The organism is Paenibacillus sp. LT-B23 (genome assembly GCF_059417685.1).
Genome location: NZ_JBSQBM010000003.1, coordinates 113,679 through 344,364 on the forward strand (window position 1 = coordinate 113,679; position 230,686 = coordinate 344,364).

Consider the following 230,686-nt stretch of genomic DNA (forward strand, 5'->3'; position numbering starts at 1 on the left):
TCGTTCATTTCACGATATGGAGAGCTGATTACAGACGTTTCAAGAATACGCTGATGCGCTCCAAGGCAATTTCCAGTTGTTCCTGCGACGATGCGTACGAGCAGCGGATAAAGCCCTCGCCGCCCGGTCCGAATGCGGAGCCGGGTACGGTAATGACACCCTCTTCTTCCAGTAACCGCTTGGCAAACTGCTCTGAGCTTAAGCCCGTGTGTGTAATGGATGGAAAAGCGTAGAAGGCACCGTTCGGTTCATGGCACGGCAGTCCTGTCTGACGCAAGCTTTCAACAAACCATTTTCTGCGCAGATTGTACGATTCCATCATGCGGTCTTTTTCCTCCAGCCCGTGGCGCAGGGACTCAATAGCGGCAATTTGCCCGATAATAGGAGCGCACATAACGGTATATTGATGGATTTTCAGCATGGCTGAAATCAGCTCCTGCGGGCCGCATACATAGCCGACTCTCCAACCCGTCATCGCAAAGGCTTTGGAAAAGCCGTTGATGAGCAGGGTTCGTTCTTTCATGCCCGGCAAATCGGCGAAGCTTACATGCTTCTGTCCATAGGTCAGTTCACCATAAATTTCATCGGAGATCACGACTAGATTATGCTCCTCCACCAAGCGGGCAATCGGTAGCCAGTCCTCATAAGTCATTACTCCACCTGTCGGATTGTTCGGATAACAGAGAATAAGCACTTTGGATCGTGGAGTCAGCTTGGCTTTGAGCGCTTCAGCCGTCAGCTTGAACTGCTGATCAGCAGAGGTTTCAACCGTTACTGTATGCCCTCCATTCAGGAACGTGATCGGTGAATACGAAATATAGCAGGGAGCCGGAATGAGAATTTCATCGTGTTCCGTAATCAGGGCGCGGAGCGCCAAATCCAGCGCTTCACTGCTACCGATCGTTACCATGATTTCATTTGCCGGATTGTAGGACGTGTTAAAGTTGCTCTCCAGATACCCGGCAATCTCCTCACGCAGCTCGGGAAGGCCAGCATTCGGTGTGTACGAGGTCTTGCCATTTTCCAGTGCTGTGATACAAGCCTTTCTGACATGTTGAGGGGTCACAAAGTCCGGTTCACCGACACCAAGCGAAACAATATCTTTTCTGCCTGCGCTATATTCAAAAAACTTACGGATGCCTGAAGGCGGCATTTCCCGTACAGCTGGAGTTAAAAAATCGCTTATAGATACTGTGGTCGATACGTTCGTCATGTTGATTTCCTCCTTTTTGAAAAACAAAAAAACCCGCCCCTGTAAAGGGACGAGTTTATACCCGTGTTACCACCCTAGTTTCATTCCATAAGAAATGACACTCTGTTCACGTATCCATCAATACGTGTTCCGGTTAACGCTGGAAAGGCGGCAGAGCTTACTACAAGTTCAGCCCGCTTCTCGGAGATGGCGTTCGGCTACCCTCGGAATGTTGGCTTTCACCTGCCCCAACTCTCTGCAAATCCGCTGTATAGCTTACTCGTTCTCGTCATTGAAATTTGTTACCGTATCAAGTTAGGTGTAATTATAAGCACAACATTTCAGGATGGCAAGTCTTTTTTTATGAATTTAAAGACAGGAGCATCATCATTGACGATTGGAAAATAACGTATATAGTGGTATCAAGGGGATTGGGCCCCCGATTTCACCATGATACTTGACTATATTGGCTAGAGAGGGATGGTGTCCATATGAACGTATTTGAACGCTTTAACGGCAAGGTTTTGCCTACAGGATGGGGCTGGATCAACGAACCGACTGTATGGAGATTCGATGAATCCAAGAATTTACAGGTATCTGCACCTTCACAGGCGGATTTCTTTAGAGATCCGTCCGGCGCAGCGATAAAATCGTCTGCACCCTTTTTGCATACAACGCTTCAAGGTGATTTTACAATATGGACGAGGGTTCGTGTCGATATGAAGCAGCCTTATGATTCAGGATGCTTGATGATTATGGCGGATGATACCCATTGGGCCAAGCTATGCTTTGAATATTTTGAAAGCACTCCCTCTATTCTTAGTGTGGTCACACGGGATACATCCGATGATTGTATATCTGGGACGATGGACGTTTCCAATCCGTATTTGCGAGTGGCAAGAGCCGGCAATTGCTTTGCTTTTCATTATTCATCAGACGGGCAGCAATGGAAGTTGGCGAGATATTTTGGCATGGATGTTCCAAACGAGCTAAAGGTTGGGGTCGTTGCACAATCTCCGGTCGGAGAAGGTTGTGATGTTACTTTTGATGCCTTGACTGTGGAGAATCACGTAACCGGGGACATACGAACTGTGTAATAAACGGAGTGAGCATTTCTATAAACAAGTATGGCAGCATGACGTATATACGCATATTCAGGCAGGGGGCTGGACAAGAGTTTGTTGTTTAAAGGAAAGAGATATAAGCTACCCGGCTTATTGGGTGTACTGTTTGTAGCTACGTTGGGATGTTATGGGCTTATTATGTATGTACAGTCCATAAGTGGGACGAAAATGTATCAATTTTTGTACTGGGATATATTTCTGGGTTGGGTTCCAGTCTTGATTTCTCTGGGAATGCTCGCCTTATCCAGGCTGGGAAACATAAAAGTGAGAAGGCTTCTTTTATTAATTGCCGGAGTCGTATGGCTGTTTTTTCTGCCGAATGCGCTGTATTTGCTGACTGAATTACTGCATGCATTCCGTTTTTATGATGTGAATCCTGACTCGCGTTTTTGGCTGAATACTCAATTTTGGTTGATCTTATTTACGTCTTTTTCGGCAGCCGGGATTGGTCTTTTTCTTACTTCCATTTGTATATTTATGATCCACCATATGCTGCAAAAGGTTTGTTCCGGCTGGCTTGCGTGGGTTATCGTTTTTATGTTCCTGTGGCTGTCCAGTGTGGGTGTATATATCGGCAGATTTGCTCGCTGGAATAGCTGGGATATGGCGTTGCAACCCATAGTGATCGTGATGGAGGTTTGGAAATGGGTGGTACATGCCGGAGCAAGGCTTCATTTGTTGTCATTTAGCTGGCTGGTGTTTGGAATCGCGGTCATTTTTTATCTGTTGATCTATATCTCTTTAAGTGAGGAGAAGCAAGCTTAGGCCGAGGATACGTATTCCACGAATACGGGCTTCGGCCTTTTTACATATGGGAAGCCATCAGCTAACGTTGTCCTCCCCGTGTTCTTCATAAAGCACACGCACCAGCAGATCCTGACTGAAATTGCCGAATCTTTTGCCGAAAATGGTGAGACCCCCTTTGTTCTGCGGCTGATCGGATACGGATAAACGTAATGTAATATCACTTTTATAGTTCAGGCCGATATCCTCCAGTGTGACTTCGGATATACGGCATCCGTCGATGAAGCTTCCATGTTGATTGATGCGGATTAATTTGAGCATGCCGTATTGGTTCAAGTGCGGCGGCCACCAATCGGGGTTGAGGACCCCGGGCACTTCTCCAAAGTCTCCGGCGCTGGTCCAGTGACCGATGGGAATATCATTCACATGAAAACAAATATCGGACGGGTATTCCTCACAATAACCCGGTGCTTCCGAACCCAGCTCTGCGGAAAATTGAATTTCGGTAAAGAATTGATTCTCTTTCAGATAGTTAGGAATCCGATATTCCAGAAAGCCATCTGCCATCCAGATCATTTCAGAATCCAGCCGCCCGGGATCTGCAAAATAGCGGGGATCATCAAAATCGCCAATAATGCTGTCTCTGGTCACCAAGCCACAGGTAGGTACTGCCTGATAGTTACTATAATGACCGATGCGAATTTCAACCTCATACACATTCTTCTGCTCTCTGCTACGCAAGTCCACCATCAGCTTTTCCTTGTTCAGATAGCACATTTTTCGGGTTCCGTGCTTGCCACTCACGGTATTGATCTCGACAAGGCCGCATTCCTCCAGCTTACGAATATGCATCGTAATCGTGCCGTTGCTCAGATCAAGTTTGTTAGCGATGTCATTCATACTTTGTCCTTGATGGGCGGCGAGTAATTCCAGAATTTGAATGCGGATTTCCGAACCGAGCGCTTTGAAAATGTCTAGCCCTGACATTAAGTCCTTAATATAAATCATAGCTATAGACCTTCCTTATCTCTAAAAAATGTAATGTAAGCGCTTATATATTTGTTTTGACTTATGTTAAAATAAAATCAGAAAGAAGTAAACGGCTTTGCTGTAAATTATTTTTATGAAAACAAAAAGGAGAGTGAAACGAACCTCAGAATCGATTTTTCACCAAAATAAAACGTATTAAAGTTATTTAATTGAATTATAAAGTTGAAATTAACTTAAATACGTTTTAATTTAACTTTTCATGCTATTCAATTCTATACTTTATATTTGTTTAAAAAGATTTAAAAATACATTGACGAACCGTTGAACGGCATGCTATATTTTGTTTGTAAACGAATACATTATTGATAAAGTAAAATGTTAATTATATGGCGCATGAGAGGGATGATGATCACAGGCTGAGTGTACAACAGATGATGTACCGCACAGGTGAATACAGCCCAAGTGGTATGAGTTTATTTTAACACTATATGTATGCGGTTTCATTTCAATTTTAGGAGGGGTCGCGTTGATAAAGAAAAAAGGTTTTGCAATGACAATGGTTGTGCTGTTGATGATGGTTGCTGCACTGGCTGGCTGTAGTGGAGGAAGCTCCAGTAGTGATGGAAGCAAGGAGCTTACGTTCATGTTCCGTGGCGGAACAGATGAGCAGAAGGCATATAAGGAAGTCATTAAGAAATTTGAAGAAGAACATCCTGGCGTGAAGGTTAAAATGGTCGTGACAGCAGCGGATCAATATGCTACAAAACTTAGAGCTGCGATCACTGGGAATAATCTTCCAGATGTCTTTTATTTTAACCCTGGAGATGTGAAGGCTTATGTAAATAGTGGGGTACTGAAGGACCTCACCCCTTACATTGAGAAGAACAAGGATATAAATCTGGATAACATTTGGAAATACGGTGTGGATTTGTATCGCTATGACGGTAAAATGGCCGGTCAAGGAAATATTTACGGTATGCCGAAGGACTTGGGTCCATTCGCACTCGGCTACAACAAAACGATGTTCGAAAAAGCGGGCGTTCCCTTGCCTGATAAAGACAAACCGTATACATGGGATGAATTCATCAAGGTCAGCCAAGAGTTGACCAAAGATACAAATGGTGACGGCAAGCCAGATCAATACGGTACAGGCTTTAACGTTCAGTGGGCATTACAAGCCTTTGTATGGAGCAATGGGGCAGATTGGCTGGATGAGAGCAAAACCAAAGTAACGATTGATGATCCGAAATTTGCGGAAGCGCTTCAGTACTTTGCTGATATGCAAAACAAATATAAAATTACACCTGGTATTGAACAATCACAAACACTGGATACCTATCAACGCTGGATGAAGGGCGAAATGGCATTCTTCCCGGTAGGTCCTTGGGATATGAGTACATTTGAAAAACTGCCATTTGAATATGATCTATTGCCTTTCCCGGCAGGATCGACTGGCAAATCGGCAACTTGGATTGGTTCTCTGGGTATCGGTGTTTCCTCTAAAACAAAGTACCCGGATGAAGCTGTAGCTCTGGTCAACTATCTGACGACTTCCAAAGAAGGAATGAAGCAGCTCGTAGACGCAAAGGTACAAATTCCGAATCTGCTGGATATGGCGGATGAGTGGGCCAAAGATACGAAAACCAAGCCTGCTAACAAACAAGAATTTATTGATATTGTGAATGACTATGGTCGCTCATTGCCAGGCAACTATACGTATAACGCCGAATGGTACGATATTTTCTTCACCGATATTCAACCTGTGCTGGACGGTAAGATTACAGCAGCGGACTATGTAAAGCAGGAGCAACCAAAGATGCAGAAACTGCTGGATAAAGCGGTGGAGCAAGAGAAAAAATCACAGAAATAATGCATAAATAGCGGATAAGGGATGATGTTAGTGGCTGATATCATGCTGCTGGCATCATCTTCATTCCAAATTAGAAACAGAGGTGAGCCCTGTGATAACCAAATCTAATCTCTACCGCAAAGAGAAGATATATGGATACTTATTTATTCTTCCTCCTATTCTCGGTCTGCTAATCTTTACGTTGTTCCCGTTTGTCTATTCGTTATACGGCTCTTTTACAGATTGGGACGGATTGGGACAAATGAACTTTATTGGTCTCGACAATTTTAGGGATTTATTTAGCGATGAGCTCTTTTACAAATCTATGTACAATACTCTTTTCTTAATGCTGGGTATTCCAATTGGTTTAGTATTAGCTTTACTGCTAGCACTGGGGTTGAATCGCAAGATTCCAGGCACGACGACATTTCGTGTGATCTACTATATTCCGGTTATTTCTTCTTTGGCTGCCGTTTCTATTATGTGGAACTGGGCATACAACGGAGACTATGGTCTGGTGAACCAATTTCTTGAGCTGTTCGGCATCAAAGGTCCTAACTGGCTGATGGATAAGGATACAGTCAAGCCAGCCTTGATTCTCATGACGGTTTGGAAAGGTCTTGGCTATACCATGTTGCTGTATCTGGCGGCGTTGCAAAGTGTATCTCGCTCTTATTATGAAGCAGCAGAGCTGGATGGAGCCAGCGGATTCCAAATGTTCCGCAACATTACATGGCCAATGGTGAAGCCGGTAACCTTTTTCCTGGTCGTAACCAATATCATTGGCGGTTCGCAAATTTTTACCGAAATGAACATTATGACACCAACGGGTGGTCCAGAATACTCCTCCGCCTCAATCGTCTTCTATATTTGGGATAAGGCATTCAAAAACCTGCAAATGGGCTATGCCTCCGCGATGGCTATGATTCTCGGCATCTTCATTTTTATCGTAACGTTGATTCAATTCAAAATGAATGAAAAGTCATCCTTTGATGGGGATTGATTTTCGCGGAAAGGAGTGAGTCTGATTATGTCCCATAGTCAAAGAACAAAAGTTACCAATACGATTATCTTTATTGCCCTGGCCATTGGAGCTATTGTGATGATCGCACCGTTGCTCTGGATGCTGTCCACCTCCGTTAAGGAAAAGCAGGATGTTTTTGCTCTTCCGCCAGTATGGATACCAGAAGTGTTCCAGTTCAGCAAGTACAAGGAGATTTGGGAAGCAGGGCCTTTGCTCAGCGGGATTAAAAACAGTGTAATTGTAGCAGTAAGTGTTACCGTTATTGGTACTTTTACATCCAGTGTGGCCGCTTTTGCATTCGCAAAGCTGAGATTTCCTCATAAAAACAAACTGTTTCTGGCCCTGATCGCATCGATGATGATTCCGTATCCGACGGTTATGATTCCACAGTTTATGATGTTTTCCAAGCTCGGTTGGGTAGACACGCTTCTGCCACTGATCGTTCCGGGTCTGTTTGGGAATGTGGTCATGATCTTTTTCCTGCGCCAGTATTTACTTAGCATACCGGATGCCATTATCGAAGCTGCCAAAATTGACGGAAGCTCTTATTTCCGACTTTACTCGTCGATTACGTTCCCGCTCATTAAGCCAGCTATCGCTGCACAGCTTATTTTATGGTTCATGGGGATTTGGAATGATTATCTGGCCCCTATTATTTATTTGAATTCACCGGAAACACAGACGTTGCAGCTGGTCATAGCGAACTTTAATGCGACCTATGCCATTCAGACTGATTATCCGCTCATTATGGCAGCTTCCATAATCGCTTTGTTACCTGTGCTGATTATATTCCTGATCTTCCAGAAACAGATTATTGAGTCGGTTGCTATTTCCGGTGTCAAAGGTTAATTGTAGCCACTGGAGGGCACGGATGAATGATGCAAGGCAATCGAAATATGTAATGGGTAAAGGAAGGAGGAGAATACAGTTATGGTGATGCTGCTTATGCTGGGCCTATCCGGCTGTGGGGATAATACCCCGGACCCTGTGTACCCGCAGGCTCCGCCTCCCGATCACTTGTATGATCAAAGTACGATAAACGATGAGCAGGAATGGACGATTAACAATGCGCATGATCCGGCGATTATCAAAACAGATCAGGGCTATTATGTCTACTCCACGGATGTAAAGGTAGGCGGAGAGCTGAGACCGGGGGTTATGGTGCGCAAATCGACCGATCTGATTCACTGGAACTGGGTACAGTATGCACTGCCCGGCATTCCCAAGGAAGCGGAGGCATGGTCGTCAGCAACCAATCTGTGGGCACCAGACGTTATTAAAATGGGCGATACCTATCGGATGTATTATTCAGCCTCTACCTTTGGCAGCACACGATCAGCCATCGGATTGCAGACATCCAGCTCGCCGGAAGGCCCGTGGAAGGATGAAGGGCTGGTCGTTAAAACGAAGGAGCATGACAAGCTGAATGCAATTGATGCCAATCCGGTGCTGGATGCGGAGGGGAATTCGTGGATGGTGTACGGCTCGTTTTTTGGAGGTATTTATATTACGCCACTTGATCCCCAGACTGGAAAGCTGAAGGAGTCCGGCTACGGCAAAAATATAGCCGCCAGAGATCGGACAACAGAGGACGGTGCTGTGGAAGGGCCGTACATTGTGTACAATCCCGCATTCCGTAAATATTACTTGTTTGTCTCATATGATTCTTTGTTCGAGGACTATAATGTACGCGTTGCCCGCTCGGATTCAATCACAGGGCCGTATGTGGATATCAATGGACATGATATGGCAGATACCAGCTATTTGCCCCAATACGAGATTGGGAACAAGGTACTGGGTGGTTATCGGTTCAGCGAAGGAGAAGGCTGGATTGCGCCGGGTCACAATTCCGTCCTGAAGGACGGAGAGGATTATTATATCGTGCATCATGCACGGGGAGAGACGGATAAGCGATGGCCGTATCTGCATGTACGCAAAATATTATGGACCGCTGAGGGCTGGCCTGTCATATCACCGGAACGGTATGCGGGCGAGAAGGAACAGGACATACCTCATAGATTATTATCCGGCAGTTGGGAACGCATCGTGATGAAGCAGGAAGTGGACGGCCAAGTGGAAGCTGAATCGCTTCGTCTGGAAGATGGAGGTCGGGCAACCAGTGGAACGCTTGAAGGCCACTGGAGATTTGACGGCAAGCGTACTTTAACAATGGATTGGAGCGATACATCCGAAGGAACCAAGGAACAACTGCTTTTACTTCCTTCATGGGATTGGGAGCTGGGTCGCCAAACTTTAGTTTTTACAGGGATGGACGACAAGGGAATTTCCATCTGGGGTAAGCGTATCGGCGATTAATTGTATGAACTACATACTTATATATAGAGGAGAGAAGAACCATGAATCAACCTGTACCTTTTATTAATCCGGTTATTGAGCAACGTGCAGATCCCTGGATTTACAAGCATAGTGACGGATATTATTACTTTACCGGGTCCGTACCCGAGTATGATCGCATTGAGGTTCGACGGGCACTTACCATTCAGGGATTAAATACAGCAGAGCCTGTCGCCGTGTGGCACAAATATGAAACAGGCCCGTTAAGCGCCAACATTTGGGCACCGGAAATTCATTTTATTGATGGTAAATGGTACATTTATTTTGCAGCGGCCCGCACTACAGAAACGAAGGAAGGCCTGTTCGACCACCGGATGTTCGTGCTGGAAAATGCTTCGGCCAACCCGCTGGAAGGAGAATGGGTGGAAAAGGGGCAGATCAAAACCCGTTGGGAAACGTTCGCGCTTGATGCCACAACCTTCCAGCATCATGGAGTTCTGTATTATGTATGGGCACAGAAGGATCCGGACATTGTCGGCAATTCCAATCTGTACATTTCTGAAATGAGCAATCCGTGGACGCTGCGCGGTGAGCAGGTGATGATCTCCACCCCTGAATATGATTGGGAAGTCATCGGTTTTAAGGTGAATGAAGGAGCGGCAGTTCTGAAACGGAACGGACGAATCTTTATCAGTTATTCAGCCAGCGCCACCGACTACAATTATTGCATGGGACTGCTGACAGCGGACGAAAATGCAGACCTGCTCGACCCGAAATCGTGGACGAAATCACCTCAGCCGGTATTTTGCACGAATGAAGAAACGGGCCAGTTTGGGCCGGGTCATAACAGCTTTACGGTTGGGGCTGACGGTAATGATGTCATCGTGTATCATGCACGGAACTACAAGGAAGTTACGGGTGACCCGCTGTATGACCCGAATCGCCATACACGTGTCCAGCCGTTGAACTGGAATGAGGACGGAACTCCTGATTTTGGCATTCCTGTACCGGATGGAGTTCCTGCCGGTAAATAAGCGATACGAATGGTACAGGAGTTGACGTGTTGCATAGCAGCGACACAACTTTCTGAACGATGCAGAGAATAATAAATTAACTGCACATAACAAGGGTAATAAGATATTTTCTAAGCCGTAAGGCTGGGAGATATCTTTTTGTTTTCACAGTAGCGGGGTGCCCCTTTTCAAAAACTCAGGTTTCTGCTATATTTAAATCGTAATATTTACGAATTAATAAAAGGAGTGGAAATGGTGAGCGAACGGATTGACCCGTTTACTGTCAAAAAGGTGGAATACCTGCTGAATGGTTACATTGCATTGAAGGTGCCTGGCTCTGTGCGTTCCGACGTACGGCTAACCTATCATATAGAGGATAATCGCCTGACCCTGACGGAGGAAAGACCGTCTTATGAATCCGAGACATGGGATCACACAGACATTGTCCAATTCCGCTGGGAAGAAAGCAACTGGCATGTGTATGTCCGGCAAGAGGATGAGCATTGGCAGAGCGTGAAAGAAATTGCTCCGAACCCATGCTTTGAAGATCAGCTTGAACAGATAGAAATAGATCCGGCGGGTATTTTTTGGACAGGTTAACGAAACGGCAGCTTGAGGATCAGAAGATGGAAACCGTCGGAAAGTTACCACTGAACTGCACATGGAAGCATACAAGCTGACTGTAATTCCTGGTAGGGGAGTTGCGGTTATTTGTTTTGTCGTGGAACACACCGTCACGTTCTCCACCGCTTGTGATTGAAATTGTTACGGGTACTGTAAATCAGGGTATGTGAAACACAGAGCGTATAATGAATGGGGAGCAGTGCGGGATGGATGAACAGCAGGGAAGTGAAGATGAAGAGAGGGGCACAAAAGGCGGGAGGCCACGAATTGCGCTGTGACGGACAGGGAGATGATGCAACGAACAGCGGATATGTTGGATAAAAGGCGTCGTTTTTTCAATGTGCCACTGCTGACGATTAAGTTGTCTCGCCTCTGGGTTACACTGGTAACTGGGGCTCCAAAAGAAATGGCTTACCCGCTGATCGAAAGTTTGGCTCATCCGATGGTGGCACAGCCGAAGCACAAGGTTCAGGGGATCAGCGACGGGCGTATTCCTTTTGACGAGGCGGCGCGAACGTCACTGGAGCAGGAGGAAGAGCATCGGCAGATGGAGCGTGCCCGTACCAAGCCGAAGCAGCCGTTAAAGTCAGTGATCCGATCCCTAAAATCCGATGTGCGCTCGGTGCAGCGGATCAAGCTGCCGCCGGGGAAGGGCGGGGGAGCACTATTTGGCTTGGCTTCCAGCCTTTGCGAAGCCCTGGGTACGTGTAGAGGCAGGTGAGCAGAATGCCTACAAGCTTTATCTCTTAGGGAGCCATAAGCCGTTACTGGAAATGACCTATGACCGAGCGCAAAGCAATTCCGAGTATGCCTTGTACCGGATCACAGGAGGCACCTTTGCCACGGTGAAAGAAGATCATCGGGGCAGGCTCGAATTTCTGCAAATCCCCGGTACGGATACTTGTGTCGTAGCGATTCATGATTATGTGCCGTCCCTGCCCTGGTTTATTTATAAATATACACAGGCCAAAGTGCATCTGGGGGTCATGTATGCGTTTGACAAGCATGTCAAACGCAGGACTGATAAAAATGTTTAATATTTTCCACGGGATGGAAGCTGCAAATGTATGGTAAAGTGTAGTTTATACAAGGCTCTTACCTATCACACGTTTATACCGAATCCGAATCAATCGAGGTGAGGAAAAATGCTGCAATCGTTAAAAGCCATTGCTAACTATCGGAAAGAAAACGATCTGGCCTGGGATACGCCAACTTGGCTGAAGCTGCTTGTTTCGGCTGAGGAGCGCATTGTGAATCTGGAACGCATCCACTCCATAGGGGAGTTAAAGGATGCTAATCCCGTACTGGATTATGTGGAGCATACGTTGCATATTTTGGACGGGCTTCCGCTGTCTTTCTGGATTAAGGAGCTGCTAGAAGACGTGCTGGTTTGGTCTGAGACGGCCAAAGGAGGCACAGTTCGCGAACGGCTGCGCTGGCAGCAGGAGGGCATCAATTTATTTGTGCATAATATCGGTTCCGCCCAACTGTACGTCAGACAGGCTCAAGCGGAGAAACCGGTGTTTCCCCGCAATACTATGACTCGGATTCTGATTGAGACCCATGGATTAATCGGACAATATATACGGGGCGAAATTCCTTTTGCGGAAAATCGGACGCTGCTGGAAATTACCCGTAAGGGCTGGTTAAGCCACGAGGAACTGGAGCTTGCCTTACGGGCGCTGAACGAGTGCATTATCGCCGGGGTAGACCCTGAATTATGGGAGCAGGTACGGAGTGAAGTGGAGCAACTGATTGGCTGGATCGCATGGGATAACGCGCCTGTGGCCTGGAGTGTAAAGGAACGGCTGGAACGATTACGGTCGGTTTCTATTCATGAAGGGGAGCCATTTGAGCAGGCCTACGGTGAGCTGGAGCGCGAGTTGAATGTAGATAAGGCACTGGCTCCCTTGGAGAATCGGACGCTTTGGTATGTGGAGTCGGCTTTACAGGATTTTTCGCTTCAGGAGCTGGTGAAGGTGTTTTTGCTCACGTTACGGGATGGTACAGGACAGGAATTGCCTGCAACGGTGCGTCATATCAGCTTTGAATCGCTCATGAACACCATGCATTATGACTACCGCGGCATCAAGAAAATTAACGTTTATAAAAAACGGATGATTGAAAAATATTTACACGCGTTATCCTGGCAGGATATCTTGAAAGGAAAACGGAAGCATAATCCTCATTTGAATGTGATCGTGGAGCATAAAGAGGAACTGCAGAGTACTGTATTTTTCAATTTTCATTTTTCATCTGCGGCTGAGAAGCTGATCGACTTTTGCATCGAGGCGGAAAAAACGCCTTTGTATGACAAAGCCATATTGCTGCTGTTTGATCTGTTCGGTTTGCGCCGTGATGCTTATGATCGTTTTCACAATGAGGAGACGTACCTTTCGGACATGAACCTAACTGTAGATTACAAAAAGGTCATACTGGATTACGTGACGGGAACTCGAGTACTGGATATCGGACCGGGCGGGGGTGTGCTGCTGGACCTAATTGAACAGGAGATACCAGACGCGAAGCCGATGGGACTTGATATTTCTGTGAATGTTATTGAAGCGCTCAAACGTAAAAAGCAATTGGAGGGCCACCGCTGGGATGTTATTAAAGGAGATGCTCTCCAACTGGAGGAATTTATAGAGCCGGGGAGCATGGATACGGTCATTTTCTCTTCCATTCTCCATGAGCTGTATTCTTACATCGAACGGGATGGAACCCGATTCAATCTGCATACGGTAGAGGCTGCTTTGCAAAGCGCCTATCGTGTGCTGGCACCGGGCGGACGGATCATTATCCGTGACGGCATTATGACTGAACCGGCAGAACAGCGTAGACGAATCCGGTTCCTGGAGCCGGACGGAATGGAATGGCTGTTGCGATATGCCAAAGATTTTGCAGGTCGCGACATTGAAGTGGAGCGTGTGAGTGAGCATGAGGCTATTTTGCCTGTGAACGATGCGATGGAATTTCTATACTCCTACACGTGGGGAACAGAAGCTTATGTGCATGAAGTGCAGGAGCAGTTTGGGTATTTAACTCCTTCACAGTATGAAGAGTGTATTCGTCGCACGCTTGGATCGCAGGCAATAATTCGTGAAAGCCGTCACTATTTGCAGGAGGGCTATGCGGAAGCGTTGGCCGGGCGTATTGAATTTACCGATGAGCAGGGAGAGCCTGTTTCTCTGCCGGATAGCACTTGCCTGATTGTGATTGAGAAGCCGCAATAGAGTGGGTTAAGCGGATGTAGCTGAACAAAAAAAGCCTTTTGATTGCGCCAAGTGCGATCAAGAGGCTTTTTGGCTGGCTTATAGAGAGATTTTTAGTGTATTGGTGTTTTCATCATAGATTAATTGAGCACCCAATCCTTCGGCGAATACCTGTACAGGCACATAAGTGGTGTCATTGATCGTCTTGGGGGCCACAGCAATTTGTTCCGCTTGTCCGTTGTAAAATACGGTTTGGCTTCCCAGGGTTAACGTGACTTTGTGGTCGGCTTTGGTCACCCCTATGGTTCCAGTACCGTGATCCCACACGACCTCAGCTTTCAAGCTTTCAGCTATATCGCGCAAGGGAACAAGATTTGTATTTTGGTAGACAATGGGCTTGGCTGTAAAAGAAATAGGCGTTCCATTCACGAGTACTTTCAGATTGGATGTAGTATAAGCGGGCTTTTGGCTCTGTTGTTTACTTTGCTTCTCTTTTGATTTTTGCTTTGATTTCGTGGTTTTCTTGGATGCCGAGCTGCTGGAAGAGGAAGAACTGCTGGAGGAAGAACCCCCGTTATGATAGTGATATTCCCCGTAGGAAAGGCCCCATTTCGAGCAGTTGGTCCAGCAGGTATGGCCACCGTTGGAATCTGTTCTGCCCGGATGAGCAGATACGGATAAAGAACCGGATAGAGCGAGCAGTAAGACAGAAGCAGTTATGCCGACTTTCTTTTTCATAAATCGTAATCTCCTTGTTATTCGAAGTGAGTGTAATAAGCCCGAAAGTATAAGAAAATGTTTACAGTTTTGGGCTATATAAAATATATCGGTAGCAGCATCCCGAAAATGTACCATAATTATGGAAAAAACGATTTTGAAAATGATATACCAAAGGGCCCTTCATTCGGCAGGTGATTGAGCAGGCGAAGCTTGAAAAATTTAAGAAGGAGGAATGATGAAGGAACTGGAGCAGCAGCTTGGCATTTCGGTAGAAGAAAGATAACAAACAACTCTGTTTTTCTTAACACTTTTTGCATATAATACAGGAGAAATGACGGGATAACTTTAAAAATGAAGGGGTTGTGTTGAAAATGTCAAAGCGTTTGATCCCCTATATTACGATGGATGGAAATGCGAAGGACGCGATTCAATTTTATGAAAAGGCATTGGATGCCCAGCTGCTTTTTATCCAAACCTTCGGTGAAATGCCTGAAAATCCGGAATTTCCGATTCCAGCAGAGGTCAAGGCACGTGTGGGACATGCTACGCTCAAAGTCGGTGAGACAGAGCTTATGTTTTCCGACACCTTTCCCGGATCGCCGTTTAGCAGCGGGAATCAGGTGAGCATCTGTATTACCACCGACAGTGTTGAGCAATCCAGAAAAATGTTTGACGCTCTACAGCAAGGAGGACAGGTTGGGATGGCTTTGCAAGAAACCCATTTTAGTCCTGCTTATGGGAATGTAACGGACAAGTTTGGTGTCACTTTTCAAATTTTCACGGAGGCTCGGCCTTAAACAATGGAAAACGGCCTGATTTCGCTACCTTGGCGATCTGGCCGTTTTTTTGTATGAATCCTCGTTCTGGCTTGGTGGGATAAAAGAAGGCGGATTACATCCATATTTTGAAAATCGAATAGACATTAATGTTCACACTGAACTACAACCAATCTGCTAAAGTATCTCTCTTTAGTCCATCCACGCTTCTGTAAGCTTTATCATCCTTCTAACAAAATGAGAAAGGATTTATCCCCTTATTAGTTTTAAATAAAAATACTTATCGCTGAGTATATCAACAACAAACACATAATTAATCGAAATGACTTGTCATGTTTAGCAAAGAACTTTTTGAAAATCGAGCCGAACCCTGACCATAAAAGTAACGCCAGCCATCCTAGAAAAATGGATAAAGTCAAATAAAAAACGATGGAATCAAACGAATGATTAAACGGCAAAATAAAAGCACTCATGACCGTTAAAAAAACGAAATGCTTTTGACATTTATGAGCTGGAGGATAAAACCTGATAAGAAAGTGGATTGCACATCACTGGAATCCTTCCCTGAACTTTTATTCAAACCCACTTGCCATGCCAAGTAGAGCAGATATGCTGCACCAGCCATTTTAAAATACGGCTCTACAAAAGGTATCCAATTGTATAGACCTGTTGTAAATACTCCACTCATAATCCCCAGTACCGCAAACCCTGCTAGGATACCGCTATTGAATCTCCACGACCCAACAAAGCCAAACCTCCGTGCTTCATTCATCATTAAGATGTTGCTTGGACCAGGCGTTATAGATGTAATCATCACATACGATAGAAACGCCACTATACTCATAGTTTCACCTTCATTTACTAATTTACTATCAGAAGGCTTCTATTGTATGATGAAATTATCCATAAATAAAATTTAAATTTTTAAAAGCATTATCATTTTTTTCGATACATCATTGAACCTAAGGAGAAAAATGGGATGGAAATTAAGCAACTTATTACATTTCAAACTATTATCGAAATCGGAAGCTATACAGGGGCTGCATCCAAGTTAGGATATACTCAATCCACTATCACTTCCCATATACAGTCCCTTGAAGATGTGATTGGTGGGGAGCTTTTCACTTACGAAAAAAGAAATTTGAAGCTTACTCATTTAGGCAGAGAATTAATACCTTTGGCAGAAGACCTACTTTCTACTCATGACCAGATTAGAAACATACGAAGCAACCAAGAGATTAAGGGAGTATTAAAAGTGGCTGCACCAGAGTCTTTAACGATTTCCAGATTAAGTCCAATAATAAGGGAATACTCCTTAAAATATCCTCATGTCAAAATCATACTTACCAACGGTACATGTGGGCAAAATCAAGTTAACTTAATAAGTGGACGGGTGGATGTTGCTTTAATGGTCTACCCGGAAATAAATCCGGAAAAATGCATTCATTATTCTTTAGTCGAGGAGAAAATTGTCCTAGTGAGTAGCAATGACGGCCCAGATCATTTCGATGAATATAAAAAAGATAACACTAACTATTTTTTTATTACAAATGAAGAAGGCTGTAGTTATCGGACAATGTTTGAAAGATATCTTTTAAAGCATGACATTCACCACCTTCAAACAATGGAGTTATGGAGTATAGAGGCAATTAAACAAACAGTTATGAGTGGACTTGGATTTTCTGTTTTGCCTTATATTACAGTTAAAGAAGATGTAGTAAGAGGAAAGCTTGAAATTTTAAGTCATTCTGAAAAATTTGACCCAATATACTCACATATGCTGATAAAAAAGAAAAAATGGTTGTCTCCAGCAGTTAAAGCTTTTTCTGAACTTGTTTTAAAGTCAATCAGTGTTACTGATAAAGAAGTGGATTTAATCAATTAAGAGTATCGAGGAAGTATAACTTATTAATGTCTTATCACCATTGCATAGTCTACAACTTTATCTTCACGATCTAATACTTTATTTTCTTGGTACACTGAGGAGGCTGATGATGTTAGCATCTAACGAGATTTTGTCTGTATGGGAAAAGTTTAATACCTTTCCGATGGAGACGTTAACGAAAGCTTGGTTTTATAGGAAAACGGACGGAAAGAAACAGAGAGATGTGTCTTTAATGAAGGAGCACCATGAGCGGTATGGGATTACAGGTAATTGTTTTGACTTAGCGATATGGCTGCTGCACGAATTTAAAAAAGAAGGAATTGAAGCTTATCCCATCGGCCATGATTTGGGGACAGCAGAGGCGCACGTCGCTGTAATCGCTAAAAACGAAGATGGCAGACGTTATTTATGCGACTTGGGAGACCAATGGTTGATTCCAGTATTAGTAGATGCAGATCATCCAAGCTTTACATCAGAGAAATTAACAGGCTTTTTTCCAGCAGCAGAAATTGAGGTTCAACCGCATCAGGATGCAGTTACAATCTTATATCACAGACCTAATGGTAAAATGAGTCGTCAGAAGTTCGATCTTGCACCATTGGAGCTCTCGACATTTTGGAAGGCGGCGGAAATTTCTCAGAACACGATAAAAAAGTCGCCTTTGCTAGAATGCAGGATTTCATATTTATCCGAAATTGCACATTGGGAGTTTTATAACTGGTCGAGTTTTCTGAGTACGACGACTGGAATTATAAATGAACCTGAGATAAAGGATATTAAAGCATGGTGTGATCGACTCCATCAAAAAACAGGGTATGATAAGAATTTTCTTTTGGAAGTATTACAAATATACAAAGATATATGACTCAGTATGCAGAGATGACTATAACTCGTTCTTAGATGGTGCCTGTATGGTTTGTAAATATAAATAACTCAACGACTTCTATGAATATGTAAAATACTTTTGGATATTGAATCATGCTGAGAAACGCAGCGAGTGGGTGGATTCTGGAGAATCGAAGCGTTCGCCTTTGCCGGGGGACTCTAACCTTAAATTCTGATCCAAAAGAATCCCCTGACAACAGCGATCGGAAGAACCATCCACCCGCGGAGTGGTCTTCCTCAGCATCACCTAAACAAACTATTTTCACATATACCTATTACCTACACTCCAAAATTAAAATCTTCATCAGTCAGCGGCTCCACATTCATTGCACGCACGTAGCCGTTTCCTTTTTTAGAAAAGAAATCGTGCTGCTTGGTGTGAGTGCTAATGCCGTTGATTACAATTGGATTGACTTCTTCTTCTTCAAACAACGGATCAAAGCCCAGGTTCATCATGGCCTTATTAGCGTTGTAGCGCAAGAAGACTTTGACATCGTCCACCAGCCCGATAGGAGCATAAATTTGCTCGGTGTATTGCTCCTCGTTATTGTGCAAGTAGCGCAGCAACCCTACCAGCGTCTGGTACAGATCCCGTTGCTCTTCCTCGTCCAGCTCTGCATAAATCTCCTGTGCCAGCACACCCACATAAACACCGTGAATACTTTCGTCCCGTAAAATCAGGTCGATAATTTCTCCGCTGCATGTCATCTTGCCCTGACCCGCCAGATAGAGAGGGTAGAAGAAGCCGCTATAAAATAAATAGCTTTCTAACAGCACTGACGCTGCCATAGCGAGATACAAGTCTTTTGGCGTATGAATATTCATATAATACTGACGAATGGTTTCCGCCTTGGTCTGGAGATGCGGATTTTCCTCTACCCAACGGAATATATCATCAATCTCTTCCGTAGAAGCCAGGGTTGTAAAAATGCTGCTGTACGACTTCGCATGAATTTGCTCCATCATCGCCATAAAGCTCAGTACAGCTTTGCGTTGCAGCCCGTCCACATGCTCCATAATCTGCGGCATACCCACGCCGCCTTGAATCGTGTCAAGCAACGTCAAGCCGCCTAATACTTTCATGTAGGCTTCTTTTTCAATATCACTGAGGGTGACCCAGCTCATTTTATCGTCGGACAGCGGAATTTCATCATCCGTCCAAAATTGCATAATGTTCTGATTCCAGAACATTAATGTGAAATCATCGTCCGAGCGGTTCCAGTTTACAGCTTGTATACCTGTCATTGTTTAGCATTCTCCCTTCAGCTTCCGAGATTTCCTAGAGTCACAATAAGGTGATATAGGCGAATCATCGTATGCTTGACATACGGAAGCTGCATCCGCGAGGCCGTGTCCCAACCCATAAAGGGCGGAACATCGCGCTGGATACAGCTTCTAATGAAAAGCATCCATATATATGAGGTCTTCTAATGTTAATTTATAAGTACGGTCTTAGATCGAGCAGGTGAGGCACTCTTCTACAGACAGCTTTTTGGTACGTGTGTAGTACAACGATTTGAGTCCTTTGTGAGCAGCATACAGATAGCAACGTGCCAATTGGCGTGTAGTCACGTCACTGTTCACATGAAGCACGGTCGAAATACCTTGATCCACGTGAGGCTGAATTTCTGCAATCAAGTCCAGCACTTTGAACTGATCCATTTGATACGCGGATTTATAAAAGAACACATTATCTCTTTGCAAGTAAGGCATTGGATAATAGGTCGTCGAGTTCGCATAGGTACGTGTTTCAATTTGCTCTACGATAGGCATTACGCTGGACGTCGCATTTTGAATATATGAAATGCTGGCCGTCGGCGCAATCGCCATACGGTACGCGTGATACAGGCCGTTCTTCTGCACGTCTGCTTTCAGCTTGTCCCAATCCTCTGGAGAAGGAATATAGATGCCGCCAAATAGCTCTTGTACCCGTGCCGTTGTCGGACGGTAATCGGTATTCAGATAACGGTCAAAATACACGCCAGTCGCGTAATCCGATTCCTCGAAGCCATAAAAGCTTTGTCCGGCCGCTTGGGCGATTTCCATGCTTTTCTCCAGCGAGTGATAGTTCATCGTCATGAAGAAGGTACGGACAAAATCCTTCGCTTCGTTGCTTTCATAAGCAATTTTGTTCTTGGCAAGGTAGCCGTGCAGGTTCATGACACCCAGACCGACAGAATGCATCTCACGGTTTGCCTTGGCAACACCCGGCGCGTTCGCGACTTGGGTCATATCGCTGACCGAAGTCAGGGCAATCATCCCCTCGTGAACGGATTCGCGGATTTTGCCATGCTCCATCACATTTACAATGTTGAGGGAAGCCAGATTACAGCTGATATCCCGACGGATTGTATCCTGTTGGCCGTAATCTGCAATTTCAGAGGTTTCCTGTAATTGGAAAATCTCTGTGCACAGGTTTGACATTTTAACCTGACCCACGTTTTTAAGAGCATGTGCCTGATTCGCGTTACTTTTGTTCATCATGTATGGATAGCCGGATTCCAGCTGGATCATGGCAATTTTGGTCAGCATGTCACGCGCGCTCATCGCTACCTTTTTCTTCACCCGGTCGTCAGCGAGCAGTGTATCGTACATTTTATCCAGATCCATATCGTCCAGATGGGTACCGTAGGCCTTGTATACACTGTAAGGAGCGAATACATGCAACGGCTCATTATCCTGAGCCAGCTTATAAAAGCGGTTAGGTACAATCAGTCCAATGGAGAGTGTCTTCAGACGTACTCTTTCGTCGGCATTGATTTTTTTACTATCCAGGAACTCCAGTACATCCCATCCGAAAATGTTGTAGTATGCTGCGCCGGAACCTTTACGTTGACCCATCTGATCCGCGTAGGAGAAGCCGTCCTCCATCAGCTTCAGCACAGGCATAATTCCTTTAGCCGCGCCTTCTACACCTTTGATCGCCTCGCCGCGTGACCGCAGTTTCGACAGGTTGACCGCGACACCGCCGCCGATTTTGGACAACTGCATGCAAGTGTTTAGCACGTAGTTAATCGAGTTGAGGGAGTCGTCCATTTCGAGCAGGAAGCAGGACACCAGTTCTCCACGACGGCTTTTGCCTGCATTCAGGAAGGTTGGCGTAGCTGGCTGGAGACGCTGCTCCATCATCGAGCGGGACAACAGGCGCGCCGTATCGGCGTTACCGCGTCCCAAATGCAGGGCGACGACCGCCACCCGGTCAGGGTAGTGCTCCAGATAAACCTTACGGTCATTACTCTTCACTGCATAATCCGTATAAAACTTGGATGCTGCCATATAGGAAGGAAATTTAAAATTATAGCTATGAGTGATATGGAAAATGTCCTTAATTTCGTCAGCTGTATAGCTACTATAGAAATTTTCGTAATAATCATTCTCAATCATGTAGAGCACTTTAGCCGCTGTATCTGCAAACTTCAAGCTCCGTTCTTCGACTTCCTTCATAAATTCGTCTACAGCCTCTTGGTCCTTTTCCAATTGGAAAAAGCCATCTGTATCGCGTTTCATCAACATGTTGTTCAGTTCAATATGCCGCAACTCGGCTCACCCCCTGTTTGAAACGCTCTACATCGCCGAACGTTCCGGATAATTCAAATTTACTGATGACAGGCACGTTGTAATGGTCGGAGATCAAATCCGCGCTTTTGGCAAAGCTCTCGCCCCAGTTACGGTTGCCGCTGGCAGCCACACCCACGAGGTTTTGAGCATTTTTTTGCAAAAAGGAAGATACCCTCTCAGGTATCTGTCCAAACCCCGTTGTATATGTAATGAGTACGTATGGTTCCTCTATAGTCATTTGCTCCTGGATTTGGACCGCCGGAAGCTTGAGCTTCCCGATAAATCTTTTTACATTGCCGGTCTTGGAATCATAAGCAATCAGCATTGTATTCATCCTCCTTGACATTTGGCAAAACAGCATCTGCCCAAGGCTCGAAATCCTGTAAAGATTCGCAACCCCTTGCTGGCTGTGCTTCGCCAAAATTTTTACGCCTATTTATATCGGTACTTCCATATCTGTATTTTCAAGATATATGTGTAAAATACGCGTTGCACACTATATTTAGAGTACGATTTCTATTTTATATCTATATATAGGTGAGGTCAATCACTTTTAAAAGGTTGGGCACAAGGATTGGGGGCAAGTCCAAGCGGGGTGCGGGATAAGCAGAATAACTTTTTTTTTCGTGCGAATTTTACAAATGTACTGGAGTTTTGAAGGATGAAGATGTACGATTTGTCAATAGGAGATACTGTGGTAAATCTACCTTTTACTGTAGGGGGAATACGTATGATGGGAAATGGATTTATGGATTCAGGGTCGTTTGATGCCATATTTTTTATCGTTTTTGGAATCATTGCAATTGGATTTATTGCTATCATTGCCAAGGCAATCGGTACAGGGCTTTCGAATCAAGCTGCTGAGTTGGAGCAACGTTCATGCAAGGTGGTGGACAAGAGAACGAGGGCTCGCGGGGGCTCAGGCGATTTTTCAGCTTCGACAGATTATTATGTTACTTTTGAGTTTGATGGGGGCGAGCGTAAGGAGCTGGAGGTGAAGGATAGGGATTTTGGTATGATTGTCATTGGAGATCGTGGGGAGCTTCGTTATAAAGGGACACGTTTTCTGGAGTTCGTAAGAGTGATGGAAGCGTAAGCCACATTAGCTGGGGGCGGGTAACTGCCAGGATACCCATACATAACCGAAGGGAAGATGTACTATGCCGCATATGATTGGGGAACGCATCGTGCTGAGAGAGTATCGTCAGGAGGATATACCGGAAATACGAAAATGGGTCAATGACCCGGATATTACACGCGGTTTGAGCGATGTTTTTACTTATCCTCATTCTCAGACGAATAGCGAAGCCTACGTACAGATGATGATCGACGGTAACTCCGAGATCAAGGGCTTTGTTATTGCACATAAAGACACACTGGACTATATTGGACAACTGGATTTATTTAAAATCAACTGGTTGAATCGGCACGCCACGCTCGGCATTGTGATTGGGCGCGATGATAACCTGGGCAAAGGCTACGGACGTGAAGCGATCCGGCTATTACAGAAATTTGTATTTCATACACTGAACCTGAATCGGCTGGAGCTGGAGGTCTATACATACAACGAGCGTGCATATCGCTGCTATCTGGCCTGCGGCTTCAAGGAGGAAGGTCGGCTGCGGCAAAAGCTGTTCAGGGAAGGCCAATACTATGACATCATTCAAATGGGCATTTTACGAAGTGAGTATAAGGCTGCGGAGCAAACGACGGAATCTCGATAATGAAAGCACATAAGTTATTTTATTCCGTCAGCTTTCTTCAATTTTTTATGAGTGAGATTACAGGGACTCGCTCATCTTATTTCTCTTAGCCAAAGGACTTTCTCTGCAAAGTGCGAACTTCTTACTGGTTGTATACTTTGTAAGTATTTTTCTTTTTGAAATTCCTACAGGTGCGATTGCAGACAAGCGAATCATAGAAGCCCGCGAGATTGCGGGCTTTTGGGGTAGATACCTGACATATTGAACATTTTATTCGTAATATCCCTCGGTTGATTTGTGTAATTGTTTGAATTGATTAGCATCATGACCGAACCACACTTGAGAATTCGTCCGTGCAGCCAGAGTGCGGATTTTTTCCACCGTATCCCGGTAACCAAGCAGATCATAAATAATGCCTGGCGGCTTGACGGGTGGACCGTAGCTTTCCGCTGAATAAATAGCATCCGAAGCGAGGATGATCCCCCCTGTCTCCGGCAGTTCAATATGCAAGCCTATCATCCCCCAAGCATGCCCGCTGCCAAAGTTGAGGATCTTGATGCCTTCAGCCAGCTCCAGGTTATCCTGATGGCGTTTGATTGTTTTCCACTGCAAGTGATTTTTGATCCATGCATCAATGTCCGCCCAGACATAAGCTCCTTCTTTTACATTACGGGCATAGCTCTGCAGCGCACCGTTCAACTCATCCTCATGTACGATAATGGTAGCGTTCGTGAACATTTCCAGGCACCCCGCGTGGTCCAAATGCAAATGAGAGGCAATGACGTACCTAATTTCCTCGGGTCTTACGTTCAACTGCTCCAGCCGGTTATGCAGGTAACATTCCTCACTGGCCACCCAAGGAGATGCCAATTGCGTTGATTCGGCCCAACGCCCTTCGCTGCCCATCGAGTTCGGATTACATGCTGTATCAAACAGAATCTTTCCCTCAGGATGGTCGATCAATACTGTATAAATGGGGAATTCTGCGAATTCTGTTGACGCATTAGGATTGTTAATCGTAGCCGGGTTATGCATCGCAATTATCCAGTTCTTGTCCATGCTCATTCGTCCGTTATCCATCACATACAGTTTAGGCCGCGGTTTAATAATATTTGGCATGTTTGTTTCCTCCCAATGAAGAGTAATTTACAAGTAGATCTCTGACTTCACTCGTGACGGTTACGCTGCCGTAGCGGCAGGTATAGACATACCTTAATATAAAATCTAAACTTACATAAGGAGGCACTTTAATGTGTCCAGGGTACTTTTAAGTGCATAGGAGGGGATAGGATTTGACATCTTCAATCACCAAAAAACAACCCGACATCACGCTGGCGGGTTGTGGCTATAGCAGAGTTCTCGAGATTATTTCCAACAAGTGGACGGCGCTCGTCATTTACGCATTGGAGAATGGGCGCATCAGATACGGGGATATTTCAAGAAGAGTCGAGGGCATCTCCAAAAAAATGCTGACACAAACGGTACGAAAGCTGGAGCGGGATGGGCTAGTCCAACGCCATATTACACCAACAGTACCTGCTACTGTGGAATATTCGCTAACCCCTTTAGGCGAAACCTTACTTCTACCGATGAAAGAATTAAGACAGTGGGGCAGAACGAATTATTCGCATGTAGAAGAGGCAAGAGTCAATTATGATCTGAAATACAGTAAGTGAAGATTTAGATTGTGCTTATCATCGGCTTGTTTATCAGCTTTTCGAACTCGGCGGGGAATACATTTCAACAGCCACGTCAGATCGGCCTTTCCGAACAAGGCATTTGGATCATGGGAATCATCAAGACAGTCCTGTAATCTTTCATTATATAAGCAAAACTCGAACATACTGAACTTGAAAAATAAACATCAAAACGGAGTAGGCGGAATGGTGCTGTACAAGCGAAGCGGTCGCTTTTGTCCCCGGATTTCTACCTAGTTATATGATTATTCAAGAAATCCGGGGGCGGTGGCGATGGGAAGCACCATCCGACTGCGTAGTGGCACAGTAAGTAACTTTTAAGTTCAGCTTATTTGATCGTTATTTTTCCCCGTTCCACAGCTTGAGCCTGTTTTGGATCAGTCCGCTGTAGATTTCCTCAGCCTTCGGCACACCTGCTTGATCCAACTCTTGGAGCATGCGGTCATAGACAGCATCAAATTGATCCGGCTTGGCGAGTACAGCTTCGGGAATCCGTTTGCGCACAATGTCCTGCGACTTCTGATAAATGACATTGTAGTTCGTATTGGTCGGAACGGGCATGTTGTAGGCGGCGCCCCATTCTTTTACCGGAAAATCTTTTTCGTTCGGGAACAGGTCCTTCCACGTTCGAGCATTGTAGGCTTGCAGGGATTTTTTTTCGGCCGGGCTGTAATTTTCGGTAATCATCTCCGGATAGTTCGTCGTATAGTAGTTACCGGAAGGGTCCTTGATGCTGTCACCGTAATGGGGTCCCCATATCCAATATAAACCGATGCCCGACTCTCTCATAAAAGCGGAAGTATCGGTGTTTTTACGTTGCTGCACATCGGGCGGAATAACCCGTTTGCCATTCTCTACATTGTAATGCTGGCCTTCGATTCCCCAGTTGCGCAAAATTTGTCCTTCGTCGGAGGCCAGAAAATCCAGAAACTTGATGGCACGCACGGGATTTTTGCACGAGGTTGTAATTCCGATCCCGTATGCAGCATCAAAGCCGAGTGGCTGGAGGGAATGATCCTCATATTTCTCGCTTAACGTGACTGGAAAATGCGCGTAGGTAAATTCATCCTTGCCTGACGCTTTGAGTGCGTTTTCGGCATCCTGATAGTTCCATTCCTGATCGATGAGTCCAATCACACGACCTGCGGCGATTTTGGACTTGTATTGATCGCTTTTTTGCACAAAAGTGTCTTTATCCAGCAGTCCTTCGTTGTACATGTGATTCAGCCAGCGAAAATATTCCCGTTCCTCCGGGCGTTTGTAGTGGAGAATGGCTTTATGCGTCTTGGGGTCGATATAATACTCTCCATCATCCGGTCCACCTGTAGCGGTAACTGCCGGATTGGTTACGGTAATTTGAATTTTCCAATCTTCGGCATCAAGGGAGAGAGGGATGGTAGGCTGACCGTTAGTGGTGGGGTATTTGGCGACATAGTCCTTGAGCGCTTTTTCAAAATCCTGAACAGTGCGAATTTTCGGATAGCCGAGCTTCTCAAGTGCCTGATGCTGGATTTCGAACCCGGCTTGTGCGTCAAATGCGATGTGATCTACGCCCAAATTGGTTGGGATCGTGTAGATGGCAGGGTCGTCATGGCTATATTTAATACGGTTAAAATAATCTCCGTACACTTTCTTGATATTGGGGCCGTATTTGTCAATCAGGTCGGTTAAGTCAATGAGTGCCCCGGCATCGACCAGCTTACCGACATCGCTTTTGGGGTAGACCAGATCAGGATATTCTCCGCTGGCAGCCATCAAAGCAAACTTTTCCTCACTCCGGCCATTGACGGCATGTTCCCCGTTCAGTGTGACGCCCGTTTTTTTGATGATTTCCTGCCCGACTGCATCCTTCATATTATTCCAGTTGGAGCTGGCGTCACCACCAAAAAAAGTAAGTGTAACAGGACTGGTGTCATCGGGATTTTCCTTTTCTGCCGTACCGCCTGTTCCGTTCGCGCAGCCCGTTGTCACGAGCAGCAGCAAAGCCAGGAGCAGGATGGAGCCTTGTCGTACCGACCTGTTTTTGAACATCTGCAAAATCCCCCTTTATAAGTATGATTTACATAATGTAAGTGCTTTCAATAGTAAATTGTAGGAAATAGCGAGCCTTCCGTCAAGTCATTTCTGTTGATTTGTTATGTGTTTGTTTTTTTATTATGCAAACATATTTTGGTGGATGGTGTGGATTTGTGCAAATCTATCGTTTGATGATCTAAAACAAAGTGTGCTACGATGATACCAGTTTATTAGTACGCCCATGTATTGGAAAGGCAGAGGCAGAAAAAAAGATTCCGAATAGGGTTGGGTGAGAAGATGCGTGGAAAAGTAACGTTGCAGGAAATTGCGGATGCGGCGGGCGTTTCAAAGTTCGCTGTTTCGCGTGCATTGTCCGGCAAGCCCGGAGTAAGTGAGGAGACGAGGGCAGTGTTGGTCAAGCTGGCTGCCCAGATGGGCTATTTTCGCAATCATCCAAAGACAACGGGGGTGGAACCTCGGGACACGGATGCCGGGGAATGGTCGGGCACTGTGCTGGTGTTATTTCCGAATATACGGCACCAGAACAGAGAATCCAGGTATTGGGGTCCTGTGTTTGAAGGTATTTCCGAGCGTCTGAACCGAAAGGGGATGAACATGCTCACGTTAACGGAGCCTTCGACAGAGGATATGTTTTCTTTGCTGAATCCGGAGGCGATCAAGGGCATTATCACGGTGGGGTCCATTTCCACTTCAATATTGCTGAATATTTATCGGATGAGCATTCCGGTCGTCATGGTGGATCATTGGGATTCTGCGTTTTTAAGCGATACGGTGTTCACGGATAACCGCACGTGCATGGGCGAACTCATGAGAAATGCGCTGTGCAGAGGCTATACCCGCTTTCAATTTGTCGGAAACATCGACGATGCTCACAGTTTTTATGAACGCTGGGAAGCTTTTCGCTCCGCACTGGAGCTTGGAGGAATATCCTTAAAGCAAAACAGAGCTTTGCTACGCATGGGAGCGCAGGAGCTTGCCGAGGAATTGGACAAGCTGACCGAGGATGAATTGCCGGAGATGTTCGTATGCGTGAATGATGTGACTGCCGGGCATGTGGTGGATGGGCTCAAACGAAAGGGAATTGACGTCCCCAGGCGCTGCGGGGTGACCGGTTTTGACGATATGAGCGACCAGATGCCGATTTATGCTACGGTGAGAGTGGATAAGGAACTGTTGGGCATGCGTGCGGTGGATCAATTGCTATGGCGCATAACCAACCCGGATTCGCCTGTCGAGAAAAAACTGTTACATGCAGATCTGGTCGTACGGGAGGGGTATGCGCCGCGGCTCAGTCAGGGTAACGATGAACATGAACACCCAATCAGCACAATCAAATATAGTTGATGTCCAGATATAGATGATCGAGCTCCATACGGGGGAAGATAAAAAGTCGCTTTTTAGCCTTTTGGGGCGAGGCGACTTTTTTTTGTTGTTTTTCGATTTGTTTTGTCATAAAAAACGATTTGACTATTTTGTTAGCTTAATGTTATTTTTGTTATGTTATAGAGGAGTTCAGATGTTCCCAATCATCCTTACAGGGAGGCTTGCGACGATGTTCAATGTGACAGGGTTGTATAACTGGAGGTTTAGGAACGCATCAGGTGAAGAGTGGCTTAGCGCGAAAGTACCGGGATGTGTGCATACGGACCTTTTACGACATGGCAAAATTCCTGATCCTTTTATCGGAACGAACGAGGCGGAGGTACAATGGATTGACAAACAGGACTGGATATACGAAGCCTGTTTTGAAATGAAAGCGGATCAGCTTCAGTGCCCATGTGTAGAACTGGTGCTGGAGGGCTTGGACACGTATGCGGAGGTACGAGTGAACGGGCATCCCGTTTTGTCAGCCAACAATATGTTTCGGATATGGAGGCGGGATGTGAAGGCATGGGTTCAGCAGGGAGAGAATCGGCTGGTAATCGTGTTCCGTTCTCCGATAGCTGTGGATGTACCCAAGCTGGAGCAATTGGGTTACGCTCTTCCCGCGCCAAATGATCAGTCCGAAGCAGGTGGTTTGGCGGACAAAAAGGTAAGCGTTTTCGCACGTAAAGCTCCGTACCACTACGGCTGGGATTGGGGACCGAGGCTGGTGACGAGCGGCATTTGGAGAGAGGGGCGGGTGGAGGCATGGTCTGGTCTTATCGTTAGAGACTTGTTTATCCGGCAGGATGAAATCAGTGCAGACGGAGCCAAACTAACGGCAGTGGCAGAGATCGAAAATGCGGGTGAGATCAGGGTAGCGGATCTTCGTATTTCGGCTGACGGCAGGGAATGGCTGAAGCCTGTTCGTCTGTTGAAGGGAAGGCAAACGGTGGAGCTGGAGTTGTATATGGAGCGACCCAGGCTGTGGTGGTGCCGGGGACTGGGAGAGCCGCATCTATATACGTTTGCAGCCGAGCTTGTGAACCGGGATGAAGGAACTGTCATCGCGGAAAAAACGGTAAAGACGGGCTTGCGTTCCATTCGTCTTGTGCGTGAACGGGATGCGGCGGGAGAGGGCTTTTATTTTGAGCTGAACGGGGTTCCGGTGTTTGCGAAGGGAGCCAACCATATTCCGAATGACAGCTTTCCGACGGAAGTGACACGGGAGAGGTATCGGCATGAGATTGCCAGCGCTGCTGCCTCTCATATGAACATGTTGCGGGTCTGGGGTGGCGGTATTTATGAGGAAGACGTATTTTACGAGCTTTGTGATGAATACGGTTTATTGATATGGCAGGATTTTATGTTTGCGTGCAGTATGTACCCGGGAGATCCAGCTTTTTTGGACAATGTGGCTAAGGAAGCGGAGGACAACATCAAGCGTCTGCGCAATCATCCATGTATCGCGTTATGGTGCGGTAATAATGAGATTGATTCAGCTTGGGCGCATTATGAGGAGAACGGGGGCTGGGGCTGGAAAAAGGATTATACGCCAGCGCAGCGAGAGCGCTTGTGGTCTGATTATGAGACACTTTTCCACCGGATTTTACCGGAAGTGGTACACATCTGGTCCCCGCAGACGGCATATTGGCCCTCGTCTCCACTGATCGGCCTGTCTGGTGACCGAAATCAGCATGCTCATCCGTCTTCGACGGCGGGGGATGTTCATTACTGGGGCGTATGGCACGCATCTGAGCCGTTTGAGAATTACCATGTGCATGTGGGGCGTTTTATGAGTGAATATGGCTTTCAGTCCTTTCCCGAATACAAGTCCGTGCGCTTCTATGCAGAAGAGAATGAGCTGGAGCTGGAATCAACAGTAATGTTGGCGCATCAGAAGAACGGGGCAGGCAATCGCCTGATTAAAGAATATATGGAACGGTACATGCGGGAGCCGAAGGATTTTAAAGCTTTTCTTCCCATGAGTCAGATTTTACAGGCGGAAGCGATGAAAATGGCCATCGAGGCGCATCGGCGTCGCAAGCCTTACTGTATGGGCACATTGTATTGGCAGATGAATGATTGCTGGCCCGTTGCCTCCTGGTCGAGTATGGACTATTTTGGTCGCTGGAAGGCGCTGCAATATACGGCTAAGCGCAGCTTTGCCGATGTGCTGCTGAGCGTGGCGGATACAGATCAGGGCAATAAGGAGCTGCATATTGTCAACGATACGCTAAAACCTGTTCAGGGCACGCTGCGGCTGACGCTTTTGCAGATTCGGGACAGCAAGACTATCCATGAAGAGGATATTCAGGTAGAGCAGCAAGCTAACGCAGCGGGGCTGGTACATATACTGCCTGCCTACAAATGGCTGAATGGACAGAACCCTGCGGAGCATATGCTGGTCGCACGTCTGATAGAGAACGGTGAACAGGTGGCTTCCTGTGAAGTTTATTTTGCTGATACAAAAGAGATGGATTTGCCACAGCCGAATATTGAAGTGATAGAAGTACAGGGAAGCGGAGGAAGCCGCTTTATACTTTGCTCGGATGTACTGGCGAGGCATGTATGGCTGTCAGCGGAGCAGGAAGGCATTTTCAGCGATAATCATCTGGATCTGGCACCTGGTATTCCGAAAACGGTGGAATTTTTGGCTCTGGGCAGGGGGGGCTCGGCTTTTGAGGTAGCTTCTCCGGGCAAGCTGACGGTACGTTCATTGGTAGATTGGATACAAGGTTAGAGAACAGTTCAGGTTTATCCGTACTTCATTTAGGCGGATAAGCCTTTTTTGCTGTATAAATGATTTCATGATGATATGTATAGCGTTTTCATTATGTTAATATATTTAACATAAATGAGTTTTTGAATTGAATATTAACGGATATTTGTGAGAAATCTATCTATTCAGCCTCTTATTTTGGTAGAATAGGTTCAAAGTATAATCAAGATCGCATTAAAGCTGACATCACGAGTATGCTTATTGTTGGACGAAGCTCTATAAAGAGGGCCGTGAAAGCATTGGGCGACAGGGGGTATATGATGCGAAAGAGCTGGTACAGGAGATTGCTTTTTTCCTATTTCCCGATTTTTATGTTGACCGTGTCTATTCTCATTTTTTTATCCTTCCTGATCGTGAATGAGATATCGCGTAATGAAACCGGGAAGGCGAATCGGATTACGACCGGATTTGTGATGGACAGTGTGGAAAAGTCGCTGACGAAGGTAGAAATGGACGTATTAAGCGAGGCGGAAACCAATAAGAGTTACAGCTACTTTTTGAATGGACAGGCGCAGAGCGGCAGCACGATGTTGTATGGACTGGCAGGAAGCTTGCGTGCGCTCAAGGATAATCATGAATTGGTACATTCCATTTATATTTACAGGATGAAGGATCAAAAGGTACTAACCAGGAGCGGTCTTCAGGATGCCAAGACATTTGGCGATTATACGTATATCGAGCAGGCACTGCGATCTGAGGATCGGCAGTGGTCACCTGTGCGGGAATGGAAGGAGCCGGGCAAACATACGTCAGATCGTGTGATTTCGATGCATAAGCGGCTTCCGTTGCCGTTCGGGGGACAAGGGCTGCTGGTAATCAATATCGGTGTGTATCCGTTGGAACAAATGATCGGTCAAATGACGAATCCGGCGGTTTCCTATCTGGTGATTAAGGATGGCAGTGGATATACGATCTACCCGTCTGCATCCGACACAGGGGAGGCTGTAAAGGAGAAAGACGGACAACAATTGACTCATCTGCCGTCGGCTAGACTGGGCTGGAGCTTCGAAAGCGGCATTCGTGCCGGGCAACTGTTCGAGTGGGTGTCTGTCATTTCCTACGTTTGGATTGTGCTCGGGCTGGCTGTTGTCGTCTTGGCAGTAGTTTACATTATCTATGTAACACGCAGAAATTACCGACCGATTCAACTGATGATGCAGCGTATTCAACAGTTGCCGGGCAATCCTGATGAGGGAACCAACAAGGATGAACTGTGGATGATTGATCACGCACTGCAAAATCTGATTCGGCAAACGGTCGATTATGAACAGCAAGAGCACGCTAATGTACTTATTCGGCGACGGCAATTGTTCCTTGACCTGATGGAAGGTACAACCATGGAAACGGCCACAGTGCGTTTGGATAATCTGTCTCCTTTTATGGACGGTACCCAGAGAGATGCTATCCGTGTCTACGCCGTCATGGTGGTAGAGCTACATGATCTGGAACTGGAGCGACCATACACAACCGAAGGACCACAAGCGGGTAGTAGAAGTTCAAATGAGCATGTGGGTGAAGATCAACGCCTAAGCCTGTCGTTGCTTGGTGTGATGCAGGAGCTTGCAGCCACTTATGGTTGGCAGGGCTGGGCAGAATGGATGAGCCGCGAAAGAATTGCCATTTTGCTGCGTAAAGAGGATGGTGATGGGGAAGGATTGCTGGCTGTGAAGCTGCAAGAGATGGCGCAAACGGGCTGCGAGTGGCTACAGGGTCATCTGGGTGTACAGCTCACCATCGGAATTGGCGGCCAGACTCACGAGTTGGAGTATATTAAGGATTCCTATCTGGCGGCTGTTTCTGCCCTTCGGTATCGGTTAACGCTCGGGGTACGCGATATTGTGACCAGTGACCAGGTTCCGCAGGACAATGAAATTCCGTTATATACGTATCTGCCGCTGATTTCGGAGACCATCCGTTCTTTTCGGTTGGCCAGCCATGATTGGCGTGGACAGTTGGAGGGTCTATTCGCAACGATGGAAACGGACAAGTTGAAGGATGGGGATATTTTAACCGTGATTCAGTGGCTACAGGAGCTGCTGGAACGGGAAATGCGCGAGATGAAGGACGTGTCGGGCGCATTGGATCGCTATTTTAACGGTTCGGAGGCGCTAAAGTGGAGAGGTGAGGTCGAATCAGCCCCTTCGCTGGCTCTGATGCACACTCTGATGCTGGAGCACATGACCACCGTGTACCGGACTTATGTTGCAGCCAGTGAAACCAAGAGCTATCGGGCTATGGTCAGTGAGATGAAACAATATATTGAAGAGCATTATACGAATCCGGATTTATCTTTGAATCATTTGAGCGAACGTTTTGATGTGTCGCCTAAATACGCCAGTCATTTGTTTAAAACTGAGTTTGATATGAAATTCGTGGATTTTTTGACCCGGTTGCGTATGAACCATGCCCAGCAAATGCTGTGTAACACTACAGAGACGGTTCAGCACATTGCAACCCAGGTCGGTTATGCCAATTCGATTACCTTTGGACGGGTGTTTAAGCGTGTGGTTGGCGTAACGCCGGGAGATTATCGCAAGCTGAGATTGAAGCCGGAAGATTCATCATTAACAGGGGGAGCGCTTTAGGCGCTCGCCTTTTTAGCATTTTATTCGTTAAAAGGCGGGCAGACGGTGTTGGTTTATGGAGTGGAATTTAGTTTATTGCGGCCCAGGGGGACAAATGCGATACTTATGTCCATATCTTGAACCTACAGGGCGTCAACGGCCGATGTATTGGAAGGCATGAGGGCGAACCGGAATGACGGAGGATGGGCTATGGCGGACATAGATGTACAAAAGCAATATGGGGATGAGCCGAAGGCTTCCGGCTGGGCGGCAGGCATTGATGTCGGCGGGACGAAGACGCTGATCTGTATCGGTACAGCGGAACGGCAAGTGGTGGTGAGGCATAAAATTCCGACGGTTCATACGAAGGATGCCGCCTTTTTCTTTGAAAGTCTGTTCGGGGAGCTGGAAAGCTGTCTGGAGCAGCAAGGCTTGACGCTGGAGCAATTAAAAGGAATCGGCATCGGCTTTCCCGGTGTGGTAGATAACGATAGCGGCAGGATCACTCACGCCCCGGCGCTCCAATGGAGCATGCACGACAGTACACATGACAGTGGTATATATGGCGGTATACGATCAGTCATTGGACAGCGCTATAGCGGACGCTTGGTGCTGGATAATGATGTGAATATGGCTGCGTTGGGAGAGCAATGGCTGGGCGCAGCGCGGGGATTACGTCATGTGCTGATGGTAACGGTAGGCACAGGTATTGGAAGTGGTCTTATTTTGAACGGGGAGCTATACAAGGGAGCCGCCAACGGAGCTGGGGAAATGGCCTACTGGATTGCAGGTGATGAACAGGCGCGGCAAGCGGCAGAGCGAAGAGGGACGGACGAGTTCGGTGTGTTCGAATCTTTAACGTCGGGTACGGCAATAACGCACAGTGTAAAATCGGCCCTCGCATCCGGCATACCAGGTATGCACATGGTACGGCTGGCGGATGGCCAACGGGACCGTGTTGGGGCGCGACATGTTCTGCAAGCAGCAGCCGAAGGAGATGTGGAAGCACAGACGATTCTGGAGCCTGCGCTGGCTCATATGGCGATGGCTTTGACGAATGTGATCAGCTTGCTGAATCCGGAAATGATCGTTGTAGGCGGCGGTGTGGCTGAAGGGAGCACGTATTATTTGGATGAAATTCGGCAAAGAGTAGCCTTATGGACGGACATTCCTTGTACCATTGTACCTGCTGGGCTGGGTAATGAAAGCCGGGGCCATCGGAGCGCTGGCGACGATTCTGGGCAGCACGGTACGCTAAACAACAGGGAGGATTCCAGATGGTTGGCTCACAAATGCTGAAGCTGCGAGGCTTTTATTTGTTTATTGGTTTGGCTGGGGGGATGTTTAACCCGTATTTGACGTTACTGCTGGTTCAGAACGGGTTGACGAGCACCAGTGTTGGTGCGCTGATGGCGATCGGTACGCTGGTATCCATTCTGGTTCAGCCGATCTGGGGGATTATTGTGGATCAGCATCGTCAAATGCGGCTGGTGCTTATTTTGAGTGTGGCTGTCCCAGGTGTAATGGCGGTATGTTATCAGTCGGAGCATTTTGTGCTGATGGCGCTTGTATATTCGATTATGGCTATATTCACGGCAACACAGGCGCCGATCGCTGATTCCTATGCGATCGTGACAGCGAAAAAGGCAGGAGCGACCTACGGCAGCATACGATTTATGGCGAGTATAGGTAATGCGGTAGGCGGTTATGCCGGGGGGCTGTTCGTGTCGCTTCTATCGGTGTCCATGATTTGGGTGCCCTTTTTGGTACTGAATGGTCTTGCAGCCCTAACGGCGCTGGCGCTCCCCAAAAATACGGAGGAAGATCTGGCGTTGCGCAATTCGTTTTCTGACGGTATCGGTCAATTAATCCGCAACAGGACGTTTTTAATATTTTTGGGTGGCAGCTTTTTAGTGAATCAGACGTTGACCGCATTTAACACCTATTTTGTACTGGCTTTTAAAATGTCGGGAGGACCTACGGGGTTGGTCGGGGTTGCTCTACTGGTTGCTTCCATTACGAATGTGCCCTCCATGCTGCTGGCTTCCCGGGTGATTCGCAGGATTGGGCTGGAGAGAACCCTTTTGCTAGGGGCTGTAGCCTATATGCTGCGTTGGGGAGTTCAACTGGCATTTCCTGATCCTGCGGTTATGATTGCTGTGCAGGTGTTGCACGGGCTGTCGTTTGGATTTTTCTACATTGCGGCCGTTGAATATGTATCGCATGTGACGGAAAAGGATATGCAGGCCACCGGACAAAGCGTGTTCAATATGGTATTCGCCGGACTGGCGGGCATTGTAGGTAATCTGTTGAATGGATACCTCCTTCATGCCGGGGGGCCGCAGTTAATGAATCTGGCTTGTCTGATCAGCGCGACCTTAGGTGCGTTAATGATGGTTTATGTATCACGCAGCCGTAAAGATGGAAAGACAGAGAAGGTGCGCAAGCTATCCATGAGTCTTCCATCAGAGACTTCGGCGCAGGAGTAGTATAGTGAAGCTACTACATCGTTAAAAATGAACAAAACGCAGAGAGCATCCTAACCCTGATGAGAGGGAGGGTGCTTTTTTTGTGCAAAAGCAACTTTTAAGTCACTTTATATGTCAACATACCTAACACTATTCGAACGGAGAAAATAGTTTATCCACAGGAAAATAGTGATCTTTTATAAAAGTAAGCGTTTTATCGTATTTGGTAATCGCTTTCATCTAAACTGTTTATGATCGGGAAACTAGTTTATTGTCAGTTTTCCTACGCTCATGTCATACTAAGGCACATCCCGGACCTACACGGACAGATACATGCCAATGCATGATATGCCATAACCTTCTTATAAGAAGAGGGGCGAACGGGAAAAAGCAGACAAAGGGGTGTTCAGGAATGAGAGGAAATAAGGCTGGAGGAACATTGAAGAAGCTGCGTCTGCTGCTTGCAGCTACAGTTGCACTGTCGGTTGTATTGAGCGGATGCTCGTCGGGTGAGGCGGATAAAAGTTCGACGGCTACCGGAGACAAGGGTGGTTCATTGAAGGTTGAAATTTTTGACAGAGGCAACACACCTCAAGGCTACACCATTACTGACAGCTATTTAACCCGTTATGCAAAAGAGAATTTTGGCAAACCCAACAATATTGATCTATCATATGTGCCTGTTCAGCGCTCGGAAGAGGTCACCAAGCTGAATGTCCTGATGGCGAGTGGCGGCGATGTACCTGATATCGTATTCACTTACGATTCCGGCACTTTTGAGCGGTACGCGGAGCAGGGCGGACTGACAGACTTGACCCCACTGCTGAATGAGTACGGCCCGAATCTCAAAAAATTCCTCGGTGAAGATACGCTGAGCTACGGTCAGGTGGAGGGCAAGCAGTTCGCCATTCCGGGCAAGCGCACTATTTTAGGGAAATATTCTTCCTTCATACGCCAGGATTGGCTCGATACACTGAAAATGCCTGTCCCTAAAACGACAGACGAACTATATAACACGCTCAAAGCGTTCAAGGAAAAAGACCCCGGCAAGACTGGTGGCAAGGTGGTTCCACTGGGGATGACGATGGAGCCGGGACAATATGATCCGCTGCTGTGGTCTTTTATCAAGCCGGTGACGGATGAGCAGAAATATACGCTGACTCAAAAGCTGGGTTCCCGTGACTATCCGATCCTGCTGCCTGGATTCAAGGACGGAGTTCAGTTTATGAACAAGCTTTACAATGAAGATTTGATCAGTAAGGATTTTGGTTTGGATAAGGATAAAAAACAGCTGACTCAAGACATTCAAAGCGGCAATACCGGCTTTTTCAGCGAAGATTACGACAACATTTTTTACAACGACTCAGCTTATCCAAATCTGTTGGCCAACCAGCCGAAGGCGAAGCTGACGCCAATGGACCCGTACACCAACAGTGAAGGCAAGCATGCCAAGCCGGAATTTGCATCCAATGGTCTCTATATTATGGTACCTAAATCCAGTGAGCATGCGATTGAGGCGATTAAGTACCTCGACTGGATGTCTTCCGAGAAGGTGCTGCTCGATATGCAAAACGGTGTAGAGGGTGAAAATTATACCTTGAAAGATGGAATCCCGGTTGCCAAGGAAAATCCGACACAAGAAGCACAGGACCGTATCTATAATCAGGGCGATGTGGTTATCGTTGCAAACGGCAAAATTGCAGGCGATGATGAGAAAAACAAGCAAGCCTTTATTCTGGGCATGCCGTCCCAGTTCCAGGAGGATGTTCGCAAGGCGATGGATATTTCCAACACGGATACCGTACCTCCGCTGAAATTTGACCATCCGATCAAATCCGAGTCCAAATACAGCAACTCGCTGCTGGACAAGTTTGATGAAATGGTTGTGAAATCGGTAATGGCACCACCTGCACAATTTGATGCAACCTATGAAGCGGCATTGAAGGATTATATGGCAAGCGGCGGTCAGGCGATACTGGATGAGCGCACCGAGGCTTACAAGGCCATGACAGGCAAGTAAGAAGGCGGAATGTAAAGGAGGAGACAGCGCATGAAAGGGAACGTTTACTTCCGCAGATATTGGCAATTATACGCGTTGCTTGTGCTGCCCTTGGTCTACTTTATTGTATTCAAATATGGCCCGATGTGGGGCGTGCAGATTGCATTTAAGGATTTCAACTTTTTTCAGGGAATTACCGGAAGTGAATGGATCGGATTTGACGCGTTTCGGGAAGTATTTCGCATGGACGATTTTTATAGAACACTGCGGAATACCATCGTGCTGAATCTGCTTGATCTGCTGGTATCTTTTCCGGCACCCTTGGTCCTGGCGATTTTACTCTATGAAATGAAAGTAGTCTGGTTCAAGAAGCTGTCGCAGACGATTTTGTACATTCCCCATTTTATCTCGTGGGTAATTATCGGCGGGATTGTGTACCAGGTATTTGGTACGCAGTCCGGCATGATCAACAATGTGCTGACCTCGCTCGGATTTCAGGCGATTCCTTTTTTGACGGATAAAAATGATTGGGTGATCACCTATCTGCTTACGGGTGTGTGGCAAAGTGCAGGCTGGGGAACAATTTTGTACCTGGCTGCGCTGACCGGAATTAACCGGGAGTTGTTCGAGGCCGCTGAGGTAGATGGCGCAGGGCGCATGAAAAGAATTTGGCACATTACGATCCCAGGTATGAAAACGACGATTGCTACGCTGCTCATCATTAATCTGGGCAATATGATCACCATTGGCTTTGATCGTCCTTATGTTATTGGCAACGTGGCGGTTCGGGATTATTCCGATGTATTAAGTACGTTTGTATATCGTATCGGAATGGAATCCGGGCAATATACGCTGGCAACGGTGGTGGGGCTGTTTCAAGCGGTGGTCGGTCTGATCTTCGTACTGGGCGCGAACTATGCTTCCAAGAAGCTGACGGATGAAAGTATTTTGTAAGTGGTAAAGGAGTTGACACCTGATGAGTGAACGTACTGCGAACCGCACCTTTGATATCGTAACCACCCTATTGGTGGCTGTGGCTGTACTGCTGTGTTTGGCCCCGTTTATTCATATTTTGTCTATTTCCTTCAGCTCAAACCGGGCTATTACGTCCGGAGAAGTTACCCTGTTCCCGGTTGAGTTCAATCTGAAGGCGTACGGGAAGGTTTTCTCCGATCTGAGCATGATTCGTTCGCTCGGTTTTACGGTCATGCTGACTGTGATCACGACGGTACTGAGTATGCTCATGACGGTGATAGCTGCATATCCGTTAACGAAGAAAAATTTAAAGGGCCGCAAAACGATTATGTTTATTATTGTGGTGACGATGTTTTTCAGTGGCGGCATCATTCCAGAATACATTCTGGTGCGCGATCTGCATTTGCTGAATAATATGGGGTCCCTTATTTTACCAGGTCTGATCAGCCCGTTTTATCTGATTATTCTGATTTCCTTCTTTAATGGGATTCCAGAGAGCTTGGGAGAAGCGGCAGAGATTGATGGCAGCAGTCAATTTGGCACTTTGATTCGGATTGTGCTTCCGCTATCCCTGCCTGTGCTGGCGACATTAAGTCTGTTTTACGGTGTGGGGCGCTGGAATGGGTTTCAGGATACGCTGATGTATATCCAAAACCCGGATTTGTTCCCGTTGCAGCTCAAGCTGTATCAAATGATTCAAAATAACATGGTATCCGAGCTGTCGAGGCTGGAAGGAGCGAGCGGTGCGAGAATTACACCTGAAGGGCTGAAGGCGGCGAGTGTCATTTTCGCAACGGTTCCGATCCTGCTTGTTTATCCTTGGCTGCAAAGGTATTTTGTAAGCGGCGTGATGCTTGGAGCAGTGAAAGGATGATGACGATGAAGGCGAAGGGGGAATACTCCTTTTCCACCTGTTGGAATATAAAAAAGCATAAAGTCGGCCGAGAGCTTGTGGAGGAAATCCGCGAGCTGGGCTTTGGCCGGGTGGAGCTGAATTATAACATTACCCGGGAAATGCTGACGACAATCGAGCCTATGATTGAACGGGGAGAAATCGGCATATCGAGTGTGCATAATACATTTCCACATACGACCGACCCGGATTACGGTATGGATTCCGTTCTGCTCGGGTTTGATGATGAGACGAAGCGAAAACGCGCGATAGAGCTGCTGTTACAATCTGCGGAATATGCGCATCGTTATGGTGCAAAGGCGGTGGTTGTGCATCCTGGAGAGGTTCCGTTTCCTTACGATATCAGCGGTGAGTTGGAAGTGATTTATCGTGAGCAGGGCAGGGATTCGGCAGCTTATCAAGCGCTGTGGGCACAAATGCTGGAACGGCGGAATGCGCTGAGTGGGCATTATGTACAACGTATCCGCGACAGTTTGGAAGAGGTATGTGACCGTATTGCCTCCAAGGGCTATGATGTAGCGATTGGTATTGAAACGCGTTCACGCTGCTATCAGATGCCTACCTTACAGGAGGCCAAGACGATCATAGACGATTTGAAGGGTGCACCCGTATATCTGTGGTATGACATTGGACACGGCATGATCATGGACCGGATGGGGTTGTACGATAATGCCAAGGAAGCCAATGAAATGATCGATTATATTCTCGGTGTCCACATCCATGAAACGATAGGATTATCCGATCATTGGTGCCCGTATATTCATAGCGGCGATTTGGAGTTCTTCGATCGTTTCGTTCAGATCATCCGGCAGGCGCCAATCAAGGTGTATGAACTGAAAGCAGCATGCCAGCCAGAGGACATTGAACGCAGCCATGAGTTGCTGACAAGCAAGATAGCTAAACTTCAGACGCAAGGATGATCAACGATTATGCATATCACAGGGGTTGAGGGAATGTACAGTAAAATTGTAGCGGTCAACGATGCCTGGGTGAAACCGGGCATGGACCATCAGGTGCTGGATGTCGACAGCCGTTATTACGGTGGGGTGACCGATGATGAGAACGGGATTGCCTGGCCTAATCATTCGGTCGGCACTCCTGCGGCAATGGCAATCTGGGCAGCAGCGCTCGTCAATCCGGATTCCGCCTATTACCGGAATGAGGATGTGCTGATCCGGCTGGAGCTGGCGGCACAGTACATGCTGCGTGTACAGCATGAGGACGGTTCTATTTCGCCGGGCTGGACCAATTTTCATTCGCCGCCAGATACGGCGTTCGTGGTGGTAGGCTTTGCTCAGGTCTACCAGTTGCTGATCGGTGACGACTGGCTGGAGCTGTGCCGGGTGACTGACGCGATCCGCCTGTTTCTGGAGCGGACGATTCCAGTCATGCTGACCGGAGGTTGCCATACGCCGAATCACCGCTGGGTGCTGTGCGCTGCTCTGGGCTTCCTGCATGAGCTGTTTGATCTACCCGAGGCGCTCGCCCGGGCCGGTATGTGGCTGGCAGAAGGGCTGGACGAAACGCCGGATGGCGAATGGACGGAGCGCAGCAACGGAATTTATAATGCCGTCAGCGATATTATGCTGATTCATGCCGCCCGTTTATTGAAGCTGCCGGAGCTGCTGGAGCCGGTACGGCGCAATTTGCACATGATGGTGTACCTTGTCCATCCCGATGGGGAAGTGGTCACAGAATATTCGGGAAGACAGGACTTCGGCGTGATGATGAATTTATCCTCCTATCTTCTCCCGTATGCCATGCTGGCTACCGAGGATGAGGATGCTATATTCGAAGCGATGGCTGTCGCCGCTGTTCAGGTAACGGATCATCCGGGCGGTGCTCCGATTAATGCGGCTGTGCGCTTTTTGCTGGAGCCACGTTTGCAAACCCGCAAAATATTGCCTGCTGCATTACCTGTCACCTATAACAAGCTGCTGAACGGAGGTTTTCCGAGGGCTGGCTATCTGAGCCGGATGGATGAGGCAGGGCATCATCAGCACATTTATCACAGCAGGCTGCATACAGACTTTGGAGCTCCGGTTGCTCGATATCGGCAGGAGGATACCAGTGCGACACTCATGACCGAGGCTTCATCGTTCCTGTCGTTGCGGCATGGAGATGCACGTCTGCTGGCGGTTCAGGCAGCTTCGTATTTCTCGCCAGGCTTCGTGCCTATGCAGGAGCTGACTGCGCATGAAACCGGATGGACGCTATCGGGTCAGCAGGCCAAGGGCTATTACGGGCCTGTTGCTGCCGCTGATCTGCCGCCTACCTCGCAGGAGGAAATCAGTCCGTGGTATTTGCTCCCGCATCACAAACGGCCACTAACCCATGAACAGAAGCATGAAATCCGGGTCGATGTGGATCGTCAGGAGGATGTGTGGACGCTTCGTTTTCGTTCAGAAGGTCCGGTGGATTGCATGACACAGATTTTATTTGTTTTTGGACGTGAAGGAAAATTCACTTGCGGGGAATACAGGCTGGTTAATGAAGCGGTGCAATGCTGGACTGGCGGTATGGTGCGCTATGAATCGGGAAATGCATGGTTAGAGCTGACAGGAACAGCGATGGAGCATTCGGCTACTTCGGTTCGGGGGGCTGCTCACCCTGTGGATTGTCACACATTGCTAGTTAATTGGATGGCTCCGTTCGATCAGACGATCACGATCCGTATGTCTCCTTTGCCAGTGAGTGAAGTTTGAGCTACGATGAGCACCTGTTTCCGGGGATGAGGTCAGTCTCGGAAACAGGTGCTTTTTGGTGTCTTGAGCCATGCTGAATGGAGCGCTTCCATTGAGCTTGAAGCGATTGTGGTGTACACTGTCCAGAACAGGTGTAAATTGGAACGTCAGGAAGGATAGACGGTTGCAAAGGAGGGAAAGACACTTATGTATGCCCGTTTAAGATCGTTGAATTATCCTGTAAAAGGGTATGTTTTTATTGTATTGGCCGTATGCTCAGTGATAAGCACCTTGTGGATCATTAACGTGCGGCTGCCCTCGGGAGGCCGCCCTTATCTTTTTATTTGGTGGAATATGATGCTGGCCTGGATTCCGATGCTTTTAACGCTGCTGCTTGATGTGATTTATAGTTCCTGGCGGCGGGGAACGAGAACATTTTTGCTCTGGATAACGGGAGCGGTATGGTTCTTTTTTTATCCTAACACACCGTATTTAATCACAGATTTGCTGCATGTGTTCGCGAGATATCCTTTTCTCGGGGAGCAACGCTTTTGGGGAGAGCCGTATTTCTGGAATCATGTACTGGGGATGCTGTTGGTTGCTGTCCTTGGGCTGACGATGGGATTTGTATCGCTCGAATCTGTACGACAGTTGGTACAGCGTGCACGCGGCGGGTTTGTAAGCTGGCTGTTTGTGCTGGCTGTACTGCTGCTAAGTAGCTTGGGCATTTATATCGGTCGTTTCTTTCGGGGGAACACATGGGATATTATATCTGCGCCTTCCCAGTTATATGCGCAGGTATCCTCCATATGGGCAGATACCCTGCAGCGTGCTCATTTTGTGGAGTTTAGTGGGATGGTATTCGCTATTTTGTTCATTAGCTATGTATCCACGATGTGCGTGGTTTGGATCGGCAACAGCCGTCGGGATGAATGGCGTAACTGGTGATGTCCATACGACCAAGTGGCTGAGTAGCTTCATAAGCTTGAATAGAAAGGAGGAATGGAGACAATGAACGGACAGAACCGATCAGATATTCGCGCAGGGCTTCAGGTGGATATTGTGCTTAAAAAAGATCAGCCTACCGGAAAGCTGACGCGAGGAACGGTGAAGGATATTTTGACCAATTCTCCGCGTCATCCGCATGGAATTAAAGTGCGTTTGGCAGACGGACAGGTTGGGCGTGTCAAACATATCGTAACCAATGAAGGATAGAGACCGCGGGTTGAGGGGGAATGACGTATGAATCAGGCAACGGCAAGGTCGCAACATGATCGCTATCCGTTTGTTTTGCTTGTATTACTGGTGATTGTTCTCATCTGGTCCTTTATCCATCCGGCGGATCATTTTACCTGGGTACTGGAAGTTCTCCCGGCGATTTTGGGAGCGGGTCTGCTGGTGGCGGTTTACCGCCAATTCCGGTTTACGAATCTGGTGTATACCCTGATGTGGCTGCATGCGCTCATTCTGATTGTCGGCGGGCATTATACCTATGCGGAAATGCCCCTGTTCAACTGGATTCGGGATACCTTCGGGCTGGAGCGTAACTATTACGACCGACTTGGTCATTTTGTGCAAGGCTTTGTGCCTGCGCTTATTGTCAGAGAAGTATTGCTGCGTAAAACGACCTTGGGAAGCGGAGGTTGGCTGACCTTTCTCACGGTTAGTGTATGCCTTGCGATTAGTGCAGCGTATGAGCTGATTGAGTTTGCCGTAGCAAAGGCGACTGGAACGGCCGCAGAAGCCTTTTTGGGAACCCAAGGAGATATATGGGATACCCAATGGGATATGCTTCTTGCTTTGATTGGTGCCCTGACAGCCGTGATTCTGTTAAGCGGAGTACATAACAGGCTGCTGAAACAGCTCAGACATTAGCAGGTTCCTTTCTATTAGAGATTATTGCTGGACGATATAAAGCTGTAATGATAGTGGAGGGTGGTCACAGAATGCGTGCTAAAGCATTTTCTAACCACCCTTTGATGTATCCTGAGATCCGCAGTTTATGGGGCTATATATGCGTCATAGGGCGGCTGCCGAGATGTAAGGTCGCTGTATCGATGTAGCTGTCCAGCAGCCGTTCGAAAATGCGGTCCCACGTCTGCTCCAGACTGTACGCTCTGCCCGCCACGGACATAGAATCGCGAAGCGGGCCGTCTTTGTACAACAGTTGCACAGCTTCGGCAAAGGCAGGGGCATCTCCAGCAGGACACAGTAAGCCCGTCTTCCCATGGATGAGATTATCCTTTACCCCGCCTTCATCGGCACCGACCACGGGTGTTCCGCTCGCCATGGCCTCCAGCACGACGTTGCCGAATGTTTCCGTAGTGGAGGGAAACAGGAATACATCCGCTGCGGCGTATAGCTCCGCTAATTCCTGTCCTTTCACAAAGCCAAGCCAATGGACTGCATGCTCAGGCACCCCCATGTCCGCTGCTGTTTTGACCCTGTACAGTGGTCCGTCTCCCGCAATGACCAGCACAGATTCTGCCCGGACATCGTCCGGCAACTGGAGATAGGCGTCCAGTAGGGTGTCTATTCCCTTTTCCGGTGCAAGTCTGCCGACATATAAAATCACGAAAGCGTCTGCACGAACGCCCCATTTTCTCCATACTTCGTGACGATCCACTTTCGGTTGGAAGCGTTGGGTATCAATGCCCCGGCCCCAGATTTCGAGTTGACTCATTCCTTTATTGCGCAATAACTCCATCGTTGACCGAGAGGGCACGTACACTCGTTCACAATGTCTGTGAAACCAGAGCATGTATTTCCATAAGGCAGGTTCAAGCCAGCGAAGCTTGTAATATTCGAGGTATTTATCAAAGTGGGTATGATATGAGGCGACGAGTGGAATATGGTGTTTGGCTGCGTAGCTTGTTCCGTACAGGCCAAGGTTAAACGGGGTAGCGACATGAATCAGGTGCGGGGAAAATGCGGTCAGACGGTCGTTAATCTGCTTGGCGTTGGGGATCGCCAGTCTGCATTCACGGTACAACAAAAAAGGGATGCTCCGAAACCGTTCTACACCCGGCCCGGAGGGCAGATGATGGTCTGCCTCCGGTGCGAAGACGAGCGTAGATACCCCATGTTTCTCCAGATAGCCAATCCATCGTTCCAGTGTCAGGGCAGCGCCATTTACGTCAGGCGCATACGTGTCCGTAAATAATGCGACTCGAAGCATGCCTTCATTCCTCCTCCGCCATTCTCATTTATCCTATGACGTTCCAGGGAGAGTCCGCTTGGAGGCTCCGGCTTTTATTGTGCCATGATTTTGTTTACGGGCTTGCCGGGTTTTGTAAAAGCTGACCCGCGGACGGGCGGTTTTCTCGGAACATCCAATAGTAGACGAGGGAGGACAAAATATAGAACACACCTGTCATGCTGAACGTGATGGCATAGCCCCAGTAATTGCCGTAGGTCGTAACCAGATAGGCTTGTACAGGTCCCATGCCTGCGGTTCCGAGCATCCAGGTCGTCTGGAGAACCGAGTTGGCAATGCCCCGGTTTTTATCCGATACACGTTCCACCAGAATGGCGGTTTGCAGCGGATTGGCCGCATTCATCAACGCTTGCCTGAACAGAAAGCTGATGGAAGCAATCCAGAGGACATTGGTGAAGCCGGTAATCAGAAGAAACGGGAGTGAGAGCAGTTGAAAGCCCACGACAGCCTTAACCAGTCCGATCCGGCTGCCAAGCGTAGGGCCGATCAGCATGGAGAGTATAGTCATGAGCTGACCGAGAGCAATCAGCAAACTCATCGCGCTGAGCGATACGGAAAAGCGGTTCGTAAAATATAAATTGAGATACGGGATGACCAGACCTGAGCCCAACCCGAGAAAAAACTGGGCAAGAACAAATTGTCCGATAACCCGGGTATCGGAAGCAGCAGGAGCAGGTGCTACTGGTAAAGCGGGCGTGGATTCCGCCATATCCGCTGTTACCGGTTCAGGTGTCGATTTGGCAAGGTGCACATTTTCTTCGACGTGAGAGGCTTTTGTCATGAACAATAGAGGAATAAAAGCGGTCAATGTTGCCGTTCCTCCGAGAAACAGGGCGACCCGCAGACTGGAAAGCTGTGTGATCCCCCACGTTTGCAGTCCATCCGCAAGCACACCACCGCCAAAGCTCCCTATGACCTGTGCCGCGAGTACAAGAGCCGAGTAATAGCTGAATATCTTCAAGCGCTGGGCTTTGCTTATGCTTTCCGCCAAAAAGGGTACAGCCAGCACCTGAATAAAGGCGGCAAATACACCCGAAACGACGGCGAAAACCAGCATATTGCCACTGGTATCCGTAAAGGTACGGATGAGAAAGGCAACACCGCTAAATAGCGCTCCGATGACCAGCATGTGTTTGCGGCTCGTCCGATCCCCTAAAAAACCGACCGGAATAAACAGCAAGGCTGTAGCCAGCGCCTGCATGCTCACTACCCGGCCGTTCATGTCATCCCCGAAGCCAAGCCCCTGGATATACAGGTTATACAGTACGGAAAACATCCCCGTACCCATCTGGTACAGCAGATTGGCGATAAAAAACAATCGGATATTACGTGGCCACTTTCGAGGCTCGTCTAACATTTTGCTAATCCATGACACGATGCGATCCTCCTGTGACGTTGATGCAGATAAGTTGATGCTGTTGATATGTATTCTAGCAGGATCTGTGCATTCCATAAATATTCCTTGTCTCCGATTTTTTTGGGTAATAATAAAGCATAGACTTTGTCTTGAAATTTCATTATAGTAATTCGGTATGAATAAATTTGAAGGGTAAGCAGGAGGGATGGCTTTGGCTTTTGGAGCACGGGTGTTAAAAACGGGAATCGCAGTGACGCTCGCCCTTTTTTTGAGCACGCTCTTGAATACCCATTCGCCTGTGGGTGCAGCGATAGCCGCTATTTTTGCCATGCAACCGTCGATATACAGGTCGTGGCGTTATTTTCTGGATCAACTCCAAACAAGCACACTGGGTGCAATCATGGCGTTGCTGGGCGGAATGGTATTTTCAAATGAACCGATTGCGGTCGGATTGGTATGTGTACTGGTACTAATGATATGTCTGAAAATAAATATGGCTGATACGGTAGGTTTGACACTCGTTACCGTTGTTTCTGTAATGGAAGCTTCCGGGGACTGGAAATTTGCGGTGACCCGTTTTGTGCTCACTTTAATCGGGATTGTTTCTGCTTTTGTCATTAATGTTACTGTTTTTCCCCCGAAACCGAAAAGGCAGTTTATCAATCAGATTCAAAGTGTATTTAACAGTATGTCCTTGCTGCTGCGCACCGCCATTTCCGATGAGATTAAGGAGTCTGTCTTTAAAGAGGAAAAAGGCAATCTGGAGGGAGCCATAAAATCGCTATCGGATAAATATCATTTGTTCGAGGAAGAGCAGAAGAAGCTCAAGCGCTCCCGGTTCAGTCAGACGAGGCAGATGGTGGTATACAAGCAAATGCTCGGAAGTTTGCACAAAGGATATGAGGTACTGGACGCGGTGGAAAGGCACTACTTCCAGTCCTTACGACCGAAGGGAACGGATGCATTTTTTGATAGTCATCTGGAGCTGCTGATCCGGTTCCATGAACATGCGCTGCTAAAATTCGAGGATAAGCTGAAACCGAACGAGGAAGAAAGCGAAATGTTCCAGCAGGCGAACGGAGAATTTATGAAGCATGCGATTACCCGTTTTGACCACTGTCAGGAGGGAATGCTGAGACTGTCGATTGTAGCTGCTGCAATGTATGACTATGGTCATCAACTGGAGCGGTTGAGCAGATTGGCGGATCATATTCATCCTGTGGAAGAGAGCAAGTAGCGAATGTATAAAAAAGCAAAAAGCGGTCGTATTCATCTATACAGATGGACGACCGCTTTTTGCGTATATAAAAAGGCATAAAAAAAGCCCGCTGGTTGCGAACAGGGGTTGAAGTTGCTACAATAGAGGATGCTATGTTTATGGTAAAACCATGAATTTAAATTCGTTAATTACACTTCTTATCACATTATAGCATGTTTCAAAGTGTAAGTCAATTTTCCCGGATCAGAGGGATGCCAAGGGTATACCCAGGTCCATAATAGAACATAGTTTAGCCCTGCGGTGGAGCAGGAGGAAACGGAACAGGAGTGATGCCAGTGACTACTGAGCAGCAATGGAATGAGGAACAACGGAGAGTAGATGACGTGACTGCTGTCATTAGCGGGCGCATTCGGAAGCTGGAGACGGAGGTTGGCTCTGTACGCGGAGATGTCGTAGATATGCGTAAAGATTTTTGGGATGAGGTAACGATCAATTTCAGTGAGGCGGATGATGTGGGCGAGACCTCCACCAGCTTGCGTCAGCAATCTGAAATTTTGTCGGAACGGGAGCGCAGACACAAGCATTCTACAGAGGCGCTAGGTCGTTTGAAAAAGCTGCTGGAATCACCGTATTTTGCACGTATTGATTTTGCTGAGGAAGGACAGCCCGCAGAGCGTGTTTATCTGGGGATCGTCTCCCTGCTGGATAATCAGGACGAGGAATTTCTGGTCTATGACTGGCGTGCGCCGATTTCCAATCTCTATTACGATAATATGCCGGGTCCCGCTTCCTATAAGACTCCGGCAGGGGAAATGGAAGGAGAACTGACGCTCAAGCGCCAATTCTCGATCCGCGGTGGACAGATTCGTTTTATGTTTGATACAGGGGTAACGATTGGAGACGAGCTGCTACAGGCGGTGCTGAGCCGCAGCTCGGATGCTCAGATGAAAAGTATTGTGGCAACAATCCAAAGGGAGCAGAATCGCATTATTCGTGATGATCGAAGCCGTATGCTCATCGTACAGGGGGCGGCGGGAAGCGGCAAAACATCTGCTGCGCTCCAGAGAGTAGCCTATTTGCTGTATAAGTACCGTGATCGCTTGCGCGCGGATCAGGTGGTGCTATTTTCGCCCAATCCGATGTTTAACAGCTATGTTTCGACGGTACTGCCCGAATTGGGTGAGGAAAACATGCTCCAGGCCACCCTTCAGGAGTATTTAGAGCGTCGGTTGGGCCGGGAGTTTCAACTGGAAGATCCTTTTGAGCAACTGGAATATGTACTTTCGGCATCGTCACAGCCGGGGTATGAGGCCAGAATGGAAGGTATCCGCTTTAAGTCTTCCAAGACGTTTTTACAAGCCATTACCGGATACAAGGCGTATTTGGAGCAGGAGGGTATGCGTTTTAAACCGATCCGGTTTCAAGGGCGCGAGGTGGTTCCATTGGAGGAAATGGTGCGCAAGTTTTATGGATTCGACTCTTCGGTACGGCTGGCGAATCGGCTGGAGCTGCTAAGGGACTGGATGCTCAAGGAGCTGGCCCGTTTCGGTAAGGAGGAATGCTCTGCTCCATGGGTGGATCAGCAGATGGATCTGATGGAGCCTGAGGATTACCAGCGTGCTTATAATCGCATGCGGCGTAAATCCAAGAACAAGGGCCATACCTTCGACGATTTTACACGTGAACGGGAAATACTGGCGCGTATGGTGGTCAGTGACCGCTTGAAGCCTTTGCGTAAATGGATCAAGGCGCTTCGCTTTGTGGACACGACCCGCTTATACGGGGAGTTGTTCCTGAATGAGACGCTGCTGAGCCAACTGGCCGATCACGCCAAGCTGCCCGATAGCTGGAGTGAAATCAGCCGTCAAACGCTGGAACGGATGCAGGCCGGGGAACTGGCGTATGAGGACGTGACACCCTTTTTGTATCTGCGTGAGCTGATGTTGGGTTTCCGTTCCAATAGCCATATCCGTCATGTGTTTATTGATGAAGCACAGGACTATTCACCGTTTCAACTGGCTTTTTTCAAGCGCTTGTTTCCGCAGGCTAAAATGACGGCGCTGGGCGATTTTAATCAGGCGATTTATGCGCATGCTTCGGTGCTTCAGGATGCGGAGCCTCTCTATGAGCTGTATGGAGCGGAACAGACCGAGATGATCTCCCTGACACGCAGCTACCGCTCTACTCAGGAAATTGTGGAGTTTACCCGGGGAATGGTGGCCGGAGGCGAGCATATTGTACCGTTTAACCGGAAGGGTGAGAAGCCACGTGTTACGGAGGTACATTCGCGTGAAACACTGCATCGTCTGATCGTCGGGAACATCACGGAATTGCTGGCAGAAGGCTATGAATCCGTGGCAGTAATCTGCAAAAATGCCGGAGAAAGTGCAGCAGCTTACGAAGCGCTCGAAGGGCAGTTGCCCGTGAAGCCAAGGCTGATCAAGAAAACAACTCCGGCTTTTGAAAAGGGAATTCACATCATTCCAGCTTATCTGGCGAAAGGCGTAGAATTCGATGCGGTCCTGATCTATGACGGATCAGCGGAGCAATATCAGCGTGAAAGTGAGCGCAAGTTGTTCTACACTGCCTGTACACGGGCTATGCATTTGCTGCACATTTATACGATAGGCGAAATTACACCATTCGTGAGTTCGCAGGAATCGGATTCGTATACCCGTAAAGTGGAAGAAAGTGATCCTGTTCTGTAAGACTGGCATAATTGTGCGTATTCCAGTAACATAAGCAAATAAGAAAAACAGGTAAGAAGCATAAACGGAGGTAACAAAACGTAATGGACATGAAGAGTGTATTTCAACGCCCGCCGCTGGCGGACTGTGTACCCGAGCTGGTAGCTACAGCCAGAGGGGAGCGCAAGGCATCGCTGGTTATCCGCGGAGGAACGCTGGTCAATGTGGTATCGGGCGAATTATTACCGGGAATGTCTATTGCTGTGCAGGGCTCCCGTATCGCATACGTCGGTCGGGACGTTAGCCATACCATCGGAGAAGACACCGTGATCATTGAAGCGGAAGGCCGCTATATGGCACCGGGATTACTGGACGGACATTGTCACATCGAAAGCACGCAGCTTACCGTAACGGAGTTTGCAAAAGCTGTGCTGCCGCTAGGCGTGACGGGCGGATTTTTTGACCCGCATGAGATTTCAAATGTGCTTGGTCTGAAAGGGCTTCGCCTGATGCTTGATGAAGCACGCACGACACCGCTGGCTGCCTACATGCAGGTGGCTTCTTGTGTTCCGTCCACAGGGCCGGAACTGGAAACGACAGGGGCTTCCTTCGGCCCGGCGGAAGTCGCGGAAGCCTTACGCTGGGGCCCGGATATGATCGGGCTGGGCGAAGTCATGAATTTCCCGGGCGTCGTCTATGGAGACGATGTGATGATCGGGGAAATTCAGGCCACGCTGCGCGCAGGCAAGGTGGCGGACGGCCATTTTACATGGGCCTCCGACGACTGGCGGCTGCCGGTATATGCAGCCGCAGGGATTACGGGCGATCACGAATGTGTCACGCCCGAGGATGTAGCCGAGCGTATCCGGCTTGGCATGTATGCCAAAATGCGGCAGGGCTCCGCATGGCATGATGTGGCCGAGACCATCCGCGCCAGCACGGAAATGGGCCTCGACACCCGTCGCATGATGCTGGTGACGGATGATCGTAGCGCGGAATCCTTGCTCCATGAGGGTCAGATGGACTTCGTCGTCCGTCATGCTATTGCGCAGGGCGTCAAGCCCGTGACCGCGTTTCAGATGGCTACGCTGAATACGGCAGAGCGTTTCGGCGTAGCGCGGGATATCGGCTCGATCATTCCGGGGGCGATTGCCGATATTATTTTACTCGATGGCCGACTGGCCGAAGTGAACGTGACCGCTACGATTGCAGCGGGGCAGTTGGTGGCCGAGCACGGCCAAATGGTCGCCGATTGGGAGGGCTTCGCTTATCCAGCGGAAGTGATGGACACGGTTCGTCTGGGACGCGACCTAAGTGCTGCTGATTTCCGCATTGCGGCTCCAGTACAGGATGGGAACGTACCTGTACGGGTCATTCGTGTCACGGAAAATCACGTGGACACGAAGGAAGTGCGGATGAATGTTCAGATCCGCAATGGTGAGGTCACGGCAGATCCCGCGCAGGATCTGTGCAAAATAGCCGTCTTCGAGCGGCATCATGGCAGTGGCAGCCATGCCGTGGCACTCGTGACGGGCGTCGGTTTCACTGAGCCTGCCGCCATTGCCATGACTGTGGCGCATGACAGCCACAATCTGCTCGTCATTGGCAACGATGACGAGTTAATGACCCAGGCGGCGAAGCAGGCCGTGGCTATGCGCGGCGGCGTGGTGGTCGTGTCCGCCTCGGGCGAAACACGCTTCCCGCTGCCTATCGCCGGGCTGATGTCTCCTGCGCCGTTTGCAGAGGTGGCTGCGCAGTCCGAGAGCATCAGCCGGGCACTTCAGCAATCCGGCTGTGTGCTGAACAACGCGCTGATGACACTGTCGCTACTGGCGTTGGTGGTCATCCCCGAAATCCGCCTGTCGGATCAGGGACTTGTCGTGATTGGAGCGGACGGTATCCGCAAGGTATCGCTGTTCGTGGAAGAGGATACATCGGAAGCCTGACAGAATCCTTAGCCCATATGGGCGTAGCTACGATATGTGTTTTTGAAAGGGGGTGTCCCATAAGGTCTGTAAAGGCTGGAGGGATAGCCCCTGTTTTCTGCATTTAATATCAAAAATTTTCCTTCCAAGCAGGAATACGGGGAGCAATGAGCATATGCATCAGTATTATCGTTCATTAGAGCAGATGGTTTATCAGGCCTCGATTATAGAGCAGGATTGGAACAGATTTGTAGAACGAACCCGTGTGAAGCATGTGCAGCAGGGAACATATCTAATTGAAACGGGTGAACCCGTGAATCATGCCTATTTTTGCTCAGAGGGATTATTCCGTTTATTTTACACTTTGGCAGATGGCAGGCAGTATAATGTTGGCTTTTCGCCAGCAGATGATTATGTAACCTCTTACGGGGCTATGGTCCAAGGGCAACCGTCGACCTTTACCATTGAGGCTATGGAGGATTCGGTAGTCGTTGAAATCCCCTATGACGTACTGAAGGAGCTTATGGATACAAGCCATATGTGGGAAAGATTCGTGCGCAAAAGTGTAGAGAGACTATATATTCGAAAAGAGGAACGGGAACGCGAACTCTTGTATCTTTCCGCCAAGGAACGTTACCAAGCCTTTCTTCTCAAATATCCCGGATTGGACAAACGAATTGCCCAATATCATATCGCTTCGTACATTGGTGTATCCCCCGTTTCGCTTAGCCGATTGCTCCGCAGCGATCCGCATTAACATAGGTTAATGCAGCTTGGGGAACAAGCAGAGTACAATCATGTTAGTCCATTCGAGCTTCATAAAAAGGGGATAGGCATATGCGATATATGATGATTGTGTTGTTGGAATTTTATCCTTCCTGGCTGGCTTTGCCTCGGGAAGAGCGTCGAAGTCATGCGGCATCCTTGCAGGAGAGCATTCAAAAATATAGTGAGCATGTTCAAGTTCGTTTTTTTGATGCGGAGGCGCTTCCCGGCAAGGATTACACCGATTTTGTTGTATGCGAAACGGAGGATATGAGACAGTATCACTACATGTGGGAAGAAATTCGCGACTCGGAGCCGTACACCAAGGGATATATGAAGATTAAAAATGTGGTCATGGGGATGGAAAATGCCTTTCAGTCATACGAGTCAGAAATACTACAGATGAAAAAGTGAAATATAAGCTGAACCCGATAAATCAACTCGGAAAACGGAGTAGACGGAATGGTGCTGTACAAGCGATAGCGGTTGCCTTTGCCCCCGGATTTCTACCCTTGGGGTCCATTCAGGAAATCTGGGGGCAACAGCGATGGGAAGCACCATCCGTCTGCCCAGTGGCGTAACATGTAATTTTTGGTTCAGCTTATATACGATTAATTAAAGGCGAATTCCTGGGCTGTTGCATATAGGATTCGCTTTTTACTTTTTGCCATCATTCAGCTCATATCTGTGACAATAGGGGCTGCTGCAAGCATCTGTTCGGCTTCGTGCTGCTTACGGAATTGCGAAGGCGTCATGCCGTTCCATTTTTTAAAAGTTGCGATAAAATAGCTCAGATTATCAAAGCCAACCTCCAGCGCAATATCGACCACCTTGCGGTCACTTTGCTCCAGCAGTCGACAAGCCTTCTGAACCCGGTGGTAATTGATGTATTCGACCGGGCTTTTTTGTACCATCTGCTTGAAGAAACGGCAAAAATGGCCCTCGCTCATACGAATCTCATCGGCGATATCCCGCAAACGAATAGGCTCATGAGCATGACTGTTAATGTACGCCAACGCTTGTTTGATCCGTTCAACCTTGCTGCGTTGACCTGCCATAATCACGTCCTCTCCATTAGCCGGAGTCATATGTGGATACATGCTGGCGATGATGCTATAGAGCTGTGCCTTGGTCGCCAGTTCACGGGCAGGTGTATTCTGTTCATGGCTGGTGATGATGCGACGCAGCGCGGTCAGCACCTCCTGTTCCCAGGGCAGGTCTCCGCGAATGTGAGGGGGAGCAACCAGCTTTTTGCTGATAAAAGGGTCGATAAACTGCTCCTGCACCGTATCCTGGGTCCGGCTGTGCAGCAGATCTGGATGAAACACTACGGCAGAGAATACGCAGTCAGGGTCTCGTTTCAAATACCCGGCGTGAAGTTCCCCGCTATTTACAAAAAGGGCTTCACCTTCGCTGACCTCAGTGTAGGCCATATCCGTCTGAAATACCGCGCTGCCCCGCTCCACAACAATAAACTCCATTTCCTCATGCCAATGACACTCCAGTACACAATTTCCATTCAACTGTTCCACGCCCGGATACACGCTGACCGGATACATGGGATTGCCATGAATACGGTTTTCCCGCAGCATTTCCCGATTCATTTCCTGCACTCCCTTCCAGATGCCTGTTTAGTATAGAAAATATCAAAATATTGATACAATACGTCAAAATAAAAGAAGTAAACCCTTACATAAATCAATATTATTATAGTAAGGATTTCGAAAAAAATCCAACAAGCGATTTGGGTTCAACAATATATAGATCGAAACGGAGGAAATAAACAGATGAAATTTACAGATGGCTATTGGATGGTCCGCAAAGGCTATGAGATACAAAATCCTGCGGAAATCCGTGATATTGTGACGGACGATGCTTCCATGACGGTATACTCGTCGACCCACCGGATCGAGCATAAAGGAGATACCCTGAACGGAGCGTTGCTGAAAGCGACCTATAGCTCGCCGATGCCGAATGTCATTCGGGTACGCTTCAACCACCACAAGGGACGGGTGCATCATGGACCGGATTTTGAAATTCATACCTTGCCGACCGAGGTGAACATTACGGTAGGTGAGGACGCAGCGGTGCTCCAAAGCGGCGATCTGAGTGTGCGTGTCGGTCGTGGAAAGAGCTGGGACGTAGGCTTTTACGTGGAGGATCGTAAAATCACGGGTAGCGGACATCGTGGGCCTGGATACATTACAGACCCGCAGGATCAGCCTTTTTTCCGGGAGCAGCTGGAGCTGGGAATCGGGGAGTACATTTACGGCCTCGGGGAGCGCTTCACTCCGTTTGTGAAAAATGGGCAGGTGGTCGATATCTGGAATGAGGACGGCGGCACGAGCAGTGAGCAGGCGTACAAAAACATTCCCTTTTACCTGTCTAATAAAGGGTATGGTGTGTTTGTCAATCATCCGGAAAAGGTATCGTATGAAATTGCATCGGAAAATGTCTCGAAGGTGCAGTTTAGCGTCTCTGGCGAATCATTAGAGTATTTTATTATTGGCGGAGCCAACCCTAAAGAGGTTCTGGACAATTACACCAAGCTGACGGGCAAGCCCGCGTTGCCACCAGCCTGGACCTTTGGTTTGTGGCTGACCACCTCGTTCACGACCGATTATGATGAAGCGACGGTAAATCATTTTGTGGACGGGATGGCTGAGCGTGATTTGCCGCTCTCGGTATTCCATTTTGACTGCTTCTGGATGAAGGAATACCAATGGTGCGATTTCCAGTGGGATCAAGATATGTTCCCGGACCCGGAAGGCATGCTACAACGTTTGAAAGCGAAGGGACTTAAAATTTGCGCATGGATTAACCCGTATATTGCGGAAAAATCCATTTTGTTCGATGAAGGCATGGAGAACGGATATCTGGTCAAAACCCCCGATGGCGGCGTGTGGCAATGGGACATGTGGCAGGCAGGTATGGGGCTGGTTGATTTTACGAATCCGGCTGCGGTAGCTTGGTATCAGGAAAAGTTGAAGGTGCTGGTGGATCAGGGTGTGGATTGCTTTAAAACGGATTTCGGCGAGCGGATTCCTACGAATGTGGTGTATTATGACGGCTCTGATCCGGTGAAAATGCACAATTATTACACGCATCTGTACAACAAAGCTGTATTTGACGTGCTGGAGGCAAAGCTGGGTAAAAATGAAGCGGCCTTGTTCGCACGTTCCGCCACAGCCGGGGGACAGCAGTTCCCGGTTCACTGGGGCGGCGACTGCTCGTCGACATATGAGTCGATGGCGGAATCGCTGCGGGGCGGCTTATCGCTCGGTTTGAGCGGCTTCGGCTTCTGGAGTCATGACATTAGCGGCTTCGAATTAACGGCAGCGCCGGACGTGTACAAACGGTGGGTACAATTTGGACTTCTGTCCTCCCACAGCCGTCTGCACGGAAATGAATCGTACCGCGTACCTTGGCTGTTCGATGAAGAGTCGGTGGATGTGGTACGTAGCTTTACAAAGCTCAAATGCTCGCTGATGCCGTATCTGTACCCGTCCGCTGTGGAGTCCTCGGTAAAGGGTCTGCCAATGATGCGGGCTATGGTATTGGAATTCCCGCAGGACCCGACTTGTGCAACGCTGGATCTACAATACATGCTGGGCGATTCTATTTTGGTAGCCCCGATCTTGAATAAAGAAGGCAATGTCCAGTATTATGTACCGGAGGGCCAATGGACGAATTTGTTGACGAATGATACGGTAACAGGGGGGCGCTGGGTTAAGGAGCATCACGATTTTACAACCTTGCCCGTGCTGGTGAAGCCGAACACGCTGCTGGCGATCGGTCATGAGGACAGCCGTCCGGATTACGATTATGCAGATCAAGTGGCTTTCCACCTGTTTGAGCTGGGTGAAGGCCAACAGGCTCAGACGGTTATTGTGAACACATCAGGTGAAAAAGAGCTGACCTTTACAGCCAGTCGCAAGGATTCTGTGATTACGGTGAAGGCTGAGGGTGCAGTTAAGCCATGGTCACTGGTACTGCGAGGGATTCACGAGGCTAAAGTCGAGGATGGCAGTAGTCAAGCGGGAGAGCAGGGTGTGACCATTATACCAGCCTCAAGCGGACAACAGGAGCTTACCATTCACTTGGGATAGGTCATGTACACTCTCGCTCACAAATAAAATTCGCTATTTGTTGTATATTGATTGTATTGCAAAAAGAGGCTTGCCTGATTCGACGGGCAGGCCCTTTTTTTGCTTTGGAATTGCCGATTATCCTTGCTGGAGAAGCATCGGAACAACGTACTGCCTGAATATATCCACAGGAGTCCGTTTCTTTTTGAACTTGTCAGCAGTAACGACCATCACCATGTCATAAGACGGGACGACAACAATATATTGACCGCCAAAGCCGAGCGCGTAATAATAGTCCGTTTCAATGCTTTTCTCCGTTTCGTCTGAAAAGGAGGAAGCCCACCAGTGCCAGCCGTAAAAGGCTTTTTGTGGCTTGACCGCGGGAAGGAGCGCACGGGTGGAGTGCCGGACGGTCTCAGCTTGTATGAGCTGATGGCCTTCGCGGCTTCCTTCGTTCAGGTAGAGCAGTCCAAATTGAAGCATATCCATGGGTTTGAGACGCAGTCCAAAGCCTCCTGTATGAGTGCCTTGCGGATCGGTTTCCCAATGGTAGTTTTCGATACCCAGCGGTTGGAATAACTGCTGCTCGGCAAATTCAGCTACCGCTTGTCCAGAAGCATTACGCAAAATGGTAGCCAAAAGCTGGGAGCAGCCGGAGTTGTACTCCATTCGTGTACCTGGTACATCAGCCAGCGGCTGTGACAGCACAAATTGTACCCAGTCTGATGTTCGGCTCATCGTCGGAAATGAATTTTGCCCGCCAAATTCAGTCCAGTTAAAGCCCGCGGACATCGTTAACAGATGTTCAATCGTAATATCACGCTTTCGCGTATCGCTGTCCTCGGCAATCTGAGGAAAAAAATTAAGGATAGGCGTGTCCGGCTGTGGTACGATTTGCTGATCCATTGCGATGCTGACTAGTGCGGCAATCACGCTTTTGGTGCAGGAGTTTATTTTATAGAGTTCATTCGCGAATTGAGGTTCACGGTAGTATTCCAGCATTACGTTCCCCTGCTGAACGATCAGGCAGCTACGAATTTCCAGCTCCTTTAGCCCACGAACAAGCGGTGTAAGTTCCAAACTACTCAAGTAAGTCCCTCCTTGACATTTATACTACATAAAAAAATAATTATATCATTTTTAAACCGCTTCTTCAGACAATGAAGGTGGCTTTTTTTGTTCACAATATTGTCACAAATACATTGAGAACTCTATACACTATTCTCGTTTCGTTCAAAAACTTCTCTAAATTAAACGATATATAGTAAGTTGGACATTTTATTCAGACATAACTGGGGGACCGATTCATGAATTTAACAATCAAGGCTAAAATGATTCTTAGTGCACTGCTTATTCCGGGTGTCATTGCAGCGATGCTGCTGACAAACTATATTCTGAGTGTGCACAATGAGAACGAGTATAAGGATATTGTGAATCGTGAGGAGACCATTGTATATAATTCAAAATCTCTTCAATTTTTATTGAACGGAATATCTAATGACGAGCGTGGATATTTGCTAACCCGGGACGAACAATATGGTAAAGAGATCGAAAACAAGCAGAGCGAAATCGAAAAGCTGCTACGGGAAACGGAAGCTTTGGTCGATACGAGTAATGGGGATATAAACAAAAAGATGGATGACCTGAAAACGGGAATCAATGCCTATTTTAACCATGTCCATGGCTTATTGAATACAGCGGGTTACCGGAGTACTAAGGACATGTTCCCGCCATTTTCGGATTTACTCGATGTGTTTGAAAATGAACGGGTTCAACGAAAGCAGCTTGATGTGAAGATGATGGCGTTCGTCCAAGCTCAGGAGGACATGGTAAAGGTGAAAATACAGCACGCGCACCAAACCATGACGAACACAACCTGGATTACGAGCATTGTGGGCTGTCTGATCATCATTTACAGTATTGCACAATCGGTCATTTTGATTCGTTCGATCCGGCCGCTGCATCACATGAATGAACAATTGCTGGAGATGTCGGAGGGCGGGGGAGATTTGCGTAGCCGCCTCGATATTACATCCAAAGACGAAATTGGCATGATTGCCAGCTCGTACAACAAGCTGATTGCGGGCTTTCGCAATATTATTGTGGATGCTCAGGATACAGCCCGTACGTTATCTGTGACCGCCGAGCGGGTAAGCCTGAGCACTGAAGAGATGAATCAGGCCAATCGTCATACTTCCGGTGTGATGGAAGAGCTTGCTACTGGTATGGAGCATCAGGTCGATGATATTACACGCACCACCGATACAGTGAAGGAGCTTGCTGACGGACTCAACCATATTGCGGTGACGAGCCAGCAGGTATATGAGCTGTCTGATACGGCTGCCAGAGATGCGCAAGCAGGGGAGCAATCCATCGGTCAAGCGATGCGGCAGATGGAAAAGGTCAGCGAAAGTGTAGATAGCTCTGCTCGTGCTGTACGTCTGCTCAGTGAACAGGCTGAACAGATTGGAATGATCGGTTCCGTCATTACCGGTATTGCCAAGCAAACAGGAATGCTGGCGCTTAATGCGTCGATTGAAGCCGCCAGAGCAGGAGAACAGGGCAGGGGATTTGCTGTCGTAGCATCTGAGGTAAGAAGGCTGTCTGATCAGGTATCCGTTTCAGCAGCGGAAATTACACAATTTGTGCAGCATATTCAGGATCATGTTGGTCATGTCGCATCAACGATGCAAGCCGGAACGGTTGAAGTTCAATCAGGCGTGAAGATTATGGAATCGGCTGAAACGGCATTTCGTCAGATTGGCGGCTCCATTCAGCAGGTTAGCGAACAGATACACAGTGTAAATCGCTCTGTGGGACAGATGTCTACCGGATCGGGGGAAATGGTGGAAGCCGTAGAGCGTATCCGTGAAGTAGTCGAACAGTCGGCAGGCGGAACCCAGAGCGTCAGTGCAGCCGCTGAGGAGCAGTTGGCATCCATGGAGGATATCGCTTCATCCATTCATACGCTGGCAGAAATGTCGAAATTGCTGAATGCAAGGGTTGGAGGATTTAAGGTATAGCTGTATAAATCCGCACCAATGTAAACACAATAACACCTGTTGAATCATTTTGGACAGTTGTGTTATTACTTTTGCAAAGGTGGTAACGGGATGCAACAAAATAAAGGGAATCTGCTTGCATTAGGTTCCATCCCGCTGATGATGACGCTAGGCAATTCCATGCTGATTCCTGTTTTGCCGGAAATCGGACGTAAGCTACATGTCAGTTCCTTTCGCATTAGCATGTTGATTACGGTATATGCGGTAGTTGCCATTTTGCTGATTCCAATCGCGGGATATCTCTCCGACCGATTTGGTCGCAAGGCCGTGATTGTGCCCTGCTTGATCCTCACGGTGATTGGCGGGGGGATTTCTGCGGTGGGGGCATGGCTGCTTCATGATCAGGCAGCGTACTGGACCATTATTGGGGGACGGTTGCTTCAGGGGGTCGGAGCAGCGGGAGCTTTTCCCATTGTCATTCCGCTCGTGGGGGATTTGTATGAGAACGAGGAAGAAGCCAGCAAAAATCTGGGTGTAGTTGAGACGTACAATACATTCGGCAAAGTGCTAAGTCCGATACTTGGTGCGGCATTGGGAGCAGTCCTTTGGTTTTTGCCATTGGCGGTGATTCCGGGCCTCTGTCTGATTTCACTCATTTTGGTGCTTTGGCTGATTCATGCGCCCAAACGTAAGAACCAACCGGTTACGTTTCGGGAGTTTGTGGGAAATGTGAAGCAGGTGCTTAGCGAAAAAGGACGCTGGCTATATGCTATTTTCGCCGTGGGTGGCATTTGTATGTTTGTCATTTTTGGCGTCCTGTTCTACTTATCTGACATACTGGAAAGTCGTTACAACCTTCGTGGAGTCTGGAAGGGTTTCGTGCTGGCGATTCCCCTGGTTTCTCTCTGTCTGTGCTCTTATATCGGAGGAAAGATCATCGGTAAGCACAAAAAACGGATGAAATGGATCGGTTTTGGCGGGTTGGCCGTGTTGACGATCAGCTTTGGCATTCTCGGATTTTTTCAACATATTTATGCGGTGATCGGACTGTTTACATTGGGGGGAGCCGGAATTGGACTGGCACTTCCTTGTTTGGATGCCCTGATTACGAAAGGGATTGAAAAAGAGGAGCGCGGAACGATTACCAGCCTGTACAGCAGTATGCGCTTTGTCGGGGTATCGCTAGGTCCTCCGGTTGTATCCTTGCTGATCGGAAGCAGAGGGCATGGTCTGCTCTTTGGCGTGATGGCCGGAGTGGGCGGAATTGCGGCTCTGCTCATGCTGTTTGCGGTTAAACCGAAGCAAGATGAACCCTCAGACGAAAAATCCGGTGAACGCATGAATGTGTCCGGGGGGCAGACAGATATATCACGAAAAAAGCCGCTCTCTTCCAAGTTGAGACACAAAACCCCGGCAAAGTAAGAGCGATCTAAAACCAAAGAGCACCCGATTCCATGAAGCCATGGTGTTGGGTGCTCTTTTTTTGAAATATGCTTACCCCTCGACAGGGACGCGTGTCTTGGGCTTGCGACCTACAGCGATCTGAATAATATAGATGAGCAGGAACAATACAATAAACAGCGAGGAAAGGCGATACATCCACGCATAATCGCTGGCTTTGGCGATAATACCAAGAATAAGGGCGCCGGCAGCTACCCCGAAATCGAGGGAATTCAAAAACATACCGTTTGCCATGCCCCGCTGCTTGGGTGACACAACCTGAATCATCCACGTTTGCAAGGTCGGCTGCATGACACCAAAACCGATACCATAGCAAAGAGCGGACAGATACATGAAGGCGTCACTATGTGCGTAGGAAAGCAGGATAAGACCGCCAATCAGGAACAGGGCACCGGGGATGAGCAACGCTTTTGCTCCTTTTTTGTCATAGATACGACCCGAGAAGGGACGTACGATCAAGACGGACAGCGCATTAAACAGGAAAAAATAAGCCGGGTGCGACAGATTTGCTTCATCCCCGTAAAGCGCCATAAAGCCGAGCAATCCGCCGTACGTAATAGACATAAGCATGTTCAGCAAGGCTGGAATCCAGAGCTTGCGGTTAAATGCCGGTTTTCGTCCTTCTTCCAAAGGAACCATCGGCGGCTCAACATGTCCTTTCGGCAGGGTACGAATCAGCCAGTAGGCCAGCGGGAAAATAACGACAATGACAACTGATGTCGTATATACCAGCAGATTAAAGCTGCCGTATTGCAGCATCGAAATACCGATAGTTGGGCCAATAGACATCGCCAGGCTGGTGGACAGACTGAAATACCCCATTCCTTCACCGAGGCGCTTGGCGGGAATGACATCTGAGGCCATTGTCGGAAATGCGGTACTGCTCATACCAAAGCCAATCCCGAACAGCATGCGCATGAGAAGCAGTACCGTAATTGTCGGTGAAACGCTATATCCAAGCGTGCCCGCCAACGCGAACAGCAGACCGATGAAAATCAGGGTGCTGCGATGTCCTTTTTCCAGCATACGGGCTGAAAAAAGCCGGGCCGCAATCGCGCTTAATGCGAACAGCGTCGTAACGAGGCTGATCTGGACGGAGCTAGCGTGGAATGTATTTTTCACATACGAAGGAATGGAAGACAGGATCATCTGTAATTCGAGAAATAAAAATAGATTGGATACCGTTAAAACGATAAATTCCTTGGTCCAAAGAGGTTGCTTGCCTTGTTGCATGTTAGTCGGTCTCTCCTTGTTTCTCTGATTCGGTCATGTTAGCGTGAATGTGTAAAAGCGTCTGGCGGAATTGCTCTATATCAGCAAAGGTAATTCCTTTTACAAAATCATGGTTGGCGTCACGTTCGATAGGAAGAGTTTCCTCTACGAGTTGTCGACCTGCTTCGGTCAAATGAAGCAAATAAGCCCGACGATCCTGTGGACTATTCACACGGCGAACCCAACCCTTCTTGTCCAACAAATCAATAATTCGGGTCGTAGTCGGCTGGTCCTTGACCGCCTTAGCTGCAATTTCCTTCTGATTGAGACCTTCTGCCTGGTAGATTTGATACAGAACCGACCATTGCTCAGGGGAAATATCATAAGGTTTAAGGCGCTGCATAAGCTGCTGGCTCATCTTACGGTGGGTAATGCCAAGCAGCATGCCGATGGAACAATCCGGGGGCAAGTTATTCATGAGTAGCTTCCTTTCTGTTTTCCGTACATAAATTAATTCAAAACTAAATTAATTGTTAAAACAATTATATGTAAAACAAGTTGTTTTGTCAAAAAAAGTTGTACTTTATTCACCGTTTACTGTGAGCTGGACTTAATTGGAGAGGGGAGAGAAAACATGGATATCACTATAAATGCTCATCTGCCGATTCCTGACCCAAGATAGAAGCCGCAATTACGCAGGAGCAATTTAGGGAGGCGCTGTCAAGCCATCCGACATACGAGAGGTGCTGGTAGAGGATCGGGTTAACCATATGCCTAGCTATCTGAAATCGGTTTACGTGGATCATGGTGAGGATTTGCCTGAACGCTGGAGAAACTTGACGCGCCCTTTGGCAGACTTGCAAGATACGGAGAGAAAATATACGGAGGCAAAAAAACAGCCCGCAATACGGGCTGTTTGGGTTTAAAGCAATATAGTTTTGCCATTTCGGGCGAATTAGGCTTTAGGTACGGTTTCCCAGTCCTTCAGGAAGCGTTCAATACCGCTGTCAGTCAGTGGGTGTTTCCACAGAGAAGGAAGCAGGGAACCTGGAATGGTGGCAATATGCGCACCAGACAGAGCAGCATCTTCCACATGCTTGATGTTACGGATGGAGGCTGCAATGATTTCGGCTTTCAGACCATAAATGTCCAAAATCTGTCTCAGGTCACGAATCAGCTTCATACCATCAACGGCGATATCATCCAGACGTCCTACGAACGGGCTGATAAAAGTAGCGCCAGCTTTGGCAGCCATCAAACCTTGAGCCGCGGAGAAAATCAGCGTTACGTTCGTTTTAATCCCGTTCTTGGTCAGCTCGTTACAAGCATACAAACCGTCTTCAGTCATAGGCAGCTTAATAACAACATTTGGTGCCCATTTGGCAATCTCATAAGCTTCCTTGAGCATATCCTCGGCTTTCAAGCCAATGACCTCAGCACTTACGGGGCCCTCAACGATACCGCAAATCTCCTGAATGACTTCCTTGAACACCCGACCTTCCTTAGCGATCAGCGAAGGGTTCGTTGTTACACCATCAACCAGACCCAAACGTTCAATACGTTTGATTTCTTCAATGTTACCAGTATCCAAGAAAAATTTCATTTGATTTCCTCCTCAGGGTTTTATAATTCATAATACATATCACACACCATGCACATCAGCTAAATAAAAGGTAGCATATTGCACACGTTAAACTTATAATTAGTATGTATTACATACTTAATTGTGACACATTTTAAAATTGAAAACAAGCGGTCTTTGATTAAAATTTGATGAATTGTCGGAAAATGCGGAAATTTACCGATCTATGCTCATCTATAATGTATACTACCCCATTCTATAAGGAGGTAATCATTATTCAACTGTCTGAAAGACAGCGGGAAATTGTTGATATTGTCCAGCGCCAGGCGCCTGTTACGGGGGATAAAATCGCTGAGGAGTTGGGGCTGACGAGACCGACCCTCCGTTCCGATCTTGCTTTGCTCGTCATGCTCGGTCTGGTAGACGCCAAGCCCAAGGTGGGATATTTGCCAGGGCGTTATCCTAAATATGAAAGTCATATCGGCACCATGCTTAAAAAGCTGACCGTGGCTGATGTGCTCAGTGATCCGATTTTGATTTCCGGTGACGCTACGGCTTACGATGCGGTACTGATGTTATTTCAGCAAAATACCGGTACGTTGATGGTCACGGGAGAGGATCAGGAGCTGATCGGAATTGTTACCCGCAAGGATCTGCTGAAGGTGACGCTGGGGCATACCGATCTCCACGCCGTACCGGTAACGATGGCGATGACGCGACGGGCACAAATGACGACACTTACTCCGGGTGATTCTCTGCTGGAGGCGATATCCAGACTCGTTCGTCATCAGGTCAATTGCCTTCCGGTCATGGACGAGCAGTGTATGGAGACCTCCTCCATTCAAGCCAATGGATTGGTGGGGCGGGTTACCAAAACGGACATCATGAACGCTATTTTGAGCTTGACGGAAGAGAAGACGTAAAAGAAGATGTAGAACAAAAAAAGGGGGCCTTATATGTACTGGTTGGCCATGCTGACCATGCTGATTGATCATATCGGACTCGTATTTTTCCCGACTGATCCGGCCTGGAGAATTGCCGGCAGGCTTGCTTTTCCAATCTATGCGTATGCGCTGTATATGGGGTATGCCTGCACCCGGAATATGCGAAGCTATATGCTCCGCTTGCTCGGTATCGCCCTGATTTCTCAGTTGCCCTATATGCTGGCGTTCGATGTGTACAGGCCGAACGTGGTCTGGACACTGTTGACCTCGCTGCTGGCACTGACCGCCGCGTCCCGCCTGAAAAATGGAGCGGCTGTGGCAGGCTTGTATGTGCTGACAGCACTGGTCATGGAGCTTACCCTGATGGATTACGGAGCCTACGGGTTGCTGCTCATCCTCATTTATCGCTACACCTGTTCATATATGATGGTTGCGGCGCATTTTGCGCTGAACGTCGTATATGACATGGTGCATCACGCGAATCTCCAGCATTTTAGTCTGCTGTCTACCATTCTTATCGCATGCTTTGCATCGGGGGAGAGCGGCTTTTATAAACGGGTGCCGCGCTGGTTGTGGCGCAGCTTTTATCCGGTGCATCTGGCTGTTATTGCGATTGCTCGCATTTGGATCGCTCATATTTCGTCATAATGAATCATAACCTATGGACAAACAATTCAAATAAACAACTGAAAAGGGGAGAATACAGTGGATTATCTTTTATTTTAATAATTAACTTTATTCTTGTGGCACCGTTTGTTTCTATATTAAACAAGCGGTATTTTTTTGTTTGAATCCTATATTTAGATGAACTAATAATAAATAGATGGCCAGCCGCACGGGTTAACCAGCAGCCCTTTCGAAAAGTGGTACTTTACATGTATCAAAAATCAATAATACGTTAAATCAGGTGATGGGAAAAGTTTCAGATAAACAGTGAGTCCGCTTAAAATGGATAAGATTGTTTTTATTTGTAGTTTGCGGTTAATTTGCGGTGTGTTTTTAGAAAAAGGATGATAAAATATAACCATATTAAAGATCAATTATTTAACAGAAGATACATATTGCTAAAACATAATACTAAAAGATAAGGGGGATATTCATGCAAATTTCATCTTACAACGAGTACTTGAAACTAGATGATGTAGGGAACAAAAAAAATGATAAATATTTAATATATAATTGTTTAACGAATGGTTTGGGAGAAATAGAAAAAGAATTGTACGATGCTTTTGTTAATAAGGATTTTTCTTACCTTGAAAATTGTGAAGAGCTGGGACAATTAATTCAGGGACAATATATATATATGGACTCCGTGAATGAATTGGAAAAAATGGAGAAGCTGTTCACAACAACAAGACATCAGAAAAATACATTGTTTATCACGGTTTTACCTACTTTCAATTGTAATTTCAGATGTTCCTATTGTTATGAAAATTTAACAGAGAAATCAGGAAATCGTTCGTTTACAGACCAAGTACAGCAAGATATTTTAAACTATATGAAAAATGCTACTGAAGATTCGAATTTAAAACATATTGTTGTTAATTGGACGGGGGGCGAGCCATTAATTGAATTTAAAAAGGTTATTTCTCTTATGGAGCAAATGAACACCATGGCTGCTGAGAAAAATATTGAAATCGTACATGAGATGGTCAGTAATGGTTACTTATTAACCAGAAAGCGTGCCAGTGTTTTGAGGGAATTGGGGATGGATAATATTCAGATCACAATAGATGGTAATAAATCAAATCATGATAAAAGGAGGATTTTGGCGAACCGGCGAGGGACATTTGATCAAATAATAAATAATGTCAAAGATTCATGTGATTTAATTCATATAATTCTACGTTCAAATGTAGACCTCCAAAATGTTGATTCGATGGACGAGTATATAGATTTTATTGGAGCGCATGATTTCAAAGAAAAAGTAAGCGTTTACTTCGCTGCTACGACTGATTATGTTGCGGGAGGTTGTTCAAGTAGCAATACCTGCTTTGCAAATAAGGATTTCTCCGGAATCATTCTTAAATTGTATGAGAAAGCCTTAGAAAAAGGGTTGAACATTTCTTATTACCCTCAGTATGTTCCAGTGGTTTGCTCCGCTATTGCAAGCAATTCAGTTGTTGTACAACCAGATGGCTGGATGCAGAAATGCTGGAATACTGTAGGTAACTCCAAACATGCAATTGGCCATATAAGTGAAGGGAAACCTTCAAATCAAGATGCGGCCAAATGGCTTGATTATTCACCTTATAAAGTTGAAAAGTGTCGGAATTGTTCTGTAATGCCTCTATGTGGGGGCGGGTGCGCCCAACAGGCCTTTGAAAGTGACGACAAGCAGCCGGTTTGCTGTGAATACAAGTATAACCTGGATGAAATGCTCAAATTCAACTATCATCGACTTGAAGTGTAGAGTTTTTGAAAGGAGGTGAGATCAATGCGTTGGATTATCGAACCTAAAGCAACTAAAAGCTCTGTTGAGCCTGCTGCCCTTTGTCCGTGGTTCAAAGGATGTTTCATGTATTCTTGGTGATATTTTCTTTTTTTAAACCGTCTGTTTCTACACTGACAGACAGTAATTTCTCTCTTTGGAACATCAACAAGTATATATTAAAAATACAATTCTATAGCATATTACTTATACTTCACTCTTCTATGTTTTTTGAAGGGAGGTGAGAACAATGCGTTGGATTATCGAACCTAAAGCAGCTAAAAGCTCTGTTGAGCCTGCTGCTACTTGTACGTGGTTCAAAGGATGTTTCATGTATTCTTGGTGATATTTTCTTTTTTAAACCGTCTGTTTCTACACTGACAGACGGTAATTTCTCTCTTTGGAACATCAACAAGTATATATTAAAAATACATGGGGGTTAAGCAAATGTATAGCATATTACTTATAGATGATCATCCAGAACCAGATGAAATCATAAAAGTATGGATTGACCAAGAGCGAAAAGTATATGGCAAACTTGTAACCTCTATGAATGAGGCCCAAGCGGAATTGGAAAAATGCCCTTTTCATATGTGTATCTATCATCTGAATGAAATTCTTTTAGAGGAACTGGAACTCATGCATCGGCTTCAGGACACACCGATATTATTTGTTGGACAAATAACTACATATGCGATGCTAGATAAATTACTCAACGCAGGAGTGATTGCATTTATTGAAAACGACTCTTCGACTGACCAAATCATTCGAGCTGTTCGAAACGTATTGGACGGGTTAGCTGTTCTCCCCGTGTCTTTGTTACATAAGCTGCATAACTACGAGGAAAAAAATGATTATGTTTTGCTCAATAATAAGGAATGCTCTATTTTAAAGTGTGTTGCTGAAGGAAAAAGTAACAAGGAACTTGCTGATATTTTCTGTGTCAGCCAGCGGACAGTTGAGTACTATTTGACAAATATTTTTAATAAATTCAAGGTTCATTCCAGATTTGAGGCTGTCGTTGCTGCAAAACAAAGAGGGATGATTAATGTCTGATTCTATGATTTGAGGGGGGAGGACATGACAGCATTTTTATTTAAGTACAAAGGCCGACTGATGTTGCTTATTACGTTTATCATCTTATCAAGTTTAATGAGCATGTATATAGCTTTTGTTTTTAAAAACCTGGTGGACGTTGTTACAGTTGGAAATGAGCAAGCGTTTATAAAGGCAGCTATTATGGCTGTAGTCTTTATTGTAATTAGTTCATTAATTAGCATGCTAACTAAACTGATCCGTGCTTCCTATCTTCAGAAAACAATGCTAAATTTTAAAAAAGTGGTTTTTGGGCATATCATAAATAAAAGCCTAACCAATTTTTCTTCACATAACACTGCACAATATTTATCTATTTTTAGTAATGATATCAAGATGATTGAAGATGACTACTTTAGTAATATTTTTTCGTTAATTGGAGCATCTATATCATTTACAGCGTCGTTGGTTGCCATGTCCATACTTAGCCCTACGATAGTAATAGGTATTCTTTTGATGTCCCTCTTAACGATATTGATTCCTCGTATATTTGAAAAGAAGCTGGTAAATAGAAAGAAAAAAGTAGCAGATGCTTTAGAAAGGTTTACAGTTAATACAAATGATATGTATTCGGGTTTTGCAATTATTAAAAGCTACGGCATTGAGAGGCATATCGAAGAACAATATGATTGCACTAATCGAGAAGTAGAAAATAATAAGTATGCATTCCTAAAATTGAGTGCTTGGGTTACCTCCATAAGTGAAGTATTTGGTGGCTTAATGTTTATCTCGGTGGTCATTATAGGGAGTTTTCTCACTTTACATCAACTTATTACATTAGGAACCATGATTGCATGTGTACAGCTCACTAGCGGCATAGTGAACCCGATTCAAATGAGCATTCAATATATAACTCAAATTCGGTCGTTACGTGATATCTCGGCTAAAATTACAGAAATTTTACATACAGAACCCCGAGACGTTACTTTTATTCGCCAATCAACAATTCAAGATCATATCTTATTAAAAGAGGTATCTTTTGGCTACAAAAAAGACTGTTATAATGTGCATGACTTAAATATGGAATTGAAGCAGGGTGAAAAATATGCCCTGGTGGGTCCGAGCGGATCGGGGAAATCGACCTTGCTGCGACTATTAATGAAGCAATACGAGAATTACGAAGGTACGATCAGTGTGGATAATGTGGATGTCAAGGAAATCAACATAGAGGATTGGTGTAAATTACAGTCTGTATTACATCAGGATGTTTTTCTATTTGATAGTAGTATTAGAGAAAATATATTATTGTACCAAACATATTCGGAACATAAAATTAACGAGGTTATTCAAAAATCTGGCCTGAGTGAGCTTATTCATAGGTTGCCGGAAGGTTTGGATACACAGGTTGGTGAAAACGGGAAAATTTTATCCGGAGGAGAAAAACAAAGAATAGCAATTGCAAGGACGTTGATGCGTCATACTCCTTTATTACTTATGGATGAACCCACTTCTTCACTTGATCATGAAACTGCGAATGCCGTTGAGGAGACAGTGTTAAATTTAGAGGATACGACTTGTATAGTTGTCACGCATAGATTGGCAAAATCAATATTAGAGCGTTATGACGAGATTTTTGTGCTTGCTGATGGTAAAATTGTAGAGCAAGGAACTTTCTGTGAATTAATAGAGAAACAGGGCTATTTTTATCATATGTATGGGCTGGCGGAGGAGTCAGTTATGATTCGAGACAAGAATGCACCGCGTTTTACACAATCAAGTAACTCCACCAATAGAGGCCTCCAATGTAATTCTGTTGGTGTATTTGGTCAATAATACAATTTCACAGACAACTCCATTGGGTGCTGTAACTTTTTTTACCAATAATATAGAACGCAGTATTATGACCCTGAAGCCTATTCGTAAATCGGGGAAGCATCTCAAACCTAGGCTCACTTGCCTTTGTTTGGGGTGCTCTTTCTGTTGTTCTGAATTGAGTATGGAAACTTGAAACAAAATAAATGAAAGGAAGGATATGGTTTCGAAAAAAATGATTAAACTATACAAAAAAATCCCCTCCAAGCCCACTCGTTGCCTCGTGTTAACACAAGGTTTTTTGGGAGTGTCTTCTTGAAGGGGATCATACCAGTCATACTCTCAGAGCAGTCCTTTTTTATTCGAGCAATTCGAGCAGGCTTTCAGCGAGCTGGCGGTCCATAGCTTTTATAGCACACTGTTAGGACCTTGGGCAAAAGGCAATGGCCGCTCTGGAGCGCCTTCCTTCATGTACTGAACCAATACTTCCGGAATATTGTGTATTCCGCCTGCATTAACACGATAGCCATTCGTTTGTCCAGGTGAGTTAATGCCACGCTTCACCGTGAAGGTAACGTCAATACCCAAGGCGCGGCAAATTTCCAGCGTTTCCTTGGTATATCCTCCATACGGAAAGGCAAGGACGTTGCGATCATTATGAAGATGCTTGAAGAGTTTCTTGTCAGCAGTATCCAAATCGTAGTAAACCCGCTGTTTAAATTCGTCCTCGGTTTCCATACGCCCCAGCTTTTTCGAATATACCGGACCCATGAGAAGCGGCTTTTCCTTGGTGCGTGCTACATTTGTGTATCCATACGCATGCTGGTCATTGGTATGATTGTAAAAATCAACACCTTCAGAATGCATGTGCTGGATTTGTTCCCAGGTCAGCTTCGGAATACCGATGTGTTTGGGATTACTGATCGTGGATGTGATGAGAAAATTGGTTGCCGGTACACGGTACTTTTTCAACACGGGAAAGGTGTCTGTATAAAAAGATTCATAGCCGTCGTCGAAGGTCATGAGTACAGCATTATCAGGCACCTTGGCTTTATGCAGAATAAAGTCCGTATACTCTTTCATCGTGATCCAGTGGAAGCCGTTAGCTTTCATTTCATCCAGTTGTTTTGTCAAATTGCTGAGCTTGAGAGCGCCGGGATCGGGTGGCGTTTTAGTTACCTCATGGTACATCAGAACAATGACTTTGTTTTGGTAATATACTTTATCCGGCGTTGGCGTCAGAGAGAATAAATGTCGTACCAGCCGATCTGCATTAGCCGTACGTGTACGGTGAGTCCCTTTAACAACGGGTGGATGGTAGATGGCGCGTGCTTCGTACACCAGTATCCCTAAAATAGCTACCATGCTCATAATCAGCATCGTTCTTTTGAATATGACGTGTTTCATGTGATGACATCCCCCGCATGCAAAAATTCTAAAAGTGCAGATATGTAAACCAGATATTTACTAGCAAAATCTAGTCTATCATACCTAATACACACGGAGGAAATATCACAACTTTGTTACCTCTGTGTTGCTTTTGCCGATACCGACGATGTGGCAGGGAAATAACCGATCTCAACCGCATGCTGGATCATATTTTGAATAAACTCCAGATCGGTTGTCGGGCATTGCACACCAGCCTGATCCAGTAGAGCGGCGGTCACAGGGCAGCCGTATCGGTAAGCCGAATCCTTGGCCCCGTCTCCCTCCAGTTGACCCATAGCGAGGTGCAACGCATCCTCCTGAATGCCAGAAGACGGGTTCAGCAGCCAAGCGCTGTAATCGTCAAAAGGCATCGTGTCTACTGCGTATCCAAGCTGGTTGACCATAGCAATAAGCTCATCATACGGCAGCGGGTTCGGATTGCAAATATGGAAAATGCGGTTCGCGCTTTTTTGATGCACGGATAGCTCTACAATAGCGCGGCTCGCATAGTCAATTGGCGTGAAGTCCGTATGCCAATCAGCCTGTGGCGCTTTGCCCAGCAGCAGCATCGCCTTTATCATCCGGTAGTAGGCGTTACTATCAATATTGCGCTGGAAGCGTCCGTTAGCCGAATGGGCCGTCAGATTGCCTGCACGATAGATAGAGACAGGTGTACCCGACTGGGCTGCCTGGAACAGCAGCTTTTCCGCTGCGAGCTTACTGTTCGTGTACAGGTTGTCCACCTGTAGCTCGTCCGGGAAGGAGGACAGCTCCGATACGGATTCCCATTGTCCTTCATTCGCCAGATCCTCCGGTATGCCCATGGTTGAGACATGATGAAAAGATACTCCCGGTTTGGCCTGAGCAATTTTCAGTAGCTCCAGCGTTCCGGCTACATTCGTACGGTCAAAGGCAGCCGAATCACCAAAATGGCGAACGTCAGCGGCGCTGTGAATAATACCGTCAATTTGATGCTCTAGCATACGGCGGTCAACGTCAGAGAGGCCAAGGTCCGTCTGTTCCAGATCACCGTACACCGCTTTGACCCGTCCTTCGATCAGGCTGGAAACGTCTGGTCCAAAATATCCTGTCAATACGGATTGAATACGTTCGATGCCGGATGGACCGTCCTGAGAAGGGCGTACCATGGCATACACTTTGGCTCCCGTCCATTGAAGCAGGTCATAGAGAATATGCGAACCGAGATAACCTGTAGCACCGGTCAATAACACAACATTCATGTCGCGCAATTCAGCTACATCCGCAGTGCCTGACAGCTCGATAGGATGCTCATTCAGGTCTGTTTTTTCTTGTGTAACTGCTATCGTTTTGCGTTGCGGTGTTTGTTCCGTACCCAGTTGCTCTACGTATTCGGCAAGTTCACGAACGGTTTTGTAACGGAAAAAGTCTCCAATACGTAACGCACCATAACTCGGCTTTAAAATAGCCAGCACATGAATGACACGAAGGGAGTCGCCGCCGATCAGGAAGAAGTCATCTGTTGCGCCGATGTTGGTTTTGCCAAGTACCTGTGTCCAGGCTTCGGCAATAAGCGTTTCAGTTCCTTCACGGAGAGGTTCCCCGCCGTAGGAGCTGTCGGACGCCTCGGGAAGCGGCAGCAGGGCCAGCTTTTTACGGTCAATCTTGCCCGTCGGTGAAATCGGCATAGCTTCCAGATGAACGACATGGCTCGGTACAAAATAGGAAGGCAGCTTGCCCGCAATATAAGACTGTATTACGTCTTGCGAAATGGACTGTCCGTCCGTAGTTGTGTAATAGCCAACCAGCATATTTTGATCTGTGTGATCCTTGACAGCTACGACAGACACGTCCTGAACACCCGGATGTTTGGAAAAATGATCTTCAATCTCCCCAATTTCAATCCGGTTGCCCCGGATTTTGAGTTGTGAATCCTTCCGGCTTACGTATTCAATCGTACCGTCTGGCAGCAGCTTGGCGATATCGCCTGAGCGGTACATTTTTTCACCCGGAACAAAAGGGTTGTCCACGAACGATTGTGCCGTCCGTTCCGGCTGATGGAGATAGCCATGAGCCAGTGCCGGCGTAGCAATGCATACTTCACCGGGAATGTTAATCGGGCATAGCTTGTTATCATCGTTGACGATATAGACTTTGTAGTTATAAATCGGCTTGCCGATCGGGATGTTCACGACGTGCTCAGGCACAGCACCACGCACCCGGTGGGTCGTCGTTGCTACGGTGCATTCAGTCGGTCCATACACGTTCACGATGTCTGTATCTGTACCGAATTTGCTCTGGAAGGCCCGAACTTGTGAGCCGTACAGGGCTTCGCCTGCCACGGTGACAATTCGTACCTTAGCTAATTTGCGGTAGCCTTCGTCTGACAAATACGTAGATAGCTGATTAAAGAACACGGTTGGCAAAATGGTAATGATCGTTGTGCCTGTGCGTGCGATGGCTTCTGCGAATTCTTCAACAGACACGCGTTCTTCAGAGGACAACAGGTACAGCTTGGCTCCGTAGAACAAGGCTCCAATCGTATCCCAAACGGATGCATCAAAGCTATAGGTGGCGAATTGAGTCAATACATCCTGAGGTGTAATATCGCAATCGCGCTGTACGACAGCCCCCAGGTTCACGACGCCCCGGTGAGCAATCAGGGCACCCTTTGGCTTGCCTGTCGAGCCGGACGTATAGATGACATAAGCGAGATCATCCGGACCTACGTTAACGTTCGGATTGCTTGCGGCATAGCCTGCCAGAGGCCCGTTAATGGCCAGAATTTCTTTGACCGTCTCAATGGAGCCGCATAGTTCAGCCGCTTGTCCGGCGAGTGCAGAAGTCGTAAGGACGAAGGGAGAACGCGTGTCCTCTACGATGTAGCTGCTCCGGTCGGCTGGATGGGCTGGATCGACAGGCACATATACACCCCCGGCTTTCAGAATACCAAGCAGGGAAATGACGGTTTCCAGGCTCCGCTCCATGAAAATGGTCACGAATTCGCCTTTTGCCAGACCTTTAGACAATAGCACGCGTGCAACTTGATTGGCGCGTTCATTAAGCTCACGGTACGTATATTCTCCGGCGTGGGAAGCGATGGCCGGACGATCCGGATACTGCGAAGCGGCCTCCTCGAACATTCCATGAATGGTCTGATGCTCAGGATACTTCACAACTGTATTATTTAAGTCCTCGTGAGCTGTCTGATCTGCTTCGGATAAGATGTCAACCGAATTGATAAGGGCATGACTGTTGGTGAGTGCGCCACGCAGAAGAAATTCAAAATATTCTGTATACCGAACAACCGTTGTTTCCAGAAGAAGTGATTCATCATACCGAATCTGTATTTGGTAAGTGCCGTTGTTCTCACGGATCACCCAGTCCATGATACGAGGCTCTGTATCTTCATTGACCAGCAGATTTACCGAGAACGAGGTATCCGCTTGCGGGTCTGCCAGATAAGCCTGGGGCTTATGGAGCATTTCCTGAAACAAGCCAGCCAGCTCGTGAAAATTAGTATTATTTTCCATCGTCAGCGAAGCTGTGAGTATACCGGATTGAGGCACGAAAGTAGAGAAGGAGATATCTTCTTCTGCGGACAGACGATACAGCCATGCTGCATACACTGACAGAAGCATGGCATGTTGTTCTTCCGCTGACGTTTGCTGATGCAACAGCTTCGAGATGCTTGGTTCTAACTCTACCTGATAAGTAGAGTATGTATGTTTGCGTTGCAGACGTGCAAAATCCAAAGGAACCAGGAATGGGGATGGCGCTGTTTGTGTACTGTTTTGTAGTAATAAAACCATTACGCTTACCTCCTGAACGTATGATGTCGTAATATGAATGCTAAAGTCAGTAAATGCCTCCGATCCCGTCAAATGCATGAATAGGAGGGAGGCACTACCGAACGACTTACTTATTGAATAAGTTTCAAAGTAGATAATTGATAATTATGATTTGGTGCGGTTAGGGTCCGAAATTTTGAAATAAGAAGTAATTTCCTGAAGCTCCTCAGACATGGATGACAGCTTATGGGACGATTCAATGATGGAGTCCAGAGAAGCTTTTTGTTCATCAACCGTTTGTGCAATATGAATGCTGTTGTTAGCTGTTTTGCTTACGGTGGAAGAAAGATCATCTGCTGTCGCCGTCATTTCCTGCGTACCGGCGGATATTTCCTCGGTAGCGCTGGATACTTCTTGAATTTGCCATGCCACCGTTTTGGTTGCTTGAAGAATGCTATTGAACAGCTCGCCTGCTTGTCCGGCAACGACGATTCCGCTCTGTGCCTCAACGTTACCCTGATCCATCGATTTCACAGCCTGACCGATTTCACTTTGAATCTCTTCGATCAGCGGCGTGATTTGTTTCGTTGCATCCGCTGTTTGTTCTGCCAGCTTGCGTACTTCGCTGGCAACCACGGCAAAGCCTTTACCTTCCTCACCGACACGCGCTGCTTCAATAGAAGCATTTAAGGCAAGCAGGTTTGTTTGGCTGGAAATGCCTGAAATTGTACCGATGATATTACCAATTTCCTGTGAACGGTCGTTCAGTAACTTGATAATACGGGATGTATTCGTAACTGTATCGGTAATCAAATGCATTTGTGAAGAAACTTTGCCCATGATTTCGTTGCCTTCATTAGAACGCTTCTCTACCGAATTGGCTTCCTCTGCAACGGTGGCGGAACTGGCGGCAATATTTTGGATAACCGAGGCCATTTCAGCCATGGCACGCGCGCTATCGCCCGTTGCTTTTTCCTGTGAACGGATGTTTTTCGTAATTTCATTGATGTTCTGATTGATGATATTGGAATTGATTCCGTTTTGTTCGCAGATCGCGAGCAATTCCTTCGCCGATTCATTCACTTCATCAGTTGTCAGCTTCACTTTGGTCATAATGCTGTTAATATGGCTTACCATATCGTTGAAGTTGCTGTTCACCACGCCCAGATCGTCTTGCCCTGCTTGAATCTGAACATCCAGATTTCCTCGGCTTACTTCACTGATACCATACATTAGTTGTTTAATAGGAGACAGTGTACGCTTCACAACCCAATATTGGATCGCCAAGCAGATGAGCAGGAAAGCAGCCAGAATTGTAGTGCCGCTGATCAGCAGCTTGGTCAACCCGGCAGGTACAGCGCCTGCATCCGCATCAACAGCAAAATATGCAAAGATTTTGCCACTTGAATCTTTAAGCGGGTACGTCAAGGTTGTCCACGTACCAAAGCTGTCATCATAGAAGCTGGTAAACGTCGGTTTTCCGGTATCCAGCATGTGGCTTACGCCTTCCACAACTACAGAAGGTTGTTTATACATACCGCCGACACCCAGTTTATCTTTTTCGAATGCTTCTCTCAAAGCGGTAGGCATCGCTACAATAGATGTCTTGTCACCGTCTTCCAGCTCTGTTCCGAAGATATAAGCTTGGGAGATATTCGGGTTCGTCGCTGTAATGTTATCCAGATAAGCGCGAAGTTTGGCCTGAACAGGCCCGTCATAGTTTTTTTCTTGAACGGCCTGGGATACTTCATTCACATTAATTCCCTCAGCCCATTTTAATGTGATTTTTTCCACTTGCCCATGTAACTGGTCTATCAAAATCGTACGCTGGATCAAATAGCTGGACACAATGAGGACTAGCCCGATCAATACGATGTTGAAGAAGGATAATAATAAGTTCTTGGTGAAGAAAGATAAGCTACTCCACTTTTTCAAAATGCTCCACTCCCTGGTTGTAATTTTTGTATATGGTGTTGAACCGCTTATCGAATGAGATAATTTAGTCCCCCTTACAAACAATATTAATTAAGGTAATAGACCTCTTGAAATTTTGTTAATAGGTCTTTGGTCCTTTTTAGATAAGTATGTATCCCTATATATATGTCGTACAATAAGCTCTTGAAATGAATACCTTGCCCAATAAAAATTTAATTTTTACCGGGTAATTCCTGTGTGTGTTTCAGTATATTCCATTTTATACTTCAACTTGAAATTCAAATTCAATTCAGGCTTCAAGTAGGTATCCAATAGAAACCATCATACTTTATAATAGAGTCAAATGCACTTGTCAATTTGGGACATTTTTCATATTTCGCATTACAGATGCTTGATATGCCGCGGTTTTTGCGGGTTCCTTGCAAAATGAGTCAATATAGCCAAGACATAGGAAGAGGGATGAAGAGAATGTCCAAGCTTACGATTGTAAAGGTTGAAAGTGATCATGCAGATCTGCATGATTTGATTCAAAGGCTGGATGAGGATTTGCTGAAAAGGTATCCTGCTGATGAAATTTACTTGGTTGATTTTTCCAATCCGAAAGTTAAAGAAATGATTTTCGCTGTTGTGTATTCGGATGCAAAACCGGTCGCTTGCGGCGGACTTAGGCCTATAGATGCGGAAGAGATGGAGCTTAAGCGATTTTATGTCGATTCTTCTTATCGTAGGCAAGGTATTGCCGTCAGTCTGTTAGCTTTTCTGGAAGAAGAGGCCCGTAAACGAGGCACTATAAGAATCAAGCTGGAGACTGGGGCTGCTCAACCTGAAGCCATTGCTCTCTATACGAAGCAGGGATATGAGTCTATTGAACGATTTGGAGAATATAAAGAGGATGAAAATAGTCTTTGTTACGGTAAGAAGCTGACAGTGTCTTTATAAAACGTTTTCATATAAAATGAATGATGAACCATACTAGCCTATATAGCGGGAGAGATGATAATGAATTTGAAGCAAAAAGCAGCTGAAAAAGCAGTAGAAGCCATTCAGGACGGCATGAAAGTAGGACTCGGCACAGGCTCCACAGCTTATTGGGCCATTCAAAAAATAGGTGAGCGTGTGGCGCAAGGCTTACATATACAGGCTGTAGCTACTTCCCAAGCTTCGGAGGATCAGGCCAGAGAACTGGGAATTCCCATCGTTCCATTTAATCAGATTGGACGACTCGACGTAACGATTGACGGAGCGGACGAGGTGAATGAGCAGCTTGTTCTGGTGAAGGGTGGAGGTGGAGCTTTACTGAGAGAGAAAATCGTGGAAAGTAACAGCAACCGGTTAATCATTATTGTGGACGAGTCCAAAGATGTGAAGGTGCTGGGTGCATTTCCATTGCCAGTCGAAGTCGTACCCTTTGCCAGTGAATGGACGTTGGAGGCATTACAGCAGACAGGCTGCCGGGCTAAGTGGCGAATGAAGGACGGGGAGCGTTTCGAGACGGATAACGGCAATTATATTGCCGACTGTCATTATGGAACCATTGAAAACCCGCAAGAGCTGGAAATCCGATTGAACCAAATTCCGGGGGTGGTCGATAACGGACTGTTCATTAATATGGCAGACCAGGTTATTATCGCCCGGGCCAATGGACAGATTGACGTTCGAAATAAGTGATGCCTAACGCTCGTCTGCTTCGCAATGTAGCCTTTGTGGTATTCATTTTATATACGGGGCTGTTATTATATTGGATGTTTCTTGGTTTTGGGCGTACATTACGACCGGGTCCTCCATATTCATATAATATCGTTCCGCTGGATACGATCGGGCGATATGTGAGGGCGGCACAGTCGCTTCCTTTTCGGGTGTGGGGTGTCAATTTGCTCGGTAACATTGGAGTCTTCGTCCCGTTTGGCATCCTTCTGCCTATCATTTGGGTGGCCTTACGCAGATTAGGCAGCTTGTTGCTGACCGTGGCGGTCGCGCTTGTCATTCTTGAAGTGTCCCAAATGCTGCTCGGCGCAGGCACGATGGACGTGGATGATGTGATCCTGAATGTACTGGGTGTGCTTTTTGGCAGGGTTGTTTACAAGCTACTACGAAAGAGGCTAGGGATTGAATAATGAAAGCCCTGCTCTCCCGAAGGCGTTTCTTGTGCCGACTGGGGACGGGCTTTTTTACATAATAGACTGTAGTTTTCGCATAATACAACCTCATAACCAGGGGGATAAAAAGGTTGAACTTGACAAAAGTTTGCAATTAAGATATCTTTGAATAAAGATATGAGTAACGGAGGCTGTTAATATGTCAGTAAAACCAGATGATCAGGACTTGGCGCTTAACTTGTTTGTTGTGCTGGCTCGCGCCTATAATTCGGTCACATCCCGCACAAATCGGGATATTCATAGTCATGGATTGAACACAACGGAATTTGGTGTACTTGATCTGTTATATTATCGTGGGCCGCAGCCCTTGCAGAAAATTGGTGAAAAGGTGCTGATCTCCAGTGGAAATATTACGTACGTCGTAGATAAACTTCAGAAAAAAAAGCTGCTCACCCGGCGTGCATCACAAGATGATCGGCGTGTGATTTATGCAGAACTGACTGACGAGGGACGTCATTTCTTTGAGCAAATATTCCCGCAGCATCATCGTGTTATTATGGAGACAGTGGACGGATTATCTGTGGAAGAGAAAGAACAGGTCATTCATCTGCTAAAAAAGTTGGGGCTAACGGCTGAGGGACAGAAAAGTAACGACTAATAAGCTGCAAATATCCGAGTTAAATAGGCTTATAAATAAAATACCGGTTTTCCGGTATTTTATTTTTTTACATGCATTTTTAGGCAGCGGGGTTAATGTAACGGCGGAAATCAGGTATAATTGACAAATAGTCACGCTCGGATGTTCCCCCAGTTACAGTCTATGGATATAAATACGGCCTTGTCGGGGAAGGAGCTGTACATGAGTATACAGCAATATACCGCAGGTGAATCGTTACTGCTGCAAGCAGAAAATTTGGCGGAACTAGTCACAAATAAGCAATACGAATTACAGCCGGATCTTTTGCAGCGTTTTGGGGATAACGGTAAAGTAAAAACAAAGCAGGATTCAATATATAGTTTGAATTATTTGGCAGAAAGTGTGATCGTAAACAGTCCGATTCTATTTACTCAGTATGTTTCCTGGTTAAGAAAGCTGTTGGAAGGCTTCGATATAACACAGGAAGATTTGACGATCAATTTCAGATTGATTCAGGAGACGTTAGTAGAGCATTTCCGTCATCCGGATAAAACGATGGTGCTGCAGCATCTGGATTTGGGGATACAGCAAATTGGAAAGAAAGAGGAATACGCCTCTTTTATTACGAATGATAATCCGTTAGCGGCTGATGTGGGTCAATATTTGGAGTATTTGCTCGCAGGCAACCGCAAACAGGCTTTGGATCGGATTCCCCGTTTGATGGATGAAGGGACGTCCATTCGGTATATCTATAAATATATTTTTCAAATCTCACAATATGAAATAGGACGTCTGTGGCATGAAGGTAAAATCACGATAGGACAAGAGCATTTCTGCACAGCGGCTACTCAATTTATTATCTCCAGTCTGTATCCCAGATGGCTCGTAAGTGGAAGTACAGGACGCAGTCTCGTGGCGGCTTGTGTGGGTAACTAGCAGCATGAAATTGGCTTGCGTATGCTGGCTGATTTATTCGAGATGGAGGGTTGGGATACGTACTATTTGGGAGCTAATGTGCCTACCCGGAGCTTGCTTCAGGAAATTGTGAATTACAAGGCGGATGTGGTGGCTATTTCAGCTACCATGGCTTACCATGTCCATTTGGTGAAGGAACTGATTGCCTTCATTCGGCAAAATGCTGCTACATGTCATGTGAGAATTATGGTCGGCGGTTTGCCCTTTAATCTTGATCCGCGCTTGTGGCAGGAAATAGGGGCGGACGGCTGTGCACCTGATGCAGAGGAAGCGCTGGAGGTAGCAGAACACCTGCTGTCGTCCAGGGTGTGAGGCAGTTTGAAATATTTGTAACCAGGAGTCATTGGGTAAAGGGGGGCCTTTTATATGAAGGAACCGGCAGCAGAAATGGCTGTCCTGCGGAAAATGATCGAGCAATTAACAGATGAGATTGTGAAAAGCAAGGCTGAAGAAGAAAAGATGCTGAATGAATTTTCAGCGATGAATAATGAGCTTGTCAATTTGCAGCGCCAGCTTGCCAAAAGCAATGCAGATTTAAAACGGACAAAGGAAGAAGCGGTACGGGCGAATGACTTGAAAAGCACCTTTCTTGCAGTGGTCAGTCATGAATTCAGGACTCCGATGAACGGGATACTCGGGATGATCGAAATGCTGGGTTCATCCAGGCTTTCCCCGGATCAACGGCAGGCGATCAGTGTCATACGAGAATCGGCATCTTTGTTGCTAAATATGATTAATAACCTCCTTGATATATCCAAGATGGAAGCGGGACAAATGGAGCTGGAGATCGGGAGCGTCAGGGTCCAGGCGATTATGAACCACGTTGCCCAGTTGTTGGAGCCGCAAATCTATCAGAAGGGAAACCGTCTAAGCATAGAGGCCGATTCCGGTGTAGCAGACCATTTGGAGGGAGATTCAGCACGGATCATGCAGATTTTGCTCAATCTGCTGAATAATGCCAATAAATTTACGAGCGATGGACTGCTAGTTGTTCGGACGAAGCTGGTAGAAGAAACAGAAGATTCCCAGCGTATTCGGTTTGAGGTGCAGGATTCAGGCATCGGGATTTCACCGGAGGATCAGGTCAAGTTATTTCAGCCCTATGTGCAGGCAGGGGAGGGCAGCTCTTCACAATATGGAGGGACTGGACTGGGACTATGGATATGCAGTTCATTCGTTGAACTGATGAAGGGACGGATTGGAGTCATCAGTGAGGAAGGTCAAGGCTCTACGTTCTGGTTTGAGATTCCTCTTGTCAGGGGAACAGGGCAGGCAGACGAAGTGAAGGAGCATGAAACCGCCGAGCTGATGACAGGGCTTGGTGAGTGGCTGCGTGAGCATAGCCATTCCCTCGCTATTCTGGTAGCCGAGGATAATCGGGTTAATCGTCAGGTGGTCGAGTTACAGCTTCGTCACTTGGGATTCCAGCATATTGATTTCGCGGAGGATGGAGAGGCTGCCGTAAAAGCGGCCTCTCAACGGACTTATGCTTGTATTTTGATGGATCATCATATGCCCATCATGAATGGTATTGATGCGGCAAGGGCCATTCGCCAGCGTGAAGCGGTGGACAAGCTACCCCCGGTGCCAATCATTTCTTTGACAGGGAACGTGTCAGAGGAGGATAGAGCGAGGGGCCGGGAAGTTGGGGTGAACGACTACCTGTCGAAGCCGGTAATGATCGAACGACTGTCTGAGAAGCTTATCCAATGGCTTACCATGGCTGCTGGCGAGCCTATCCTTAATGAAGAAGTTATTCATGAAATTATGCTGCTGGACGAGGATGGCAGTATGGGATTGCTGGCCTCACTCGTAGAGATGTACACCAGTGATACACCTGCTAAAATAAGCACATTAATTGAACTGGCTACTGCGGACGAATCAGCAAAAGTAGTGGAGGTTGCACACGAGCTGAAATCAGGTAGCGTGAGTCTGGGAATTGGGCGTTTGTCCACGTTATTTTCCGATATTGAGCAGCTTGCACGGGAGAAGCGACTTGAAGCTGCACAAGAGAAGCTCGCTGCCCTTCAGTCTGCTTATCAGGCAACGTGTAGGGAACTGGAACGATATATTCGTCAGTAATCGTTGGAATTTTCCTGTTAGGCTTGCACACAGATGGAAGAGTTGTGTGCAAGTTTTTTTCTGGAGACAGGGCGGAGAAGGAGACAAAGATAACAGATATGAAAGAACAGCTTCGTTCGATTCACCCACTGGCCTGGACGATTATTGCGGGTACTATATTTGGCAGGATGGCGACATCCATGAGTATCCCGTTTTTGTCCATTTATTTAACTACCCGCTTGGGGGTATCCCCTTTTCATACAGGGATGATCGTATCGGTCAGTTCATTAGTTGGCATTTTTGCCAGCTTTTACGGTGGATATATTTCCGATCGGATCGGACGACGTAAAGTGATGCTGGTGTCCATCGCCAGTTGGGCACTTGTATTCGTGGCTTTTGCGTTGGCTGAAGCGGCCTGGGCCTTTTTCGTCATCAATGCTCTGAATGGACTGTGCAGATCCTTGTTCGAGCCAACCTCGCGGGCGCTGTTATCAGATGTAACCCCCAAGGAGAAAAGACTGCTCATCTACAATATGAGATATGCGGCGATTAATGTAGGTGTGGTGGCAGGGCCGTTGCTTGGTTTGATGTTAGGATCGGCATCCTCGGGTACACCGTTTATGGTAGCGGCTGGTGTGTATGCGTTATACGGAGTGTTGCTGTTGATCCAATTTACTCGGTATGCATCAGATCTGCATTCAGGGACAACGGCGGGAGAGGCTCCACTGCGGATGGGCGAGGCGTTCCGCACAGCCAGCCGTGATCCGGTGTTTATGCCGATTTTGCTGGGGACGATATTTTGCGTCATGGGTTATGCTCATTCCAATTCCACGATGCCCCAATTCTTGTCCTTATCCTTCGAGGAAGGGACCCGGTGGTTTACATACATGCTTACAGTCAACGCGGTGTGCGTATTGGCTTTTCAATATCCGCTGGTACGGCTGGCAAGCCGTTTTTCCCCGGTAAATTCCTTGATTGCAGGAAATATATGTATTGCAGTCAGCCTGTTACTGTGCGGTATGTTAAATTCGGGCTGGATGTTCATACTGGATATGGTGCTGTTCACAGTGGGGGAAGTACTGCTGTTCACGATGCTGGATGTATTAATTGACCAAATTGCAGATGCTCAATATAAAGGGACCTATTTCGGTACGATTGGCTTTAATAATCTGGGAAGCGTGCTTGCTCCTTTGTTTGGCGGCTGGCTATTGGACATCTATGGTCAAACAGCGCCGCTTGCCGTTTTTGTTCCAGTTGCGCTGTCGGTCGTGATTGGCATTCCATTCCTGCTGGTCGCACGCCGCCGTCTGGCGCAGCGTACAGTCCGGATCGCAGCTCAAGGAGGAGAGTCCGTGCAGCAACTGTCATCATAAAAAAGGGAGCTGAGTGCAGGATGAAGTCGGAAGAAGATGTGCTACGAATCATACAATATATGAATGATCCACAGGTGCTGGAAGACTTGCGCTATGTGCGAGAGCTGAGGCTGCCGCAAGGCTGTATTGCCGCAGGCTATGTACGTAATCGGGTGTGGGACAAGCTGCATGGTTATACAACTCCTACGCCTTTGAATGATATAGATGTTATTTATTTTGACCCGAAAAATACGCTGGAGGAACGGGACGAGCACCTTGAGCTGTCCTTGAACCGCAAGCAGGCGGGACGCAATTGGTCTGTCAAAAATCAGGCGCGGATGCATCTTCGCAACGGGACAGCTCCTTATGCTTCGGTAGAGGATGCAATGAGCCGCTGGCCGGAGACGGCTACAGCGGTAGCGGTTAGATTGAATGACGAGGATCAAATGGAGGTCGTTTGTCCGCATGGATTAAAGGATCTGCTGGATATGCGGGTACGCCAAAGTCCATTGTTCCGCCACACGACGGCCTTTCGTCAGCGTGTATTTGAGAAGCAGTGGCTGGATAACTGGCCGTTGCTTATTTTGGAGAACTAGAGTGTAATCCCCATTTCAGGTTATAAGGAGAGACGATGAACCATGTTTAAAAATATAAAAGCATATTCGGATCGTGAGGAGGTTCTGGAGCTGCTAATCTACGCCGTGCTGGATCATCCTGAACGCGGAGAGGCAGCTTTACGTACTTACCAAGCTTCGGATGACTGGAAGCTGTTCGGTGTGAAAGATGAAGGACTTATTGTAGGTATTGTCGGATTTGAGGAGCAGGAGGATGGAACAACCGTAATCCGGCATCTGGCCGTGTTGCCCGAAAATCGTCATAGAGGATATGCCAGAGGTATGCTGCTTACCCTCATTCAGGAACGTAATCCGAAACGGCTCACCGTGGACACGGATGCAGAGGGAGCAGATTTCTTCCGTAACGTGGGCTTTGCCGTATACGGATCGGAGGACTTATCCAAAGGCGGGCAATTTCATTGTGTGTATGAAATGGACGAAGAATAAGCGAATCTCCGGGTCCCGCGTCTCTTTTTTTACATAAGATATGTTATGTCGGGAATTGACATCATTCTCATGTAAAAGTTGATGTGCCTTTGGTGGCAAAGGCATTAGCGGGGAGTTGTGTTCCAATGGGTTACCACTACACGGCTATAGGAGATTCATTAACGACAGGTGCTGGGACGCTGCTGACTGGCGGATTTGTGCCTACCTATCGACGGATGGCGGAAAAACGTCTTCGTACTCCAGTCAGTTACGAGAATTTGGGGATCAACGGGCTGACATCGCAGGAGCTGCTGGCGATGGTCCGCAACAATCCACTCTTTCGGTCGGGGTTGAGCCGGGCTGAACTCATAACGGTGACGATTGGCGGGAATGATCTGCGCCCATACGCCAGCGCTATTGCTGGAGGCTCCGGTTCGTCTGCGTCGTCCATTCCGCAAGCACTGAACCGCACGAAAGAACATGTACGCCAAATCGTACATGCCCTGTATCAGATAAAATACGGCCAGCGTGAGCCATTTATCATTCGGATGGTAGGGCTGTATAATCCTTTTCCGGGCGTGAGGGAGGCGGGGATATATGTACGCCAATATAACTCATTTCTCGCTACGCTGGGCGGTCCGAATTACCGGGTGGCGAACATTTACCCTGCGTTTGAGGGCTACGAACGGGAACTGCTCTCGCTGGATCGGGTGCATCCGAACAGTCGCGGCTATCGCGTCATTGCGGAGGAGCTGAATCGGCTTGGGTATTCGCCATTACGGTGAGCGTGGAAGGGAATGTGCAACAGAAGAAAGAGGTCCATTATGGCAGTAGTATCTGACCATAGCGGACCTCTTTATCTTTAGCTGAACTGAACCCTTTAAATTTCTAAAATAGCTTTCAGCTTGGCACAGTCTTCCTGTAACTCGGGTAGCTGCTCCAAAAAAAGGAGGAGTGCTTTAACGTGGGCAGTTTCCACATTTTGTTCCGAAAGCTCCTCCTTTAGCCTGCTTAGTATTTGCATATGTTCATTCTGGATGGCTTCATCTAATTCGATTTGTTTCAGAGCTGCATCCATATGTTGCAGCGCATAGGCGATTTGTTTTCCTTTGGTCCAGATTTGATCAGAACCTTCATGGAATACGGAATCGCGGCCCCACATGATTTGATGTTGAACATCAGGGCTCAGCATTCCTTGTGCCAGCATATCCGTAATGCTGAGGATAAATCCAGCCAGTGTTTGCTGTTCCGTCCAGGACAGCTCTGAATCGCTCATTCGGAGGGAATTGAAAATCATGCTTTTGACGACAAACTCAATATCATACGTATAGTCATTTATGACCTCTCCATAAGCATCAATTAAGAAATCAATCATCACATTAGACAAATGATGTTCAACACGGTCAATGGCTTGTGCGATTTTTTCTTCCTTAGAACCGATTAAAGGGACGGAGTATACCAGCAAATGAACTTTATTCTTATAAATCCGGCTCAGCGCAATCAAATACAGTTGTCTCAACTTTTCACGGGAAGGTAGCTGGTGCTTCAAATAAAGTTCTTTAATATCTGCATCAAGAAGCTTTTCAATCAGGACGATTGTCCCCAGCAGCAACTCTTCTTTACTTTGAAAGTATTTATAAAAGGAAGCCTTCACCATCCCGCTTTCGCGGGCAATTTCATCCACCGAGGTGGCATCGTACCCTTTTTCAGAAAACAGGGAAAGGGCGGCATATATAATATCATCACTCGTTATTTTTTTCATTGTACCCCCAATTTTTTGCTCTGTCTTTTTAATTTCCAGCGGGCAATAACCATATACAGGGACGGAACCACAAACATCGTAAGAATGGTCGAGTACATCAATCCAAACATAATGACATACGCCAGCGGTTTAAACATAAGTTCCCCAATAAGAGCAATCGGAATCATACCGATAATGGCTGTCAGTGAAGTAAGCAATATGGGACGGAAACGCGCTTTGGTCGCTGCAACAACTGCCTCCTTCAGTTCGATCCCTTCACGTCTTGCATCCTCAATAAACTCAATCAGCATAATGCCGTTGCGTACGACAATACCTGCCAAGGTCATCAAGCCCAATATGCCGATAAAAGTGATCGGTGTATTTAGGAAGAACAGGCCCAGAAATCCGCCCACGGCTGCCATATACACAGTAGTCAGAACGATGAGCGGGATCGAGAAGGAATAGAATTGGAAGAATATAAGCATGAAGATTAACAGAATGACGACAACATATAACACTCCTAATTCTGATAAAGTGTCATCCTGACCTGAAATTTCTCCGCCGATTTCCCAAGAGTACCCTTGAGGGAATTTAATGTCTTCCAATTTAAGTTTCACATCATTGAAGACTTCTGAAGCTGTACGCCCACGAACTTCAGCATTTACAGTAATCGAACGCTTTAAATTATAATGGTTAATTTTTTGCGTTGCAAAGGATGGCTTTAATTCTGCCAATTGAGACAAGGGGATTTGAACACCATTCGCATTGGTCACATTTAATTGCTGAAACAAAATCTCAGGATTTGGGTCTGCTTGACTCAGTTTCAGCTTAATATTGATTAAATCTTTCCCCGTATCAAATCGGCTAAAGCTCACGCCATTCCCCATTAATAAAAGTGTGCGTGTCAGATCATTATTGCTGACCTGATATTGATCCATCGCTTGTTTGTTGATTTGAAAATCCAGCGTATAGCCTTCGTTGTCCATATCATCCTGAACGTCCTGCGTTCCTTCTATAGACATAATGCCTTCTTTTAACTGTTGAGACAAAGAGCGTAGCTGATCCACATTATTGCCTAAAATCCGAATGGAGATCGGCTTGCCCAGAGGCAGTCCCACCTTGGCTATTTTCAGAGAGATGGATTGACCTGGATAACGATCTGTTAAGACGGTGGACCATTTCTCTGCCATTTCATCCGGATCGAACTTGCCTTCTTCCCCAACAATAGCAATCTGCCCCAAGGATGTGCCTGTTCTGGCCTCAGCCGTCATATCTTGAAACAACGGAGGAGCATCGCCGCCAGCCGCATAGCTGATCGTACGCACATGAGGCTGTTGCTTCACCCATTTGGCAATATCCTCGGTAACCCGCTTGGTTTCTTCTATAGAAGTACCTGTCGGCATACGTACATTAATGCTTAATTGCGGATCGTTGGTTCTGGGAAACATATCAATCGGAATAAAAGCAAGTATGCCGTACAGTGAGGTACTGATCAATAATCCTAATGCAGCATATAATCCAGGTCGCTTAATCACTTTAGGAATAAGCCTGTCGGCATATGCGCTACGAAGAGCATCAATTTGTTTTCCTAGCAGTCCCGGCGGCTTCATGGTGGAGTTGGGCGTTTTTTGACTTCGTTGTCCATACCATTCTCTAAAGATTGGGATGACGGTAAAGGACATAAGCATGGAAGCCAATAACGTAAAGATAACAGAAAACGGTAATGGTCTCATAAAGGAGCCTGCATCGCCTGATAAAAAGAAAATCGGGGCGAAGGAAGCTACAGTCGCCAAGGTTGCGGTCAGAATGGAAATGGAAACTTCCTTCGTTCCTTTTAGCGCGGCTATCTTGGGACTCTCACCCAAGGTGATAATCCTGCGTTCAATATTATCATTAACAACCACCGCATTATCGACTAGAAGCCCCATCACAATAATGAGACCAATGGCTGTAACCTGATTCAATGTTACGCCGAGCATAGGAAGAATGATGAGGCCCACTGCAATTGAAATAGGAATAGCCAGTGCGATAAAGGACGACGTGAACAGATTCAAGCCCAATGTACATACGATTACAACCGCCGCAACGGCAAACAGCAATTCACGGGTCAAACCTTGAAAAATGTGATCAACCCGTTCAGTTTGTGAAAATAACGTATTCAACTGAAAGGTGTTAGGAAGCTCTGGTTTTAACAACTGCATTTCTTCGTTTACTTTACTATAGATCGTTTCTACGTCAGAACCGGTGTTACCGTTAAGCGTTAGTGTAATGGCTGGTTTACCATTAAAAAAAGCCATATAGCTGCTGGTATTATGCGTAAGCAATACGGTGCCCACATCTTTGAGATATACAGGAGCGTCGCTGTCCGTTCTGGAAATAATGACTTTATTCAAATCCTGAGCATTCTTGGACTGCGTCACATTCATTCGATACGTGCGTTCATCGTAATCCAGATTGCCTATCGGATATTGCTCATTTTCCTTTTGCACTGCACTCATGAGCTTTTCCCAGCTGATATGGTACTGCTGGAGCTTCTGTGCATCAATCTGAATTTGAACCTCTTGATCGGGTAATCCCTTAATCGTCACTTCTGATACACCGGGAATGGTTTTTAATTGATCCTTCCACGATGTCACCATATCACTTAGTTGATACAATTGCTCCACAGAGTCCCCTGTGATGGCGTAGGAATGAATAAATACTTTGTTCAAATCATCGTAAATCACAGGCTTTTGAGCATCTGTAGGGAGAGACGATTGAACATCGTTCATTTTTTTACGTAATTCATCCCAAGCTTCCTTGGCATTGGCGTTGCCTTCGGTTTCAATCGTAATCGTCGACAGCCCATATTCGGATGTGGAAGAAATCTTTTTAATGTGATTGATTTCTTTCATTTTTTGTTCCAAGGGCTTGGTAACGGTTTGTTCTACTTTTTGGGGTGTAGCTCCTGGATAAAGCGTCGTGACCATAGCCTTTTTCTGAATAATATCCGGCATTTCCTGCCGTGGAAGCTGAGCAACACTAAACACCCCGGCTACAATCGCCATGATAAAAATAAAGAGGGTCAATTTTTTCTTTCGGATAAAATATTCAATCATTTGCTCGTTCCCCCCGTGACCTGAAGAGGAAGTCCATTATAGATCAGGTTTATTCCGGTCGTAACCACACGATCCCCGACATTCAGCCCCTTGGTAATTTCGAGCTTGTTGTTGGACATCTGACCGACATTCACGATGGTTTTTACCGCCTTGTTGTTCACCACTCTATAGACAAAGGTATCTGTACCGTTATTAATAACCGCCTTGGTCGGGAGCAAAATTTGCTCCCTCTGGGTCAGTTGGCGGCCTGCCTTTACGACTTGTCCCGGGGCCCAATCATGCTGGGTGTTAGGAACAATCACTTCCACGTTGATACTGCCCGTATTGGTGTTGGTGGACGGATAAATTTTGCTGACCGTTCCTTCTCTGTTCTCATCGTACAGTTGAAGCTGGACGGTCTGGCCTTTTTTCCAGTTCGTGATTTCATGATCGGGAACAGGGAGCAGCACCTTGAGCTTGTCGATTTGTCCGATACGATATACCGGCTGTCCAGCGCTTGCCAATTGTCCCACCGTTGCCTTTTTCTCCAGAATAACGCCGGAAATGGGGGCTTTTAAAGCTGTCTTGGAGAGGGAAAGTTCGGCTTGCTTTTTGGCAATGACCGCCTGTTGATATGCCGCAGTAGAGTTATCCCTGGAGGCTTCTGCCTGTTCTTTCGCGGCGATGGCAGATACTTTCCCGGCTTGGGCTTGCCGCAAGCTGGATTCTGCCGCTTGCCGATCTTCTAATGTTGCTCCCTCCTGGATTAAGGAGAGGGCTTCTTGCGCATCCTCCAGATCCTTGGAGGCGTTGGTTAAAGCGAGCTGTGCATTTTCATAATCGTTTTTGGTCGCAGCTCCCTGATCATATAAAAGCTTGGTACGTTCAGCGGTGGCTTGTGCTTTAGTCAAAGCGGACTGCGCTCTTAGCACTTTGGTGCGCACTTGTGCTTTTTCCTGCTCTCTGGCTCCTTTATTCACTTTGTTAACTCCGGCCTGAGCTGCTGCCTTTTGCGCATCGGCGGATTGGATGGAGGCATCTGCGCTTGAAATGGCGGCAGTAGCATTTTTGATACCTGCCTGTGCTTCAAGGATGGCTGTATTGGCCTGCTCCAGTTGGAGCTGGTAGCTGGATGAATCCAGCCTTGTCATGATCTGCCCTTGGGATACGGGATCTCCCACGTTCACAAGGGTATCGCGTACCAGTCCAGATAACTCAAAAGATACAGTGGTATCTTCATAGGGCTGTAGTGTGCCTGAAAGGTCAAAAGACGCAGACAGCGGCTCTTTTTTAACGACCATCGCTTCCACCTTTTGGTTTTGTTGTTCTGCTGCTTCATGCTCACTCGATCCTGTAGATGAGCAAGCTGAGGTGAACAGAAGAATGAATATAGCAGATATGTAGAGACCGTGTTTCAACAAGATGATCATCCTTCCCATTTTTTTGTACTTTTAAGTTTATATATAAACTCAATAGTTCATAAACGGATTATAGGACCCAATCTTTGGCATGTCAACAACTGTTTATAAAAAAAACTCTCATCCGACGGATCAAAATACCGATCCAGGTCGAGGGAGTTGTGGTGTGAATGAAACGTAAAAACGACCTTTCTCATAAGAGGAGAAAGGTCGTCCAATATAAAATCCAGCTCTATCTAGCCGATGAATTTACGGAAAAAGCTGCGTACAGCCCACTTGCGCTCACTTCGTTTGCGGTATTTGGGCAGGGAGCGGTAGACCGCCATAGACTGGTTAAAAGCTGCCGTGGCCTCGTCTTTTCGTCCCAGCAAACGATACATCAAGCCTGTCAGATAATAGCCCTCGCTGGAAGAAGACTGAATCTCCTGAAACTGGTGTAGATAATGCAGCGACTTATTTACATCACGTTCCTTGAAAGCAGCGGCCAAATGCAAATAAGGCTCACCGTATTGTACCCGTGGGTTAATGTCCAGTGCTTTCAGTAAATGCGGTTCTCCATCTTCGATGTGCCCCGTATGAACCTCAGCCGTTCCCCGTGCGTTCCAATAATCTGCGGAACCCTCATAGCGGGACTCGATGTCCAGCAGCAGCCCCAAAGCCTGATGATATTTCTTGCTCTCGATCCAAATACGAGCCAGATCGAACTTGGCAGCCACATCATTGGCATTTAAGGCGATCTGTTGACGCAGCCGGGCAGCATTGCGCCTCCTTTTCCATGGCTTGCTGATGCTGGGTAATACACCGACAAAGCTGCGATCCAATATATAGATCACAATCAGCAATACGAGCAACGCCAGAAACGGGTTGCCGAGCAAACTCCATAATAGAGAGAAAATTAAAAATTTCCCGATCATTCTGCTCCCATCCTCCTGTACATGTCACTATCCATACTTTCCACATTATAGCATAGGGTCATCACAAGGGTCACTAGCATGGCGAGGTTGTGAAGGAGTGTAAAACAGGCAGTGTGAAGTAGTGTGTTCATTTATGATGTTCGATGTACATTCTCACCAGAAAGGCAACTTTGGAACGGTGGTAGCTCTCTAACTTGGTAGGGTACTTGTACGTGCTTTTGAGATAACAGTGGGCACAAATGAATGCACCTTTGGACATAATGATAGATTCGGTCGAATGGCAGAGTACACAACGTTCAGGCTTATGCTTGTAAAAATGTCGCATGTTCAAAGTCTCCCCTCATATGTACGATAGGTTTCTATGACTCGTCCTGAATGCCAAGTAATTGGGATACTATTTTCTTGTGTCGTTTGGCTTTTCTTGTACCATGAATGAGATTCGACAGACGAGAAGGCGGAATTTGGTACGTCTCACAAAACGTTTTCTGATCCATCTGCCTTTCAACAAGCTTCTGCTTGATCGTCCATCCGAAGGGCGTTACAGGGTGTTTTTTATTGTTGTCCAACATGATTCACCTTCTTTATATTATTTGCAGGGATAAATAAAGGGACGAATTGAATTATTACTATGATGCTAATTTATTGTTTTTTTTTAGAATACTATGGATTACCATAATTTCTGCTCTATATTAAAAATGTGAAAGGCGAATTTAGTTTGGATATTATTGATATTTATTCTAAATTGGTTGTATAATCAGGGTATTATGTAAAAAACAGTAGCCATAAGATATAGGTCAATTTCGTTGTTTGGTGTATTCCGATGCTAGGAGGAAGGTTTATGGAATATGCGATTGCAATCCGTACAGAAATTCGGAAGTGTATGCAAAAAAGAGGCTATAACTTGTCAAATTTTGCGAAAGCATCAGCTATCACCTCCAGTCATCTCAGTTCGTTGCTTAGTGAAAGTCCGAGTCGACCATTATCGGTTCAGCATTTAGATCGAATTAATGTTACATTAGTAAACCCAGAGGGTTGCTTTTATGAGTTATATGTAGATGAATGTTTTTTGTCAGGTAAACCGCATCGTAGTCGTATAAAACCCTTTTTATTGCGCTGTACTGAGCTAGGTAAAAAGGATTGTATAGAGCAAGTATTATCTCGTATGATGGAGGATTTGAATTATATCTCTCTGGTGTTCGAAATTGCAGAGGAGCTGCACGCCAAAGGGGATATTCAAGGAGCGCTTGTATTTTATGAATGTGTAGTAGAACATGAGAGATATCAGCATTCTGAGCGCTTGGCGATCAGTCAATATCGCATTTTTAGGGCAATATTGGGAAAGGACTTAGAAAAAAGTAGAGATGCAGTAACCCGTTTTGAACCGTTTTGTAATCGTTTACCTGTGGACTATCAGTTGGATGGACTACTACAATTGGGAAACGCATATTTTACATTGCATGACTGGATGCGATTGGGGGAAAGCGCAGATAATCTAATCATATTAGCTAAGGTTGCTTATCAAGAACAGCAACAAAGAAAAACAGGTAGAGGTAAAAAGCCCCTTTTAAAAACAGAACGAAATCTAGTTGTTTATTATGGCCAAGGTTATCTGATGAAGGCAACTGCTTGTGAGAAGCAAGGTTTGTATGAAGAATCCAAAAAGTATATTGAAAGATATGCTAATTTAAGCTGGTTTGAAGGTTTGGATGAAGAAGGAAAGAATGATGTAGAGAATTTCAAAATGTTTGCTGTCGCTAACTCCTACACTCTTGATATGCTTATGGGACATGCAGACATGCTAGAGGAATATACACAGTATCTATTCGACCATCCGGAAGAAATTCTAACTGGTTTGGCAGTCATTACAGAAGCCGCTAATAAGTATGGATTTGCGATTGAAGATACACTTACTAAATTATCTAACAAAATGGTAAAACTAGAACAACGAGACGAGAATATCTATAATCACTGGCGCTTGAATTTTCACTATCAACTTGCTATTTACCTGTTACGCAAAGGACAGATTGAAGATGTAGCAGTTAATATTTTGAAAATGTTGGAAACATCCGTCCTGCTTAACAATAGCAGTCTGTTTATTCAGGGAATATCTCTTTTCGAATCTTGCAAAGATCAAGTAAGTAAATTCCAACGAAACGAATACAGAAATTTGTTGGGGAGTGTTAAAGAGCACGAACTTTTTGATCTCAGACATCGTAATTATATTGCTCTGTTGTTGCTTGGGCTTGATAAAACGAGATCGCACTTCTCAGAGATATTATAAAGTGCTAATGATTTGCCTAATAGGCTTACACAGACTAATAAATAACATGAGTCTGTAAAAGAATTTGTGTAAACTCCAACTAAATCACAACACACATAAACTACATAATTACATCTGACCCTTGCCACTTGCGGCAGGGGTCTTCTGCTTATTTAATCACAACAAAAAGGAGCGATTTTCTGTTAAAAGATGCGAAAAGGTGCTTTCAACATGACGAAAATGGTTTATTCAAGTAATCACATTGAGCGATATAAAAGAGATATCAGGATAAAATACGGATATACGTCATTTTTAACTTCTGATAACATCGTGTACATCCTACTTTATAGTAAGCGTGGACTTATAGAGCGAATATTAGTTCCACTGACAAGCCGCTAGAGGTACCTAAGGTTAACAGAGCTTTTTCTCGTTGAAGTAAATTCCGTTTAACCTTGTCAAATTTATTGAATGGCACATACGGTATACAGTATCTAAATAAACGGAGGAGTTCATGTGAGTGAATGTGTTGGAGGAGAGCTGAGCGTAGGGAAAACTGTTTTGGTGCTTTCACATCTCCAGCAGCAATTTTGGTGCTCTTTATTCTGTTGGTTATCATCACTAAAGCCTGTTGGGTTTAATTTTTAAAGCAATGTCACGGTAATGCCCGATCATTGTTTCGGTATAAAAGACTCTATCGGTATGTAACCGGTAGAGTCTTTGTAATGTTTCCCTGTATGCCCTGTCCTCTGCTGTATTTGAGCTTATATTTATGTTGTACTGCAAACAAGGGATAAGTGGATATGAAGGGTAATGTAGTTGCTAGATCAATCAAGCTTACAGGCCAGATCGACAACTCAGAAATGAATGCTTCAGATATACGGGCAAGCACTGTGAATGCAAGTACAATAAGAGGTAGTAAGTTAATCGGCAATGAGATCGAGGGCGGTATTATTACTGGAGCCTTGTTCCGTACAGCCAAAGAGGGCAGACGCATTTCTCGCGGGTTGGGTTTTACTCAAAGAGCTGCGAGTGGAAATGAGGTTGTGCCCTGGGAGAGAGTAAATAAACACTTGTCGGAATTTGGGTTCATCCCCACAGGTGGGGACGCTGATTCTTCCCAACAAGCTGGGAAAGGGGATTATATTCCTGAAAACATCTTTTACCGCTTGGCGATGAAGGCAAGAAACGAAGTAGCTGAAGCATTTCAGGCCAAGGTAGCTGATGAAATACTGCCGTCAATCAGGAAGCATGGAATATATGCTACGGACAATGTGATTGATAATATCCTTAATAATCCTGACTTTGGAATTGAACTACTGACTAAGCTCAAGGAAGAACGCGCTGCCAGAGTACAGGTAGAAAGAACAAATGCAATCCTAATGCATGTTAACAAAACCTATACTGCTACAGAGATTGCGAAGGAGCTTGGATTCAAATCAGCAATTGCACTGAATAATGATTTAGGGAGTCGAAAAATTCAATTCAGGCAGAATGACACATGGTTGTTGTATAGCAGATATGCGGATTGCGGCTATGTTGAAATCAAACAAGAAGTTCTTGATAACGGTAAAGTTATCTATCACTGTAGATTTACTCAATTAGGGCGTGAATGGCTTGTGAAAATTTATAATATGGAGCAATTAAAGGCATCTGCAAACTAAAGGTGTCTTTTTTTGTGTCTGAGGGAGGTGATGAAACCCGTGGCAAAGATAAAATCTACATTAGATATTCAATTGGATCTGACTAGACCGGTTGAAGAATTGACTGAAGTAATTTCTGCTGTAATTGCTTCACAACCAGCACGCCGGAAAGAAATACTTATAGGTTTGGATATAGCGGTAGGAAATACATTAGCAGAGATACAAACTCAAGAAGAAAAGGATCAAAAATCAAATGATGATAGCTCAGGAAAAGTTTCCTGAACGGAGAGACAGGGAAAGAAGGTTGGATAAGTGGGGACTTTTAATAGTGGGGGAAATAGAATGTTCATGAGCGTGCTCTTCTGAGTGCGCTATTTTTATGGCCTTTCGCCTTATATTGAGTAAAAAGAAACGGGGGAAGCAAGTGGATAAGTCGGAGATTTATAAATTTAGCGCTGCCTTTGGTGGAAGCACGATAACGTATCTTTTTGGAGGATGGTCATTTGCTCTGGCTGCACTTCTTACATTTACGATAATTGATTATGTGACTGGATTAATTGCAGCAGGAACAGAAGGAAAAATGGGAACTGGCCCCGGTTTAAAAAGCAAGGTAGGCGTGATCGGTATTGCACGTAAGGTTTTTATCTTTGCAATGGTTGCTGTATCCCATCTGATTGATGGTGTCTTAGGCGATTCGCATCTTTTCCGGGATGCTGTCGCCTATTTTTATATGGCAAATGAGCTGCTTTCGATAGTCGAAAACGGTGGCAGGCTTGGTGCGCCAGTCCCGTCGATCATCCGGCAGGCCGTGGAAGTGTTAAAGAGCAAAAGTGGAGAAAAGGAAGGGGACGGGGAAAATGCAGGCAAGGAAGAAAGGTAATGCGCAAGGAATAGATGTATCCCGTTACCAAGGAAAGATTGACTGGAAGGCAGTGAAGAATGATGGGATATCGTTTGCCTTCATTAAGGCAAGTCAGGGGAAATCATACAGGGACAAAACGTTCATAGGTAATGCACAGGCTGCGCGAGCTGTAGGGATCCTGGTTGGAGCTTATCACTATGTAGACGACTCTGCTAAAACGCCGGATGATGCCCGAAAGGAAGCAGCAAACTTTGTGAGCGCCATTGATTCAGCAGGAGGCAACGCGGCTTTCGATCTACCGCCTGTAATGGATTACGAGTCCAACAAGTCCAGCTTGAGCAAAGCGGCGCTCACAGCCGTAGCCAAGGCGTTTTTGCAGGAGGTTGAGCGGCTTACTGGAGTACAACCAATCGTGTACACATATCCGTCATTCATCGGGAATTTTACTGGCTTGAGTAATTATCCGTTGTGGATTGCTCGTTATAGCGCCACGCAAGTTCCGCCTAGCGCGTCTGGATGGTCAAGCTGGGATTTCTGGCAGTATAGCGATGGTTCGGCTGGCGGTACGCTGCCAAGTGGAACGCGCAAGGTATCCGGTATCGTCGGGCCAGTGGACCTGAACGAATTTGATGGAACGGCGGACCAGTTGCGTAAGCGATTCGACGCTGTCGTCCCTGCACAAGAGACAGAATCCGTTACATCCGGCACATTCCGCGTCAACGGCAAAGAAGCGGGAAAAGCACTTCTGTATGGCTCCAGAACTTATGTACCGCTACGGTCTTTGGCAAATGCCTTGGGCTTGTCTTTTCGTTGGGACAACACCCGTAAGGAAGCGTATTTAAACGGGGCCAAGCTGCAAACTGTCCAACTTGTAGAGGGTACAGCATATGTGCAGCTCAGACCAATTGCAGATGCTTATGGGGCGGTAGTGTCCTGGGATTCAAAAAATAAAATCGCATCGCTGAAAACGAAAGGGGATAAATAATCATGCAAACATTAATCGAAGGTGTACAACCATACGTGACTACTATTGCTACAGCAGCCGTAGGCGTACTTACGACATTCGTTTTGGCTGGATTGAACACAGTCAAGGTAAAAGTAAATTTATGGTTGGAGGCACGTACAACGGCTGCACAAAGGGAAGTAATTCATAAGATCGCTGGGGAAGGATTTGCTTTTGCTCAGACAGCTTTTAAGCAAGCTGGAGGCGAGCGTAAGCTTCAAGAGGCTTTGCAATACGCTACACTTCGATTAGCAGAGCAAGGCATTACAGTGTCGGTAGTGGAGCTTCAGGCGGCAATTGAGAAGGCATATCTGGAGTATAAGGCTAACACAAAGACAGTACTGGCTACTGAAGCACAGCCAAGCGAAGAAGCTACTAAAGCAGCTGCTAAGGAGGCTGTATCTTCGCTCGCTGCTCAGGTCACAGCAATCCTTTCTCAAGCTACTGGAACAGATAACGTGACAAACGTGGAACTAGGCAAACTGCATATACCAGACTTGGTAGCAGGACCTATTATGGATACGGTAAGCAAGTAATACTAACCCCCTCTGGTTTCGACTGGAGGGGGATTTTAAATAAAATGAAGGATTTTGGAGTTATTAGTCGAATATCTCCCTTAAAAGTAAAAGGGGGAGAATCAGGAATGGCTTATGTAATTAATAAAAGATTAAAAAATTATCTGAATTATGAATCGGTAAAAAACTTCATGAGAAATTCGGGTTTATCACCATCTGGAGTTAAGTCGGACTTGCTGACGCGTGTGGAAACATCGATTGAAAATCGAGAATTATCCGCAGATTCTTGGGAAAGTTTCATAGTCCAACAAATAAAATATGGTCACAATCGGACAATTTATCGTAGCAAACTGAATCCAGCTTCATTAAACAAGGTAAAAAGTAAACATCGCCTTAAAGAATCTTTGTTACAAGCAGGATACCCCCAAGGCAAATTTTCTTTGGTACATACTGCAATGCCTGACAGCGATAAACATGAGCTAATTCATTTAGATTACAATGACGAAAATGACGATATTTTCATCATTGAGATGTGCTTTGCTTATCAAATTATGACTAATAAAGTTATGGATGACGACGAAATTATTCAAGTTGATGAAACTGATTATGTGTGGATATTAATTGATATCCCAAGCGAATTATTGACTATTTCAGTGAGGCCTAGAAGTAATACTAATGAATCTTCAGGAAGGACATTCCAGTTGTATGATTTTTATACAACTTTCCTTACAGAACTATTTTCTATAAAGTATCTTTCTAATGACGATTTTAAAGGGGTATTATATAATATTTTTAAAGAACTCACAACGAAGGCGGAGACACCTTATGTACAGAAAGTTGCCCCATTGGTATCTGAAATAAATGAAATTTGCTCTCGATATGCAAAAGAGTTAGGTTTACCAAGCGCTCAAGAGCCAGTTAATCTCCCTTTTAGGTTCAAAAGACTTCTTGAAAGAGCGTTAATTCAAGATGATTTCTTTAGTTTTAAATCATATTCTGAGGGTAAAAAGGGAACTGTTGATAAGTTTTTTTATTCCGACGATAGTGGAGCGAGAGTTAACGCCTCAGCTAATGAAGGGGATGGTATTGAACTCTCCGATATTTATTTTGATACTAGGGAGACTATTGACGATCAGATGATGTTTAATAAGCTATGGATAACTTGGTTTTTGCCTGAATCGCATTCAATTAAAGAAAGTGAAGTCAAGATAGAAGCTAGTTCGAAATACTATTTAGTCCATTTCTTTAAATATCTTTCAGGAGGTGAAAAGGAACATGTACTTTCCACAATTGAGACGTTTAGGGAGTTATGATATCAATCCCTTGACCATTAATATGTTGGATTCTTGGCTAGCTGTACAAAGAAAAGCGGTACTTAGAAATTTATCACCTATACGATTTTCATTGCAAAGTAACGTTGATACCGATCTTGCTATTGATATGTTTTCACTTTCCTCCGCGCCTTCAATCGGAGTACTAAAACCAATTTTTAAGCCGATATGCCAGAACTGTGAAAGCCAAAATGGATATTATAGTTCATTGGATGATGTTCCTAATAAATCTATTTCATGTAGACACTGTGGTTATAATTTTAACCCCTCATCTAGACTTGACTTAATTGAAATAGTATTTGAAAGATGTTTAGAACCAGAACAGCCATTAATTGATGAAGGAATGCGTGATCAAGTCAATCTTCCTGGAGGAAACCGGGGAAATCAAGATAGCCTCCGAGCGTCTGATATTGTAAATCGTCCGAATAACGCTCGGAGGCATTTACTGAGCAAATTAGATAGTCGATACGAGGCTGCCCAATGAAGATTAAATACTTATTGTACTTTATCATTACTATTATTATACTTACTATTACAGTAAGTATAAGTTCTTCTTTAATAATGGCATATTTCAAAGCAAATCAAGATTGGGTAAGCGCTACAATTGGATTTGGAGGTAATGTAGTAGGAGGTATATTAGGTGGATATATAGCATATTTTGTGGCAAGGTATCAAATTGAGGAGAGTAAAAGGTCACAAGAGATTGCAGAGGAAAGAGATCTGTCGAATACTGCATTTATCCTTAAAGAGGAGATAAAAAATAACTCTTTAACTTTGGACTCAATTATAACCTCTGGGACAATTGATGCAACTTTACTAAAAATAGACTTGACGCGGGAAACGTGGTTGCTTTTTGCTTCAAAGATTGCCAGTAAGTTAGATGAGTCTTTATATATTAGTCTCAATACAATATATCGAAAAATACAGATTTTTCAAACAATGACGGTTGAAGAAATCAACACTGAAGTTACCTTGGAAAATATACAAAGGCTCAAATACCAATTGGATGACTCAATAAGAAAACTGGATGAATTTATCAATCGAAATGTATAGTTTGCATGATGAATTCTCCCTCTTACTATTGAAGGTTTTTTAGCCAAGAAAATTTGTCCTTCCTGTAATATAGAGTTAATTCACAAAATGTCCCATTCATATTATAATAGCTGTAACACATACGGAAGCACCGTTGTGCAATCCGAAAGCATCGGTGACACCCTACTGGCTACGCTGGTGGGGTATTTTTTTGTTTTGACCACCCGGAAAGAGCAGGCGATCATTCGGATTTTGGATTTTATATGTATTACAAAAGCCTTCCACTAAAGGAAGGCTAGTCATTTCAATTAAATTATTCATTTTTAACATATTTTCGCCAATTTAATAGAACTTTTATGAGGAGCGTACAGAACAATATTGCAAATGCTGCAATGATCCACCACTGCGGATCAATTATATACAATACGACTCCGATAAGCAGGACTGTTGTTATTATTGTGATTCTCACTTTCAACATTGTGCTTTTACTTGTCCGAGGCTCCAATTTTCGTATCGTAATTTGAATTATTATAGCAAGTACAACGAAAAATATTAAAGTGAATGAATTATAGATAATATCAGCTCCCTTTACTCATTATGCCTATCTCATGCTCCGATAGGGGCTGCTAAAGATGGGAATTAAGAGTTGCTTGTGATGGAATATCCTGTCCACATCAAGTTTACAGTAACTCCTTTACCTCTATCTTGGAGTTTCAGGACTTGAGCAAGAACGCCAGCCCCTGCGCCCATTATATAACCCCCAATTGATGGACCTTGACCCCCGGGTATAGCGGCAAATAGAGAAGCAATAAATGCAGCAGCAGTACCGGACGCTTCCATAGCAGATATATGATTTTGCGTTTCAGCATGACTAAATGTTACGGCTACACCCCACGGATAAACATTACTAAAAGCATTTGTACTGTATTGGTTACTGCCTTTAGTAGTTAATGTAATATCTCCTGTTTCTGTGCTCAAATATCCCTTTTTAATTTCGGCATTTATCTGTTCGAAAGCATTTACGAGCTTATCATACATTTCTGTACCAACCACGTCTTTGGCTTTTGCGTCCAGAGTATATAACCCATCTTTACCTAGAATAATGTATGGTTCAATCTTTGCTGCTGCTGATGCAATCTCATCAGCATTAATAACTGTTGGTTGACCTTTCTGATCTAAATTGTTTCCTAATTCACTGTTACTCACTGTTGGAGCAGCGAATGCGGCTACTGGAGCTACTGCTGTAAGAGCCAATACACCTGTAAGAATAATTGCTGTGTTTTTCAATTGTTTCATGGTACATGTACACTTCCTCTTCTATTTTTTTAGATTACTACATAAGATTACCATAAAAAAGGTATATATTGTTTATTTCTTTAAAGAAATCGGAAAAATGCAACTACTGAACTATTTTTCAAAAGTGTGCGACATTAATTTCAAAACAAAAGCGAATACCTCACAATAAGTTACAAAAGTTATTGACAACTGTTAAATTATGGACAACAATAGGATGAAATAATATAAAAATTTTGGAATTTTTATATGAAGGGTGGATATGATATGAAGCATACACCTACGATTAGAACAGAATTAGACAGATATCTAGAACAAAAGGGTTTGAGCTTAGCGCAATTTGGACAACTTGCAGGCATGAATAGGGGAATAATAAGTGCTATTGTGTCCGGGAATAAGTCTATGTCTGTTAACCAGCTTGACCGAATCACTGAGGCTATGGGTTTACCAGAAGGGGAGTTTTACGATCTGTTTATAGAAAACTTCATCATCGACCATCCCCCGAATATGAGGCGAATCGAGCCGTTTTTGTTTCGCTGTGCGGAGTTGGACAAGTTGGATGCGATCCGTCGAGTGGTGGGAGCCATCATGGACAATCTACTCTATTCGCCCAAACTATTTGATATTGCAGAAGGGTTGTTAGCACAGGGACGACATAATGCTGCGCTGCTGCTCTATGAGAGTGTAGCAGAAGTGGAGAAATACCAGCACTCCGAGCGATTGGCAATCTGCCATTATCGCATATTCACGATTCAGGTTGGAGACGATCAAAACCGAAATCTCAAGGCAGCTACACGTTTTGAATCTTTTGTCCATCGTTTAGATGAAATATATCAACTTGACGCATTTAAGGATCTGGCGAATGTGTATCGTTCTCTGCGTGAATGGGATCGTGTTTTGGAAGTTGCTAAGGATTTAAGGACTTTAGCCAAAGCTCAATACTCCATGACACATTCTCAGAAAAGGGAACAATATAAGAAGCCATTGCGACCGTTATTCTTCTATGTAGCTTTCAGTAATTCACTTATTGGAGGCGCTTATTACGAGCAAGGAAACTATGAGTCAGCCTTGCAAATAGCCTATGAATCTTGTGATTTGGAATGGGTTAAAGAGAGCGATGAAGAAACAATGCGCTGGAAAAACTTATTTCGGGAGTGGGGCGAGGCTAATGTATATTTGACCAAGCTTATGACTGGAGATATAGAAGTACTTCCTCTATTTACTGATCTCATCTCAACAAAAAAAGAGGAAATACTCCCGGGTTTATGGAATATAATGATAGTAGCCAATCGTTATAATTTAAATGTAGACGGTATTCTCAGTCAATTCGAGTGGGAAATATCAAATATACATGATCAAGAAGGAAGACAGACCAATGATAAGCAGAATATTAATGATCAACTTGTTGGATTTTTGAGTGAATTAGCTGACTATTATTTATCCAGTGGTCAGTACGAAAAGGGAATTAGTTACTTATTAGACTGTATGAGAATATCCACTATAATCAATAATGAGCACTCTATACTTCGTTGCGTGAGAATGTTTGAACCTTGTCGGAAATTTGTCACAGATGAAGCCAAAGTGGAGTATCACAATTTAGTGGAAATGGGGAAATGCCATGAAACGCATAATTAAAGGGATGTTCGTGACTACTTTTTTATTGGCGTTAGTAGTAAGCGCACAAACAATGAGTAGTCACGATTTTAGTATGTCACAGGCAGCTTCTAGTGGTGGTATTCAAGTGTTTGGCTGGCATATTGGAAGTTAGCGCGCTTGGCTAAATAGTATGGAGTGTTTGTTCGTTTCCAATCTAATTGAAAAGGTGTGGATGAACAATGTTGAAAAAATCGGTACTGCTGCTCATAGCGGTTAGCTTTTTGTTTATTGTTAATGTGCCAGATCAAGCTTTTAACCACCACCATAGCATTCAGCCTCAAGTTACCATTGGAGGATTTTAAAGCAAAAGCTCTGCTAACCTTAATTGGTCGGCAGGGCTTTTTGTTTTATTAGACTATAAACTCCGTAAACACCAGACAACGTAATAACCCCGATTGGTAGAGTGTCTTTTGTTTACCTGAATGCCCTGTCACAGAACGCATTTATACATATATTAAGGTGTACAACAAGTAAATGAGGTTCAAGCCATGAGTGGATATGAAGGTGGAGCTGGTTATGGTGGATACGGCGGATTTCATTCTAAAGGTGCAATCTTGGTATTGTTTATCCTGTTGGTAATTATCTCAAAAGCATTTTGGGTATGATTGGACTGGGAGCTCTGCTGGCGTAATGCTGGCAGAGCTTTTTTTATTGAGGTGATCGGCATGAACCATACATATAAAGTGTTAAAGTCTGATAGAGAACTATTTGCAGCAACATTAAGTCAGGTAAGAGTATATGTAGTAAAGCCGTTGAGTGAGGATATGGTGGGGGTTGTAGACTCCCTGTTTGCCGCACCTGCGGCACAGCGATTTTTTATTTTGCATTATATGGGGGAGTGTCAGCGTCGCTGTTACCAGGTGCGAAAAAATGTAAAATATAGTGAATATATTTGGGTTGACAGCACATTTGGACAGCAGTATGCTTGCTAGGGAAATATTGATGTCCTCGTTAGGTGAGGCTCCTATACGAACATAAGCCACTGCCCGGAAACATCGAAAGATGCCAATGGGTATAACAGGAATTGCCGGATTAAGGCTCTTCTTAATGTGGCTAAAGAACTTTGGTTCTTTTACGTCGTATAGTGCTAAAGCTCGACTTGGGGGAATCGGGTATTTGCATGCCTTATCTTGCATGCAGAACGACGCCCCTCCAGTTGAGCTGAGGGGCGTTTTTATTTCAATGTGTTAGGTATTGGCAGTGACATGGTTCCAGTGTGATCAGTAAAATATGGAGCCAACAACATGATAATGGGAGAGGGGGTGAACCATTCTTATGAGTAGTCGAAGTTCGTCTGAACCGGATCCAGAACCAGTGAGTCTATTGGCAGTCGGGTTAAAACTAGATACCGTAATTGAGGATGGTTGCAACTCCTCTCCTACGGGGTAGTATTGGGCCTGACTGCCTTAAAACAAGGAGGCAGTCGACATGTCAAAAATGAATTTTTTTCAAAAAAAGCAGCAAAATAAAAGTGCTGCTCATATTCAAGGCTTTGATATTGAATTGAATCAGGAAAATACTCGTCGTATTGATCGGCTAGTCGATAGTTACGAAAATAGCATTCTTTCTCATTTAGATGAAGCGTACCAAAGAACGACAAGCTGGTCAGATCGTCTTGCAGATCGGATTGCATCATTCGGCGGTAGCTGGAGATTTATTACTTATTTCGCTATCTTTCTGACCATCTGGATACTCTTGAACAGCTTGCCGTTTACTCGCTTTCATTTCGATGAACCTCCATTTATCTTGTTGAACTTGTGTTTGTCCTTTATCGCAGCATTCCAGGCTCCGGTCATTATGATGAGTCAGAACCGCCAAACTGCAAGGGATAAGCATGAATCGATCATTGACTTCGCGATCAACTACAAAGCCGAACAAGAGATTGACGATATGCAGAGCCACCTTCATCGGATCGAAGGCGAACTGATTGAGATTAAAAAACTCTTACTTGTTCTAAAACAACCGGATGAATGAAGAACACAAATGCCCCTTAGGATTATATGGAGGCACCGTGGAAAAGTTGGATTGTGAACACTAAACTAGACAATTTTTTTGTGGTGCCTCTGCTTGAACTCGGCCGGACTCAAGTAATCCAGAGAACCGTGAATCCGAATATGGTTAAACCAGTGTACATAGTCATGTAATTCTGTGGTTAGCTCAGCAAGACTTTCAAAATGACGTTTCTTCACAAACTCCGTTTTGAAAATTTTAAAAGTAGCTTCCGCAACGGCATTGTCATAGGGACAGCCTTTCATGCTTAAGGAACGCTCAATCTGAAAAGCCTTCAGCGCATCGTCGATGAGCTTATTCTTGAACAGACATGTAATAAGGCGTTTCAATTTACATAACCCAATTCATTTTTGAATATAGTCTATCAGAACTGGGAATATATATCCAGATTAAAAGTGTTCAACACCTGCAACTACTGAATAAAAGAATAAAGTAAATACCCTACTGGCATTAAGCTGGTAGGGTATTTTTTGTTTATAGATACAAATTTATTGTGCGTAACGAAAGCTGTCTCGCTGATTCGAGTTCCTGGATCTCATGAAAACATGTGGTGGACTTTAGAAGTTTATTGGTTATCGCCAAACCAAATGTTTTCAGTTCCTGTCCGAGTGTCCGTCCAAACGGTTACAAGGCGACCTGTTTGAGGAACAATGGCATTTCCAATGTAGTCTCCAATTAGAGGAAGGCCTGCGACACTAAACGAAGTTGTCGTAATACGAGTGTTTGTAAATGTTACTCCGCCGTCCCTTGATGTAGCAAGAAAAACATCAATATCAGGCGGATTTAATCGATTGGTATAATAGGAAACAAACACTGCTCCATCCGTTGGGGAAACGGTGATGGACGGGAAAAAGTTCTGGGATCCCACCGGACTGTTTGTAATAGGCGTCGGCGTGCCCCAATCTACGCCAAAATTTATAGAAGTTGTCATGAAAATATCGGAATAACCTTGACGAAAGTCTTGCCACACTGCATAAACATTTCCTTGGGACGTTGGTGCGTTTGAAATGTCCGCTGACATGGAGGGATACGTCAGACATCTGAATTGGTATCCTGGTAGTGGCGAAGGTGGAACAACGACCGGGGCAACCATGGTTTCCGTCTCGAATGTTGTTCCTCCGTCTAGTGATGTACGAGTTCTAAATTCGGAATTACCTGGAGGTTGGGTAATCCAACCCACGATGAGAATTCCATTTAATGTGATTGCAATTCCAGGGAATTCTTCAAATTCGGTGACTGAAGATAGGAGGCTTGGGCTAGAGTAAGTGTTTCCCCCATCTAGGGAACGATTGAAGAATATTGTATTTCCTGGTATAAATTGCGTGTTGTAATCGTGAGTGTAACCCGTGTAAATATTTCCGAAAAACGGGCTGGACCCTGCCTTATCGGCGGTAACAACCACCTGATCGTCATTGACAAACTGTCCAAATCCCTGGTTCACAATGACTGGCGGTCCGAACGAAGATGCATTGTCGTTAGAGGTATAGGACACAATCGATCCGCTGAGGGCGTTCGAATCAAAGGCGTGAGCTGCCACAACGAACGAATTGGGGAAAAAATAATCAATATGAGGCGCCTCTATGCCAGCGAACCCGGTTGGTAAAGGGAGTAACGTCGTGCTCCATGTTGCGCCTGCATCGATTGACTTGTATAAGCCAATATTCGGCGGTCCTGCCCTAAGATCTACAGCCACCGTCACCATAACGGAGGGATTAAGCCAATTTACTGCGATGGTTGGCTCAAACTGAGCACTAGTACTTGGAGAGATTTGTACGTTTACCATAGTTGCCTCCCCTTTATATTAAGGAAACTGTGGTTACTTCAACTTATGGGTTAAGTTGGGCAATTTGAGTGAGTTCTTCTTGCAGCACTTTTTGATGAGGAATCACGTTTCCAGATGAATCCGTTCCGAATACCGTGATGACTGTATCTGTTGGAACCGTGCCTGTAACAAGAAATTGAGCTTCGTAAGAAGTATTACCTGCGATGTTGAAACTAAGAATTTGACTAGTATTCGCATTGATCGTCAGTGAATTGGAATAAACCAGTGACTTACTCACTAAGCTATTCCATACGTAGATGTGATAGACAACGTTAGATGAAAAACTAAGATTATCATTACTAATGTTTATTACAAGGTTCGATGCAGGGGTCGTTCCCGTATTCGTAATTATTCCAGTTGTTGAAGCCATGAGAACACTCACTCCTTCTCTAAATGTTTTAGTTAGTATATGAATTGCGGGTCCATGTTGTGTGGACAATGTTACTCTTTTCTTGTCTTAGTTTGGTCATATTTTATATATCCCGAATGAATTCCTGAGGTGATCAGCATGGACCATACATATAAAGTGTTAAAGTCAGAAATCGAACTGTTTGCAGCTACGTATATGTAGTAAAGCCGTTGGACCTTATTTCTTTCGTAATCAGTTTGAATTTTGAGTAGATGTAAAGAAGTGATCTGTGGGAACTTAGCTGAAGGAGCCCTTCTTGTGCGAATTGCCGTTTAGTCTAGTCAATTTCTTTATTTATACATACTGTATACCGTATCTTATAAAAAGGAGGAGTTCATGTGAGTGAATGTGGACATGAGCATAAGGTAAAACATTTTGGTGCTTTCACGTCGCCAGCTGCAATTTTGGTACTTTTTATCCTGTTGGTTATCATCACTAAAGCCTGTTGGATTTAATATTTAAAGTATCGTGGCGGTAACGTCCAGTCCTTGTTTCGGTATAAAAGGCTCTACTGGTATGTAACCGGTAGAGCCTTAGTAATGTTTACCTGTATGCCCTGTCCTCTGACGTACTTGAGCTTATATTTATGTTGTACTGCAAATAAAGGAGGTTCAAGCCAAGAGCGGATATGAAGGGTAATGTAGTTGCTAGATCAATCAAGCTTACAGGCCAGATCGACAGCTCAGAAATGAATGCTTCAGATATAAAGGCCAGTACAGTTAATACGAGGTAGCAAGTTAATCGGTAATGAGATCGAGGGCGGTATCATTACAGGAGCCTTGTTCCGAACTGCTATTCATTTATTCAGATAAGAATGATACTGCAACATACGAAATAATACGCTAAAGAACGGGATAACTCGCTTAAGAACGGTAAATCTGATTCCTTTCAAACAATCCCCATACCTGCTCTGCCATGTATTTAGGTAGATGAGGCATGTTATTTAACCACCATTCAATTACCCCGGTGAACGCAAAGGCCATAAATTGCGTAATCAATTGCTTGTCATACCCCTTATTAAGGTCCTCCATATTGACTTGATCTTTTATGTTCCCTGCCACGATCTCCAGCATATGCTCCCGAAAAGCAGGGATTCCTTTATTCGAAAGCATGGAAGTGTAAAACGTATGGTTCTGCTCAAAGTATTGAAAAACAGGTAACAATGAATGGATAAAATTAACTTCCTCTTGGTTTGGATCGGTCGAGATGCAAATAGAAATCATTTTGCTCAAATACTCATCGATGCATTTGTTAAGAAGATCGTATTTATCGTTGTAGTGAAATCATGTTATAACAAATTTATATTTTTTATTTCAAGTTTATTTACATCCTGATCAAGGAGACCCTGAAGTTGAAAACATATTGAAAAATATCAACAAGACAAACAACCAATCAATGAATGAATGGGACGCTAGAGAAGCTTGAAAAGCTGGCTGAGAGCAATAGGAGTATTGAGCTGAAAGAAAAGCTACTTGGTTAGTTATGGATTCTGAACGGAATAGGAACAAAACAATCCCCGCTAACCTTAACTGGTCGGCGGGGAATTTTTTCGTCGAAGTAATTTCCGCTTAGCCTTGTCAAATTTATTGAATGACACATACGGTATACAGTATCTAAATAAAAGGAGGGATTCATGTGAGTGAATGTGTTGGAGGAGCTGAACGTAGGGAAGAGCGTAGGGAAGAGCGTAGGGAAAACTGTTTTGGTGCTTTCACATCGCCAGCAGCAATTTTGGTGCTCTTTATTCTGTTGGTTATCATCACTAAAGCTTGTTGGGTTTAATTTTTAAAGTAATGTCACGGTAATGCCCGATCAGTGTTTCGGTATAAAAGACTCTATCGGTATGTGATCGATAAAGCCTTTGTAATTATTACCTGTATGCCCTGTACTCTGACGTATTTGTGCATATATTATGTTGTACTACAAATAAAGGAGGTTTAAGCTATGGGTGGATATGAAGGTGGAGCAGGTTATGGTGGATACGGTGGATTTCATTCTATAGGTGCAATCTTGGTGTTGTTTATCCTGCTGGTAATTATATCAAAAGCATTTTGGGTATAATTTGACTGGGGGCTCTGCGGGCGTATTGCTGGCAGAGCCTTTTTGTTGAAGGAATTTCCATACCATTCACCAAATGAATTATTGAGGTGATCAGCATGAACCATACATATAAAGTGTTGAGTTCAGATATCGAAGTGTTCGCAGCAGTATTAGGCCAGATAAGAGTATATGTAGTCAAGCCGCTGAGCAAGGAAATGATGGAGGTTGTAGACTGTGGTGGTGCAGTAGAACAATTCTTGCCTGATTCGACCAAGATTAACGGAAAGTATTTCATGAGAAATCAATTTGAATTTAGAGTAGATGTAAAGAAGGACTCCACTGTGTATAACTGGTGAGAGTCCTTTTTCATACCCAATAAAAAAAATATGCAAATATATAGATTATATTTTAGATCAGCAAGTTTATGTTTAGACACCCCTTTCTGAATTTTGTTTTTCTTTGAATATATTAATCAAAGGAGCAATTTTTAATGAAAAAGATTTTCGGTTTAATTTTATCTATTACTTTATTATCTGTACTACTCATTCCATTATCTTCAGTCAGTGCGTATTCAGGTGGATTGTCCAATGGAAAGCAAGCCATCCTGAGCAGCACACTATGGGGAGAAGAGTGAGTCAAGTCTACTAGCTACTGATAATAATAATAAAACAGGGATCTCCCTAAAATCACAATATTTAATTATCGATTTAGGAGCTAGTTACATGGTTAGGTCCTATCGTTTTGATGCAACGGGATCCATAAGATGGGATATGTATAATAGTGCTAAAGGTTACATTGCAGGATTTGGCACTAGTTCTTATCCCATGAATGGTACTGTTTTTAAAGGCTACTCTTCCAATTCGAGATATTTAGTCTTGAGTGGAACTGGAACAATTAATGAACTTGATGTATTTACCGAAAGTGAAGCTCCTGTTGCCGTTCAAAATTTAAAAGCTGTTGGCGGAGAATCAAAAGTCACATTAAGTTTTGACTCGGTTGCCAATGCTACAAGTTATACGGTAAAAAGGTCTATAAAATCTGGTGGTCCTTATGAGAACATTGCAGACATGATTAAAGATACCTCCTTCACAGATAGCACCGTTAGGAACGGTATAACTTATTATTACGTTGTAACAGTCGTTAGTGATGGAGGGGAAAGTACATTTTCAAATGAAGCTTCAGCCACTCCAAATACAGTAACAATTCCTGATCCTAACCCAACTACTGAACCAAAGCCTTCAGAACCTGATGAACCTTTACCGGGTGATCGTGCCATAGTGGTAGTAACCATGACAACAGGATTGGAAAAAGAATTTGATCTAAGTATGAAAGAAGTCAGCGATTTCATTTCCTGGTATGAAGGAAAGCAAGCCGGAGCAGGGAAGGCTTCGTATGCAATTAATAAGCACAATAACAATAGAGGACCGTTCACTAATCGAAAGGATTATATTCTGTTTGATCGGATTCTCACTTTTGAAGTAAGTGAATATACGAAATAAAAAAATGAATCCCCGCTAACCTTAACTGGTCGGCGGGGAATTTTTTCGTCGAAGTAATTTCCGCTTAGCCTTGCCAAATTTATTGAATGACACATACGGTATACAGTATCTAAATAAAAGGAGGAATTCATGTGAGTGAATGTGTTGGAGGAGCTGAACGTAGGGAAGAGCGTAGGGAAAACTGTTTTGGTGCTTTCACATCGCCAGCAGCAATTTTGGTGCTCTTTATTCTGTTGGTTATCATCACTAAAGCTTGTTGGGTTTAATTTTTAAAGCAATGTCACGGTAATGCCCGATCATTGTTTCGGTATAAAAGGCTCTATCGGTATGTGATCGATAAAGCCTTTGTAATTATTACCTGTATGCCCTGTACTCTGACGTATTTGTGCATATATTATGTTGTACTACAAATAAAGGAGGTTCAAGCCATGGGTGGATATGAAGGTGGAGCAGGTTATGGTGGATACGGTGGATTTCATTCTATAGGTGCAATCTTGGTGTTGTTTATTCTGCTGGTAATTATATCAAAAGCATTTTGGGTATGATTTGACTCTGGCCTCTGCCGATGTGATACTGGCAGAGGCTTTTTTTGTATCTTGAATAACGAGTGGGAGAAGCATGGCGGATATATGATTAGTTTTGGGAGAATGCCTTTTATATCCTGGCGTATTCCTCCGCAAGAATAGAGTACAAATATGAATCATGAAATTCGCCTTTGTAATACCAGTGTTCACGCATCAGACCTTCACGTTGCATTCCGAGCTGTTGCATAACCATCTCAGAAGCCTTATTTTCTGGACGACATGTTGCATAGATGCGGTGGACAGCAAGCGTGCTAAATCCAAAGCCTAGCAGTGTTTTTGCTGCCTCTGCTGCATAACCCTGCCCTTGATAATCTGGATTCAATACATAACCCAATTCTGCATTAGTATCTTTCACATGAATACCTATACACCGATCAGGATTCCATTGTTTTTTAGACATACGGCTAGTTCGTAATCTTGTCTTGGCTGTTCCTGCTGTGAAGCTGGAACTTGTTCTATATACGCCTTTGTATCTTCTTCTGTATTCGGCCCCCATGCTGTGTGCCTGGTGACTTCAGGCAATGAAGTGTACGTATGTATACTTTCCCAATCGGATCTGCAAATATCACGAATGATGAGCTGATTTGTCTCAATTTGCATAACTACTCCTCCTGTCTATATTCAAAAGGCTCTACTCCGTTTTTAAAAACAATCAACAACTCATTCGAATTTTGTACGTCCCCGTAGCCTTTAAACGTTGTCCCCGCCATCTTTCAATGAATCCAATTGGATTCACTTCCTTCTCATGGCTAAAGCACACGTTTGTTAAATTTGAGCAAAAAAAATACAGATGGCCCAATTTCGGGTCGCCTGTACCTCGGTTGAAAATAAGTCATTCACTGTCAGTAAATAAAACGAACATATGTACTTATTCAACATGATTTATTTTAAGTTTAAACTGTTTTTTTGTCAAGCAAATGTGTTTTTGCGAGCCTATGAATTCATAACGATAATGGCTCAACATAGATTAACAAATTCAAGTTTTTGGTATCTTCCGAACAAAAAAATTTGAGAAATGAAGAAAAAAAGGCTGGCTTTTTTGAAAAAAAATGTGCTAGTGTGATCTAGCGAGAAACAACGAGTTCGTTCAACATTTGAAATTCTTGTTAAATATTAGCTCGTCTTTGTCGCCTCACAGCTGTCTGTCTTCAAGGCATTGCTGCGTGAAATCCAAACATAGGAGGAATATTATATTGACAACGAACACGGAAAGAAACGAAACAAAAATCGCGATTATTGGACTAGGCATTCAAGGAACTGCAATCGCCCGCATGCTACTCGATCTGGGGTATAAGGTCATCGGTGCGGTAGATCCCGGCGAAAAGCTTGGTCGTCCGTTCAACGACTATGTGAAGCATGCGTCAGCCTCCGATACGAAGATTTTTGGTACAATCTCTGATCTGATCGCTAATGTTGGTGCACCGGATGTCTCTATAATCTCTGCATCTGTGTCGGCAGAGGTAGTCGTCGATATTGCGATCGAGCTTATGAAAACCAAGTCTCAAATTCTTACACTTCATGGACGAATATGCGAAGCTTCTGGCGAACTCTTCGAGCGACTTGATCGAGTTGCCAAGGAAGAGGGCGTTTCCGTTATGTCTACAGGGATTCAGGACATGGTGTATGTCTATCTCCCAGTGGTTCTCATGGGAGCCAATCATAATGTTTCATTGTTCAAAATCCAGGATTTCGCGGATACAGCTGAGTTCTCGTTCGATTCCGGACAGCAGGATGCCGGCATGGCCCTGAATGAAACGGAGTTCGAACAGTGGCGTCAAAAGCAGATCGCTGGTAATACGTCAATCCAAGGTGCACCTTTGCGAGAACTAGCACGTCGCATGGGCCTGACGCCAGGTGAATTGAATTTCGACATTCAACCCATTTATGCTAAAGAGCGTCTTGAATGGCCCGGTGCCAATATGGTTCTTGAACCCGGAATGGTTATTGGTTCAAATGCTGTGGTGTCATTCGAGACAGAAGAAGGGGTCAGGTTCGAAGGACTGCTGACGTTTAAGCTCGCAGAAGGAGAGGAAACATCTGGCCATGTCTATGTAGCGGAGGGTGCACAAACCATCCGGGTCGCGATTACCGAAATTGATCAGCATATCACCACAGATATGGCCGTTGTGCGGCGCGTCCCTGATGTCCTGGCAGCAGCGCCCGGTTTCATCAGGCTTGCCTTGTTGGAAGCAGGCCGCTACGTTCATCCGGCTGTGCACACCCCGTCTTGAAATAGTTTAAGCGATGCCGGGTCGCGTCTGTAGGAATCCTTTGCGTGGGCCTTCAAGACTGACACTGCATGGGCGTAAACAATCAGTTACAAAATAGCATGATATGATGAGATAAGCAATGTCATCGTATGGAAAAATGCATCCCCGCTAAGAATATGTTTAAATTCTAGTCAAATACCTATTAATGTTAAATATTCTCTAATTAAGATAAATAGAGGAGGGAATCTGTTGGAGAAAGACTACTTATTGAATGAATGGCACTGTGTATATGTTGCCTCTGAATTAAAAGAAGAGCCAAAACAGGTTCATATTTTGGGAGAGAGGGTTGTTATTTATCGAACTGAATCCGGTGTCCATGCTTTCAAGGATCTGTGTATCCATCGGGGCGCAGCTCTTTCCCTGGGGAAAATTAAAGATGGGATGTTGGTATGTCCTTATCATGCCTGGGAATACAACAGCGAAGGAGAATGCGAAAAAATACCGGCTCTTGCTTGTGGGAAGACGATTCCCAAAAAGGCGAAAGCAATTGTGTATCAGTGCATTGAACATATTGGATTTATATGGGTTAATATTGGTGAAGAACCAGCCTCAATAATTGAATTTCCGGAATTTAATCAAAAGGAGTACCGAACACTCATTGTAAGAGGATATGAAGTTAAAGCCAATGGACCACGCATTATCGAAAACTTTCTGGATATTGCACATTTAATGTTTGTCCACGAAGGAATGCTGGGTGATGGAGATCATGCAGAGATTCCATCATTCGATATTAATTTTGTGGAGGGGCGGTATATCACAACTGAAATACCAATATATCAGCCTAATCCGGATGGCCGTTCCAACGGAGGGTACTCCAATTATGTTTATGAAATATTATCACCCATGACTGTCCGCTTTAAAAAGAAAGCTGTAGATTCCGATGATGAATTTACGCTACTCATGTCAGTGGTGCAGGAAAAGGATGGAGTGTCCAAAGCCTTTATGTTGCATTCAAGGAACTACGATCTTGAGCAATCGGATGAGCCCTATACCAAATTTCTTGATATTGTAATGGCACAAGATATAGATGTGATCGAGAGCCAAAAACCCGAGTTATTACCTCTCGACTTACAGGAAGAAATGCATCTCAAATCAGATGCTCTCAGTATTGTTTATCGCAGATGGCTTAAAAAGCTTGGCGTTGAATCCGGAATTGCTTGATGTAATTAAAAGGGCAATTTAAGAAAGTAGTCTTAGCGTGATCCGCTACGGCGAAGCATTTTCCCGGGCATGGCTATACCGTCGTCGATTCCCATCTGGATCTGCCGACGGTGCCGCAGATCGGACACGGATGGAGCAGGTGGAATGGGTGCCGTTCAGACGGGCAATCGCCGAATATTACGGAACGGTGGAAGCATCTGTAATGGCGATTGAAGCGGGCGCGGACATGAACGCCCTAATGTAATGGGGAAGCTGGACTTCCCCTAATGGAACATAACTAACGTCGTCCTGTCAGGGCGGCGTTTGTTTATTTTGCCGGGCTTAATATCCGCAGGATACTCGTCATAGGAATAAAGGTTATCCAATCGCCCGGGTAAGTCTGGGCTTATTCGATAGCGCTTTGAACGAAGAAGATAACAGGCAGCTTTTCTTTGTAAAACCAAAATAAACAAAAATAAAACAAAATAATATCTGTGTTTAATTGTTGACACCAAAACAAAATAAAGATAAAATTACGTATGTGAAATGTTTCACTTTTAAGAATGGTTCCGTATTTAGCGATACATCAAGAAGTGAATCCTTTAGGAGGCCGATGTTTATGAGCGCACATGTATTTTTTGTACCGTCTATCAATCTAATGGGAAAAGGCTGTTTGCATGAAGTTGGACCCTATATAAAAGAACTGAATTTAAACAAAGCACTAGTCGTGACGGATAAGTTTTTGATGAAAAGCGGTATTGCAGGCAAGGTCACATCCTTGCTGGACGAGATTGGTTTGGACTATGCGGTATATGATGAGGTCAAACCCAATCCGACCTGTAAAAATGTACATGATGGCGTTCAATTCCTGCAGGAAAATGGATGTGACTTTTTAATTTCCATTGGGGGAGGATCACCACAGGATACGGCTAAGGGAATCGGCATTATTGCTACCAATGGGGGACATATAACCGAGTATGAGGGCGTTCATAAATCCAAGCATAAATCGCTGCCTATTGTCGCTATTAATACCACGGCAGGAACATCGGCTGAAATCACGATCAATTATGTCATCACGGACGAAGAACGCAAGGTCAAAATGGTTATGGTCGACAAGAATAGTGTAGCTACTATTTCGGTCAACGACCCTGAACTAATGGTAGACAAACCCGCCGCGTTAACGGCAGCTACAGGACTAGATGCTTTGACCCATGCCATTGAAGCTTTGGTTACTCCAGGTTCCTATCCTGTTACGGATGTGACCGCTTTGGCAGCAGTAGAGATTATTTTTAATCATTTGGCCCGTACAGTGAGCAACGGTCATGATATAGAAGCACGTGAGCAAATGGTATACGCTATTTTCTTGGGAGGACTTGCATTTAATAATGCCGGATTGGGTTACGTTCATGCGATGGCGCATCAGCTTGGGGGCGTATACGATTTGCCTCATGGTGTTTGCAATGCCATGCTGCTGCCGATTGTGGAGGAGGAGAATGCCAAGCATGTACCAGAGAAATTTCGTGCCATCGCTAAGGTCATCGGTTTTGAAGACAAGGGGAAAACAGATAAGGAATGTGCAGATTATGTAATCCAAAGAATCAAAGACCTGTCGAAGGAAGTTGGGATTCCTTCCAAACTTTCTGAACTGGGTGTAAATGAAGTGGATTTGGATCTGCTTGCCGAAAACTCAATGAAGGATGCTTGCGCTCCGGGCAACCCGTTCATACCTACCAAAGAACAAGTTATCGAGATGTTTAAGAAAATTCTTTAAATAAAAGCTGATATTATTTTGTTATATACTGTAAGGGCTGTCCCAGGAACTGATCGAAGCATACTGGGAACGGCCCTTTTTATTCGCATTTTCTGCTAAGAGATTTGTGAGACTAGAGATAAGACAACCCCATTGAATATTAATGGCACTACTCTCTCGGCTAAAGCTGTAGGAGACTCTTTTTTTCCTTCCACATTCCAGCGAAAGGTTACACCATAAACGGACCAGCTTAAAATGGTTGCAGCAAGCTCCAGCGTTCTTTGATCTGTATTGTTGGTTGCTCTTGTTACGAGCTGAAGTATGAATTGCTCTAATTGATTCTTAATATGTTCTTCCAGGATCGGTGCGACTGAATTATATTTATGGATGCATTGGTTACTAGTGTCATGATAGTCGCATAATGAAAGAATAAGCTTCTGAATGGTCTCCTCGGTCAAATGTGCCTTGGCATCAATTCTATTGATCACATGCCTCGAAAATCCATCGGACAAAAGGGTTTCAAGCAGTGCATATTTATCTTGAAAATGTGCATAGAACGTAGCACGGTTAATGGTGGCTTTTTGGGTAATGTCATTGATCGTAATAGTGTAGAAGTCTTTCTTATTTAATTGGTCAACGAATGCGTCGAGAATTAACCTACGTGTTCGAATGACGCGCGGATCGTTTGGGTTGGGTGAAGTTACACCAGGCATCTTTAAGACACTCCTTTCAGATAAATCAAATGATTCCCCCATTATAAACATGTGTTGTTTTGTCAACAAGTGAATTTAGATATACAACAATTTCATAACCCTTTTGGTTAAGCAACAGAATGAACATTTTGTCGGTTGAATAATAAATTAAACATTGTTAACATTTCACTTGCACCCCGTTTGATGGTGCACGAGCCTTTTATATAATTGCTAAAACGATAAAAGAAAATGGGGAGGTACAATTCTTGAGTAATCAACCGCAAAATGTCCATTCAACAAAAGCTTTATTTCAACCTTATACCATTCATAATCTGACCCTGCAGACTCGCATTGTAATGCCGGCAATGGGCCGCGCTTTTTCACCAAATGGTGTACCAGGACCGGATGTTGCTGCTTATTATCGCCGTCGCGCAGAGAATGGTGTAGGTCTTATTATTACTGAAGGTGCAGTGATTGACCATCCGGCTGGAACAAGTGAGCCGAGGGGGCCTAATTTTTATGGGGAAGCGGCTTTAAACGGTTGGGCTGAAGTGGTCAGACAGGTTCATGAAGCCGGTAGCAAAATTTTTCCACAGATTTGGCATATGGGGATGGCTCGTCCTTTGGGATCTCAGCCGAACCCGGAAGCGCTGTCGATTGGTCCATCGGGGCTGGACCTGGAAGGAAAAAAAGTGACCGAGCCGATGACAGAAGAAGAGATCGTCAAGGTTATTGGGGCCTATGTCGATGCAGCTGCGAATGCAAAACGACTGGGCTTTGACGGCATTGAAATTCATGGAGCGCACGGCTATCTGGTTGATCAATTCTTTTGGGAGAGAACGAACCAACGTACGGATCGCTATGGTGGCGATATCATAAAACGTGCTCAATTCGCCATTGAGCTTGTGGAAGCTATTCGTGCTGAGGTTGGCCCTGACTACCCTATTGCCATGCGCCTATCCCAATGGAAAATGAATGATTACAACGCAAAGCCGTTCGATACACCGGATAAACTGGAGCAATTCCTGAATGTATTAGTACAAGCGGGCGTGGACATCTTCCATTGCTCGACACGTCGCTTTTGGGTACCTGAATTTGAAGGCTCCGATCTGAGTTTTGCCGGATGGGTGAAGAAGCTGACTGGAAAAACCACGATTACGGTTGGCTCTGTAGGCCTGGATGAGGATTTTGTAAGTCTCTATACGGAAGGGAAAGTGGCAGGACACCAAGATATTAATGAACTTCTGGAACGGCTGGACAACAATGAATTTGATTTGGTAGCTGTTGGGCGTGCGCTTCTGGGCGATCCTGCATGGGCTACGAAAATACGTGAAGGTCGAATTCATGATCTTCAAGCCTTCACACCTGAGGTACTTAAAACGCTCAACTAAAATATCTCATGCTTCGAATATCTCTTCATTTCATAAATAAACAATGTAAGCCAGAATACTCAAAGCCATAGGAACTTTGGGTATTTTGGCTTTTTAATGCGTCTGCAACAGCAGTCCACCATCAACCATTTTGAATTAAGTCATCACAGATTCCCACTTGCTCATTTTTTTACTCAAGAACTCCTGAAGCTCCTCTTCATTGTTGCTTAACTTATAAAATAAAGAAAGGGCAACTTGAATCATTCATACATTAAAACCAAATCAGACTGACACAAATACTTGATATATATAGATGTCTATGTAATAATGCTTGTATGTTAAAAAATAACGCAGCTGCACTGATAGGAACCATTAGAGACTCGATCAATAAATTGATTGTGACTGAGCTCGAATCAAATGGAGTTGAAGGGATTGTTCCTACCCATGGTGGAATATTAATGTTCCTCTATCAAAAGGACGGGCTTTCCATTAAGGAATTGACGCAGAAAATTTCTCGTCAGCAGCCCACAGTCACTGTTTTGGTCGACAAGCTAGTGAAGTTGGGGTATGTCGAAAGAAAAAAAGAAAGGGAGGATAGCAGAGTTACCCTGATTTATCTGACCGATAAGGGGAAAGAGCTGGAGCCTGTATTTGAGGCGATCTCCAATAGATTAAAAGAAACCATTTATGGTGGTCTCAAAGACGAAGAAAAGGAACAACTGGAATATCTGCTGGAACATGTAAAAAACAGATTATAAATTTTTTTGAGTAAATGCATAGATATCTATATGAATGCCAAAATAACAATAAAACATCTGGAGGTTATTGAAATGAAACATCTTATCATCTATGCTCACTCTAACGCTGAAAGTTTCAATCATGCGATACTGGAAACCGTTGTAAATACCTTGAAAGAAAAAGGCGATGAAGTCGTTGTACGCGATCTATATGCCCTTGATTTTCAACCTGTATTAAAACCTGAGGATACTGCCGCTATGAGAGCTGGGCAAACTCCGGCTGATATCAAAGTAGAGCAGGAATTTATCTCGCAGTCCGATACGATCACCTTTATTTCTCCCATTTGGTGGACAGGTCTTCCTGCTATCCTGAAAGGTTACGTTGATCGTGTATTTGCCTACGGCTTTGCATATACGGCTGGTCCGGAAGGGATTAATAAGCTCCTTACAGGTAAAAAAGGTTTTATTGTGAATACACACGGTACCCCCAACGCGATCTACGATGAAATCGGTATGAGCGCAGGATTGAAGATCACTTCGGATACGGGGATTTTTGATTTCGCTGGGATTGAATCCGTCGGTCACTTGCTGCTTGGAAGTATCGGCTACCTTGATGAAGATGGCTATAAAGGACTGTTGAAGCAGGTCCAAGACACCGTCAAATCGCTGTTATAACGAAACTATATTATCACATTAAAAGGCTGTTCTTACCGTTAAGAAATGTACGGCAGTCTTCAAATGATGAGGTCAACCAGCATTTACTGGTTGGCCTTTTCTTCTATATAAGCTGACTCTGAATGCGTAGTGGCAATACATGAAACTTTTAAGTTCAGTTTATATAGATGCTAATATCCTTCGACGGTTTTGGAATTTTCCTCTACGATTAAGGACATGTAAACGTCAATAGGATCCTCATTTTCAACTTTAAAACCAAACCGTTCATAAAGACGTCTGGCAGAGCTTCCTTGCAGGACATTTAAGGTTATGCGCTTTCCTTTTACATCATTTTGTTCAAGTAGATTTTTTAATACTTGACTGCCGACCCCTTTACCTTGGTAATTGGGGTGAATATAAAAATGCTCCAATAAATAACCGTCTAACGTCGGTTTAAAAGCTATGCAACCAACAAAAGAAGAATCTACTTCGATGATCCAGGTATGTACAGAGTCGAATGCATCACGGAAGCGTTGACGAACTTTTTCTTCATCAAATCTTCCTAACCTGGTTAAATCGTTACGCAGTACAATGGCCCGTAAATGAGCAATGGTTTCAACATCGGAATTTTGGGATTGGCGAAGAGTAAAAGGTTTCATCTAATGTAACAACTCCTTTATCATAAACAGGCAAGAGGTGACCAGCATATTTTTTCTTATTCGACGCTGGGTTCTCATAACCCTTGTATTAAAATTCACAAATAATTCATTGTTATTATCGTCAGCAATTCATTATAGTACATAGTATTAATAGTTAACTGTATGTATTATGTGTTTTACGGAGGTTCACTATGAAAGATTATGAATTAAGAGACGATTTGAGAGAATCCGTTAACCGGATTTATAACATGGAGTTATTCAGCAGCCTGACGGAGCTTGTCCAAGGAGAAAACCATGTGCTTCAATATTTAGTTCAGCATCGAGATGATGAAATTAATCCATCCTTACTCAGTGACCACCTGTATGTATCCAGATCGAGAATTACGGCAGCGCTTACTGCCTTAAGAAAAAAAGGCTATGTGACCATGGAAATGTCTGAGCATGACAGACGACGAATGTGTGTAAGGCTCACACCAGAAGGTGCATCCCTGATTAAACAGAAACAAGAGAGGATTGAAGGCTATTTTGAAGCGCTGGTAGAAGGTTTGGGTGAGGTCAATGTCAAGGAATTTATACGATTGATTGAGCTTTCCATGAGTATCATGAATACGGATTCTACTGACAAATAACATAATGTGAGGGTGTACAGATGAGGTATAAAATAATAGCAGATAGCTGCTGTGACTTAACGACAGAGCTTAGAGAAGAAATGAAAATCACGACGATCCCGTTAAACATGACATTGGGAGAAAAATGCTTTGTAGATGATGAAACGCTAGATTTACCTCAATTTATGGAAGAAATGAAAGCCTGTACAGCCAAGATCGGATCAGCTTCGCCGTCTCCCATGCTGTATAAGGAAGCATTTCAAGGTGAGCATACTTCTTTTGCCATTACATTATCCAGCAATCTGTCCAGTTCGTATTCAAGTGCATTAGTTGGCAAGGATATGGCGGAGGAAGAAGGGGCTGATGTTCATGTATTCGATTCGAAAAGTGCGTCGGCTGGACAAATATTGTTAGCTCTAAAATTACGCAAGCTGATCGACGAGGGGTATCATAAAGGAGAGATTATTTCTTCACTGGAAAGCTTTATCACGAAGATGAAAACCTATTTTGTGCTAGAGAACCTGGACAATTTGGTGAAGAACGGACGAATGAATAAAATTACGGGAAAGATACTTTCATTCCTGCATATCAGACCCATTTTGGGTTCAGACGGTGACGGAAATATCGCATTGTTTACCCAAGCGCGTGGTCAAAATCAAATCATTGAAAAGCTGGCAGATACCATTGAAAAAAGTGGTCGGGCTACGGAGGGGGAAAGCATTGTGATTACCCACTGCAATAATCCCGGGCTTGCGGAAAAGCTAATGAATGCGTTAAAGAACCGCTATGAATTTAAGGATATTCTGATTGTGTCCACCAGAGGAATCAGTTCGATGTATGCCAATGACAAAGGAATTATTATGGCGTTTTAAGCTTTTGGAGTGAAAGGTGCTCTCTTATTAAATCAAGGTTTATGCCAATTGAGCCTGAGTTGGTGTAAGCCTTTTTGACATGCTGATAAATACATTGAAATACTATGAATAATATGGAGCAGGGAAAAAAATATGACTCATACGAGTACAAACGAAGTCATACGCACCAATTTCAGATTCACCCGGAAGCACGGGTCGGTTGGGTGACATTGTAACAGATGGAAAGCTGCCCTCAGGCGGGTATCATCACCATATTGGCGGCAATGTATGGAATGGAGAAGGTAACCCCCATCCTCCCGCTCATGCGACAGGGGTTAAGGAAATTATACTGCTGCTTCCTGACGATGGATCTTTGTGGAAGCTAAAAAACACATAGAGCTTGACGGCCATGCAACCTATGGAGAAGTGAATGAATTTTCTGCATGACCCAAGCGGAAACAAGCTGGTGTTTGATATTAGCAGATGAGCAGGTCAGCCATACGTTAAACCGGATGTATCCATGTCTAACTTAATTTTTTGATAACCACGGAAGCATTTACGTTGGCTTGGGTACCTCCAGCCAAGGTTTGCAGGGTAACCGCAGCGGCAGAGCTATGATTTCGCAGGGTAAGGACATCACCGGATGCTAGAGCGAGGATGGCCTGCCCTGTGTTTTGCTGCGTACCAGCTCCTGAGCCGTATATGGTTCCTGCTGCCAGAGTGCCATTGATAAATATGGCAAATTGGCCTGGCTCTACACCCGATACTGAAAAGTTAACTTCATAGTTCCCCGCATCGGTAACTGCAATCTGCGTAGTACCGGGAGCATGGGTAATTCCAGGTGTAAGTATACCGTTCGTATCGAAAATGACATCCGCTTCTATTGGAACGACTCGGGATCCTAAGTTGTAGATATAACCAAACTGAGCTATTCCACCTGCGGTTCCTGTAGCTCCCGTCGCCCCGGTGGCCCCCGTTGCTCCTGCGGTACCCGTAGCCCCAGTGGCACCTACCGCACCCGCAGGACCTGCTGGGCCGACAGCCCCTGCAACGCCCGCAGGACCTGCTGGACCGACAGCCCCTGCAACGCCCGCAGGACCTGCTGGACCGACAGCCCCTGCAATGCCCGCAGGACCTGCTGGACCGACTGCCCCTGGAATGCCCGCAGGACCTACGGGACCTGCTGGTCCAACCGCACCCGCAGCTCCAACTGCGCCCGCAGTGCCCACAGCCCCCGCTGCGCCTACATTTCCGGCAGCCCCAACGGTGCCCGCAGTACCCACAGCGCCTGCTGCGCCCACATTTCCGGCAGCCCCGACATTTCCGGCAGCGCCCACATTTCCCGCAGTTCCGACGGCTCCAGCAGTACCCACAGCGCCCGCTGCACCTACGTTACCTGCTGCACCTATAGCTCCAGTTGCGCCTGTTATACCTAAAACATTTTGAGGTATATTTACACGGACGATTTGCTTTCTGACGACGATTTCCTTGCAAAAGCACTTTCGTTTCGAATGGCATTTTCTCTTCGGACGTTTTTTACTAAACCAAGAGCGGATAAAAACGTCTTTTTTACGGCCTTTCTTTCGTTTCAATTCGGGACGACCCAATACAAACACCTCCATATCGATTTGTTGTATACTACTCCATTCATCCATGGCAGGCATGGACATCTGTCCTGTGGTTGATAGGCAATGATCTATTTTTGGATAAAAATGGGTCTTTGTACTGGTGCATTCATCTAGTTATATAAAAATAGCGCCCCCAGCTGTTACCTTGGTTCACACCAAGGAACAGCCGAAGGCGCCAGAAGAAGCGTGCCGTAATTATGAAGCGGTTTGAAGCCGCTTTTTGCGCATGTATATAGCGTACAAAATGCCGCCTAGCAGGCACAAGGTACAAGCGAAGCCTGCCAGCAACCAGGCTGAATCGACAGCCCCGCCGCGATCCATGCTGTGTCCGAGCCATAATGGCAGCAGAGCGCCCCCGACTCCACCTGCGCCAATAAGCAGGCTGGTTGTGGATTCTTCTGTGCCGGGCATCATCTTGCTGGCAAAGACGAGTGCGATCGAAAAGATACCGGACATGCCTAGCCCTAGCAACGCGATAAGCACAAAGGCACCAGCAGTTCCCTTGACCAGCGGGAACACGCAGAGGAGCATGGTCGCAGCAAGCGAGCTAAGGGCAACAAAGACACCATAGCCGTACCGGTCGGCAATGTTTCCTGCGAACAGTCGCCCGGCCGCCATTGCCAGCCAGAAGCAGGTAACACTGAGTGCCGCCTCGGCTTGAGAAAGGCCCAGCCGTTCAATGAACATAGAAGGTAGGAAATTGGCAAGGCTCATTTCTGTCCCTACATAGATAAAGAAAAAGATGATAAACAGTGCCAGTAGCCGCCAATTTCCCGCAGCGTTCACTTTAGAAGCTCCCTTGGTTGAAGAATGTGGGGCCGAGCCGGAATGCGTATGCCTTTCCCCGGGACGCCCATATTCGTCCAATACGGCATCCAGCTTGCCGAAGGACCCCCGTAGCCAGGCTACGACTGCCACCGCCGCACAGACGGAGATGACAGGGAAGGCCAACCGCCACCAGCCAAGGGCGATCAACTGGCTGGCAACCGCAGGCATAGCTAACGCGCCGATCCCGAAAAAGACCTCCAGACGGCTCATCGCTGCACCCGTTCCTTCGGTAATACCGCTAATCACAATGGTTCCGATGACCGCTTCCACCATGCCGAAGCCAAAGCCAGCTACCGCTCCGACGGCATATAGCCAACCCCAGGGGGGCAGCAGTGAGTAGAGCACTTCCGCCGCACACAGCAGCAGCAAGGCGAATACCAGCGTCCCGCGTTTGCCAAACTGCCTTGCAAGCCATGGCGACAGCAGGACGCCAGCCAGAAAACCGGAAAATTGGGCGAAGATCAGACTTCCGCCCTCCGTATAATTCCGGCCATAGTGCTCCAGCAGCACGGGCAGCAGAGATCCTACAACCACGTGCGCCAGGCCAATTAGAAAATAAGACAAGCTGCCAATCCATAGCAGTCGTTTCATGATGAACTCCTTTGATACCTGAAATTGCACTTATACCGTAAAGTGAACGACAATGTAAGGTATTAAATATTTATGATAATTCCAGCACATGAAAGCCATAGCCTTCGATGGTAACATCTCCTTCCAGGAATTCGCCGCTGAGCAGCTCATGTCCTTTTTGTTCATCCAGATGATAATTCTGTTTCTCGGCGTTATGGTTCAAGATGAACAAGTACGATTTTCCATCCTTGGAGCGAACGCTGGCCTCCACACCCACAGGAGCACGCAGCAAGGACGGAATCTCTTTTTCCTCACAAATATAGCCCAGCAGACCGTCCAGGAAAGCTTCTTCAGGGTCCGAAGCCACATACCATGCTTCACCTTGACCAAAACGATTGCGTGTCAGTACGGGCATTCCCTGATAAAAATCATCGCCATACTCCGCCAGCACCTCGGCACCTTCGCTATGCAGCAGGTCGCAGAGCAAGCCGCATTCATATTCCCCTTGTAATGCTCCCACCTGTTCCTTCAATACGATCCGATTGCGTGACTCCGGCAGAAGCGCGTCAATTTCTTCTACCCAAACTCCGAGAAGCTTACGCAGCTTACCCGGATATCCTCCGGTTGTGACCAGATCGTTTTCATTCACAATTCCGCTGAAAAAGGTGGTGACAAAGGTGCCTCCATGTTCAGTAAATTGTTCCAGTTTTTCCGCTGTACCCGGCTTGACCATGTAGAGTACAGGCGCGATAATGAGATCATATTTCTGGAAATCTGATTCCACGGAAATCAAGTCTACCTGGACGTTACGGCGGAATAGAGCAGCATAATATTTATGCACCTGATCGACGTAATTCAGCGCTACAGAAGGACCGCTTGATTTCTCCAGTGCCCACCAATTATCCCAATCGAACAAAATGGCTACTTTTGCGTTTACGGTTGCATCCAGCAGCGTATTACCTAATGTGCCGAGCTCGCTGCCGAGCTGTGCCACCTCCCGGAATACACGTGTATTCTCATGACCGGCATGCTCAATCACAGCCCCGTGGAATTTCTCACAGGCTCCGATGGAACGGCGAAGCTGGAAGAACATGACCGTGTCCGCGCCATGCGCTACCGCCTGGTAACTCCATAACCGCATGACACCAGGCCGCTTGAGCGAATTGTACGCTTGCCAGTTTTGCTGGCTCGGTGTTTGCTCCATCAGCATAAACGGCTGCCCATCCTTAAGACCGCGCATCAGATCGTGGGCCATCGCGGTATAGCTCGGTGGGGTATTAGCCCGCGGATAGCTGTCCCAAGACACAATATCCATGTGCTTTGCCCATTTGAAATAGTCCAGTTGCTTGAAAAAGCCCATCAGATTGGTCGTTATGACAGCTTCGGGGATATGCTTTTTGATCGCGTTGTACTCCAGCAAATAGCATTCCAGCATACTGTCTGAATTAAAGCGTGCGTAATCAAGGGAAATGCCCTGAAAGGTGGAGTGGTTTTCGCCCCAATGCTCGCTCAGATTATTTGGGGGTACAATTTCATCCCAATCATAGAAGGTGTGTCCCCAGAACGAAGTATTCCATACCCGGTTCACTTCTTCCAGTGTTCCATATTTTTGTTTGAGCCACACTCGGAATGCAGCAGCACAGTTGTCACAATAGCAATCCCCGCCGTACTCGTTGGACACGTGCCACACGAGGATCGCGGGATGGTTTTTGTAGCGTTCTGCCAGTCGATCAGCCATGCTCTCCGCATATTTGCGGTAGGTGGGACTGTTCGGACAGGAATTGTGGCGTCCGCCGAATTTTCGTTTGCGCCCGTCGGCATCGACCCGGAGAATATCCGGATATCGGGTCGCCATCCAGGCAGGGTGAGCCGCAGTGCTGGTGGCAAGACACACAAAGACACCGCTTTCATATAAGCTGTCGATGAATTGATCCAACCAATCAAAATGATATGTGATTTCATCGGATTGAATTTTGGCCCAGGAAAATACGTTGACTGTGGCGATATCAATTCCTGCCAGCCGGAATATCCGTAAGTCCTCCTGATGTGTGGTGTCATCCCATTGCTCAGGGTTGTAATCTCCGCCGTAAAATACTTTAGGCAGTTTACCGCTTATCATGCCAATCACCTCTATATATAAGAATAATTCTATCTTATAATACAAGTAAACGCTTTTAAATATAATAAAATGAACATGGATATAACAATATGGATCTACATTAAGGAATACATAACCGCGTGCGCCGGAGGTGCTTTTTATGATTTTAACTCCCCATCATTTGCGATTTTTTCTGACTACGCGTGAGCATTCTTTACCGCTTTTTATCGAAAGTATTGGATTTAACAGCAGGCAGGAGGATGTATCCCGGCCGGAGGGGTATCCCTGCTTTCACTGGATTCAGACGGTGTCCGGGGAAGGGGTATTCACGTTCAAGGGGGGCTCTTTCCGTTTGGGAGAACATGCCGGAGTTCTGCTGCTGCCGGGAGAGTCCCATGCTTACAGCCGGGCGACGAAAGTATGGCGAACGCTGTACATTACGTTTGACGGACCGATAGCCGCTGCTGTGCTGACCGAACTCGGATTGAAGCACACGCGCGGATATCATTGGGACGCTCATAGTGAACTGCACAGCTTCGGAGAAAGTATGCTTCATTCTATGGCAAGTGAACGGGATTTATCAGGGTTGGACGCTTCGGCCAATATGTACCGCTTTCTAACTTTGCTGCGCAAACATGGTCAATACAGCTCTATGCCTTCCTTGTCTCATAATGTAGAACGTTTGGGGCCTGTGCTGGCTTTTATGGAGGAAAATTATGCCAGCCCGGATATCGGCCTGTCCGATATGGCGGTGATGATGAATGTCAGCGCCCGTCATTTGAATACATTATTCAAGCAGGCATTCGGTGTGACCTCTTACGCTTATCTGATCGTCATACGTCTTCGCAAGGCTAAGGAAATGATGACTGATTTCCCGCACTTAACGGTAAAAGAGATCGCCGAGCGGGTAGGGTTCCGTGATGTCAGTCATTTTGTGGCGACTTTCCGCAAGGCCGAAGGAATTACCCCTGAAAGGTTCAAATTATTGTATTTATAAGGGTATTTAATCGAAATACTCTTTCTTACGCGGGAATGCTCTTTTTAGGGGGCATTCCTTATTGTTTTTTTTCGGATGAGGGAGTATAAAATAATAGTTCATTTGTTTCATCAATCTGATGTTCAGGTGACATAATAACATATGATCCAAAGTTCTTCTGCAAAACCCTCATCCAAAGAAGGAGTTAACGAAATGCTGAGTAAAGTCAAAAGATTGCTAATCGGTCGTCCACGAAAATCGACGGCTCTTGAAGATGAGAAATTAAACAAGCTTAAGGCTCTGGCCATCCTGTCCTCGGATGCGTTGTCCTCTGTAGCTTACGGAACAGAGCAAATTCTGCTTGTTTTGATTACAGCGGGCTTCGCTGCCCTATGGTACTCCATTCCTATATCCATCGCGGTATTGGGATTGCTGATTATTTTGATTCTGTCCTACAGACAGACTATTTTTTCCTATCCCGGTGGCGGTGGCGCCTATATCGTCGCACAGGACAATTTGGGCAGGGCACCGAGTCTGATTGCAGGCGGATCTTTGCTGGTCGATTATATTCTGACAGTAGCAGTCAGCTCGTCGGCGGGTACAGATGCTATTACATCGGCGTTTCCATCATTGCATGATCACCGGATCGCGATTGCACTGATCATGATCATCTTTTTGACCATTATGAACTTGCGCGGGGTAACGGAATCTGCCTCGGTGCTGGCTGCACCGATTTATTTGTTCGTAGTTTCGATCTTTGTCCTGATTATTAGCGGTATCATCCATTACGTGGCAGGAGGAGCCCATGCTGCGGCACCGCAATTTGGAGCTACGGTATCTAACGTCAGTCTGTTTCTGCTTCTGAAGGCATTCAGCTCAGGTTGCTCGGCGCTAACCGGGGTAGAGGCTGTCTCAAATGCCATTCCGAACTTCCGCAAGCCTGCTGCCAAAAATGCGGCAACTACGCTGATGATGATGGGCTTGATTCTCGGGTGTATGTTTATCGGAATCAGCCTGCTGGCTTATTGGTACGGTGTTCGTCCTAATCCGCATGAAACAGTCATTTCGCAAATTGCGAACGCCACATTCGGGCGCGGCGTGATGTATTACATCATTCAGGGCGTGACGGCGCTGATCCTGTTTTTGGCGGCGAATACAGCCTATTCGGCTTTTCCGTTGCTTGCATTTATGCTGGCTAAAGACAAATACATGCCGCATATGTTCATGGTTCGCGGAGATCGGCTCGGTTACTCGAACGGGATCCTGTTTCTGAGTATTTTCTCAGCCTTGCTGGTCATCGTATTTGGCGGCAATACAGGAAATCTGATCCCGCTGTATGCAGTAGGGGTATTTATCCCGTTTACGCTTTCCCAGTTGGGAATGATGATTCGCTGGATTCGTCTCAAGCCGTCAGGCTGGGTCGTCAAGCTTGCTATTAATACCATTGGAATGCTGACCACACTGTCCATTACGCTTATCTTTATTTTCACCAAGTTTAGTCAGGTGTGGATGGTGTTTATCTTCCTGCCTCTGGTACTGTATTTCTTTATGAAGATCAATGGACATTATAAAAATACAGCCGAGCAACTGCGGATAGATATTACGAAGGATAAACCTATGGTCAAAGGCAATACAATCATTATTCCGGTAGCTGGTATTACACGGGTCGTGATGAATACCATCAGCTATGCCAAGACCTTGTCGGATAATGTGGTTGCTGTATATGTAGGTGTTGATGATGAAGCGATCCGCAAGATGGAGCAAAAATGGGAAGAGTGGGATGTAGGTATCCGATTGGTAGTGCTGAAATCCCGTTATCGGAGCATTATCAATCCGCTTCGCAAGTTCATTGATACGGTGGAGTGGAAAAAAGCGGACGAGGATCATATTACCGTCCTTATTCCGCAATTCATCACGAAGCACTGGTGGGAAAATATTTTACACAACCAGACCAGCTTGCTGATGAGAGCTTATCTGATCAATTATAAAGACGTCATCGTAACGACTGTGCCATTTCATTTAAATAAATAAAATGGCTTAACAAGATGAACATCTTCTGGCCGCATGTCATTGCGGCTGGAGGGTGTTTTTTTCCATACCGGCATATTTACTTTAACGATACGTTTTGTGTATTATAGATACAAAATGTATCATTAAAGAACCGATATGGAGGGATACAATGCCCGTAGCCAAGGGTGAAACGGAACATAACAAGCTGCAATTTGTAGATACGCTGAGAGCACTGGCGATTATGGGCGTGTTGCTTGTCCATGTCAGCCAGCACGTAGAGGGACTAAACGGATGGTTGCAAAAGGGTTTGAGCTTGGGAGCGAAAGGGGTTGCTTTATTTTATCTGGCTAGTTCATTTACGCTCTTTCTGTCTTTGAGCAGACGTATGGGCGACAGGAAAGAGGGGGTCTCGGCGTATCTGGTGCGTCGTTTTTTTCGTATTGCCCCGTTGTATTACGTTATGCTAATCATCTATTTGGTTGTGAACGGGACAGGGCCCCGTTTCTGGCTTGGAGATCAGGAAGGGGTCACCGTTGCCAATATCGCGGCTCATATTTTGTTTCTGAATGGCTTGAATCCGTACTGGATCAATAGCATTATTGGTGTGGAGTGGTCCATTGCGGTGGAATGTATTTTTTATCTGTGCGTGCCGCTATTATTTAAGCTCATTCAATCGATTCGGCATGCTGCCTGGTTTGTGACCGGCGCGCTTGTACTGAGCTTCGGATTGAATACGGTGTTTGCGTATGCTCCATGGATTAGTGATCACTCGTTATGGGGGCATTATCTGTATTTATGGTTTCCGAATCAACTGCCTGTTTTCGGACTGGGGATATTGCTGTTCTTCATATGGAAAGACGAGCGGCATTGGAAAAGTATGGATCGATTCAGCGGGGGATTGCTGCTTGGCTCCGTACTGTTTGCTCTTTGTACGGGAATGACAGATTACCTCCTCGGTGTCCTGTTGCTGCTGGGATCCTATGCTTTGTACCACTGGCAGCCTGTGTGGCTGCTAAACCGGGGATGGTCATGGATCGGCTGCCTTAGCTATAGTATGTATTTGACGCATCTGCTTGCTCTGGAGATGGTCAATCAGATCGAGCTACCCTTTTTCCCTATTGTTAATATGACTCTGATGTTTATCATGACACTACTGTTGACTACAGGTCTGTCTTGGCTCACCTATTCTTGGATCGAGCAACCGGGCATTCGTTGGGGAAAAAAGATCATATCACGTATGAAGTCTGTGCGCACACAGAAAGATTCGGTCAAGGAAAGTGTTGCCTGAGCTGTAGCTTTCTTCTCCATCCGATAACATTTCGTTGAAGTGCTCAAAGAAATCTATCAAATCATTGAAAAGACCTCTTGAAAAGTAGGCCGCAGCCCTTTATATTCGATGTACATCCCAAGTTTTTTGAAAACACCGATGAGATTTGTTGGAATTGAAAAGGAGATGCACGTATGTTTGTGAAGCCTTTTGGCTTTTTAGTATTTTCCACGTTTGAAGGAGTGGCAGTTTTTGCGCTCATTCTCAGTGTTTTTAAAGTTAAAATGACTCCTTATGTATGGCAAGCAATTTTTGTGAACCTGATTATGAACTTGCAAAGTTATTTGCTGAGAGAGGAATTTTCCCTCGCTTATCTGGTGCCTGTCATTAACATGCTGCTTTTTATCTTTTTGCTCGCTACGGTGGTGAAAATTCCGATTGTATGGTCAGGTATTATGACGGTTACCGGTTATTTTGCTTATGCGGTCATTCAGTCGGTGCTTTTAAAAGCGATGTTCGGGAGCCTGCCAGTCTCTGAGCTACAGGACGGTTCCCTGAAGGGCTATCTGCTGCAAATGGTAAGTGCGGTGGCAGGACTGCTCATTTCATTTATTTTGTATCGAAAAGGCATCGGGTTTGCCGTTAATTTCAAAAAGCTTAAATTTAGAGCTGAATACGGCATTGTGATTACACTCATTATTTTATCCTTCATATCCACCTCTATCGTGCTGTACTACAACGAGGTATGGTTAAATATGATGTTTTTTGCACTGGTATCGGGATTCTTCATCTATTATGCGGTTGGAAAGGAATATCGGGATGATTGAAACGATGGCTTTCAAGCTTGCTAACCAGATCAAACAGACTGTGCCGGATCATCCGGCTTCTATCCCGGTACTTAAATATGCACTGGCTCTTATTATAAATGCCTCCATGATTATTGTGTTGACATTACTCGCCTCATTCTTCACCGGGCGGACGGCAGAAGCTGTGACGATTCTAGTGGTTTTTGCCTTGTTGCGCCAAATGTCAGGAGGGATTCATCTAAAAACAGGGATGGCATGTGTTGTGGCGACCTCTTTAGCTTTTACAGCCCTATCCTGTATCTCTTTACATAGTTGGTGGACAAACGTGTTTACTGGATTATCCTTGCTTCTTGTCTTATGCTTTGCCCCGTCCAGAATAGAAAAGCAGTCGCGCATTCCATCCCGGTTTTATCCCCTCCTGCGACTGTTGTCTTCCCTGCTTGTATGTACTAATTTTGTAATCGGTTCCTCTGTAGTGGCTGTTGCTTTTCTAGTCCAGAGCCTGACGTTAATTCGGGGAAGGAGGTGAGGAAAATGGTGAAAAAAATCGTATATGGTCTAGCGACATCGTTGTCTATGTTTGCTGCATTTGCTGTATCGGTAGCGAGTTATGTGTATGTCTATCAGGGAGATACGCCCGAGGAGCTGCTTAAATAGTATAACATCACTTCCATATATACATAGGCTGCCAGCGAGCAGCTTCTTTTTTTGCAAAAAAATCAGGCGCTCCATTAAGAGCGCCCGAATGGGAGAGGAGAAACCGGACGAAGAGCTTATGGGGAAACGTAAGTCTTCTCCGCGGTTGTCTACGACATTGGTTGAATGCCGATATCTTAAGGATGCCCACGATATGGTTTTTTATACCTGCTCCAACCCTACATTTTTCAAACGGCTATGCATGTGGTACGATAACGTCATAATCTTTATATGGTTATCAACACATATAGAAAATAGGTGAGTTTCAGCGTGAGAGTGGTATCGGGTAGTGCCAAAGGAAGGCCGTTAAAGGCAGTTCCCGGCACAGGGACGCGGCCGACCACGGATAAGGTCAAGGAAGCGCTATTTAGCATGATAGGTCCTTATTTTGATGGGGGAGTCGCGCTTGATCTGTTTGCAGGCAGTGGCGGCCTGGGTATAGAGGCGCTCAGCCGGGGAATGGACAAGGCAGTCTTTATTGATATGGAATCAAAAAGTATTGATGTCATTAAAGAAAATTTGCGAAAAACCGGATTGGAAGAACAGGCTGACGTGTTCCGCAATGATGCCGGACGAGCGCTCAAGGTGCTGGCTAAACGTGGAGCTCTTTTTGATGCTGTTTTTCTGGATCCGCCCTATCGTCTCAAGCATGGTGATGAATTGATGAGCCGTATGGCTGAACTTGACTTGCTTCGTTCCGAGGCAGTCATTGTGCTGGAGTATGAGTCGGGACATAAGTACCCGGAAAGCTTTGGACCGTTCGAACAGGTCAGAAAAGCGGTCTATGGCGAAACAACGTTATCTATCTACCGCTTTGCAGCAGAGCAACCGGACGATGCAGAACATACGGAGGCCGGAACGGAAACATCCGGTATAGCCGAATCAGGCGGGGAGGACCATCATGACTGAGCACAAACCACGTATTGCCGTATATCCGGGAACCTTTGATCCCGTGACGATGGGGCATCAGGATATTATTCAAAGAGCGGCGAGGCAGTTTGATCTGCTGATTGTCGCGGTACTTAACAATATTAGTAAAAATCCACTGTTTTCTCTGGAGGAGCGAATGGAGCTACTGCGGACGGTAACCCGCGATATTCCGAACATTGAGGTGGACAGCTTCCGTGACCTGACAGCCAATTATGTACGTGAAAAAGGGGCTCAGGTTATTGTCAGAGGAATCCGGTCGGTGACAGATTTTGAATACGAGCTGCAATTGGCTTCCACAAACCATAAGCTGAACCCGGATGCCGAAACGATCTTTATGATGACGAACCCGACTTATTCATATCTGAGTTCCAGTATGGTGAAGGAAATCGCCCATTTTGATGGCAAGGTCGTAGATCTGGTGGCCCCTGAGGTCGAGGATGCGCTGCGTGCCAAGGTTAACGCCAAGCGCGGCGGCTCCACCATGAAGTCATAAAGGAAATGACGAGCAGTGTAAGTATAATCGCGCCCAGCAGCGCAATAGACAAGACGGTCAGTTGCCAGGGATACAGTGACGGACTTTCCAACTGTGTCCATAGGTTGCTGCTCTCTGCCATAACGGAATGTGCGGCTGGATCATAACCGCCTTCCGCGAAGGAAGAAACGGAGCTGCGGCTAACATAAGCGGGAAGTGCATTGCTTGTCATACGGCTAAGAGACGTCCATGCAACAAGTGTGAGCATAAAGGCGATGATGCCATGAAGCACCCTGGATATGGTGAACGTGATGCCTTTGTCCGAGGGTCTGGTGACGGCTGTGATTTGGAGCCAGCCGCATAGCCCTCCCCAGCCTAGTACGGCGCTGATCAGAGCCGCTTGTGTACGAAGGTCGTAGGGCAGTTGGCTGATTTCATAGGAACCGAGATGGATTTCTATCCAGGCGGGCCAGATGAAAGAAAATGCTCCTTGACCTGAGTACATGGATAGCAGCCGAATCAGCACGGAAAAGAAAATAATGAATCCACCTGTCATCATAAGTGTTTGTACGGCATGGGATACGGTTTCGCCCAGCAGCTTTCCGAAGCTGCGCCCATCTCGTTCTCTGGCAGAGCGTGTGGCGTCCCATGCGGACCGGATGAGGGTGGTAGAAGCACGGGAAACAGAGGTTCGCCGGAGGGCAACTGGCGTTTCCCGTTTTTGCGATTCTTTTGACGATGCAGTCAGTCTGACTGTAATCCATCCCGCCAACAGGCCGGAGATCCAGTGAATGGCAAGCAGCATGGCGCCTACAGCAGCATTGTGCAGCAATCCTGTCCCGATCACGAGCAGGATGGTAATCGGATTGCAGAAATGAGCGATAGCGGTCAATCGTCTAAGCTGGCGCTCGGTCATATCCTCCTGCTGTGCCCATTGGCGCACCGCTTCCGCAGCAGCCGGAAATCCGGCGGTCAGGCCGAGGGCCAGTACCCAGCCGCTTCGACCCGGAAGACGGAACCAGGAGCGCATGAACGGTTCCAGGAGGACGCCAAGCCCATGCACCAAACCGAAGGCGACGAGCATTTCGGACAGCATCAAAAAAGGGAGCATGGCCGGGAAAATAATGCTCCACCATAGCTTAAGCCCTTGGGCGGAGGCTTGAAACACCTCTTCCGGTGAGGCGACAACAGCCAGCACAAGCAGAATGGCTCCAAGGCCAAGCAACAGGGTTGTCCAATAAGAAGCGGAATGGGCTTCCTTTTGTAGCAAAGGGTTCACCTCCCTGGAAGTGATATGATTTAACATTTAAAAAACGAATCCCATCGTGCATAAATATAGTAGAGTTCACCGTATGTTGTTTCTAGCGCCTGTTCGCGTTTGTTTGTAATCGGCCGAGGTGCTCGTACGCGCTGTCGGTAAATAATGTATGCTTTTTTGTAAGAATTGAGAACAGGCAGGGCACAGAGTGGATTTGGGTGAGATAGGAGAAGTTAAGGCTGTGAGGGGGAGAAGCGATGAAGCGAATTAACCGGAACAGAGCTTTTTTTACAACCGGATATGTTCTGTTTCTGGCCGCTATGGTCTATGTGCTGGTATATATGCCAACCCCGTATCTGATCTATGGACCCGGCGGGGCGAATGAAATCAAGCCGATGGTTACCGTCCAGGAAGGCGACCGTAGCGAACGGGGAACTTTTATGATGACGACGGTATCGGCGCGTTATGCCAATGTCATTATGCTGGGTATGTCGAAGCTGGATGCCAATTCGGAGATTCAGCGCAAGGAGGATCGACTGCACGGCCGAAGTGAAGACGAATATGCAGCAGAGCAGGTGTGGTATATGGGAGATTCCCAGTCTTCTGCGATGGAGGCTGCTTATACGCGGGCCAATATTCCTTATCGCATTGTGCCGGATTATGTGTATGTATTTAAGGTACCCGGCTCGAACAGTGTGTTTCATCCCGGAGATGAAATTCTGGAGCTGAACGGGGGAAGGGTGACGGATAATCGTTCCATTCGAAATGCCCTAGAGGATGAAAAGGCGGGAACGATGGCTAAAGTGAAGCTAAAACGTGATGGCAAGCTGCTGACGGTGCAAGCTCCATTAACGACCATCACAGACAGCGAAACAGGCAAACAGCGTCCCGGCTTTGGAGTCAGCATCGCTACCGTTCAGAAAGTAGAGCCGAAGGATGAACGTAAAACGATTCATTTTACGTCAACGGATGTGGGCGGGCCTTCGGCTGGTTTGATGTTTACGATGGAAATTTATAATCAGCTGACACCGGGCGATCTGAGCAAGGGATATCGTGTTGCTGGTACGGGTACGATTGATAAGAATGGTAAGGTGGGGGCTATCGGCGGTGCAAAGTATAAAATTGTCGCCGCTGACCGTCAGGGTGCTGAATTGTTTTTCGTCCCGACGGACAATTATAAGGAAGCCAAGGCCAAAGCCGAGCAAATCGGAACCCGAATGAAGCTCGTTCCGGTTCGCAAGCTTGACGATGCGTTAACTTATATGGAAAAGCTCCCGATCAAATCATGACGGGCGGCCGCAAGTAATCGGCATACATGTCACGAATGGCGGGACGGGGCATTCCGGCGGCGTGTATGGCTGCTGCTGCGGTGTCCCAGTCCAGATGAGGATGCGATCCGGCTGACGGCTTAACCCATACCGGTAGGGTCGCTGTCTGCTTCATTCGGGCCAGAAGCTCGCGTCCGGCAGTATTAAATCCGAGTACGCGGATATAGCCGGGGCCTTTCGCCAGCTCGGAGGGGGCCATACCTGTTTTGGCATGATTCAGCAAAATATGGGTGAACATACGCTGGAGCTTCGTACGAGTGTACCTCTTCGTCTTGACAGCTGTGAGTAATGCCTCTACGGAGGGCTGGGGCAGCGTGTACAGCGATTGTCGTAGGCGATGCTCCAGCCCTTCGGTCACCTCGTGCAGCTCCGCCAGCTGCTGCGGGCTGCGCGTGATCAGGGCGTTCAGCAACGGTTGGCTGAACGCTTCCCATTGCAACGGCGCGCGTCGGGCTTGCCATTCGCGCCGCAAAATCTCCAGCGTCGCCGCAGGCAAGTACGGCGACGCGGCCTCCGGCCCGCCGTCGAGGAGGAGACGGCGGATGGCCGTGGCGCTGGCGATGACTCCGTCCGCGGGCGCCATGGCTTCGTGGTAGCCCGATCCCGTGCGGGCTACGGTGAAGGGCTTGATTGCGCTGTCCAGCCGTTCCAGCGCAATCAAGTAATGCAGCCCCAACGTATTGTTGGGCTGCTGCATGAGGGCGGCTAGCGCAGCGCCGTCTGCCCCTTCGGCCGCGAGCGCGGCTGCGGCCCCCGCGTAAGCGGCGGGGTAGCTTGCGCCGCTGCTCAGGCGCTGCGCGATGCCGGCCTTGAGCTCGGCCGGCTCCGCCGCCAGCACGCGGGCCAGCGCGCGCAGCGGGGCGATGTCGCCGCTCTCGCTGCCGAAGCAGAGCGCGTCGACGACGCCCGTGGCGCGGAGCAGGGCGACCGCCCCGTGGGCAAACCATTCTGCGGGCTGGACGGCATAGGCCACAGGCAGCTCCAAAACCAGGTCCACACCCATGGCAAGTGCCATTTCGGTGCGGGACCATTTGTCCACAATTGCAGGTTCCCCTCGCTGAAGGAAGGGACCGCTCATCACAGCCACCGTGCGCTGCATGCCAGTGATGCGAAGAGACTCCTTCCAGTGATGCGTGTGACCGTTATGTAGCGGGTTGTATTCTACAATAATACCGAGGGTTTTCAAGGCTATACTTCGGCTCCTTTCTGATGTCGCGAATCTGGTGACTATTCTGAAAATGATGGTCCTCCACCAGTTAATGATTGCTCTAAGGGTAGCGATGATGCTTTTTTGTGATCCGAAATGAACAAGACCATTGAGACCTGAAGAAAAAAGCTTTATACTCGCATTATTGTACACGAAGAGTGGCGGGGGTACGAATACTCACAGGTACATGATCCATGCAACGTATTTTCGCTTTCGCATAAAACTTGTGGAACCATTGGAAAACCGATGGATTTGTGAGAGGTGTAAAGTGAAAGGTGTTGACAAACGACTCGATCAGTCGGTATAATAATTTTTGTTTGTTTGGAGTGATAGCGATGCAACTATTTTTTCGCAAAGTAGCAACAAGTGATGGTCCTTTTCCGATCCGTGAAGCTCTCAATGTGAGTGAATTGGTGGATGATCGTCCTGATGTTACGGCCGTTTCCCCGCTGGAGACCGATTTGGTCGCCGTTAGTCTGGGTCAAGGCTTAATGAGCGTGGAAGGCACGTTGACCGCAGGTCTGGACATGCTGTGCTCACGCTGTTTAAGTCCGATGCACGAGGATTTGAAGATTGAATTCCGTGAACGGTTCAAGCAAATCTCTTCGGTTGGCGAAGAGGAGGATGAAGATGGCGAATTTATCGCAGTGACGGGGGATTCCTTCGACATTGCACCGTATTGTGAAGAGCTGTTTGTACTGCACGTGCCGTTTGCGCCTGTGTGCAGCGAGGATTGTCAGGGGATCGCTCCTGCAGCCGGACAAAACTGGAGCGTTGGCTCCGATGACAGTGACGATGGCGATACGAAAAAGATTGATCCGCGTCTGGCAGGGCTTAAGGATTTTTTTAAATGAGAATTGAGTTCAATTCTGACAAATCATCATCCACTTGTGCAGGGGAGTTACAGAACCGACACATGGATGTTGCAGGCTTGATTCACCGGCTGTGAGGTAGCTGCTTCCGGCAGTTTCCTTCAGTCTTGAATGAGATAAGAAGTCACGCCCGTTTTACGGGTTGATCTGGTTAAGGAGGTGGGAATAATGGCAGTACCTCAACGGAGAACATCCAAAACTCGTCGCGACAAACGTCGTACTCACTTTAAACTGGCAGTACCAGGTATGGTGAAATGCTCCGAATGCGGCGAATTGAAACTTGCTCACCATGTGTGCAAAGTTTGCGGAACGTACAAAGCTAGAGAGATTATCTCTCAATAATGTCCGATAAGCGGATTCTTTGGAATCTTCGCAGGAAAAGTAGCGCTTCACTCTAGTGAGGCGCTACTTTTTTTGTCTTCGTACTTTCTTTTTACGGCGGCATGCTATATACTGTTTTAGTACCAGGTTCTAAGAAAGAAGGGCCGAAGGGGTTCTTTATACATACAAGATGACAAATCGGCATGAAGCATTCGCCGCTAGCACGTGAAGTAACCCGAACCGCCGGCTGAACGGTAATTTATTGCAGGGAAAGGAGGCGTCACTGATATCGAACGTTTGCCAAAGAGACAGAGACAGCAACGGCTGACTCAATTAATTGATGAGAATCCGTTCGTAACGGATCAGGAGCTGACGAGACAGCTTAAGGTGAGCATTCAGACGATTCGGCTGGATCGGATGGAATTGGGTATCCCAGAGCTGCGAGAGCGACTGAAGCTGATGGCTGAGCGTTCCTACGATCAGGTTCGCTCCCTGCCTTTACATGAAGTGATCGGGGATATCGTGGATCTCCAGTTGGACAGAAGCGGTATTTCCATTTTTGAAATTAAAGAAGAGCATATCTTTTCACGCACTGGCATCGCGCGGGGGCATTATGTATTTGCCCAGGCCAATTCTTTGGCTGTTGCTGTGATTAATGATGAGATAGCGTTGACCGCTTCGGCGGACATCCGCTTTGTCCGCCCTGTTCATTTGGGAGAAAAGTGCATTGCCAAAGCATATGTGCGATCAAATCCCGAGCAAAAAGGGAAAGCCAAAGTAGAAGTGTTTGCTTACGTGGGAGAAGAAATGGTGTTCCAGGGTAACTTTGTCATTTACCGCTCCACAGAGGAAGAGTATAGCGAAGGAGGAAGTCAGCATGCGGATCGCCATTGATGCCATGGGGGGAGACAATGCTCCCGAGGCGACAGTAGAGGGCGCGTTATCTGCGGCGGCGGAATGGAAGGATACAGACATTACGCTGGTTGGTGACCGGGAACGAATTGAATCGGTGCTGAACGGCAGAGCATTGCCTGCGAATCTCAACATTCGCCATGCATCCGAAACGATAGATGCGCAGGATGAGCCTGTGAAGGCAGTACGACGTAAAAAGGATGCTTCCATGGTCGTAGCTGGCCGAATGGTCAAAGAAGGCAAAGCAGATGCCATGATATCGGCAGGTAATACGGGTGCGCTGATGACAACAGGTTTGTTGGTGGTTGGGAGAATGGCAGGTATTGAGCGTCCTGCTCTTGCACCGATGATTCCGACGATTGACGATCAGGGTGTGCTGGCGCTGGACTTGGGAGCTAATATGGACGCTAAGCCTGAACATCTTGCCCAATATGCGCTGATGGGTAGCTTGTACCGACAAAAGGTTCATGGTGTGGCTTCCCCCAGAGTGGGTTTACTGAATGTTGGGACAGAAGCCGGGAAGGGCAATGAACTGACGAAACTGGCTTTTCCTCTGATTGAGCAGTTGTCTGTTAACTTTGTAGGTAATGTGGAGTCCAGAGACGTACTGACCGGGAATTGCGATGTGCTGGTGTGTGACGGATTCGCCGGAAACATCATGCTAAAATCGCTGGAAGGTACGGCGGGTGCGATATTCTCTCTCTTAAAGGAGCAGTTTAGTAAATCCTTAAAAACCAAACTGGCAGCGGCTCTGATTATGCCTGAGCTTCGCAGTTTGAAAAATAAACTGGACTACAAAGAGCACGGCGGCGCTCCCTTACTGGGACTGAGCGGACTCGTCTTGAAAAGTCACGGTTCATCTGACGGCATTGCCGTCAAAAATGCAGTAAGACAGGCCCGTACGGCCTTGCAAAACCAGTTGGTGGAAAGTATATCCAAGGAAATCAGCAGGAAGTGAGTGACGATATGAATAATTTGCGGTCGGTTGGTGTTATCGGAACAGGGAAATATGTACCTGAGAAAATATTGACGAACAAAGATTTGGAAGCAATCGTGGAAACAAGTGACGAATGGATTGTCAGCCGTACAGGAATTCAGGAGCGCCACATTGCGGCTCCAGAGCAGGCTACGTCCGATCTGGCTTATGAAGCAGCGATTAAGGCATTGGCATCCGCAGGTATGACCGCACAGGATTTGGATCTGATCATTGTGGCTACGGTTACGCCGGACATGGCGTTTCCTTCGACTGCCTGCATTCTTCAGGACAAGCTTGGAGCCAAAGGCGCAGCGGCTTTTGATTTGTCTGCGGCATGCTCAGGGTTTGTATATGGGCTGGCAACTGCGACGAGCTTTATTAAGACGGGCATTTATAATAATGCGTTAATCATTGGGGCAGACTGTCTTTCCCGAATCACGGATTATACAGACCGCAATACTTGTGTTCTTTTTGGAGACGGTGCAGGGGCGGTAGTAATTGGTGAAGTATCTGAGGGTAGAGGATTCCAATCCTTTGATCTTGGTGCCGAAGGAGCAGGAGGCGGATTGCTTAAGCTGGAAGCTGGCGGTTCACGTTTGCCTGCGAGTGCGGATACTGTGGAAAACAAGCAACACTATATTTATATGAACGGACGCGAAGTATTCAAGTTCGCGGTACGTGTTATGGGAACCGCAACCGTCGATGTGCTGGCAAAAGCAGGGCTTTCCAAAGATGATATTGATCTGTTCGTTCCGCATCAAGCCAATATTCGCATTATTCAATCAGCGATGCAGCGTTTGGATCTACCGGAAGAAAAGGTCGTCATTAATGTTCATAAATATGCAAATACGTCCGCGGCATCAATTCCTCTCGCGCTTGTGGAAGCAGCCGAAGAAGGCCGCATGAAGGAAGGCGACCGGGTATTAATGGTGGGCTTTGGCGGCGGTTTGACATGGGGCGCGTCGGTTCTTGTCTGGTAAGAAAGCGGCGGGTTTGATACAATATTGAATTTGTCTGGTACTTTACAAGACAAGCATTGGATACAGAGAGGTGCATACACGATGGGCAAAACGGCATTTATATTTCCCGGTCAGGGTTCACAAGCTGTAGGTATGGCTAAAGATGCTTATGAAGCAGTTCCTGCGGCAAGAGAAGTGTTCCGCCAAGCGGACGAACGGTTAGGTTTTGCGCTAAGCTCACTGATTTTTGAAGGCCCAGATACAGCCTTGAAGCAGACATCCAATACGCAGCCTGCTCTGTTGACGGCGAGTATTGCGTTGTATGAAGCGTTCAAGGAAAAGGGCATTCGCCCTGATTACGTGGCTGGGCACAGTCTTGGAGAATACAGTGCGCTCGTTGCTTCCGGCGTACTTGCCTTTGAAGATGCAGTTGAGATCGTTCGTACTCGTGGCGAGTTCATGGAACAAGCTATTCCTGACGGACAAGGAGGGATGGCTGCTGTATTGGGAGCCGACCGTGAAGCATTGGCGACACTATGCCGTGATATTACGGAATCTGGTCAATTGGTCGAATTAGCGAACATCAACTGCCCGGGACAGATTGTCGTATCCGGTGCAAAGGAGGGCGTAGCTGCTGTTGCTGAACGCGTGAAGGAAGCGGGTGGCAAGCGTGCTATTACTTTGGAGGTCAGTGGTCCTTTCCATTCTTCGCTGATGAAGGAAGCAGCGACCAAGCTGTCTGGCAAACTGGAAGACGTGGCTTTTTCCGAAGCTCAGGTTCCTGTTGTGGCCAATGTCACAGCGAAGCCTGTGCATGAGGGTGGCGAAATTCGCCAGTTGCTGGTCGAGCAGGTCTATTCCCCGGTATTGTGGGAAGACAGTGTAGCATGGCTGCTGAAACAGGGAGTTGACACTTTTGTCGAGTTCGGACCGGGCAGTGTTTTGACCGGACTGGTTAAAAAGATCGACAAAACGGTTAAGCTGTATAATATAAGCAGCCTGGAATCGCTTGTTTCGGTAACGGAAGCCTTGGAGGCCCGTTAATAAAGTAGTAATGACCGCCTTAACGGGTTATATACTTGCAAGGGGAGGCAGGATCATGTCTAAGCCATTAAGTGGAAAAACGGCGCTCGTTACAGGTGCGTCACGGGGGATTGGTCGCAGTATCGCATTGGCGTTGGCTGACGCAGGCGCTAATGTAGCGGTAAACTACGCTGGTAGTGAGGCGGCTGCGGCAGAGGTTGCGGAGCAAATTCGTGCCAAAGGCGTGGAAGCTATTACGGTTCAGGCTAATGTTGGTCGCGCTGACGAGGCGGATCAGTTAATCAAGGATGTGATTGGCGCTTGGGGCCAGATCGACATTCTGGTGAATAATGCCGGGATAACAAGAGATAATTTAATCATGCGCATGAAGGAAGAGGAGTTCGATCAGGTGATCGAGACGAATCTGAAAGGTGTGTTTAATTGCCTCAAGGCAGCGACTCGTCCAATGATGAAGCAGCGTTCCGGTCGGATTATCAATATTTCTTCCGTTGTCGGCGTACTCGGCAACGCAGGACAAGCCAACTATGTGGCTGCCAAAGCAGGAGTGATCGGTCTTACCAAATCATCTGCGAGAGAACTTGCTTCGAGAGGTATTACAGTCAACTGTGTAGCCCCGGGATTCATTGATACCGAAATGACACAGGTGCTTGCTGATGATTTACGTGACAATATGCTCAGCGGTATTCCGCTGGCCCGTCTCGGACGGCCTGAGGAAATTGCGGATGTGGTGCTATTTTTGGCCTCTGATGCTTCCTCATACATGACGGGCCAGACTTTGCATGTGGATGGCGGCATGTACATGTAGCTACATGTTGCTAATCCGCATGCCCCGAAGAAGAGTAGTGATTGAAAACTCTCTTCTATGGCATTTTAATTGTAATTTTCGTATAATACCTAAGGAGGAGGTGAGCCGGATGTCCGACGTATTGGAGCGCGTAAAGCGCATTGTCGTTGACCGTTTGGGAGCCGACGAAGCCGAAGTTACACTTGAAGCATCTTTCAAAGATGATTTAGGCGCTGATTCTCTCGATGTAGTTGAATTGGTTATGGAATTGGAAGATGAGTTTGATATGGAAATCTCTGATGAAGATGCAGAGAAAATTACAACCGTAGGTGAAGTTGTAAAGTACATACAATCTCATACCTAATTCAAGTCAACAAAAGTCCCGTTCTGTTACAGGCGGGACTTTCTCCTAATCATACAGATTGAACTAAAGACGGAATTGCCGCGTGTTCTTGAGCTTGGCTCGGCATGACTTAGTCAAGGGTGGGAGTATGCGGCATTACTAACTTTAGTTGATTCTATATTATTTTTGCACACAAGAGCGTACGGCCTTGAAATACAATATGCAGTAGACATAGAGGTGATTATCTTTGAAACAACGTGTTGTCATAACAGGAATGGGTGTAATCACTTCGCTGGGACAGGATTTGAACACACTGTGGGATAATCTGATGGCTGGAAAATCTGGCGTCAGTGAAATCGAAGCTTTCGATACCAGTGAATATACAACGAAAATTGCGGCTTCTATTAAGGATTTTAATCCTGAGGATTATATAGAGCGCAAGGATGCCCGTAAAATGGACCGTTTTGTCCAATTTGCCGTTGCCGCCAGTAAATTGGCACTTAAGGACAGCGGACTCGTAATCGGAGAGAACGCCGATGCCGAGCGTGTGGGTGTATCCGTTGGTTCCGGTATTGGCGGATTGGGTACCTGGGAGGATCAGCACAATGCGCTGATTGAAAAAGGACCTAAACGCGTAAGCCCTTTCTTTATCCCGATGATGATTGCTAATATGGGTTCCGGCCAAGTGTCGATTTCACTCGGCGCCAAAGGACCGAATACATCACCGGTTACGGCTTGTGCAACAGGCAGTCATGCTATCGGCGATTCGTTCCGCATGATTCAGCGTGGTGATGCTGACGCCATGATTTGCGGCGGGGCTGAGGCAACTATTCGTCCGATCGGCATGGCTGGTTTTTGTTCGATGCGGGCGATGTCCACTCGTAACGATGAGCCTGAGAAGGCAAGCCGTCCCTTTGATACTGACAGAGACGGATTTGTTATGGGCGAAGGCTCCGGTGTTCTGATTCTGGAATCGTTGGAGCACGCATTGAAGCGTGGCGCACGTATTTACGGCGAAGTGATCGGCTATGGTCTGTCAGGCGATGCACATCATATGACAGAGCCAGATCCGGATGGTGCAGCGCGCTGTATTAAAATGGCGATCCGCGACGCAGGGTTGAACCCTGAGGATATTGATTATATCAATGCGCATGGTACATCTACACCAGTCGGTGACAAATCGGAAACAGAAGCGGTTAAGAAAACGCTTGGAGAGCACGCCCACAAAGTGGCGATTAGCTCAACCAAGTCAATGACGGGGCACTTGTTAGGTGCAGCCGGTGGCGTTGAGGCCGTGATCTGCGGACTGGCTCTTCAGCACCAGACTATTCCGCCGACGATTAATCTGGATAATCAGGACCCGGCTTGTGATCTGGATTATGTACCTAACGAGCCGAGAAAAGCGAAACTAAATGTCGTGATGTCCAATTCTTTTGGTTTTGGCGGTCACAATGCTACGGTTATTCTAAAAAAATATGAAGCGTAAGGGGTCAGTTCGTTGAGTGGAGACTTGAAGCAATTACAGCAGAAACTTCATATTCAATTCAACAACCGGCAGCTTCTGAAGCAGGCCTTTACGCACGCTTCCTACGTAAACGAACATCGGTTCAGTCAGCATGCAGACAATGAGCGGCTTGAATTTTTAGGTGACGCTGTTCTGGAGTTGACTGTATCCGAGCAATTGTACAATCAGTACCCTAATCGGCCGGAAGGCGAACTGACCAAGCTGCGTGCAGCCATTGTCTGTGAGCCTTCTTTGGTGAAATTTGCTGTCGGACTTGAGTTCGGGCAATATGTACTGCTTGGCAAAGGTGAAGAGCTGACAGGCGGACGTACTCGTCCGGCTCTGTTGGCCGATGTATTCGAAGCGTTCGTAGGCGCGCTATATTTGGATCAAGGTCTGGATGCCGTCCGGTCGTTTCTGGAACGTTATATTTTTCCTCAAATTGTATTAAACGGTAAGCTACAGATGAGTGATTTCAAAACAGAGCTTCAGGAACTGACGCAGCATCATAACATGGGGATGCTTGAATACAAGATTGTGGAGGAGCGCGGACCTGCCCACGAGCGCGAGTTTGTAGCTGAGGTATATATGGACAGCGAACGGCTGGGTACAGGTACAGGACGCTCCAAAAAAGAAGCTGAGCAGCAGGCGGCGGCAGTAGCCTTAAACCGTTTGAAGCTGGCGGAATCGTAATCGGTACCTGAGCGGCCCGGACGGGTTACACGAGCAGGGGACACAAAGTAAGAGCAAAGGGCAGTCCGCGGGGAGTCCCGGCCCGCAATGGCGAATGGACTGCGTTTTGCTCTTTTTTCGTGGCTTTGCTGCTGTAGCTCTGTATGTCGTTGCCTTGCTTTATCCGAAGTAGTCTTGTGCTACAATAGGAATAATTCTTGTGAATCAGGTAAACGGTGTTGTACAAGCATATTTAAATGTTAGAGGTGAGATTGAGTATGTTTTTAAAGCGCATTGAGCTGGCGGGCTTCAAATCGTTTGCAGATAAAACGGAGATGGAATTCGTCCGCGGTATAACAGCGGTCGTCGGACCCAACGGAAGCGGAAAGAGTAATATATCCGACGGTATTCGCTGGGTACTGGGTGAACAGAGCGCCAAATCACTGCGCGGCGGTAAAATGGAGGACATTATTTTTGCGGGTAGTGATGCTCGTAAGGCCGTTAATTACGGCGAAGTGTCGCTTACGCTGGATAATGAGGATCAGGCGTTGCCGCTTGATTTTGGCGAGGTAACGGTCACGCGGCGTGTGCATCGCAGTGGAGATAGTGAATATTTTATTAACCGACAATCATGCAGACTCCGTGATATTACCGAGCTGTTTATGGATACAGGTATTGGTAAAGAAGCTTATTCCATTATCGGACAGGGGCGCATTGAAGAGATTTTGAGTACCCGTTCCGAGGACCGTCGGGGGATTTTTGAGGAAGCGTCCGGTATCGTGAAATACAAATCACGTAAAAAAGACGCGGTTCGCAAGCTGGATGACACGGAGCAAAATTTACTGCGTATTCATGATTTGGTCAGTGAGCTGGAGGATCAGATCGGGCCGCTCAAGGAGCAGTCGGAAAAGGCGATCCACTATAAGGAGCTGCGGGGTGAACTGAAATCGAAGGAAATTTCGATGTATGTCCATCAGATTGAACAGATTCATACCTCGTGGAGCGATGCGACGTCCAAGCTGGCTTTGTTGCAGCAGGAGCAGCTACAGCTGTCTACGGTAGTGTCCCGTCATGATGCGATGCTGGAGAGCGACCGCAATGAGCTGCGTCAGTTGGAGGAGCAAGTGGAGCGGCTGCAAAGTGATCTGTTGCAATACAGTGAAGCTACGGAAAAGAGTGAAGGCTACGGTGAACTGCTGAAAGAGCGTACACGCAATCTGGAGGCAAACAGGGAGCAGCTCATTTTATCGCTCAGCACGAGCGAATCACGTCATTCCGAGCGCAAAAGTGAGCTGGATCTACTGAACGAAAAACTGTCTGCATTGACTGTCGAGCTTGACGAGCTACGTGAACGGCTATCCGACGAAGAGGCGAAGCTGATTGGTGTCACAGGCGGAATCAGCCAGGAGCAGGAGGAAAGTCTGAAGGGCGGACTGCTGGAGCTGATGAATCAGATGGCACAGGCGCGTAACGAAATCCGTTATACCGACCAGCAGAAGGAAGCGCTGGAACGGCGGGTGACTCGCGTAAGTGACGAATCTGGCAAATGGGAAGCCCAGAAAGCCGAACTGGAACAGCGTAAAAAGGGTTTGGAAGCGGCTGTGCAGAAGCTGGGTCAGGAAATCAGCAGTCTGCGCAGCGGATATATTCAGGGAAGCGAAAAATACCAGGCGCTGCAAAAGCTGCTGGAAGAAAGTCAGGGCACTGTCCGCAAATGGGAACAAAAACGTGAGGCCCAAATTTCACGCCGAGATACGATGAAGGAAATGCAGGATGACTTCGATGGCTTTATGCTGGGTGTTAAAGAAGTATTGAAGGCGGCACGCAAAGAAACCCTGCATGGTGTGCATGGGGCGGTAGCAGAGCTGATCCTGGTACCTGAGCATTTGGAGCAGGCGATGGAAACCGCTTTGGGCGCTTCGATGCAGCATATCGTGATGGAAAACGAATCGGTGTCCAGACAGGCGATTAGCTTTTTGAAGCAGCGTCAGCTGGGCAGAGCGACATTTTTGCCTATGGATGTTATCCGTCCGCGTCAAATTGGGGCGGGTGAACGCCAGATCGCGGAAGGTGCCGAGGGCTTTGTTGGAATCGGTGCGGATCTTGTTCAGTTTGATCAACGGTATGCTGGCATTGTAGGCAGTCTTCTGGGAAATGTGGTTATTGCCCGTACCCTGGAAGATGCAAACCGTATTGCGGCACGTTGCCAATATAGATATCGTGTGGTAACGCTGGAAGGCGATGTTGTTAATGCAGGTGGTTCCATGACAGGTGGTAGCCAATTCAAGAAAAATGCCAATCTGCTTGGACGTAAACGTCAGTTGGATCAGTTGGATCAGGATATTATCGATACGGAGCAACAAATTGTGAGGCTGCGTCAGAGCGCGGTAGATACAAAACGTCAACTGGAAGAGACACAGATTCGTTTGGACGAGCTGCGTCAGGGCGGCGATGTGAAGCGCGGCGAAGAACAGCAGGCAGCAATGGAACTCAAGCAACTGGAACATGAGCTTCGCCATGTTCTGGAGCAGGTGGCTGCATCTGGTCAGGAGAAGAAGGGCTTTGATCAGGAGATCAAGGAGCTGGAAGCTTCACGTGAAGAGGCATTGCTGAAATTGGCTACGCTGGAGGAAGAAGAGAAGAAAACCCACCAGGCTATCCATGCCGCTGAATTTGCCCGTAAGGCCAACGAATCTGCGAAAGAACAGCTACAGGGAGAACTTACGAATCTCAAGGTAAGAGAAGGAAAGCTGGATCAGGAGCGTTTTTCACTGGAAGAGCAGTTGCGTAGACTACGGGGCGACTATGATACCCTTGGCAAGGATTCGAGACAGAACAAGACCTTACTTGCTTCCATCGAAGCTGATCTGCTGACCAATGAGCAGGAAAGCGTGAAGCAGATTGAAAACCTCAATCAGTATCGGCTTAAAAAGGAAGAGGCTTCGCAGCAATTGGAATTCAAGCGTGCTGCACGCAGCAGCTTGTCCAAAAAGCTGGAAGTGGCCGAAAATGAGACGAAAGAGCAACGCATTCAGCTCAAGTCGGTCGAGGAGCAGCTACGCCAGACAGAAATCGGAGTGAACCGGCTTGATGTAGAGCTGGAGAACGTTCTGAAAAAATTAAGTGATGACTATGAACTCAGCTATGAGCTGGCCAAGCAGCGTTATCCGATACCGGAAGATATAGAAGGTACGCAGGCCGAGGTGCAAAGGCTCAAACGCGGTATTTCCGCGTTGGGCGAGGTAAACCTGGGTGCCATTGAGGAATACCAGCGGGTGCATGAGCGTTATACGTTTCTCGATGAGCAGAAGTCTGATCTGGTCGAGGCCAAGACAACGCTCTATCAGGTCATTCGTGAAATGGATGATGAAATGTCCAAACGCTTCAAAGCCACTTTCGATGCCATCCGGCGCGAATTTGGTACGGTGTTCTCCAAGCTGTTCGGGGGCGGACGTGCCGATCTGGTACTGCTTGACCCGGAACGTATGCTGGAGACGGGAATTGATATTGTTGCCCAGCCGCCGGGCAAAAAGCTGCAAAACTTGCAACTGCTGTCAGGAGGAGAGCGGGCGTTAACAGCGATGGCGCTATTATTTGCCATTTTACATGTCAAGCCTGTCCCATTCTGTGTGCTGGATGAAGTGGAGGCCGCACTGGACGAATCCAATGTGGTGCGTTTTGCCCAATATTTACGGGAGTTCTCCGAACAGACACAATTCATTGTAGTTACACATCGCAAGGGCACGATGGAAGAAGCCGATGTGCTATATGGAGTTACGATGGAAGAAGGCGGGGTTTCCAAGCTCGTATCCGTCAAGCTGGACAATGAGGAAGCCGAGATTGCCTGACAACAAATAACATACTTTCAGATCAACGGAGGGAACCTATGAGTTTCTTTAGGAAATTGAAGGAAAGCATTGCAAGCAAAACCGAATCCGTCACTAAACAGTTCAAGGACGGTTTAGAAAAAACACGCAAAGGTTTTGTTGAAAAAGTGTCGGATCTGATGATTCGCCGCAAGAAGATTGATGAGGAGTTTTATGAGGAGCTGGAAGAAATTCTGATCGGTGCCGATGTTGGCGTCAACACCGTTATGAACCTCATTGAAGACCTGCGGGTAGAAGTGAAAAAACGCAAAATCGAGGACGCATCCGAGCTACAGCCTGTATTATCGGAAAAGCTGTCTGAGCTACTGCGGGGCAATGACAACAGTCAGCTTCAAATGAGCCCTGACGGGATTACGGTCATTCTGTTCGTCGGTGTCAATGGTGTCGGCAAAACAACAACAATTGGCAAGCTGGCGCACCGTTTTAAACAAGAGGGTAAAAAAGTGTTGCTGGCCGCCGGGGATACGTTCCGTGCTGGAGCGATTGAACAACTGGAGGTATGGGGCGAAAGGGCTGGTGTAGAGGTCATTAAACAGCAATCCGGTTCTGATCCAGCGGCTGTTATGTTTGATGCTGTACAGGCTGCCAAGCAGCGTCAGGTGGATGTGTTACTGTGTGATACCGCAGGACGTCTCCAGAATAAAAGCAATCTGATGGAGGAGCTGAACAAAATTTTCCGCGTGATCCAGCGTGAAATTCCCGATGCTCCCCATGAAGTACTGCTGGTACTCGATGCGACGACCGGACAAAATGCGCTCAATCAAGCCAAAATGTTTGGCGAGAAAAGTGGCGTAACCGGGCTGGTGCTGACGAAGCTGGATGGTACAGCAAAGGGTGGTATTGTCGTGGCGATCCGCCAAGAGCTGAATTTGCCGGTGAAGCTGGTAGGCTTGGGTGAAAAGGTGAATGATCTCCAGCCATTTGATTCCGAGCAATTCGTTCACGCGTTGTTCTCTGGTTTGATTCAGGAAGAAGGCGTTGATGAAACCGCTCCGGGTGAGGAAGAACAGGCTTAATCAGGTTTGGGGCTAAGTATGATCCGGTTGCTGCGTGAGATCACAGGGATGTATAATGAAAAAAAAGGGTCTGTCGGCGCCGGATATGAATTTTTTGGATGTAAAAAATATTTCACAGGAAGCTGGGTGAAGAACCAATGGCGAACACCTATACTTATTCCCGCCGGGAAGAAATAGCCAATGCGATCACACATGGAATTGGAGCCGTTTTAAGTGTGGCGGCACTTGTGCTGCTCATTGTTTTTGCAAGCTTGAAAGGGACCACTTGGCATGTCGTCAGTTTCACGATTTACGGAATTACGATGCTGCTGTTATACACCAATTCCACGTTGCTTCATAGTCTGCGCGAAGGAAAATTGAAGGATTTGTTCGAAATATTCGATCATTCTTGCATTTACCTGTTCATTGCAGGCAGCTACACCCCGTTTATGCTCGTTGCACTGCGCGGGACATTAGGTTGGACGCTGTTTGGCGTTATTTGGGGAATCGCCCTGTTTGGTGTGCTATTCAAGGCATTCTTCACCAAGCGCTTCCTGTTCATGTCTACCGTGTTCTACATCGTGATGGGCTGGCTCATCACGATTGCCTGGAACCCGCTGGTGGCGGCTGTTCCCGCCGGGGGCATGACGCTATTGTTCCTGGGCGGTCTAATGTATACGTTGGGCACAATCTTCTATGTGTGGCGGGCGTTTCCGTATCATCACGCGATCTGGCATCTGTTTGTTCTGGCAGGCAGCATACTTCATTTTCTGGCTGTTCTGCTGTATCTTACCCCGGTAAGAGTTTAAACCCTAGTAGGCAAAAAGCCGATTCGTACTTCCGTTTAAGGGCAGTGAATCGGCTTTTTTTTGGTTGACAAGGGATAACGCTTGACATCTTCTTTTCTTTTATGTATGATAAGGATCGTTGAAAAGAACTGTAAAGTGTTTTTCCTTGACGATGGAGGTATACGCGATGAGTCAGGAGAATCGGCTGGAAAAGACAAACCGGATTAACCGACTGTTTGACTTCTATGAACCTCTGCTTACGGAGAAGCAACAGATGTTTTTGAAATATTACTTCCATGATGATTTTTCTCTGGGAGAGATTGCTTCGGAATTTCAAATTAGTCGTCAGGCCGTGTATGAGCATATCAAACGTGCCGAGCAGGTACTGGAAATGTATGAGGAAAAGCTCGGGTTGCTCAGTAAACATGAGCGTAGAAGCCGAGATCTGGAAGAATTGAATACAGCGTTGTATGAGGCGTTCGGTAAAATCGGTAAACCTGATGAAGGCACTCTGCAACATGTTCATCAAATTGTAAATCGCCTGCAGGAATTGTAGGTCATATAGATTAGTAAACAAACAACCCTGGTAGACAAGGAGGTGCGAAAATATGGCATTTGAAGGATTATCGACCCGCTTGCAAAATGTATTTAGTAAACTGCGCGGCAAAGGAAAAGTGTCTGAGGATGATGTAGCTCAGGCGATGCGCGAAGTACGATTAGCTTTGCTGGAGGCGGACGTTAACTTCAAGGTTGTAAAGGACTTTATTGCCAAGGTGAAGGAGAAATCCGTCGGCAAGGAAGTGATGGACAGCTTCACGCCAGGCATGGTAATCATCGACATCGTGAACAAGGAACTGACCGAGTTGATGGGCGGCAGTCAGGCCAAGCTTGCCAAAGCAAACAAACCGCCTACGGTCATTATGATGGTGGGTCTCCAGGGCGCAGGTAAGACGACGACGTCCGGTAAGCTGGCGAAGTTGCTGCAAAAGCAAAATCATCGCCCCTTGCTCGTAGCTGGTGATATATATAGACCGGCTGCGATCAAACAGTTACAGGTACTTGGCGAGCAGATCAACGCTCCTGTATTTACGCTCGGTGATCAGACAAGCCCGGTGGAAATTGCAAAACAGGGCTTACAGCATGCCAAGGATAACAGTAATGACTACGTTATTATAGATACTGCCGGTCGTCTTCATGTAGATGAAGAGCTTATGGAAGAGTTGCGCCAGATTCATGCGAATGTGAATCCTGACGAAGTTCTGTTGGTTGTTGACAGCATGACAGGTCAGGATGCGGTAAACGTTGCGGAGCACTTTAACACGAGCTTGGAGTTAACTGGGGTTGTACTGACGAAGCTGGACGGCGATACCCGCGGTGGTGCGGCCTTGTCGGTTAAGGCTGTGACTGGATGCCCGATCAAGTTTGCTACATTGGGTGAAAAGCTGGATGCAATGGAGCCGTTTCATCCGGAACGGATGGCTTCACGGATTTTGGGTATGGGCGACATGTTGTCCCTGATTGAAAAAGCGCAATCCAATATCGACGCCGATAAGGCGAAGGAAATGGAACGGAAAATGCGCAATGCTGAATTTACCTTCGAAGATTTTCTGGAGCAGATGGATCAAGTTAAAAAGCTTGGCCCGATCGACCAGATTCTCGATATGATTCCCGGCATGGGCAATATGAAGCAAATGAAAGATGTTAAAGTGGATGACAAGCAGATGGGCCGGATTGAGGCTATCGTTCATTCCATGACCACACAAGAAAAGCAAAACCCGGACATGATTAATCATAGCCGCCGCAAACGGATTGCTGTAGGCAGTGGAACATCACTGGCTGAGGTAAACCGCCTAATCAAGCAATTTGACGAAATGCGGCGCATGATGAAGCAGTTCTCAGACATGATGGGACCTAAGGGTGGCAAAAACAAAGCCCTGAAGCAGTTGAAGGGTATGGGTAAAGGTATGAAGTTTCCTTTCCGTTAAGGCCAATAGGCCGTTGGAATTATAGGATAACAATATACAGTCTACTTTTTGAAGGAGGTGAATTTTCGTGGCAGTTCGTATTCGTCTGAAACGTATGGGTGCACATAAAGCTCCTTTCTATCGCGTCGTGGTATCGGATTCCCGTTCCCCGCGTGACGGTCGTTTTATCGAAGAAATCGGTTATTACAACCCTATTACAGTACCAGCAGTTGTAAAAATTGATGAAGATAAAGCGTTGAAATGGTTGCAAGATGGTGCACAAGCATCCGATACAGTCCGCAACTTGCTTAGCAAAGCGGGCGTAATGAAAAAGTTTCATGAGCTTAAACAACAGAAATAAGGTGCTGATGCGGAGGGTCAACCATGGAAGAATTAGTGATAATCATTGCTAAGGCTTTAGTCGATCATCCGGAAGATGTAACCGTGAAGACCTTGGAGAAGGATCGGCTTGTCGTATATGAGCTTAGCGTGCATCCTGAGGATGTAGGTAAAATCATTGGCAAGCAGGGTCGTATCGCCAAAGCGCTTCGCACTGTGGTTGCATCAGCAGCCGTTAAGATGGATAAACGGGTTACCGTAGACATCATATCTTAAAGATATACGAAAGTGGGTTAGGATGTATGTCCTAACCCTTTTTCGTACATGATGAAGATGATATGGAGCGGGACCGATTACATGCAGGAGGAACACGATGCAGCAATTGTTTAATGTCGGGAAAATTGTGAATACACATGGAATCCGCGGCGAGCTTAAAATATTAACGACGACTGATTTCCCGGAGGATCGTTTTGCCAAAGGCAGTGAGTTGTTGATCATTCCTGCGGATGGTAAAGCGCCGATCCCTGTAACTATTGAAACAGCACGTTTTCAAAAAAATATGGTTGTAGCCAAATTCAAGGAATATCATAACATCAATGATGTTGAAAAGTATAAAGGCAGCTTATTGAAAGTGTCCGCTGAACGGCTAGGCAAACTAGAGGAAAATGAGTTTTATTTTCATGAAGTTGTTGGCTTGGAAGTAGTGACAGAAGATGGAGAAAAGCTTGGTGTGGTGAAGGAGATTTTGACACCAGGAGCTAACGATGTATGGGTAGTCACAATGCCCGATGGCAAGGAACTGCTGGTGCCGTATATAGAAGGTGTCATTTTGGATGTAAACGTGCCTGAAAAACGGGTTACGGTACGGTTGATGGAAGGACTACTGTAATGCGGGTGGATGTGCTGACCCTGTTTCCCGAAATGTTTGACGGTGTATTTAATGCAAGCATTCTGGGAAAAGCAAGGGAGAAGGGAATCATATCACTGCAAGCGGTTAATTTTCGCCAATATGCCGGGAACAAGCATGGTCAAGTGGATGATACACCCTATGGTGGCGGGGGCGGGATGGTATTGAAGCCTGACCCGATTTTCACTGCGGTGGAGGCGTTATTGGATGAATCAGAGCGTCCAACCATATCAGGGAACACAGACGAAGTTGTTCAAGGTAGAGAGGCCAGGTCGAGTGCAGGTTTGAAAGCACCGCGTATTATTTTGATGTGTCCCCAAGGTGTGACTTTTACGCAAAAGAAAGCGGAGGAGTTTGCTAAAGAGGACCATCTTATTTTTATATGCGGGCATTATGAGGGCTATGATGAGCGTATTCGCGAGCATTTAGTGACGGATGAGCTTTCTATTGGAGATTATGTGTTGACTGGTGGGGAACTGCCCGCCATGGTCGTTATAGATAGTGTGGCACGGTTGTTGCCTGGAGTGCTGGGTAATGAAACGAGTGCAGTAACGGACTCTTTCAGTACAGGTCTGCTGGAGTACCCGCATTATACCAGACCAGCTGAGTTTCGGGGCTGGAAGGTGCCTGAGGTGCTGTTGTCAGGACATCACGTTAATATTGATGCATGGAGACGGCAGGAGGCACTGCGTCGTACGATGGAACGTCGACCGGATCTGCTGGAGCAGGCTGAATTGACAAGCAAGGAACGGGTATGGATAGAGGAACAGGGCAAGATGGATTGATCATGGGAAGAGTGTATTAAAGCGCTGTAGCAATGAGGGGATTTGAAAGCAGGTGCTAACCTGTTTTATAATGTAATTAATTAAATATAATGTTTGGTCAAATCCCTTTTTCTTGTTGCAATGCGGTATCCTCCATGATACAATACATCTGTTGTGTGTAATACGGTGGTCCTCTGTGGATGATGAAGGAAACGGATGTGTTTCCAGAAGATGCATGAACACCTGTACGGAAGGAGGGAGTCATAGATGAATATCGTCCAAGCGATCACTGAAGAACAACTGCGTAAAGATTTGCCTAACTTTCGTCCCGGTGACACTTTGAAAGTGCACGTGAAAGTTATTGAGGGAACTCGTGAGCGTATCCAGTTGTTTGAAGGTGTTGTAATTAAACGCCGTGGTGGCGGAATCAGTGAGACTTTTACAGTTCGTAAAATTTCTTACGGTGTAGGTGTGGAAAGAACTTTCCCGCTTCATTCCCCGAAAATCGATAAAATCGACGTGGCTCGCCGTGGTAAAGTGCGTCGTGCGAAGCTTTATTATCTTCGTGAACTGCGCGGTAAAGCAGCGAGAATTAAAGAAATTCGTCGTTAATACAACGAATAACGAAAGGGGCTTGATTACAAGCTCCTTTCGTTTTTTCTACGTACATAGGGAACTGTGGATTATTGACCGTAAAGAGAGGACAGTGAGCTATGGAGCAAGAAGTAGGACAAGGAGCTATACAGCAGCCGACCGATCAGGATGGTACGCCCAAGCGTAAACCGAAAAATGAGATTTTTGAGTGGATCAAGGCCATCGTTATCGCGTTAGTGTTGGTCTTTTTAATCCGTTGGTTTCTTTTTAAGCCGTTTATTGTGGATGGCCCGTCGATGCAGCCTAACTTTCATACCGGTGAACGTGTCATTGTAAATGAAATTTTGTATGATTTCCGTTCCCCAAAACCGGGAGAGGTAATCGTGTTTCATGTACCGGATGAAGGAAGAGATTTCATTAAGCGCGTCATTGCCGTTGAGGGCGATACGGTTAAGGTAGAAGGTGACACGATTACGGTGAATGGTAAACCTATTCAGGAGCCTTACTTGAAAACTCCGTTGGAGGAAGCGCATCAAAATGGTGAGCTTTACAACAAGTTTACAAATTTCCCGAATGAAAATTTTAAGGATGGTAAAGTTCCGGCAGGGCATATTTTTGTTATGGGGGATAACCGTTCCAACAGTACAGACAGTCGGATGATTGGATATATTGATTTGAAAGAAGTCGTCGGCCGTGCTGATGTTATTTTCTGGCCGGTGAAGGATATGAAGTGGATTAACCACTAGAACAACTAATATGCAGCATAGCTGCCGTAATCCTGACGCATAACACTATGGAAAACGTTAGGAGTTACGATCAATGAGGTGATGACGGTGACGATACAATGGTTTCCTGGTCATATGACCAAAGCGCGCCGCCAAATTGAAGCAAAATTAAAGCTGATTGATTTAGTAATTGAGTTGATTGATGCTCGATTGCCGCTTTCCAGCCGAAATCCAATGATTGATGATATTTTGCAGGGCAAGCCGCGAATGATTATTTTAAATAAGGCAGATTTGGCGGACCCGGTAGTATCACAGCAGTGGATTGCCTACTTTAAGGAGCAAGGGAATATCGCATTTCAGGTGGATGCTACAACAGGCACAGGAATGAAAGAAATTCCTGTTCAGGCCAAGTTGCTGCTTAAGGAAAAGATAGATCGGCAGATTTCTAAAGGTATGAATCCTCGTCCTATGCGTGCTTTGATTGTTGGTATACCGAATGTCGGTAAATCGACCCTGATCAACCGTATGGCAGGACGTAGCATTGCAGCTACGGGCGATCGTCCTGGGGTGACGAAGGCACAGCAATGGATCAAGATTGGTGAAATTGAGCTGCTGGATACACCGGGTATTTTGTGGCCCAAATTTGAGGATCAGAATGTTGGTTATCGTCTGGCGGTTACAGGCGCGATCAAGGAAGAGATTTTGAATGTTGAGGATATCGCTTTTTTCGCGACAAGATATTTGGTTCAATATTACTGGGATGAGCTGGCAGCGCGCTTTGAGCTGACTGAACGTCCCGAGGATACGGAAAATGCCGATGAAATTGTCAGTGTCATGGAAGCGATTGGACGTAAACGCGGCTGTATTGTCAGCGGTGGACGTGTAGATCTCGAAAAGTCGTCAAAAATCATTTTACGAGAGCTGCGTGCAGGTAAGCTGGGACGTTTTAGTTTGGAAGCTCCTTACTGATTCTGCCAGATGTACCGGATACACAACATAGCATAGTGTGGCAAGGAAGAACCTTCCCCATCTCTCCGGAGAGAGGAAGGTTTTTTGGTATGTGAAGGCAGGTTAACGAAAAGGGTTTTGGGATGGACAGGTCTGTGTTAAGCTGAATAAAATTGTGCAGAACTATGGCGTGAATTAAGCGCCAAACTACATATAGATAGGCGGGTATGGAGTATGGAAGAAAAAGTGGTAGCGGTAACGGACATGCTGCGCTATGAAAAAGAGTGCTGGGAGCAATCCTATGAGCGCATCGTTGGTATTGATGAGGTAGGCCGAGGGTGTTTGTTCGGGGATGTTGTGGCAGCGGCCGTCATTTTGCCGAATGGTGAGCTGCTGGAGGGCGTGGATGATTCCAAAAAGTTGACGGACAAGAAGAGGGAAACCTACTATGAGCTGATTATGGAGAAGGCCATTGCCGTAGGAGTCGGGTATGTGGACGCACGAACGATTGATGCCATCAATATTAAACAGGCTGCTCGTTTGGCGATGAAGCAGGCAGTTGAGGCATTACAGGTATCTCCTGATTATTTGCTTGTAGATGCAGAAAAGGTGGATTTGCCTATTCCCCAGCTCTCTATTATTAAAGGAGATGCGAACAGCCAGTCTATTGCTGCGGCTTCTATCATTGCCAAGGTAACCCGTGATCGACTGTGCAAAGGTGAATGGGATGCAAAGTACCCAGAATATGGGATTGGCATACATAAAGGTTACGCTACCAAGCTACACAGGGAACAAATTTTGGCGCTGGGACCTACAGCGATGCATAGACGCAGCTTTCTTGGGAATTTGTTGATCGAGCAACCGACGTTGTTTGACCTGTAAATACTTATTATGAGTCGGGACTGTGCCGATATAATGTATACCCAATAAAATAGAGCCCTTGAACATAGGGCATAAAGAGAGGAGGGACCCTATGAATATCGGTTCTGTATTTCGAGGATTACTTGGTGATGCGAAGGCGGGAGAGACTAAAAAGCTCGATATGCAGCCAGGTCAGGTCGTTCGGGGCGTCGTATTAAAGGTGTCTGAGGACGGCGGTGAAGCTGTACTGCAAATTCAAGGTTCCCAGGTCAGGGCCAAGCTGGAAACCCCTCTTCAACCTGGACAGTCCACATTACTTCAGGTTCAGCCGGCTTCGCCCAGTGGAATGACTGTGCTTAAGCCTTTGAACGATGCAGCCAACACAGGACAGCAGACTGTAGCGTTGGCAGATGTACTGGATTCGGTGGGGCTACCGGATACAGCGCAGAACAGAGAACTGATACAGGCGATGCAAAAGAATGGTGTACCGTTGACATCGGAAAATGCGGCTTCTTTACGGGACGCTTTGGCGAAGCAGCCGGGAAAAGTACAAATGGAGACGTTTGTACAGGCAGCAGCGGTTGCCTTTCAACGTGGATTGCCATTGACGGCGGAAAGTATAAACGGTTTGCGACAGGCGATGTTTGGCCCTCCTTTAAATGATCTTTTGTCTTCGCTGGAGCAGGAGCTTGAAGCAGTATTCAAGCAGCAAGGACAAGGAGCATCTGCTGACCGTATGGCGGGAGAAGCAACAGCGGTAAAGGGGGCTGACCGAATGTCCCCTGCTCCATCAGGCTCTTCTTCATCTGTTGTTGCAGATGCACCAGAAGGCCAAGTTCCTGTATTGTCCAAAGATGCCGCTGCTGTTGCTACAAAGCAGGCAGAAGTGGTACAGGCAGCAGGAGGCAAGGAGACGCTGAAAGGGACTCAGGCGGCAAATCTTGCTGCTATGGTGGGTGAAGCGGGCGCTTCAGCGACAGACACGGATGCTCCGACTGGAACTGCTGCACCTGTAGCTAAAGGTGCGGTCTCTGGGGAAGCAACGGTAGCTAACGGGCGTGGAGCCATAGCCACAGACATGGTGGCGGACTCTGGTGTAAATGCGCCTGAATCGGGTGCTAATGCACTGAGGGCTTCACGAGCCGGAGCGGAGCAGCCGCAAGCTGCCACGGCGGGTACACAACAGCCCAAGGGCGCCGAAGGCACTCCTACTGCGGCAACGGCAGAGCCTGCCGGGGCGAAGCCCGCTGCAAACGCTGCTACGGCCGACCGCACCGCCGCGCAGCTGGCTGGCGGCTCTGTTCCGCAGGCCGCTGCGGGCAACGCGGCCACGCCGGAGGCGCCTCTCCAGCGGCTGCGTACGCTGCTGCAAGAGCTGCGCGCGGCGGTGCCGTCCGCGCTGGGCACGGCTGCGCCGGAACAGCCCGCAGCAGAAGCGCCGCAGCCTACGGCTGGCTCTCTGCGGGCTACGGATGCCGCTGCTGCGCAGCCAGCGGCGTCCGTAGTGTCCAGCACGCAGCTCACCCCCACGGAGGACCCGTGGGTGGGCCGCGTGCTGAAGCTGCTCGGTGCAGAGCACGAGCAGCAGGTACACCGCGTGGCTGCACAGACCGCGCAGGGAACGGCGGCGGCCCGTATGGAGCCGCCGGAAGGAACGCAGCCGCTGCCGGGATTAGCGGCTGCGGCGGGCGGTACGGTGTCAGCGGACGCCGACACCGTAAAGGGAGCGCTGCTCCAGTTGATGGGCAGCGATGACCTGCCGCCTGCCCTGAAAGAGGCGGCGCAGCAGGTCGTGCAGCACCTGACGGGTCAGCAGTTGCTGCTGAATACGGACCGTACGGCCCCTTTTGCACAGGTACACATGTTTATTCCGTTTGTCGGACCAGATGGTCGTGAAACAGCTACGATCCAGATTCAGTCTCGACGCGGTAAACGCGGGGAGCTGGATGCATCCAACTGCCGACTTTGGTTTGATTTGGACATGAAGGCGCTCGGGCCAACATTGGTGGATGTGCAAGTCGTGGACCGGATAGTGAGCCTCAAGCTCCATAACGATCAGGATTGGGCTGCTTCGCTGTTGACCAGCGGGCGTGAATCCATTCATACGGCGCTGGAATCGCTAGGCTATCAGCTTTTATCCCTGCGCACCGAACCGATGCCGGTAAGGACTGGACAGGAGAGCAAAGGTCTGGTCTCTTCGGAGGTACAAAGCTATGTGCCTCAGCCGTATAAAGGAGTCGATCTTAAAATATGAAAGAGCCGTTAGAGGCTCCTTCTCCTTCTAGGAAGAAGGCTGTCGCCCTTAAATATACGCCCGGTGAGAGCGAAGCCCCTATCGTCGTTGCCAAAGGCAGTGGTCGTATTGCGGATAGCATTTTAGAAAAAGCCAAAGAGCACGGCGTTCCCGTTCAAGAGGATGCCGCACTGGTTGAGGTATTGTCCAAGCTTGACTTGGATGAACAAATTCCTGCTGAGCTATATCAATTGGTGGCAGAGGTGCTCACCTATATATATCAAATGGATAAGCTTGCTCCAAGGGATGACACCTGATGAGGACCGGAGGTAAGGATCAACGAAAAGCCAAAGGAGCTTTGGGTGAACAGGCAGCGGCTTCGTTTTTGGAAAATCTGGGGTATCGTATCATAGAGCGTAACTGGCGATGTCGTAGCGGAGAAATGGATCTGATTGTCGCGCAGCATGATATTCTCGTGTTTATTGAAGTACGCAGCCGAAGTAGCTCCAATTATGGAACGCCCGCAGAATCAATCACTGCACGTAAAATAACCCAGGTTCGCCAGACAGCCGCTGTTTATTTGCATATGAACGGAATTGAGGATGTTCCAATCCGTTTTGATATGATTTCTGTACGATTGATTGAGGAAACCGCAGTCGTCACGGAGCACATAATTGAGGCATTTTAAAAGAGTGGTAAACTTTTTTGAAGGCTCATTTCGAATTTTATATGCACAGGTTGACAGGAAGGAATGCTAAAGGTATATTTTATTGAGAATGGTTATCATTTTGATTTTTAGTTATAGTGAACATTCACGAGCTATTCCTACAAAGGAGGATATACGTGACAGAGCATACCTTTAGTGAACATGTCATAGATGTAATTCAGGAACGACGGACCATTAAACGGTTCAAATCCGACCCCATTCCAGTAGATACCATTAAAGAACTGCTGGATGTTGCTGTGTGGGCCCCCAATCATAAAATGCGCGAGCCATGGCGTTTTCTCTTGTTTGCCGGTGACGGCCGGAAAAAACTTGCTGAAGCTATTGAAGCCGATATTGGCAAGGATAACAAGTTCGAAAGCGGCATTTTGCACAATCCGATTCAGCTTTTAGTTGTGTTGGAGGAAGATCCGCGTCAGGCAGTTTGGGATGAGGACTTTGCAGCGGTTAGTGCCCTTGTACAAAACTTTATGCTTGCCGCATGGAGTAAAGGAATCGGAACGTTTTGGGTCACAAAGCCTTTTCTTTATTCACCGAAATTCCGCAAGCATTTGGGAATTCAGCCTGGTGAGAAGATCATCGGCATGGTGTATGCGGGTTATCCTGAAGTCATTCCAGAACCAAGACCACGTATTCCAGCAGCGGATAAGCTAACCCTGTTTGACAAATAATCTTTTGTCGAATAACCTTGATTAGACAGCTTTATGAATTAAAAATGTAACATGATATTTGCAGCGGATGAAAATTTGGAAGCACCTTTTTTCATATATGCAATGCTCCCGTGGGAGACATTTCAGTATGAGGAGAGGTGTTTTTTTGTTATGTATGGAAAACTACATGGAGCTTGTCTTTATGGAATAGACGGTGTTCTGATTGAAGTTGAGACTGATTTGTCTAATGGGTTGCCTCAAACTGCAATCATCGGATTGCCGGATTCGGCCATTCGAGAGGCTGTGGAGCGCGTAAGAGCAGCGATCAAAAACTGCGGTTTCAAATATCCGTCACAGCGTGTAACCATAAATTTGGCTCCTGCTGATTTACGTAAGGAAGGCTCATCCTTTGACCTTGCTATCGCTTTGGGACTGCTGACAACCAGCGGACAAGTCGTTTTACCTGCGGGGGAATGGACGCTATTTATCGGTGAACTAGCGTTGGACGGCAGTATTCGCCCCGTGAACGGGGTATTGTCTATGGTTGATTTGGCCAAGCGAGAAGGATTTCATTCGGTGCTGCTTCCCGAGGAAAATGCAGGTGAAGCACGCCTGATCACGGGTATACGTATTTACGCTGTTCGTCATCTAATGGATCTCATTCCAGCAAAAGATCATGGACAATACGCTATTGAAGGCCAATCAAAAGATCGGAATTCTAACTACTTACCTGATCCAATGGATGGTGGGGGAACTAATCAAACAGGTAATCAAATAATTAATCAAGATATTAAGCAAGCTATGGATCCAGCTCCTAAGCCAATCCCGAATGAAGCTGAACATTATGCCCAAGACAAACGTATTAATGCTAGACAGCAGATCATTATCCATGCTTATGACCATTTGCCTCAGGCAGATCAAATACCTATGGGTGAGGTCAAAGAGATAATTGACGCTATGGAGGATTACAGCGATGTATTAGGTCAGCTACACGCTAAACGAGCGTTGGTTATCGCTGCTGCCGGGATGCACAATATTGTCCTTATCGGGCCTCCAGGTGCCGGAAAAACGATGCTTATCCGCAGGCTGCCATCCATTCTGCCGCCCTTGACCGGAAAAGAGGCACTGGAGGTTACCAAAATATATAGCGCCGCCGGGAAGTGGAAGGAGTCATCGCCTCATTTAATGAACATTCGCCCCTTCCGTTCACCTCATCATACGATTTCTGCTGCTGGACTGGTGGGAGGAGGCGGCATTCCCAAGCCGGGAGAAATTAGCCTTGCACATCGGGGGATTTTATTTCTGGATGAGTTGCCTGAGTTTAGTCGTCATGTGCTAGAGGTGCTGAGGCAGCCGTTGGAAGATCGCAATGTGACAATTAGCCGTTCACGTGCAGTTTTTAAGTACCCGGCACATTTTTTACTTGCAGCTTCTATGAACCCGTGTCACTGCGGCTTTTTCGGAAGTGATACGCAACATCAGCGGTGTACCTGTTCACCTGCTGCGGTAGCTCGCTATCGTTCGCGTATTTCTGGTCCATTACTGGACCGGATCGATCTTCAGCTTGAGGTATCGCAACCGAAGGACTGGCGTGAGGAAAAGGAGTCACTGTCGTCCGCTGAAATGCGAAGACAGGTACTAGCTGCTCAAGAGATACAAATCCATAGATACAGCAAGCTTCCTTTTTCATGGAATAGCGAACTATCCGGTCAAATGCTCCGTAAATATGCGGTGTTAGAACATAACGCGGCAGAGCTTCTTGATCAGACGATGGATGCACTCGGTTTAAGCATGCGTGCGTATGATCGAATTCTCAAACTGTCACGCACCATTGCAGACTTGAATCAATCAGAGAAGATCACCGTGTCACATGTAGCTGAAGCCATTCAATATCGGAATATGGACAGAGCACATGCCAGTTTTTCAGAAGAATAAAACAGCATAGGAATAACGATATGTCCATTTTTTTTATGTAAGACAAAAAAAGCTCCAGACGCAAAGTTCTGGAGAAGAAAAAAAGATTATGACAATGTGATTATACAATAAGTATATCAATTTCGTATATACGATTATGCATCATCTGCCATGTTACTTGATGGAAGAAAAACCAGCTGTCAATCCTTTGTTGTGAAGGTGTAGCTGAAAGTATACAAATCCTCCGAACCAGAAACAGCTCGGAGGATTTTTTTATAATTCGGATTAGAGCACGTTCAGTTTCACTTCGATATTATCGCGGGTAGCGCGGGAGTAAGGACACTGCTCATGTGCGCCTTCTACTAATTTTACCGCTGTTTCATGGTCAACGCCTTTCACCAGAACATCAAGGTTCACTCCGATTCCGAAGCCGCCGTCTTCAACTTTACCGAAATTGACCGTTGCTGTTACTTCGGTACCTTCATGTTTAATACGCTGCATGCGGGCAACCATATTCAAAGCACTGTCAAAACACGCTGAATAGCCTGCTGCAAACAATTGCTCCGGATTCGTACCCGTGCCGCCTGCACCGCCCATTTCTTTTGGTGTATCAATATTTAGACGAAGTTCAGGGGAAGAAGACTCGACATAACCATTACGTCCTCCAACCGCTTTCACTGTGGTTTCATACATTTTTTGTTGAATGGTCATCATAATCCAATCACTGCCTCTCGTTCAATTTATATTTTACACAATTTAATTTATCAAAATAATTATCTTTTGTAAAGTATTTTGTGCAATTATCATGTTTTTTGTTATATAATGTGCTAAAATAAGGACGAAAGCAGGTGATCTGACAGCATGGACAACAATCATAATGAAGGTGCAACATTAAAACTTGATAATCAATTATGCTTTGCCATATATGCGTGCTCCAGAGAGATTACGAAGCTATACCAGCCTTATCTGGAAAAGCTCGGTGTGACATACTCACAGTATTTGGTGCTCATCGTGCTGTGGGAGCGCGAGGAATGTACAGTGAAGGAATTAGGCGAGGCGTTGTATCTGGACTCAGGGACACTAACCCCGTTATTGAAAAGATTGCAGAATGCCGGACTCATTGACCGGAAGCGTTCGACTCAGGATGAACGTAAGGTGCTGATTTCTTTGACTCCAGAAGGAAATGCATTGCGGGAAAAAGCACTATCTGTACCGGGATGTATTCAGGAAAAAACAAGCATGACCCACGATCAATTCGACTCGCTCCTGTTTCAGTTCAATGATCTGCTGGATCGAGTTCATGAAGCGAATGTGCAGGTTGAAAAATCATAATCGGTATTTCCGGCTACTTTACGAATCTCTTGTTATGTAGCCGCCCGTAGCTGGATGAAGGAATGCCCCAATGAACTAAAGTACCTCTCATACGGATTTAATAAATCCTGAACTTGAAGAGGTACTTTTTTTTGTATTCTATTAAAATGAATATCCATTAATATCCAAACATTCGATTTTGGGAATGATAATGATATCAAAATACTGTAATTCATAAGGTTAAATTATAAGGAAAGCGTTTTAAAAACATGTTACAATGATGTAGGTTTAGTATAGATTTCCTTGTGAACCGCCCTTGTTGCAGTCATGTTGATAGGAGGATTCCAGAATGAATATCCATGAATATCAGGGTAAAGAAGTATTGAAGCAGTACGGAGTGGCTGTACCGAACGGTAAGGTTGCCTATACGGTGGAGGAAGCCGTTGCTGTAGCAGAATCGCTTGGAAGCGCTGTTACGGTGGTAAAGGCGCAAATTCATGCCGGTGGACGTGGTAAAGCGGGCGGTGTGAAGGTGGCCAAAAGCTTGGATGAAGTGCGTACTTATGCTTCTGAAATTTTGGGTAAGGTGCTGGTGACACACCAGACCGGGCCTGAAGGCAAAGAGGTTAAACGCCTTTTGGTAGAGGAAGGCTGCGATATTCGTAAAGAGTATTACGTCGGTGTTGTCGTGGATCGTGCGACCGGACGTGTCGTGATCATGGCCTCGGAAGAAGGCGGTACGGAAATCGAAGAGGTAGCTGCGGCTACTCCGGAGAAAATTTTTAAAGCGGTTGTTGATCCGGCGATTGGACTTCAGGTATATCAGGCGCGCAAGCTGGCGTATGACATTAACATCCCGAATGAGCTGGTGAACAAGGCGGTTAAGTTCATGCAGGCGCTCTACGAAGCTTTTGTGGACAAGGATTGTTCGATTGCAGAGATCAATCCGTTGGTCGTCACAGGTGACGGGAATGTGCTGGCGTTGGATGCCAAACTGAATTTCGACTCTAATGCGCTGTTCCGCCACAAGGATATTTTGGAGCTGCGTGATTTGGACGAAGAGGATGAGAAAGAAATCGAAGCTTCCAAATACGATCTGAGCTACATCGCATTGGACGGAAATATTGGATGTATGGTCAACGGCGCAGGTCTTGCCATGGCGACGATGGACATTATCAAATATTACGGCGGAGATCCGGCCAACTTCCTTGACGTAGGGGGCGGTGCGACGACGGAAAAGGTAACCGAAGCGTTCAAAATCATTTTGTCCGATCCGAAGGTAGAAGGCATTTTTGTGAACATTTTCGGCGGAATTATGCAGTGTGACATCATTGCGAACGGTGTGGTGGAGGCTGCCAAGCAATTGGGGCTGACCCGTCCGCTTGTTGTCCGTCTCGAAGGTACGAATGTCGAGTTGGGTAAACAGATTTTGGCGGAATCCGGTTTGAATATCGTGGCGGCTGATTCCATGGCGGATGGTGCCCAGAAAATCGTCGAACTTGTTCAATAGCCTGTTTGCATTCCGATATGCCGAATAAACGATAGGGGATGTGAAGATCGTGAGTATTTTGGTCGATAAGCATACAAAGGTGATTACACAGGGGATTACGGGAAAAACGGCGTTATTCCACGCCAAGGGTGCGCTTGATTATGGCACACAGATGGTAGGAGGCACCTCTCCAGGCAAGGGCGGCACCGAGGTGGAAATTACGCTGGAGAACGGACAACAGGTCAAGTTGCCTGTGTTTAATACGGTGAGCGAAGCGAAGGCTGCTACAGGCGCGACAGCGAGTGTTATTTATGTGCCGCCTGCTTTTGCTGCGGATTCCATTTTGGAGGCTGTAGATGCAGAGTTAGACCTCGTCATTTGTATAACCGAGGGTATTCCGGTGCTTGATATGATTAAGGTCAAACGCTTTATGGAAGGTAAAAAGACCGTTCTGATCGGTCCTAACTGTCCAGGCGTAATTACACCGGGAGAGTGCAAAATTGGCATCATGCCGGGTTACATTCATCTACCGGGTCATGTAGGTGTTGTGTCACGTAGCGGAACGCTGACCTATGAAGCGGTGCATCAACTGACTACCCGGGGCATCGGACAATCCTCCGCGGTTGGTATCGGCGGTGATCCAGTTAAAGGCTCGGAATTTATTGATATTTTGCAGCGCTTCAATGAAGATCCTAACACGCATGCTGTCATTCTGATCGGAGAAATCGGCGGTACGGCCGAGGAGGAAGCTGCCGAGTGGATTCGAGACAATATGACGAAACCGGTAGTCGGTTTTATCGGCGGTGTGACTGCGCCTCCAGGCAAACGGATGGGGCATGCAGGTGCCATCATTTCCGGCGGAAAAGGAACAGCCAAGGAAAAAATCGCTACGCTTGAAGCCTGTGGTATCAAGGTGGCACCGACTCCTTCGGAGATGGGCTCGACGCTGGTCAGTGTGCTGGAAGCACGTGGTATTTTGAATTTGTGTACGACACATTAAATCGTGTTTCTTCATTAATATACAAGCTGTAAAATGGCATCGAAATTTGCCGCCTGCTAGTGTATAATGAAAGAAAGGTAAGCAACCTTTTTGTCTTCTGAAACAGGGGATGAAAAGGTTGCTTTTTTTTGCGTTGGGACAAGCTTATCAGGGAAACGCTTGCAAAATGATACGCTGTGCCACAAAATAAGGGAGGGTTCACTCTTCCCGTGAATGGGGGAACCGCAGTTTGGAAGAAAGATGGCTTTTGCTGGGTTTGCATGAATTAGAGGGTATCGGTAGAAAAACAATTCAGCGTATTTGGTCGAGTGACTACCGATTGCATGAACTACTGCATTTTAGCGAGCAGAAATGGATTGAGGTAGGATTAAGTCCTGCTCAGGCCCGCGTAGCGGTGCAACGTTACGACGAAGATTGGGTACATGAAAGATATCGGCGGGTTCAATCCGGCGATATCGGAGTGATAACTTATGTGGATGAAGATTATCCCCTATTAATGAAGGAAACGGTAGACTCGCCTTGGGTATTGTATACGAAAGGGGACATTTCACTTCTGCATACATGCTCTGTAGCTATGGTGGGGACCCGCATTCCTACGGCTTATGGACGCAGAGTGGCCGAAATGCTGACAGAGGGATTGTGTGATGCGGGCATTACTGTAGTCAGTGGATTGGCGAGAGGGATCGACAGTATTTGCCACGAAGCTGCCCTGCGCCGGGGAGGCAATACGATAGGGGTTCTTGGAACGGCGATTGATCAAATTTACCCGCCCCAAAATGCATCTTTATTTGCAGAAATGGCGAGCAAAGGCTTGATTGTATCGGAATATCCACCAGGTACCAGATCGCATCCGGGAATGTTTCCGCAGCGTAACCGGATCATTGCTGGTCTGACACAGGGAACCGTTGTGGTGGAAGCAGATGTGAGAAGCGGTTCCCTAATTACAGCCGATGCTGCGTTGGAGGCGGATCGAGATGTGTTCGCCGTTCCGGGGCCGATTACATCACCGAAGAGTAGAGGTACGTTAAGCCTGATTAAGCAAGGGGCTAAAACGGTCACCGAAGCTTCGGATATTGTAGAGGAGTACGTAGCCGATTTGCGTATAAGGGATGTTTCTTCATACAATAGAGAGCAGGGTCTGGATGTGAATGGGGTCTCCAAAGCACCAGCGAGTGAGACACCCGAGGAAAAGCGTGTCGTGCTTTTGCTGGAGCAAGGAACCATGACACTGGATGAACTGCTTGAAGCAACTGCATGGGATTTTGGACTTTTACACTCAGTTCTGTTATCGTTAATCATAAAAAAAAGGATCGCCCAGCTTACGGGTACAAAATACAAACTTATTTAATAGTTAATTTTGCAAATCCTTAATGTAGTCATTGTACAAATTCAATATTAAACATCCGGGGATGAGAGTTTAGATATTTATCCGCACAGCGGATTCCTGCTCCCTCCCCGCTTCCTGAAATGTGTTGAATTTATAGCTCGTACTAGCGAAGCGTTGGATTTGAATCTGAAAAAGCGACAGCGTTCGCCTGATAGCATTCCAAAGGAAAGCTCGCATCGGAAGCATTAGCTTAGTGGGATTACCTCTGGATGTCTTATATAATCCGAAGAATTCTGTTACAACAGCGATTGTAAGATCAAATCCATCGCGTAGCTTCTCTACGGACTATAGCTCACCACGTTTCAGGAAGTCTATCCTAATTGTACGTAATTGAGAGGAGGAAGAGCCTATGGCGGATTCACTCGTCATCGTGGAATCGCCTTCCAAGGCGAAGACGATCGGCAAATACTTGGGCAGTAAATATATCGTCAAGGCTTCCATGGGTCATATCAGGGATTTGCCAAAGAGTCAGATCGGCGTAGAGGTCGAAAATGATTTTAATCCCAAATATATTACCATTCGAGGTAAAGGCTCGATTTTGAAAGAATTAAAGGATGCCAGAAAAAAAGTAAAAAAAGTATACCTAGCGGCTGACCCGGATCGCGAAGGCGAAGCTATCGCTTGGCATTTGGCGCATGCGCTGGATCTGGACGATACAGCAGACTGCCGCGTTGTATTTAATGAGATCACTAAGCAGGCGGTTAAGGATGCATTTAAAACACCACGCAAAATCAATATGGATTTGGTCAATGCCCAACAGGCACGGCGGATCCTTGATCGGCTTGTCGGCTACAAAATCAGTCCATTGCTTTGGAAAAAGGTAAAGAAGGGCTTGTCCGCAGGGCGCGTGCAGTCGGTTGCCGTGAAAATTATCCTGGACCGTGAAAACGAGATTAATGAGTTTGTACCGGAAGAGTATTGGACAATCACAGCTAAACTGGCGATTAAGGACAGTACCTTTGAGGCGAAATTCCATCAGCTTCGTGGCGAAAAGAAAGAGCTCTCCAGCGAAGCGAATGTACAAGAAGTGCTGGAGGCTATCGGCAAGTCGTCTTATAAGGTTCGTGATGTGAAAGAGAAAGAGCGTTTGCGCAATCCTTCTCCACCATTCACGACTAGCTCCTTGCAGCAAGAGGCGGCTCGGAAACTCAACTTCCGTGCATCCAAAACGATGTCCGTAGCCCAGCAGTTGTATGAGGGTGTGGACTTGGGCAAAGAAGGAACCGTGGGTCTGATTACGTATATGCGTACGGATTCCACACGAATAGCCGTTTCGGCCCAAGAGGAAGCGAAGGAATTCATTATTCAGAAATATGGCGAAGATTTTGTACCTGAAAGTCCTCGTCAATATTCCAAAAAAGCGGCCAACGCCCAGGATGCGCATGAAGCGATTCGTCCAACCTCCGCGTTGCGTGACCCGGAAACGGTTAAGCCGTTTATGAGCCGGGATCAGTTCCGTTTGTACAAACTGGTATGGGAGCGTTTTATGGCCAGCCAGATGGCTTCCGCTATTATGGATACCTTGTCTGTTGATATTGAAGCGGGTGAGACTATATTCCGGGCAGCCGGCTCGAAGGTTCGTTTTCCAGGCTTCATGAAAGTGTATGTGGAGGGGAATGACGATGGCAAAACCGAAGAAGATAAGCTGCTGCCGCCGCTTAAACCGGGCGACAAGCTGAAAAAGGAATCGGTTGAGCCGAAGCAGCATTTCACGCAACCGCCTCCCCGTTATACAGAGGCACGACTGGTGAAAACGCTGGAAGAACTGGGTATCGGACGTCCGAGTACGTATGCACCGACACTGGAAACTATTCAGAAGCGTGGCTATGTCGCCATTGAAGAGAAGAAGTTCTTCCCTACAGAGCTGGGAGAACTGGTCATCGAGCAGATGGAGGAATTCTTTCCTGAAATTCTGAACGTGGAATTCACGGCCAATATGGAAGGTGATCTTGACCACGTAGAAGAAGGCGAAGGAGACTGGGTCAAGGTCTTGAGTGACTTTTACGAGTCGTTTGAGAAGCGTCTGGAAGTGGCAGAGGAAGAAATGAAGGAAATTGAGATAAAGGATGAAGAATCCGATGTCATTTGTGACAAATGTGGCAGCCCGATGGTGTATAAGCTTGGCCGCTTTGGTAAATTTCTGGCCTGCTCGGCATTCCCGGATTGCCGTAATACGAAGCCGATTGTCAAGGATATCGGAATAAATTGTCCTACATGTGGTGAGGGCCATGTTGTGGAACGGCGGAGTAAAAAAGGTCGCATCTTTTATGGATGTGACCGTTATCCGGAGTGCGATTTTGTATCCTGGGATAAACCGTCCATTAAGCCTTGTCCAAGTTGTGGTGGCCTAATGGTCGAGAAACGTACCAAACAAGGAACGAAGCTCAACTGTACCGTCTGCGATCACAGTGAAATGTTGGAAGATAGCGACGAGGGTGTAGAGACTTCATAAGAACAACAATAGCAGGGGGATTTAAACGTGAGTGAACTACAAAAGGTAACAGTCATCGGAGCAGGTTTGGCGGGCAGCGAAGCTGCCTGGCAGATCGCAAGCCGTGGTGTGCCTGTCCAGCTATATGAAATGAGACCGGTTGTTAAGACACCGGCGCATCATACAGATAAATTTGCCGAGCTGGTGTGCAGCAATTCTTTACGGGCAAATGGTTTGACCAACGCGGTAGGTGTGCTTAAAGAAGAAATGAGGATATTAAACTCCTTGATTTTGAATGCCGCAGATCGTCATGCTGTTCCGGCAGGTGGTGCGCTGGCGGTGGATCGTGATGGATTTTCCGGACATATTACAGATACCCTTCATCAACATCCGCTTATTGAGGTGGTCAATGAGGAGCTTCAGGAAATTCCCCAGGATGGGATTGTGGTCATTGCTACCGGGCCTTTAACTTCTCCGGCTTTGTCGGAGCAGATTAAATCGCTGATGGGAGAAGAATATTTTTACTTTTACGATGCAGCGGCCCCGATTGTGGAGAAGGACTCTATCGACATGAGTAAGGTTTATCTGGCTTCCCGCTACGATAAGGGAGAAGCAGCCTACTTGAACTGTCCGATGAATGAAGCGGAATTTGATGCTTTTTATGAGGCGCTGATTACGGCTGAGGTGGCACAAGTTAAGGAATTCGAAAAGGAAATTTATTTCGAAGGCTGTATGCCCATTGAAGTGATGATGCAGCGTGGTAAGCAGACGGCATTGTTCGGGCCGATGAAACCAGTCGGTCTCGTGAATCCACATACAGGAGAGCTGCCATATGCCGTTGTACAGCTTCGACAGGATAATGCGGCGGGTACATTGTACAATCTGGTTGGCTTCCAGACTCATCTGAAATGGGGAGAGCAAAAGCGCGTATTTTCCATGATACCGGGTCTGGAGAATGCAGAGTTTGTACGTTATGGTGTGATGCATCGCAACACCTTTATTAACTCTCCACAGCAGCTTCATCCGACCTATCAGTTCAAAGGCAGAAGTAATTTGTTCTTTGCCGGACAAATGACTGGAGTGGAGGGGTACGTAGAATCTGCGGCCTCGGGTTTGCTGGCGGGGATGAATGCAGCGCGTGTGGCGCGTGGACAAGAAATGTTTGTATTCCCTGCGGAAACGACACTGGGCAGCATGGCCCGTTACATCACAACCGCTGATTTCAAGCATTTTCAGCCGATGAATGCGAACTTTGGTCTGCTGCCAAAGCTGGAGACGCGTATCCGCAACAAGAAGGAAAAGAACGAAGCGCTTGCTAACCGTGCGTTGGAAAGCTTGCGTGGTTATATTAACGAAGCGGAAGTTATGTCAGCCGAAGTACAGACATAAGGATGAAGGAAAAGGAGGAGCGCGTTATGGATATGTCCTTTCATGCTACCACCATCTGTGCTGTACGCCACAATGGCAAGGGAGCTATTGCGGGTGATGGTCAGGTAACGTTCGGTAACAGTGTCGTCATGAAGCAGACGGCGAAAAAAGTACGCAGATTATACCGTGGTCAGGTGGTTGCAGGTTTTGCGGGTTCAGTGGCGGATGCCATCACATTGTTTGAAAAGTTTGAAAACAAGCTGGAGGAACATCACGGCAATCTTCAGCGGGCCGCGGTGGAACTGGCTAAGGATTGGCGGCAGGACCGTATCCTGCGTAAGCTGGAGGCTTTGATGATTGTTATGGATCAATCCGGAATGCTACTCATTTCCGGGGGTGGTGAAATTATCGAGCCGGACGATGATGTGCTTGCGATCGGCTCAGGCGGTAATTTTGCATTGGCGGCGGCGCGTGCATTCAAGCGTCATGGCTCCGGCATGGAGGCAAAGGATATGGCCCGGGAAGCGCTGGAGGTTGCGTCGGAGATATGCGTGTATACGAACAATCAGATTATCGTGGAAGAACTGTAAATCGGCTCTGAGTATCCAAGGGTGGAGGAGTGCAAAATGAATAATCAATCGTTGACGCCCAGACAAGTTGTATCCGAGCTGGATAAATATATTGTCGGACAGAAGCAGGCTAAAAAATCCGTTGCCGTTGCCTTGCGCAACCGTTATCGGCGCAGCAAGCTGCCGGACGATATCCGGGATGAAATTGTGCCCAAAAATATTTTGATGATCGGTCCGACGGGCGTGGGTAAAACCGAAATTGCACGCAGACTGGCCCGGCTCGTGGGAGCTCCTTTTGTTAAGGTAGAGGCGACTAAATTTACAGAAGTGGGTTATGTCGGCCGGGATGTGGAATCTATGGTACGTGACTTGATGGAAACCTCGATTCGCATCGTTAAAGCAGAGCGGACGGAGAATGTGAAGGACAAAGCCGAGGACATGGCGAATGAACGGATTGTCAGCATTCTTGTACCTGCGGAGAAATCGAATAAATCCCAACGTAATCCCTTTGAAATGCTGTTTGGCAATAACACCGGGAATTCGCCAGAGGAAGAACCCCCGCAACAGGACGCATCCTTGGCTGAGAAACGGCGTAAGGCTAAATTCGATCTGTTGTCCGGCAAGCTTGAGGATGAAGTTATTGAGATTGATGTGGAGGATACCGCACCCAATATGCTGGATATGTTTGCTGGGCAGGGAAATGAGCAAATGGGCATGAACATGCAGGAAATGTTCGGAAGCTTTCTGCCAAAGCGAACCAAAAAGCGCAAGTTGCCGGTGAAGGAAGCCCGCAAGGTGCTAATTCAGGATGAGGCTGCCAAGCTGATCGACATGGATGATGTCATTCAGGAGTCCGTGAAGCGTGCTGAACAATCCGGTATCATTTTTATAGATGAAATCGACAAGATTGCCAGCCAGGGTAAGGGCAGTGGTCCTGATGTGTCTAGAGAAGGTGTCCAGCGCGATATTTTGCCTATTGTCGAGGGTTCTACCATTATGACTAAATACGGCCCGGTAAGGACAGATTATATTCTGTTTATCGCCGCTGGAGCTTTTCATGTTGCTAAGCCTTCTGATCTGATCCCTGAGTTGCAGGGACGTTTTCCAATCCGTGTTGAACTGAGCAGTCTCACATTGGATGAATTTGTATCCATTTTGACAGAGCCCAAAAATGCGCTGACCAAGCAATACACGGATTTGCTTCGTACCGAAGAGATTGAAGTAGAATTTTCGGCAGAAGCTATCCGTGAAATTGCCAGCATTGCCGAGTCTGTAAACCGGAACACGGAAAATATCGGTGCGCGCCGCTTGCATACCATTTTGGAGAAGTTGCTGGAGGATTTGTCCTTCGAGGCTCCGGAGCTTACTTTGGACCGTATGATCATTACCCCGGAATATGTTCGGGAGAAGCTGGGTGATATTGCCCAAAACAGGGACCTTAGTCAGTATATTTTATGAGTGGGAGCTTTTAAAATAGGATGCGTTGTCTAGAATAACACTATCTTGCACCGTCATATAGACCTAGATGAACCTCCCTTTGATGATTTTTCTGTCTATTCCAAAAGTAGGACGTATATTCTTTTACAGGTGCAAAGTGCTAAGAAAACATTCATTTTATTGAAAAAAACCTGAAAAATTTAACATTTTATGCATCGAAAGCCCTCTTTTTTAAAAAAGATAGGGCTTTTTTCTTATTGTAATTAGGTCCCAACTCTACGAAACTTAGAATATATGACACAAAGCAATTATTTTCTACTTAAGACCTAAGAGAAATGTATAATTATGAAATTTAATTGTCGAAAAAAAGTGAAAAATCTTGTTTTATTGAATCTTACTTTGGAGTAGACGCTGGAAGGAGGAGCTAAATGAATCTGCTGGGTGATATGAGCTTCCAAAAACTTCAGGCAGGTGTTCAGGCGGCAAATACGAGACAACGTGTGATGGCCAACAACATTTCCAATGAGGATACCCCGTATTTTAAGCGTTCAGAGGTCTCATTTGAAGAATTGCTTCAGCAGCAAATGGGTGGCGACGTGACACCATTACGTGGAAAAGTAACCAATGCGAAACATTTTCAAATAGGACCTGCGAACTCCATTCCAGATGCTGTGGTTACCAAAGATGGGTATTCTGTCATGAACAACAATATGAATAACGTGGATATCGACAGAGAAATGAGCCTTATGGCTGAGAATCAACTAAGATATAATACCTACATCCAAGAAATTATTGAGCGCATCAAAATGATGAGAACAGCGGTAGAAGGGAGATAGGACCAGGTGAAGATTAACAACGGCTTTGATATCAGCGCATCTGCTCTTACGGCCCAAAGGTTGCGGATGGATGTCATATCAAGCAACATTGCCAACGCAGAGACAACACGGGCAAAAGTGGAGAATGGACAAGCGGTTCCATATCGGAGAAAAACGGTTGTTTTGGAGCCTAACCAATCTCGGTTTGCCGATGTTTTGCAGGCTCAAATGGAAGGAAATGGCACGGGCGCCGCTGGCGTCAAGGTTTCGCAAATACAGGAAGATCAGTCACCTTTGAAGCCTGTGTACAATCCGGGTCACCCGGATGCTGATAAAGATGGCTATGTATATATGCCTAATGTAGACATTATGAAAGAAATGGTAGACATGATTTCCGCAACACGCTCTTACGAAGCCAATGTAACAGCTCTGAATGCATCCAAGGCAATGGTTTCCAAGGCACTTGAAATCGGTCGCTAAGTTCCAGGACTACTAACTACAGAATAGGGAGAGTAAAACATGATCCAGAACGCCATGTTTAATGTACAGACACCGGTAATACAGCAAATTCAATCGCCTAACAATGAGTTGACGAAATCGACGCCTTCCGAATCCTTGAAGGATTTTGGTTCGTTCCTAAAGGATGCGCTCAATGAAGTAGGGCAGCAGGAAGCCGCTACACACACGATGTCCGACCAGTTCATGGCAGGAAAAGTTGATGTTGATCAGGTCTTGATTACTTCCCAACAAGCGCTGCTTTCTCTGCAGCTTACTACTCAAGTCCGAAACAAAGCGATTGAAGCCTATCAGGAGATCATGCGTACACAGATGTAAAGAGGGTCTAGCAAAGTTTCGGATGGGGTGACGGAGTGAACGAGAGAATCGCCCAATATCGGGATAAGATTTCCGGGTATTGGAATAATTTCAGCAAAAAACAGAAGATATTACTTGTTTCGACATTGGCATTCATTATCATTGCTATTGTAGTACTAACGATGCAGTTTACCAAAACCGAGTATGAAGTGGCATTCCGAGATTTAAATACAAACGATGCTGCCGGGGTCATTAAATATCTCGATTCTGCGGGTATACCGTATCAACTCAATGCTGGAGGGACGCAAATTGCAGTTCCAACCGCAAGCGCGGATAAGGCAAAGGTAGATGTTGGGTCTCAGGGCCTAATTCAGAAGGGTTCAATCGGCATGAGTGCCTTTGACCAGTCCTCCTCGGCAATTGGCATGACAGAGAACGAATTCAATGTGAAGTACAATAACGCATTGAACGGCGAAGTGCAGCAACTGTTGGAACGGATGGATGGCGTCCAAAGCGCCAAAGTTGTCATTAATATGCCGAAGGAAAACATTTTTGCCGGACTTGAAGAAAAGGACAAAGCATCTGCTTCGATTCAAATGGAATTCGAACCTGGCTTTACGCCGAATCAGCAAGCCATCGACGGATACTTTAATCTGGTAAAGACGGCTGTGCCGAATTTGCCTGTAGAAAACATTACGATCACCAATAAGGAGTATGAACTGATTCCAACGGCCAAGGGCGGCCAGGGAGGTCTCTCCAGCGGTGTTCAGGAAAACATGGCTCTCCAGAAGAAGTTTGAGAGCGATGTAAGGAATAATGTCCAACAATTTTTGTCGAAAATTGTTGGCGAAGACAAAGTGAATGTGCTGGTTATGTCACAGTTAAATTTCGACAAAGTAACGTCGAAAGAACAACTGGTCACACCGGTTGATCAAACGAAAATGAAGGGCATTGAAATCAGCGCCCAGCAAATTCAGGAAAGCTACACTGGCAGTAGTGGACAAACCGGAGGAGTCGCAGGCACAGGAACACAGGATGTACCTGGTTACCCTGGAGGAAGCAATTCGGGCAACACAAGCTCAGACAAGAGCTCAAGCACAATTAACTACGAAGTTAACCGAATTGCGAAGGATATTATCCAAAGTCCGTACACTGTAAAAGATTTAACCATTAATGTAGCAGTTGAACCACCAACGGGGCAACAAACTTTGGATGCTGCAACTCAGGCCGCAATCCAAAACATCTTGGTTAATATCGTAAGAGCTTCATTAGCGAATTCCGGCGTTACTATTACAGACGCTGATTTAGCCAAAAAAGTTTCAGTGTTCTCTCAAACCGTACCGGCGCCAGCGAACACCAACACGTTTTTCTCGGCTTCCAACCCTTGGGTATGGGGCATCGGGGCTGCTGTACTGGCACTGTTGGCAGGTGTAATCTTCCTGATTGTACGCGGTCGTCGTAAGCAGCAAGAAGAAGAACTGGAAGAAGATCTGCAGCTTATGCCAACCCCGACGGAGTTCCCGTCCATTACCATGGAAAGTGTGACAAATGAAAGTCAAGTGCGTAAACAGCTTGAGAGTCTGGCGAAAAAGAAACCCGACGAATTCGTCAATCTGCTTCGTACATGGCTGGCTGACGAATAGAGGTGAGTTCATTGGCAAAGGCAAGCAGTCAAGGTTTAACGGGAAGACAAAAAGCGGCAATTCTGCTAATCACGATGGGGCCGGAAGTATCTGCTCAAATATTCAAGCATTTGCGTGATGAAGAGATTGAGCAACTTACATTGGAAATCGCCAATGTGAGGAAGGTTGATGCAACGGAAAAAGATTCGATTATGGCTGAGTTTCATCAAATTTGTTTGGCTCAGGAGTACATTTCCCAAGGCGGCATCAATTATGCCAAAGAGATATTGGAAAAGGCACTCGGGTCACAAAAAGCAGTTGAGGTCATTAACCGTCTGACGGCGACGTTGCAGGTGAGACCGTTCGATTTTGCCCGCAAGGCTGATCCAAACCAGATTTTAAACTTTATACAGAATGAAAATCCACAGACGATTGCTCTCGTTCTCTCGTACTTGCAATTTGAGCAGGCGGCAGCGATTCTGTCGTCCCTGCCACAGGAAAAGCAGGCTGATGTGGCCAGACGTGTTGCTGTAATGGACAGCACTTCGCCGGAAGTCATTTCACAAGTGGAACGTGTGCTGGAGCAAAAGCTGTCGGCAACCGCGACACAGGATTACACGAATGCGGGCGGTATCGAGTCCATTGTTCAGATTTTGAATGGCGTAGACCGAGGAACCGAGCGTACGATTCTTGACTCGCTTGAAATTCAGGACCCTGAACTGGCCGAAGAAATCAAGAAAAGAATGTTCGTATTCGAGGATATCGTCAATGTGGACAACCGTTCCATTCAACGTATTATCCGCGATATCGACAATGCCGATTTGCAGTTGGCGCTTAAAGTGTCCAGCGAAGAGGTACGCGATGTGATCTTCCGAAATATGTCGAAACGGATGGCAGAAACCTTCAAAGAGGAAATGGAGTATATGGGACCGGTACGGCTGCGTGATGTGGAAGAAGCGCAGACTCGCATCGTATCGACGATCCGCAGATTGGAAGAGGCCGGTGAGATTATAATCGCACGCGGCGGAGGAGATGACATCATTGTCTAACTTGATCAAATCTTTCCAATATGTGCCTGTTGAAGCTTTGAAAACCATTGATGTGGCACATTCGTATGCGCCTGAAACGTCGGAAGAGGAAGTCATAACTGAACATATGGAGCCGGAACCACAGAGAGATTACGAGACTGAACGGCTCCGGGATGAAATGCTGAATGATGCCAAGGATTTTGCTGAACGGCAGGTTCGTGAGGCGGCTGAAGAAGCGGAACGGATGCTTCAGGAGGCGCAGCAGCAGATAGAAGCCTGGTGGCAGGAACGCCGTGAGCAGGACGAGCAGTTAACAGAGTCCTTAAAGGCTGACGGGTTTCAGCAAGGCTATGAGGAAGGTCAGAAATTGGCTGAGGCTGAGCTTCAGGCGAAATCGGAACAGATGATGGTAGAGGCGCAGGATATTTTGCGTCAGGCCTATGAGACCAAGGAACAACTGATTCAGGAGGCTGAGCCTTTTCTGGTCGAGCTGAGTAGTGCTATTGCTGAGAAAGTCATTGAAAAACAGCTTAGCATGGAGCCGGAATATACAATTGAGCTCATTCGTAATAATCTGGCTCGTAAGCGGGAAAAAGGAACAATTACGTTGTGTGTGTCGCCTCAGCATTTCGCATTTGTGCAAGGAGCACGCGAAGAATTGTCATTAACTGTCGATTCGCAGGCAGAACTGCAAATTATTCCTGATGGTACTGTGAAGGATCGCGGCTGTGTCATTCGTTCTTCCTTTGGAAGTGTGGATGCGCGGATAGATACACAGCTGGCTGAAATCAAAAAGGAACTGCTGCGTCTGGCACACGAGAACGAGGAGCGAAGACATGAAGGGGCTTAATGCGCAGCGCTACATGGATCATTTGCGACAACTGGACCCGGTTCGGGTAAACGGTAAGGTGACACAGGTTATCGGTTTGATGGTGGAATCGGAAGGTCCGGACGCCAGTATAGGGGATGTCTGTTACATTTATCCGGGTAAAACGGCTAAGCCACTGCAAGCGGAGGTCGTAGGCTTTAGAGACAACAAGGTACTTTTGATGCCGCTTGGAGAACTGCAATCCATTGGACCCGGTTGTGATGTCGTAGGAACAGGGAAGCCATTGAACGTACAGGTGGGATCGGAGCTGTTGGGCAAAGTGCTGGACGGTTTGGGCCAACCTCTGGACGGCTCGTTGATTCCCTCACGGATGGCGAGATACTCGACCTTCAACATTCCATCCAATCCACTGAGTCGCCCACGTGTACAGGAGCCGATCAGTATCGGTGTACGAGCCATCGATGGATTGCTTACTATCGGTAAAGGACAACGGGTCGGTATTTTCGCCGGCTCTGGTGTAGGTAAGAGTACCCTGATGGGAATGATTGCCCGTAATACGGAAGCAGATGTGAACGTAATCGCTCTGATCGGGGAACGTGGACGCGAGGTGTTGGACTTTATTGAACGGGATTTGGGTCCGGAAGGGCTTGAACGCTCAGTAGTCATCGTAGCCACTTCCGACCAACCTGCATTGATCCGCATTAAAGGTGCGCTCATTGCAACGACGATCGCTGAATACTTTCGGGATCGCGGCTTGAACGTCATGCTGATGATGGACTCGGTTACCCGGTATGCAATGGCGCAGCGTGAAGTAGGACTGGCTGTCGGGGAGCCACCGGCGATGAGGGGTTATACCCCTTCCGTATTCGCCAGTTTGCCCAAGTTGCTGGAACGTGCGGGAACCGGGCCAACCGGCTCTATAACTGCCTTTTATACGGTACTGGTTGATGGTGATGACATGAATGAACCCATCGCGGATGCGGTGCGCGGGATCTTGGATGGACACATTGTGCTCAACCGGGGAATTGCGAATAAGGGACATTTTCCTGCGATTGATGTGTTAGCCAGCATTAGCCGGGTCATGAAGGACATTGCACCACGTGATCAGATTGACGCTGCCGAAAATATTAAGCGCCTGATGGCGGTTTATAAAGATTCAGAGGACTTGATTAACATCGGGGCTTATCAGCAGGGTTCGAATGCAGAAATTGACGAATCCATGGAGCGTATACGGGATATATGGGATTTTACAAGGCAAAGAACAGATGAAAAAGCTGAGCTGGACGAGGTACGTGAGCGTTTGATTTCTGAATTTACGAGGAGATGAAGGTTGAACGATGAGATTTCAGTATTCCTTTCAGAAAGTTGTAGACTTGAAAACCAACGAAAAGTCACAGGCCGAATGGTTGCTTTCCAGTGCTGTTGGACAATTACAGGTTGAGGAGCAGACATTGACACAGCTTGTAGGCGAAAGGAATCGGGTCATATCAGCCATTCAAAAGGCTGCCGAGGATTGCGCGCCGCTCTCTACCATTCAGGAATTACAGGCTTACGTCAACCATCTGGATCAATGTATTACACGCAAGCATAGAGATGTTCAATATGCGCAGCAAAATGTGCAAAGCAAACAAACCGTTTTGACCGATAAAATGCTGGATGAACAAGTTTGGCTGAAAGCGAGAGAGAAGGCCAACGTGAAATTCCAACAGGAAATGCTCCTGCGCGAGCAGAACGAGCTGGATGAAATGGCTTCCGTGAGATTTGCCATGAAAGCCCGGTAAGCGGAAAGTCACAGGATACGCATATCAGCTGCCTGAGGAGGAAGACGATGGCACGGAATTTAGCAGAAAATGAACTGGATATGGATTTGGAAAAAGAGTCAGGTGGGGGATTTGAACGGTTTATGTTTTTCCTGATTCCGATTGTTTTTACAATCGTTCTGGTGGGGGTCCTGCTTACGCTGTTCAACGTGGATTTCAGAAGTGAAATGATTTCATTGGGAAACAAGATTCCAATTGTGAAGAATTGGATTCCCGAACCGAAAGACAAGGTTGCCAAGAGCAAAGAGGCAGATCAGAAAGCCCAGTCCGTAAGCTCTGAAGCAACCATCCAGCAGCTTAAGACAGATTTGGCCAAGCAGACGGAGGAACTCAAAAAGGCTACCGCTGCCAGAACAACTCAGGATAAAAAGGTTACAGAACTGCAAAATCAGATCAATACGCTACAAACGCAAACGCAACAACAGTCGCAGGACAGTCAGCAGGGACAGACGGGTACACAAGCGGCAAGCGGAACAGCGAATGAAGACCCATATGTAAAACAGGCTAAAGACCTTGCTTCCATGTATGAAGGAATGACTGCAAGTAAGGCAGCACCGATTATGGCAAACTTGACAACCGAAGAAACGGTGCAACTGCTAAGCTACATGGACCCTGAAAACAGTGCGAAAATTTTACAAAAGATGGATGCTAAAAAAGCAGCCGATATCACTATGGCTCTGAAAAACGTAACACCCTCTACTGATTTGTCAGTGGCTGCGTTGCAGTCCCGTTTGAAAAAGGATCAGAGCACTGCAGCGGGGACAACGAGTAAAAGTCTGCAAAACACTCAGATTAGCAGCACATTTGCTTCCATGGACAAGAAAAGCGGTGCCGAACTGATTTTACAAACTTACAAAATCAGTCCGGACAAGGCATTAAACATATTAAATACAGTAGATGATTCGACACGTGCTTCTTTACTGCAAAATATGTCTGCGAAGGACGCTGCACAAACGGCGAAAATCTTAAACAAGCTGATGGGCAGCAAGTGATTTGAATGAAGGGAGGTGAAAAAATAAATGACACTTATTTCTCAAAGTGTATCTCTCAGCAGTTCCAGTCAGACGGCTGGAAGCACAGCTAGTACAGCGACAACCTCAACAGCAGGGACGGCAGCAGCAGGAGCCACAGGCGGTGCTTTTAATCAGACGCTTACGCAAATGATGACTGGCGGGCAAACGGGCTCTACAAGCACAGATGCTGGGAAATCTCCATTAGTTATGGTGATGCCGCTGATTACTGCCGGAGAATCGACAGAAGCTTCAACAGAGCCGCTTGTTGAGACATTGGCTCCATTACTGCAAAACCTTGAAAAGTTGGATGATCAGGTAGCATCTGACCCAGCCTTGTTCGCAGCTCTGCAATCGTGGGTCCAGCAAGTACAGCAGTTATTACAAGGTGACGGTGGTGCGCAGGAGCAAACAGAGGGTGGGGAAACGAATGCGGCGACAGGCTTAACGGCTTTGGCGGCACATCCGGCTACCATTCGGTTTGCATTACAAGATGCTTTGTCACAGCTTGCAAATGTAGCGAATCAGGCTACTGGAGACCAAAAGGCCCAGATTACACAGTTGCTACAATCGCTTCAAAATACGACGGCTGGTACGGGAGCTATTTCCGATGAGCAGTGGACCGGCGTACTGAAAGCGGTGGAGCTTGCTGACGGCGCAGATTCACAAGCAGTTCAACCTTCTACGAATCGGGCGAATAGCACTCAGACATTAATGGCTGTTTCTACAGACAAACAGGTTGTTGCTACTGAGCAGCAGACGAGTCAAGGCGGGACAAACCAGCAAGGTGCAGAAGGACAACGTTCATCAGCTAATGTTCATGTTCAAGCTGCAGTTAAAGCAACTCCAATGGATGAAACTGGTGCAGTAGTGGACGTAACCGAGCAGGCTGATCCGGCAGCGACCGACAGTCAAACTCCTGTGATTACGACCGCAGGCCAGCTTTCGGTGCAGACGCAAGGCACAACTCCTTCGGCTCCGGCGCAGCCTGTCGTACATGTGCGACAATTTGCTAAGGAAATGACGGACTTTGTAGTGCAAAAGCTGGATATTGTGAAGCATTCTGGATTAACAGAAGCGACTATTATGCTTCGTCCAGATCATTTGGGACAGCTTGAAGTCAAACTGACGATGCAGAATGGGCACTTGGTCGCCCAGTTCATGACTGAGCACAGCGGAGCTAAAGATTTGCTCGAACAGCAAATGTCACAGTTGCGTGCAAGTCTTCAAAGTCAGGGAATTCAGGTAGATAAGGTGGAAGTAACGCAAAATGAATCACTTTCTTCCCATATGTATCAGGATGGCCGTGGATCAGGTGCAAATCAGCAGCAACAATCCGAGCAACGTTCCAAGACGCGGAGCAGAGAAGAAGCCGATGATGCTCTAAAGGTAGCTGAAATGGCGGAAGAACTCCGCAACTGGACAGCAGAACAACGCACAGATGATGTAAATCGGACAGGCTCCTTTACAGCACAAGCGTAGCATGGAGGTGAGAACACAATGACGACTGCGGACAATAATGTATCCACCAGTAACGTCTGGCCGAATTACAACGTGAATAACGTCAAAACGGCAAGCGCCAAGGATACCAAAACGATGGGTAAGGATCAATTTTTGAAAATTTTGATTACCCAGCTCCAAAACCAGGACCCAATGCAGCCTCTGGAAGATAAGGAATTTATCGCACAAATGGCGCAATTTTCTTCCGTGGAGCAGTTGATGAACATTTCTACCCAGTTGAATACGTTGGGACAGTCTTTAGGAATATCCTCCGGTTTGATTGGAAAGGAAGTCAGTTGGATCGAGGCTGGTAAAAAGGATTCGCTTACGGGTGAAACGGGCGCAGGTACGGTGAAAAGTGGAATCGTGGATTCCATCGTTATTCGTGACGGTGTACAGTATGCCAAAATCGGAAAGTCAGAGGTAGCACTGAAAGATGTGACATCGGTAAGTCAGGCTCAAACAGCGGCTTCCTCGGCAGGGGCATCGGATACTACAACTTCTTCCTCTACTGGAAGTGGTGAGAACTCATGAATGACCGGATAACGGTCGGACGTCTTTTTCCCGCCAATGTTCCTCCGGCGGCGATTCCGCAGAATCGGGTAAATCCGGTTGTGAAGGATGGTAGGCCCTTCGGACAGGTGTTACAGGAGCAGGTACTCAAGCTGAGTAACCATGCAGCTAAGCGTCTGGAGCAGCGAGGGATAGAGCTAAGAAGTGACCAGATGGCGAAGATTAACTCGGCTGTGGATAAAGCGGCTGCCAAAGGCGCCAAGGAATCATTAATTTTAATGCAGGATATGGCGTTGATCGTAAGTGTGCCTAACCGGACAGTAGTTACCGCGATGGATAAGCAATCCATGCAAGATAACGTATTTACGCAAATTGATAGTGCCGTTATTATTTCATAGAAAATTTAGCAAGAAGTGGCTGGCCCGAGCAGGAAAGCCATAAAGAAGCCGCGGATCGACTGATGCGGTTAATCGAGCAAGCATTCAGAGGAGGATTTATACTCAATGTTGAGATCAATGTATTCGGGTGTATCGGGTATGAAGGGCTTTCAAACAAAGCTGGACGTTATCGGTAACAACATTGCAAACGTAAATACAACAGGCTTCAAGTCCAGCCGCGTCATGTTCAAAGATATTTTGAGCCAAACGAGTTCGGGCGCAAGTGCACCGGACGGAACGACAACTGCGGGACAAAATGCCAAGCAGGTCGGTTTAGGGGTATCGGTCAGTTCGATTGATACACTTCATCTTCCAGGTAGTGCCATGACTACAAACAATCCGACAGACTTGCGGATTAACGGTGACGGATTTTTCCTGGTCAAAATGAATGATGCACAGGATGTTCCTTATCTGACTCGCGCGGGTGATTTTCACGTGGACGCAAACCGGAATTTGGTTACCTCAGATGGCTTTTTCGTAGGAGATGCGGGTGGAGATCCAATCACACTGGCTGACAATGTGACGTCGTTCTCTATCTCGCAGGACGGTACGATTGTACAGCAATTGGATGATGGCACCGTAGACAATGGCACGCAAATTGGTATAGCCAGAGTGACAAACCCCGAAGGCTTGGAGAAAATCGGAGGTAGCTTGTACCGTACCACGGTTAACTCCAACATTGATGCACTTGAGCCTGGAGTAGCTAATTCGGAGGGCCGGGGCGCTATCATTGCGGGCCAGTTGGAAATGTCCAACGTCGATTTGACAGGTGAATTTACCGAAATGATCGTGGCGCAGCGCGGCTTCCAGGCGAACTCGCGTATCATTACGACCTCGGATGAAGTGCTACAGGAAGTTGTAAACTTGAAACGTTAATCGCATCTAAACGCGGGGGAGTAAGGGCTCCCCCGTACCTATCAGGAGGATGGTGTTACGATGATCCCGTTAACGCGGCTAAACGGCTCGCCTATGTGGCTTAATGCTCTGCTCATTGAGACTGTGGAGGAAACGCCGGATACATACGTCACATTAGTGACGGGGAAACGGTTGATTGTATTGGAAAAAGCGGCAGATGTCGTCTCCTTGATCAAGGGTTACAGCCGTGAAATCGGCATACATGCCGCCACGATAAAAGTGCAACAAATGGAGGAAGACGAATGAAAAAGATGCTGCCATGGCTCATTACAATTTTACTCGCGATTACTTTGATTGCAGGTGCGGCCTTTGTACTTATACCAGCGCTTAGCGGGAAAAAGTCGGAAGTCACTCCAAATGTGCAAGCTGCTCAAGCAGAACGGCTTCCCCGACTGACAGCAGATGAATTGGTGGAAGTGAGTTCTGAAATTACTGGTATCAAAACCAATCTGGCAGATGCCGATTATATTGTGCAGATGAATCTTGCTTTTCAATTAAACGATGCCAAAGCAAAGGAATCTTTTGAAAAAATCAAGGACATCAGTATTAAGCCAATCGTTATTCAATTACTTGCAGATACCAAGCCTGATGAGCTCAGAACAGCTAAAGGCCGGGACCAGTTCAGTGACAAGCTGACGGATCTCATCAACAAGTCGCTCCCTGAAGGTCACCTGGGGAACGCCAAAATTACAGACTTTTTGCTGGCAGCCATTTGATTCCAGGTGAACTTGTCAGAACATGTAAGGGGGTGAATAACATTGGTGGATGTAATGTCACAAGGGGAAATTGATGCCCTTTTAGCAGCTCTCTCGTCCGGTGAAATGGATGCGGAAGAACTTAAAAAGGAAGATACCCAAAAGAAAGTTCGCGCTTACGACTTCAAAAGAGCGCTTCGGTTTTCCAAGGATCACATTCGGAGTCTGACACGGATACACGAAAATTTTGCACGGTATCTGACCACTTATTTTTCAGCACAGCTCCGGACGTTTGTCCAAATTAATGTCGTTCAGGTGGAGCAGCTTCCTTATGATGAATTCATTCGCTCCATTCCGAAAATGACCATTTTGAACATTTTTGAAGCCGAGCCGCTGGAAGGACGTATGGTGCTTGAGGTTCACCCGAACGTAGCTTTTGCAATGCTGGACAGGCTTCTCGGAGGGACCGGATCAGCGCCGTCCAAGGTTAACGCATTGACAGAGATTGAGACGACAATCATGGAGCGGATTTTTAGTCGTACCTTTGACAGCCTGCAAGAGGCCTGGAAAACGGTATTGGATATTGAACCGCGTTTGGAGGCAATGGAAACCAATCCGCAGTTTATGCAGATTGTTTCACCCAATGAAACGATTGCCTTAATCTCGCTTAGTACTAAAATTGGCGATACCACAGGGATGATTAACCTTTGTATCCCGCACGTGGTATTGGAACCGATTATGGCTAGGCTGTCTACGCACCAGTGGTTTACATCCGAAAAGAAATCAAGGGCGCCTGAAGAGATTGACGCCTTGAGATTACGGGTCACGAAAGCACAGCTTCCCATTATTGCCGAGCTAGGTGAATCCCGAATAAATGTGGCCGAGTTTTTAGGCCTTTCGGTGGGGGATGTCATTTCATTGAACAAACCCGTCAAGGAAGGGCTCTCCATCCGGGTGGGCGAAAAACTGAAATTTTTGGGAAGTCCCGGCATGGTAAAAGATCGTGTTGCCGTACAGATTGATGAAATTGTCAGCGAAGGAGTTGAAGAAATTGACGAGTAAAGACTATTTGTCCCAGGAGGAAATTGATGCCCTGCTGAAACAGTCGGAAGCGGGCACGGATTCTACTCCCGCCAACAAGACCGTTGACGATTTTCTGACTCCTCTGGAGCAGGATGCTCTCGGGGAGATCGGTAATATTACGTTCGGCAGCGCAGCGACAGCTCTTTCCACACTGCTTGGTCAAAAGGTTGATATTACAACCCCTAAAGTTTCAATTATTACCCGCTCTGAATTCGAAATAACTTTTCCTAAGCCGCACGTAGCGGTACATGTGAATTATGTAGACGGATTTGAGGGTATTAACTCGCTCGTGATCAAAAAGCGTGATGCGCAGGTCATAGCGGATTTGATGCTTGGCGGTGAAGGAAATCCGGTAGATGAAGAATTGAATGAAATTCATATCAGCGCTGTGCAGGAAGCGATGAACCAGATGATGGGCTCGTCGGCAACCTCAATGTCTACCATGTTTAAGCGTTTTGTTAATATTTCTCCGCCTGGAATTGATATTTTGGATCCAATGCATGGTGATGGAGTATCCAGCCTGCCAGATGAACAGACGCTGATTACAGTATCCTTCCGTTTGTTGATCGGTGACCTGATTGACTCTACATTGATGCAACTGTTGCCTGTGCATTTCGCCAAAAAGATGGTGAGCATTTTAATGAATGGCGGAGAGGATGACGAGCAACCGCAAGCGTCCGCACAGCAAGTAGCAGCAACGGCTGCTCCAGAAGTGCCGCAACAAACCGAGATTCCGCAACAGCAACCCGCACCAACGTATCAACAGCCACCGGTAGCCGCACAGGTGCCCGTACAGCCGGCGCAGGATGCAGGTTATGGACAGCAACCGCCTATGTACCCTCAAGACCCGGGATACGGTCAGAAGGGAACGCCAGGTTATGGAATGCCTGGAGGTGTACCACCGCAGGCCCCTTATGGAGCGCCTCATCATTATGGTTCGATACCGGGACGAAATGTAAATGTGCAGCCTGTACAATTTTCAAACTTGCAGTCCGGTGCATTTGCGCAAGTGGATGAAAACAATTTAAATTTATTGATGGACATTCCCCTTAGAGTCACCGTAGAATTAGGAAGGACCCAAAAGCAAATTAAAGATATTCTAGAGCTCTCACAAGGTTCGATTATTGAACTGGACAAGCTTGCCGGGGAGCCAGTGGACATTCTGGTTAACAACAAACTGATTGCCAAAGGCGAAGTTGTCGTAATCGACGAGAACTTCGGCGTGCGTGTGACGGATATTGTAAGCCAATGGGACCGTATTCAGAAATTACAATAATAGCATAATTTAGGGAGGATTTATTTCAGATGGCAAACCGTATTTTGATCGTGGACGATGCTGCATTTATGAGAATGATGATTCGGGACATCCTGTCCAAAAATGGATATGAAGTAGTAGGAGAGGCCCAGGATGGATCACAGGCTATTGAAAAATTCAAGGAGCTTCGTCCGGACCTGATTACGATGGATATTACGATGCCCGAAATGGACGGCATTGCCGCTCTGAAGGAAATCAAAAAAATTGACGCGAACGCAAAGGTCATCATGTGTTCCGCGATGGGTCAGCAAGCGATGGTTATTGATGCCATCCAAGCAGGCGCAAAAGATTTTATCGTTAAGCCTTTCCAATCGGATCGGGTTATCGAAGCCATCAACAAAACATTGGGTGTGTAAGGCGCATCCGCTATGGATACAAAACAGGGTGCCTCTGACGCATTGAGTACATCCAGCAATATAGGCAACATTGCCTGGGTCCTTTTCGTGCTGATCTTTATCATCGTACTGATCGTGTACTTGATACGGTTTTTGAGTAAAAGAAATCAGAGCTGGTTCAGCAACCGCTCCGTTCGCATACTGGGAGGCGTGGGGCTGGGCCCTAACAAATCCCTTCAGCTTGTTGAAGTTGGTAGCAGTGTGTATCTCATTGGTGTGGGAGAAGATATCCGGCTTGTTGACAAAGTATCCGATCCTGAAGAAGTGGAGCAAATTTTGGCCGCACTGGAGCAAGAAGCTTCTCTGCAGCGCGGCCCGATTGCCCCGCTATTCGCTAAAATTGCGGATAAGCTTCGCCGGAACACCGCGGCACAGCAGCAGCCTGAAGAGGAAACGTCTTTTCACGAGATGTTCGAATCCAAGCTTCGGCAAATGCCGAATCGCAAGGATAAACTCGAAAAGCTGCGCAATGAGGAGAATACTACAGATCGGTCGGGAGATTCATGAGAAAAAAGATTATACTTGCATGTTTGCTGCTCGTCTTGTTCAGCTTCATTTCGGTGACGGCGGCCTCTGCGGAACCGATCCCGAACATTGATATACAAGTCGGCAACTCGGACAAAGGACAGCCCGGTGCCACCTCGCTGTCTATTATTTTACTTATTACTGTCATCAGTGTAGCGCCCGCTTTGCTTGTGCTTATGACGAGCTTTACGCGAATCGTGATCGTGCTGGGCTTTGTTCGCACCTCGCTGGGGACCCAGCAGATGCCGCCTAACCAGGTGCTTGTCGGACTGGCCTTGTTTCTTACCTTATTTATAATGGCCCCGACGTTCTCCGCTATGAACGAGACTGCGCTCCAGCCGTATCTCAAGGGGGATTTGACACAGTCTCAGGCGCTGAACAAGGCTGCGGTACCAATCAAGACCTTTATGTTCTCTCATACACGGGAGAAGGATCTACTGCTCTTTATGAAATACACCAAGATGGAAAAACCGAAAGACTATCAGGATATCCCGTTAACGGTGATGGTTCCGGCTTACGCTATCAGTGAGTTAAAGACAGCATTTCAGATGGGCTTCATGATATTTATACCGTTTTTGGTCATTGACATTGTGGTAGCGAGTACGCTCATGGCTATGGGGATGATGATGCTGCCGCCGGTGATGATTTCGCTTCCTTTTAAAATACTGCTGTTTGTGCTCGTAGACGGTTGGTATCTGGTCGTCAAATCATTGCTTCTGAGCTTTAACACATGAATATTTCCCACAGGGACAGCAATCAAGGAGGACGGCAATGACTTCGGAGTTTATTATTTCCCTTGCCGGACAAGCGGTGTACACAGTGCTTAAAGTTAGCGCTCCGATGCTGATTTTGGGACTGGTCGTCGGTTTGATTATCAGTATTTTTCAGGCGACAACCCAAATTCAGGAGCAGACTTTGGCATTTGTTCCGAAGATTGTCGCCGTATTACTGGCATTGCTCTTGTTCGGACCATGGATATTGACGACATTAGTGGATTTTACGTTTAACATTCTGGACAATTTGTACAAATATATAGGTTAGGCTGAAGTTATGGACATGTTGTTACAGAGTTTTCCTGTTTTTTTGCTGATTTTTTGTCGGATTACCTCGTTTTTTGTAGTAGCGCCTATTTTTTCAACCCGAGGAGTACCTAATATCTTTAAGGTTGGTATATCGGGATTTCTCGCATTGATCGTGTATCTCACTTATGGTGCGCATCAGCAAGTACCGACGGATGCAGCGTATGTGCTATTGGTGGCTCGTGAGGTGTTGATTGGGTTGTTGCTGGGTTTTACCGCTTATTTATTCATGACAGCGATCCAAACCGCAGGTTCCTTTATTGACCTTCAGGTAGGTTTTGGGATGGCCAGTGTGTTTGACCCGATGACAGGAGCTTCGTCGCCTTTAACGGGAAATTTCAAGTTTGCGATAGCCGTGTTGCTCTTTTTAAGCTTAAACGGGCATCATCACCTGATAAACGCTATTTTATACAGCTATGATTGGGTGCCGCTGACGAATGATTTTTTTGTAAAGCTGTATGGAGGCAGTGTGACGGAATTTCTGATCCGTTCCTTTGCTGAATCTTTTATGCTGGCTTTTCAAATTGCTGCTCCTATAGTAGTAGCTACTTTTTTAACGGATGTGGGACTCGGATTTTTGGCTAAAACGGCTCCGCAGTTTAACATTTTTGTCATTGGTGTGCCGCTCAAAATTATTGTGGGACTGTTCATGTTATTGCTTCTTATGCCGAGTTTTGCTTTTATCTTTGAAAAATTGTTTACTGTGATGTTCGAATCCATGCGCAACTTGTTGGATATTATGGGTAACCGTCCTTAATGTCTGGTTTGGGGGAACGTAGTTTGTCATTTAAATATGCTATGAACCTGCAGTTGTTCTCAGGGGAAAAAACGGAAAAAGCCACACCCAAAAAGAAACAGGATGCCAGGCAAAAAGGGCAGGTTGCCAAAAGTATGGAGTTGCCCGCAGCGGGTGTCCTGCTGGTCACGTTTTTCTGTCTTATGATTTTCGGCGGGTATTTCAAGGATCATGCGGTTCGCTTGTTTCGGGATATTTTTGTAAACCGGTTATCAATGGAGGTAACGCCGAACACGACAATGTTGATGATGGGTGAGTATGGCGTGCAAATCATGATTATGCTGGCGCCTATTTTTATTGGGGCCATTGTCATCGGGGTAGCTGCGAATTACATGCAGATCGGTTTCTTGTTAACTGGAGAGGGGATTACGCCCAAGTTTAGCAAGATTGACCCGATTAAAGGATTTAAAAATATTTTTTCCATGCGGTCACTGGTTGAATTCCTGAAATCTGTTTTAAAAATGACCGTGATCGGTTATCTGGTGTACAGCGTGCTGTGGAAAACAAAAGCAGACTTGCCCAAGCTGGCCGAAATGTCCGGTGACCAAATGTTGAGCTTTACGGCTTCATTAACAATGGAGCTGGGACTCAAAATTGGTGTGGTGCTGTTCGTTTTAGCAGTATTGGATTATATGTATCAACGCTATGAGCATGAGAAAAATCTGAAAATGTCCAAACAGGACATCAAGGATGAATACAAGAAAATGGAGGGTGACCCGCTGATCAAAGGGAAAATTCGCGAGCGGCAGCGCCGAATGGCTATGCAGCGCATGATGCAGGAAGTTCCCAATGCAGATGTCATCATTACCAACCCTACGCACTTTGCTGTGGCTTTGAAATATGACGGTTCGGAGATGGAGGCGCCGCAGATTATTGCGAAAGGGCAAGATTACGTAGCGCTCCGAATTAAGGAAATTGCCAAGCAAAACGGCGTTATAACGATGGAAAACAAGCCGCTGGCACGGGCGCTGTTTCAAAGAGCCGAAATCGGGGATGCGATTCCAGCCGATCTGTTCCAGGCTGTTGCCGAAGTGCTGGCGTATGTATATAAATTAAAAGGTAAAGTGAAATAAAGGGATCGGAGGCCAAGAGACCCGTGAAAATAAAAGAAATAACCGTCCTTGCAGGCGTCATCGGCATCGTTCTTATGATGATTCTACCGATCCCTTCATGGTTGCTCGACATTTTGCTCGTGATTAACATATCGATTGCTTTGATGATTCTACTCGTTTCTATGAACACGAAGGAAGCTTTACAGTTTTCTATTTTTCCTTCATTGCTGCTCATCACAACGTTGTTTCGTCTGGCGCTTAACATTTCTACGACCAAGCTCATTTTAGGTGAGGGACATGCCGGAGAAGTCGTGGCTACGTTTGGTAGTTGGATTGCAGGCGGACAAATTGCGGTCGGTTTTGTTGTCTTCCTGATTCTCGTGGTTGTGCAGTTTATCGTGATCACCAAGGGCTCCGAGCGGGTTGCTGAGGTAGGCGCACGGTTTACGCTGGACGCGATGCCGGGTAAACAAATGAGTATTGATGCCGACCTGAATGCAGGTCTGATCAACGAACAGCAAGCCCGTGAACGGCGTAGTAAAATCGAACGGGAAGCGGATTTTTACGGAGCAATGGATGGTGCCAGTAAATTTGTTAAAGGTGACGCCATTGCGAGTATTATCATTTTGATTATCAACCTGGTCGGCGGTTTCATTATTGGTATGGCTGTTCAGGGTAAAGGGTTTCAGGAGGCGCTGTCGACTTACTCCGTTCTGACCATTGGTGATGGACTGGTTAGCCAGATCCCCGCGTTGCTCATATCCACGGCGTCAGGCTTGATCGTTACACGAGCTACGTCTGATGGAAACTTGGCGGATGATTTGACGGGTCAGCTCTTTTCATATCCAAAGCTAATTTACATTGTGGCTGCCACGATTGCTTTGTTGGGCTTGTTTACTCCTATTCATATCATTACGACCCTTCCACTGGCTGTTCTGCTGTTTTTTGCGGCCCGAAGAATGCAGGGCAATATGGAACGTAAACAGATCGCTGATGAACAGATGGAAGAAGAGCAACAGATTGAAGAGGTGCGCAGTCCGGAAAGTGTCATTAATTTGCTTCAGGTCGATCCGATCGAATTCGAGTTTGGATACGGGCTGATTCCGCTGGCTGATACGCAGCAGGGCGGGGATTTGCTAGACCGGATTATTATGATCCGTCGTCAATGTGCGCTGGAACTGGGCTTGGTTGTGCCAGTCATTCGTATACGGGACAATATCCAGCTCAAGCCGAACGAGTATGTAATCAAAATTAAAGGCAATACAGTAGGCGGCGGGGAATTGCTGTTAAACCATTATCTGGCGATGAGCCCAGGATACGACGACGATTCCATTACGGGTATTGAAACGACAGAACCAGCCTTCGGATTGCCTGCACTCTGGATTGATGAGAATACCAAGGATGTTGCGGAGCTATCCGGTTATACGGTTGTGGACCCTCCTTCGGTCGTAGCGACTCATTTGACGGAGACGATCAAGAAACACGCTCACGAGTTGCTTGGCAGACAAGAAACGCGGTCGCTGGTCGACAATCTCAAGGAAAATTATCCAGTGCTTGTGGACGATCTTATTCCTTCCGTATTGGCGATTGGAGATGTACAAAAAGTGCTGGCCAAGCTGTTAAAAGAAAAAATCTCCATCCGCGATATGGTGACCATTTTTGAAACACTGGCTGATTACGGCACTTATACAAAAGATCCGGACGTGCTGACTGAATATGTCCGTCAGGCGTTGTCCCGCCAGATTACGCAGCAGTTCGCCCAGCAGGGAGAGACACTACGTGTCATTACCGTGGGACCAGGGCTGGAGAAGAAAATTGCCGAAAGCGTGCAACAGTCGGAGCAGGGCAGCTATCTGGCTCTTGATCCGGTATCAACGCAGACGGTGTATCAAAGGATGATGGAGCAAATCAACCGTCTCATTCAATCCGGGCAGCAGCCTATCGTATTAACGTCACCGACGATTCGTATGTATTTGCGGCAAGTGATGGAACGGACGATGCAGGATGTCCCGGTACTGTCGTACAGTGAGCTAGAGCCGAACGTTGAAATTCAAAGTGTCGGGGTGGTGAACTTATGAGAGTGAAACGATATGTAGTGGATACAATGCCGGAAGCCATGATGCAAATCAGAGGTGACTTTGGAACGGATGCCGTCATTTTGAGCACCAAGGAAATGAAGATCGGCGGATTTATGGGTATGTTCGGTAAAAAGAAAATCGAAGTCGTCGCTGCGGTAGAGGAGCAGCAGCTTCAAAAACCACGACGGACTCAACCGTCGCAGGAACCGTATGTTGAGGCTTTTCCACCCATGAATGCTCCTGAGCAGCAGGAAGCACCGTCGTCACCAGTGGTTCCCAGACAAGCCGCTCCAGAAGCCTATCGACGGGTAACGCAGATGACGAACGGTTCCAAAGAGGGATTGGCTGATTTGATGGCTGCGGCCGAACAAGTTGCCCCGGGCACAGAACGTTCTTCATATGGAGCAGGTTATAGTGTGGAAGCTGAAAATGAAGCTTTTAACAACAAAGCAGCAGTTCCGAAAAAGGAAACATCCAACGAGTTGTTTAAGCAAGCGTCGGAGGCAAGCATTCCAGACAAGATGGGGGCAGAGGAAAATCAATCCCTGCTTTATGAATTACGGGAAATGAAAGCCATGATGACTCGAATTTCCCGCAATTCTGCGATGGAGAACACTTGGCCGGAACCGTTACAAGTGATTTGTGAGCGTATGCTGGAGCAGGAAGTGGAACGCGATTTGCTGGAGCATTGGCTGGAAAGGGTATATGAACGCCGAAGTGAGCATCCGTCTGATCCTGAATCTTTTGATTGGGAGCAGGCCCTTCGTGCAGAAGTGACCGGATTCATTCGGGAAAGGCTGGACAAGGGCATCTCGAAAGATACCAAAATTGTCTATGTGGCAGGTCCAACCGGAGTAGGAAAAACGACGACCATTGCGAAGTTGGCAGCGGAACAGTTGTTTAAGCATCACCGCAAAGTCGGATTTATTACCTCGGACACGTACCGTATCTCGGCTGTCGAGCAGCTGCGTACATATGCTACGATTTTGAATGTGCCGCTTGAAGTTGTGCAATCTCCCGGAGATGTTCACAGAGCCATTCAACGTCTGGAGCATTGTGACTTGATCCTGATGGATACCGCAGGACGAAATTATCGTAATGAGCTACTCGTTTCCGAATTGCAAAGTCTGCTTTCACCTATTAAGGAAAGTGAGACGTATCTGGTACTTAGCCTAACATCCAAAAGCAAAGATATGCTCAACATAACCGGACATTTCAGTAAGTTTGGCCTTGGTAAGGTTGTATTTACCAAAATGGATGAGACAGGTAGTTGCGGCGGTTTGTTTAATCTGTTGCACCAGTTTCCAATGCAGTTGGCCTATATTACGAACGGTCAAAATGTGCCTGACGATCTGCTGCATCCAGATACAGAAATGGTGACAAGCCTGCTGTTCGGAGCCACAGAATCGTCAGGAGATACCGGGGATTCTGTATGAGTGACCAAGCCCAATCTCTTAGACAAATGGCTTCTGCCCTGGATAAGTATCGACTACCTGCACGTAATCGCCATGCGAAAATCGTGACAGTCACCAGTGGTAAGGGCGGTGTGGGCAAATCCAATTTCACCCTTAATTTTGCTTTGGCCTTGCAATCGCTTGGGCGAAAGGTACTCGTATTTGATGCTGATATCGGTATGGCCAATATTGATGTATTGATGGGGGCCAACTCAAGATACAATCTTCTTCATCTGTTAAAACGTGAAAAAACAATGGCCGAAATTGTTCAAACGGGCTTGGGAGGCTTGCCTTATATTGCTGGAGGATCTGGCCTGAGCGAGCTGTTCTCGTTATCCGATGACGATCTGAATTACTTTGCCGATGAGGTGGAGAAAATTGCGGCAGATATGGATTATGTTTTGTTTGACACTGGCGCGGGGTTATCTAAAGAAAACCTGAAATTCATAACATCCGCTGACGAGTGTATGGTCGTAACTACGCCAGAGCCGACGTCTTTGACGGATGCTTATGCGCTGATCAAAGTCGTCAGTGGATTGCAAAAGGATACAGTATTCAAAATTATAGTCAATCGTGCCGATAACGATAATGAGGCCCGTCAAGTTGCCGATAAGATAGCTCTGGTTGCGCGACGCTTTTTGGAGATCGACATTCCGTTGCTGGGACATATCAGTGATGATACGCATGTCATGCAGGCAGTCAAAAGGCAGGTGCCTTTTTCAATTGCTTATCCGGGATGTACGGCATCCAGAGATGTGTTGAATCTGGCGCACCGTTTTGCAGCGATGCCACAGACTCCGCAATCAGGCACTTTGAGCGGAATCAAAGGGTTTATGCAAAAATGGTTGCGGCGTTCGGCACATTGATTTTGACTGAAAGGAAACAGAGGTGTTTAACATGTGTGCTTACCGGGTGCTGGTTGTGGATGATTCGGCCTTTATGCGCAAAATTATTTCAGATTTAATTGTAAAAGATGAGTCGTTCGACATCGCAGGTACAGCCGCCAACGGCAAAGAGGCTGTAGAGAAAGTGAAGGAGTTACAGCCTGACCTAGTCACAATGGATGTCGAGATGCCTGAAATGAATGGCCTTGAAGCGCTTCCTCTTATTATGGCGGCCCATCCGCTTCCGGTCATTATGCTCTCTGGTATTAATGAACAGGGTATGAAGGAGACCATTATGGCTCTGGAAGCAGGTGCTTTCGATTTTATACGGAAGCCCTCCATCTCTCACGCGCAGGATATCAAGCAGGTAGGCAAGGCGCTACTGGAGCAGATGCACACCGCTATGTTAGCAGTCCGCAGCCGATTGGAGCGCAAGGAAGCTAACGAACGAAAAGCAGCGCTGGAGCAGACTACAGAAGGACAAGCATTAGCTGACATGGGAACGGAAGATAAAGACGCTACAGAAGCTACAGGCAAGGCTCCTATTGCAACTGTTGCACCGGTTCCGCCGAAGCGGGATGCTGGCAAGTCCGTTCCGGCAGCCAAGTCGGCCGCGAAACGGCCACAGACAGGAAGTTCTGTACCTGACAGCCATTTAAGTAAGCCAGTCGCCCAGCCGCAGAAGACCGCCCAAGCACCTGCTACACAGAAGAAGGAAGAGCCGCCCAAGGGAGTTGAACGTGCGACAAGGCAACTGAATACTTCGGGTACGTCCGCAGCTAAAGCGCAGCACAGCACGGATAAGGCAGGGCTTAGCAAACCTGAGCCCAGGAAAACGGTGTCTACACCGATTCCTTCGACTCCAGTTGCTTCTTCGGCTGTTACGCCCCCAGTGAAGGCACCCATTGTTCAGTCAGCGCCCAAGGGGTTCTCCCTTAAAAAAGGAGTATATTCGCCCAACTTCCGCAAGTTGGTGGCAGTCGGATGCTCTACCGGTGGTCCGCGTGCGCTCAAGACGTTGTTGGAACGCATTCCCGGGGATTTTCCCGCCCCGATTGTCATTGTGCAGCATATGCCGCCCAACTTTACCCGCTCGCTGGCACAGCGTCTGAATACGTTGAGTCCGCTCCGGGTGGTTGAAGCCGAGCAGGGGATGACGCTGGAGACTGGAACAGCTTATATCGCTCCGGGAGGATATCAATTGAGAATTGTGCCGGGAGCCAGTGGTAAATACACCGTGTCACTGAAGACGGAAGAAGCTCGTAACGGTCACCGTCCTTCTGTTGACACGATGTTCGAATCGTTACTCCCGTTAACCTCTCTGGAACGGCATCTGGTGTTGCTGACTGGCATGGGAAGCGACGGGGCTAAAATGATGAAAAAGCTTTATGATGCAGGGGTACAATCCACATTTGCTGAAAATGAGGAAACTTGCGTAGTGTACGGAATGCCCCGCTCGGCTGTAGAGTTAAAATGTGTGCGCCACCTTCTGCCGATGCAGGAGATCGCCCCCAAGCTTGTACAAGTTGTGAAATAATCGGAGTGTAACTCATGGAGGAGGTGTCTCACAATGGACATGAACCAATATTTAAACATGTTTATTGATGAGTCGAATGATCATCTGCAATCTCTTAACGAAAAAATGCTTCAACTGGAAAGTAATCCTACCGATCTGGGCATCGTTCAGGTGATTTTCCGGTCTGCCCATACCCTCAAAGGAATGGCTGCTACAATGGGTTTTGAAGACCTGGCATCGCTCACTCACCAAATGGAAAACGTTCTTGATCTGGTACGTAACAACAAGCTTGCGATGCAGGAATTTATATTCGATACCTTTTTCAAAGGGTTGGATGCGTTGGAGTCCATGGTACAGAACATTACAGAGGGTGGCGATGGAAAAGCGGATGTATCCTCTATTGTAGCTTCACTGCAATCCATCGTGCGTGGCGATTTCCAAAAATCCGGCACAGATACTGTTACTGAGGCGGTTACGCCGAAAAAAGCGGCTGATAGCGAAAGCGCGGGTCTTGTGCTGGATCAATTCCAGTATTCTGTACTGGAGCAATCTATTTCCGAGGGTCATCGGGTTCACTATATACAGGTAACGATTAGCTCAGAAAGCCAGTTGAAGGCTGCACGTGCCTTTATGGTATTTAATACGCTGGAGAACACTGGTGAAATTGTAAAAGCTTATCCGTCTGTGCAGGATATTGAGCAGGAGAAATTCGAACAAAATTTCTCGTTATATTACATAACGCAGAAAGAGGTAGGAGAGCTGGAAAAGGAAATCGCCAGTATTTCCGAAATCGAGTCCGTCTCCGTTGTACAGCTGGATCAGGAATCGCTTAAGCAAATGAGCGAAGTCAATGCCGGACTGGCAGAAACTGCTGCGGCGCAGGAAGCCCCGGTAGCTGTACAACAACAGTCCGCTGCATCCCAGCCGCAGTCTCCAACTGCGGCCTCCGGCGCTAAGCCAGCCGAGGGTAAAGCTCCAGTAGCCAAGCCAGCAGCGCCTACGCACAACCGTACGATTCGTGTCGACATTGAACGTCTGGACGTATTGATGAATTTGTTCAGTGAATTGCTCATTGACCGTGTACGGTTGGAGCAACTGGCGAGTGAGGCTTCCAATCCGGCTTTGACGGAAACTGTAGAGCATATGAGCCGTGTAAGCAGTGATCTGCAAAATGTCGTGCTTAAATTGCGGATGGTACCCGTGGACACGGTTTTCAATCGTTTCCCGCGTATGGTGCGCGACCTGGCCAAATCGCTGGATAAAAAGCTGGATTTGGTTATTACTGGCGCGGACACCGAAATGGACCGTACGGTTATCGACGAAATCGGTGATCCGTTAGTGCATTTACTGCGTAACTCTGTGGATCACGGCATCGAGCCAGTAGCGACCCGTATTGCGGCAGGCAAACCGGAGACAGGAACAGTTCATTTACGTGCTTTCCACAGCGGCAATAACGTGTTCATTGAGATTGAAGATGATGGTAGCGGCATTAATCGCGAGAAGGTACTGAAAAGTGCCATTTCCAAAGGGATTATGACGGAGGAACAAGCAGCTGCGATGACCGATGAAGAGGCCCACCAGGTGCTATTCGCTCCTGGATTCAGCACAGCCGAGGTCATTTCGGACGTTTCAGGACGCGGCGTTGGACTCGATGTAGTTAAATCTAAAATCACTTCCCTTGGCGGTAACGTTACGATTCATTCTGTTCTGGGCAAAGGAACCAATTTTTCTGTACAGTTGCCACTGACACTATCCATTATTGCGGCCATGATGATACAGATCGGTTCCGAAAAATATGCGATTCCGTTGTCTTCTATTGTGGAGACCGCGATCGTCAAACGGACACAAATCCGTTCTGTTCATGGCAATAAAATGATCGCTTTCCGCGAATCCCATATTCCGCTTATCTCCTTGAGTCAGTTGTTTGAAGTGCCTGACTTCAATGAGGATGAAGAAGAAGAGACAGAGGTTGTTGTTATTCGCAAGGGTGACCGTTTGGCAGCCCTTTCTGTTCAGGACTTTTTGGGACAAAGTGAAATTGTTCTTAAAAACCTGGGCAAATACCTTCCGAACATCCAGGGAATTTCAGGCGCCACGATTTTAGGTGACGGTCAGGTTGCTTTGATCATCGACCCTAATGTTTTCATTAAATAATGTCTTCATTAAATGAAAGAAATGTGAAATTGCTGACATCCATAAGGAGGGTTTTTAGACATGGGAGAAGAAATTAAAGTTATCGTATTTAAACTTGGTGAAGAAGAATACGGTGTCGAAGTAGAAAAAGTCCAATCCATTGAGCGCATGGTGCCGATTACACGTGTTCCAAGAACATACGATTTTGTCAAAGGCGTATTCAATATGAGAGGCGTGGTCATTCCCGTTATTGATCTGCGGGGTCGTTTTGGATTGGCTGAGGCGGAATATACCGATCAAACCCGGATTATCATCGTTGCAGTGGGTGAGATGCAAGTCGGCTTTATCGTTGATTCGGCGAACGACGTAATTGACCTGAATACCGACAACATTGAGACACCACCGGAAGTCGTTGGCGGAGTCAAGGCTAAATATTTGCGTGGAGTCGCTAAAATCGGTGAAGAGCGCTTGCTCATCATGCTGAATTTGTCTGAGGTGCTGAATCGGAGTGAAATGAACCAACTGGAAGGCTTAGAGGATTAATTTATGGAAAATCTTGAGAATCTCGAAGATTTCAAGTTGGATGTTTTGAAGGAAGTCGGTAACATTGGTTCGGGGAACGCTGCTACAGCGCTCTCCCGACTTCTAAATAAACCCGTTGATATGGGCGTACCTAAAGTACAGATGCTGCCTTTTGAGGAGATTGCCGAAAAGGTTGGCGGGAATGAGCAACTTGTCGTTGCGATATTTTTCAGAGTCGAGGGCGAAGCTCCAGGCAATCTCTTTTTCATATTGCAACCTCATGCGGCAAAAAGTCTGCTTTCCCGGCTGGCGAATATTCCCTCGGATGATGAGGACAGCTTTAACGAAATGGAGCATTCGGCTCTGTCTGAAATCGGAAATATTTTAGCGGGTTCATACTTGTCCTCATTGGCCGATTTCACCCGGTTGTCTATGTATCCGACTGTTCCTGCACTAGCTTTGGATATGGCCGGTGCCATTCTCAGCTACGGATTGTTACAATTTGGTCAGATGGGGGATGCAGCCCTGTTGATTGACACATCGTTTCTGGAGGGGCAGAATCAGATTGAGGGTCAATTTTTCCTGATTCCGGATCCGGAATCGTTTGGTAAAATATTCAGGTCGTTAGGAGTCCCGATGAACGATGATTGAGGATAAAAGCATCATCAAAGTGGGCATGGCAGACTTGAACGTAACCAGCAATCCAAACTCCATTCGCACGACAGGACTTGGTTCCTGCGTCGGGTTGACCCTCTACGATCCTCATTTAAAACTGGCTGGTATGGCACATGTAATGCTACCGTCATCGGACATTGCACGTGAAGGGCAACTTAACATTGCTAAATACGCCGATACCGCGTTGCCAGAGCTATTTGAGCGGATGCTGAAATTGGGAGCCGAACGTCGCAGACTGGTCGCCAAAATGGCAGGGGGAGCGCAAATGTTCGCCTTTGCCGGCAGCGGGGACACCATGCGAATTGGTCCGCGCAATGTGGAATCATGCAAGGAAATGCTCGTAGATCTCGGTATTCCACTGCTTGCGGAGGATACAGGCGGTAGTTATGGCCGAACGATTGAACTGGACTGTGAAACTGGCGTTTTGAATATTCGAAGCGTACAAAAAGGTGTAAAGGAATTATAATCATGTTATTTGGCAGCTTACGCATTAATCTTTGGTCTGGAGTAGTCGGATTTATCCTGACTTTTGTGTTGTCCACTGGCAGCAATCTGCTGACCACGAGCTTAATTCGTGGCTTGATCGCCTTCGTTTTTTGGTTCCTGCTTGCATTTGTGCTGCGCTGGGCACTGGGTGTCGTAGCGCGGCCAGATCTGGGTAATGCCCAAAGCCGGGCAAGCTCTCAGGTGGATGGCGTAGGGGGGAATCTGGACCTGACGACACCAGACGAAGATGAAAACCTAAATGAATTGTTGAAGCCGAAACCAGAGCAGACGGACGGGAAAAACACCGGTTTTGCGCCTTTAAACCCGCCTAAGCTGGTTTCAAACAAGGACCCTGAAGAATTGGCCAAGGCCGTTCGTCACCTGACAGACAAACAAGGAGGGTGAAGCCGATGAACGAGCGAAAAGCCGCTCATTTAAACCATTCCGAACTGTGGGAGCAATGGAAAGAACACGGTGACAAGGAAGCAAAAAAGCAGTTAATTGAAAAGTACCTTCATATTGTGGAGTATGTGTCGGGACGCCTTGCAGTAGGTTTACCTAAAAATGTATCCAAAGATGATCTGGCCAGTAACGGGGTCATGGGCTTGATTGATGCTCTTGAAAAGTTTGACTATGAACGTGGTTTGCAGTTTGAGACTTATGCTTCCTGGCGCGTTCGAGGAGCGATTTTGGATGGTCTTCGTCAAGGAGACTGGGTTCCACGTTCAGTCAGGGAAAAAGCGAAAAAAATTGAGGATGCCTATCAGCATCTGGAGCAGAGATACTTACGCACGGTAAGTGATGAAGAGATGAGCCATTATTTGGACGTCTCTGAAAAAGAGTTTCAAAACATGATCCAGGAGGTCGCCGTTATGTCGATCGTCTCACTGGAGGACCCGATCCGTGAAGAAGAGTCGGAGACACGACTTTCCCTTTTAGTCGATGAAAAAGCGAAAAATCCGGATCACAAGGTCAATGAATTTACACTTCGTGATGCCCTTGCACAAGGCATTGACAAATTGACTGAAAAAGAACGTATCGTTGTTTCTTTATTGTATTACGAGGATTTGTCACTCAGTGAAATCGCTGAGGTCATGTCGCTTTCACCCTCACGAATTTCACAACTACATTCCAAAGCCATATTGCGGCTGAGAGCGACACTGGACAAACAGCGGGATCTGCTAATGCGTAAAGATTAAACGTACGGGAGGTTACAGTAACAGTTAGACGGAAGGAGCACCCCTGTGGAGAAGCAATATGCTTTGGACCAGTATTTAAAAGTGGTCGTCTCACCCGATAAACTTAGCGCTTATTTGGAGTTTGCCAAACGTGAAGAAGGCTTTTCCTGTTCTGTGGAAGAATTGGAGCGTTTCCTGAATAACCAAAAAATAAGTCATGGTTTGATTACTGATGCGATTCATACGTTTGTGGCAAGATCGGAAGATTATTTCTTCACCAAATTACTGATTGCTGAGGGAACACCACCGATTCATGGCACGGACGGAAAAATTAATCTTGCTGAAGTTGTGACTGGTGAAGATGCACATAAGCCGCTCGAAACCGTGGATGGACGAGTGGACTATAAAGAATTAACCCGTTTAAAGAATGTAAAGCGTGGACAACTGATTGCCGAGCGGGTTGATCCATTGCCGGGTGTACCTGGTATTGCTGTAACGGGAGAGGAAATTCCTTACCTTTCAGGCAAAGAGGCACGGTTTAAAATCGGGAAAAACGTAGTTGTTCATCCAGAGGGCGTTGCAATGTACGCAGCTATCGACGGACTGGTGACTACGACTGAAAAGGGGAAGCTCAATGTGTTTCCCGTATATGAAGTGAACGGTGATGTGGATTATAGCGTCGGCAACATTGACTTTGTTGGAACCGTCGTCATTCGGGGTAATGTCCTGACAGGTTTTCGTGTTCGGGCGGCTGGCGACATTCGTGTCATCGGCGGCGTGGAAGGTGCTGAATTGGATGCGGAAGGCTCAGTCGACATCAGTGGCGGTATTATCGGTTACCACAAGGGGTATGTGAAAGCTGCACAAAATGTGAAATGTTCCTTTATCCAAGATGGTAACGTGATTGCGGGTGGCGAAATACTTGTATCCCAAAGCATCATGCACTCCCAAATCAAAGCCAGTAAGAATGTACTTTGTGGAGGGGCTAAAGGACTGATCGTAGGTGGTAGTGTACAAGCTGGCGAAAAGGTAGTGGCGCGCACCATCGGTAATACGATGTCCACGGCCACTATAATCGAAGTAGGTGTACTGCCAGAGTTGCGTGATGAGCTGACTGAACTCCGGGCACGTTTGAAGCAACAGACAGACAGCCAGGATAAGACCAATAAGGCCCTCACCATATTGGACCAGCTTGCTGCTGCCGGACAGCTTGCCCCTGATAGAATGGCGATGCGAATCAAGTTGACATCTACCAAAAAATCAAATGACAACGAGCTTCTGGAGACCAAATCAAGAATGCTGGAGATTGAACGAACCTTAGAAGATACAAGCCGCGCACGGGTAGAAGTCAAAAACGTTATTTATGGCGGCTCTAAAATAGTTATCGGCAGATATACAAAATTTATTAAAGATTCGGTGGAAAGAATGGCGTTTTATTATCATGAGGGTGACATCAGCATGTCCTCCTCCGTGTAATCTGGCACAGGAATAACAAGTTTTCTTATTCCTCGGAAAACAGATACGGATGCCCAATCGGAAAGGGTGTGGTCCAATGAGCCTGAAAGCTGTTGAATTACAAATCGCCGTACCTCGTACCAGTGAAGCGGGTAAGTACCAAAGCGAATACCAGCAACGTCCGATGAATGAGCAAGCGTTGTTAGGGCAAAAGACCGAGCAGGAGACAGAAAAGATTCGTCAGCGAAGCAGTGCGGTGGATGAATCTGCGGAAACATTCGTCGGTGAGAGAGAAGCTGGAGGGCAGGGCAGTCATTCTTCTGGACAGAGCCGATCTCGGTCCAGTGAAAATGAACTGCCCAAGGAGCATCCTGCAGAGCATCCATACAAGGGACATCATATAGATTTTTCGCTCTGATCCGACAGGTGGAGAAGCGTTATAAAAGGAGACGATGGGCAGTGGATCAACCATGGATATATATTGTTCTGCTGGGTGCCGCAGCTGTTGTCTACGCCTGGCTGCTGCCCAAGCGGCAGCCAGGCCGGGGAACAGAAGAGGTCGTCGTCCAAAAGGTCGAGGCCACCTTGGAGCAATATATGGCCGATATTGAAAACGACAATGATGAGCTGATTGAGCTCGTATCCGGCATAAAGCAGGAACATGCGGTTAAACAGGCCTCATTGCAGGAGCAAGTGGCTGAGCTTCGGAACCGGATTGTGGAGCTTGAACGCCAGGCTGCGCTTGCTTCAGTTTCTACACAGACAGTGTCTGGATCTGAGGTACTACTACATACAGGTACCCCGCATCAGGTGGTGGCAGCTTATGGTCAGTTCCGCAATACGCAGTCTGCTATTCCCATGCAGGCAGAGCAGTCTGACGCCTCTATTGTTGCTGTGGAAGAGCAGGCGCCGTTGCAAGAAGCTGAGCCGGAAGCTCAGCAGGAATCTATCCGTGAGCGTTATCAGGAACTATTTTCGCTGTATGAGCAGGGCAAATCGGTGGATTACATTGCTAAACAATCAGGCATCCAACGGGGCGAGGTACAGCTCATATTACAACTGGCGGAACGGGAGGATCTGACGTGATCAAAAATCGTTCATTCATGCTGGGCATGGGCACCGGACTTATTACAGGCGCACTGCTGCTGCAACTGGCGATGATCGGTCAGGGACAATCGCCGTCTGTGGCAGATCTGAAAAACATGACACGTGAGCAATTGGAGGAGGCAGCAGCCGGACTGAATCTTCAAATCAGTGACAGCTCTGATCCGAGGATGACCGAAGAGGAATGGCGCAACAAGGTGGTCAAGGAAGGTAATAAAACACCGGTTGCTCCCAAAAAGGCAGAACCGGCACAAACGCCTTCGTCACCCAAGACACCTGCAAACAGCACACCTTCGGCTGTTTCCAAGCCTTCAGCAAGCACGTCTGCGCTCCAAAGTCCGGATAAGCCGCAAACTAAAGGTTCGAGTGCTACAACTGCTCCAGATACGCCCAAACAGCCTGCCACTCCGCAAGTACAATATAGCATTGCATCGGGAAGCAATCTGAGGAGTGTGGCATCTGGTTTGCAGAGGGCGGGCATTGTATCAGATGCCAGCGCGTTTGAGGCAGAGGCTAAGGCTCAAAAAATCAATACCAAAATCCGTACCGGTACCTATGAGTTTGCCAAGGGTGAGGATTTCGGTTCTATTATTACTAAAATTACAAAGAAGCCGTCCAACTGACCGTGATCGGGAAGTGGGCGGTTTTTATTTTTCGCTAGAAAGCTCTAAGGGCGGGAATAATCAGTCACATTTCCCGCTAATCCTGCTATTGTCGAAAAGTTGGTTGCAACGCTGCGGGTGTTATGGTATATTAATTGACGGTGTTAAAAACGCACGTCGATTAATTTTGTAAAGGGTGCTTTCCAAATGGAAAGTCTTTGCGAGAAATGATGTCGGCGGAGGACACACAAAAAACCAAACTTAGGAGGTGCGTGAAGATGGCAGTAATCTCCATGAAACAGCTTTTGGAAGCTGGGGTTCACTTTGGTCACCAAACACGTCGCTGGAACCCGAAAATGGATCGTTATATCTTCACTGAAAGAAACGGTATTTACATCATTGACTTGCAAAAGACAGTGAAAAAGGTTGAGGAAGCTTACAACTTCGTAAAAAGTATTGCAGCTGAGAATGGTACAATCCTGTTCGTAGGCACGAAGAAACAAGCACAAGATTCCGTTAAAGAAGAGGCAGCACGCGCTGGTCAATTCTATATCAACCAACGTTGGTTGGGCGGAACGCTGACTAACTTCCAAACCATTCAAAAACGTATTGATCGTTTGAAACAATTGGAAGCTTGGGAAGAAGACGGTACTTTCGCAGTTCTTCCTAAAAAAGAAGTTATCATTCTCCGTAAAGAGAAAGATCGTCTTGAAAAATTCTTGGGCGGTATCAAAAACATGAAGGGCCTTCCAAGCGCTCTGTTCATCATTGATCCACGCAAAGAACGCATCGCGGTTGCTGAAGCTCGCAAATTGGGTATCCCAATCGTGGGTATCGTTGATACAAACTGCGATCCAGACGAAATTGACTATGTTATCCCAGGTAATGACGACGCGATCCGCGCTGTTAAATTGCTGACAGGTAAAATGGCTGATGCAGTTATGGAAGCAAACCAAGGCGAAGAAACTACAGCATAATATTTCCTTACGGAAATACCTATATGAATTAAATGAAAAGGGTGGTTGGCAGGTGTATAACCTCTCACTACCCTTTTTTTAAGGAATAAAGCTTGTGTACACCACTGAAAATCAAATTTGGAGGGAAATAATATGGCAGTTAATGCTAGCGCAGTAAAAGAGCTTCGTGAAAAAACAGGCGCAGGAATGCTGGATTGTAAAAAAGCGCTTGAAGAAGCAAACGGTGATTTGACAAAAGCAGTTGAAGTTCTGCGTGAAAAAGGACTTGCGGCTGCAGCGAACAAAGCAGGCCGTATCGCTACTGAAGGCGTTGTTGAATCCTACATCCATGCTGGCGGCCGTATCGGCGTACTGGTAGAAGTAAACTGCGAAACAGACTTCGTAGCTAAAACAGACCAGTTCAGAGATTTTGTACGTGACATCGCTATGCATATCGCTGCATCGAACCCTCGTTATGTTCGTCGCGAAGAAGTGCCACAGGAAGAGATCGAAAAAGAAAAAGAAATCCTGAAAGCACAAGCTTTGAACGAAGGCAAACCAGAAAAAATCGTTGAGAAAATGGTTGAAGGCCGCATCGGTAAATTCTATGAAGAGTTCTGCCTGTTGGAGCAATCTTTCATTAAAGATCCGGACAAAACAATCTCCACACTCATCAACGAAAAAATCAGCACCATTGGCGAAAATATTTCCCTGCGTCGTTTTGTTCGTTTTGAACTGGGCGAAGGTTTGGAGAAAAAAGAAGACAACTTCTACGAAGAAGTTATGTCTCAAGTGAAACAATAATTACCAACGAACGGTAATTGCATACGGAAAGAGCAAAGAATTGGAACACATCAGTGTTCCTTTTCTTGCAACAGGACATCTATCCTGTACATAATATATAGTCGATATTGGAGGGTGATCATTTGGAAAAACCTGTTTTTAAGCGTGTTGTTCTGAAAGTCAGCGGAGAGTCGCTGTCAGGCCCGAACGGTTACGGTATTGATGCGGATACAATTGCGTCGATCGCCGAGCAGGTCAAGGACGTTGTCGAACTGGGAGTAGAAGTTGCTATCGTGTGCGGAGGCGGCAACATTTGGCGGGGTATTGCCGGAAGCGCCAACGGAATTGACCGGGCAACAGCTGATTACATGGGTATGCTGGCAACGGTGATGAACTCACTGGCCCTGCAGGATGCTTTGGAACAAATTGAAGTTCCTACGCGTGTACAGACATCTATCGCAATGCAGCAAATTGCTGAGCCTTACATTCGTCGTAGAGCTATCCGCCATCTGGAAAAAGGCCGGGTTGTTATTTTTGCAGCAGGTACAGGGAATCCGTTCTTCTCGACCGATACTACGGCTGCCCTGCGTGCTGCCGAAATTGAGGCTGAAGTGATTCTGATGGCTAAAAATAAGGTGGACGGCGTGTATTCAGCTGATCCATTTAAAGACAGCACAGCCGAGAAGTATGAGCAACTTACGTATTTGGATGTGCTCAACAAAAATCTCGGTGTCATGGACTCCACGGCTTCCTCGCTGTGCATGGATAACAATATTCCGTTGATTGTCTTTGCTATTACAGAGCAAGGTAACATTAAACGTGTCGTGTTGGGTGAGAAAATTGGCACGATCGTCAAAGGGAGTGTAAATTAATGCCACAATCTGTGAAAAAGAGCGCTGAAGAGCGCATGCATAAAGCAATTCAGTCGTTGCAACGTGACCTTGCTTCTTTGCGCGCTGGTCGAGCGACACCAGCTCTACTGGATCGCGTTCAGGTTGAGTACTACGGTGCAATGACTCCGGTCAATCAGTTAGCTAATGTAAATACACCGGACAGCAGGACTTTGATGATTCAGCCTTGGGATAAATCCTCCTTGGCGGACATTGAGCGTGCTATCCAAAAATCCGATCTGGGGTTGACTCCTTCCAATGACGGGAATACCATTCGCCTGAGTATTCCTGCTCTGACAGAAGAACGCAGAACGGATTTGGTGAAGCTGACGAAAAAGAACGGCGAAGAAGCGAAGGTCGCCATTCGTAACATTCGTCGCGATGCAAATGATGATATTAAAAAAATGGAGAAAACTGATATATCGGAGGATGAATCCCGTAAATATCAGGAAGAGATCCAGAAAACGACCGATAAATTTATCGCTGAAGTGGATAAAGTTTTGGCTGCAAAAGAAAAAGAAATTATGGAAGTATAAGAGACTGGTAGCCCCTCCCTTACGGTGGGGTTTGTCTCTTTTCAAGCCTGAGGCACATTTTCAGAGAATGCTGGAGGAACTGGAATGATCAAACGGGTTCGGTCTTGGTGGAACGGGGAACAAAAACAGCAAACACCGGCCATTTCAAAAGACAATATTCCGCAGCATGTTGCTGTCATCATGGATGGGAACGGCAGATGGGCCAAACGGATTGGAATGCCGCGGATTGTAGGGCATCAAAATGGAATGAAGGCAGTGAAGCGCACAGCAATTGCTGCGGATGAACTGGGCATTAAATATTTGACCTTATTTGCTTTTTCAACTGAAAATTGGTCGCGTCCCAAGGATGAAGTCGATTTTTTGATGCGGCTGCCGCAAGAATTTTTGGCTATTGAGCTTGACGAGCTGATTGAAAAAAATGTACAAGTACGTATGATGGGAAATAAGGAGCATTTGCCTTCTCATACCGTTGATGCGCTGACTGAAGCGACTCGGCGAACCGAAAATAATACCGGACTTGTTCTTAATTTTGCAATGAATTATGGAAGTCGGCTAGAAATCACTGAATGTATGCAAGCGTTGGGTCGTGAAATTGAGGATGGGAAGCTTAAACCCGGAGATATTACGCCCGAACTCATTGAGAACTCTTTGCTCTCCAGCGGTATGCCGGACCCTGATCTTCTGATTCGGACAAGTGGCGAGCTGAGACTCAGCAATTTTATGCTCTGGCAACTTGCTTACAGTGAGCTATGGTTTACTGATATTTATTGGCCTGAGTTTAAGAAAGAGCATTTATACGAAGCAGTGGTCGAATATCAGCGGAGATCACGGCGGTACGGCGGGCTGAAGTAAATGGAGGATGAAAGCCGTTGAGACAGAGATTGATTACCGGTATTTTGGCAGGCGCATTTTTTTTGGCGATGGTCCTGTGGGGCGGATTGGCCTACCATTTGCTCATTTTGGCCATGGCCCTAATCGGATTCTATGAATTCGCGCGGATGACCAATGTATCTCCTTTCGGCGGTACGGCGTTAGTTGGCTATGCAGGAATATTAACTTTTGTATTTCCTTATCAGCCCTTGGGTCTGCACTCACCATTACCGTCTATAAGTCTGCTTTGGCTGCTGATGATTATTTTTATGATCATTACGGTGGGAACGAAAAATAAAATCACAATTCAAACGGTGTCCATACTATTTCTCGGTACCGTTTATATAGGCTTTGGATTTTCGTATATTGCGGAATCACGTCATATGGAACATGGGCTTTTATGGACCTTTTTGTTGCTGGCTTGCATTTGGGCAAGTGATGCAGGGGCTTATTTTGTAGGCAAAATGGCGGGAAAGACAAAGCTATGGCCTGCGATCAGTCCAAATAAAACAGTCGAAGGGTCTATTGGCGGGATTGTTTTAGCGTTGGCTACAGCACTGGTATTTGCCGGATTGTCAGAAGGGCTGCTGCCATGGGACAAAGCTTTCGCTATCGGTTTATCTTGTGCAGTTGTGGGTCAACTGGGCGATTTAGTGCAATCTGCGTACAAGCGGGTGTACGACATTAAAGATTCCGGTAATTTGCTGCCAGGGCACGGTGGTATACTAGACCGTTGCGACAGTTGGATTGTCGTTTTTCCATTTGTACATATGCTGATGCTGCTTCCATGACCCTTACTTGGTGGTTACAGATTATGCTCAGGTTAAAATTAGCTGCAGAGTAACGGTTATTTTCAAGATAGGAAGGTGCTTCATGAAAAGAATTACGGTACTCGGTTCAACCGGGTCTATTGGAACACAGACACTGGATGTCGTATCTATGCACCCGGATCAGTTTGCCGTAGAGGCTTTAGCAGGTGGCTCAAATATAAAGTTGCTTGCCGAGCAGGCGAATCTATACCAACCCAAGAAGGTGTCCGTTGGCACCAAACAATTAGCGGAGGAAATCCGTCCTTTGTTGCCTTCCGGAATGGAACTGCATTGGGGGGATGAAGGACTCGTCGAGCTGGCTGCGAATACAGATGCAGATATGGTTGTGACAGCTGTAATGGGCAGTGTCGGATTGCACTCCACGCTGGCCGCGATTGAGGCTGGAAAACAGATCGGTTTGGCCAATAAGGAAACACTGGTTACCGCCGGTCATCTGGTCACAGAACGGGCCCGGGCGAAAGGAGTGCCGTTGCTGCCGATTGACAGTGAGCATTCAGCTATTTTTCAATGCTTGAATGGTGAGCGTATGAAAGATGTGGCACATATTACTCTCACGGCATCGGGCGGTTCTTTTCGTGATTTGACAAGGGAACAGCTTCGTGAGGTTACGGTGGAAGATGCGCTCAAGCATCCCAATTGGTCGATGGGTGCCAAAATTACGATTGATTCGGCAACGATGGTAAACAAAGGGCTAGAGGTCATTGAGGCGCACTGGTTGTTCGGACTTGACTATGAGCGGATTCACGTGCTATTGCATCCTGAAAGTATCATTCATTCCTATGTAGAATTTGTGGATACCAGTATTGTCGCTCAACTAGGTAACCCTGATATGAGAGTTCCTATTCAATACGCCTTAACATATCCTGAACGGATAAAGTCTCCCGCCAAGCCGCTGTCATTGGCTGAGGTGGGAAGGCTCCATTTTAAGGAAATGGATTTTAATCGTTTTCCTTGTTTAAGGCTTGCCTTTGAATGTGGTAAAATGGGTGGTACAGCACCAACTGCATTTAATGCGGCTAATGAGATTGCTGTTGACCGTTTTCTGCGTGGAGAAATTCCTTTTCTGCATATCGAAGCCGTTATTGAGCGTGTATTGGAACGGCATGTCAATGTTACTAACCCCGATTTGGCTGCGATTGAAGCCTGTGATCGTGAGGTTCGCAGCATAGCTGCCGGGATATAGGCTGACTTTGGGTTCGGAAGTGAATTGTGATTCTCTTGTGTGGGATCGGAGAATAATGATAGTCTAGGAAGACAAACTCGATCTCATTGAAAGGGGAACGGAAACGATTGGAAACGATTCGAATAGTTTTGATGACGGTGCTCATGTTTTTCGTCATAGTGACGGTGCATGAATGGGGGCATTATTATTTTGCCAAACGCGCCGGGATTCTGGTCCGGGAGTTTGCGATCGGTTTCGGTCCGAAACTGTTTTCTTATAAAAGAAACGAGACGCGATTTACACTACGTTTGCTGCCGTTTGGTGGTTTCGCTCGCATGGCGGGAGAAGATCCGGAAATCAATGAAATTGAAACCGGACAAACAATTGCTGTACGCGTAACGGACGGTATCGTCAAAACCATTTATTTGGACCAGTTGGATAACCGCAAAAATGTGGTGCGCGGTGAAGTACAGCACATTGATCTAGAGCAGGCGCTGACTGTAAAATTGGATGTGGATGGCGAAGATCAGCAATATACTGTACACCCCCAAGCGATGATGGTAACCAAAGGACAATCCATCCAGATTGCGCCTAAGGATCGACAGTATGGCAGCAAAACAGTAGGACAGCGTGCGATGGCTATCTTTGCCGGACCGCTGATGAATTTTATTCTTGCCTTTGTGCTGTTTGGTCTGCATATCCAGATGGTCGGCGTACAAGTGGACAACCCAACTTATGTTCAGATTAGTGACATTACAGCGGGGATGCCTGCTGCTGAAGCTGATTTGCATAAGGGCGATATCATTGAATCGGTGAACGGGGTTGCGATTGGTGCGAACGTTGAAAATATGATCAAACTGATTGCCGATTCCCAAGACAAGCCGATGAAATGGGTTGTTCGCCGGGATAACAAAACTTTTGATCTGACGATTACACCTCGTGCAATGGAAGGACAAAAGGGTGGTAAAGTGGGCATCGTGCCTGAACTTCCGACACGGCAAGCCGGAGTCGGGGAAACGTTTAAATTTGCCGGACAATCCATGGTACGAACGACGGACATTATTTTCCAGGGATTTAGTCAGCTTATCCAACGTTTCTCCATTAATGATCTGGGAGGTCCGGTACGTACTTTTGAAGTGACAGGACAAATTGCCAAGCAGGGCATTGAGCAGCTTACGTATTGGACTGCTATAATGAGTCTTTATTTGGGGATATTTAATCTATTGCCAATTCCGGCGCTGGATGGAAGCAGACTTGTTTTCCTCGGTGTAGAGGCGGTAAGAGGACGTCCGGTTGATCCGAGTAGGGAAGGTATGGTCCATTTCGTTGGTTTTGCCATGTTATTCCTGCTCATGATTGCGGTCACGTACAATGATATTTTACGATTAATTAACGGTTAATTAGAGACGGACTTATATAAAAGGGTCTGTATGGGAGGACATGCGTTTCTATGTCGAACGATAAACAGTTTGTCGAGGAAATTACGCCACAGAGCGAAGATTTTTCCCGATGGTATATTGATGTTATTAAAAAAGCTGAACTGATGGATTACTCCCCGGTTCGCGGATGTATTGTGTTCCGTCCCGACGGTTTTGAAATTTGGGAACATATCAAGGAAGCCATGGATGTGCGTTTCAAAGAAACAGGTCATCGCAATGCCTATTTTCCGATGTTCATTCCTGAGAGCTTTTTCCAGAAGGAAAAAGAGCATGTCGAAGGGTTTAACCCGGAGCTTCCTTGGGTAACCGAGGCTGGCGGGGAAAAGCTGGAGGAGCGCCTTGCGATCCGTCCGACTTCAGAGACAATGATCGGTCATATGTACTCCAAATGGATTCAATCCTATCGTGATCTGCCAGTGCTTATCAACCAATGGGCTAACGTGGTTCGGTGGGAAAAACGCACGCTTCCTTTCTTGCGTACGAGTGAGTTTTTGTGGCAGGAAGGTCACACTGCTCATGAAAATGAAGAAGAAGCACGCGAAGAAACGATGAAAATGCTGGAAGTATACCGCGAGGTTATCGAGGAAGTGCTGGCTATCCCGGTTATTACCGGGCAAAAAACGCCTTCTGAAAAATTTGCAGGTGCGAAGGATACTTTCTCACTGGAAGCGATGATGAAGGATGGGCGTGCGGTGCAGGCGGGAACTTCCCACTACATGGGAACCAATTTTGCCGTTGCTTTTGATATTAAATACTTGAGCCGGGACAATAACCTGGAATACGCTCATACCACTTCATGGGGAACAAGCACGCGTCTGATTGGTGCGCTGATTATGGTTCATGGGGATGACCGTGGTTTGGCTTTGCCTCCTAAGGTCGCGCCTACACAGGTCATTATGGTACCTATCGGGCCGCCTAAGAAGCGTGAAGCAGTTATTGCCCGTGCAGATGAACTGTTCGCTGAACTGAAACAGGTGGGCGTACGTGTGAAAATGGACGATCGCAGTGATGTGAGTCCAGGTTGGAAGTTTAACGAATATGAAATGCGCGGTGTACCGGTGCGTCTGGAAATCGGACCTCGTGATATGGAGAATGGCGTTTGTGTGCTCGTATCCCGTATCAGTGGCGAGAAAAAGATTGTACAGCAGGATAACCTTGTTGAGGAAGTCCATGCGATGCTGGCACAGGTACAGCAGGAAATGTTTGATCGTGCCAAGAGCTTTATGGATGAAAACTTCTATTCCGTAGATACGCTGGATGAAATGAAGACGCTCATGGAAGAGAAACGCGGCTTTACTTTGGCAGGTTGGTGCGGATCTGAAGAATGTGAAGACAAGGTCAAAGAAGTGACAGGCGCTACAAGCCGCAATATACCTTTTAAAACTACCGAGCAAAAGACCACATGTCTGTGCTGCGGCAAACCAGCCAAGCATACTGTAGTGTTCGCACGGGCGTACTAATAAAGAAGTAAAGCTATACCACTATACTCACTTCATTCTCTCCGCCAACGAGCATAACCGTAAAGGGGTTGCTATGGTGGAGGATTGAGGGGTTACGAAAAGCTTTTGCGGTCGGAGATGTTTTAGACGCAGAAGCTTTTCATGTTTTCAGAATTGCAGATTTGGAATCCGGGGTATGATTAAAGTTGTTAAGTCAATGGAAAACGGGGGGAGAGCCATGGGCGGAGCTGAAGAAAAGAGAAAACGGCTGGAATTGCTGATGAAGCAGGTAGTGATGCCGGAGGGAGTGGTGGAACCTTATTTCCTGGACGGTTGGATTGAGCAGGTGGAAATAAGCCGTACCAACAAGGATTGGAATATTATCATCGCCAAGGAAACACTGGTTCCCGCTCAGGTATATCGGGCCTTCTGTATTCAAGTGCAGGAGAAAATGAACCACATCGCTAAAATCACTTTTCGGTTTCATTATAGTGAGCAGGTTCAGTCTGCGGATATCATCAGTGAATACTGGAAACTTTTTCTGGAATGGGTGCACCGTGAAATCCCATCCGTGAACGGCTGGATGACCCGGGCTGTACATGAGTGGGAGGACGGCCTGTTATTGCTGACGATGAGCGATAGCATGTCACTGGAGCTGGCACGTAAAAAGCAGATTGACCAAGCAATCATCAAATTCTACGATAAATATTTTGGTCTCTCGATGCGTATTAAAATCCAGGTGGGTGAAAGCAATCAGGAGGCTTTGCAGCAGTTTCAAGAGAAAAAGATGCAGGAAGAACGTGAAGTTATTCAGCAGATGATGGAAAGCATGGAATCGGAAATGCCGCCAGTGGATGAAGAAGAGGGAGATGTAAGGCTTCAATTTGGCTATGACATCAAGGAACCGCCTGTTCCGATGCAGGACATTCAGGATGAAGAGAAGAAAGTCACATTACAGGGGACGATCTTCGGTCTGGATAGCAAAGAACTACGTAACGGAAGTACGTTGTTTACGTATTATTTGACTGACTTTAGTGATTCGCTGCAAATGAAAATGTTTGCCAAAACAAAAGAAGATCTAAAAATTCTCAGCTTGCTGGCTAACGGTAAATGGGTTAAAGTCCGTGGTCGCGTCGAATATGATCGTTTTATGCAAATTCCTGAGCTGGTTATGATTCCTTCTGATCTGGTAGAGGTGCAGGCTCCTCCTTCCCGTAAAGATAATGCAGGGGAAAAACGGGTTGAGTTTCATCTTCATACGAAGATGAGCGCGATGGATGCTGTAAGCTCCATTGACCAGTATGTTAAAACAGCCGCGAAGTGGGGGCACAAGGCGATTGCGGTCACCGATCATGGTGGAGTGCAATGTTATCCCGATGCCGCTAAGACCGCCAAGAAAAACGGAATTAAAATGATCTACGGTATCGAGGCCAATGTGGTCAACGATGCGGTTGAGGTTGTAATGCAGGCACAGCCGCTTAATTTGAAAACAGCGACTTATGTCGTTTTTGATATTGAAACCACCGGGCTATCAGTTACACAAAATAGAATTATTGAGATTGCCGCTGTTAAAATGCATGAAGGCAAAGAGGTTGACCGTTATGCTACCTTTGTAAATCCACATGAGCGTATTCCTTACAATATCCAGCAATTGACCAACATTAACGATGAAATGGTCAAGGATGCACCGGATGTGGAGCCCGTTATGAAGGAATTTGTGGCTTTTGCAGGCGATGCTGTATTAGTTGCTCATAATGCGCGATTTGATGTCGGCTTTATCCAGGCTACACTTAGGAACATGGGATTGCCTGAGATGACGAACCCAGTACTCGATACACTGGAATTGGCTCGCTTGTTGTTCCCGACAATGAAGAATCATCGTCTGAACACACTGACCACCAAATATAAGGTCGCGCTCGAAAGTCATCACCGGGCCATTGATGATACCGTTGCGCTAACGGAAGTGCTGAATGGACTTTTGAATGATGCGGAACAAATTAAAGGCTTAAAAATGCTCGACCGCTTGAACGACTATGTGGGTAAGGATTTATCGACCGTTCGTCCTTTCCACTGCTGCATTTATGCGCTTAATCCAATTGGTAAAAAAAATCTGTACAAGCTGGTTTCAATGTCACATACCGAATATTTTAAGCGTGTCCCTTGTATTCCTAAATCAAAATTGTCAGAGATGAGAGACGGGCTGCTTATTATTTCAGGTTGCGAAAAGGGAGAGTTTTTCGAGGCTGTGCTGAACAAGTCGGAGGAGGAAGCCGAGGAAATCGCCCAGTTTTATGATGTGCTGGAGATCCAGCCTTTAACTATGTACATGCATCTGGTGGAAAAACAACTTGTAAGTGGCCCTGATGCTCTGAAAACGGCAGTTCGTAAAGTATGCGAAATTGGGCGGCGGCTTGATAAGCCCGTTATTGCTACAGGCAATGTTCACTATTTGGAAACGCGTGATAAGCTGTACCGAGATATCACGATACATGGAATTACTGGCTTTAGCCCGTTAAAAGATATCCGGAAACCGGATGCGCATTTGCGCACGACAGACGAAATGCTGGCAGAATTCGAGTTTCTGGGCGAGGAGAAAGCCTATGAAGTCGTTGTGAAGAATACCAGCGAGCTGGCGGATCGGTTTGAGGAATTGGAGTTGTTTCCTGACAAACTGTTTACACCTTTGCTGGATGGGGCAGACGAGGAAATCCGCAATACTTGCTACGAGACGGCTAAATCCATTTATGGTGAGGAATTGCCCGAGGTGGTCGTAGCCCGTCTGGAGAAAGAACTGGAGCCGATTATTAAATACGGTTTCTCTGCCAACTATCTCATTTCCGAGCGTCTGGTTAAAAAGTCCAATCAGGATGGATACCTGGTAGGTTCACGGGGTTCTGTTGGATCTTCTGTGGTCGCTACCTTCCTCGGTATTTCCGAGGTTAATCCACTGCCTGCACATTATATTTGCGGTAATCCTGAATGCAGACATAGCGAATGGATTTTGGATGGTAGTGTGCCGAGCGGATTTGACTTGCCTGACAAAAACTGCCCGCAATGCGGTGGCAAGCTGAAGGGTGAAGGACAGGATATTCCGTTTGAAACGTTCCTTGGGTTTAAGGGAGATAAAGTTCCCGATATTGACTTGAACTTCTCCGGGGAATATCAGCCAGTCGCACATAATTATACGAAAGTACTGTTTGGAGAGAAAAGCGTATTCCGTGCTGGAACCATCGGTACGGTTGCCGAGAAAACGGCCTTTGGCTTTGCGAAGAAATATGAAGAGGCGCATCATAAAAAATGGCGCGGGGCCGAGCTGAACAGGCTGGCTTCCGGCTGTACGGGCGTCAAACGCAGCACTGGACAGCATCCGGGCGGGATCGTCGTCGTTCCCGATTATATTGAGGTTGAGGACATTACGCCGGTACAATTCCCGGCTGATGATACAAGCTCGGAATGGAAAACGACGCATTTTGATTATCATGCTTTTGACGCGAACTTGCTCAAGCTCGATATTCTGGGCCATGATGATCCGACCATGATGAGAATGCTTCAGGATTTGACCGGTGTCGACCCAACAACGATTCCGATGAATGATCCGAAGGTCATGAGCATGTTTAATTCCACGGAGGCGCTTGGTGTAACGCCGCAGCAAATCCGTACTCCTGTCGCAACCTATGGGGTGCCCGAGATGGGAACCAAGTTTGTACGCCAAATGCTAGTGGAATCACAGCCGACTTCCTTTGCCGATTTGCTGCAAATTTCCGGTTTGTCCCACGGTACGGGCGTATGGCTGGGTAACGCGCAGGATTTGATCAAGAACAATACCTGCAACATCAAGACCGTAATCGGTTGCCGGGATGATATCATGCTATTCCTGATCTACAAGGCGGGGATGGATGCAAGTCTGGCCTTTAAAATTACGGAGAGCGTGCGTAAAGGTAAGGGGCTCAGTGCGGAATGGATCGAGGAAATGAAAAAATGCAAGGTGCCGCAATGGTACATTGATTCCTGTCTCAAGATCCAGTATATGTTTCCAAAGGCGCATGCCGCAGCCTATGTTATTTCAGCAGTGCGGACCGCCTATTTTAAGCTGTATTATCCGATTGAATATTATGCAACCTATTTCTCGGTACGCGCAGCCGATTTTGATATTGAGCTGTGTTGTCAGGGATATGATGCCATCGCGCGGAAAATTGTCGAAATCGAGCAGCTCGGTTTTCAGGCTCCGCCTAAGGAAAAAGGGATGCTTCCGATCCTGGAAATGGCGTTGGAAATGACAGCACGCGGTTTCAGTTTCAAGACGATTGATTTGTATCGTTCTGAAGCTACACGCTTCAAGGTAGACGGAGATTCGCTCATTCCTCCGTTCGGGGCGCTTCAGGGGATTGGTGACAACGCGGCGCGTAACATCGCAGCCTCCCGTGAGCAGGGAGAATTTTTGTCTGTCGAGGATTTTCAGCAAAAATCGAAGGCCAGTAAAACGATTGTCGAAATGCTGTCCCAGATGGGCTGTTTCCGCGGACTGCCAGAGAGCAATCAGTTGTCTCTGTTTTAAACGGAATCCTAGTAGTCAAGCTCTGGCACTTGTCACATAACTACGGTTATGTTATAATTTTTTTGGTAATCATGGAGATAAAACCGTTGCTTAAAGAGTGGGGAAACCCACTCTTTACTGTTTGATATACAGTTACAACGTGAAAAGACGATTTTTGGGCAGGAACCGGTACGCCGGTTTATTTGCAGTGAGCCCAAAATGAACATTACATCAAATGAAATGGAAAATGCCGGTGATGGAGAAGCACTGTCCATGGCAATGGGGCGTCTCTTTTTCACCACAGGAAAGTTTACTTTTGGAGGTTATAATCTTTGAGCACACCAAAGATCAAGTCAGTAGTAGAAGAAATGGCCCAACCTTACCTCGATGAGCATGGTTTTGAACTGGTCGATGTCGAGTATGTCAAAGAGGGCAGCAATTGGTTTCTTCGCGTTTTTGTAGACAAAGACGGGGGAATTGATCTGGACGACTGTAGTATGATCAGTGAATACCTGGGTCAAAAGCTGGACGAAAATGACCCTGTTTCTACAGCATATTTTCTGGAAGTGTCTTCACCAGGCGCTGAAAGACCGCTGAAAAAAGCGGAAGACGTAACCAAAGCGGTAGGCAAAAATGTATTCGTTACTACATACGAGCCGATCAACGGCCTGAAGGAATTTGAAGGTCGTTTGCTTTCTTTTGAAGATGGGGAACTTACCGTTCAGAGCGGACAAAAGAAGCATGCCATACCTTATGACAAGGTGGCTGGAGCCAGGCTCGCGATCATATTTTAATTCGGATTTGACCGTTGCTGTTTGACATGTACTTCATGTTTTTTGCCTCGTGTGCCGACCAGAACGCAGGTGCATCATTTGAAAGGGGGAGCAGTAATCCATGAGTATGGATTTTATTGAAGCAATGAACGAGTTGGAACGGGAAAAGGGGATCAGCAAGGATGTGCTGTTTGAGGCCATTGAAGCAGCCTTGATTTCCAGCTACAAACGGAATTTCAACACCGCACAAAACGTGCGTGTCGATATGAACCGCAACTCGGGTGTCATTAAGGTATATGCCCGCAAGCTGATCGTTGAGGAGGTATTGGATCCTCGCACCGAGATTTCGTTGCCGGCGGCCCGTGAGATTAACCCGCATTTTCAGCTGGAGGATATTGCTGAAATTGAAGTTACTCCTCGTGATTTTGGACGGATTGCCGCACAAACAGCGAAGCAGGTCGTAACCCAACGTATCCGTGAAGCGGAGCGGGGATTGATCTACAACAAGTTTGTGGACAAGGAAGAGGATATTGTAACAGGGACCGTACAACGTCAGGACCCGCGTAATATTTATATTGACCTGGGTAAGGTGGAGGCGGTTCTCCCGTTGGGCGAGTTGATGCCTAATGAGAAATTCAGTCATCTGGACCGGATTAAGGCTTATATTACCAAGGTAGAGAATACGACCAAAGGGCCGCAAATCATGTTGTCCCGCTCACATCCAGGTCTGCTTAAGCGTTTGTTCGAACTCGAGGTGCCGGAAATTTTTGACGGTGTCGTTGAGATTCGTTCTGTAGCGCGTGAAGCAGGCTTCCGTTCTAAAATCGCAGTTCATTCTCGCAATGCCGAGGTAGATCCGGTCGGTTCTTGTGTAGGACCGAGAGGAACACGGGTGCAGACGATTGTGAATGAGTTGCGTGGTGAAAAAATCGACATTGTGCGTTATTCCGATAATGTTGACGAGTATGTGGCTAATGCGCTGAGCCCGTCTAAGGTGCTTGAGGTGCAGGTGTTTGAAGAAGAAAAAATGGCGCGTGTCATCGTGCCGGATTATCAGCTTTCTCTGGCCATTGGTATCAAAGGGCAAAATGCCCGCCTTGCTGCCAAGCTTACTGGCTGGAAAATTGATATCAAGAGCGAAACGCAGGCGGAGGAAGAACTCGGCAGACCAAGAACATCCACCGATGAAATGCATCAGGATTCCGTTTCTGTAGATTAAACGGAGTGTAGGGGGGTTAATGCATGAAACAGAGAAAGATACCTTTGCGCAAGTGTGTGGCCTGTCATGAAATGATGCCTAAGAAGCAGTTGATCCGTGTCGTCAAAACCCCTGAAGACGAAGTGCTGATTGACTTGACTGGCAAAAAGTCGGGACGCGGCGCTTACTTGTGCGGCAAAGCCGCCTGCTTCAAGCTTGCTCAAAAAAGCAAGGCACTGGATCGGGCATTGAAGCACTCGGTTCATCCTGATATTTATGAGCAGCTAAGTCGTGATTTTGCTGCCGTCGAGGAAGAATTCCTGGCGGCACAAGGCAGCGTGCAGGATGAATAAGGCGCTGTCTGGATTGGGCCTTGCTATGAGAGCTGGCAAGCTGCTAACAGGTGATGAGATCGTTTATAAAGCGATCAGGTCTTCAGAAGCCAAGCTGGTCATTCTTGCGAAAGATGCTTCAATGAATACTCAAAAGAAATTCCGCGACAAATGCGGGACGTACAAAATCCCCTTATTGATAGGATTTGACCGGGAAAGCTTGGGAAGCAGTATCGGCAAGCCTGAACGGGTTGTGCTGGCTGTGACGGATCAAGGATTCGCGAAATTGATCAAGAAACATGCGGGGATAATGTCGGAGGTGGAGTATATTGAGTAAACAAGAAAGCAAAGACAAAGTGCGGGTATACGAATACGCCAAATCGTTGAACATGAGCAGCAAAGAAATTATCACCATTCTTAAACGGCTGGATATTCCCGTGAACAACCATATGAGCGTCATGGAACACGATGCCGTGGGTAAAGTGGAAAAATTTTTTAAGGATATTAAATCCAATGCTGCGGCCAAGCAAGGCGGAGCAGGTACGGCGCAAGTAAGCTCGAACCAGGCCGGTTCAAGCCAGAATATTAATCATTCAACTGAGCAAACCAAAAATCAACAGGAAAAGCAGGTAAGTATGAATAGGACAAACAACAACCAAAACAGTAACCGAAGCAGCGCTCCAAAAGCGCAAGGCAGTCAGCAGGGCGGTCAAAACCGCAGTCAACAGAGTACAAGCAGACCAAGTGGACAACAAGGTAGCCAGAACCGCAGTGGCAGCCAGCAACAGGGAGGACAACAGCGCCCAAGCACTAACACGGGTTCACGTCCTCAAGGCAGCCAAAGCACCAACTCACGTCCACAAGGGAGCAGTCAAGGTGGTACGGCAGTAAGAACGGCATCATCCACGGGAGGCAGTAATGCAAACCGTAGCGGTGGTGGCAACCGTACAGGCAGCAATTCCAATAACGGCACTAACCGTTCCGGTCAAGGTCGTTTTGACGATAACCGTCAAGGCGGAGGTAACGGTGGTCGTGGTGGCAATAACCGCGGTGGTAGCAATCGTGGTGGTAGCAATCGTGGTGGGAAATTCAACAATCGTGGCAGAGGTCAACAACAGGAGCGCCGCGAGAAGATCGACAATACGCCTAAGAAGATCATTGTGCGCGGTGAGATGACAGTAGGCGAAACAGCGAAGCTTCTCCACAAGGATGCATCGGAAGTTATCAAAAAGCTGATCACGCTCGGAACGATGGCGACCATTAACCAGGAACTGGATATGGATACTATCCTTCTGCTTGCCGGAGATTTCGGTGTAGAAGTAGAAGTGAAAATTCCGGTCGAAGAGGATCGCTTTGAAACAGTGGAAGAAAACGATGATCCAGAGCTTCTGAAAGCACGTCCACCTGTTGTTACCATTATGGGTCACGTCGATCATGGTAAAACAACTTTGTTGGATGCTATTCGCTCCACTAATGTAACGGGCGGCGAAGCTGGTGGTATTACACAGCATATCGGTGCATACCAAGTTGAAATCAACAGCAAAAAAATCACTTTCCTGGATACACCGGGTCACGAAGCATTTACGGCTATGCGTGCTCGTGGTGCTCAAGTTACGGATATGACGATCATTGTTGTTGCGGCTGACGACGGCGTTATGCCACAGACAGTTGAAGCTATTAACCACGCGAAGGCAGCAGGCCTGCCGATTATCGTGGCTGTGAACAAGATCGACAAACCGGATGCAAATCCGGATAAAGTGAAGCAAGAACTGACCGAGTATGAATTAGTTCCTGAAGAGTGGGGCGGCGATACGATTTTCGTTAACGTTTCCGCGAAACAGAGAATGGGACTTGAAGATCTGCTCGAAATGATCCTGCTCGTAGCTGAAGTGAATGAGTACAAAGCGAACCCGGACAAACGGGCACGTGGTACGATTATCGAGGCTGAGCTGGATAAAGGCCGCGGTTCCGTAGCTCGTATCCTCGTTCAGAACGGTACCCTGAAAGTCGGCGATGCTTTCGTAGCAGGTAACTGTTTCGGACGTGTACGTGCCATGGTTAACGACAAAGGCCGCCGTCTTAAGGAAGCGGGTCCTTCCACACCAGTTGAAATCACTGGTTTGACAGAAGTGCCACTTGCTGGCGATCCGTTCATGGTGTTCGAGGATGAGCGCAAAGCTCGTGCTATCGCTGATAGACGTGCGATTACGCAGCGTCAGTCCGATCTGGGCAGCAACACCCGCGTAACGCTGGATGACCTGTTCCAGCACATCAAGGATGGCGAGATGAAAGATCTGAACGTCATTATCAAAGGTGATGTGCAAGGTTCCGTTGAAGCGCTGAAAGGCTCCTTGAACAAGATTGAAGTTGAAGGTGTACGTGTTAAAATTCTTCACAGCGGTGCAGGTGCAATTACCGAATCCGATATTATTTTGGCTGCGGCTTCCAATGCCATTGTGATTGGTTTTAACGTTCGTCCGGATAATCAGGCGAAATCTACAGCTGAAGCAGAAAAAGTGGACATTCGTCTGCACCGCGTCATTTACAATGTCATTGAAGAAATCGAGCAAGCCATGAAAGGCATGTTGGATCCTGAATATAAAGAAAATGTGATTGGGCATGCTGAAGTTCGTAACGTGTTTAAAGTAACTAAGGTCGGTACGATTGCCGGTTGTATGGTGACGTCCGGTAAAATTGCTCGTTCAGCAGAAGCACGCCTGATACGTGATGGCATTGTTATTTTTGAAGGTAAAATCGACTCACTGAAACGCTTTAAGGACGACGCAAAAGAAGTTGCCCAAGGTTACGAATGCGGTATTACCCTTGATGGCTATAATGATGTTAAGGAACTCGACATTATTGAAGCGTTCGTCATGGAAACAGTGGAGCGCTAACGGCAGAGAGGTGAGCATCCATGGCTAAAATACGTACAGGTCGGGTTGGCGAGCAGATTAAGAAAGAGCTGAGCCAACTCATACAGACCGAATTAAAAGATCCCCGTATCGGTTTTATTACAGTAACGGGTGTCGATCTGACAAACGATTTGTCCCAAGCGAAAATCTACTTGAGCGTGCTTGGGGATGAGGAGCAAAAAACTTCTTCCCTGAAAGCATTGGACAAAGCGAACGGTTATCTTCGTTCTGAACTTGGCAAACGGATACGGCTCCGCCATATTCCCGAGCTGATTTTCAAAATTGACGAATCTATCGCTTATGGCAGCCGGATTGAAAAGCTGTTAAGTGATATCGACAAGGATGAAAAATAGCAAGAGCCAGTTTATCTGAAGGAACCATGAACTGAATGTAAAGGAGACGGCAATGCATACCTATGAACAGGCGCTTCAACAAGCGAAGGAATTTATTCTGGAGCATGATGATTACCTGATCGTATCGCATGTACAGCCGGACGGAGACGCAGTCAGCTCCACCGTAACGGTGGGCTGGCTTCTCTCATGTCTGGGGAAGAAATTTACCATGCTGAATGAGGGACCTATCCCGAAGCGCATGGATTTTTTATGGCATGCCGATGAGATTATGGATATGAGCCAGCAACCGCCGGAACGAAAATACAACCGGATTATTTGCGTGGATTGTGCAGATTTCCGTCGTGTTGGTCTGACAGAGCAGTTTTTTGCGGAAGATGCTATCATTTTGAATATTGATCATCATCCAACGAATGATGCGTATGGCACAGTTAATGTGATTAAGTCGGATGCTGCGGCAACGGCAGAAATTCTTTTTGATTTACTGGAAAAGTTTGCGATCAACTGGGACGTTGAAGTGGCGACGGCTGTATATACCGGGCTGCTGACGGACACAGGAGGCTTCAGGTATTCGAACACTTCACCCAAGGTTATGTCTACGGTGTCACGATTGCTCGCTTATGGTGTAGACGGTCCTTATCTCTCCGAGAGTCTGCTGGAAGAA

217 protein-coding genes, 8 pseudogenes, 1 riboswitch and 1 other annotated feature (1 of these 227 running past the window's edge) are annotated in these 230,686 nt (G+C 46.6%); of the genes and pseudogenes, 187 read left to right on the forward strand and 38 right to left on the reverse strand.

Going from position 1 to position 230,686, the window contains the following annotated elements:
* Positions 1-28: 28 nt before the first annotated feature.
* Positions 29-1,213 (reverse strand): aminotransferase class I/II-fold pyridoxal phosphate-dependent enzyme, encoded by a 1,185-nt coding sequence (locus ACWXW9_RS05365; RefSeq protein ID WP_494928600.1) that lies wholly within the window; start codon positions 1,211-1,213, stop codon positions 29-31.
* Positions 1,214-1,255: 42 nt separating this feature from the next.
* Positions 1,256-1,494, reverse strand: a binding site (T-box leader).
* 189 nt (positions 1,495-1,683) lie between these two features.
* Between ACWXW9_RS05365 and ACWXW9_RS05370 the strand changes: the two genes are divergently transcribed.
* Together ACWXW9_RS05370 and ACWXW9_RS05375 are read left to right on the forward strand one after the other, a co-directional pair.
* Positions 1,684-2,289 carry a DUF1349 domain-containing protein gene (locus tag ACWXW9_RS05370; RefSeq protein WP_494928601.1) on the forward strand — a complete coding sequence of 202 codons (606 nt, stop codon included), beginning with the start codon at positions 1,684-1,686 and terminating at the stop codon, positions 2,287-2,289.
* 81 nt (positions 2,290-2,370) lie between these two features.
* The gene (locus ACWXW9_RS05375; RefSeq protein ID WP_494928602.1) at positions 2,371-3,081 is read left to right on the forward strand and encodes a DUF1361 domain-containing protein; all 711 of its coding nucleotides are present in this window, start codon (positions 2,371-2,373) and stop codon (positions 3,079-3,081) included.
* A 57-nt stretch (positions 3,082-3,138) separates the two neighbouring features.
* Here ACWXW9_RS05375 and ACWXW9_RS05380 read toward each other — a convergent pair whose 3' ends face one another.
* The gene (locus ACWXW9_RS05380; RefSeq protein ID WP_494928603.1) at positions 3,139-4,068 is read right to left on the reverse strand and encodes an ArsR/SmtB family transcription factor; all 930 of its coding nucleotides are present in this window, start codon (positions 4,066-4,068) and stop codon (positions 3,139-3,141) included.
* Positions 4,069-4,576: 508 nt separating this feature from the next.
* Between ACWXW9_RS05380 and ACWXW9_RS05385 the strand changes: the two genes are divergently transcribed.
* From ACWXW9_RS05385 to ACWXW9_RS05430, 10 genes are all read left to right on the forward strand, one after another.
* Complete coding sequence (locus ACWXW9_RS05385; RefSeq protein WP_494928604.1) at positions 4,577-5,920, forward strand: ABC transporter substrate-binding protein; 1,344 nt, start codon at positions 4,577-4,579, stop codon at positions 5,918-5,920.
* 91 nt (positions 5,921-6,011) lie between these two features.
* A complete protein-coding gene (locus ACWXW9_RS05390) occupies positions 6,012-6,902 on the forward strand; it encodes a carbohydrate ABC transporter permease (RefSeq protein WP_134910278.1) in 891 nt (296 codons plus the stop codon).
* A gap of 27 nt (positions 6,903-6,929) precedes the next feature.
* Positions 6,930-7,772: a carbohydrate ABC transporter permease gene (locus ACWXW9_RS05395; protein WP_149094866.1), complete on the forward strand. Its 843-nt coding sequence runs from the start codon at positions 6,930-6,932 to the stop codon at positions 7,770-7,772.
* Between the two features lie 81 nt (positions 7,773-7,853).
* Positions 7,854-9,239 carry an arabinan endo-1,5-alpha-L-arabinosidase gene (locus tag ACWXW9_RS05400; RefSeq protein WP_494928605.1) on the forward strand — a complete coding sequence of 462 codons (1,386 nt, stop codon included), beginning with the start codon at positions 7,854-7,856 and terminating at the stop codon, positions 9,237-9,239.
* A gap of 41 nt (positions 9,240-9,280) precedes the next feature.
* Entirely contained in the window at positions 9,281-10,252 is a 972-nt protein-coding gene (locus ACWXW9_RS05405; RefSeq protein WP_494928606.1) for a glycoside hydrolase family 43 protein, read from the forward strand.
* Positions 10,253-10,483: 231 nt separating this feature from the next.
* Positions 10,484-10,831 (forward strand): DUF3024 domain-containing protein, encoded by a 348-nt coding sequence (locus ACWXW9_RS05410; RefSeq protein WP_494928607.1) that lies wholly within the window; start codon positions 10,484-10,486, stop codon positions 10,829-10,831.
* Positions 10,832-11,044: 213 nt separating this feature from the next.
* Positions 11,045-11,176 carry a hypothetical protein gene (locus tag ACWXW9_RS05415; protein WP_494928608.1) on the forward strand — a complete coding sequence of 44 codons (132 nt, stop codon included), beginning with the start codon at positions 11,045-11,047 and terminating at the stop codon, positions 11,174-11,176.
* Positions 11,145-11,576, forward strand: coding sequence for a hypothetical protein (locus ACWXW9_RS05420; RefSeq protein ID WP_494928609.1), 432 nt, complete (start codon positions 11,145-11,147; stop codon positions 11,574-11,576). Before ACWXW9_RS05415 ends, ACWXW9_RS05420 begins: the two co-directional genes overlap by 32 nt.
* The gene (locus tag ACWXW9_RS05425; RefSeq protein WP_494928610.1) at positions 11,524-11,892 is read left to right on the forward strand and encodes a hypothetical protein; all 369 of its coding nucleotides are present in this window, start codon (positions 11,524-11,526) and stop codon (positions 11,890-11,892) included. The genes ACWXW9_RS05420 and ACWXW9_RS05425 overlap by 53 nt, the downstream gene beginning before the upstream one ends.
* Before the next feature lie 108 nt (positions 11,893-12,000).
* On the forward strand, positions 12,001-14,088 hold the full coding sequence (locus tag ACWXW9_RS05430) for a class I SAM-dependent methyltransferase (RefSeq protein WP_494928611.1): 2,088 nt from the start codon (positions 12,001-12,003) through the stop codon (positions 14,086-14,088).
* Between the two features lie 78 nt (positions 14,089-14,166).
* Here ACWXW9_RS05430 and ACWXW9_RS05435 read toward each other — a convergent pair whose 3' ends face one another.
* Positions 14,167-14,805, reverse strand: a complete 639-nt coding sequence (locus ACWXW9_RS05435) for a copper amine oxidase N-terminal domain-containing protein (RefSeq protein ID WP_494928612.1) — start codon at positions 14,803-14,805, stop codon at positions 14,167-14,169.
* A gap of 353 nt (positions 14,806-15,158) precedes the next feature.
* Between ACWXW9_RS05435 and ACWXW9_RS05440 the strand changes: the two genes are divergently transcribed.
* The gene (locus ACWXW9_RS05440) at positions 15,159-15,584 is read left to right on the forward strand and encodes a VOC family protein (protein ID WP_494928613.1); all 426 of its coding nucleotides are present in this window, start codon (positions 15,159-15,161) and stop codon (positions 15,582-15,584) included.
* Positions 15,585-15,829: 245 nt separating this feature from the next.
* On the opposite strand, the pseudogene ACWXW9_RS05445 reads toward ACWXW9_RS05440, so the two are convergent.
* Positions 15,830-16,407 (reverse strand): annotated as a pseudogene (locus ACWXW9_RS05445) (LysE family translocator).
* Between the two features lie 135 nt (positions 16,408-16,542).
* On the opposite strand from ACWXW9_RS05445, the gene ACWXW9_RS05450 reads away from it, so the two are divergent.
* On the forward strand, positions 16,543-17,448 hold the full coding sequence (locus ACWXW9_RS05450; protein ID WP_494928614.1) for a LysR family transcriptional regulator: 906 nt from the start codon (positions 16,543-16,545) through the stop codon (positions 17,446-17,448).
* Positions 17,449-17,554: 106 nt separating this feature from the next.
* Positions 17,555-18,313, forward strand: coding sequence for a hypothetical protein (locus ACWXW9_RS05455; RefSeq protein WP_494928615.1), 759 nt, complete (start codon positions 17,555-17,557; stop codon positions 18,311-18,313).
* Positions 18,314-18,612: 299 nt separating this feature from the next.
* On the opposite strand, the gene nrdF is transcribed toward ACWXW9_RS05455, so the two are convergent.
* From nrdF to nrdI, 3 genes are all read right to left on the reverse strand, one after another.
* Positions 18,613-19,578, reverse strand: a complete 966-nt coding sequence (gene nrdF, locus ACWXW9_RS05460; protein ID WP_452511042.1) for a class 1b ribonucleoside-diphosphate reductase subunit beta — start codon at positions 19,576-19,578, stop codon at positions 18,613-18,615.
* A gap of 207 nt (positions 19,579-19,785) precedes the next feature.
* Positions 19,786-21,870: a class 1b ribonucleoside-diphosphate reductase subunit alpha gene (nrdE, locus tag ACWXW9_RS05465; RefSeq protein ID WP_494928616.1), complete on the reverse strand. Its 2,085-nt coding sequence runs from the start codon at positions 21,868-21,870 to the stop codon at positions 19,786-19,788.
* Positions 21,857-22,216, reverse strand: a complete 360-nt coding sequence (nrdI, locus tag ACWXW9_RS05470; protein WP_137062615.1) for a class Ib ribonucleoside-diphosphate reductase assembly flavoprotein NrdI — start codon at positions 22,214-22,216, stop codon at positions 21,857-21,859. The genes nrdE and nrdI overlap by 14 nt, the downstream gene beginning before the upstream one ends.
* Before the next feature lie 408 nt (positions 22,217-22,624).
* Here nrdI and ACWXW9_RS05475 point away from each other — a divergent pair, with 408 nt between their 5' ends.
* The gene (locus tag ACWXW9_RS05475; protein WP_494928807.1) at positions 22,625-22,987 is read left to right on the forward strand and encodes a DUF2500 domain-containing protein; all 363 of its coding nucleotides are present in this window, start codon (positions 22,625-22,627) and stop codon (positions 22,985-22,987) included.
* 64 nt (positions 22,988-23,051) lie between these two features.
* Entirely contained in the window at positions 23,052-23,615 is a 564-nt protein-coding gene (locus ACWXW9_RS05480; RefSeq protein WP_494928617.1) for a GNAT family N-acetyltransferase, read from the forward strand.
* 249 nt (positions 23,616-23,864) lie between these two features.
* Here the strand turns inward: ACWXW9_RS05480 and ahlS are convergent, their stop codons facing one another.
* Positions 23,865-24,713: an AhlS family quorum-quenching N-acyl homoserine lactonase gene (gene ahlS / locus ACWXW9_RS05485; RefSeq protein ID WP_494928618.1), complete on the reverse strand. Its 849-nt coding sequence runs from the start codon at positions 24,711-24,713 to the stop codon at positions 23,865-23,867.
* Positions 24,714-24,886: 173 nt separating this feature from the next.
* Between ahlS and ACWXW9_RS05490 the strand changes: the two genes are divergently transcribed.
* Positions 24,887-25,270 (forward strand): winged helix-turn-helix transcriptional regulator, encoded by a 384-nt coding sequence (locus tag ACWXW9_RS05490; RefSeq protein WP_494928619.1) that lies wholly within the window; start codon positions 24,887-24,889, stop codon positions 25,268-25,270.
* Between the two features lie 360 nt (positions 25,271-25,630).
* Here ACWXW9_RS05490 and ACWXW9_RS05495 read toward each other — a convergent pair whose 3' ends face one another.
* Positions 25,631-27,322, reverse strand: coding sequence for an ABC transporter substrate-binding protein (locus ACWXW9_RS05495; RefSeq protein WP_494928620.1), 1,692 nt, complete (start codon positions 27,320-27,322; stop codon positions 25,631-25,633).
* Positions 27,323-27,604: 282 nt separating this feature from the next.
* Here ACWXW9_RS05495 and ACWXW9_RS05500 point away from each other — a divergent pair, with 282 nt between their 5' ends.
* From ACWXW9_RS05500 to ACWXW9_RS05560, 13 genes are all read left to right on the forward strand, one after another.
* A complete protein-coding gene (locus tag ACWXW9_RS05500) occupies positions 27,605-28,672 on the forward strand; it encodes a LacI family DNA-binding transcriptional regulator (protein WP_494928621.1) in 1,068 nt (355 codons plus the stop codon).
* 208 nt (positions 28,673-28,880) lie between these two features.
* Positions 28,881-31,433 (forward strand): beta-mannosidase, encoded by a 2,553-nt coding sequence (locus ACWXW9_RS05505; RefSeq protein WP_494928622.1) that lies wholly within the window; start codon positions 28,881-28,883, stop codon positions 31,431-31,433.
* A gap of 350 nt (positions 31,434-31,783) precedes the next feature.
* Complete coding sequence (locus tag ACWXW9_RS05510) at positions 31,784-34,057, forward strand: helix-turn-helix transcriptional regulator (protein WP_494928623.1); 2,274 nt, start codon at positions 31,784-31,786, stop codon at positions 34,055-34,057.
* 189 nt (positions 34,058-34,246) lie between these two features.
* Complete coding sequence (locus tag ACWXW9_RS05515; protein WP_494928624.1) at positions 34,247-35,335, forward strand: ROK family protein; 1,089 nt, start codon at positions 34,247-34,249, stop codon at positions 35,333-35,335.
* The gene (locus ACWXW9_RS05520; RefSeq protein WP_494928625.1) at positions 35,314-36,525 is read left to right on the forward strand and encodes an MFS transporter; all 1,212 of its coding nucleotides are present in this window, start codon (positions 35,314-35,316) and stop codon (positions 36,523-36,525) included. Before ACWXW9_RS05515 ends, ACWXW9_RS05520 begins: the two co-directional genes overlap by 22 nt.
* Positions 36,526-36,916: 391 nt before the next feature.
* A complete protein-coding gene (locus ACWXW9_RS05525; protein ID WP_494928626.1) occupies positions 36,917-38,524 on the forward strand; it encodes an extracellular solute-binding protein in 1,608 nt (535 codons plus the stop codon).
* Positions 38,525-38,554: 30 nt separating this feature from the next.
* A complete protein-coding gene (locus ACWXW9_RS05530; protein ID WP_494928627.1) occupies positions 38,555-39,457 on the forward strand; it encodes an ABC transporter permease in 903 nt (300 codons plus the stop codon).
* A 22-nt stretch (positions 39,458-39,479) separates the two neighbouring features.
* Positions 39,480-40,352 carry a carbohydrate ABC transporter permease gene (locus ACWXW9_RS05535; RefSeq protein WP_494928628.1) on the forward strand — a complete coding sequence of 291 codons (873 nt, stop codon included), beginning with the start codon at positions 39,480-39,482 and terminating at the stop codon, positions 40,350-40,352.
* A complete protein-coding gene (locus ACWXW9_RS05540; RefSeq protein WP_494928629.1) occupies positions 40,349-41,311 on the forward strand; it encodes a sugar phosphate isomerase/epimerase family protein in 963 nt (320 codons plus the stop codon). Before ACWXW9_RS05535 ends, ACWXW9_RS05540 begins: the two co-directional genes overlap by 4 nt.
* Before the next feature lie 33 nt (positions 41,312-41,344).
* Entirely contained in the window at positions 41,345-43,096 is a 1,752-nt protein-coding gene (locus tag ACWXW9_RS05545) for a hypothetical protein (RefSeq protein WP_494928630.1), read from the forward strand.
* A 186-nt stretch (positions 43,097-43,282) separates the two neighbouring features.
* Positions 43,283-44,023, forward strand: coding sequence for a DUF1361 domain-containing protein (locus tag ACWXW9_RS05550; RefSeq protein WP_494928631.1), 741 nt, complete (start codon positions 43,283-43,285; stop codon positions 44,021-44,023).
* Between the two features lie 63 nt (positions 44,024-44,086).
* Positions 44,087-44,290 carry a YwbE family protein gene (locus ACWXW9_RS05555; RefSeq protein WP_013309792.1) on the forward strand — a complete coding sequence of 68 codons (204 nt, stop codon included), beginning with the start codon at positions 44,087-44,089 and terminating at the stop codon, positions 44,288-44,290.
* Between the two features lie 27 nt (positions 44,291-44,317).
* Positions 44,318-44,950, forward strand: coding sequence for a DUF2238 domain-containing protein (locus ACWXW9_RS05560; protein ID WP_494928632.1), 633 nt, complete (start codon positions 44,318-44,320; stop codon positions 44,948-44,950).
* 133 nt (positions 44,951-45,083) lie between these two features.
* On the opposite strand, the gene ACWXW9_RS05565 is transcribed toward ACWXW9_RS05560, so the two are convergent.
* Together ACWXW9_RS05565 and ACWXW9_RS05570 are read right to left on the reverse strand one after the other, a co-directional pair.
* Positions 45,084-46,253 (reverse strand): glycosyltransferase family 4 protein, encoded by a 1,170-nt coding sequence (locus tag ACWXW9_RS05565; RefSeq protein ID WP_494928633.1) that lies wholly within the window; start codon positions 46,251-46,253, stop codon positions 45,084-45,086.
* Positions 46,254-46,347: 94 nt separating this feature from the next.
* Positions 46,348-47,667, reverse strand: coding sequence for an MFS transporter (locus ACWXW9_RS05570; RefSeq protein WP_494928634.1), 1,320 nt, complete (start codon positions 47,665-47,667; stop codon positions 46,348-46,350).
* Between the two features lie 187 nt (positions 47,668-47,854).
* Here ACWXW9_RS05570 and ACWXW9_RS05575 point away from each other — a divergent pair, with 187 nt between their 5' ends.
* The 5 genes from ACWXW9_RS05575 to ACWXW9_RS05595 all read left to right on the forward strand — a co-directional run bounded on the left by ACWXW9_RS05575 (position 47,855) and on the right by ACWXW9_RS05595 (position 54,659).
* The gene (locus ACWXW9_RS05575; RefSeq protein WP_187644880.1) at positions 47,855-48,886 is read left to right on the forward strand and encodes an FUSC family protein; all 1,032 of its coding nucleotides are present in this window, start codon (positions 47,855-47,857) and stop codon (positions 48,884-48,886) included.
* A gap of 311 nt (positions 48,887-49,197) precedes the next feature.
* Positions 49,198-51,576 (forward strand): RNA polymerase recycling motor HelD, encoded by a 2,379-nt coding sequence (helD, locus tag ACWXW9_RS05580; protein WP_494928635.1) that lies wholly within the window; start codon positions 49,198-49,200, stop codon positions 51,574-51,576.
* An 83-nt stretch (positions 51,577-51,659) separates the two neighbouring features.
* Positions 51,660-53,501 carry an adenine deaminase gene (locus ACWXW9_RS05585; protein ID WP_494928636.1) on the forward strand — a complete coding sequence of 614 codons (1,842 nt, stop codon included), beginning with the start codon at positions 51,660-51,662 and terminating at the stop codon, positions 53,499-53,501.
* A gap of 154 nt (positions 53,502-53,655) precedes the next feature.
* Entirely contained in the window at positions 53,656-54,237 is a 582-nt protein-coding gene (locus ACWXW9_RS05590; RefSeq protein ID WP_494928637.1) for a Crp/Fnr family transcriptional regulator, read from the forward strand.
* An 80-nt stretch (positions 54,238-54,317) separates the two neighbouring features.
* Positions 54,318-54,659, forward strand: a complete 342-nt coding sequence (locus ACWXW9_RS05595) for a darcynin family protein (RefSeq protein ID WP_494928638.1) — start codon at positions 54,318-54,320, stop codon at positions 54,657-54,659.
* Between the two features lie 260 nt (positions 54,660-54,919).
* On the opposite strand, the gene ACWXW9_RS05600 is transcribed toward ACWXW9_RS05595, so the two are convergent.
* On the reverse strand, positions 54,920-55,849 hold the full coding sequence (locus ACWXW9_RS05600) for an AraC family transcriptional regulator (protein ID WP_494928639.1): 930 nt from the start codon (positions 55,847-55,849) through the stop codon (positions 54,920-54,922).
* Between the two features lie 183 nt (positions 55,850-56,032).
* Between ACWXW9_RS05600 and yicI the strand changes: the two genes are divergently transcribed.
* Complete coding sequence (gene yicI, locus ACWXW9_RS05605) at positions 56,033-58,354, forward strand: alpha-xylosidase (protein WP_494928640.1); 2,322 nt, start codon at positions 56,033-56,035, stop codon at positions 58,352-58,354.
* Between the two features lie 117 nt (positions 58,355-58,471).
* On the opposite strand, the gene ACWXW9_RS05610 is transcribed toward yicI, so the two are convergent.
* The gene (locus ACWXW9_RS05610; protein ID WP_494928641.1) at positions 58,472-59,422 is read right to left on the reverse strand and encodes a serine hydrolase domain-containing protein; all 951 of its coding nucleotides are present in this window, start codon (positions 59,420-59,422) and stop codon (positions 58,472-58,474) included.
* Positions 59,423-59,640: 218 nt separating this feature from the next.
* On the opposite strand from ACWXW9_RS05610, the gene ACWXW9_RS05615 reads away from it, so the two are divergent.
* Entirely contained in the window at positions 59,641-61,356 is a 1,716-nt protein-coding gene (locus tag ACWXW9_RS05615; RefSeq protein WP_494928642.1) for a methyl-accepting chemotaxis protein, read from the forward strand.
* A gap of 90 nt (positions 61,357-61,446) precedes the next feature.
* The gene (locus ACWXW9_RS05620) at positions 61,447-62,757 is read left to right on the forward strand and encodes an MFS transporter (RefSeq protein WP_494928643.1); all 1,311 of its coding nucleotides are present in this window, start codon (positions 61,447-61,449) and stop codon (positions 62,755-62,757) included.
* Between the two features lie 72 nt (positions 62,758-62,829).
* On the opposite strand, the gene ACWXW9_RS05625 is transcribed toward ACWXW9_RS05620, so the two are convergent.
* Together ACWXW9_RS05625 and ACWXW9_RS05630 are read right to left on the reverse strand one after the other, a co-directional pair.
* Entirely contained in the window at positions 62,830-64,029 is a 1,200-nt protein-coding gene (locus ACWXW9_RS05625; protein ID WP_134910247.1) for an MFS transporter, read from the reverse strand.
* A 1-nt stretch (position 64,030) separates the two neighbouring features.
* The gene (locus ACWXW9_RS05630) at positions 64,031-64,486 is read right to left on the reverse strand and encodes a MarR family winged helix-turn-helix transcriptional regulator (protein WP_494928644.1); all 456 of its coding nucleotides are present in this window, start codon (positions 64,484-64,486) and stop codon (positions 64,031-64,033) included.
* A gap of 292 nt (positions 64,487-64,778) precedes the next feature.
* On the opposite strand from ACWXW9_RS05630, the gene ACWXW9_RS05635 reads away from it, so the two are divergent.
* The gene (locus ACWXW9_RS05635) at positions 64,779-64,934 is read left to right on the forward strand and encodes a hypothetical protein (protein WP_494928645.1); all 156 of its coding nucleotides are present in this window, start codon (positions 64,779-64,781) and stop codon (positions 64,932-64,934) included.
* A gap of 29 nt (positions 64,935-64,963) precedes the next feature.
* Here the strand turns inward: ACWXW9_RS05635 and fsa are convergent, their stop codons facing one another.
* Entirely contained in the window at positions 64,964-65,611 is a 648-nt protein-coding gene (gene fsa, locus ACWXW9_RS05640; protein WP_137062635.1) for a fructose-6-phosphate aldolase, read from the reverse strand.
* A gap of 185 nt (positions 65,612-65,796) precedes the next feature.
* On the opposite strand from fsa, the gene ACWXW9_RS05645 reads away from it, so the two are divergent.
* From ACWXW9_RS05645 to ACWXW9_RS05665, 5 genes are all read left to right on the forward strand, one after another.
* Positions 65,797-66,513 (forward strand): CBS domain-containing protein, encoded by a 717-nt coding sequence (locus ACWXW9_RS05645; RefSeq protein ID WP_494928646.1) that lies wholly within the window; start codon positions 65,797-65,799, stop codon positions 66,511-66,513.
* Between the two features lie 33 nt (positions 66,514-66,546).
* Positions 66,547-67,182, forward strand: a complete 636-nt coding sequence (locus ACWXW9_RS05650; protein WP_494928647.1) for a TraX family protein — start codon at positions 66,547-66,549, stop codon at positions 67,180-67,182.
* 451 nt (positions 67,183-67,633) lie between these two features.
* The gene (locus ACWXW9_RS05655; protein WP_494928648.1) at positions 67,634-68,947 is read left to right on the forward strand and encodes a radical SAM protein; all 1,314 of its coding nucleotides are present in this window, start codon (positions 67,634-67,636) and stop codon (positions 68,945-68,947) included.
* Positions 68,948-69,412: 465 nt separating this feature from the next.
* Positions 69,413-70,021, forward strand: a complete 609-nt coding sequence (locus ACWXW9_RS05660; protein ID WP_494928649.1) for a helix-turn-helix transcriptional regulator — start codon at positions 69,413-69,415, stop codon at positions 70,019-70,021.
* 24 nt (positions 70,022-70,045) lie between these two features.
* Positions 70,046-71,833 carry an ABC transporter ATP-binding protein gene (locus ACWXW9_RS05665; protein WP_494928650.1) on the forward strand — a complete coding sequence of 596 codons (1,788 nt, stop codon included), beginning with the start codon at positions 70,046-70,048 and terminating at the stop codon, positions 71,831-71,833.
* A 387-nt stretch (positions 71,834-72,220) separates the two neighbouring features.
* Here the strand turns inward: ACWXW9_RS05665 and ACWXW9_RS05670 are convergent, their stop codons facing one another.
* The 3 genes from ACWXW9_RS05670 to ACWXW9_RS05680 all read right to left on the reverse strand — a co-directional run bounded on the left by ACWXW9_RS05670 (position 72,221) and on the right by ACWXW9_RS05680 (position 78,945).
* Positions 72,221-73,219, reverse strand: coding sequence for a polysaccharide deacetylase family protein (locus tag ACWXW9_RS05670; RefSeq protein WP_494928651.1), 999 nt, complete (start codon positions 73,217-73,219; stop codon positions 72,221-72,223).
* Between the two features lie 116 nt (positions 73,220-73,335).
* Positions 73,336-77,031, reverse strand: coding sequence for a non-ribosomal peptide synthetase family protein (locus ACWXW9_RS05675; protein ID WP_494928652.1), 3,696 nt, complete (start codon positions 77,029-77,031; stop codon positions 73,336-73,338).
* A 144-nt stretch (positions 77,032-77,175) separates the two neighbouring features.
* Positions 77,176-78,945, reverse strand: coding sequence for a methyl-accepting chemotaxis protein (locus tag ACWXW9_RS05680; protein WP_494928653.1), 1,770 nt, complete (start codon positions 78,943-78,945; stop codon positions 77,176-77,178).
* Between the two features lie 468 nt (positions 78,946-79,413).
* On the opposite strand from ACWXW9_RS05680, the gene ACWXW9_RS05685 reads away from it, so the two are divergent.
* From ACWXW9_RS05685 to ACWXW9_RS05730, 10 genes and pseudogenes are all read left to right on the forward strand, one after another.
* Entirely contained in the window at positions 79,414-79,884 is a 471-nt protein-coding gene (locus ACWXW9_RS05685) for a GNAT family N-acetyltransferase (protein WP_494928654.1), read from the forward strand.
* A 60-nt stretch (positions 79,885-79,944) separates the two neighbouring features.
* Complete coding sequence (gene rpiA, locus ACWXW9_RS05690; RefSeq protein WP_494928655.1) at positions 79,945-80,613, forward strand: ribose-5-phosphate isomerase RpiA; 669 nt, start codon at positions 79,945-79,947, stop codon at positions 80,611-80,613.
* Positions 80,613-81,059: a VanZ family protein gene (locus ACWXW9_RS05695; RefSeq protein ID WP_149094840.1), complete on the forward strand. Its 447-nt coding sequence runs from the start codon at positions 80,613-80,615 to the stop codon at positions 81,057-81,059. The genes rpiA and ACWXW9_RS05695 overlap by 1 nt, the downstream gene beginning before the upstream one ends.
* A gap of 181 nt (positions 81,060-81,240) precedes the next feature.
* Entirely contained in the window at positions 81,241-81,699 is a 459-nt protein-coding gene (locus ACWXW9_RS05700) for a MarR family winged helix-turn-helix transcriptional regulator (protein WP_044648507.1), read from the forward strand.
* Positions 81,700-81,900: 201 nt separating this feature from the next.
* A pseudogene (locus tag ACWXW9_RS05705) lies at positions 81,901-82,965 on the forward strand (cobalamin-dependent protein).
* Between the two features lie 54 nt (positions 82,966-83,019).
* Entirely contained in the window at positions 83,020-84,735 is a 1,716-nt protein-coding gene (locus ACWXW9_RS05710) for an ATP-binding protein (RefSeq protein ID WP_494928656.1), read from the forward strand.
* A gap of 89 nt (positions 84,736-84,824) precedes the next feature.
* Positions 84,825-86,087 carry an MDR family MFS transporter gene (locus ACWXW9_RS05715; RefSeq protein ID WP_494928808.1) on the forward strand — a complete coding sequence of 421 codons (1,263 nt, stop codon included), beginning with the start codon at positions 84,825-84,827 and terminating at the stop codon, positions 86,085-86,087.
* 20 nt (positions 86,088-86,107) lie between these two features.
* Positions 86,108-86,662 carry a nucleotidyltransferase family protein gene (locus ACWXW9_RS05720; RefSeq protein WP_494928657.1) on the forward strand — a complete coding sequence of 185 codons (555 nt, stop codon included), beginning with the start codon at positions 86,108-86,110 and terminating at the stop codon, positions 86,660-86,662.
* 42 nt (positions 86,663-86,704) lie between these two features.
* A complete protein-coding gene (locus tag ACWXW9_RS05725; protein WP_494928658.1) occupies positions 86,705-87,127 on the forward strand; it encodes a GNAT family N-acetyltransferase in 423 nt (140 codons plus the stop codon).
* Between the two features lie 125 nt (positions 87,128-87,252).
* Complete coding sequence (locus ACWXW9_RS05730) at positions 87,253-87,891, forward strand: GDSL-type esterase/lipase family protein (protein ID WP_494928659.1); 639 nt, start codon at positions 87,253-87,255, stop codon at positions 87,889-87,891.
* 95 nt (positions 87,892-87,986) lie between these two features.
* On the opposite strand, the gene ACWXW9_RS05735 is transcribed toward ACWXW9_RS05730, so the two are convergent.
* The 5 genes from ACWXW9_RS05735 to ACWXW9_RS05755 form a co-directional block, all read right to left on the reverse strand.
* The gene (locus ACWXW9_RS05735) at positions 87,987-88,868 is read right to left on the reverse strand and encodes a TetR/AcrR family transcriptional regulator (RefSeq protein ID WP_494928660.1); all 882 of its coding nucleotides are present in this window, start codon (positions 88,866-88,868) and stop codon (positions 87,987-87,989) included.
* Positions 88,865-91,945 (reverse strand): efflux RND transporter permease subunit, encoded by a 3,081-nt coding sequence (locus ACWXW9_RS05740; RefSeq protein ID WP_494928661.1) that lies wholly within the window; start codon positions 91,943-91,945, stop codon positions 88,865-88,867. The genes ACWXW9_RS05735 and ACWXW9_RS05740 overlap by 4 nt, the downstream gene beginning before the upstream one ends.
* A complete protein-coding gene (locus ACWXW9_RS05745; protein WP_494928662.1) occupies positions 91,942-93,354 on the reverse strand; it encodes an efflux RND transporter periplasmic adaptor subunit in 1,413 nt (470 codons plus the stop codon). The genes ACWXW9_RS05740 and ACWXW9_RS05745 overlap by 4 nt, the downstream gene beginning before the upstream one ends.
* Positions 93,355-93,578: 224 nt before the next feature.
* Positions 93,579-94,256, reverse strand: coding sequence for a tetratricopeptide repeat protein (locus tag ACWXW9_RS05750; RefSeq protein WP_494928663.1), 678 nt, complete (start codon positions 94,254-94,256; stop codon positions 93,579-93,581).
* A gap of 359 nt (positions 94,257-94,615) precedes the next feature.
* Positions 94,616-94,825 carry an XRE family transcriptional regulator gene (locus ACWXW9_RS05755; protein ID WP_494928664.1) on the reverse strand — a complete coding sequence of 70 codons (210 nt, stop codon included), beginning with the start codon at positions 94,823-94,825 and terminating at the stop codon, positions 94,616-94,618.
* Between the two features lie 269 nt (positions 94,826-95,094).
* On the opposite strand from ACWXW9_RS05755, the gene ACWXW9_RS05760 reads away from it, so the two are divergent.
* The 11 genes and pseudogenes from ACWXW9_RS05760 to ACWXW9_RS05810 all read left to right on the forward strand — a co-directional run bounded on the left by ACWXW9_RS05760 (position 95,095) and on the right by ACWXW9_RS05810 (position 103,187).
* Complete coding sequence (locus ACWXW9_RS05760; RefSeq protein WP_494928665.1) at positions 95,095-96,537, forward strand: DNA-binding protein; 1,443 nt, start codon at positions 95,095-95,097, stop codon at positions 96,535-96,537.
* Positions 96,538-97,076: 539 nt separating this feature from the next.
* A pseudogene (locus ACWXW9_RS05765) lies at positions 97,077-97,154 on the forward strand (YjcZ family sporulation protein); the annotation flags it as partial.
* 162 nt (positions 97,155-97,316) lie between these two features.
* A complete protein-coding gene (locus ACWXW9_RS05770) occupies positions 97,317-98,177 on the forward strand; it encodes a phage antirepressor KilAC domain-containing protein (protein ID WP_494928666.1) in 861 nt (286 codons plus the stop codon).
* A 30-nt stretch (positions 98,178-98,207) separates the two neighbouring features.
* Entirely contained in the window at positions 98,208-98,438 is a 231-nt protein-coding gene (locus ACWXW9_RS05775) for a hypothetical protein (protein WP_494928667.1), read from the forward strand.
* 115 nt (positions 98,439-98,553) lie between these two features.
* Positions 98,554-99,036 (forward strand): phage holin family protein, encoded by a 483-nt coding sequence (locus ACWXW9_RS05780; protein ID WP_494928668.1) that lies wholly within the window; start codon positions 98,554-98,556, stop codon positions 99,034-99,036.
* The gene (locus ACWXW9_RS05785; RefSeq protein WP_494928669.1) at positions 99,014-100,003 is read left to right on the forward strand and encodes a GH25 family lysozyme; all 990 of its coding nucleotides are present in this window, start codon (positions 99,014-99,016) and stop codon (positions 100,001-100,003) included. Before ACWXW9_RS05780 ends, ACWXW9_RS05785 begins: the two co-directional genes overlap by 23 nt.
* A 2-nt stretch (positions 100,004-100,005) precedes the next feature.
* A complete protein-coding gene (locus ACWXW9_RS05790; RefSeq protein ID WP_494928670.1) occupies positions 100,006-100,557 on the forward strand; it encodes a phage holin, LLH family in 552 nt (183 codons plus the stop codon).
* Between the two features lie 44 nt (positions 100,558-100,601).
* Positions 100,602-101,849: a hypothetical protein gene (locus ACWXW9_RS05795; protein ID WP_494928671.1), complete on the forward strand. Its 1,248-nt coding sequence runs from the start codon at positions 100,602-100,604 to the stop codon at positions 101,847-101,849.
* Positions 101,812-102,351, forward strand: a complete 540-nt coding sequence (locus ACWXW9_RS05800) for a hypothetical protein (protein WP_494928672.1) — start codon at positions 101,812-101,814, stop codon at positions 102,349-102,351. Before ACWXW9_RS05795 ends, ACWXW9_RS05800 begins: the two co-directional genes overlap by 38 nt.
* Positions 102,348-102,920 carry a hypothetical protein gene (locus tag ACWXW9_RS05805; RefSeq protein WP_494928673.1) on the forward strand — a complete coding sequence of 191 codons (573 nt, stop codon included), beginning with the start codon at positions 102,348-102,350 and terminating at the stop codon, positions 102,918-102,920. The genes ACWXW9_RS05800 and ACWXW9_RS05805 overlap by 4 nt, the downstream gene beginning before the upstream one ends.
* 135 nt (positions 102,921-103,055) lie before the next feature.
* The gene (locus ACWXW9_RS05810) at positions 103,056-103,187 is read left to right on the forward strand and encodes a hypothetical protein (protein WP_494928674.1); all 132 of its coding nucleotides are present in this window, start codon (positions 103,056-103,058) and stop codon (positions 103,185-103,187) included.
* 351 nt (positions 103,188-103,538) lie between these two features.
* Here ACWXW9_RS05810 and ACWXW9_RS05815 read toward each other — a convergent pair whose 3' ends face one another.
* Complete coding sequence (locus ACWXW9_RS05815; RefSeq protein WP_494928675.1) at positions 103,539-104,195, reverse strand: hypothetical protein; 657 nt, start codon at positions 104,193-104,195, stop codon at positions 103,539-103,541.
* Between the two features lie 264 nt (positions 104,196-104,459).
* On the opposite strand from ACWXW9_RS05815, the gene ACWXW9_RS05820 reads away from it, so the two are divergent.
* The 5 genes from ACWXW9_RS05820 to ACWXW9_RS05840 all read left to right on the forward strand — a co-directional run bounded on the left by ACWXW9_RS05820 (position 104,460) and on the right by ACWXW9_RS05840 (position 107,822).
* On the forward strand, positions 104,460-105,827 hold the full coding sequence (locus tag ACWXW9_RS05820) for a helix-turn-helix domain-containing protein (RefSeq protein ID WP_494928676.1): 1,368 nt from the start codon (positions 104,460-104,462) through the stop codon (positions 105,825-105,827).
* A 200-nt stretch (positions 105,828-106,027) separates the two neighbouring features.
* The gene (locus tag ACWXW9_RS05825; RefSeq protein ID WP_494928677.1) at positions 106,028-106,150 is read left to right on the forward strand and encodes a hypothetical protein; all 123 of its coding nucleotides are present in this window, start codon (positions 106,028-106,030) and stop codon (positions 106,148-106,150) included.
* A 186-nt stretch (positions 106,151-106,336) separates the two neighbouring features.
* A complete protein-coding gene (locus ACWXW9_RS05830; protein WP_494928678.1) occupies positions 106,337-106,453 on the forward strand; it encodes a YjcZ family sporulation protein in 117 nt (38 codons plus the stop codon).
* Positions 106,454-106,513: 60 nt separating this feature from the next.
* On the forward strand, positions 106,514-106,780 hold the full coding sequence (locus tag ACWXW9_RS05835) for a hypothetical protein (protein ID WP_494928679.1): 267 nt from the start codon (positions 106,514-106,516) through the stop codon (positions 106,778-106,780).
* Between the two features lie 8 nt (positions 106,781-106,788).
* Positions 106,789-106,960: riboswitch (M-box (ykoK) riboswitch) on the forward strand.
* Between the two features lie 316 nt (positions 106,961-107,276).
* Complete coding sequence (locus ACWXW9_RS05840) at positions 107,277-107,822, forward strand: DUF1003 domain-containing protein (protein ID WP_452480732.1); 546 nt, start codon at positions 107,277-107,279, stop codon at positions 107,820-107,822.
* 65 nt (positions 107,823-107,887) lie between these two features.
* Here ACWXW9_RS05840 and ACWXW9_RS05845 read toward each other — a convergent pair.
* The 4 genes and pseudogenes from ACWXW9_RS05845 to ACWXW9_RS05860 form a co-directional block, all read right to left on the reverse strand.
* Positions 107,888-108,163, reverse strand: a pseudogene (locus ACWXW9_RS05845) (transposase); the annotation flags it as partial.
* 260 nt (positions 108,164-108,423) lie between these two features.
* On the reverse strand, positions 108,424-109,641 hold the full coding sequence (locus ACWXW9_RS05850; protein WP_494928680.1) for a sialidase family protein: 1,218 nt from the start codon (positions 109,639-109,641) through the stop codon (positions 108,424-108,426).
* Between the two features lie 43 nt (positions 109,642-109,684).
* The gene (locus tag ACWXW9_RS05855; RefSeq protein WP_494928681.1) at positions 109,685-110,050 is read right to left on the reverse strand and encodes a hypothetical protein; all 366 of its coding nucleotides are present in this window, start codon (positions 110,048-110,050) and stop codon (positions 109,685-109,687) included.
* 902 nt (positions 110,051-110,952) lie between these two features.
* A complete protein-coding gene (locus ACWXW9_RS05860; RefSeq protein WP_494928809.1) occupies positions 110,953-111,312 on the reverse strand; it encodes a TetR-like C-terminal domain-containing protein in 360 nt (119 codons plus the stop codon).
* A gap of 481 nt (positions 111,313-111,793) precedes the next feature.
* On the opposite strand from ACWXW9_RS05860, the pseudogene ACWXW9_RS05865 reads away from it, so the two are divergent.
* The 7 genes and pseudogenes from ACWXW9_RS05865 to ACWXW9_RS05895 all read left to right on the forward strand — a co-directional run.
* Positions 111,794-111,871, forward strand: a pseudogene (locus ACWXW9_RS05865) (YjcZ family sporulation protein); the annotation flags it as partial.
* A 162-nt stretch (positions 111,872-112,033) separates the two neighbouring features.
* The gene (locus ACWXW9_RS05870; protein WP_354452692.1) at positions 112,034-112,150 is read left to right on the forward strand and encodes a YjcZ family sporulation protein; all 117 of its coding nucleotides are present in this window, start codon (positions 112,034-112,036) and stop codon (positions 112,148-112,150) included.
* A 95-nt stretch (positions 112,151-112,245) separates the two neighbouring features.
* A complete protein-coding gene (locus tag ACWXW9_RS05875; RefSeq protein WP_494928682.1) occupies positions 112,246-112,485 on the forward strand; it encodes a hypothetical protein in 240 nt (79 codons plus the stop codon).
* 134 nt (positions 112,486-112,619) lie between these two features.
* On the forward strand, positions 112,620-112,763 hold the full coding sequence (locus tag ACWXW9_RS05880; RefSeq protein WP_494928683.1) for a hypothetical protein: 144 nt from the start codon (positions 112,620-112,622) through the stop codon (positions 112,761-112,763).
* Positions 112,764-112,851: 88 nt separating this feature from the next.
* Complete coding sequence (locus ACWXW9_RS05885) at positions 112,852-113,628, forward strand: hypothetical protein (protein WP_494928684.1); 777 nt, start codon at positions 112,852-112,854, stop codon at positions 113,626-113,628.
* A 131-nt stretch (positions 113,629-113,759) separates the two neighbouring features.
* Positions 113,760-113,894, forward strand: coding sequence for a YjcZ family sporulation protein (locus ACWXW9_RS05890; protein ID WP_420873691.1), 135 nt, complete (start codon positions 113,760-113,762; stop codon positions 113,892-113,894).
* A 162-nt stretch (positions 113,895-114,056) separates the two neighbouring features.
* A complete protein-coding gene (locus tag ACWXW9_RS05895; RefSeq protein WP_354452692.1) occupies positions 114,057-114,173 on the forward strand; it encodes a YjcZ family sporulation protein in 117 nt (38 codons plus the stop codon).
* Positions 114,174-114,282: 109 nt separating this feature from the next.
* Here ACWXW9_RS05895 and ACWXW9_RS05900 read toward each other — a convergent pair.
* Positions 114,283-114,812, reverse strand: a pseudogene (locus tag ACWXW9_RS05900) (GNAT family N-acetyltransferase).
* A 593-nt stretch (positions 114,813-115,405) separates the two neighbouring features.
* Here ACWXW9_RS05900 and ACWXW9_RS05905 point away from each other — a divergent pair.
* The 4 genes and pseudogenes from ACWXW9_RS05905 to ACWXW9_RS05920 all read left to right on the forward strand — a co-directional run bounded on the left by ACWXW9_RS05905 (position 115,406) and on the right by ACWXW9_RS05920 (position 119,393).
* Positions 115,406-116,443, forward strand: coding sequence for a hypothetical protein (locus ACWXW9_RS05905; RefSeq protein WP_494928685.1), 1,038 nt, complete (start codon positions 115,406-115,408; stop codon positions 116,441-116,443).
* Between the two features lie 228 nt (positions 116,444-116,671).
* Entirely contained in the window at positions 116,672-117,643 is a 972-nt protein-coding gene (locus tag ACWXW9_RS05910) for a Rieske 2Fe-2S domain-containing protein (RefSeq protein WP_494928686.1), read from the forward strand.
* Between the two features lie 41 nt (positions 117,644-117,684).
* Positions 117,685-117,812, forward strand: a pseudogene (locus tag ACWXW9_RS05915) (glycoside hydrolase family 3 N-terminal domain-containing protein); the annotation flags it as partial.
* 429 nt (positions 117,813-118,241) lie between these two features.
* Positions 118,242-119,393, forward strand: a complete 1,152-nt coding sequence (locus tag ACWXW9_RS05920) for an iron-containing alcohol dehydrogenase (protein ID WP_494928687.1) — start codon at positions 118,242-118,244, stop codon at positions 119,391-119,393.
* Positions 119,394-119,488: 95 nt separating this feature from the next.
* Here ACWXW9_RS05920 and ACWXW9_RS05925 read toward each other — a convergent pair whose 3' ends face one another.
* Positions 119,489-120,085: a TetR/AcrR family transcriptional regulator C-terminal domain-containing protein gene (locus ACWXW9_RS05925; RefSeq protein ID WP_494928688.1), complete on the reverse strand. Its 597-nt coding sequence runs from the start codon at positions 120,083-120,085 to the stop codon at positions 119,489-119,491.
* Positions 120,086-120,330: 245 nt separating this feature from the next.
* Here ACWXW9_RS05925 and ACWXW9_RS05930 point away from each other — a divergent pair, with 245 nt between their 5' ends.
* The 3 genes from ACWXW9_RS05930 (at position 120,331) to ACWXW9_RS05940 (ending at position 122,846) form a co-directional block, all read left to right on the forward strand.
* A complete protein-coding gene (locus ACWXW9_RS05930; protein WP_494928689.1) occupies positions 120,331-121,455 on the forward strand; it encodes an NADH:flavin oxidoreductase in 1,125 nt (374 codons plus the stop codon).
* A 314-nt stretch (positions 121,456-121,769) separates the two neighbouring features.
* Positions 121,770-122,192 carry a MarR family winged helix-turn-helix transcriptional regulator gene (locus ACWXW9_RS05935; protein ID WP_494928690.1) on the forward strand — a complete coding sequence of 141 codons (423 nt, stop codon included), beginning with the start codon at positions 121,770-121,772 and terminating at the stop codon, positions 122,190-122,192.
* A gap of 72 nt (positions 122,193-122,264) precedes the next feature.
* Positions 122,265-122,846, forward strand: coding sequence for an NAD(P)H-dependent oxidoreductase (locus ACWXW9_RS05940; RefSeq protein WP_494928691.1), 582 nt, complete (start codon positions 122,265-122,267; stop codon positions 122,844-122,846).
* Positions 122,847-123,016: 170 nt separating this feature from the next.
* Here ACWXW9_RS05940 and ACWXW9_RS05945 read toward each other — a convergent pair whose 3' ends face one another.
* Positions 123,017-123,484 (reverse strand): GNAT family N-acetyltransferase, encoded by a 468-nt coding sequence (locus tag ACWXW9_RS05945; protein WP_494928692.1) that lies wholly within the window; start codon positions 123,482-123,484, stop codon positions 123,017-123,019.
* A gap of 191 nt (positions 123,485-123,675) precedes the next feature.
* Here ACWXW9_RS05945 and ACWXW9_RS05950 point away from each other — a divergent pair, with 191 nt between their 5' ends.
* The 3 genes and pseudogenes from ACWXW9_RS05950 to ACWXW9_RS05960 form a co-directional block, all read left to right on the forward strand.
* Positions 123,676-124,113, forward strand: a complete 438-nt coding sequence (locus ACWXW9_RS05950; protein ID WP_494928693.1) for a MarR family winged helix-turn-helix transcriptional regulator — start codon at positions 123,676-123,678, stop codon at positions 124,111-124,113.
* Between the two features lie 20 nt (positions 124,114-124,133).
* Positions 124,134-124,964 (forward strand): DegV family protein, encoded by an 831-nt coding sequence (locus tag ACWXW9_RS05955; protein WP_494928694.1) that lies wholly within the window; start codon positions 124,134-124,136, stop codon positions 124,962-124,964.
* A 226-nt stretch (positions 124,965-125,190) separates the two neighbouring features.
* Positions 125,191-125,284, forward strand: a pseudogene (locus ACWXW9_RS05960) (VOC family protein); the annotation flags it as partial.
* A gap of 183 nt (positions 125,285-125,467) precedes the next feature.
* On the opposite strand, the gene ACWXW9_RS05965 reads toward ACWXW9_RS05960, so the two are convergent.
* From ACWXW9_RS05965 to ACWXW9_RS05975, 3 genes are all read right to left on the reverse strand, one after another.
* Complete coding sequence (locus ACWXW9_RS05965) at positions 125,468-126,244, reverse strand: BclA C-terminal domain-containing protein (protein ID WP_494928810.1); 777 nt, start codon at positions 126,242-126,244, stop codon at positions 125,468-125,470.
* A 522-nt stretch (positions 126,245-126,766) separates the two neighbouring features.
* A complete protein-coding gene (locus ACWXW9_RS05970) occupies positions 126,767-127,990 on the reverse strand; it encodes an MFS transporter (RefSeq protein ID WP_494928695.1) in 1,224 nt (407 codons plus the stop codon).
* 70 nt (positions 127,991-128,060) lie between these two features.
* Positions 128,061-130,088, reverse strand: a complete 2,028-nt coding sequence (locus ACWXW9_RS05975; protein ID WP_494928696.1) for a beta-galactosidase — start codon at positions 130,086-130,088, stop codon at positions 128,061-128,063.
* Between the two features lie 139 nt (positions 130,089-130,227).
* On the opposite strand from ACWXW9_RS05975, the gene ACWXW9_RS05980 reads away from it, so the two are divergent.
* From ACWXW9_RS05980 to coaD, 8 genes are all read left to right on the forward strand, one after another.
* A complete protein-coding gene (locus ACWXW9_RS05980; protein ID WP_149095796.1) occupies positions 130,228-131,064 on the forward strand; it encodes an AraC family transcriptional regulator in 837 nt (278 codons plus the stop codon).
* 192 nt (positions 131,065-131,256) lie between these two features.
* On the forward strand, positions 131,257-133,074 hold the full coding sequence (locus ACWXW9_RS05985) for an APC family permease (protein ID WP_494928697.1): 1,818 nt from the start codon (positions 131,257-131,259) through the stop codon (positions 133,072-133,074).
* A gap of 148 nt (positions 133,075-133,222) precedes the next feature.
* Positions 133,223-134,341: an acyltransferase family protein gene (locus ACWXW9_RS05990; protein ID WP_494928698.1), complete on the forward strand. Its 1,119-nt coding sequence runs from the start codon at positions 133,223-133,225 to the stop codon at positions 134,339-134,341.
* Between the two features lie 173 nt (positions 134,342-134,514).
* Positions 134,515-135,147, forward strand: coding sequence for a hypothetical protein (locus ACWXW9_RS05995; RefSeq protein ID WP_494928699.1), 633 nt, complete (start codon positions 134,515-134,517; stop codon positions 135,145-135,147).
* Positions 135,140-135,655, forward strand: coding sequence for an accessory gene regulator ArgB-like protein (locus tag ACWXW9_RS06000; protein WP_476128108.1), 516 nt, complete (start codon positions 135,140-135,142; stop codon positions 135,653-135,655). Before ACWXW9_RS05995 ends, ACWXW9_RS06000 begins: the two co-directional genes overlap by 8 nt.
* A gap of 5 nt (positions 135,656-135,660) precedes the next feature.
* The gene (locus tag ACWXW9_RS06005) at positions 135,661-135,783 is read left to right on the forward strand and encodes a cyclic lactone autoinducer peptide (protein WP_014281032.1); all 123 of its coding nucleotides are present in this window, start codon (positions 135,661-135,663) and stop codon (positions 135,781-135,783) included.
* 309 nt (positions 135,784-136,092) lie between these two features.
* A complete protein-coding gene (gene rsmD, locus ACWXW9_RS06010) occupies positions 136,093-136,731 on the forward strand; it encodes a 16S rRNA (guanine(966)-N(2))-methyltransferase RsmD (RefSeq protein WP_494928700.1) in 639 nt (212 codons plus the stop codon).
* Complete coding sequence (gene coaD, locus ACWXW9_RS06015) at positions 136,724-137,245, forward strand: pantetheine-phosphate adenylyltransferase (protein ID WP_494928701.1); 522 nt, start codon at positions 136,724-136,726, stop codon at positions 137,243-137,245. Before rsmD ends, coaD begins: the two co-directional genes overlap by 8 nt.
* Here the strand turns inward: coaD and ACWXW9_RS06020 are convergent.
* Positions 137,208-138,503, reverse strand: a complete 1,296-nt coding sequence (locus ACWXW9_RS06020; protein ID WP_494928811.1) for a nucleoside recognition domain-containing protein — start codon at positions 138,501-138,503, stop codon at positions 137,208-137,210. The genes coaD and ACWXW9_RS06020 overlap by 38 nt on opposite strands.
* Before the next feature lie 236 nt (positions 138,504-138,739).
* Here ACWXW9_RS06020 and ACWXW9_RS06025 point away from each other — a divergent pair, with 236 nt between their 5' ends.
* Positions 138,740-139,771: a YlbL family protein gene (locus ACWXW9_RS06025; RefSeq protein ID WP_494928702.1), complete on the forward strand. Its 1,032-nt coding sequence runs from the start codon at positions 138,740-138,742 to the stop codon at positions 139,769-139,771.
* Here ACWXW9_RS06025 and ACWXW9_RS06030 read toward each other — a convergent pair.
* The gene (locus ACWXW9_RS06030; RefSeq protein WP_494928703.1) at positions 139,761-140,996 is read right to left on the reverse strand and encodes a nucleotidyltransferase; all 1,236 of its coding nucleotides are present in this window, start codon (positions 140,994-140,996) and stop codon (positions 139,761-139,763) included. The two genes, ACWXW9_RS06025 and ACWXW9_RS06030, sit on opposite strands and share 11 nt — an antisense overlap.
* Positions 140,997-141,352: 356 nt before the next feature.
* On the opposite strand from ACWXW9_RS06030, the gene ACWXW9_RS06035 reads away from it, so the two are divergent.
* From ACWXW9_RS06035 to ACWXW9_RS06170, 28 genes are all read left to right on the forward strand, one after another.
* Positions 141,353-141,871, forward strand: coding sequence for a YceD family protein (locus tag ACWXW9_RS06035; protein WP_149095804.1), 519 nt, complete (start codon positions 141,353-141,355; stop codon positions 141,869-141,871).
* A gap of 186 nt (positions 141,872-142,057) precedes the next feature.
* On the forward strand, positions 142,058-142,231 hold the full coding sequence (gene rpmF / locus ACWXW9_RS06040) for a 50S ribosomal protein L32 (protein ID WP_007429979.1): 174 nt from the start codon (positions 142,058-142,060) through the stop codon (positions 142,229-142,231).
* 276 nt (positions 142,232-142,507) lie between these two features.
* Positions 142,508-143,104, forward strand: coding sequence for a transcription factor FapR (gene fapR / locus ACWXW9_RS06045; RefSeq protein WP_025682284.1), 597 nt, complete (start codon positions 142,508-142,510; stop codon positions 143,102-143,104).
* Positions 143,088-144,080, forward strand: a complete 993-nt coding sequence (gene plsX / locus ACWXW9_RS06050; RefSeq protein WP_494928704.1) for a phosphate acyltransferase PlsX — start codon at positions 143,088-143,090, stop codon at positions 144,078-144,080. The genes fapR and plsX overlap by 17 nt, the downstream gene beginning before the upstream one ends.
* Before the next feature lie 8 nt (positions 144,081-144,088).
* Positions 144,089-145,078, forward strand: a complete 990-nt coding sequence (locus ACWXW9_RS06055; RefSeq protein ID WP_494928705.1) for a beta-ketoacyl-ACP synthase III — start codon at positions 144,089-144,091, stop codon at positions 145,076-145,078.
* 81 nt (positions 145,079-145,159) lie between these two features.
* Entirely contained in the window at positions 145,160-146,101 is a 942-nt protein-coding gene (fabD, locus tag ACWXW9_RS06060; protein ID WP_494928706.1) for an ACP S-malonyltransferase, read from the forward strand.
* Positions 146,102-146,156: 55 nt separating this feature from the next.
* On the forward strand, positions 146,157-146,906 hold the full coding sequence (fabG, locus tag ACWXW9_RS06065; RefSeq protein ID WP_494928707.1) for a 3-oxoacyl-[acyl-carrier-protein] reductase: 750 nt from the start codon (positions 146,157-146,159) through the stop codon (positions 146,904-146,906).
* Positions 146,907-147,015: 109 nt separating this feature from the next.
* Positions 147,016-147,249, forward strand: coding sequence for an acyl carrier protein (locus ACWXW9_RS06070; RefSeq protein WP_007429985.1), 234 nt, complete (start codon positions 147,016-147,018; stop codon positions 147,247-147,249).
* Between the two features lie 226 nt (positions 147,250-147,475).
* A complete protein-coding gene (gene fabF / locus ACWXW9_RS06075; RefSeq protein ID WP_494928708.1) occupies positions 147,476-148,714 on the forward strand; it encodes a beta-ketoacyl-ACP synthase II in 1,239 nt (412 codons plus the stop codon).
* Positions 148,715-148,726: 12 nt separating this feature from the next.
* On the forward strand, positions 148,727-149,425 hold the full coding sequence (rnc, locus tag ACWXW9_RS06080) for a ribonuclease III (RefSeq protein WP_014281046.1): 699 nt from the start codon (positions 148,727-148,729) through the stop codon (positions 149,423-149,425).
* A gap of 257 nt (positions 149,426-149,682) precedes the next feature.
* Entirely contained in the window at positions 149,683-153,252 is a 3,570-nt protein-coding gene (gene smc, locus ACWXW9_RS06085; protein WP_494928709.1) for a chromosome segregation protein SMC, read from the forward strand.
* 38 nt (positions 153,253-153,290) lie between these two features.
* Positions 153,291-154,307 (forward strand): signal recognition particle-docking protein FtsY, encoded by a 1,017-nt coding sequence (ftsY, locus tag ACWXW9_RS06090; protein ID WP_494928710.1) that lies wholly within the window; start codon positions 153,291-153,293, stop codon positions 154,305-154,307.
* A gap of 137 nt (positions 154,308-154,444) precedes the next feature.
* A complete protein-coding gene (gene trhA, locus ACWXW9_RS06095; RefSeq protein WP_044644895.1) occupies positions 154,445-155,095 on the forward strand; it encodes a PAQR family membrane homeostasis protein TrhA in 651 nt (216 codons plus the stop codon).
* Positions 155,096-155,261: 166 nt separating this feature from the next.
* Positions 155,262-155,630 carry a putative DNA-binding protein gene (locus ACWXW9_RS06100; RefSeq protein WP_149095811.1) on the forward strand — a complete coding sequence of 123 codons (369 nt, stop codon included), beginning with the start codon at positions 155,262-155,264 and terminating at the stop codon, positions 155,628-155,630.
* A gap of 52 nt (positions 155,631-155,682) precedes the next feature.
* Positions 155,683-157,059 (forward strand): signal recognition particle protein, encoded by a 1,377-nt coding sequence (ffh, locus tag ACWXW9_RS06105; RefSeq protein ID WP_494928711.1) that lies wholly within the window; start codon positions 155,683-155,685, stop codon positions 157,057-157,059.
* Positions 157,060-157,126: 67 nt separating this feature from the next.
* Positions 157,127-157,399: a 30S ribosomal protein S16 gene (rpsP, locus tag ACWXW9_RS06110; protein ID WP_014281051.1), complete on the forward strand. Its 273-nt coding sequence runs from the start codon at positions 157,127-157,129 to the stop codon at positions 157,397-157,399.
* A 23-nt stretch (positions 157,400-157,422) separates the two neighbouring features.
* Positions 157,423-157,653 carry a KH domain-containing protein gene (locus ACWXW9_RS06115; RefSeq protein WP_013309863.1) on the forward strand — a complete coding sequence of 77 codons (231 nt, stop codon included), beginning with the start codon at positions 157,423-157,425 and terminating at the stop codon, positions 157,651-157,653.
* A gap of 97 nt (positions 157,654-157,750) precedes the next feature.
* The gene (gene rimM, locus ACWXW9_RS06120) at positions 157,751-158,266 is read left to right on the forward strand and encodes a ribosome maturation factor RimM (protein WP_494928712.1); all 516 of its coding nucleotides are present in this window, start codon (positions 157,751-157,753) and stop codon (positions 158,264-158,266) included.
* Positions 158,266-159,069: a tRNA (guanosine(37)-N1)-methyltransferase TrmD gene (gene trmD, locus ACWXW9_RS06125; protein WP_494928713.1), complete on the forward strand. Its 804-nt coding sequence runs from the start codon at positions 158,266-158,268 to the stop codon at positions 159,067-159,069. Before rimM ends, trmD begins: the two co-directional genes overlap by 1 nt.
* Positions 159,070-159,315: 246 nt before the next feature.
* Positions 159,316-159,660: a 50S ribosomal protein L19 gene (gene rplS, locus ACWXW9_RS06130; protein ID WP_010346403.1), complete on the forward strand. Its 345-nt coding sequence runs from the start codon at positions 159,316-159,318 to the stop codon at positions 159,658-159,660.
* Positions 159,661-159,761: 101 nt separating this feature from the next.
* Entirely contained in the window at positions 159,762-160,388 is a 627-nt protein-coding gene (gene lepB, locus ACWXW9_RS06135; RefSeq protein ID WP_404519256.1) for a signal peptidase I, read from the forward strand.
* A gap of 87 nt (positions 160,389-160,475) precedes the next feature.
* On the forward strand, positions 160,476-161,336 hold the full coding sequence (ylqF, locus tag ACWXW9_RS06140; RefSeq protein ID WP_494928714.1) for a ribosome biogenesis GTPase YlqF: 861 nt from the start codon (positions 160,476-160,478) through the stop codon (positions 161,334-161,336).
* Between the two features lie 192 nt (positions 161,337-161,528).
* Entirely contained in the window at positions 161,529-162,197 is a 669-nt protein-coding gene (gene rnhB, locus ACWXW9_RS06145; protein WP_494928812.1) for a ribonuclease HII, read from the forward strand.
* Between the two features lie 91 nt (positions 162,198-162,288).
* Complete coding sequence (locus ACWXW9_RS06150; protein WP_494928715.1) at positions 162,289-164,430, forward strand: TP0910 N-terminal domain-containing protein; 2,142 nt, start codon at positions 162,289-162,291, stop codon at positions 164,428-164,430.
* Entirely contained in the window at positions 164,427-164,726 is a 300-nt protein-coding gene (locus ACWXW9_RS06155; protein WP_134910176.1) for an EscU/YscU/HrcU family type III secretion system export apparatus switch protein, read from the forward strand. Before ACWXW9_RS06150 ends, ACWXW9_RS06155 begins: the two co-directional genes overlap by 4 nt.
* Complete coding sequence (locus tag ACWXW9_RS06160; protein WP_494928716.1) at positions 164,726-165,097, forward strand: YraN family protein; 372 nt, start codon at positions 164,726-164,728, stop codon at positions 165,095-165,097. The genes ACWXW9_RS06155 and ACWXW9_RS06160 overlap by 1 nt, the downstream gene beginning before the upstream one ends.
* Positions 165,098-165,252: 155 nt before the next feature.
* A complete protein-coding gene (locus tag ACWXW9_RS06165) occupies positions 165,253-165,804 on the forward strand; it encodes a nitroreductase family protein (protein WP_014281061.1) in 552 nt (183 codons plus the stop codon).
* Between the two features lie 150 nt (positions 165,805-165,954).
* Positions 165,955-167,718: a YifB family Mg chelatase-like AAA ATPase gene (locus ACWXW9_RS06170; protein ID WP_494928717.1), complete on the forward strand. Its 1,764-nt coding sequence runs from the start codon at positions 165,955-165,957 to the stop codon at positions 167,716-167,718.
* 264 nt (positions 167,719-167,982) lie between these two features.
* On the opposite strand, the gene ACWXW9_RS06175 is transcribed toward ACWXW9_RS06170, so the two are convergent.
* Positions 167,983-168,411, reverse strand: coding sequence for an organic hydroperoxide resistance protein (locus ACWXW9_RS06175; RefSeq protein WP_494928718.1), 429 nt, complete (start codon positions 168,409-168,411; stop codon positions 167,983-167,985).
* A 147-nt stretch (positions 168,412-168,558) separates the two neighbouring features.
* Between ACWXW9_RS06175 and ACWXW9_RS06180 the strand changes: the two genes are divergently transcribed.
* The 62 genes from ACWXW9_RS06180 to ACWXW9_RS06485 all read left to right on the forward strand — a co-directional run.
* On the forward strand, positions 168,559-169,029 hold the full coding sequence (locus ACWXW9_RS06180; RefSeq protein ID WP_494928719.1) for a MarR family winged helix-turn-helix transcriptional regulator: 471 nt from the start codon (positions 168,559-168,561) through the stop codon (positions 169,027-169,029).
* Positions 169,030-169,357: 328 nt separating this feature from the next.
* Positions 169,358-170,518: an ADP-forming succinate--CoA ligase subunit beta gene (gene sucC, locus ACWXW9_RS06185; protein ID WP_494928720.1), complete on the forward strand. Its 1,161-nt coding sequence runs from the start codon at positions 169,358-169,360 to the stop codon at positions 170,516-170,518.
* A 49-nt stretch (positions 170,519-170,567) separates the two neighbouring features.
* A complete protein-coding gene (gene sucD / locus ACWXW9_RS06190; protein WP_025684916.1) occupies positions 170,568-171,497 on the forward strand; it encodes a succinate--CoA ligase subunit alpha in 930 nt (309 codons plus the stop codon).
* A 229-nt stretch (positions 171,498-171,726) separates the two neighbouring features.
* The gene (gene dprA / locus ACWXW9_RS06195; protein ID WP_494928721.1) at positions 171,727-172,845 is read left to right on the forward strand and encodes a DNA-processing protein DprA; all 1,119 of its coding nucleotides are present in this window, start codon (positions 171,727-171,729) and stop codon (positions 172,843-172,845) included.
* Between the two features lie 388 nt (positions 172,846-173,233).
* Positions 173,234-175,336, forward strand: coding sequence for a type I DNA topoisomerase (gene topA / locus ACWXW9_RS06200; protein ID WP_494928722.1), 2,103 nt, complete (start codon positions 173,234-173,236; stop codon positions 175,334-175,336).
* 27 nt (positions 175,337-175,363) lie between these two features.
* Positions 175,364-176,704 carry an FADH(2)-oxidizing methylenetetrahydrofolate--tRNA-(uracil(54)-C(5))-methyltransferase TrmFO gene (trmFO, locus tag ACWXW9_RS06205; RefSeq protein WP_494928723.1) on the forward strand — a complete coding sequence of 447 codons (1,341 nt, stop codon included), beginning with the start codon at positions 175,364-175,366 and terminating at the stop codon, positions 176,702-176,704.
* A gap of 26 nt (positions 176,705-176,730) precedes the next feature.
* Complete coding sequence (gene hslV / locus ACWXW9_RS06210) at positions 176,731-177,273, forward strand: ATP-dependent protease subunit HslV (protein ID WP_014281071.1); 543 nt, start codon at positions 176,731-176,733, stop codon at positions 177,271-177,273.
* 36 nt (positions 177,274-177,309) lie between these two features.
* The gene (gene hslU, locus ACWXW9_RS06215) at positions 177,310-178,710 is read left to right on the forward strand and encodes an ATP-dependent protease ATPase subunit HslU (protein ID WP_494928724.1); all 1,401 of its coding nucleotides are present in this window, start codon (positions 177,310-177,312) and stop codon (positions 178,708-178,710) included.
* A 407-nt stretch (positions 178,711-179,117) separates the two neighbouring features.
* Complete coding sequence (flgB, locus tag ACWXW9_RS06220) at positions 179,118-179,525, forward strand: flagellar basal body rod protein FlgB (protein WP_134910154.1); 408 nt, start codon at positions 179,118-179,120, stop codon at positions 179,523-179,525.
* Between the two features lie 6 nt (positions 179,526-179,531).
* Entirely contained in the window at positions 179,532-179,984 is a 453-nt protein-coding gene (flgC, locus tag ACWXW9_RS06225) for a flagellar basal body rod protein FlgC (RefSeq protein ID WP_014281074.1), read from the forward strand.
* A gap of 39 nt (positions 179,985-180,023) precedes the next feature.
* Entirely contained in the window at positions 180,024-180,338 is a 315-nt protein-coding gene (fliE, locus tag ACWXW9_RS06230) for a flagellar hook-basal body complex protein FliE (protein WP_431089414.1), read from the forward strand.
* A 35-nt stretch (positions 180,339-180,373) separates the two neighbouring features.
* The gene (gene fliF, locus ACWXW9_RS06235) at positions 180,374-181,960 is read left to right on the forward strand and encodes a flagellar basal-body MS-ring/collar protein FliF (RefSeq protein ID WP_494928725.1); all 1,587 of its coding nucleotides are present in this window, start codon (positions 180,374-180,376) and stop codon (positions 181,958-181,960) included.
* Between the two features lie 11 nt (positions 181,961-181,971).
* On the forward strand, positions 181,972-182,988 hold the full coding sequence (gene fliG / locus ACWXW9_RS06240; protein WP_025684924.1) for a flagellar motor switch protein FliG: 1,017 nt from the start codon (positions 181,972-181,974) through the stop codon (positions 182,986-182,988).
* Positions 182,981-183,817 carry a FliH/SctL family protein gene (locus tag ACWXW9_RS06245; RefSeq protein ID WP_494928726.1) on the forward strand — a complete coding sequence of 279 codons (837 nt, stop codon included), beginning with the start codon at positions 182,981-182,983 and terminating at the stop codon, positions 183,815-183,817. The genes fliG and ACWXW9_RS06245 overlap by 8 nt, the downstream gene beginning before the upstream one ends.
* Positions 183,804-185,123, forward strand: coding sequence for a flagellar protein export ATPase FliI (fliI, locus tag ACWXW9_RS06250; protein ID WP_494928727.1), 1,320 nt, complete (start codon positions 183,804-183,806; stop codon positions 185,121-185,123). Before ACWXW9_RS06245 ends, fliI begins: the two co-directional genes overlap by 14 nt.
* 10 nt (positions 185,124-185,133) lie before the next feature.
* On the forward strand, positions 185,134-185,577 hold the full coding sequence (gene fliJ, locus ACWXW9_RS06255; RefSeq protein ID WP_494928728.1) for a flagellar export protein FliJ: 444 nt from the start codon (positions 185,134-185,136) through the stop codon (positions 185,575-185,577).
* A gap of 47 nt (positions 185,578-185,624) precedes the next feature.
* Positions 185,625-186,608, forward strand: coding sequence for a MotE family protein (locus tag ACWXW9_RS06260; protein WP_494928729.1), 984 nt, complete (start codon positions 185,625-185,627; stop codon positions 186,606-186,608).
* Positions 186,609-186,635: 27 nt separating this feature from the next.
* Complete coding sequence (locus tag ACWXW9_RS06265) at positions 186,636-188,108, forward strand: flagellar hook-length control protein FliK (protein ID WP_494928730.1); 1,473 nt, start codon at positions 186,636-186,638, stop codon at positions 188,106-188,108.
* 18 nt (positions 188,109-188,126) lie between these two features.
* Positions 188,127-188,660, forward strand: a complete 534-nt coding sequence (locus ACWXW9_RS06270; protein WP_494928731.1) for a flagellar hook capping FlgD N-terminal domain-containing protein — start codon at positions 188,127-188,129, stop codon at positions 188,658-188,660.
* Entirely contained in the window at positions 188,657-189,037 is a 381-nt protein-coding gene (locus ACWXW9_RS06275) for a TIGR02530 family flagellar biosynthesis protein (protein WP_494928732.1), read from the forward strand. The genes ACWXW9_RS06270 and ACWXW9_RS06275 overlap by 4 nt, the downstream gene beginning before the upstream one ends.
* Before the next feature lie 105 nt (positions 189,038-189,142).
* The gene (gene flgG, locus ACWXW9_RS06280; protein ID WP_494928733.1) at positions 189,143-189,952 is read left to right on the forward strand and encodes a flagellar basal body rod protein FlgG; all 810 of its coding nucleotides are present in this window, start codon (positions 189,143-189,145) and stop codon (positions 189,950-189,952) included.
* A gap of 60 nt (positions 189,953-190,012) precedes the next feature.
* Positions 190,013-190,237: a flagellar FlbD family protein gene (locus ACWXW9_RS06285; protein ID WP_014281086.1), complete on the forward strand. Its 225-nt coding sequence runs from the start codon at positions 190,013-190,015 to the stop codon at positions 190,235-190,237.
* On the forward strand, positions 190,234-190,707 hold the full coding sequence (locus ACWXW9_RS06290) for a flagellar basal body-associated FliL family protein (RefSeq protein WP_494928734.1): 474 nt from the start codon (positions 190,234-190,236) through the stop codon (positions 190,705-190,707). Before ACWXW9_RS06285 ends, ACWXW9_RS06290 begins: the two co-directional genes overlap by 4 nt.
* A 42-nt stretch (positions 190,708-190,749) precedes the next feature.
* The gene (gene fliM, locus ACWXW9_RS06295) at positions 190,750-191,748 is read left to right on the forward strand and encodes a flagellar motor switch protein FliM (RefSeq protein WP_137062728.1); all 999 of its coding nucleotides are present in this window, start codon (positions 190,750-190,752) and stop codon (positions 191,746-191,748) included.
* On the forward strand, positions 191,738-193,045 hold the full coding sequence (gene fliY, locus ACWXW9_RS06300; RefSeq protein WP_494928735.1) for a flagellar motor switch phosphatase FliY: 1,308 nt from the start codon (positions 191,738-191,740) through the stop codon (positions 193,043-193,045). The genes fliM and fliY overlap by 11 nt, the downstream gene beginning before the upstream one ends.
* 29 nt (positions 193,046-193,074) lie before the next feature.
* A complete protein-coding gene (locus ACWXW9_RS06305; RefSeq protein WP_014281090.1) occupies positions 193,075-193,440 on the forward strand; it encodes a response regulator in 366 nt (121 codons plus the stop codon).
* Between the two features lie 12 nt (positions 193,441-193,452).
* Positions 193,453-193,986: a flagellar biosynthetic protein FliO gene (locus ACWXW9_RS06310; RefSeq protein ID WP_494928736.1), complete on the forward strand. Its 534-nt coding sequence runs from the start codon at positions 193,453-193,455 to the stop codon at positions 193,984-193,986.
* Positions 193,983-194,738: a flagellar type III secretion system pore protein FliP gene (gene fliP / locus ACWXW9_RS06315; protein WP_494928737.1), complete on the forward strand. Its 756-nt coding sequence runs from the start codon at positions 193,983-193,985 to the stop codon at positions 194,736-194,738. Before ACWXW9_RS06310 ends, fliP begins: the two co-directional genes overlap by 4 nt.
* Before the next feature lie 37 nt (positions 194,739-194,775).
* Positions 194,776-195,045 carry a flagellar biosynthesis protein FliQ gene (gene fliQ, locus ACWXW9_RS06320; RefSeq protein ID WP_014281093.1) on the forward strand — a complete coding sequence of 90 codons (270 nt, stop codon included), beginning with the start codon at positions 194,776-194,778 and terminating at the stop codon, positions 195,043-195,045.
* 9 nt (positions 195,046-195,054) lie between these two features.
* Positions 195,055-195,840 carry a flagellar biosynthetic protein FliR gene (fliR, locus tag ACWXW9_RS06325; protein ID WP_494928738.1) on the forward strand — a complete coding sequence of 262 codons (786 nt, stop codon included), beginning with the start codon at positions 195,055-195,057 and terminating at the stop codon, positions 195,838-195,840.
* Entirely contained in the window at positions 195,840-196,952 is a 1,113-nt protein-coding gene (flhB, locus tag ACWXW9_RS06330; protein WP_134910120.1) for a flagellar biosynthesis protein FlhB, read from the forward strand. Before fliR ends, flhB begins: the two co-directional genes overlap by 1 nt.
* A 23-nt stretch (positions 196,953-196,975) precedes the next feature.
* Entirely contained in the window at positions 196,976-199,009 is a 2,034-nt protein-coding gene (gene flhA / locus ACWXW9_RS06335; protein WP_025684940.1) for a flagellar biosynthesis protein FlhA, read from the forward strand.
* On the forward strand, positions 199,006-200,445 hold the full coding sequence (gene flhF, locus ACWXW9_RS06340) for a flagellar biosynthesis GTPase FlhF (RefSeq protein ID WP_494928739.1): 1,440 nt from the start codon (positions 199,006-199,008) through the stop codon (positions 200,443-200,445). Before flhA ends, flhF begins: the two co-directional genes overlap by 4 nt.
* On the forward strand, positions 200,442-201,329 hold the full coding sequence (locus tag ACWXW9_RS06345) for a MinD/ParA family protein (RefSeq protein WP_494928740.1): 888 nt from the start codon (positions 200,442-200,444) through the stop codon (positions 201,327-201,329). The genes flhF and ACWXW9_RS06345 overlap by 4 nt, the downstream gene beginning before the upstream one ends.
* A gap of 31 nt (positions 201,330-201,360) precedes the next feature.
* Complete coding sequence (locus ACWXW9_RS06350; RefSeq protein ID WP_494928813.1) at positions 201,361-202,884, forward strand: chemotaxis protein CheB; 1,524 nt, start codon at positions 201,361-201,363, stop codon at positions 202,882-202,884.
* A gap of 33 nt (positions 202,885-202,917) precedes the next feature.
* Entirely contained in the window at positions 202,918-205,017 is a 2,100-nt protein-coding gene (locus tag ACWXW9_RS06355; RefSeq protein WP_134910112.1) for a chemotaxis protein CheA, read from the forward strand.
* 60 nt (positions 205,018-205,077) lie between these two features.
* Positions 205,078-205,539 carry a chemotaxis protein CheW gene (locus tag ACWXW9_RS06360; RefSeq protein WP_225999342.1) on the forward strand — a complete coding sequence of 154 codons (462 nt, stop codon included), beginning with the start codon at positions 205,078-205,080 and terminating at the stop codon, positions 205,537-205,539.
* A 3-nt stretch (positions 205,540-205,542) separates the two neighbouring features.
* On the forward strand, positions 205,543-206,169 hold the full coding sequence (locus ACWXW9_RS06365) for a chemotaxis protein CheC (protein WP_025684945.1): 627 nt from the start codon (positions 205,543-205,545) through the stop codon (positions 206,167-206,169).
* Complete coding sequence (locus tag ACWXW9_RS06370) at positions 206,162-206,659, forward strand: chemotaxis protein CheD (protein ID WP_025684946.1); 498 nt, start codon at positions 206,162-206,164, stop codon at positions 206,657-206,659. The genes ACWXW9_RS06365 and ACWXW9_RS06370 overlap by 8 nt, the downstream gene beginning before the upstream one ends.
* A 2-nt stretch (positions 206,660-206,661) precedes the next feature.
* Positions 206,662-207,084, forward strand: a complete 423-nt coding sequence (locus tag ACWXW9_RS06375; RefSeq protein ID WP_025684947.1) for a hypothetical protein — start codon at positions 206,662-206,664, stop codon at positions 207,082-207,084.
* A 5-nt stretch (positions 207,085-207,089) separates the two neighbouring features.
* The gene (locus ACWXW9_RS06380) at positions 207,090-207,878 is read left to right on the forward strand and encodes a FliA/WhiG family RNA polymerase sigma factor (protein WP_013309911.1); all 789 of its coding nucleotides are present in this window, start codon (positions 207,090-207,092) and stop codon (positions 207,876-207,878) included.
* Positions 207,879-207,923: 45 nt separating this feature from the next.
* Complete coding sequence (locus tag ACWXW9_RS06385; protein ID WP_494928741.1) at positions 207,924-209,333, forward strand: flagellar assembly protein A; 1,410 nt, start codon at positions 207,924-207,926, stop codon at positions 209,331-209,333.
* A gap of 76 nt (positions 209,334-209,409) precedes the next feature.
* A complete protein-coding gene (locus ACWXW9_RS06390; protein ID WP_494928742.1) occupies positions 209,410-209,730 on the forward strand; it encodes a hypothetical protein in 321 nt (106 codons plus the stop codon).
* A gap of 41 nt (positions 209,731-209,771) precedes the next feature.
* Complete coding sequence (locus ACWXW9_RS06395; RefSeq protein ID WP_494928743.1) at positions 209,772-210,398, forward strand: hypothetical protein; 627 nt, start codon at positions 209,772-209,774, stop codon at positions 210,396-210,398.
* Positions 210,395-211,039, forward strand: coding sequence for an endolytic transglycosylase MltG (locus ACWXW9_RS06400; RefSeq protein WP_494928744.1), 645 nt, complete (start codon positions 210,395-210,397; stop codon positions 211,037-211,039). Before ACWXW9_RS06395 ends, ACWXW9_RS06400 begins: the two co-directional genes overlap by 4 nt.
* 257 nt (positions 211,040-211,296) lie before the next feature.
* Entirely contained in the window at positions 211,297-211,995 is a 699-nt protein-coding gene (gene rpsB / locus ACWXW9_RS06405) for a 30S ribosomal protein S2 (protein WP_013309916.1), read from the forward strand.
* A gap of 132 nt (positions 211,996-212,127) precedes the next feature.
* On the forward strand, positions 212,128-212,778 hold the full coding sequence (tsf, locus tag ACWXW9_RS06410; protein ID WP_013309917.1) for a translation elongation factor Ts: 651 nt from the start codon (positions 212,128-212,130) through the stop codon (positions 212,776-212,778).
* A gap of 122 nt (positions 212,779-212,900) precedes the next feature.
* Complete coding sequence (gene pyrH / locus ACWXW9_RS06415; protein ID WP_013309918.1) at positions 212,901-213,629, forward strand: UMP kinase; 729 nt, start codon at positions 212,901-212,903, stop codon at positions 213,627-213,629.
* The gene (gene frr, locus ACWXW9_RS06420) at positions 213,629-214,183 is read left to right on the forward strand and encodes a ribosome recycling factor (protein WP_025684954.1); all 555 of its coding nucleotides are present in this window, start codon (positions 213,629-213,631) and stop codon (positions 214,181-214,183) included. Before pyrH ends, frr begins: the two co-directional genes overlap by 1 nt.
* A gap of 84 nt (positions 214,184-214,267) precedes the next feature.
* Complete coding sequence (gene uppS / locus ACWXW9_RS06425) at positions 214,268-215,035, forward strand: undecaprenyl pyrophosphate synthase (RefSeq protein WP_494928745.1); 768 nt, start codon at positions 214,268-214,270, stop codon at positions 215,033-215,035.
* Positions 215,036-215,052: 17 nt separating this feature from the next.
* On the forward strand, positions 215,053-215,844 hold the full coding sequence (locus ACWXW9_RS06430) for a phosphatidate cytidylyltransferase (RefSeq protein ID WP_494928746.1): 792 nt from the start codon (positions 215,053-215,055) through the stop codon (positions 215,842-215,844).
* Positions 215,845-215,926: 82 nt separating this feature from the next.
* On the forward strand, positions 215,927-217,066 hold the full coding sequence (locus ACWXW9_RS06435) for a 1-deoxy-D-xylulose-5-phosphate reductoisomerase (RefSeq protein WP_494928747.1): 1,140 nt from the start codon (positions 215,927-215,929) through the stop codon (positions 217,064-217,066).
* Between the two features lie 107 nt (positions 217,067-217,173).
* Positions 217,174-218,445 carry an RIP metalloprotease RseP gene (gene rseP / locus ACWXW9_RS06440; RefSeq protein ID WP_494928748.1) on the forward strand — a complete coding sequence of 424 codons (1,272 nt, stop codon included), beginning with the start codon at positions 217,174-217,176 and terminating at the stop codon, positions 218,443-218,445.
* 50 nt (positions 218,446-218,495) lie between these two features.
* A complete protein-coding gene (gene proS, locus ACWXW9_RS06445; RefSeq protein WP_494928749.1) occupies positions 218,496-219,944 on the forward strand; it encodes a proline--tRNA ligase in 1,449 nt (482 codons plus the stop codon).
* Between the two features lie 217 nt (positions 219,945-220,161).
* Complete coding sequence (locus ACWXW9_RS06450; protein ID WP_494928750.1) at positions 220,162-224,478, forward strand: PolC-type DNA polymerase III; 4,317 nt, start codon at positions 220,162-220,164, stop codon at positions 224,476-224,478.
* Between the two features lie 311 nt (positions 224,479-224,789).
* A complete protein-coding gene (rimP, locus tag ACWXW9_RS06455; RefSeq protein WP_014281118.1) occupies positions 224,790-225,251 on the forward strand; it encodes a ribosome maturation factor RimP in 462 nt (153 codons plus the stop codon).
* A 100-nt stretch (positions 225,252-225,351) separates the two neighbouring features.
* A complete protein-coding gene (gene nusA, locus ACWXW9_RS06460; RefSeq protein WP_013309927.1) occupies positions 225,352-226,449 on the forward strand; it encodes a transcription termination factor NusA in 1,098 nt (365 codons plus the stop codon).
* A gap of 23 nt (positions 226,450-226,472) precedes the next feature.
* On the forward strand, positions 226,473-226,781 hold the full coding sequence (rnpM, locus tag ACWXW9_RS06465; RefSeq protein WP_007430067.1) for an RNase P modulator RnpM: 309 nt from the start codon (positions 226,473-226,475) through the stop codon (positions 226,779-226,781).
* Complete coding sequence (locus ACWXW9_RS06470; protein WP_013309928.1) at positions 226,774-227,097, forward strand: L7Ae/L30e/S12e/Gadd45 family ribosomal protein; 324 nt, start codon at positions 226,774-226,776, stop codon at positions 227,095-227,097. Before rnpM ends, ACWXW9_RS06470 begins: the two co-directional genes overlap by 8 nt.
* Complete coding sequence (gene infB, locus ACWXW9_RS06475; protein ID WP_494928751.1) at positions 227,090-229,654, forward strand: translation initiation factor IF-2; 2,565 nt, start codon at positions 227,090-227,092, stop codon at positions 229,652-229,654. Before ACWXW9_RS06470 ends, infB begins: the two co-directional genes overlap by 8 nt.
* Positions 229,655-229,674: 20 nt before the next feature.
* Complete coding sequence (gene rbfA, locus ACWXW9_RS06480; RefSeq protein WP_014281122.1) at positions 229,675-230,025, forward strand: 30S ribosome-binding factor RbfA; 351 nt, start codon at positions 229,675-229,677, stop codon at positions 230,023-230,025.
* A 52-nt stretch (positions 230,026-230,077) separates the two neighbouring features.
* Positions 230,078-230,686, forward strand: the 5' portion of a protein-coding gene (locus tag ACWXW9_RS06485; protein ID WP_494928752.1) for a DHH family phosphoesterase. The gene runs 369 nt beyond the window's last position; 609 of the gene's 978 nt are visible here — the first part of the coding sequence; the start codon lies at positions 230,078-230,080; its stop codon lies beyond the right edge, outside the window.

Coding starts and splice junctions, on each gene's coding strand:
- ACWXW9_RS05805 (WP_494928673.1), top strand. CDS start 102,348: ATGAAGATTAAATACTTATTGTACTTTATCATTACTATTATTATACTT.
- ACWXW9_RS05500 (WP_494928621.1), top strand. CDS start 27,605: ATGCGTGGAAAAGTAACGTTGCAGGAAATTGCGGATGCGGCGGGCGTT.
- ACWXW9_RS05895 (WP_354452692.1), top strand. CDS start 114,057: ATGGGTGGATATGAAGGTGGAGCAGGTTATGGTGGATACGGTGGATTT.
- ACWXW9_RS05510 (WP_494928623.1), top strand. CDS start 31,784: ATGTTGACCGTGTCTATTCTCATTTTTTTATCCTTCCTGATCGTGAAT.
- ACWXW9_RS05665 (WP_494928650.1), top strand. CDS start 70,046: ATGACAGCATTTTTATTTAAGTACAAAGGCCGACTGATGTTGCTTATT.
- ACWXW9_RS05735 (WP_494928660.1), bottom strand. CDS start 88,868: ATGAAAAAAATAACGAGTGATGATATTATATATGCCGCCCTTTCCCTG.
- ACWXW9_RS05380 (WP_494928603.1), bottom strand. CDS start 4,068: ATGATTTATATTAAGGACTTAATGTCAGGGCTAGACATTTTCAAAGCG.
- fliI (WP_494928727.1), top strand. CDS start 183,804: ATGAAGGGGCTTAATGCGCAGCGCTACATGGATCATTTGCGACAACTG.
- ACWXW9_RS06150 (WP_494928715.1), top strand. CDS start 162,289: ATGAATATCGGTTCTGTATTTCGAGGATTACTTGGTGATGCGAAGGCG.
- ACWXW9_RS05700 (WP_044648507.1), top strand. CDS start 81,241: ATGTCAGTAAAACCAGATGATCAGGACTTGGCGCTTAACTTGTTTGTT.
- lepB (WP_404519256.1), top strand. CDS start 159,762: ATGGAGCAAGAAGTAGGACAAGGAGCTATACAGCAGCCGACCGATCAG.
- hslV (WP_014281071.1), top strand. CDS start 176,731: ATGGATATGTCCTTTCATGCTACCACCATCTGTGCTGTACGCCACAAT.
- ACWXW9_RS06070 (WP_007429985.1), top strand. CDS start 147,016: ATGTCCGACGTATTGGAGCGCGTAAAGCGCATTGTCGTTGACCGTTTG.
- ACWXW9_RS06180 (WP_494928719.1), top strand. CDS start 168,559: ATGGACAACAATCATAATGAAGGTGCAACATTAAAACTTGATAATCAA.
- rpiA (WP_494928655.1), top strand. CDS start 79,945: ATGAATTTGAAGCAAAAAGCAGCTGAAAAAGCAGTAGAAGCCATTCAG.
- ACWXW9_RS06370 (WP_025684946.1), top strand. CDS start 206,162: ATGATTGAGGATAAAAGCATCATCAAAGTGGGCATGGCAGACTTGAAC.
- frr (WP_025684954.1), top strand. CDS start 213,629: ATGCCACAATCTGTGAAAAAGAGCGCTGAAGAGCGCATGCATAAAGCA.
- ACWXW9_RS05635 (WP_494928645.1), top strand. CDS start 64,779: ATGCCTAGCTATCTGAAATCGGTTTACGTGGATCATGGTGAGGATTTG.
- ACWXW9_RS06155 (WP_134910176.1), top strand. CDS start 164,427: ATGAAAGAGCCGTTAGAGGCTCCTTCTCCTTCTAGGAAGAAGGCTGTC.
- ACWXW9_RS06175 (WP_494928718.1), bottom strand. CDS start 168,411: ATGATGACCATTCAACAAAAAATGTATGAAACCACAGTGAAAGCGGTT.
- ACWXW9_RS05520 (WP_494928625.1), top strand. CDS start 35,314: ATGGTTGGCTCACAAATGCTGAAGCTGCGAGGCTTTTATTTGTTTATT.
- ACWXW9_RS05850 (WP_494928680.1), bottom strand. CDS start 109,641: ATGGTAAACGTACAAATCTCTCCAAGTACTAGTGCTCAGTTTGAGCCA.
- coaD (WP_494928701.1), top strand. CDS start 136,724: ATGACTGAGCACAAACCACGTATTGCCGTATATCCGGGAACCTTTGAT.
- fliP (WP_494928737.1), top strand. CDS start 193,983: ATGAGAAAAAAGATTATACTTGCATGTTTGCTGCTCGTCTTGTTCAGC.
- ACWXW9_RS05970 (WP_494928695.1), bottom strand. CDS start 127,990: ATGAAACGACTGCTATGGATTGGCAGCTTGTCTTATTTTCTAATTGGC.
- ACWXW9_RS05870 (WP_354452692.1), top strand. CDS start 112,034: ATGGGTGGATATGAAGGTGGAGCAGGTTATGGTGGATACGGTGGATTT.
- ACWXW9_RS05795 (WP_494928671.1), top strand. CDS start 100,602: ATGAAGGATTTTGGAGTTATTAGTCGAATATCTCCCTTAAAAGTAAAA.
- ACWXW9_RS06270 (WP_494928731.1), top strand. CDS start 188,127: ATGACGACTGCGGACAATAATGTATCCACCAGTAACGTCTGGCCGAAT.
- ACWXW9_RS06435 (WP_494928747.1), top strand. CDS start 215,927: ATGAAAAGAATTACGGTACTCGGTTCAACCGGGTCTATTGGAACACAG.
- ACWXW9_RS05565 (WP_494928633.1), bottom strand. CDS start 46,253: ATGCTTCGAGTCGCATTATTTACGGACACGTATGCGCCTGACGTAAAT.
- ACWXW9_RS05655 (WP_494928648.1), top strand. CDS start 67,634: ATGCAAATTTCATCTTACAACGAGTACTTGAAACTAGATGATGTAGGG.
- ACWXW9_RS05545 (WP_494928630.1), top strand. CDS start 41,345: ATGTACAGTAAAATTGTAGCGGTCAACGATGCCTGGGTGAAACCGGGC.
- ACWXW9_RS06170 (WP_494928717.1), top strand. CDS start 165,955: ATGTATGGAAAACTACATGGAGCTTGTCTTTATGGAATAGACGGTGTT.
- ACWXW9_RS06310 (WP_494928736.1), top strand. CDS start 193,453: ATGGATACAAAACAGGGTGCCTCTGACGCATTGAGTACATCCAGCAAT.
- ACWXW9_RS05540 (WP_494928629.1), top strand. CDS start 40,349: ATGATGACGATGAAGGCGAAGGGGGAATACTCCTTTTCCACCTGTTGG.
- ACWXW9_RS06380 (WP_013309911.1), top strand. CDS start 207,090: ATGAACGAGCGAAAAGCCGCTCATTTAAACCATTCCGAACTGTGGGAG.
- trhA (WP_044644895.1), top strand. CDS start 154,445: ATGGCGAACACCTATACTTATTCCCGCCGGGAAGAAATAGCCAATGCG.
- ACWXW9_RS05600 (WP_494928639.1), bottom strand. CDS start 55,849: ATGAATCGGGAAATGCTGCGGGAAAACCGTATTCATGGCAATCCCATG.
- ACWXW9_RS05525 (WP_494928626.1), top strand. CDS start 36,917: ATGAGAGGAAATAAGGCTGGAGGAACATTGAAGAAGCTGCGTCTGCTG.
- ACWXW9_RS06355 (WP_134910112.1), top strand. CDS start 202,918: ATGGACATGAACCAATATTTAAACATGTTTATTGATGAGTCGAATGAT.
- ACWXW9_RS05820 (WP_494928676.1), top strand. CDS start 104,460: ATGAAGCATACACCTACGATTAGAACAGAATTAGACAGATATCTAGAA.
- ACWXW9_RS06160 (WP_494928716.1), top strand. CDS start 164,726: ATGAGGACCGGAGGTAAGGATCAACGAAAAGCCAAAGGAGCTTTGGGT.
- trmD (WP_494928713.1), top strand. CDS start 158,266: ATGCGGGTGGATGTGCTGACCCTGTTTCCCGAAATGTTTGACGGTGTA.
- ACWXW9_RS05770 (WP_494928666.1), top strand. CDS start 97,317: ATGAAGGGTAATGTAGTTGCTAGATCAATCAAGCTTACAGGCCAGATC.
- ACWXW9_RS06390 (WP_494928742.1), top strand. CDS start 209,410: ATGAGCCTGAAAGCTGTTGAATTACAAATCGCCGTACCTCGTACCAGT.
- ftsY (WP_494928710.1), top strand. CDS start 153,291: ATGAGTTTCTTTAGGAAATTGAAGGAAAGCATTGCAAGCAAAACCGAA.
- ACWXW9_RS05885 (WP_494928684.1), top strand. CDS start 112,852: ATGGTTAGGTCCTATCGTTTTGATGCAACGGGATCCATAAGATGGGAT.
- ACWXW9_RS05785 (WP_494928669.1), top strand. CDS start 99,014: ATGCAGGCAAGGAAGAAAGGTAATGCGCAAGGAATAGATGTATCCCGT.
- ACWXW9_RS05530 (WP_494928627.1), top strand. CDS start 38,555: ATGAAAGGGAACGTTTACTTCCGCAGATATTGGCAATTATACGCGTTG.
- ACWXW9_RS05825 (WP_494928677.1), top strand. CDS start 106,028: ATGTTGAAAAAATCGGTACTGCTGCTCATAGCGGTTAGCTTTTTGTTT.
- ACWXW9_RS05790 (WP_494928670.1), top strand. CDS start 100,006: ATGCAAACATTAATCGAAGGTGTACAACCATACGTGACTACTATTGCT.
- ACWXW9_RS05555 (WP_013309792.1), top strand. CDS start 44,087: ATGAACGGACAGAACCGATCAGATATTCGCGCAGGGCTTCAGGTGGAT.
- ACWXW9_RS05980 (WP_149095796.1), top strand. CDS start 130,228: ATGATTTTAACTCCCCATCATTTGCGATTTTTTCTGACTACGCGTGAG.
- ACWXW9_RS05745 (WP_494928662.1), bottom strand. CDS start 93,354: ATGATCATCTTGTTGAAACACGGTCTCTACATATCTGCTATATTCATT.
- rpsB (WP_013309916.1), top strand. CDS start 211,297: ATGGCAGTAATCTCCATGAAACAGCTTTTGGAAGCTGGGGTTCACTTT.
- ACWXW9_RS05420 (WP_494928609.1), top strand. CDS start 11,145: ATGATGCAACGAACAGCGGATATGTTGGATAAAAGGCGTCGTTTTTTC.
- ACWXW9_RS05625 (WP_134910247.1), bottom strand. CDS start 64,029: ATGCAACAAGGCAAGCAACCTCTTTGGACCAAGGAATTTATCGTTTTA.
- smc (WP_494928709.1), top strand. CDS start 149,683: ATGTTTTTAAAGCGCATTGAGCTGGCGGGCTTCAAATCGTTTGCAGAT.
- ACWXW9_RS05710 (WP_494928656.1), top strand. CDS start 83,020: ATGAAGGAACCGGCAGCAGAAATGGCTGTCCTGCGGAAAATGATCGAG.
- ACWXW9_RS05415 (WP_494928608.1), top strand. CDS start 11,045: ATGGGGAGCAGTGCGGGATGGATGAACAGCAGGGAAGTGAAGATGAAG.
- ACWXW9_RS05975 (WP_494928696.1), bottom strand. CDS start 130,088: ATGATAAGCGGTAAACTGCCTAAAGTATTTTACGGCGGAGATTACAAC.
- ACWXW9_RS05615 (WP_494928642.1), top strand. CDS start 59,641: ATGAATTTAACAATCAAGGCTAAAATGATTCTTAGTGCACTGCTTATT.
- ACWXW9_RS06345 (WP_494928740.1), top strand. CDS start 200,442: ATGAGTGACCAAGCCCAATCTCTTAGACAAATGGCTTCTGCCCTGGAT.
- rimM (WP_494928712.1), top strand. CDS start 157,751: ATGCAGCAATTGTTTAATGTCGGGAAAATTGTGAATACACATGGAATC.
- fliR (WP_494928738.1), top strand. CDS start 195,055: ATGGACATGTTGTTACAGAGTTTTCCTGTTTTTTTGCTGATTTTTTGT.
- ACWXW9_RS06260 (WP_494928729.1), top strand. CDS start 185,625: ATGGCACGGAATTTAGCAGAAAATGAACTGGATATGGATTTGGAAAAA.
- ACWXW9_RS05755 (WP_494928664.1), bottom strand. CDS start 94,825: ATGTTGGACAACAATAAAAAACACCCTGTAACGCCCTTCGGATGGACG.
- ACWXW9_RS05585 (WP_494928636.1), top strand. CDS start 51,660: ATGGACATGAAGAGTGTATTTCAACGCCCGCCGCTGGCGGACTGTGTA.
- ACWXW9_RS06275 (WP_494928732.1), top strand. CDS start 188,657: ATGAATGACCGGATAACGGTCGGACGTCTTTTTCCCGCCAATGTTCCT.
- ffh (WP_494928711.1), top strand. CDS start 155,683: ATGGCATTTGAAGGATTATCGACCCGCTTGCAAAATGTATTTAGTAAA.
- rpmF (WP_007429979.1), top strand. CDS start 142,058: ATGGCAGTACCTCAACGGAGAACATCCAAAACTCGTCGCGACAAACGT.
- ACWXW9_RS05505 (WP_494928622.1), top strand. CDS start 28,881: ATGTTCAATGTGACAGGGTTGTATAACTGGAGGTTTAGGAACGCATCA.
- ACWXW9_RS05815 (WP_494928675.1), bottom strand. CDS start 104,195: ATGAAACAATTGAAAAACACAGCAATTATTCTTACAGGTGTATTGGCT.
- ACWXW9_RS05550 (WP_494928631.1), top strand. CDS start 43,283: ATGTATGCCCGTTTAAGATCGTTGAATTATCCTGTAAAAGGGTATGTT.
- ACWXW9_RS05405 (WP_494928606.1), top strand. CDS start 9,281: ATGAATCAACCTGTACCTTTTATTAATCCGGTTATTGAGCAACGTGCA.
- ACWXW9_RS05985 (WP_494928697.1), top strand. CDS start 131,257: ATGCTGAGTAAAGTCAAAAGATTGCTAATCGGTCGTCCACGAAAATCG.
- ACWXW9_RS05630 (WP_494928644.1), bottom strand. CDS start 64,486: ATGAATAACTTGCCCCCGGATTGTTCCATCGGCATGCTGCTTGGCATT.
- ACWXW9_RS06035 (WP_149095804.1), top strand. CDS start 141,353: ATGCAACTATTTTTTCGCAAAGTAGCAACAAGTGATGGTCCTTTTCCG.
- ACWXW9_RS05590 (WP_494928637.1), top strand. CDS start 53,656: ATGCATCAGTATTATCGTTCATTAGAGCAGATGGTTTATCAGGCCTCG.
- fliJ (WP_494928728.1), top strand. CDS start 185,134: ATGAGATTTCAGTATTCCTTTCAGAAAGTTGTAGACTTGAAAACCAAC.
- ACWXW9_RS05450 (WP_494928614.1), top strand. CDS start 16,543: ATGGAAATTAAGCAACTTATTACATTTCAAACTATTATCGAAATCGGA.
- ACWXW9_RS06115 (WP_013309863.1), top strand. CDS start 157,423: ATGGAAGAATTAGTGATAATCATTGCTAAGGCTTTAGTCGATCATCCG.
- ACWXW9_RS05920 (WP_494928687.1), top strand. CDS start 118,242: ATGAGCGCACATGTATTTTTTGTACCGTCTATCAATCTAATGGGAAAA.
- ACWXW9_RS05860 (WP_494928809.1), bottom strand. CDS start 111,312: ATGATTTCTATTTGCATCTCGACCGATCCAAACCAAGAGGAAGTTAAT.
- ACWXW9_RS05830 (WP_494928678.1), top strand. CDS start 106,337: ATGAGTGGATATGAAGGTGGAGCTGGTTATGGTGGATACGGCGGATTT.
- fliE (WP_431089414.1), top strand. CDS start 180,024: ATGATCCAGAACGCCATGTTTAATGTACAGACACCGGTAATACAGCAA.
- flhF (WP_494928739.1), top strand. CDS start 199,006: ATGAGAGTGAAACGATATGTAGTGGATACAATGCCGGAAGCCATGATG.
- ACWXW9_RS05730 (WP_494928659.1), top strand. CDS start 87,253: ATGGGTTACCACTACACGGCTATAGGAGATTCATTAACGACAGGTGCT.
- fliQ (WP_014281093.1), top strand. CDS start 194,776: ATGACTTCGGAGTTTATTATTTCCCTTGCCGGACAAGCGGTGTACACA.
- ACWXW9_RS05725 (WP_494928658.1), top strand. CDS start 86,705: ATGTTTAAAAATATAAAAGCATATTCGGATCGTGAGGAGGTTCTGGAG.
- ACWXW9_RS05430 (WP_494928611.1), top strand. CDS start 12,001: ATGCTGCAATCGTTAAAAGCCATTGCTAACTATCGGAAAGAAAACGAT.
- ACWXW9_RS05925 (WP_494928688.1), bottom strand. CDS start 120,085: ATGCCTGGTGTAACTTCACCCAACCCAAACGATCCGCGCGTCATTCGA.
- ACWXW9_RS05650 (WP_494928647.1), top strand. CDS start 66,547: ATGTACTGGTTGGCCATGCTGACCATGCTGATTGATCATATCGGACTC.
- nrdI (WP_137062615.1), bottom strand. CDS start 22,216: ATGCTGATTGCTTATGATTCCAAGACCGGCAATGTAAAAAGATTTATC.
- ACWXW9_RS06290 (WP_494928734.1), top strand. CDS start 190,234: ATGAAAAAGATGCTGCCATGGCTCATTACAATTTTACTCGCGATTACT.
- ACWXW9_RS05660 (WP_494928649.1), top strand. CDS start 69,413: ATGTATAGCATATTACTTATAGATGATCATCCAGAACCAGATGAAATC.
- ACWXW9_RS06000 (WP_476128108.1), top strand. CDS start 135,140: ATGATTGAAACGATGGCTTTCAAGCTTGCTAACCAGATCAAACAGACT.
- ACWXW9_RS05620 (WP_494928643.1), top strand. CDS start 61,447: ATGCAACAAAATAAAGGGAATCTGCTTGCATTAGGTTCCATCCCGCTG.
- ahlS (WP_494928618.1), bottom strand. CDS start 24,713: ATGCCAAATATTATTAAACCGCGGCCTAAACTGTATGTGATGGATAAC.
- ACWXW9_RS05400 (WP_494928605.1), top strand. CDS start 7,854: ATGGTGATGCTGCTTATGCTGGGCCTATCCGGCTGTGGGGATAATACC.
- ACWXW9_RS05875 (WP_494928682.1), top strand. CDS start 112,246: ATGAACCATACATATAAAGTGTTGAGTTCAGATATCGAAGTGTTCGCA.
- proS (WP_494928749.1), top strand. CDS start 218,496: ATGTCGAACGATAAACAGTTTGTCGAGGAAATTACGCCACAGAGCGAA.
- ACWXW9_RS05950 (WP_494928693.1), top strand. CDS start 123,676: ATGAAAGATTATGAATTAAGAGACGATTTGAGAGAATCCGTTAACCGG.
- ACWXW9_RS05940 (WP_494928691.1), top strand. CDS start 122,265: ATGAAACATCTTATCATCTATGCTCACTCTAACGCTGAAAGTTTCAAT.
- nrdF (WP_452511042.1), bottom strand. CDS start 19,578: ATGACAGGTATACAAGCTGTAAACTGGAACCGCTCGGACGATGATTTC.
- ACWXW9_RS06350 (WP_494928813.1), top strand. CDS start 201,361: ATGTGTGCTTACCGGGTGCTGGTTGTGGATGATTCGGCCTTTATGCGC.
- ACWXW9_RS05695 (WP_149094840.1), top strand. CDS start 80,613: ATGCCTAACGCTCGTCTGCTTCGCAATGTAGCCTTTGTGGTATTCATT.
- ACWXW9_RS05685 (WP_494928654.1), top strand. CDS start 79,414: ATGTCCAAGCTTACGATTGTAAAGGTTGAAAGTGATCATGCAGATCTG.
- fsa (WP_137062635.1), bottom strand. CDS start 65,611: ATGAAATTTTTCTTGGATACTGGTAACATTGAAGAAATCAAACGTATT.
- ACWXW9_RS05645 (WP_494928646.1), top strand. CDS start 65,797: ATGCGGAAATTTACCGATCTATGCTCATCTATAATGTATACTACCCCA.
- ACWXW9_RS06005 (WP_014281032.1), top strand. CDS start 135,661: ATGGTGAAAAAAATCGTATATGGTCTAGCGACATCGTTGTCTATGTTT.
- uppS (WP_494928745.1), top strand. CDS start 214,268: ATGATCAAACGGGTTCGGTCTTGGTGGAACGGGGAACAAAAACAGCAA.
- helD (WP_494928635.1), top strand. CDS start 49,198: ATGCCAGTGACTACTGAGCAGCAATGGAATGAGGAACAACGGAGAGTA.
- topA (WP_494928722.1), top strand. CDS start 173,234: ATGGCGGATTCACTCGTCATCGTGGAATCGCCTTCCAAGGCGAAGACG.
- ACWXW9_RS05720 (WP_494928657.1), top strand. CDS start 86,108: ATGAAGTCGGAAGAAGATGTGCTACGAATCATACAATATATGAATGAT.
- ACWXW9_RS05475 (WP_494928807.1), top strand. CDS start 22,625: ATGGGAAATGGATTTATGGATTCAGGGTCGTTTGATGCCATATTTTTT.
- ACWXW9_RS05515 (WP_494928624.1), top strand. CDS start 34,247: ATGGCGGACATAGATGTACAAAAGCAATATGGGGATGAGCCGAAGGCT.
- ACWXW9_RS06375 (WP_025684947.1), top strand. CDS start 206,662: ATGTTATTTGGCAGCTTACGCATTAATCTTTGGTCTGGAGTAGTCGGA.
- ACWXW9_RS06450 (WP_494928750.1), top strand. CDS start 220,162: ATGGGCGGAGCTGAAGAAAAGAGAAAACGGCTGGAATTGCTGATGAAG.
- fabD (WP_494928706.1), top strand. CDS start 145,160: ATGGGCAAAACGGCATTTATATTTCCCGGTCAGGGTTCACAAGCTGTA.
- ACWXW9_RS05935 (WP_494928690.1), top strand. CDS start 121,770: ATGTTAAAAAATAACGCAGCTGCACTGATAGGAACCATTAGAGACTCG.
- ACWXW9_RS05495 (WP_494928620.1), bottom strand. CDS start 27,322: ATGTTCAAAAACAGGTCGGTACGACAAGGCTCCATCCTGCTCCTGGCT.
- ACWXW9_RS05855 (WP_494928681.1), bottom strand. CDS start 110,050: ATGGCTTCAACAACTGGAATAATTACGAATACGGGAACGACCCCTGCA.
- ACWXW9_RS05670 (WP_494928651.1), bottom strand. CDS start 73,219: ATGAAACACGTCATATTCAAAAGAACGATGCTGATTATGAGCATGGTA.
- ACWXW9_RS06365 (WP_025684945.1), top strand. CDS start 205,543: ATGGAAAATCTTGAGAATCTCGAAGATTTCAAGTTGGATGTTTTGAAG.
- ACWXW9_RS05840 (WP_452480732.1), top strand. CDS start 107,277: ATGTCAAAAATGAATTTTTTTCAAAAAAAGCAGCAAAATAAAAGTGCT.
- ACWXW9_RS05395 (WP_149094866.1), top strand. CDS start 6,930: ATGTCCCATAGTCAAAGAACAAAAGTTACCAATACGATTATCTTTATT.
- ACWXW9_RS05370 (WP_494928601.1), top strand. CDS start 1,684: ATGAACGTATTTGAACGCTTTAACGGCAAGGTTTTGCCTACAGGATGG.
- flgG (WP_494928733.1), top strand. CDS start 189,143: ATGTTGAGATCAATGTATTCGGGTGTATCGGGTATGAAGGGCTTTCAA.
- ACWXW9_RS05435 (WP_494928612.1), bottom strand. CDS start 14,805: ATGAAAAAGAAAGTCGGCATAACTGCTTCTGTCTTACTGCTCGCTCTA.
- ACWXW9_RS05455 (WP_494928615.1), top strand. CDS start 17,555: ATGATGTTAGCATCTAACGAGATTTTGTCTGTATGGGAAAAGTTTAAT.
- ACWXW9_RS05595 (WP_494928638.1), top strand. CDS start 54,318: ATGCGATATATGATGATTGTGTTGTTGGAATTTTATCCTTCCTGGCTG.
- yicI (WP_494928640.1), top strand. CDS start 56,033: ATGAAATTTACAGATGGCTATTGGATGGTCCGCAAAGGCTATGAGATA.
- ACWXW9_RS05560 (WP_494928632.1), top strand. CDS start 44,318: ATGAATCAGGCAACGGCAAGGTCGCAACATGATCGCTATCCGTTTGTT.
- ACWXW9_RS05990 (WP_494928698.1), top strand. CDS start 133,223: ATGCCCGTAGCCAAGGGTGAAACGGAACATAACAAGCTGCAATTTGTA.
- ACWXW9_RS05535 (WP_494928628.1), top strand. CDS start 39,480: ATGAGTGAACGTACTGCGAACCGCACCTTTGATATCGTAACCACCCTA.
- ACWXW9_RS05995 (WP_494928699.1), top strand. CDS start 134,515: ATGTTTGTGAAGCCTTTTGGCTTTTTAGTATTTTCCACGTTTGAAGGA.
- rnpM (WP_007430067.1), top strand. CDS start 226,473: ATGAAACAGAGAAAGATACCTTTGCGCAAGTGTGTGGCCTGTCATGAA.
- ACWXW9_RS05955 (WP_494928694.1), top strand. CDS start 124,134: ATGAGGTATAAAATAATAGCAGATAGCTGCTGTGACTTAACGACAGAG.
- hslU (WP_494928724.1), top strand. CDS start 177,310: ATGAATAATCAATCGTTGACGCCCAGACAAGTTGTATCCGAGCTGGAT.
- rplS (WP_010346403.1), top strand. CDS start 159,316: ATGAATATCGTCCAAGCGATCACTGAAGAACAACTGCGTAAAGATTTG.
- ACWXW9_RS05440 (WP_494928613.1), top strand. CDS start 15,159: ATGTCAAAGCGTTTGATCCCCTATATTACGATGGATGGAAATGCGAAG.
- plsX (WP_494928704.1), top strand. CDS start 143,088: ATGCGGATCGCCATTGATGCCATGGGGGGAGACAATGCTCCCGAGGCG.
- ACWXW9_RS05365 (WP_494928600.1), bottom strand. CDS start 1,213: ATGACGAACGTATCGACCACAGTATCTATAAGCGATTTTTTAACTCCA.
- fabG (WP_494928707.1), top strand. CDS start 146,157: ATGTCTAAGCCATTAAGTGGAAAAACGGCGCTCGTTACAGGTGCGTCA.
- ACWXW9_RS06285 (WP_014281086.1), top strand. CDS start 190,013: ATGATCCCGTTAACGCGGCTAAACGGCTCGCCTATGTGGCTTAATGCT.
- ACWXW9_RS05945 (WP_494928692.1), bottom strand. CDS start 123,484: ATGAAACCTTTTACTCTTCGCCAATCCCAAAATTCCGATGTTGAAACC.
- sucC (WP_494928720.1), top strand. CDS start 169,358: ATGAATATCCATGAATATCAGGGTAAAGAAGTATTGAAGCAGTACGGA.
- ACWXW9_RS06055 (WP_494928705.1), top strand. CDS start 144,089: ATGAATAATTTGCGGTCGGTTGGTGTTATCGGAACAGGGAAATATGTA.
- rbfA (WP_014281122.1), top strand. CDS start 229,675: ATGGCTAAAATACGTACAGGTCGGGTTGGCGAGCAGATTAAGAAAGAG.
- ACWXW9_RS06265 (WP_494928730.1), top strand. CDS start 186,636: ATGACACTTATTTCTCAAAGTGTATCTCTCAGCAGTTCCAGTCAGACG.
- ACWXW9_RS05800 (WP_494928672.1), top strand. CDS start 101,812: ATGTACTTTCCACAATTGAGACGTTTAGGGAGTTATGATATCAATCCC.
- ACWXW9_RS05775 (WP_494928667.1), top strand. CDS start 98,208: ATGAAACCCGTGGCAAAGATAAAATCTACATTAGATATTCAATTGGAT.
- ACWXW9_RS05575 (WP_187644880.1), top strand. CDS start 47,855: ATGGCTTTGGCTTTTGGAGCACGGGTGTTAAAAACGGGAATCGCAGTG.
- ACWXW9_RS05835 (WP_494928679.1), top strand. CDS start 106,514: ATGAACCATACATATAAAGTGTTAAAGTCTGATAGAGAACTATTTGCA.
- ACWXW9_RS05880 (WP_494928683.1), top strand. CDS start 112,620: ATGAAAAAGATTTTCGGTTTAATTTTATCTATTACTTTATTATCTGTA.
- ACWXW9_RS05410 (WP_494928607.1), top strand. CDS start 10,484: ATGGTGAGCGAACGGATTGACCCGTTTACTGTCAAAAAGGTGGAATAC.
- ACWXW9_RS06360 (WP_225999342.1), top strand. CDS start 205,078: ATGGGAGAAGAAATTAAAGTTATCGTATTTAAACTTGGTGAAGAAGAA.
- ACWXW9_RS05480 (WP_494928617.1), top strand. CDS start 23,052: ATGCCGCATATGATTGGGGAACGCATCGTGCTGAGAGAGTATCGTCAG.
- ACWXW9_RS05760 (WP_494928665.1), top strand. CDS start 95,095: ATGGAATATGCGATTGCAATCCGTACAGAAATTCGGAAGTGTATGCAA.
- ACWXW9_RS05750 (WP_494928663.1), bottom strand. CDS start 94,256: ATGATCGGGAAATTTTTAATTTTCTCTCTATTATGGAGTTTGCTCGGC.
- tsf (WP_013309917.1), top strand. CDS start 212,128: ATGGCAGTTAATGCTAGCGCAGTAAAAGAGCTTCGTGAAAAAACAGGC.
- ACWXW9_RS06025 (WP_494928702.1), top strand. CDS start 138,740: ATGAAGCGAATTAACCGGAACAGAGCTTTTTTTACAACCGGATATGTT.
- ACWXW9_RS06305 (WP_014281090.1), top strand. CDS start 193,075: ATGGCAAACCGTATTTTGATCGTGGACGATGCTGCATTTATGAGAATG.
- ACWXW9_RS05675 (WP_494928652.1), bottom strand. CDS start 77,031: ATGGTTTTATTACTACAAAACAGTACACAAACAGCGCCATCCCCATTC.
- ACWXW9_RS05740 (WP_494928661.1), bottom strand. CDS start 91,945: ATGATTGAATATTTTATCCGAAAGAAAAAATTGACCCTCTTTATTTTT.
- ACWXW9_RS06100 (WP_149095811.1), top strand. CDS start 155,262: ATGAGTCAGGAGAATCGGCTGGAAAAGACAAACCGGATTAACCGACTG.
- ACWXW9_RS06470 (WP_013309928.1), top strand. CDS start 226,774: ATGAATAAGGCGCTGTCTGGATTGGGCCTTGCTATGAGAGCTGGCAAG.
- flhB (WP_134910120.1), top strand. CDS start 195,840: ATGTCTGGTTTGGGGGAACGTAGTTTGTCATTTAAATATGCTATGAAC.
- nusA (WP_013309927.1), top strand. CDS start 225,352: ATGAGTATGGATTTTATTGAAGCAATGAACGAGTTGGAACGGGAAAAG.
- flgB (WP_134910154.1), top strand. CDS start 179,118: ATGAATCTGCTGGGTGATATGAGCTTCCAAAAACTTCAGGCAGGTGTT.